We start from the raw sequence: 230,686 nt of genomic DNA on the forward strand, positions 1-230,686 counted from the left end.
CTCTCAGACCCTACGCTCATTGTCAAGGGGCAGGCGCACTCGGGGCAGTACGCAATGGTAGTAAACAAGGACCACGAGTATAGCCTTACGTTCAACAGTACGCTCGGTATGCTCAGTCCACGTAAGTTTAAGAAGCTGCGCCTGGAGGCGTGGGCGTACATGCCAGATGCAAACGCTACAGGCAACCTAGGAATCCAGGTAATGGACGCCAGCGACCAAAAGCAGGTTTATGGCGATGGCATCAGTTTTCGCACGGCTGTCAAAAAATACGGCGAGTGGGTGCCGATTAGTAAGGAATTTGTAATGCCCGACAACATCACGGCCAACCAACATCTACGCATGTTTTTGTGGCGTGCCGATGCGCAAAGCGAAGTGCTGGTCGACGATATCAAGCTGAGCATCGTCGAGTAGTCGTTTTGGCAATTGGTGCCCGGGCGCCCGCCTAGGTAGCCGCTCAGGCCAGTCTAAGCGCTATACCAGCTTGGGCTACATTCACCCTCCTTGCTTCCTCGATGAACAAGCGGTATCTCACCGGCGTGCTGCTGGTATTCGTGCTGGCTGATTTGGTTTTTACCTATTGGCAAAACTACCTGCTGCCGCTCGATGGCGACATGGTAGCGGTCACCTTCCCCTCGCCATTTTACAGCCAAGTACTAAAAGACCCTTTTGGCTGGTCGGTGCTCACGCAAAATGCCGTTTACGCGGCTCCTAACCGCTTTTTTGCTCATGCCTCGGTATACTACTACTGGCGGCATGTGCCGCTGCTATTGCACGCCGTGCTCGACCCAATTAGCAGTCTTTACGCCGCCAATGCGCTATTTACGGCGGCCGTGCAGGCCGCTTTAGTGGGCCTGCTGGCGTTTTACATCCGGCGGGCCAGCGGTGAGCCGCAGGGCTGGCTGGGGCTGGCGGCGGCGGCGGCGCTGCTGGTGCCATTGTTTCAGCGGCATGGCTACTACCAGCAATTGGGACTGCTTGATTTATCTAGTACCTATACTTTCTTTTACGCGCTCCCGCTGGTGCTGGTATTAGTGCTATTGTGGCCTTTCTTCCGGGCGGCGTGCCAGCGGCAGCCATTGCGGCTGTCGTGGGCGTCGCAGTTGGCCTTGGTAGGGCTTATGGTAGTTATCGGCTTTCACGGGGTCATCGCCACGGCCGCTTTGGCCGTGGTGCTGGGCTGCATCGGCTTGTATTGGGCTTGGGGAAAAGTGCGAACTTGGCGCTATCCGCATCCACAGGAGTCGGCCAGCCAGTGGCTATCGGGCCAAGCCATTGGGCTGCTGGCAGTGCTAGCACTCATTTGCCTGTATTCCATTTATATCGGGCGCAACAACATTGAAAATTCGCACGACCATACCCTAGGTGAGCTGTTTCGGCTGTTGCCTACAGGGGTGTATGAATACTTCATCGCGCAGCCAGCATTACCAATATTAACCGGGCTGCTGCTGCTGAATGCCCAACTGTTGCGCCGCCTGCCCGAGGGTACGCCCGGTCGACAGCGCGTGCTACAGCTTCTGCGCTGGATAGGGGTGTACACTGTCTTTTATTTGCTGCTACTGCCTTTTGGGGGCTACCGGCCCTACCGGCCCTACCTGCTGCGCAACGATTCTATTTCGCCCATCTTGGTAGGGCTGTTTTTTGCCTATGGAGTGTCAAGCTACCTGCTGCTATTCCGGCTGCGGGGCCGCGGGCACACGCTATACCTTGTAGTTATCTGCCTATTCAGCGCCCTGCTGATGAGCGCTGACGCCCGGCCCAAGCTAGCCGATAATAACAATGATTGCCAGCGCTGGGCGCTCGACCAGCTAGCGCGAGCCACCGAGCCAGTGGTGGAGTTGTCGACTTACTGTAATGTGCTGACCTGGTTGCCATTCAACGAATACCACCAATCAGAGATACACGCGCAGATGTTGAAATACTGGGGTGTGACGAAGAAGGAGCAGCTGTTTTACCAAAAGCCGGCTAAGTAGCTGTGTCGTTAGCTAGCTACTAGGTATGAAAGTGTGTAGTCAGCTAACTACATAGCTGCAATTTGCAGTAACCTAATTATACAGCGGGGGATTAACTTTTGAAAAGGCCGTATTTGAATATGCAGAAAATGGCCCGAAAGCCGTCGCGCCAACCGATTTTTTTGCCTTCAGCATAGGTGCGGCCGTAGTAGCTAATGCCAACCTCGTAGATGCGTACGCCGGGTATCCGCGCCACCTTTACCGTCACTTCGGGCTCGAAGCCAAAGCGCTTTTCTTCGAGTTGCAAGCCCTGCACGAGGTCGCGCCGAAACAGCTTGTAGCAGGTTTCCATGTCGGTCAAGTTAAGGTCGGTGACCATGTTCGACAGAAAGGTGAGCAGTTGGTTGCCGATGCTGTGCCAAAAAAACAGGATGCGATGCGGGTTGCCACCCATAAAACGCGAGCCGTACACCACATCAGCAAAGCCTCGCAGGATGGGCTTGAACAGTAGATTGTACTCCTCGGGGTCGTATTCGAGGTCGGCATCTTGCACGATGACGTAGTCGCCAGTGGCCTCGCGGATGCCGGTGTGCAGGGCGGCGCCCTTGCCTTGGTTTACGGTGTGGTGCAGCAGACGCAGGCGCAACTCGGGGTAGCGGATAGCATATGCCTGAATGACATCGGCCGAGTTATCGGTCGAACAGTCATCGACCAGAATAATCTCTTTGCTGATGTTATTCACCAACTGCAGCCCGCGCAGCAAGTCCAGAATCTGGTGAATTGTGCGCGCCTCGTTATAGACGGGGATGACGATGGAGAGCGTGTCGAATTTTACCAAGGATACGGCCGGCTGGCTAGCTGCCACCCCCTGCGGGTAGGCTGCGCACAGTGCAGAAGAAAGCCAAAACTAGAAACTAAATGCCAGAAGCTCGCGCGGTAAGGCGCTCGCCAACGCGGCCAGCCCCGGACCTAGGCCGCCCAGCCACCATTACATTTGGCCCCGATTGCCGGCGGTAGCGAAACCGGCCGCGACGTTTTTGCTGCTCGATGAAGTCACGTACCGTTTTCTGGCTGGTAGCGGCCTTGATGCTGCTAGCCGTGTATCAAAAAAGCCGGTGGAACTCGCTGGAGGTATTTGACTGGGATGCCGGTGGGTATTTCTCCTACCTGCCGACTGTATTTATCTACCACGACCCGGGCCGGGCCGATTCGCTGGCGCGAGTGGTGCAGCAGCGCCTAGCCGAAAAAGACCACGATATCGGGCGCCTAGGTATCCGCCGGCTCGATAATGGCCAATTTCTAACCAAGTATGCCCCCGGCGTAGCGCTCAGCCAGCTGCCTTGGTTTGCGGGGGCGCATGCCTACTCGTACTGGCAAGGCTTGCCCACCAACGGATTCTTCTGGCCCTACCAAGAAGCGGCCTTGCTGGCTGGTATGGCCTATGCCATACTGGGGCTGTGGGTGCTGCGCAAGCTGCTGCTGCGCTATTTTTCTGACCGGGTAGTGGCGTGGACGCTAGCGGGCATCGGCCTAGGTACCAATTATTTTGTGTATGCCACTCACGAGGCAGCTAATGCCCACGCCGTCTTGTTCTTGTGGCAGGCCTCGCTGCTGTACTGCACTGCCCGCTGGTACGAGCGGCCAGCGTCGCGCTGGGCGCTGGGTATGGGCTTGTTTCTAGGGCTGGTGACGCTCACGCGTCTTAGCGAAGCTATTTACGTGCTCATCCCGCTTACCTGGGGGCTTACTAGCTGGGCCGCTCTGCGGCAGCGGCCTAGGCTGCTGCTGCGCTACGCGGGGCAACTAACCCTAGCAGCTGCGCTGGGCTTGGCAGTAATAAGTCTGCAGTTCATTTGGTGGCATATGGTGAGCGGGCACTGGATGGTTGAAAACTACCCCGGCGAGCATTTCGATTTTGTGCACCCGCATATTATCGATGGGCTTACCAGCATTCGGCGGGGCTGGCTGGTGTATACCCCCCTGGTAGTGCTCATCTTGGGATGGGGTGTGCCGCAGCTACCGCGCTACGTGCCAGCAGCCATGCCCACGGTACTAGTAGTGGTGCTGACCGTCGTTTATATCACATTTAGCTGGGAGCAGTGGTGGTACGGCTGGGGCTTTAGCACGCGTCCGCTGGTGAGCTTGTACCCCTTGCTGGCGCTGCCACTGGGGGCAGCTATGGCGAGTGTGCGCCCACTGGCTACCGCCCGTAAGCTGGTGCGAGGGTTCGTGCTCTTTTGTATTGTGCTTAACACGTGGCAGGGGTGGCAGTACGTCAACAACGTATTGCCCGGCGATGAAATGACTGCTGAGCTCTACCGCGAGCGGTTTTTTCAGGTCCCGCCTTTCTTCCCGGCTGGCCCTCGGCCCAATGTGCCGCCGCCCCCGCCGGTGGTCTGGTAGCAGGAGCGGGCGCTAGGTGGTTACTAGTTAGTTAGTTATTTGTGTTACAGGCTGCTCGTGCGCCCGCCATCTACGGGCAGGTTGGTGCCGGTGATGTAGCCTGCCGCCGGCGAAGCCAAAAATGCCACAGCCGCCGCCAGCTCGCTGGCTTGCCCAAAGCGGTGCGCCGGAATCTGCCGGAGCATAGCGGCCTCTACTTGCTCTCTAGGTTGGCCGGTTTCAGCTATTTTTTTCTCGATAAGCGACTCGTGGCGCTGCGTGACGGTGGCCCCCGGTAACACATTGTTTACCGTAATGCCTTGGCTGGCTACTTCATTAGCCAGAGTTTTGGCCCAGTTCGCTACGGCGCCACGGATAGTATTGCTCACGCCCAGGCCGGGTAGGGGAGCTTTAACGGAAGTACTAATAATGTTGATGATGCGCCCGTAGCCCGCCGCGGCCATGCCCGGTACTAGTGCCTGCGCTAGCAGTTGGTTGCAGATAACGTGTTGGGCAAAAGCGCGCTCAAAATCGGCGGGCGTGGCGTCTAGCAGCGGCCCGGCGGGTGGCCCACCCGTGTTATTGACTAAGATGTGAAAGCCCGCGGAGTGGGCACCTAGGTAGCCTGACACGGCTGCTGCTACTTGAGACGGCTGGGTAAAGTCGGCTACTAAGAAGTCATGCACTTGGCCAGCGGGCGTGGGCAGGGCGGCGGCCACTGCGCGCAGGGCCGCCTCATTGCGGGCGATAAGCGTGACTACGGCGCCTGCTTCGGCCAGGGCCTCGGCTATGGCCCGGCCGATGCCTTGGGTGCTGCCGCCCACTAAGGCGCGGTAAGAAGAAAGAGTCATGGAGCTTGAGGAAGTAGGTGATGAAGTAAGAAGGCGAATAGCCGTTCTTACGAAGAGAAGCGATAAAAGAGCCTTTCCTTTACGCTCTGCAAACGTATGATTGCGTATGGTGCCGCCAAGGAAAGCGGCTTGAGTCTGCCTCGTAAGGCCAGCCGCCCGCGTCGCCATCCTATCATTCCTTTACCTTCTCACCTCTCTCATGATTTCTCGCCCTTTCAATTTTCAGAAGTGGGTAGCCGAGCACCGGCACCTGCTTAAGCCGCCGGTTGGCAACCAACAGGTTTTTAAAGACAACAAAGACTTTATTGTAATGGTAGTGGGCGGCCCCAATGCCCGCAAAGACTACCATGTAGACGAAGGCGAAGAGCTGTTTTGGCAGCTCGAAGGCGAGATGACCGTCAAAATCATCGAGGACGGAAAGCCGGTGGATATTGTGATTGGGCCCGGCGACATGTTTTTGCTGCCGCCTGGTGTGCCGCACTCGCCACGCCGCCCGGCCGGCACCGTGGGCCTAGTGCTAGAGCGTTATCGCACGGCCGGCGAGCTCGATGGCTTTCAGTGGTACTGCGAAAACTGCGGCAACAAGCTCTACGAAGAGTATGCCGAGATAACGGATATCGTGGCCCAACTGCCGCCCATCATGGACCGCTTTTGGGCCAACGATGACCTGCGTACCTGCAAAGTGTGCGGCACCTATATGGAGGCGCCCGCTAAGCCAGCTGCCGAGCCCGCCCGATAGTACTAGGGTAGTAGGGTTAGGATAGAAACTGGTCCTAGGTGCTAGTTGCTAAGCCGTAAGAACTTAGTGCTTGGTAAAAGGCCAAACGCTCTTCCTGCTAGCCTCTTGCATTCGGGGCAGAGTGGCCCTAGAGGGTAGCGGTTGTGCTAGGGTAGCGTTCTCCGAGGTCGAAGGGCCTTGTGCTACTAGCTGCCCCTGTGGGCGAGGTCCTTTAGAAAACAAGCTGGCGAGAGCACTACCTAGGTGCCACTTGTTGCGAGTGGGCTTGGTATCGAGCGCAAGCATTTGCTGCGCGTTGCTAATGGGGCCTAGCACCACGGGCGGGCTACCTTCGAGGGTGTACACAGGGTGGTGGCCAGTTGTGGCATCTTGGCGGTACTCTACTACGCGGGCGTAGTAGGTGTGCTGGGGGTCTAGGGGCGGTAGCCAGGCGCTGGTGCCCCGCTCGATAGCCACGATGCGCGTGCCATCGGCAAGGGTGCTGGCCACGCGGTAGGTGGTTCCGTCTACAGGAAAGGCAGTGCTGGGACTATCGGCTTTGAGCAGCACCAGCCGGTGCGTGCCCGAGCCCGCCGCCCAAGTAAGGTGCGTAGGGCTCGCCGACCGCACGCTGGCTTGCACAGTATGAGCAGCCTGCTCGGGCGCAAATAGGTCGTGCGTTGGCCAGCTCTTAATGGCAGTCCGCCACTTTCCGCCTAGCGCAGTCAGCTCTTGCCAAAACTGTGTCGAGCTGTTGTTGGTATTGAGCAGGATGGCCCAAGTGTAGCCATCGGCCGTGCGCATTAGGAGGCTGGCCGAGCCATCGAGGCAGCCAGTGTGCCACCACGTGCCACCACTCACCATCCAGCCTTTGGCGTAGTAGGTATTCATGGCCGAAGGCTCGGTCATGCTGCGCAGCGTGGCGGTGGCGAGTAAGGGCGCCCGCGATGCCAAGCTATCGGTGGCTACTACCAGCCGCACTAGGTCGCGGGCCGAAAACAGCCAGCCGCCGTGCGCATTCATGGCCTCTACTTGGTAGCCCCCGTTGGCGGCGGGCACCTGCTGCGCGGGGTCGTAGCACGAGGGCAAGCAGTAGGCGCTCTGGTAGGCGCTTTCGCGTTCGTGGCGGGCGGCGGGTAAGTTGCGCCCTAGGTGCGCCTCGAGCACGCCGCTGGGCTGCAGCACGTGCTGGCGCACCCAGGCTTCGTAGGGCTGGTGCGTCACCGCTTCCAATACCTTGCCCAATACGAGGTAGCCGGTATTAGAGTAGGCGAACCGGGTGCCAGGCTCAAAATTCAGCCCTTGCCGCAGCATATAGCGAATGAGGGTCGAATCGCCGACAGGGTTAGCAACACCCATCACAGCCGCTACGTGGGTTGGAAACTCGACGGGGTCGCAGGCACCGTAACCGTCGCAGCCAACGCTGCGGTCCCAGCCAGCAGTGTGCTCCAGCAGCTGCTGCACCGTGATGCGGTAGAGGCGCGCATCCCGAATTTCTTGGGTGTACGCGGTGGCCCCTAGGTAGCCTTGAGGGCCGAATACGGGGTGCGAGAGGTTGATTTTGCCTTCCTCCACCAGCTTCATAATGGCCAGTGCGGTGACTGTTTTGGAGAGGCTGGCCACCCGTAGCAAGTGGTAGGGCTGCATGGGCGTGGTGCGGGCCACATCGGCGTAGCCAAAGGCTCGCTCATACACCAGCTTGTCATCCTTGGCTAGCGCTACGGATGCACCGAGCACTTTCCAGCGCTGCATAAACTGCTGCATCGTGGCATCGCAGGGCGCGAGAGCAGGTACTGCCACGCCGGTTTGAGCGAGGCTGCGCAGGCCTAGCAATCCCAGCAAGAAGGTAAAGAGTAGTTTCAAACGACAATCTGCTAGCCCAATCCCTGATTTCGTTGATGTAACGGCACAGTTTGGTATTAGCAAATTTATTGTATTTAATTAAGCAATAAAATGCAGGTTTAATGAATAATATTTAATTTTTCTAAGAGTCATACTTGGGTGGTAATTAGGTGGCGGCACCTTAAGCTTGCTATTGGGTTGATAGGGTAGTTTTATTCGCCTTCGAATGATAGACCCCAATAATCAATGAATGTAATTTGTTGATGCTTGATAAGCAGGTTTAATTTATATGAATTGTATTATTTAACTGTTTTTGTTCAGGCGATATTCATCTGTTGGCGTAGCTACAGCAATCCTCGGCAATGCTTAGTGAGCTTACCTTGCCGGCTCTAGGCTACCGTTGCGCGCTACTTGCTAGGCAAGGGGGTGGCAACGGGTTAATAGTAATTTGTAAAGCAATGAGCCGCTGCATACTTCTCAGAAAACTTAACCTAATGTTGTGGTGCGTGGGTGGGCTGCTTGGGCAGCCGGCAGCGGCGCAAGTAGCACGCTCTAAAACCGAAACCACGTCCTTCCAAATCGACCAGCCGTGGAGCGCCGCCGTCGATGTGCGGTCCGACATCGTGATGCTCTATGGCATTGGCGATGATTTCCCAACTCGGGCGGCTTCTTGGCAGGGCAAGGGCTACAATGTGCAGTTTATGACGGGTATTGCCTGGGGCAATTACCAGCCTTACTTCGAGGGTAAGTTTGATGGCCGGCCGCACCCAGAAGATGTTCAGCTAGAGCGCGATGGCACGCGCATCATGCACGGCCCTACGGTGCCCTACGTGGTGCCTTCGCAGCATTACCTCGACTACATGAAAACCCAGGTCAAGCGGGCCATCGACTTCGGGGTGACGGCCATATACTTAGAGGAACCTGAGTTTTGGGCTCGCGGCGGCTACAGCGAAACCTTTAAGAAAGAGTGGCAGGACTACTACCACTTTGCCTGGATGCCGCAGCACGAGTCGCCGGAGGCTACGTACTTGTCTTCAAAGCTCAAGTACCAGCTGTATTTCAGAGCTTTGAAGGAGATATTTTCTTATATCAAGACATACAGCGAAAGCAAGGGCCAGCGGGTGAAATGCTTTGTGCCCACGCACTCGCTGCTCAATTACTCGGCCTGGGAAATTGTGAGCCCCGAAGCCAGCCTAGCCGCGCTGCCAGGCATGGACGGCTACATTGCCCAGGTGTGGACTGGTACTGCCCGGGTGCCCAATTACTTCAATGGTGTGAAGAAAGAGCGGGTCTTTGAAAATGCCTTTCTGGAGTACAGCTCGGTGCTGTCGATGACCGCGCCCACTAAGAAAACGGTCTACTTCCTGACCGACCCCATCGAGGATGGCGTGCGCAGCTGGGATGACTACAAGAAAAACTACGAGGCCACCTTCACAGCCGAGCTGATGTTTCCGAGTGTCAATCACTTCGAAGTGATGCCGTGGCCCAATAGAATCTACCAAGGTAAGTTTCCGGTGCGCGATAAGACTGAGCTGCAACCTATTGCGCCTGCCTACGCCACTCAGATGCAAGTGATGATAAACGCCCTCAATACCATGCCGCAGGCCGCCACCCAGGTCAGCGGCAGCAAGGGCGTGGCGGTGCTGCTCGGCAACTCGATGATGTTTCAGCGGTTTCCGGTGCACAAGGGCTACGAAGACCCACAGCTGTCTAATTTCTACGGCTTGGCGCTGCCGCTCTTCAAGCGCGGCGTGCCAGTAGACCTAGTGCATATGGAGAACCTAGGGTACCCCGAAGCCCTGACGCAAACCAAAGTGCTGCTCGTGTCTTACGCCAACATGAAGCCGACTTCTGCGCTGGTGCACGAGAAGCTAGCCGCTTGGGTGAAAGCCGGTGGGGTGCTGGTATACTATGGCAAGGACGCGGACCCGTTTCAGCAGGTGAAAGAGTGGTGGAACACTGGCAGCTTCCACTACGATACGCCATTGGCGCATCTGCTACAGCTTATGCAGCTGCCTGCTAGCCAGCAGGATGGGGTCTATGCCTACGGCAAGGGAAAGGTGTATGTCACCAAAACGGACCCCAAGGAGCTAGTTATGCAGCCGCAGGCCGACCAGTCATTTATCAAGCAGCTGCAGCAAGCATATGAGCGCGATGCTCGTGCGGGCCAGTTGCAATTCAAAAACTCTTACCGGCTCGACCGCGGCCCCTACACACTGGCCGCGGTGTTGGATGAAAACGAAAACCAAGAGCCCCTAGTTATTCAGGGCCCCCTGCTAGACCTATACGACCCCGAACTGCCTGTGCTGCCATCCAAGTCGGTGGCGCCTACCAAGCAGGCTTTTCTATACCGGCTGCCGTCGCCCAAAGAACGCAAGCTACCTAGGGTACTGGCTGCGGCTGCGCGGGTCTATGACTTTAAAGCGCAGCCTACCAGCGTGTCGTTTTCTACTAAAAGCCCCGCTAATACGAACAATGTCATGCGCATCTTGCTGCCTAGCAAGCCAGGCAAAGTAGCCGTGACACGCGGCGGCACGTCTGAATCCGCCACGTACGCCTGGGATGCCCAAAGCAGCACGCTGCTGCTGAAATTTCGCAATTATTCGGAGGCAGTAGACGTCAAAATCAGTTTGTAAATGTCTTGCTGAGCTAGCATGCTCATCGCTCGTGTTGCCCCACCCCCGGCCCCTCCCCTCCGGGAGAGGGGAGCCTAATGTAAAAAGTGCCGTTGACACTATGCAACGAGCAGCCTATCGATTGCCCATCGTTAATTGACGATAGGCTCCCCTCTCCCGGAGGGGAGGGGCCGGGGGTGGGGTAGTACGCCAATTAACCTTCTAGGTCATTGTGCATCGTTAAACCTACCGTAATGCAGTGCCGTGCAGCCAAAATGGGTGGTCCGGTATCTTTGCCCACCGGTTCACACGGTTTACTGCATGAAAAAAATACTGTTGTTGTCGTTGCTCGCGCTGCCGGCGCTGGCCCAGAAGAAGGGCGCGGCCCTCGAGCGCCCCAAGTTGGTAGTGGGCATCGTGGTCGACCAAATGCGCTACGACTACCTCTACCGCTACTGGAGTAAGTTCGGCAGCGACGGCTTTCGGCGCCTCCTAGGTGAGGGCTTTAGCTACGAAAGCTGCCACTACAACTACGTGCCCACCTACACCGGGCCGGGCCACGCCAGCGTGTACACGGGCACCACGCCCGCCAACCACGGCATTGTGGGCAATAACTGGTATGAGCGCGAAGTCGGCAAAGGCACCTACGTCACCGACGACAAAACTGTGCAGGCCGTAGGCGGCTCGGCGGCAGCCGGCCAGATGTCGCCGGCCCACATGCTCACCACCACCATCACCGACGAGCTGCGCCTGGCCACCAACTTCCAAAGCAAGGTAATCGGGCTGAGTATGAAGGACCGGGGCAGCATTTTGCCCGCCGGCCACGCCGCCAACGCTGCCTACTGGTACGACGGCGTTAGTGGCGCCTTCATGAGCAGCACCTTCTACACCAAGGAGCTGCCGGCTTGGGTGCAGAAGTTTAACGCCGCTGGCCATGCCGCCGAGTACCTCAGCAAGCCCTGGACCACGCTGCTGCCCATTGCCGACTACACCGAGAGCTCGCCCGACGATGTAGCCTGGGAATCGGCTTACAAGGGCGAGGCCAAGCCCGTGTTTCCGCATGACCTGCCGGTGCTGAGCGGCGCAACGCCAACAACTGTAGCTGCCACCATGCGCGCCGCCGGCGAAAAGCCCGCTAAGGCCACTTCTCAAAATCTTGACCTTATCCGCTCTACGCCGTTTGGCAACTCGCTCACGGCCGACTTTGCCCTCGAAACCCTGCGCGCCGAGCAAATGGGCCTAGGTAGCCAAACTGACTTCTTGGCCGTTAGCTTCAGCAGCACCGACTACGTGGGCCACCAGTTTGGCACCACTGCCATCGAAACCGAGGACACGTACCTGCGCCTCGACCGCGACCTAGCCCGCCTGCTGGCCGGCATCGACAAGCAAGTAGGGAAGGGCAATGCCCTGGTGTTCCTCACCGCCGACCACGCCGCCAACCAAGCGCCCGGCTTCCTCGAAGCCCACAAGCTGCCCGGCGGCGGCGTAGGCCCGGCCATTGTGCGCGATACGGTGCAGCGCGTGCTGGCCCGCCAGCACGGCCCCGGCCAGTGGGTGCTGAGTTACGAAAACCAGCAGGTTTATCTCAATCGCCCGCTCATCGCTCAGAAAAAGCTGAACTTGAGCCAAATACAGGAGGAAGTGGCTGACATTCTCCGCGCCCAGCCGCACATTACGGAGGCCATCACGGCCCACGACCTGCTGCACGGTAGCTGGAACGAAGGCCTAGGGCATTATCAGCAAAATGGCTTCCACGCCTCGCGCTCGGGCGATGTGCTGGCCGTGCTGGCCCCCGGCTGGCTCGAAGCCTATGGCTACCCCGTGGTGAAAGGCACAACCCACGGCGCCTCCTGGGCCTACGATACCCACGTGCCGCTCTTGTTTTGGGGCTGGCACGTGCGCCACGGCGAATCGGCAGCGCCAGTCAAAATCGTGGACATTGCGCCCACCGTGGCTCGCTACCTGCACATTCAGGAACCTAGCGGCTGCACGGGCACGCCACTTACCGAAGTAATGAAATAAAGTAACCGAATTTAATTGGGGAAGAAAAAGTCGATTGCTGCTGAAGTAGATAGCAGTAGCGTCAGCTTTTTCTTTTTCAGGGCCGCATCTGTCGCATCTTTGTCACGTAATTGCCAGCCCGATTTCCCCTTCCCCTCACCTCTTCACTCCATTTAACGTGGCCCATTTTAACCCTTGGCACGACGTATCGCGCGGCGATAACCTTCCCGAAACTGTAACTGGCATTATTGAAATCCCGAAGGGTAGCAAAGGCAAGTACGAACTCGACAAAGACAGCGGCCTGCTCAAACTCGACCGCGTGCTGTTCTCGGCTGTGCATTACCCCGCCGCCTACGGCTTTATTCCGCGCACGTACTGCGACGACAAAGACCCGCTCGATATCTTGGTGCTGTGCTCGGTTGACATTCCGCACATGTGCGTAGTCGAGGCCAAAGTAATCGGCGTAATGCAGATGCTTGACCAAGACGAGGAAGACGATAAAATCATCGCCGTAGCCGCCCACGACGTGAGCGTGAATCACTACAACGAGCTCGCCGACCTGCCGCCCTACATGATGCTCGAAATGCAGCGCTTCTTCGAAGACTACAAAGCTCTCGAAAAGAAGCACGTAGAAGTAAAGCAGTTCCTAGGTCGCGAAGATGCCTACCGCATCATCAACGAGAGCGTGAAGCTCTACGAAGAAACTTTCGGCGCCGAGCACCAGCAAGCGTAAGTGTTGCAGTGTGTTGCCTGAACGTCAGGCCGCCCGGTTTCGTCCGGGCGGCCTGACGTTCTTTCGTTAGGCTAGTTTCTTTGCTACTATGTCGCCCCGTCGCGCCCTTCCGTTGCGCCTGCTCGATGCGCTGCTCTACAGCAGCGTGTGGCTGGCGGCTGCCGCTGCTGCCCAAACGGCGGGGGTGCTGCACGAGCTGCCCGGGGGCTTTGTGGCGGCTGGGTGGCAGGCGGTGGCTTTGGTATTTGCTGTCACGCTGCTTACCTATAACCTCGACGCGGCCCTGCCCTTCAAGCACCGGCAGCCGGTGGGTACCTCGGGCCGCAAGGCCTGGCAGCACCGCCACCGCTGGGGCCTGGCCACGCTGGCGGGTTTGGCGGCCCTAGGTGGGGCCTGGCTGCTGCTAGTGGGCGGCTGGCTGCACTACCTACCGCTGCTGCTGCCGCTGGCCGCCCTGGCCCTAGGCTACTCGCTGCCGCTGCTGCCCTGGCAGGGGCGCTGGCGGGCCGTGCGCGAGGTGCCCCTGCTCAAAGTATTTTTGATTGGAGGCGTGTGGGCGGCCGTGACAGTGGGGTTGCCTGCGCTGGCACTGCACCGGCCGCTGGCCCCGCTGGCGCCCCTGCTGGCGCAACGGTTTTGCCTAGTGTCAGCGCTGGCCATTGTGTTTGATATCCGCGACTTTAGACGCGACCGACTTACTAACCTGCGCACCATGCCCGTAGTGCTGGGCCTAGGTGGCGCCAAGACCATGGCGCTGGTGCTGCTCAGCATCTCAGTGGCTATTGGCCTGTGGCGGGGCTCGCCACCACTAGTAGTGCTGCTGCCGGCCGCGCTGGCTGCTTGGATTATTGCTGTCTCGCGCGACACGCGTAGCGACTACTTCTTCGCCCTTGTGGCCGATGGCGCGCTACTGGTGCAGGCAGCAGCCGTGTTCTTGCTGTGAGGGCATAGCGCCCCACAGGCTAAGGGCTGTTCATTAGTTAGTTATTGCGGTAGGATTACTGCAACACGACGCCCAGCTTGAAGCCCGCCGGAAAGTATACGCCCTGGTGAGCGTAGTCAGAAGGCCCGCTTTGGAACTGGCTTTCGCCAAAAGTTGACCACGAATGGCTTTTGCGCACGCCTACCCCGGCGTACACGTCGAGCAAGGCCCAACTGGCCAGCGCCAGCTGGTAGCCTGCTTGCGCCGCCACGCCGTAGCGCAGCACGGTTTCGCGGTAGCGCAGGGGGCCATACACGAGGTAGGGCAAGTCGCCGGGACCTATTTCCTCGTGCCACTGGTCGTTGCGCCCAAAGTGCAGTCGAAAATATTGAACCTGTGGGCTGTAGCCGACATACAGGCCTGTGGCAAACGCCTGGCCGGCCCTAGGTGCCGATAAATAGAAGCGGTGCTGTGCCTGAAGGCCCGCACCGCGCACTAGCTCGTTGTAGCGGCGGCGATTGGGGTCGTCGGCCACATCGGGGCGGCCGGTGGGGCCCCAGTATACTTGGGCGCCCAGCGTGAGCGTCTGGGTGGGGTGGCGAGGGCAAGCGTGTTCGGCTTCTATCCAAAACCCACTCAGCACCAAGTGTTGGGGTGTGACCTTGAAGGCCCAGCCACTGGGTGTTTGGCCCTGCACCTGCCCACCGAGCAGCCCTAGGGCCAAGCTACCTACCCAGCGAGCGCCAGCTTGTCGGCTACCTATGCGGCGTCTTCCCATTCTACAGGTTGGGGGTAATGGGTAGCAGGCTTACTTGCTGCAAGCTCGGGCCTCCCACACGGTACTGGTAGAGGCCGCCCGGCCCGATGGCCAGCAGGTAGTCGCCATTCGGAATGACGTCGGTGATGGTGGTTTTGAAATGCTGGAGCGGAGTCAGGGCCGGGGTATTGCTGGTATCAAATACCTTGAGGCCGTCGTCGCACACGTAAAGCCGTTTGTTTTCGATACCTAGGCCACCGGGGCTGGTCATGGGGTAGGAGTGGGCCAGGGTGGGGCGGCTGAGTGTCGTCAAATCAATGACTTCGAGCACGTTGGCGACGCCGCCGCCGCAGGTGCGGCCCGTGCGCAGGGTCACGTAGGCATACTGGCCATCAACCACCACGGGGTCGCAGCTAACCGTATGCTGGTAGAAGGCCACGCGCTGCGGCGTGGCGGGCGTGGCCACGTCGTAGATATACATGCCCGACTGCGTACCTAGGAACAGATAATGGTCTTGCGGAAAAATCGTTTCAATGCCAAACCCGAGCGATACTACCTTGCCCGCTACCGGTAGGGCCGGGTTTTGCAGGTCAAACACGCGCAGGCTGTTCTCATCTACACTGTAAAGAGTTTGGCCCAAGATGGCAAACCGGGCCAGCGAGCCGCCTTTGCCCGTGCTAGCATTAGCGCCGGCGCTCGGGGCCGCGTTGGCCAGGGTAGTGCCCCCAAAGTAAACGATACCGGTTTGGTACGTAACTCGGTAGGGAATAGCCTCATTGGGTGCTAGCTTGCGCCAGCCTAGCACTACGGCATCGGCCGGGCGCTTGCCAAGCTGGTAGGCTTCTTCTAGGGGGCCATACTCGGGCATGGGCAGTTCGCGGAAGGCGTTGCGCACACGGCCGGTAGGCTTCGGCTGGGCTGGGTTGCTGATGTCAAGCACTACTAGGTCGGGGCCGTTGTCGGCGTATAGCAGGTTGCCACGCACGGCGAGGTCTACATTGCCCGGGATGCGTAAAAAGCTTACTGGCCGTGGGTTGGCCGGGTCGCGATTGTCGATGATGTGAATGCCTTCCGATTTCTCATTCACAAAGACATAGTCGCCGCGCACGTAAATCTTGCCGGTGTTGTGCATGGCCTGGGGCGCCACGGCGGCCACCGAACTTTCGAGCGTGGCCCGCGCCATCAGGAGCGGCCTGTAGCTGGCATACACCAGGTACGAATTAGTAGCGGGCTGCGGGTCCGCTTCTTGGCGGGTGCAGGCTAGTAAGGTAAGCAGCCCCAGCAGCAGGGCCCAGCTCGACGAGCGAAGTAGAAGTCTGTTCATGCGGCAATCGGATAAAGGGAAAGAGCAATGCTGGCCCGCCTAGTAACGGGCTACTAGAAAGAGCCCCCTTGGCTGCCAAGTGGTTGCACTCGCTCGCTTTTTATTTCCTATATTCTAGTATTGCCGAATAAGCTATTGATGCAGGCCATACTACCCTAGCGAGCCAGCTTCTAATTCTCGCAACGCGGGCCCAATATGCTGCACCAAGTCGCCGGCTAACAGGCCCGCCTCGCCGGTGTGGGCAGCGGCGAGGTCGCCGGCGCGGCCGTGGGCCAGCACAGCTAGGCGCGTGGCCAGCAGCGGGTCGAGGCGCTGGTCGGCGCGCAAGGCCAGCAGCAGGCCCGTGAGCACGTCGCCGCTACCGCCGGTGCCCATGCCGGGGTTGCCGGTACCATTGAAGTACACCTGCCCATCGGGCGCCGCCGTGGCGGTGTAGGCGCCCTTCAGCACTACAATACAGCGGTGCCGCTGGGCAAAGTCACGCAGCAGGTCGAGGCGATGATAATCATCTTTGGTTTTCTCGGTGAGGCGCGCAAACTCGCCTAGGTGGGGCGTGAGCACCGTGTTTTCGGGCAGCAGGTCAAGCAGCTCGCGGTGAGCACCTAGGAGGTTGAGCGCATCGGCGTCGATGACGAGTGGCACCTGGGCTTCGCGTAGCAGCTTTTCGAGCACAGCGCGGCTGGCTTCTTCCTGACCCAGGCCAGGGCCGATACCGATGGCCTGGTACGGTTTCAGGTCGGGTAGCTCACTGATAAAATCGGCCTGCGTGTCGGCCAGGCACATGGCTTCTGGCCGCGTGGTCTGGATGATGTCGTAGCCGCAGCCGGGCACGGCCACTGTGAGCAGCCCCACGCCGCCGCGCAGGCACGCCCCACTACTGAGCACGGCGGCGCCCACCTTGCCACGGCTGCCCGCCAGGAGCAGGGCGTGGCCGAAGGTGTTTTTATAAGCAAACTTGTTGCGCCTAGGTAGCTGGAGCTCGGGCTGCGGCACGGTGTGCGGGGCAGCCCAGCCATCGGGCTGCGGCTTGGTATACCGCGTAAAATGCCAAGGCGTGTCGGCGTGGTCAATAAACTGCTGGCTCAGGCGAATGTCTTGCAGGTGCCACTCGCCTACGTACTCGGCATTTTGCGGCAGCAGGAAAGCCAGCTTAGGTAAGCCAAAGCTGACGGTGTGCGCGGCGCGCACCACGGGCGCCTCGGGGTCGGGCTGGGGGGCATCGGCCAGCAAGCCGCTGGGCAGGTCGATGGCCACCACGCGGGCGTGGCTAGCGTTGAGGTGGCGCACCACATCGGCGGGCAGCCCGGCGAGCGGGCGCGTGAGGCCGGTACCAAATAGGGCGTCGATGACCAGCGTAGTGGGCTGAATGTCAGGCAGCGCATCGGTGGCCAACTCCTGCACCGGAATAATTTTGGGCAGCACGTGGTGGTTGTGCTGGTAGTCGTCGGAGTATTTCTCGGCGGGCAGCAGGGCCAAGCGCACCGCGTAGCCAGCGTAGTAAAGCAGGCGGGCCAGCGCCAGGCCATCGCCGCCATTGTTGCCAGGGCCGCACAGCAGCAGTACATCGGTGGCCGTGTGCGGGTCGTAGTGGCTGAGCAGCCACTCGGCCACGGCAGTGGCGGCGCGCTCCATTAGCTCGGTAGAGGTGGTGCGCTGCTCGCGAATGGTGGCTTGGTCGAGCTCGCGGATTTGGGCGGCGGAGAGGAGTTTCATGGGAAAGAGTGTACGCGGCGGCTAGCCAAAAGCTACCTTCGGCTATGCAAAGAACCACCCGATTTTTTATCGTGCCGGGCCTCGGCAACTCGGGCCCCGACCACTGGCAAACCTATTTTGAGCGGATACACCCTGAGTTTACGCGCATTGCGCAGCGCAGCTGGGATGCCCCCGACCGCGCCGAGTGGGTCGCAACGCTAGAGCAAGCCCTGGCCGGCGAAGACCTCAGCCAAGTGGTGCTCATTGCGCACAGCCTAGGCTGCGCGACAGTAGCGCACTGGGCCAACACCTATGGCCACCGCATCAAGGGCGCGCTGCTGGTGGCTCCGGTCGATGTAGAAACTGACGCCTTCGCTGCCCTTGCCCCTACCGGCTTTGCGCCTCTGCCGTTGCTGCAGCTGCCTTTTCCAAGCAAAGTGGTGACGAGCACCACCGACCCTTGGGTGAGCGCAGCCCGCGCCCGGCAGTTTGCCGAGGCCTGGGGCAGCGAATTGGTCGTAATTGGTGACGCTGGCCACATCAATGTGGCTAGCGGCCACGGCGACTGGCCCGATGGCCTAGCCCTGCTGCGCGACTGGGCCTAACGGCTCAGCTTGAACTCTGCGCAGCGTACTGCGTTTTACTACTAGTAAGACACCTGCTTCTTCGCTTCTAAAACCACCCCTGATATGCAAACCTGGAACGACGTTATCCGCCTGGCCAACCACGGCGCCCCCGAGCCACCCCGCCGCGTAGAAAAAACCAATGAGGAGTGGAAAAAAGAGCTCACTCCCCAGCAGTACCACGTCACGCGCGAGCACGGCACCGAGCGCGCCTTCACCGGCGAATACTGCGAAGCTCATGAGGCTGGCCTCTATGCTTGCGTGTGCTGCGGCACCCCGCTTTATGACTCGCGCACCAAGTTCGAAAGCGGCACCGGCTGGCCCAGCTTTACGCAGCCGGTAGAAGAAAACGCCATTCGCTACAAGAAAGACACCAGCTACGGCATGGTGCGCGTGGAGGTGCTTTGCAACGTGTGCGACGCCCACCAGGGCCACGTATTCCCCGATGGCCCGCCGCCGAGCGGCCTGCGACTGTGCATCAACTCGGCCAGCATCAAGCTGGTAACGGAAAAGGCACCCGCCTAGCGAACAGCTAGTTTAAGAAACGTCCGTCGGGCTGCGACCAGTGCAGCCCGGCGGACGTTTTATCTTTGTTTGTATTCTCTGTCGCTCCCTAATTCCCCACCCCCATGTCGCTTCTCTTCACCGATTTCGCCTCCTGGCAAGCGCACTGCGCCACCACGGGCGAGCCGCTCTTTCGGCCCGTGCTGGCCTACGAAATCGAGCAGAAGGGGGCTAGCGAAGCCGACATTTGGCCCGGCCTGCAACGCGCCTACGACGTGATGCGCGACGCCGTGCACACCGGCCTCACCGGCGACATGACCTCGCGCTCGGGCATGATAAATAATGGGGCTAAGAAAATTGCGGCTTCGCCGGTCACGGTGTTGTCACCCGAGTTCAAAAATCTGGTAGTAAGTGCCCTAGGAGCCAAAGAAGTGAATTCTTGTATGGGCCGCGTGGTAGCAGCGCCCACGGCTGGGGCGTCGGGCATTTTGCCGGGCGTGCTCACCACCATCCAGAATATCCACCACCTGCCCGACCAGAAAATTTTGGAAGGCCTGCTGGTGGCGGCGGGTATTGCGCTCATCATTGAGCAGAATGCCTCGCTGGCTGGTGCAGTAGGCGGCTGCCAGGCTGAAACCGGCTCGGCGGCGGCTATGGGCGCCGGGGCCATTGTGTACTGCCTAGGTGGCACCGTAGAGCAAGTATTTGCCGCCGTGGCCATTACCATTCAGTGCATGCTCGGGCTGGTGTGCGACCCAGTGGCGGGCCTCGTGGAGGTACCATGCGTGGTGCGCAATGCCTCGGCGGCGGCCATTGCCTTTTCATCGGCCCAGATTGCCATTGCGGGTGTCGACCCAGTTATCCCTGTCGACCAGTGTGTGGCGGCCCTTGGCGAGGTGGGCCAGAGTATGGAAACCCGCTACAAGGAAACGGCCTTAGGTGGCCTTGCCAACACCCGCCGCGGCCGCGAGATTGAGAAGATGGTACTGGTGCAGGATGTCAATATCCTGCCCGACGAATAGCCCACGCTAGTGCAGCGAGCCCATGGCCGGCGCAAATAGCAGTTGGCTCATAAAGCGAATGGCGTGGTCATAGAGCTGGCGTCGCTCTTGGTATTGCTGCCAGGCTTCCTCCTCATCGGGCCGCATAGGTAGGCCCGCTTCCTGCATTTCCTGCCAAGCTTTGGCAAACTTTTGGCGGTCAGGCGAAGCCTCCTTAATCTCTTCCTTGGTGCGCAATTCGGCGGGCTCAGTTTCGGCTTTGTGGTTGAAAAACCGATGAATACGGTTGAGCGCCAGCACCCCGGCCGTAAACGTTAGCTCAACTTGACGCGAGCGGGGCACGTCTAGCGCCGAAAACAGAAGATTGGCCGAATCGAGCACCAGCCCGGCCGCCGTGACCCAGGAGCGCCCCGCTTGAGGCGAGCGAAAAAACGCCAGCACCGGCAGTGAGGTGTGGCTTTCGTCTATTTCGACCAGCCATTCCTCCCAGGCCAACCACTGCTCGTCATCGTTGCTAAAGTTGCCATCGTGGCCCAGCCAGCGCAGCAGCCCGCTGGCCGTGGCCGGCACGCCTGCCCGCAGCTCTATCTGGGCCACTACGATTTCGCGCCGCGAAAAAGCCTGGTAGATAGTGGGCAAATAGGAGATGAGCAGCGTGAGCAGCAGTAGCCCGATGGTAGCCTCGGAGTAGCTAAAGACGTTGACCGCGAAGCCTGCCTCCGACGTGGTACCTAGGGTCAGCAACGAACTGCCACTCAGCTCATAGCTCTTGGTGAAGTCATCGACCCCCAGGGCTAGATAAATGCCAGTGTAGCCGATGCCCACCAGTGCTAGCCATCCGATGGGCAGCGCCACCAGCCCCACCGGCGCATAGTGCGCCAAAATGCGGTCGCGGTGCGCGTAGGTGCGGGTGCGACGCGCAGCAAAGTCGAACAAGGCCCGCACGCCCCCAAATACAAAGGCATTGAGCCGCACCGTCTCGTTGCGCGGTAGCACAAACGAGCGAATGGCGCCCGATACCGTGGTGATAACCAGCCAGCCGCCGGCTATTCCGGCCAGTATCCGCAAGGCGTGTTCAAGAGTTGAAGACATGGCCCGTTGTACGGGGCCGGCCACTTTCTAGCTGCTATGCCTAGCCTTCCACAACTCTCGGAACGACTTGTCGGCCACTTTCAGGCTTTCGCGGCGCTTGCGCCAGCCTGCTTGGTCGAGCAAGTACCCTAGGCTAAAATCCTTGAGGCGACCGGGCAAGATGTCGAGCGCCCAGCGGTGGCGCATGCTCCAGCGCCAAAGGCCGATAGCAAGTTTTTCTACCGGGGCGTTGTGGCCTTCGCTCACGCTCTCCTGGCGGTTGAGCAGCAGCAGGTTGTGCAGGTTGATGCGCACTGGGCACACACTGGTGCACGCCCCGCACAGGCTGCTGGCAAAGCTTAGGTGCTGGTGCTCTTTCAGCCCACTCAGATGCGGGCTGATAACTGAGCCAATGGGGCCCGAATAGGTGGTTTCGTAAGTGTGGCCGCCAATGTTCTTATACACCGGGCACACGTTGAGGCAAGCGCCGCACCGAATGCAGCGCAACGCCTCGCGGCGGTCGGGGCGGGCCAGCAGGTTGGTGCGGCCGTTGTCAAGCAAGATGACAACCATCTCCTCGGGGCCATCGGGCTCGCCGGGTTGCCTAGGGCCGAAATACACTGTGTTGTACACCGTGACCTGCTGACCGGTGCCGCTGGTGCTCAGCAGCGGCCAAAATAGGTCAAGGTCGGTGAGCTGCGGAATCAGCTTCTCGATACCCACTACCGCGATATGCAGCTTGGGGAAGGTGGCCGACAAGCGAGCGTTACCCTCATTTTCGGTAACAGCCACGCCGCCTTCCTTCGCAATCAAGAAGTTGCCGCCCGTGATGCCCACCTCGGCCGAGGTATACTTGTCGCGCAGCAGGTGGCGCGCCGTGAGCACGAGTTGCTGGGCATCGTCGGTGTGCTCGATGCCTAGGTGCTTCACAAAGATGTTAGCGATATCGGCTTTGCTCAGGTGCATGGCCGGCGTCACAATGTGGTAAGGCCGCTCGCCATTAAGCTGCACAATGTACTCGCCTAGGTCGGTCTCCACCGACTCCACGCCCCGACTCTGCAAGTACTTATTGACGTGGATTTCCTCGGTGGTCATGCTCTTGGCTTTCACTACCGTGCGGGCTTGGCGCGCCTCGGTGAGGCGGCCGATTTCGTCTAGCGCTTCCTGCGCATTCTGCGCCCATACTACGCGCCCGCCGCGGGCCGTGAAAGCCGCCTCAAACTGCAAGAGGTACTCGTCGAGCTTTTCCAGCACGCCGGCCTTGAGGTAGGCAGCGCGGGAGCGAGCCAGCTCGTGCTGCTGGTAGAGCTGCATGCCGGCGCTTACCGCCGCATCGTACTTGCCGATGTTGAAGCGGATTTTGCGGCGGTGCTCAAGGTCGAAGGCTTTACGCTCGGCGTCGGTTTGGAAGGCAGTAGCTTTTGTTAGCATAGGTTTCCCGCAGGAATTGCAAGGGTAGGGCGCAGGGTTTCGCAAAAAGCTGAGTAGAAGCCAGCGAAACCCTGCGGAAAATTACTCACGGCTTGTTCGAATCCACAACCGGGCGCTCATCGCGGTTGGCCAGCTCCCAGGCGGTGTAGAACACCAGGCGGGCGCGGGCCTCCATTTTGCCAAACTCAATCTTATCGATTTCGTCGCTGGCTTCGTGGTAGTCGGCGTGTACGCCGTTGAAGAAAAACGCCACTGGTACCTTGTGCACCGCAAAGTTGTAGTGGTCCGAGCGGTAGTAGAAGCGGTTGGGGTCGTTGGGGTCGTTGAAGCGGTAGTCGAGGTCGATTTTAGTGTACTTCTGGTTGGCGGCTTCCAGCACACTGTGCAGCTGCGACGAAAGTTTATCTGAGCCAATGACGTACACATAGTCGGGCTTGCCCTCGTGGGCCACGTCGGTGCGGCCTATCATGTCAATGTTGAGGTCCGTGATGGTGTTAGCCAGCGGAAAAACCGGGTGGTTGGCGTAATACTCCGAGCCGAGCAAGCCCTTCTCCTCGCCCGTGTTGGCCAAGAACAAGATGCTGCGGCGCGGCCCGTGTCCCGCATGGGCGGCCTTCGTAAACGCCTCAGCAATAGCCAGCATGCCCGTTGTGCCCGAGCCATCGTCGTCGGCGCCGTTGTAGACCTTGCCGCCAATGATACCTAGGTGGTCGTAGTGTGCGGACACTACCAAAATCTCGTCTTTCTTATCGGTGCCGGGCAAGAAGCCAAGCACGTTTTCGGTGCCCACCGCCGAGCGCTCCTGCGGCGCGCTGATGGTGAATTTGACCGGCTTAAACTTGCTAGCCACTGGCGCTTTGGCTGCTGCCGTGGCAGCGGCATAGCTGCGCAGCGCTGCGTCGGAAGCACCTAGGAGCTTGAGGCCCACGGCGGGCGACACAAAGAACGAGGGCGCCCGGCCACCGCCCTGCTCGGCCGCCGCAATGATGGGCTGCATCACCCGTGGGGCCAGCCGCTCCTCTAGCTTCTCAAACGCCAGCGCCGGCTCGGTGCTGATGAAAAACACGCTGCGGGCGCCTTTCTGCGCCGCCAGCGCGGCCTTAGCCCGAAAATCTACGCTCCACTTAGTGGCGCTGCCGTCGGCACTCAGCACCGACTTGCCCTCGGCCGTGCGGGGCTCGCCTAGCAGCACCACTAGGTCCTTGCCTTGCACGTCGCGCCCGGAGTAGTCGGAGTACGTGCCCTGCTCGATGCCGTAGCCCACAAATACTGGCTGCACCGCCGTAGCCTGCTGAAAGGGCGAGCGCCCAAAGGCGTAAAAATCTTTGAGCCACTCGTAGGCCTTGCCGCCCACCGTGAGCGTCCCGCCTTTTTGCCAAGCGCTGCGCTCTAGGTTGAAGGGTTGGAGGTAAGGGTTAGCCGTATTAGCTGTCACGGGCGCCGTAAGGCTGTCGGCCTTAAACTGCTGGCTGATGTATTCAGCAGCCATTTTCTGGCCCTTCGTACCAGTTTCGCGGCCTTCGTATTCGTCAGAAGCCAGCACTCCTAGGTCACGGCGCAGCTTCTCCTGCGTGATGTAGCGCTCGGCGTAAAGCGTGGCGTAGTCGGCTGCTGGCAGGGGCGCCACCTTCACCGGGCCGTGGGGCGCAATGCCGCTGTTAGCAGGCTTGGCGGTTGTGGCGCGCTTGATTTTAGTTTTAATCTTGGTCGCGCCCGGCGTTTGGGCGGCTAGCGCAGCGGGTAGGGCGAGGCTGGCGAGAAGCAGCGGGTATTTCACCGATTTAAAAATTGCCATAAGAATTAAGTTTATCATGCTTCGCTGAGCGCCGCATGACAAACATCTTTTGTTTGTTAAAGTCGATACCTAGGCCTTTGTAACTAGCACGGTAGCATAGGCAGCTACGCCCTCCTGCCGGCCCACAAAACCGAGTTTCTCAGTAGTGGTAGCCTTGATGGAAATGTCATCCTCATCTACGCCCATCACCTGGGCCAGCACTGTGCGCATGGCTGGGATGTGCGGATTCACCTTGGGCCGCTCGAGGCAGATGGTTGAGTCAATGTTGCCAACTTCGTAGCCCTTCTCGCGCAAGATGCGCATGACCTCGGCCAGCAGCTTCTTACTGTCGATGCCCTTGTATTGTGGGTCAGTGTCAGGGAAGTGAAAGCCGATATCGCGCAGGTTAGCAGCGCCCAGCAGCGCATCGCAAATGACGTGGATGAGTACGTCGGCGTCGGAGTGACCTAGGGCGCCGTGGGTGTGCGGCACCTCGATGCCGCCGAGCCAGAAAGGCAGACCTTCCTTGAGTTGGTGAACGTCATAGCCGAAGCCAACGCGGATTTTCATGGGAGCTGAAGCAGAGTAGCGAAACCGCAAAGGTATTGGCTTGCGCCCCGGCAGCTAGCAGCCAAGCTGTATGTAAAAAAATTAGTAGAAGAATACTAAAATAATAAGCTAATTATATTAGCTTTGCACGACTAATGAAGATAGCCAGTGCTCGCCGGCTAGCAGTCTAGTTGAAAAAATAATGAAGAAGGTTAAAGTAATCGGCGGGCAAGGGCGTCAGGTGTGCAAGTGAGCTAAAAAGGGAGGCTCGAAAAGAAACTTTGGAAACTTTGAACTCACCAATAGTTTCCGATGTATCTTTGCGATGCCAACCATGGAAACCAAGGACCGAATTCTGACCCGCGCTGCCGCCCTGTTTTTGCGCAACGGCATCAAGAGTGTGAGTATGGACGACATTGCCGCCGACCTGGGCATGTCGAAAAAGACATTGTACAAAACCTTCGCCAGCAAGGATGAAATAGTGCTCGCCGTGATGACGGACCACCTCTGCAAAGCTCAGGGCGAGTGCGCTCATTTTGCCGAGGTTTCGGCCGATGCCGTGCGCGAGATGCTAGATATTTCGGCCTGGGCCGATAAGGAATTCAGCAACGTGCACCCCAGCATTTTCTATGACCTGCGCAAGTATCATCCCGACGCTTGGGCGCTGTTTTCGACCCACAAAAGCACGTTTATCCTCGACCAGATAACTCGCAACCTGCGCCGTGGCATTGCAGAGGGCTTGTTTCGGAGTGACCTCGATGTCGAGGTGTTGGCCCGCCTCAACCTGGCTCAGATAGAATTGACGTTCAACCCCGACCTCTACCCACCCACCCAGTTTAGCCCCGTGCGGGTCAACAAAGTATTCGACGAACACTTTTTGCTAGGTGTGGCTACGCTGAAAGGCCACCGGTTATTTAATAAATACCAACACATTACGGAAGAGGAATAGCCACCTGGCTACCTAGTACACCCTTCTTCGGCCCTCACAATTTTCATGAAGAACGCATTAACCAAGGCGCTGCTGGCGGCCCTGGCCCTGGGCGCCTGGGCCCCAGCCACCGCCCAAAACTCGGCAACCTTGCCTACGCAGCCCGCCGCCGGCCCTATGGCCATGAGCCTAAGCCAGGCCGTGCGCTACGCCGTGGCCAACAAGCCCAGCCTGCTGGCCACTCGCCTGGCCGAGCAAACCGCCAAGGCCAAAGTAGGCGAAGTGAAGAGCCAGGGTTTGCCGCAGGTAAACGTGGCAGCCAACCTAGCCGACAATTTCAAGCTGCAAAAGTCTTTGCTGGATGCGGGCGCCTTTGCGGGCCCCACGCTGAGTGGTACTACCCTCACGCAGCGCGACATAGCGGCCGCGTCGGCTGGCCAGAGCGTGACACTATCGCCAGCTTATGGGGCAGCTGTGGCGGCGCCGCCACAGGCTATTGCCTTCGGCTTGCAGTATGCAGGCAATACCTCGGCTTCGTTTTCTCAAATGCTGTTTGATGGCTCGTATCTAGTAGGCCTACGGGCAGCGAAGGTGTACGAGGAGCTGGCTAAAAAGCAGACCCAACAGGCCGAAATTGACGTAGTTGAGCAAGTAAGCAAGGCCTACTACAGCACGCTGGTAGCCCGCGCCCGCCTGGCCCTACTGGCCCGCAACGTGCAGCGCCTCGATACGCTGCTCTACCAAACCGACAAGACATTTAAGGCCGGTTTTGCCGAAAAACTTGATGTAGACCGTCTGCGCGTGCAGCGCAATAACTTAGTAGTAGAGCAGCAAAAGGCCCAGCGCCTCACCGAAGTAAGCGTGGCACTGCTCAAGTTCCAGATGGGCTTGCCGCAGGCACAAAACGTGCAGCTTACCGACTCGCTCGGTGCGGCGGTGGTTGATGCTGGCGCACTGCGTCAGCGCCTAGGCGTAGCCAATTTTAACACTGGCGGCGGCGACCAAAGCCTCGGCCAGGTGCCCACCGTGGCTCCGCCTACTACTGGCCAGGCGCCCACTACGGCCCCCGTAGCCTATAATACCGGCCAGCCCACGCAGGCCAATGCAGCCTTCAACTACAACAACCGCATCGAGTTTTCGACCCTCGAAACCCAACAGGCACTGGCTGGCCTCGACCTGGCCAACCGCCAGCGTGGCGCCTATCCGCGCCTGAGCCTCACTGCTGCCTACGGCTTCACGGGCTCGGCTAAGTCGGCGAAGGATTTATTCGCCTTCCGTGGCCCTGAGTCGGTCAACGGGCTGGGCCAACTCAATCAAAACTGGTTTGGTTTCGGCAACGTGGGCCTGGCCTTGAATGTGCCGGTGTTCGACGGCTTCCGCCGCAAGTACCAAGTGCAGCAGGCGCGCTTGCAGCAAAAAACCATTGAGCACGGCTTCGAAACCCTGCGCCAAAGCATTGACCTGCAAGATGCCCAAAGCCGCGCTACGCTCGTGAACGCCCTCGACGTACTCGACAACCAAAAAGCCAACCTCACCCTGGCTGCCGATGTGGCTCGGGTATCGAAAATCAAATTTCAAGCTGGCGTAGGCTCCAACGTGGAGCTGATAACAGCCGAAACCGACCTGCGCCAAGCCCAAACCAACTACTACGGCGCTATCTACGATGTGCTGGTAGCTAAAGTAGACCGCGACAAAGCCACCGGCGAGCTGTACCAGCAGGCCAAGTAATTCTCTTTGAAAGCTAGTAACCTCATGAACCTGAATACCGCCCGTTACTCCCTGCTCGCCGCCACGCTTTTCCTCGCTTCGTGCGGCGGGGGCGACAAAGACCCCAACGCCGAACTGGCCAAGCTCAAGGCCGAGCAGGCCGCAACCCAGGCCAAAATAGCCGACCTAGAGGCTAAGACTGGCTCGGCTAAGAAGGCCGATGCCAACAGCGCCGTGCCCGTGTCGGTGATTAAAGTGGCTCCCCAAAACTTTGCGGGCTACCTCGAAGTGCAGGGCCGCGTTGACTTTGACCAGAATGCCACCGTGGGGGCCCGGGCAGCCGGCACGCTCACCAGCGTGCGCGTGCAGCGCGGCGACCAAGTGCGCAAAGGCCAAATACTAGCCACCGTAGATGCTAGCGTGCTCGACGCCAACATTGCGGAGCTGCGCACGCGCCTAGATCTGGCTAAAACGGTTTACGAAAAGCAAGCCGGCCTCTGGAAGCAACAGATTGGCACCGAGGTGCAGTATCTGCAAGCCAAGAACAACTACGAAGCCTTGCAGCGCAACCTAGGTAGCCTCAACCAGCAGAAATCGCTCTACAACGTGGTGGCGCCCTACGCCGGCGTGGTCGACAACGTGCTGCCCAAGCTGGGCGAAACGGTAGCGCCCGGCGCGCCCGTGGTGCAGCTGAACAGCGGCCAGGGCGGCAAAGTCCTCGCCGATGTGTCGGAAGCCTACGCTGGCAGCATCAAGGCTGGCGACAAGGCCTTGGTAACGCTGCCTGACATGGGTGCCGAAGAAGTACCGAGCACCGTGCGCACCGTGAGCCGCACCATCTCGGCTACCAGCCGCACGTTCACCGTCGAGCTGCGTCTGCCTAGCAACGTAGCTAGCAAGCTGCGCCCCAACATGGTAGCTAGCGTGCGCATCAAAAACTACGGCAACGCCAGCGCTACTGTGCTACCAGTTGACCTGATTCAGCACGACGAAGAAAACGCCTACGTGCTGGTAGTAAACAACGACGGCGGCAAAGCCGTGGCTGCCAAGCGCGTGATTAAAACCGGCCAGACTTACAACGGCAAGCAAGAAGTGCTGAGCGGTTTGAAGTCGGGCGATGAAGTGATTTCGGCGGGCTACCAGAACCTCAACGAGGGGCAGACGGTGAAAGTCGGCTAAGTATACTCCTCAACCAGCAAACTACCTGTTATGCAAGATATTGAAAAGGAGTTTGGGCCTACCAGTTGGTCCATCAATAATAAAACAAGTATTTACATCATCACCTTGCTGCTGACGGTGATGGGCATTTTTGCCTACATCAAGCTCGGCAAGGAGAAGTTTCCCGACATCGTGATTCCGCGCATTATCGTGGCCACGGTGTACCCCGGCACGTCGCCTACTGACATCGAAAACCTAGTGACGCGCCAGATTGAGAAAGAAATCAAGGGCGTGAACGGGGTTAAGAAAATCAACTCGACCTCGAACCAGGACTACTGTATTGTAGACGTGGAGTTTAAGTCGGGCATCGACGTGCAGGTGGCCAAGCAGCTTATTAAGGATGCTGTGGACAAAGCCCGCACCGAGCTGCCTAACGACCTGCCCACCGAACCCACGGTGCAGGAAGTAAACATTTCGGAGCAGCCGATTATGTACGTCAACCTGAGCGGCAACCTGCCCGCCTCGCAGCTCAAAAAGCTGGCCGACGACTTCCAGGACAAGATTGAGGCGCTGCCCGAAATCACCCGCGTTGATATTGTGGGTGCCCTAGAGCAGCAGGTAAACGTGGACGTGGACTTGCAAAAATTGCAAGCTTCGCAGCTGAGCTTCACCGACATTGAGAACGCCATTGCCCGCGAGAACATCACGGTGTCGGGTGGCTCTATCGACGTGGGCGACCAGAAGCGCGCTGTGCGCGTGGCTGGCCAGTACGCCAACGCCGCTGACATTGCCGACATTCAGATTAAGAACCTGCGCGGCGCACCGGTGCGCCTAGGTGACATTGCCACCGTGCAAGACGCCTTTAAGGACCGCGAAAGCTATGCCCGCCTCGACGGCCAGCCCACCGTGACCCTGAACGTGGTGAAGCGTCAGGGCGAAAACCTACTCGACGCTTCGGACAAGATTCACAGCCTAGTAAAAGAAGCGGAAGCCAGCCTGCCCAAAGGCACCAAAATCACGATTACGGGCGATTCGTCGAACGAGACCCGTAATACGCTGAACGACCTGATTAACACCATCATCATCGGCTTCCTACTGGTAACCCTGATTCTGATGTTCTTTATGGGTACCACTAACGCCTTGTTCGTGGGCTTGTCGGTGCCGTTGTCGATGTTCTTGGCCTTCGTGATGCTACCCATGTTTGGCTTCTCACTGAACATGATTGTGCTCTTCGCCTTCTTGCTGGCCCTAGGTATTGTGGTAGACGACGCCATTGTGGTTATCGAAAACACGCACCGCCTGCTGCACGAGCACCCCAACCTGAGCACCGCCAAAGCCGCCAAGTTTGCGGCGGGCGAGGTATTCGTCCCTGTATTGGCTGGTACGCTCACCACAGTAGCGCCGTTCGTGCCGCTCATGTTCTGGCCCGGCATTGTGGGCTCGTTCATGTTCTTCCTGCCGGTGACCCTGATTCTGACCCTAGGTGCCTCACTGGTGGTGGCCTTTATCATGAACCCGGTGTTTGCCGTGAGCTTTATGGAGCGTGAAGAGCACCTCGACCGCGTCGAGACCCCCAAGCTGACCCGCAACTTCCTGCTCGGCATGGGCGGGCTGGCGCTGGTAGCGCTGGCGGGCTACGCAGCCGGCTCCAAGTTCCTGGGCAACCTGATGGTAACCATCATCGTGCTCTGTTTCCTCGACAAGTATGTGTTTGTGTACATGATAGCGGGCTTCCAGCGCAGCATCCTGCCGCGCTTGCAAAACGGCTACGCCCGCCTGGTAGAGATAGTAGTAGGTGGCTCGGTATGGCGCCAAGTAGGCATTATGGCCAGCCTAGTGCTGCTATTCGTGGGTAGCATCATGGCCGTAGGCGCTCGCAAGCCCAAGGTGGACTTCTTCCCCAAAGGCGACCCTAAATTCATCTACACCTACCTGCGCATGCCGGTGGGCACCAAGGTGGAAGTAACCGACTCGGTTACTAAAATCCTCGAACGGCGCGTGTACGGCGTGATTGGCCGCAACAACCCCGACGTAGAATCGGTGATTACCAACGTGGCCATCGGCGCCGGCGACCCCACTGAGGCTACTGCTTCGGGCGTGTCGCAGTCGCACCTAGGCAAGGTCGGCGTGGCCTTCAAGGAACTCGCCGAGCAAACCGGGCCGGCTACCCACACCTACATGGATAAAATTCGGGAGGTAGTGAAAGGCATTCCCGGCGCCGAGGTATCGGTAGACCAAGAAGCCAGCGGCCCGCCCCAGGGCAAGGAAGTGGCCATCGAAGTATCAGGCGACGACTACCCTAAGCTAGCCGCGCTGTCGAAGAAAGTAGAGCGCTACGTGGACTCGCTGAAAATTGGCGGTATCGAAGACCTGCGCTCCGACTTGCAGGACCGTAACCCCGAAATCGGCGTGCGCATCAACCGCGTGCGAGCCAACCGCGAAGGCATCTCAACCGCCCAAATCGGCTCAGAAGTCCGCACCGCCATCTACGGTTTCGAGGCCAGCAAATTCAAGACCCCCGACGATGAGTACCCCATCCAGGTGCGCTACGCCAAGCCTTACCGCGACAACGTAGATGCCATCGTGAACTCGCCGCTTACCTTCCGCGACGCCACGGGCGCCGTGCGCCAAGTGCCCATTTCGGCCGTGGCCGATGTCAACTACGGCACCACTTACGGCGGCATCAAGCGCAAAGACACGCACCGCCTCATCACGATTTCGTCGAACGTGCTCAACGGTTTCACCGGTCCCGACGTGGTGGCCAACGTGCAGCGGGCCCTCAAGAGCTTCCCCACGCCGCCCGGCTACACCGTGCGCATGGGCGGTGCTCAAGAAGACCAGAAGGAAACCAGCGACTTCCTCGGCGTAGCCGCCGTAGGCGCCATCGCCCTCATCTTCTTAGTGCTCGTAACGCAGTTCAACTCGGTAGCCAAGCCGCTCATCATCCTCACCGAGGTTATTTTCTCTGTCATTGGTGTAATGCTCGGCCTGGCTATCACGGGCATGAACATCTCCATCGTAATGACCGGGGTAGGTATCATCGCCCTAGCCGGTATCGTGGTGAAAAACGGTATTCTACTCGTAGAATTTACCGACATGCTCCGGGCCCAGGGTATGGGCTTGCACGATGCTCTAGTGCTAGCCGGCCGCACCCGTCTCAATCCGGTTATCCTCACGGCTACAGCGGCCATCCTAGGTCTAATTCCGCTGGCCATCGGCCTGAACATCGACTTCTATGAGCTCTTCAACTCGGGCCACCCGCACTTCTTCCTAGGTGGTGAATCGGTGGTGTTCTGGGGCCCGCTGGCTTGGACTATCATTTTCGGGTTGTCGTTTGCAACCCTCGTGACCCTACTGGTAGTCCCGGTGATGTATCTGCTCAATGAGAAGATACAAGCGGCCTTCACCGGGCGCGATGTAAACAGCCCACCGCCTTCGGTTCCAGCCGACCGCGAGGAGGTAGAAGCTGCTACGCCGCCCGTGCTGGCCTAGTTCTTGTGGTAGGTTGATTGTCGAGTATCGAGCAGCGTTTACCCCAGCGGTAAGCCCCGCCCGATGCTCGGCAATCAACTCCGCAAAAAGGACTTTCTCACCCTGCTTTTCTGCAATATCACCCTCTTATTTATGTTCGTTGCTACTACTTCTACCGCCCAGGCTGCCTCTAAGACTATTGAGCAGCAAGTACTTCGTATTATTAGCAAGCGCAAAGCCATTAAGACGGTGCGCCTGCGCCGCACGGCCAACCTAAGCCGTGATTTACGCTTCGATACAGTTGACCTAGTCGACATCATTTTGGAGCTCGAGCGTAACTTTCACATCACCGTGCCCGACGAAGTACCGTTCTACACAGTTGGCGACTTTGTACGCTACGTAACGGCGCACGCTGCCTAGGTAGCTGCACAACTGATAGACACAAAAAAAGGGAGCGCGAGTTAGCATAACTCGCGCTCCCTTTTTTTATTTAGCCGTCGGTGGCGGCTGGCTTAGCGGTCGTTGCCGCCAGTATCGTTGCGCTGGCCGGCGTTGCCATCGCGCGAGCCATCGCTCACGTTGGCGATATCATCGACCCCAGCTGATTTAGCCGACTCATTGGTGGGCTCGGGCAGTGGGCCATCGGGGCCCACGTCGCTGATGGGCTTGGTGGTAGAAGACGTAGGCGAGCCTAGGCCGGCATCGGTAGCCGACTGACCAGTGCCAGCAGGGGCAGTGGGATAGTCGGAAGTGCCGGCGTTTTTAGCCGAGTGGTTGGTGGTAGTTGACATAGCGAGGGCAGGGGTAGTAGAGCGGTTTTTCCGAAGTTCTTCGTCTGACACCACAGTGGCAGCTTTGGCGGCCTCCCAAGTGTGAAACTTGTCAAGCTCGTGCTTGATGGAAGTGGAAAACCACGCCACCAGTGCCATATCATCGAGCAAGCCCACTACCGGAATAAAATCCGGAATCAGGTCAATCGGTGATAAAAAGTAAATGAGTACTGCCACGGCAGCCACCACTGTCGAGGTCGGTAGCTCGGTGTACTCGCCCGAAATGCTGAGTTTGATGAGCCGGAACAGGCTTTGCAGCGTGTCCCAGGCCTCGTGGGCTAGGGTACCTAGCTCTTTCTTCTCGCTGGCCTTTTGGTAAGCATCGGTCAGGAGCTTTTTGAGGCGGGTGGGCTGCTGAATGTAGCTCTCGGCCGAAGCCAGAAACTTCTTAAAGAACTTGGAGCCGGCCACATCATTGCCGGAAGGAGGGGAGTTGTAAGTAGCCATGCGGAAAAAAGGGCGTAAAGTGGCATGCGGCGCTGCCGCCACCAGGGCTTAGTACTGCATTTGGGCCGGCAATGTTTTAAGCTACCAAAAACGGCCCTTCGCTAGGGTAGCGAAGGGCCGTTGAATAGATAAGCGCGACAGGTAACGTTAATTGACTACCTGTGCGGTAGCAGCTTCGAGCAGCTCTTCGGCCTGCGGTATTTCGGTGCCTTCTACTCGGCCAGCGGCGTAGAAATTGCGGCTGTAGTAAGCCTGGTTGAGCGAGCTTACCATTACGCCGCCGTTGGTGGCCGAGTGAGCAAACTTGCCGTCTTTCAGATAGATACCTACGTGGTAGATATTACCCTTGCCGTGGCTGAAGAAAACAAGGTCGCCGGCCTTCATCTCTTTCTTGGCCACGCGCTTGGCCGAGCCAAACATGGCCCGCGAGCTGTGCTTGAGGCTGATGCCATACACCTTCTTGTAGACCTGCGACACGAAGCCCGAGCAGTCGGTGCCGCGGCGCGAGCTAGCGCCGTAGCTGTAGGGCGTGCCAATCCAGTCAATCACGGTTTGGAGCAGGCTCTTGTTTTCGGTTTGAGCTAGCTTGAGGCCTAGGGTCTGGCCGTAGTAGCCGTAGGCCAGCGAGTCGCGGGTAGCCGTTACCAATGCCGACTCGGGCGCTACCGGGGTATCGCCATCTCCGTCGTTGCTGGGCACTAGGCCCGAAAGCAGCGATGCTTCGGCTACGGCGGGCACGGCGTGGGTAGCAGTACCGGCCGAGGCCGAAGCATCGGGTGCTTTATCAAAGCAGAAGGAGAGGGCCAGGGAGGCAGCGGCGAGGCAACACAGCAGGGTATTCTTCATAGTCCGTTGGTTGGGGTGAGCACCGGCCAGTGCTAGCAAGCTACTCGGCCGGGAAAAAGGGGATGACTGTTGCGCTAGGCGAAGCGGTAATTACCGCCAGAATAAGAGTGAGTAAAATGAAATCGAATAGCTCGTTTTTGGGTTGAGCTAAGAAATAGGCTCGGCCAAATCTAAGTCATAAAAACTTATACAACCGAGTGAAAAATAGGAAAAAGACAAATTTTATTAAAAAAGTGCATTAATAAGGCTGAAATAACTGTTTCACAGCCGCAACCAATATCAAATCCGCCTCGTAGTTTCGCCCGAATTTTGTACTTTATGGAGCCACGCACTTTTGTTAATTCCCCACTCGCCCGGGTGGCTAGGTTGGTACTAGGCCGTGCCCCGCGCGTGGCTATGGTACTAGGCAAAACGGTGCACCTAAGCGGCGCCACGCGCGCCGAGTTTTTGGCCGACCCCGAGTGGGTGGCGCACGAGGAGGTGCACCTGCGCCAAGTGCGCGACCTAGGGCTGCCGCGCTTCCTGTGGCAGTACTTAGTAGAATCGGCTCGCGTGGGCTACTACCAAAACAGGTTTGAGGTGGAGGCCCGCGAAGGTGCTCGGCTCTTTATGGAAAGCCTCGCCAAAAAGGCCACCTAGGGCAAAAAATAAAAGCCTAGGTTGCTCCGAGCAACCTAGGCTTTCAAAAGTGTTAGTGGTCAGTGCGCTAGAGTTGCGCTAGGCGCCCACCGTCGACCACTAGCGTAGTGCCGTTGATAAAGTTGGCTTCGTCGGAGGCCAGAAAGCAGATGGCAGCAGCTAGCTCATCGGGCGTGCCTATCTGGCCGGTTATCTTTTCGGTGCCGTTTTGCACGTTGGGGTTGCTGCGCAGCATGGGCGTTTCGACGGCGCCCGGCGCCACGCCCACAATGCGGGCTTGCGTATGAGGAATTTCGAGGCTGAGGCCACGGATGAAGGCATCGGTAGCACCTTTGCTAGTGGCATAGGGCACCACGTTGGGGGTGGTTTGGAAGGCGTGTACCGAGCTGATGGCTACCACAGCGCCGCCCTGCATGTGAGGCACACAGAGCTGGCAGAGCCGAAATAGTGCTCGCACATTGACGCTCTGCACGCGGTCCCAGTCGGCGGGGGCCATTTCAAGCAGGGGGGTGTAGGTCATCATGGCCGCGTCGTTTATTAGCACGTCGATGCGCCGGAAGCGAGCTAGGGTTTGCTCCACGGCGTGCACTAGGTCGGCATCGTGGCCCACATCGGCTTTAATAAACAGTGCCTCGCTGCCGCCAGCCTTTATCTCAGCTTCCACTTCGCGGCCTTCTTTGGTTTCGCGGCCTATGCAAACTACCGAGGCGCCTTCGCGCCCTAGGCGCACAGCCGTGGCCCGGCCGATGCCGGACGTGGCGCCCGTGACTAGGCAAACCTTATTCTGAAAACGGAACATAAAGTAATTGACAATCGCAGCGCTTATTTCTTGTTTACCTAACGGCCGCGAACTGGGGTTGTTTGGCTAAGGTGAGCTATTTGCTCAAAAAAGAAGCTGTAGGCCAGTTTATGACGGCTAGGACAGCCATTGGCCTGGTGCAGCCGTAAGGAGGAGCTATGCTTTTCTCTGCATTACTATTAGCGGCTGTTGAGCCGTTCTCCTGGAAGCGACTGCTGCTATCGGAAGAAGCGCCCGTGAGCTTCTTGCTCGAAATCGTGCTGCGCAGCGTGCTTATGTTTTTGCTCACCGTGGGGGCACTGCGTATTTCGGGCAAGCGTGGGGTGCGGCAGCTCTCGTTGTTCGAGTTTGCGCTGATACTGGTGCTCGGCTCGGCCGCGGGCGACGCTACCATCTACCACGACACGCCCCTGTTGCACGCCGTAGCCGTGTTCGCAGTAATTATCGCCTTGTATGTGCTTTTTAATTACTGGACCGATAAGTACCCCCGGGTAGAGCGCATGCTGGAGGGCGAGCCCGAGCTGATTGTGCAGGATGGCGAAATCGACTTGCCGGCATTTACCAAGGCCAGCCTTACGGGGCAAGAATTGAATGGCCAGCTGCGGCAGCTGCAAGTAGAGCACCTAGGGCAGGTGCGGCGCTTGTACATTGAGGCAACTGGCGAAATCAGCGTTTTTTTCTTTGAGCCCGAGCATGAGCGCCCCGGCTTGCCCATTTGGCCCGAGATATATAAGCACCCTTTATATGAACTGCCGAAGGCGGGTGCCTACGCCTGCCACGCCTGCGCCACCGTGCGCGAATTGCCCGCTGGGCCAGTACCCACCCCGTGCCCGCGCTGTGGCCGGGCCGATGGCTGGCTGCCCGTGTGCGCCACGCCCCGCATTACGTAAGCTTCTAGGCCACCGTGGCCGCAACCCGTTGGCCGCAACTTACGAATACTAACGCCTGCTGGGCCAGTCGGGCCCACAGCGCTTTACAGTTCTCTTCCTTATCATCTTTTCGCTCATGGAACCTACTTCCCACCAGCCGTCTTACGGCTCTACTGGCTCGGCCAACGTGCCCCACTCCGATAATACTTCGTCTGCCGAGTCGAGCTTCTCGACTACGGCCGCGCACGCCACTGGCAGCAGCCCTTATCCGACCGATAGCTCGGCGTCGTCGCAGCCTGCAGCTGGCGGCGTAAAAGCCAAGCTTGACAACGCCCTCGAAAGCGGTAAAAAATGGCTTAACGACTCGGGCGTAGCCGAGCAGGCCCAGCAGCTGCCCCAGAAAGCCAAAGACCTCGGCAACAAAGCTTGGACGGGTATCAGTGGCCTCACTACCACCCAAAAAGCAGTAGGTGTAGGCCTGCTGGCCGCTGGAGTAGCCTTCTTGGCTACGCGCGGCAAAAGCAAGAAGTCGGCCGGTGAGTACCGCGACCGCCCCCGCAAATCGCCCTTCGACCACCAGCCCCACACCAAAGACGGCGACCACGCCTACGACCGCAAAGGCCAGCGCCCCTGGGGTGCCAGCCGCTATAGTTCGGGCAGCGCCCCTGCCGGCAAGCCCCGCGTAAGCTCGGGTAGCGGTTACACGTCGTCGCCCTCTTCGTCGCACAGCAATGACCTAGGGCGCCAAGCCCCCACTAGCCGCCACCAAGATGCCCCGGCCTCGGGCCAGCGCCGCGACCAAGGCCCCGCCTCGGGTAGCCGCTACGATGCCAACACCTCGGGCAGTCAAAACCCGAATAACTTAGACCAGCTTACCAGCGCATATTAAGCTGTTAGCGGTCAGCGAGTAATAATTAACTTCCAAAAAAGAATAATTAATCGCTGACCACGATTCGCTAAAAAAGGCCGACTGCTCACGCAGCCGGCCTTTTTTAGTGTAAACTTGCCTGCCTATGCTCTTCTACACCGTTATGAAGCCCGTGGTGCGCCTCGGGCTGCGCGTGTTTTTTCGGCGCCTCGAAGTGCGCCACCGCCAGCGCCTGCGCCTACCGGGCCCGCTCATGCTGTGTAGCAACCACCCCAATACGCTCATGGACCCGCTCGTGACGGCCGTGCAGCGGCACCAGCCCATCGCGTTTTTGGCCAAGAGCACGTTCTTCAAAAACCCCGTGCTGGGCGCTATTATGCGCTCGGGCAACTGCATCCCCATCTACCGCCGCCAAGATGCGGAAGGCGAAGGTGCCAGCACGGCCAAGCAGCTGGCCGCCAGCAACGAAGCCAGCTTTGGTCGCTGCTACGACTACCTAGAGCGCGGCGGCACGGTCATGATATTTCCGGAGGGCACCAGCGTGAGCGAACGCCGCCTGCGCCCGCTCAAAACTGGGGCTGCCCGCATTGCCCTAGGCGCCGAGGCGCGGCACGATTTCAAGCTGGGTCTCAAGCTAGTGTGCGTGGGCACCAATTACTTCGACCCCACGCGCTTCCGCTCCGATGTACTGCTCAATGTGGCTCCACCCATCGTGGTGGCCGACTATGCGGCTCGCTACCACGAGAACCCCACCGCCGCAGCCGACGAGCTCACCGAAGAAATCCGGCAGCGCCTCACTAGGCGCCTTGTCATCAGCCGCGCCGCCGAAGACGACGAGCTGGCTCAGCAGGTAGAGCGCACTTTCGGCGACCACCTCAACCCCGACGACGACCCCGACACGCTCTACGACAACTTCGAATTGAGCCGCACGCTGCTCGATGCAGTGGCTTGGTTTGAGCAGCGCGACCCAAGCCGGCTGGCCGCATTGCGCACCGCCCTAGGTCAGTATTTAGCGAGTTTGCAGGCTCATAAGCTCGAAGACGATGACCTCGACCAAACTCAGCGTCCCGGCTCGCGCCTAGCCGACTTTCTTAACCTAGTGCTGGGCCTGCCGGTGTGGCTCTACGGGCTCATTACCAACTACGTGCCCTATAAGATTCCGGCGCAGGTAGCTCGCCGCGCCACCAAGGATACCGAGTTTATCGCCGCTATTCTGTTAGGCGTAGGCATCATCACATTCCCGCTAGCCTATGCTATCGAAGCGGCCGCCGTGCAGCACTGGCTCACGCATGACTGGCGCCTCACGAGCTTGTTTGTGTTGAGCCTGCCGCTGGCGGGTTTCTACGCCCTAGGCTATTGGCAAACGCTAAGCGCCCGCCTGCGTCGCTTACGGGTGCGTTGGCTACCGGCCGCTAAGCGGGCTGGCCTGCGGGCACAGCGTGCCGAAGTCCTGCGCCTGCTGGATGACGCACGAGCCGAATATTTAAAGCAGTGAGTAATTAACGAGGAGCAGCCTAAATGACGTGACTGCTCCTTATTAACTGTCTACTCGTCTAAGTACTGGTGCACAAACTTGATGGCCATGCTGCCCTCGCCTACGGCCGAGGCCACGCGGGCCATAGCGCCAGCACGGCCATCGCCGGCAGCAAACATGCCGGGTACGCAGGTTTCGAGCAGGTAGGGTTCGCGCTCCTTCTTCCAGGAAACACCGTAGCGCGGGTCGGCCACTAGGTCACGGCCGGTGAGCAGGTAGCCCTTGGCATCACAAATGGCGAGGTGGCATATCCACTCGGTGCTCGGCTTGGTGCCAATGAAGATGAACAAGGCGCGGGCGGGGTGCTTTTCGGGCTCTTGGCCATCACGCTGAATCACAACAGCCTCCAGCGAGGTGTCGCCACACGCCTCGCGCACCTGGGTGCGGGGCAGCAGTTCGATGTTCGGTGTTTGGCTAATCTGCTCGATGAGGTAGGCCGACATGCTGGCCGCCAGACTATCACCCCGAATCACGATAAAGACCTTCGACGCATACGTGGAGAGGTACATGGCCGCCTGCCCCGCCGAGTTACCTCCGCCAATGATGTAAACCGGCTGGTTGCTACAGCTGCGCGCCTCAGTGCGGGCCGCACCGTAGTACACGCCAGCCCCGCTCAGGCGGTCGAGGCCCGGCGCTTGCAGTGTGCGGTAGCTGACGCCGGTAGTAAGCACCACGGCGCGAGTTTTTATCTCTGTTTTGTCGCCTAGGGTCAGCACTTTATAGCCATCCTTCACGCACAGGTCTACTACCTCCTGCGGGGCCATAAACTCGGCACCTAGGCGGGTGGCCTGGCTCCAGGCGCGGTGAGCCAGCTCGGCGCCGCTCAGCCCGGTGGGGAAGCCTAGGTAATTTTCGATGCGCGACGATGAGCCCGCCTGTCCGCCGGGCGTTTGCCGCTCGATGATGAGGGTTTTCAAGCCTTCCGATGCGCCGTACACGGCCGCCGCCAGCCCGGCTGGGCCAGCCCCAATGACGACCACATCGTACAGCTCTTGCTTGGCCTCTACTAGCAGCCCTAGGTGTCGGGCCAGGTCAAGTTTATCGGGCCGCGACACCACTTTGCCATCAGGGCAAAAGACCACAGGTAGGTCGTCGGGGCCAAAGCCGCTGGCTTGCAGCAGGGTAGCGGCTTCGGCATCCTTCTCAAAGTCAAGCCACTGGTAGCCTACCATGTAGCCGCTCAAGAAGTCCTTGAGGTCGTGCGACAGCGGCGACCACTGAAACCCAACCAGCCGGATGCCCGCAAACGCCGGCCGGTAAGTGGCTTGCCAGCTAGCCAGCAGGTCGTGCAGGGTAGGGTAGAGGAGCTGCTCGGGCGGGTCCCAGGGCTTGAGCAGGTAGTAGTCGAGCTGCGCCGAGTTGATGGCTTGAATGGCAGCCGTGGTATCGGCATAGGCCGTTAGTAGCACGCGCTTGGCGCTCGGAAACAGGCTGCGGGCGTGGGTCAGCACCTCTACACCCTCCACGTCGGGCATGCGCTGGTCGGCCAGCACTAAGGCCAAGGGCTCGGCGCGGGCGCGCAGCTCGTCGAGCGTTTTCAAGGCTTCCGGCCCCGAGCCTACGCTTAAGATGCGGTAGTCTTTGTGAAACTCTTTGCGCAAGTCGCGGGTGATAGCGCCCAGCACCTGCGGGTCATCGTCAACGGTCAGGATAATGGGCTTTTTCATAAAAGGAAGCTAGCACACAACATCAGTAAGCAGTGTGCAAAATAATAATAGATGCGTACCACATTTGCTACTTAGCGCTTGGGTAATCATTCGTTAACCAATCGGCAGCCAGGCCGTGAACTCGGTGCGCCCAGATTGTGATGTGGCCTCTAGGCGCCCGCCATGCTCCTGCACAATGCGCCGGGCAATGTCGAGGCCCTGGCCCGAGCCCTCGCCAGCTGGCTTGGTAGTGTAAAAGGGCTCAAACATGTGCGCAAGCACCTCGGGCGTGATGCCTGCGCCATTGTCTTGAATGCTGACGCACACGAAGTCACTTTGCTTGGTCACGTGCACCGTGAGCTCGCCGCCTTTGTCAGGCAGTGCATCCAACGCATTATCAATCAAGTTAGTCCACACCTGGTTAAGGCTGCCAGCCTGGCCCATTATCAGCGGTAAGTCGGGAGCGTAGTCGCGGGTGAGGCGCACGTTTTTTTGGCGCAGCGCGTGGGCAAAGATGTTGAGCGTGCTATCGAGCCCGGTCGTGATGGCGAGCTTCTCGCGGCCCCCGGCGCGGTCCATGTGTGAGTAAGTTTTGACATCATTCACCAGCGTACTGATGCGCTGGCTAGCTTCTCGGATATCGCGGGCTAGGCGCAGCGTGGCTAGGTGGCCCGCCAGCCAAGTCAGCGCCGGAATGCGAGCATCGGTTGGTAGCTGGGCCGACACTGGCGCCAAGGCGTCTAGGCCCAGACCTGCATCGAGTAAGCTGGCGGCCAGGGTGTAGCCATCGGGACAGCCCTGTTCTTCGAGCCATTCGGCCAACTCTTCTTCACGGTCCGAAGCTTGCAGTGCCGAGAGTGCCGGTAGCGCCTCGGTCGGCAGCACGGCCAACGCTATGAGGGCGGCCATGGCGTCGGCAGGGGGGCAGGCTGCGAGCATGTCTTGCAGCAGTTGCGGCTTCACAAGAAGCGAGTCGGCCAGCGCGGCGGCAGCGCGGCTGATGGCCGCCGCCGGATTATTGAGTTCATGCGAGAGGCCAGCCGACAGCTTGCCTAGGGCCCGCAGCTTGTCGTCGCGCTCCTGGGCGCGCGCTTCTTCGCGGGCACGGTCGCTCATGATGCCTACCAAGCGCTGCACTAGCTCGGGGCTCACATGCTCGAGCGCCGCAAACTGGCTGCGCGGCAGTTGATACAAGATAGTCTCGCCGATAGTGACGCCTTGGCCCCGAAACACTTGCAGCCGCGAGTAAGGAAGTACCCCGGTCACGCGGCTTGCCTCTACGCTAAAGACGGGTGTGCGGCCGGTGGGAGTAGTGGCGTAATACTGTAGGGTACCCTTCACCACGGCCAGCATGCGGTCGGCGGGGGCACCAGCTTCTACCACGATTTCGCCGGGGGCATATTGCCACACTTCGCCTGCTTCGAGCAGCCAGGCCAGCACCTCGGGCGGCAGGTTGTCAAAGGCCGTAATGACACCTAGGAGAGCAGGGTCGGGGGGAAGGAGCTGAGACATGCTAAGGCAACCAGCTAGCCGCTGGCAGAGTTAAGCGAAGAAGACAGGCCAAAGAAAAGGCCTAGGGCCGCACCACTGGCGGCCAGTACGTGTTATTTGTGCTGTGACTGACGTTTCTGCTCCTGCCCCCCCGGCGCCTGCCGCCCCGCTGCTCACCCGCGAGCAGGTGCTGCGTGCCCTGCGCCTTGTGGAGCGCGAAGGCCGCCAACTGCCGCCCAGCACCGTGTACGAGCTGCTGTACCGCAGCCGCCGCTACCCGCCCCGCGCCGTGGCCGAACTGGCCTACCGCCTCGCGCACCGCGACCCCAAAATTCGCTGGCCCCACCCCGCCGGTCAGCCCACTAATGCGGTGCTCGAAGCGCTCGACTTTACTATTGTAGCCAAGCGCCCCATCCTGGCCGCGGGCTCGGCTCAAGACCAGGGCCAGGCCGCCGAGCAGCAGGCCGAAGACCTATATACTGGCCCAACCTCGGCCGAAAAGTTGGCCGCTAGCCCTACTGTAGCCGAGCCTGCCCCTACCTATGTGAGCTCGCCGCCCCCGGCTTATGACGATAAAACGGCCCTAGGTGAGTTGTTTATTTCAAAGGAAGAGCTGGCCGCGGCTCTGGCCGGCCTGCGCCGCCGCCGTGCCCTGTTGCTACAGGGCCCGCCCGGCACCGGCAAAACGTTTTTGGCGCGCCGGCTAGCCTGGCTGCTCCTAGGCGCCCAAGACGACAGCCGTATTGAGCTAGTGCAGTTTCACCCCAGCTACGGCTACGAAGACTTTGTGCTAGGTTTTCGGCCAGGCCCCGATGGGCAATTTGGCTTGGTGCCCGGCGTGCTGCCACTGCTGTGCCAGCGCGCCGCTGCTGACCCCGAGCGGCCTTACTTTCTGCTGATTGACGAGCTGAACCGTGGCAACGTGGCGCGCATTTTTGGCGAATTGCTGGTGCTACTAGAGCCTTCGCAGCGGGGCCCGGCCCACGCCCTGCGCTTGCCCTACGCCCCTCCCGAAGAGCCGCTGTTTTACGTGCCCGAAAACCTATACGTCATCGGTACGCTCAACCTCGCCGACCGCTCGTTGGCGCCTCTCGACTATGCCCTTCGGCGCCGCTTCGCGTTCGTGACCATGCAGCCGCAGTTTGGCGGCGCCCTGCAAGAGCTGCTGCACGCTGCCCGCGTGCCCGGCCCCTTGGCCGCCCACGTGGCCGAGCGCATGGCCGAGCTCAACCAAACTATTGCCGATGACCCCGACCTAGGGCCCGATTTTGCAGTGGGCCACAGCTATTTCTGTGCCCCGCCCGCCGCCCCGGCCGAGGCGGCCGCCTGGCTGCGCCTGGTTTTTGAGCAGGAAATAGGCCCGCTGCTAGCCGACTACTGGCGCGAGCAGCCCGCCACGGCCGCCGCCCACCAGCGCCGGCTATTGCAAGGGTTACAATAAGATGCTTGTCCTTGCGAGCGCAGCGAAGCAAGCGCATTTAGTAAGCATCGCTGCCTTAGTGCGCTTGCTTCGCTACGCTCACCAGGACAAGCGTATTCAACTATGATTTCCCTAACGTGATACCGCTAGCCACGCTCTATTACTTGTTGTGCTACGCCTGGCAGCGCTTGCCCGTGCCGGCTGTGCTGCAAGCCACCGAGGCTACGCCCTTCCACCGCCCGCTGGAGCTACTGACCCAAATGCTGCTGCACGCTACCCGTGAGCTGCTGCGCACCGGCCTGCCCCGCGGCTACCAAACCCAGGAGGCCGAACTGCGTGAGCTGCGGGGCCGCATTGAGCTGGCGCCCAGCCTAGGCCGCGGGCTGCTGCCCCAGGGCCGCGCCGTGTGCACCTACGATGAGCTGAGTGCCAACCAGCCACTATACCAATTAGTAGCCGGTACGCTGGCGGCCCTAGCCAACCACCGGGCCGTGCCCGTAGCCCTGCGCCGCGACCTAGGGCACCTGCGCCGCCGCTTGCCGGCCGAAGTAGTGCCGCTGGCGCCCACGGCTGGCATTTTTGCGCAACTGCGCCACCAGCGCCCGGCTAGCCGAGAGGCGTTTTTGCTGCACTTATGCGAACTCATCTACCAAACTGCTTTGCCTGAGCCGGCTGACGAGGGCCGGGGCCGCTTCGTCGATTTTCGGCGCGATGAGCGCCTGATGGCGCGCTTATTTGAGCAGGCCGTGCGCAATTTTTACCGCCGCGAACAGCGCCAGTATCGCGTGTTTGCCGAAACCATTGCCTGGCAGGCTGTGGCGCCGCAACCGCAAGACTTAGCCTTGCTGCCCACCATGCTCACCGATACGACCTTGGAGAGCCCGGCCCGCAAGATTATTCTCGATACCAAGTACTACGCGGCGGCCCTACGCCCGCGCTACGACCAGCAGCGGCTCATCTCGCCGCACCTCTACCAGCTCTACGCCTATCTCCAAAATGTGCGCTCCGCGGCTGGTCAGCACCTTGAGGGCATCTTGCTCTATCCCGCGGCTACTGCCGCCGTCGATGTGCACTATACCCTAGGTGGCCACCCGGTGCGTATCGTCACCCTCGATTTGCACCAGCCCTGGCCCGGTATCGCCGCCGACTTGCTGGCATTGGTTGCCTAGCCAAGCCATGTAAGCTAAGGGAGCACCTAGGGCACAAAAAATCGGCTCACACTAGGAAGTGTGAGCCGCTTTCAGAAAAATACTCCGGGCTAGGCCCGGGCGTAATTACATTTTCTTGGTGGTGTCGGTGCTCATAGCGCCAGTGCCGGTAGCAGCATCAGCAGGAGCAGTCGAGGTAGCGCTCGAATCAGTGGTCATGGTCGAAGACGACTCAGTGGTAGCGGGCGTAGCGGTGGTGGTTTCGCTAGTAGCGGTTTTCGACTCGCACGAGGTCAGGCCTACAGCTAGGAACAGAGCAGCAGCCGATACTTTCAGAAAGTTGGTCATCTTGAGGTAAATTTGAAAATGGGAGTAACTAAAATCTGCCCTTAATACTCCGACTGCCGCCAGGTAACCCAAGGGCTAGAAAAAAAATTTAAATAAATCATCTTGGGTTACTAATGCTCGTTAGCTGGCATTAACCCCCGAAGCGAATTGAACATGGATAGCACAACGGCGCTGGCGGCCGATGCCCAACTAATCAGAGCCATCCAAGGTGGCGACGAACGGGCGCTGAGCCAGCTCTACCGCCTGCACTGGCCAATGGTATCGCACTTCGTGCTGCAAAACAGCGGCACCGAAGACGATGCCCGCGACGTGTATCAGGAAGGCGTAATGGTGTTTTATGAAAAAGTACGCGAAGGCTCTCTCGAGCTGAGCTGCCAGATTAAAACCTACCTCTACGCCGTCTGCCGCCGCCTGTGGCTCAAGCGCCTCACCACCAAGAGCCGGCTGCACGGTGTGCGCCTGCTCGACGATGATGACTACGGCCCTTACCTCAACACGGGGGCCGAAGATGACCTCCACGAAGCCGAAGAGCGCGACCGGCGCTTTGCGACGATGAGCGAGGCGCTCACCCACCTAGGGGAGCCCTGCCGCTCGCTGCTCGAAGGCTTTTACCTGCTCGATAAGTCGATGCAGGACCTCACGGCGGAGCACGGCTACACCAACGCCGACACTGCCAAAACACAGAAGTACAAGTGCCTCACGCGCTTGAAGAAGTTGTTTTTTGCTAGTTATAAAGAAGCTTAATTCTTTAGCTGCTGGTCTCTAGCTAGTAGTTGTTAGCCCCTTATGAGGAGGTGCGGCAGCCACAAGCTAGTAGCTACAGCCAAAGGCTAACAGCTCGAAAAAGAAGATGCAAACCGAAGCTGACTACTACGCGCTCTTTGAAGCTTACCAGCGCGGTGAGCTTGCCGCCGGGGCGCGGGCCGACCTAGAGGCGCGCCTTAGCGCCGACCCGCGGCTGCACCAGCGCTATACCGAGTTTGAGGAGCTGACCGGTACGCTACGCGCCTACGGTGAGCGCCGCCGCACCCGCCAAACTATTAATGCCCTGCACACCGCCATGCTGGCCGCCGAAGAAGCGCCTGCAGATATGGAAGAAAAGCAGGCTGAAGGCTTGTCGTATTCGGTAAACCCGCGCCTGAGCATTTCGCGCACCGAGCGCCGCCTGCGCGAGTTTTGGAGTGGTCACCGCGCCACTATGGGCGTGGCCGCTTCGGTAGCCGTGCTAGCCGTGTTCTGCACGTTGCTAGGTCTCGATTTGTGGCGGGCTACCACTGCCGCGCCCGCTAGTGGCCTGCGAGAGCTGCGAGGTGAGGTAGCCCGCATTACACGCCGGACGGATGCGCTAACCCGGAAGGTGAATAATGTGACCGGCACAATTGAGTCAGTAGCGCCAGTGCGCGTAAACAAATACAGCGGTACTGGCTTCGCGCTCACTGCCGACGGCTACCTAGTTACCAGCGCGCACGTTATTAAAGGGGCTGACTCGCTGCTGGTAGAAAGCCGCGACCACCGGCGCTACCACGCCGAAACAGTGTATGCCGACCGCAAACACGACTTGGCTATCCTGCGCATTAAAGACCGCAATTTCAAGCCATTCACTAAGCTGCCCTATACCTTCAAGGCCGGTCAGGCTGACCTAGGCGAGCGGGTATATACCCTAGGCTACCCCCGTGAGGATGTAGTATATGGCGAAGGTGCTCTGAGCGCTCGCTCGGGCTACGACGGCGACACGGCGTTCTACCAAGTAAGCATTCCGCTGAACCCCGGCAACTCGGGGGGGCCACTGCTCGATGGGCAGGGTAACCTTATTGGGGTAGTGAGCAGCCGGCAAGACGATGTGCTGGGTGCGGCTTTCGCCACCAAGTCGTCGTACCTAGTGCGGCTCGTCGATTCGCTCAAAAACAAGCAACCTGTGCAGCCCTACCACTTGCCGCGCGCCAACCAGCTGGCTGGGGCCGGCCGCCCGCAGCAGCTCAAGCGCCTGCAAGACTTTGTGTTTGTAGTAAAGGTTTATGAATAGAACTTCATCCTGCTTTCTGCAAAATTTAAAAAAGCCTCGCCTACCAGCGGGGCTTTTTTGTGCGGGTGCACTTCCTAAAAGCACGCCGCACGCCACTGCCCTAGGGCGAGCATTGCTTGGGCCTGAGGCCAGAGAATAATTAGCTCGGCTAAAACGCCCGGCTGACTTTCGCGTACAACCGTTGCACAGGCCGCCAGCTACCGGCCGGCCGTGCTCCCTCACCAAAATACCCTCCCCTCCAATGGCTGACCAACTCCAACAAGTCGAAAAGGTTCTTCCCGAAGATATTGCGCGCACGTTTGAGGCCGCCGTTAATGTGTTTCAAGGCAAAACCGAGCACATGGATGACTTGCTCAAAAACGGCGGTACGCTGCTGCGTAAGGTTTCTAAAAACTTCAGCTCTACGCAAATGATTCTAGGCGTAGCAGCCCTGGCTGTGGTGTCGATTATCGTTATCAACCGCGCTAGCCAAGACGAATAGTAGCTACCTACCTAGGTAACGCAAAAAGGCGCCTCACTCCCTAATAAGAGTGAGGCGCCTTTTCGTGTATAAAAGCTGTAAAAGCCTGCGCTGGCTAGTTGAGGGGTGCGGCTACGGGGGTAGTAGCCGAAGCTACTACAGCTTGGCTAGGTAGCTGCCGCACTACGCCAGTCACGCCCCACGACTGGAGGCGGCGCTGCACGGTTTCAGCTGCCAGCCACGTGTCGAGCTGGCTAATGAGCACGCGGCTCACCTGCTGGCCAGCCAATACTTCCTCTTTGATTTCAATGGTCAAGCTTGGGTCGAGCGACAGCACGCGGGCCCGCATAGCCTCTGCGTTTTGAGCTTCTTGAAAAATGCCTACCTGCACCAGAAACTGTGAAGCCGAGCCTGTAGTAGTGCTAGCCGAAGCAGCTGCGCTAGGAGTCGTAGCAGAGGCCGTAGCCGCCAGCATAGTGCTATCGGGTAGGCTGCTTAGCTCGTAGGTGGTAAACGGAGCGGCAGGGTTGGGGTCAGCCGCTTGCAAGGCTACTAGGTTGCGCGGGGCGGCAGCAGGACCTAGGGGAGTGGTGGCAGGTACCACTTGCGCAATAACGGTGGCAGCGCCGAGCGAAATAATGCCGAGGGGCCGCGCTGCTACTTCAGACAGGTCGATGATGCGCTGGTGGCGAAACGGACCACGGTCAGAAACCCGTACAATCACAGATTTGCCGTTTTTTACATTCGTAACGCGCAGCCGGGTGCCGAAGGGCAGGCTTTTGTGAGCGCAGGTAAACTTGAAGCGGTTAAAACGCTCGCCGCTGCTGGTGCGCTTGCCCTGGTGCTCGCGGCCATACCACGAAGCCCGGCCACGCAGCACAGTAGAGTAGGAAAGAGAGGCTGCAGCCTTAGTACGAGTGGTAGCCGTGCGGGCCCGGTGCGTACCGGCAATCGCAGGCGAAGCTAACCCACAGACTAACAATAGATAAAAGCAACTAAAAAGAAAGCCGGAAGTAAAGAAAGAAATTCGCTTGAGCGTCATGCGCTTTATTGGGATGGTAACTGACCGAATTTAAGAGGACCTTCCACAAAAACCTAGTATTGCGCTTTGCTAAAGAAATTATCAAGCATTAAAAATTGTCCTTTTCTTATAAAACTTGCATTTAAGATATCTATTGCGTGGGTTGTTAATAGCCGATTGTGTTTACTAAAGCCACTTTTAGGCCTGTTATTGTATTTTTCCGCGGTGACCGCTAGAATTAGATTTTGCGGCGTGTGTAAAATTTTGGCATCTAGCTATGGAGCATAGCCAGAGCTAGGTTGCACAGTTGTCATTTTGTTTGTATATGCGCGCAAGCTTCCCGCAGGTAGGCCGTACCTTCGTAGCATGGATTTTGGCCGACTACCCGACCTGCGCCACGTCGATTTCAGATTACCCTCCGACCACCCCGAGACGGCGCACGTATTGGCCCGCGCTCAGCCGACGGCCCCCGATACCCCCGGCCTATATGTAGGCTGCCCCATCTGGACTAATAAAGAGTGGCTGGGCTCGTACTTCCCGCTGGGGGCGAAGGAGCCTGATTATCTGCATTATTACGCGAAGCAATTCAACTCCCTGGAGTTGAACACGACGCACTACCGCATTCCGGATGCGCCCACGGTGAGGCGCTGGCGCGAAGCAGTAGGGCCGGGCTTCAAGTTTTGCCCCAAGCTGCCGCGCAGCATCAGCCACGAGCGCGAGCTATACAATACCGACGCACTGACGCTGACGTTTACCCGTGCCATTCTGGAGCTGGAGGACCGCCTAGGGCCCTGCTTTCTGCAGTTGCCGCCCCACATAGGCCCCGAGAGCTTGCCGCGGTTAGAGCGCTTCTTACTCGACTGGCCGGCCGAGGTACCGCTAGCCGTAGAGCTGCGCCACCCGCGCTGGTTTGCCGACCGGGGCCTGGCTGATACGATATATGCCACGCTCGAAGCCCTGAATAAAACTCTGGTAATTACGGACGTAGCGGGCCGGCGCGACGTGCTGCCCCAGCGCCTCACCACACCCGTGGCGTTTATCCGCTTCAATGGCCACGGCTTGGTAAACAGCGACTTTCAGCGCGCCGACGAATGGGCCGAGCGCCTAGCTGGCTGGTACCAGCAGGGCCTGCACGCCGCCTACGTGTTCATTCACCAGAAAGACGTGCGGCACGCGCCCATCTGGGCACAGCACTTCCTAGGGCGCGTACATGCGCTCACGGGTTTCCCTATTCAGCCACCCCGACCTATTCCGCAGGTGGTGCAGGGCAGTTTATTTTAGCGTTTAGCTGTTAGTGGTTAGTTATGAGTGTCCAGTGGTTGGCTATCAGAGTTTAATCACTAGACACGCACAACTAATTACTAACAGCTAAGCGCTACCTAAACTTGCCTTGGGGGTCGGGTAGCTTGTCCTTTAGGTCGCTGATGAGAGTGAAATCCAAGCTAGATAGGTTGAGGCTCTGACCCTTATGGATGGCTTCCCAAGCGCCAGCATAATCCTCCTGGTAGTAGCGTACGCGAGCTTGGGCTTGCCAGGCGTTGGCGTTGTTGGCATCGGCTAGCACAGCGCGCTGCGCGTAGCTGGCGGCTTCGGCTAGGTCTTTCTTTTTCTTGGTCTGGAGGTAGCGCTCTATCGCAATGGTAGTGGCATCGGTGAGCAGCCCGGCATTGGTGGGAGCTACGGCCAAGCCTTGCAGCAGAATGGCTTGCACCTCAGCTGGCGGCACTTGGCGCTGGCTCATCAGAGCAGCGAAGCCGTGGTAGGGGTCGGGATTTTTTACATCGAGCACCCAGGCCAAGTTAAAGCGCACGGCGGCCGTGTCGGGCTGATTTTCGAGCATGTACTGAAAGCCCTTGGTGCTGAAAAACTTGCTTGCCTCGGCCCGTGAGGGAAAGCTGCGGTCGATATCGGCTAGTACGGTGGTGCCTACCAAGGCCTGCGCCTGGGCTGGGCTAGCGCCGCCATACAAAGGCGCTAGGCGTGCGGGGCCGGTAGCGGCCGCTGCGGGTGCGTTCTTTTTGTTGCGTTGGGCGTGGGCGGGCAGGCAAGCGGCCGCACTCAGCAGCGTGAAGAAGGCCGCGCTCAGTAGCGTGCGCGTGGAGAGTGAAAAGAAAGCCACGGAAAATGCAGATGAATGGGACAGTTAGCAAAAATAGGGCGTCGGTGCCGTTTGCCAGCTACCCCTGCTTGGCCAAGGCAAACCACCTACCTAGGGCCGGCGTAGGTAGGGCAGCGGCAGCGAAAACTTATCCGGCTGTGGCTACCCTTACTCATGCGTTATGTACGCCTGCTAGCGCTGCCCACCCTAGGGTTGTTGCTGGCTATCACGATAGTATTGCTAGCCACCGAATGGGCCGTAGCCCGCGCTAGCCATAGGGCCTCCGATATTGCCTACGTGTCGGCGTCGGCACCCGACTTCGATACCAACCGCCACCGGCTCGATGTGTACGAGCCTAAGCAAGAAACCACTGCACCGCGGCCAGTGGTACTGTTCATTCACGGCGGTAGCTGGAATAGTGGTAGCAAGGACGACTTTATCTACAAAGCCATCGGCCGGCGACTCGCCAAAAACGGCTTTGTGGGTGTGGTAATCAGCTACCGCCTCTCGCCCCAGGTGCAGGTGTCGCAGCAGGCCGACGACTGCGCCCGTGCCCTGGCCTGGACGGTAGCCAACATCAAAGACTATGGCGGCGATCCAGCGCGCATCGTGCTCATGGGCCATTCAGCGGGCGGTGGGCTAGCGGCCCTACTGGCCACTGGCTCTGATACGCTACTGGCCCGGCACGGCCTGCCCCGCACGGCCGCCCACGCTGTGCTGCTCGATGACCCGGCCGGCCTTGACATGCTTGATTACCTCACCAAGATGCAATACCCTGGCGATGCCCAATACCTAGGTGCCTTCAGCAAAGACCCGGCAGTGTGGCGCCAATCCTCGGCCCTCTACCACCTGCGGGCTGGGGCGCCGCCCTACAGTATCTATATCGGCGGCGAAACCTACCCTAGCATCAAGGAGAGCAGCGAGAAATTTCGGCAGCGGCTGACGCAGCTGGGCCAAGCGCCTAGGTATACCATTTTGCCTGGTAAGAAGCATGTGAGCATGGTAACGCAGCTGTTTTGGGCGGGCAACCAGCTGTATGACGAGCTGCGGCGGCTGGCGCAGTAAAAGTCAGCAGCCTAGCTCTGCCGCACGACCACACTGCCGTTGGTGGTCACGGCTTTAACTGGCTGGCCACCTTTGCCTAGCGCGGTATTGACCTCGTGCTTGCGGCTTTTGGGGTCGCTCTGCGGGAGGGTGGTCTTGAGGCTACCGTTGGTAGTGCTGGTCGAAAACTGGGCTGAGTAGTCGGCCGGTACCTCCCACCTGATGCTGCCGTTCACGGTTTCTACGTCGAGGCCACTGCCCTGCCACTGGTTGCCGCTGAGCTTGATGGAGAGACTGCCATTGACGGCCTTGCCCTGTACCTGGCCCCCTAGGTCAGCCAGTGACACGCTACCATTTTGGGCGCTGAATTTGATGGCCGACTGCACACCAGCGAGGTGAATGCTACCGTTTTGGGTGGTGAGGGCCAGCGCCATGCGGCGCGGCACAAACACCTCGTAGCTGACCGCGGCCCGCTCTACGCCATTTGGCACCTTGGCAACCAACTCGTTGCTTGCAGTGCTGATGCGAATAGCCGTGGCTTGCGCCTTAGCTTCGGCCTCAGTATCAGCCCACGCCGTTACTTTGGCTCGCACGCGCACATCGGGGCCATCCCATCCCTTCACGCTGATGCTGCCGTTGGTGCTGGCATCGATGGTGAGTGGCTGCCCAACTGCGGCAGGCAAAGTCAGGTCACGAGTTTCGCAAAAGAGCTTTTGGCGGCCGTCATTACGCTCCTGACAAGTAGAGGTAAAAGTGGGCGCCGGAACGGTTTGGGCAGTGGCGGCCAGCCCGCTTAGTAGCAGCAGGCTTAATACGAGCGGTTTCATGTGTAGCGAAATAAAAGTGAGTGGATGGCCTCAAGAGTGCCGACAAAAGGGGTACCGGCCATCGGCGCATTCGTTACAGGTACCTAGGGCTTTTTTGTAGCCTGCGCCTTCAGATGCCACGGCTATACCTAGGCAAGGATAAGCCAAAACTAACACGCCCCTACCTCCAGCAACAGAAGTAGGGGCGTGCCGATGACTATTGGTTGAGATTATTGGGCAGCTGAGTATTTCACGCCCATGTTCTCGAACATGAACGCCCACTTATCAGTCTGCTCGCTGATGACCTGGGCCGTGCTACGACCCGCGCCGTGGCCGGCTTTGGTTTCGATGCGAATAAGCACCGGGGCCGGGCCCTGCTGGCTTTCCTGCAAGCGCGAGGCAAATTTGAAGGAGTGCGCCGGTACCACGCGGTCGTCGTGGTCGGCGGTGGTGATGAGGGTGGCTGGGTAGCTGGCCGGCTTCAGAGCGTGGTAGGGCGAGTACTTATAGAGGTAGTTGAACATTTCAGGCGAGTCCTGGGCCGTGCCGTAGTCGTAGGCCCAGCCTGCGCCGGCCGTAAACTGATTGTAGCGCAGCATGTCCATCACGCCCACGGCTGGGAAAGCCACCTTGCAGAGGTCAGGCCGCTGCGTCATGGTGGCGCCCACCAGCAAGCCGCCATTCGAGCCGCCCGCGATGGCGAGGTGGTCGGTATCGGTGTACTTATTGGTTTTCAAGTACTCGGCCGCAGCAATGAAGTCGTCGAATACGTTCTGCTTCTTGAGCTTGGTGCCGGCCTCGTGCCACTTTTCGCCGTACTCGCCGCCGCCGCGCAGGTTGGCCACGGCATATACACCGCCTTGCTCCAGCAGAATGATGTTGGAGGTACTAAAGCTCGGCGTCACACTCGAGTTGAAGCCGCCGTAGGCATAGAGCAGGGTGGGGTTCTTGCCGTTCAGCGCTAACCCTTTCTTGTAGGTGATAATCATCGGCACGCGCGTGCCGTCCTTAGAGGTGTAAAACACCTGCTTCGACTCGTACTTGCTAGGGTCAAACTGCACGCCGGCCTTCTTATATACCGTGGAGGTGCCGGTGGCCAGGTTGTACTTGAAAATGGTGGGCGGATAGGTGTACGACGTAAACGTATAGTACGTGTCCTTGTCCGTTTTCTTGCCGCCAAAGCCGCTGGCCGAGCCCACGCCCGGTAGCGCAATGGTGCGCAGCTTCTTGCCGGTCATGTCATACTCTTCTACCAGTGAGGTAGCATCCTTAAGGTAGGTGGCGAAAATATGGCCGCCCACGGTATTGACATCCAGCACATTCTTGGTTTCTGGAATGAGGTCTTTCCAGTTGGCCTGCGTGGGAGCAGCGGCGTCTACGGTTACGAGGCGATGGTTGGGAGCCTGGTAATTGGTTTCGAGGTAGAGCTTGCTGCCCACATTATCGACCACGTGGCTGATGCTCTTTTCGTCGGGCACGATGGTTACGATGGGGCTGCCGGGCTTGCTTAGGTCCTGCAAGTACAACTTGTTGCCGGTAGTGGTATTGGCCGCCGAAATGATAAGAAAGCGCTCGTCCTCCGTCACACTTGCCCCGATATAGCGATTCGGGTCTTTCTCACCGCCGAAAATGAGCTTATCCTGGCTCTGCGGCGTACCCAACTGGTGATAGTAGAGCTTGTGAATCTGCGTTTTGCCAGCCAGTTGACTGCCCGCTGTGGGCTTGTCGTAGCTGCTGTAGTACAGCCCCTGGTTGCCCTTCCAGGCCAGGCCCGAAAACTTGACGTTTTTGAGCGTATCGCCCACGATAGACTTGTCGCTGGTTTTCAATACTATCACCTTGCGCCAGTCGGAGCCGCCCTCCGAAATCTGGTAGGCTGCTAGGCTGCCATCTTGGGTGAAGTTGATGCCTGCTAGCGAGGTCGTGCCGTCCTTCGAAAAGGTATTAGGGTCTAGAAACACCTCGGGGGCGCCGGTACCAAGCTGCCGGTACATGACGTACTGGCTTTGCAGGCCGGTATTTTTCGAGAAATAAGTGTACTTGCCCTCCTTGGTGGGCGCCGAGTATTTCTCGTAATTCCAGAGCTTAGTGAGGCGGTTGCGGATGGCCTCACGGTACGGAATCTTGCCTAGGTAGTCTTGGGTCACCTTATTCTCTTCCTGCACCCACGCCTTAGTGTCGGTCGCCTGGTCGTTTTCGAGCCAGCGGTAGGGGTCGGGTACTTTGGTCCCGAAGTAAGAGGTGACGGTATCTACTTTTCGGGTTTGGGGGTAAGGCAGAGTTTTGCTGGTGACTACGGCCTGGGCACTGGCCTGACCGGCCGCCAGTAGGGCAGCAGCTAGTAGCGGGTAGTTTCGCATAAGCAAGTGTGGATTACGGGACTAGGGAGCCCGCAAAGTACAACTTGCTCAGGAAAAAAGGCTGCCCTGCTGCTCGGGCTGCTCAAAAGCTAGCAGCCATTGCTTGCGCACCAAGCCACCCGCGTAGCCAGTGAGCGAGCCATTGGCACCCACAATGCGGTGGCAAGGCCACACTATCGGAAGAGGGTTTTGGCCATTGGCCGCGCCCACCGCTCGCACCGACTTGGGGTTGTTCAGCCGCTTGGCAATGTCGAGGTATGAGGCCGTGCGGCCGTGCCCTACTCCCGCGAGAGCAGCCCACACCTGGCGTTGGAAGTCGGTGCCCGTGAGGGGCGCACACACCAAATTAAACTCGCGCAGCTCGCCGGCAAAGTATGCCTTGAGTTGATAATAAGGCGCTTGCAAGCACACGGCTAGGTCGGCCGGGGCAGTAGGCGCCGGAGCCTCGCGGTCGAGGAAACGAACCGCGTGCAAGCCCGCATCGGAAGCGCTGAGCGCCAGCATGCCAAGGGGCGAATAGAGGTAGGCCAGCATTTCCATAGGATAAAAGCTAAGATGGCTACTACCTGCAAGGTACGCACGGATGCTACTATAGCACGGGAGTCACCTAGGGCTCATCGGCCGTGAGACCCCACCCCCAGCCCCCCCTCTGGGGGTAGGGAGCCGACCGCAAGCAGACGTCCGCATTCATCAAGTTCCCCTCACCCGGAGAGGAGGGCCGGGGGTGGGGTCTCACAGCTGACGAGCCCTAGGCAAACCTATTACCTCAAAAAAAAGAGATGCCCCGATGAGGCATCTCTTTTTAATACAATACATAAAATGGCTTTCCTTGAGACTAGCTCAGTGCTAAAGCGGGCTTGCGGTCGAGCACGGCTGACACGGTAGCTTGGGCTTCGTGCAGGGCCTCGGCGCTGGGCTGGTGTAGGATGCGGTGGGGTGGGCCGTCGGGGTGCAGAGCAGCATCCCACATGCCCGAGTGGTGCCAGTGGTCGAGGAAGTCCCAGTCGGGCCGGTCCACGATGGGGTAGAGGCACACGCCAAGCAACGGCACGCCTTGCTGAATTGCAGCGGCGCACTCGCGGCCTATCATCTTAAGCCACAGCGGCCGGTCGATGCCGGGGTGGCTGGTTTCGGTGAGGGCTACGGGGCGGCCATAGCGGCGGTGCCCTTCTTTGAGTAGCTCGCGCAGGTTGCGCCAGCGTGAGTCGGGGTGCGGGTCGTTCCAGCCTAGGCGGCGGCCCGAGCCTACTTCCCACTGGTTGTCGTAGTAGTAGTTAAAGCCAATGATGTCCATGAACTCGGGCCGGCCGCCCAACTCGGGGCTCACGCGGCCCGCCAGAATGTCGGTAGCCTGGTACTGCCACTCGTGGTGCTGCTTGGCTTCGCGCTTTTGCTGCGGGGTGGCATCATGCGGCGCCACCACATTCACCAGCGGCTCGGTGGTAAGGATACGGATGCTGGGGTCAGCCTCGCGCAGGGCTACCACGCCCTCGATGTAGGCGCGCATCAGGGCGTACTTCACTTCCCATCCTAGGCGCACGCCGTAGGGCGAAGTGGCCCGTACCTCGCCGCCGGCCCAACTCAAAAAGCTAACCTCGTTGATAGGCGTGACGATGAGGGTGCCTTCGGGCCGCTCGGAGCGGTAGAAATCGACAAAGGCCCGGCACAGCGCTGCAAAGCGCCGCGCAAACATGGGGTGCAGGGGCGTCAGGTCGTCGGGGAAGCCGAAGTGGCACATGTCCCACACCTGCTGGATGCCGTGGCGCTGCCCGGCGTCGAGCATCGTCTTCACGGTGCTCCAGTCGTAGTGGTAAGGTGTTTTCTCGATAAAGGCCCAGCGGATGCCTTCGCGCACAGTTTTGACCTGAAACTGCCCTAGGTCGGTGTAATCCTGGTCGAGCAGCTGCAAATGGCCGGTGAGGGGTAGAAAATCGACCCGGTTGCCAAACGCATTGAGCTGGTCGGTGCACTCGTAGCCGCCCCACCAGAAAGACTGAAAGGGGCTGTCGGTCATAGAAGACATCATAGGGTAAGTGGGTATAATGCTGTCATTGGCAAAAGCTTATTCGCGGTTAACCAATGACTTGGCTTCGATAAAAATGCGCTTAAACTCGGGGTGCGCGGCCCGGATGCGGTCTTGCACCGCCTCCACGGCTTCTTCAACCTGCGTGGCCGTCAGGTGGTCTTCAAAGTCCACATCGAGGGCCAGCATTACCTCATCGGGAGCGAGGTACATAGTAAGTGGCGGGCGCACCTGCGACACACCGGGCGTTTGGCGAGCTAGGTCCTGCACCTGCTGGGTGGTGGCCTCGTCCACGCCTTCACCCGTTAGCAGGTCTTTGGTGCGCGACACCAGCAGCACGGCCACGCCCATCAGCAGCAGGCCAATAATGATAGAAGCGCCCCCATCGAAAAGCGGGTTGTTTAGCAAATGTCCAAAATAAACGCCTAATAACGCAATCAAGAGGCCCGCCACGGCGGCTACGTTCTCTAGTACCGAGGCAAAAACGGCCGGGTCGCGGCTCGTGCGCAGCGTGTGCCAGAAGTTGCTACCGGCCGCTTGTTTTTCGAGCAGCGCTCGAATAGCTAGCCACGCCGCCGCGCCCTCAAACACCACCGACAAGCCTAGCACGATGTAGTTCCACTTGGGGTCAGTGAGTGGCTCGGGGTGCTCTAGGTGCTTGATGCCTTCGTAAAAAGACATGCCGCCCCCAATGGCGAAGATGAGTACTGCTACAATTAATGCCCAGAAATACAGCTCCTTGCCGTGGCCAAACGGGTGCTTGGCGTCGGCGGGGCGCTGGCTGCGGCTCATGCCGTAGAGTAGCAGTCCCCCGTTGCCGGTATCGACCAACGAGTGGATGCCCTCGGAGAGCATGGCTGAGGAGCCGGTGATATAGGCCGCCACAAATTTGCTGACGGCGATGGCTACGTTGGCTGCGATGCCGCCGTAGAGCGAAAGTTTAGAAGAAGAGGCTGCTGACATGCGAAGGTGGATTGTACGCGTTAAGACGGCCGAGGTTGGGATGCTTGCCGGCCGTTCGGCTTCGCAACCTCACTCAGGTGCCTATTCCTTAAGGTCTGTGCCAAGGATGAATAAGAAGATTCACTACCTGCCGCAGTAACCCTAGGTAGCCCGGCGCTCCATAAAATGGTACAGCACCGACCCGCGCAAAAATACCTGAAACCAGGTATAGCGTATAGTATTATTTTAAGGGAAATTTGTGGTTGAGTAATTAACTTCTCTTATGAAGGGTGCACAGCATGTAGTTGGCTATCAGTTTAAATCAACTTGTGTTGCAGTTTATTGTACTCGATAACACCTATCGAGCCTAGCGCTATACCTAATAGTAGGTAAGGTGAGGCCTACGTTCTTCTTGTCCCTACTATGCGTTGGCTTTGGATAGTTTGGTTGGGGTGCATAGTGCCTACGGTGGCGCACGCCAGCGCTAGCGCTGCGCCAAGTGATACCCTTTGGCTAGAAGCCAGCAATGCGGGACCTTGGAACCCCTACCTGAGCTACTGCCTCGACTCCCGCAGCCAGCCCAACACCGGGCAGCGGGCGGCCACCCTGTGGGCCGCAAAGCGCTTGCAGCCAGTGCCGCCCGGCCGCGTGTTGCAAGCAGGATTTACGCAAGACCGGCTGTGGCTGCGGGCCGTAGTAGTAAATACGCTGCCTCAGCGCACCCGCTTTGTGTGGAGTGTATACGAGTTTGTGGATAGTGCCACGCTATTTGTGCAGCCTAGGGGCCAGGGGCTACCCCGCCGCACCGTAAGTACCAGTAGCCACATCATCGCCGACCAGCGGCCGTTTCCGGCGCGGGCGGCGTGCCTACCCTTTTGGCTTGAAGCCAATGCTAGCGCGGTGCTGTACCTAAGCCTCGAAAATCAGTCCGGCTCGCTCTACATTCCTACCGACATCACTACGACTGAGGATTTTTTGGCTTACGAGCAAGGCTTTATCGTGGTGAAGAACTGGACGTGGCTGCTCGGGCTGTACTTCAGTAGCGCTTTGTTCAACTTGCTGTTGTTCGCCTTCTTACGCGACAAAATTCATTTGTGGTACGGCGCGTATGTGTTCTTCATTACGCTGTTTTTGATGATGGAAGACGGGCTCGATGGCCTGCTGCTGCCGCAGGCTACGTACGGCCTAGGGTGGCAGTTAGGGCAATACAGCCTTTTGCTACTAGCGCTGGGCTGCGGGGTGCGCATCATGGCTATTTTCTTGCGGCTACGCCAAGGCTGGCCACGCCTGTATCGCCTCAGCTGGGTGCTGAGCGGCTTGGCGGCGGGGTATGCCCTAGGGTATGCCTTGCTGGCCCAGCCGCTGTTGCGCGCCGATGCCGCCGGCCACCGCTTGGCTTGGCTCAATGCGGGGCGTGAGGCCTTGCTGTGGGGTATTCTGGGGGCCAGCGTTTTTATTTTGGCAGCAGTCTGGAGCCAAGGCCGAGCGCCGCACCGGCGCCTAGCAGCACTCTATGGGCTTACGTATCTGTTTTTCTTTGGAGGCAGCGTCAACTTTCTGCTTAATCGCACGGGGCTGGTCAACATCCACTTAGTAGACCCCAACGCCCTGGCCTGGGGCTTGGCCCTAGAGCTCTTTACCCTAAGCGCGCTGCTGACGGGGCGTTTTCGCCACACGCTGCGCCAGAATGCCGAGTTGCGGGTGCGCCAGCTGCGCGAGCGCGAACTGGCTGGCCGCCGCCTCATCATGGCGCAGGAAGAAGAGCGCGAAGCCCTGGCCCGCGAGCTGCACGATGCGCTAGCCCCTAGCCTAACGGCGCTCCACCTAGCTTGGCAGGGGCGCCAAGTGCGGCAAGCCCTGGCCGAAGCGCCCGCTGTGCTCGCCGATACCCACGAGCAAACCGAGGCCCTGCTGCGCCAGGTGCGCCACGATGTGCGCACCCTTAGCCAAGGCATGCTGCCCACCTTGCACGGCGAGCCGCCGCCCTTGCCCGAGGCCGTGGGCCTGCTCACCGAAACCCTAAGCCTGGCCGATACTGGCCCGCGCGTGCACTGCTACTGCGATGCGGCCACCGCTACGCTGCCCATGCCCGTGCAGCAGGCGGCCTACCGCATGGTGGCTGAGCTGCTGCACAATGCCCTGCGCCACGCCCAGGCAGCAGAGGTGTGGGTAGATGTGCGCCGCCTGCCTAACAGTCTGCGTCTGGTAGTGTCCGACAATGGCCGGGGCTTTGACCCCCAGGCTGAGCTTGCTCGGCGTGGGGGCCTAGGGCTGCGGGGCGTGCGGGCCCGGGCTGGCTACCTGCGTGGCCATGTGCAGGTGCAGTCTCAGCTTGGCCACGGGGCTAGCATTATCGTAGAAATACCTGTATAAAAATCAGCGTCTTATGCCTTGCCGCCTGCTACTTGTAGATGACCACCCGGTGCTGACGCGCGGGCTGGCCACGCTGCTCAGCCAAGAGCCCGACCTAGTAGTGAGTGGGCAATTTGCGAGTGGCGACGCCCTGCTAGCTTTTCTGAAAGCCGCGTCCACGCTGCCCGCCGATGTGCTGCTGCTCGACTTGCGCCTGCCACCGCCCCACGATGGTCTAAGCTTACTGCCGCGCCTGCGCCGCGAGTGGCCAGCGCTCAAGGTACTTATTTTTAGCAGTGCTACGTCGCCCGCCCTGGTGTCGCAAGTAGCAGCAGCAGGCGCGCACGGTTTTCTCGATAAGGCGGTAGAAGCCAGCGCTCTGCTAGCCGCCATCAGGGCGGTGCACACTGAGCAGCTGGTTTTCCCGGCGCGGGTGCAAGTGCGGCCGCTTGCCTTGGCCCAGCCGGTGGCTGCGCCCGACCAACAGGCAGCCGATACCTTGCTGCGCCTGCGCCAACTCTCGGCCCGCGAGCGCGAGGTAGCGGGGTTGGTGCGCGAGGGGCTATCAACGCGGGTCATTGCCGCGCGGCTGTCGCTATCGGAGCTAACCGTGAGTACCCACCGCCGCAATCTAATGCAGAAGCTAGGTGTGCATGGCTTGGCCGACTTGGTGCGCTTTGCCCACGAGCACGGGCTATGAGCGGAAGCTAGTAAAAAGCAAAAAGCCCTCAGCGCGAACGCTGAGGGCTTTTATAAGAGAGCCGATTATTGGACTCGAACCAACGACCTGCTCATTACGAATGAGCTGCTCTACCAGCTGAGCTAAATCGGCCTATACGCCAGCGGCCATCTGCTGCTGGGGCTGCAAAGATAACACGCCGCGCGGAAGCCGCACAAGCTTAGGTGAAATTTTACGCAACCTAGCGGCGTGGTACGCGTCTCACCACTGGTAGCCACGTAGCGGCTGCTTAGCCTTATGAAACTATTGCCTTCGCTGGCTGCCGGCTTTACCGGAGCCGTAGCCCTGACCATTCTGCACGAAACAGTGCGCCACCTGCGCCCCCACGATGCGCCCCGCATGGACGTGCTCGGCGAGCGCGGCTTGCGCAAGCTCCTAGGCTTGGCCGACGCCCCACAGCCCGATGAATCGACGGCTTACGTAGCGACGATGGCCGGCGATATACTCAGCAACGGGTTGTATTATACGCTAGTAGGCAGTGGCAAGCACAGTCTGCGCCGCGGTGTGCTGCTGGGCGCCGCCGCAGGTGTGGGCGGCGTGCTGCTGCCCGGCCCCCTAGGGCTAGGCGAAGCCCCCAGCAACCGAACGCCCCAAACCCAGGCCATGACCGTGGCTTGGTATACCCTAGGGGGGCTAGTAGCCGGTGCCGTGGCCCAAGCCCTGCGTCGCGGTAAATAGCGCTATTCGCAGAAAGTCAGTCGTTATTGATGGAGCTGGCTGCCGGTAGCGTCGACTACCAGCTTGGCCGGCCGGCCTACTACCAGTGCTTGGTTGTCAGCCTCATGCCCTACCGGAAAGCTGTATCCAACCGGAAAGGTATAGCGCTGCGCGTAGTAGTCGATAATCTGGTAGGCATCTTGGCCAAAGGGTACGGCATTGTCGCGCATTTGCGAAAAATGACCGACGACTAAGCCCGCTAGGCCAGCTAGCTGGCCGCTGCGGTGCAGATGCAGCAGCATGCGGTCGATATGATACAAGTACTCGTCTAGGTCTTCGAGAAACAGGATGCGCCCCGTGAAATCGGCCTGCGAGCTGGTGCCCGTAATGGTATGCAACAGGCTCAGGTTGCCGCCTACCAGCTCGCCGGTGGCCGTGCCGGGGCGGTTGAGGGCGTGCGCTGGAGCCGTATAAGTAGCCGGCTCGCCCACCAGCGCAGCGTGCAGGCTGGCCACAGCAGCGGCGCCACCCTCCTGGCCAAAGAGCACTGGCATCACGCCATGAATACTTTGGTAGCCTAGGCGCAGCAAGTGGCAGTTGAGCACGGTGATATCAGAAAACCCTGCCACCCACTTGGGCGCCTCGGCAAAGCGGCTGAAATCCAAGGTGTCGACTAATCGGGCCGTGCCGTAACCGCCGCGGGCGCAGAAAATAGCCCGGATGCTGGGGTCGTCGAGTTGGCGCTGAAAATCGCGGCGGCGTAGGTCGTCATCGCCGGCAAATTGGTGGCTGGCCGCCCCAATACTCTCGCCCACCACTACCTCCAGGCCCCAGTCGGCGAGGGTTTGCTGGGCAAACGCTACTTCGGCCGACGTGATTTTGCGTGCGGTGCTGACAAGCGCTACACGTTGGCCGGGCTGGAGAAAAGGAGGGGCGAGAGGTGGCATAATTACAAGCTGAATAAGCTCGCAAATAAAGCTCGCAGGTACTACTATTCGACTTCTGCGGACCCAACAGCCCCTAGGTGCCCGCTAGTCACCCGCCAGCTCGGCAGCATAAAAAGCCTCCAGCGCGTGCGTGATTTTCAGGGTTTCCAGCAGAAAGCCATCGTGCCCAAAGCTCGAATCAAGCTCTCCGTACACCGCTCCCGGAATGCCTTGAGCAATCGTGCGCTGCTCTACAAGCGGGAACAGTACATCGGAGGTGATGCCTAGCACCAGGGTGCGCGCCCGAATGCTGGCCAGCGCCGCGGCCACGCCGCCCCGGCCGCGGCCGAGGTGGTGCGAATCCATGGCCCGCGTGAGGGCTACGTAGCTATAGGCATCGAAGCGAGCCACGAGCTTGTTGCCCTGGTAGCGCTGGTAGCTGCTGGCCCGAAAGTCGCGAAGGCGACTGTCGTCGGGGTCGGTTTGGGTGGCAGCGTAGGCATCGTAGCCGCGGTAGCTGAGCAGCGCCACCGCCCGGGCGGCAGCCAGGCCCGCATCGCCGCTGCCGGGTTGGTTGTCATGGTAAGTAGCGTCGGCCTCGATGGCTAGGCGCTGTGCTTCGTTGAAGGCAATGCCCCAGGCCGAATGGCGGGCGCTGGTAGCGATAACTACCAAGTGATTAAAGACATCGGGCTGGCTCACGGCCCACTCCAGCGCTTGCTGGCCGCCCATCGAGCCGCCAATGAGCGTGTGTATATAGGTCAGACCCAGCTCTTGGCGCAAGGCTTCGTGTGCGGCCACCAGGTCGCGGATAGTGAGCAGTGGAAAGCGCTGGAAGCGACCTAGGCCAGTGGCGGGGTCGCTATCGAGCGGGCAGGTGCTGCCGTAGCACGAGCCCAAGATATTGGCGCACACGATAAACCAGTCGGCTGGGTCAAAGAAGTGGCCTTCCCCAAACAACCCCGGCCACCAGTCTACCACGTCGGCATTGGCCGTGAGGGCGTGGCACACCCACACCACGTTATCGCGCGTGGCGTTGAGCTGACCCCAGGTGCGGTAGGCTACGTGGGCGCCCGCCAGCACCTCGCCGCTTTCCAGCAAAAACTGGTCGGGAAGTTGAAAAAGGTACTCTTTCATAAAGGGGGTATACGAACTATTTAGCATTGCGAGGAGGAACGACAAAGCAATCGCACCCGAATGGCTCGTTAACAGCTCATTCGAATGCGATTGCTTCGTCGCTCCTCCTCGCAATGACAGTGTGCAGTGTTTAGTTGTCAGTTATTAGAGTACACACTAACAACTAAAAACTAACAACTAAACTTCTAGCGGCTGCACGTGCTCGGGCTGCGGGTCGGGAATGGTGGCATCGGCTTCGTCCTTGGGTGCGGCCTTGGTGGCAGCCTCCAGGGCTTGGCCTAGGTCGGCTAGGATGTCGTCGATGTGCTCGATGCCCACCGAGAGGCGCAGCAACGTAGGCGTTACGCCCGAGGCTAGCTGCTCTTGCTCGCTCAGCTGCTGGTGCGTGGTGGCCGAGGGCTGAATGATGAGCGTTTTGGCATCGCCTACATTAGCCAAGTGGCTGATGAGCTTGAGGTTGTCGATGACCGCCGTGGCCGTGTCCTTGCTGCCGTGCAGCGCAAACGACAGCACGCCACCGAAGCCGCGCTGCAAATACTTGGCCGCCGTGGCATGGTGCGGACTGCTGGGCAGGCCGGGGTAATTAACGCTGGCCACCTCAGGGCGCTGCTCCAGCCACTGGGCCACTTTAAGGGCGTTCTCAACAGTACGCTCTACACGCAAGCTGAGGGTTTCGAGTCCTTGCAGCAATAAGAAAGAGTTGAAGGGGCTGATGGCCGGACCAAAGTCGCGCAGGCCCTCCACGCGGGCCCGGATGGCGAAGGCAATGTTGCCAAACGGCCCACCAATACCGAATACGTCATTGAATACCAAGCCGTGATAGCCTTCGCTAGGCTCGGTAAATTGCGGGTATTTACCATTGCCGAAGTTATAAGTGCCGCCATCGACAATGACGCCGCCAATGCTAGTGCCGTGGCCGCCTATCCACTTCGTGGCCGACTCCACCACGATGTTGGCGCCGTGCTTGAGGGGCTGAAACAGGTAGCCGCCTGCGCCGAAAGTGTTATCTACCACCAGCGGCAAGTCGTGCTTCTTAGCTACGGCCGCTACACGCTCAAAATCGGGCACGCTAAAGCTCGGGTTGCCGATGGTTTCGAGGTAGATAGCCCGCGTTTTATCGTCAATCAGGCTCTCGATGCTGTCAGCATCATCACCCTCGGCGAAGCGCGCCTCGATACCTAGGCGCTTAAACGCCACCTTGAACTGGTTGTAGGTGCCGCCGTAGAGGTAAGAGCTCGATACGAGGTTGTCGCCGGGCTGCAAGATGTTGTTCAGGGCGATAAACTGCGCCGCTTGGCCCGAGCCCACGGCCACGGCCGCCACGCCGCCTTCGAGCGCCGCAATCCGCTGCTCAAATACGTCGGTAGTCGGGTTCATCAAGCGCGTGTAGATATTGCCAAACTCTTTGAGGGCAAATAAATTAGCGCCGTGCTCCGCGTTTTTGAATACGTAGCTGGTAGTTTGGTAAATGGGCACTGCCCGCGAACCAGTGGTAGGGTCGGGCTGCTGCCCGGCGTGTAGCTGAAGGGTTTCGAAGTGCAAGTTTTGGGTGGCCATGGGAATGGAAGCTTAAAGCTGAAAAATGCTAGAAATACAAAGGGAGGCAGGTGGTCCGGCGCGGCAGAAGCGCGCTAGCGAAGCCCGAGTTTAAGACGAGTCGGCGGGGTACCTGCGGGTTGCTTCACCCTGCTGGCGGCAACCTAGGCTATCTCACGCCCTAAATGAACCCGCAAAAAAGATGGAAGTGCTAGTACTGCTTAACAGCAACAGCTCGAGCCGCAACAACACATGCGGCAGGCGGCGCCTAGCACAACTGACGTAGCCATCCCGGTCTGGCTGCGGGCAGCAGTTGGAGTAGGGGAGGGCAAGAAAACGGCGAAAGGGGGATGTTGCATGGTACTCGATTTATAGCTCCCGTGCCAGGCAGCAACGCCGGGCAGGGTAGGAATTGGCACCTTTCCGAAAGTGAAGGTTGCCAGCGGGTCACGGAGCCTAATCTCTCGCCGCTTCTGTATAAAACTGAAAACAACTGCCCCGCCGGCTGCGGGGAGTACCAAGGGTTGGTGCGGGCAAAGATATACACGAAGTGCACTTGCGCAACAACGCGCTTTTGAAGCGCAAAATTGAACCTAGCGGGCAATAAAAAGGCCGCCCCAAATCTGGAGCGGCTTTTCTCACCTTTTTTCTGCAAAAAGTACCTAGAGACTAGGTAGGGTTAACACCTGACCGATTTCAATCTTGTCAGGGTTACTGCCGATGGTGGCCTTGTTGGCCTCGTATATCTGGTGCCACTTGGCGGCGTCGCCGTAGTGGTTTTTAGCAATCTTGGAGAGCGAATCGCCGCTAACTACAGTGTAAGAATCACCGGCCGTAGCGTTGGCGGGCTTGCTGTTACCGAAAAAATCGGTGTCGGCGCTAGTAGCGGCCGGCTTAGCAGGCTCAACGGGCTTTTTATCGCCCTCATTAGTCAGAAAATCTAGTAAGCCCATGGCTGCAAATGATTGGCTGTGAAAGGAATAGTAAAGACAACCTAGGGATAGCTGCCAAGCAGTGGCCAAGCGCTACCCGGTGGGTTTGCGGAGACTAATACGCGTTAGCAAACCAAAGGTTATAATTAATAACTAAAAAAATTGCACCGCGTAAGCAGCTCCGTTACTGGCAATACCAGTACCTCATTCGCTCTTCACTCCTCACAAAAAACTTTCTTCCCCATGGTTACTTCTTTTTTCTCCCTCCGGTCCTACGCAGCGTCGTTGTTGTGCGCCTTTGTGTTGCTGTTTGCGGCTGCGTCGTGCGGCAATGACAAAGGCAAAGTGGAAGGTGCAAATATGCTTTACGGCACCAGCGGCAAAGTATGGAAAACCGCTAAGGAAACCGACGCCGCTGGCGACAAGGTAAAGCAAACTGATGCCCAGGAGCAGGAAACACTGCACATGTTCTCGAACAACACCTACAGCATGACTGGCACTGCCGGTGCCGTGCAGGGTAAGTTTGCCTTCGACCAATCGGCTAAGACGTTGACGCTGACTCCCGATGCCGGTGGTACGTCTAACACCTTCACCGTGGAAACGCTGACCGACAAGAAGTTGACACTCGTGGGCACTAGCGGCGCTAAGCTGGCGCTGGAAGCCGAATAGAGCAACCCCAACATACTAAAAAAGCCCCGTGTCTAGTTTGGCACGGGGCTTTTTTTGCGCCCGATGCGACCTGCGCCCGCCGAGTTGCTTCTTTGCATCCGGATTGGCCGGTATGGCACCTAGGGTAGTTATTTTAGTACATAAAAAATGAGTTGGTTTCGTTGGGTAGTGCTGTGGGCACTGGGCGTGGGGCTAGGCATAGAAGCACAGGCGCAGGTAGCGCCGCCCGGCCAAGCAGTGCCGGCCCGGGCCCTGCGCAGCGTGAGCCCGGCCGATACCACGTTTGCCGACCTAGAGTTTTTGCGAACCGAAATAGGTGGGGCCCGGGTAATATTCTTGGGCGAGCCCACGCACGGCGAGGGCAACGTGCTGGCAGCCAAGGCTCGTCTAGCAGCCTTTTTACAACAGCGCCTAGGCTTTACAACGTTAGCCATGGAAAGTGGCTTCTACAGCCTGCACAAGGCGCAGCGCCAGATTGCGCTGGGGAAGTCAGTGGTTAAAAACTTGGAGAGCAGCATCTTTCCGATATGGATGCGCACACAGGAGTTTCAAGCCGTAGTGCCGCTGGTAGGTCAGGAAGGGCTGCGCGTGATGGGCTTCGACCCGCAGCTGAGCGGCGAGTACAGCACCGACCTAGTAGATGACCTAGACGACTTTCTGAGCGATGAGAAAGGTAGTGACGCCATCAACTATGACCTGCTCGACGATATTATCAGCTATCAGGCCGACCATTTTGCGTTTCCGCCCAGCCACCAGCCTGCCGAGCTAGAGGCCGAATTGAACAAGACCGATAAGCTGCTCGCCAAAGCGGCCACGGCATCGACGGCAGCGCGGCGCAACGAGGCACTATTCTGGCAGCAGTGCCTGCGTAGCTTGCGGGCCTTGGCCCGCGACTACGCCGAGCACGACCCTAGCGCCAAAAGCCAAGCCGAATGGGTAGCCGCCGACAGCAACCCGCGCGACGCCCAAATGGCCGAAAACCTGCTGTGGTATCTGCGCCAGCATCCCGCCGAAAAAGTGATTTGTTGGGGTGCATTGCCGCACTTTGCCAACCGCGTCGAGCTGCTCGGCAGCGAGGAGCTACGCGCCTACCGCCCCATGGGCCGGGCCGTGAAAGAAGCCCTAGGTGCCAGCCAGGTGTACATATTAGGCACCCTGACGGGCGGCGGCGCCCACGGCCTGCCAGGCACTGCGGGTATGACCGTGCCCGCGCCCGCGCCGGGTACCCTAGAAGCCAGCCTGTTGGCCCTAGGGTCGCCTTACGCCTTCGTAAGCTTGAAGCACGATGCGCCCGGCCGGCAGCTTACAACCTATGCCTTCGACTACCAGCCGTTGGCCGGCCCGTGGAGCGAGGTGGTAGACGGCTTTTTGTTTTTGCGCAATGTGACTCCGCCGCATTTGGTAGCCGCCGACAGCACCGCCGAGCGCGCCGATAGCACGGTGGTGCTGGCCACTACTCCGCCCCCGCCCGGCTCGCTAAACCCTGCCCCTAATCGCACTGGTACCACGCTGCGGCGCGGGGTAGCGGCGCCCGATGTATCGGGAGTACGCCTGGTGCGAGGTGTGGTGCTCGACCAGCGCAGCCGCGCCGTGGTGCCCTATGCCACCGTACTGCTGCCGGGGCAGGGCAAAGGCACGACCGCTGATGCCAATGGTCGCTTTGCGCTGCCGCTGCCCGGCCCTACCAAGCTGCAAGTGCGCAGCCTAGGGTACGAAATAGCCAGCGTACAGTCACCCGTCGGCAATGAGGAGCTGACCGTACTGCTAGCGCCCGCCGCCTACGCTCTCGACGAGGTGCGAGTGGCCACCGCGCCGCCCGACCCGGTAGCGATTCTCAAAAATGTCATCAAGAATATTCCTACTAACTACGAGCAGCAGGACTATGCCACAGAGGTGTATCGGCACGAGCGCGTTAGCAACTTCGATACTCTTAGTTATGAGGCCGAGAGCTTGACCCGGCTACGGGTGCCGGCCGGTTATCGACACTTTACCCGTGGTTTTCTGGGGCATGAGGACGGTGTGGATATTCAGATGCAGCAAAAGCACGTGCTGACGGAGCAAAAGAATGGTTCGCGCAGGGCGCAGATTGGAGGAGGTATGCAAGCATTTGCTTTTAGTGCGGCTGACCCCGTGCGGACTTCTCCTCTATTTGTGGCCCGCAATCTGCGCAAATTCAATGTGAAGCTTGACAGCGTACGCCAACAGAACGGCGAAACGCTCTACGTAGTAAGCTTTGCTGCCAAAAACGCTAACCACCGCAGCACGGGCACCTACCTAGCCGGCGTGTACCAGGGGCGGCTACTCGTGCAAAAGCGTAACTATGCCGTGATGCACTACGAAGCGCTGTGGCAGCTCGACACCGCCAACTACAATGGTGTAGCCCGCAAAAGCATAGGGAAGAATAACTTGGTGGAAAAGCTATATGCCCAAGTGTTTACCTCCGACCGCAGCACCCACGTAGTGGACTACACAAAGGGCGAAAACGGCCGCTACTACGCTCGCCGCAGTGTGGGCGTATCTCAAACGACGGGCCGTGTGTTGCGCATTAAACAGCCGTTCTACTACCAGAGCTTGGTCGAAATGTTCTTCCGCCCTCTACCCGAAGCTGGTCCAGCGCCTACGCCACCCGCCAAAGGAACCAAGCCACCAGTAGTAGAAGTACCCTACCGGTCCGAATTTTGGGAGCAGTACGAGCGGCCGGGCGGGGTGCTGGCTCCGGCCGTTACGAAGTAGGAGTGGGTCGGCCAAACACCCGCGCTGCCCAGCGCGGCAAGAATACGGTACCTAGAACCAGGTAGAAGTAATAAGTGACAATGCGGTAGAGCAGCACCATGAAGCTCGTCATGGTAGCAGTGCCAATGAAGCTGCCGAAGAACGTAGGAAAGGCACCTTCGGCAATGCCAGCACCGCCCGGTGTCACGGCTAGCAGCAGTACTACTTTGTAAGTGATGTTGCGCGCGAAGATGAACAAGAACTCGCCCGTAGTCATGGGCACAAAAGCCGCGATGAGGCAGCCGATAACAGCGTAGCGGGCCGTCCACACAAAAAATGTACTGAGGCTGGCGCGCCACCAATAGAGCCAGCCGGCCCCGCGCAGGTGCGCCGAGGCATTCACCATTTCCTGGCCGTGGCGGTAGGCCGTGCGCCGAAAGCGCCGCAGCCCTCGCACCGATGCCAGCCGCACCAGCAGCCGCCGCACCGAGACGGGGTTGACAAACAGCGCGTATAGCAGCAGCCCCGCGTAGGACGACACGGCCACATAGCTCACCACAAACAGCACCCGCAGGGTTTCGGTGAAAGTAGAATCGAGGTGGCGGGGGTAGAGTGCCGACCCGGCTAGCCCCACTACCAGCGGTACCATCAGAACGTAGTAGAGGTTATCTAAAAACGCCGTGACAATAGTATAGGCCAAGGACTTACCTAGGGGGATACCTTCCTTAGTAAGAATAATCGGTGCTGCCGCGGTGCCGCCCGCCGCCGAGGGCAGCACGCAAGAGGCAAGCTCCCAAATCACGATAACTTCAAAGGCCTGGCGCCAACTTAGCTCGCGCTCCGAAATGTAGCGAATGCGGTAGATATAGCCTAGGTCGCGGGCCCAGAGCACGAGCAGCGTCACGAGCAGCCACTCCCACTTGGCATTGGCCAGGGGGGCAAGGTCGCCGGGCTTGTAGCTGCGCCAAAATAAAAAGCCCACCACCGCCAGCCCAATGAGCACGGGCCACACCAGGCGAGAGGGGCGCAGCTGCCGTAGCAGATTGGCATCCTGGTCGTCGGCGGGAGGCGGCGGGGGAGGGCTGGCTAGGGGCATAAGAAAGGGGCGGCCGGGCAAAAGTACGCCCGGCCGCCCCCGCTATACGGTGCTAGCCCTCACCTAGGGGCGCCCGCCCGGGCTACCGGCCGGCGTGATGCCCCCCGGCGAGGTAGTACCCGGCGACGGCGCATTCACCGGCGTCGTGTTGTTGGAATTGGTAGCCGGCGTAGTGGGCTTCACCGCCGAGTTGTTGGCGGGTGTAGCCGTGGGTTGAGCTGCCGGGGTAGTACCCGGTTGGCTGGCTGGCGTGGTACCAGGTACCACCCGCGTCGGCTGCTGGCCCGAGGTGCTATCGGTTGGTGCAACAGTTGGGGCCGCTTTGGTCGTGTCGGTAGGCGCAGTGGTGCCAGGTGCACCGGGCAAGCCGCCGGGGCGCTGGCCCGCACCGGCTGGGCGCTGCCCAGCACCTGCCGGACGGCCGCCACCGCCGCCCTGCTGGCCACCCCCGCCACCGGTGTCGCCCCCGCCACCTAGGCCACCGCCATTGTCACCGCCTTCTTTCAAGTCATCGTTGCTCACGCCTTTGCGGTTGCGGGGGCGCTGGTCTACCGTCAGCTTGCCGATGCGGTAGCTGATATTAACCTTAAAATTTAGAATCCTGATGACGTTGGTGCTGCTTTGGCTCAGCAACGGCGAGTTGATTTCATTGCGGAAGTTACGGGTGCTGGTAAAGAAGTTCTCGGCTCCGAAACCAATACCACCCCGGTTATCGGCAAAGCTGCGCCGGATGTTGAGGCTATAGATGCCAAAGCCGCTTTGGTAGCCTTGTAGCTGCACCTGCTGCCCGCGGAAGAAGCTAAACCCTTGGATGGCCCACTGCTTATTGAATGCGTACGAAGCTTGCACGCGGCCATTTATGACGAAGCCTTTATTGCTGGCTGCATAATTTGGGTCTTCCAAGTTGTTGTTCAGCACGGCGTAGTAGGTGTCTACCCCGCCGTTCAAGGTTAGCTTGCCCGCATTGACGCTCGCAAAAACGCTGCCCCCGTAAGCGTCTTCCTTGCCTATGTTGGCAAAGCTGGTTACGATAGTGTCGCCATTGAGGCTAGGCGTGCGGAAAGCCTGAATGGAGCCAGTGGTATTGCGCACGAAGGCCGACATATTCAGGTTCACTTTCTGCTTCACCACTGTGCTGTAGCCAATCTCATAGTTATTGGTGTACTCGGGCCGCAACTGTGGATTGCCTTGCGTGGCCTGCAACGGGTTAGGTGCTTGGCGGTTCGGGTTTAGGAACTGTAGCGAAGGGCGCTGAATGCGGCGGTTATAAGCCAGTTTCAGCACGTTGCCATTGTCAAGCTTGCGCGATAAGTTTACGCTGGGCACCAGCACCCCGTAGTTCGGAATGTTGGGCCGCTTGTCGAGGCCTTGTGCAAATTCGGCGCTGATGGTTGTGTACTCGTATCGCACGCCGGGCTTTAAAGTAAAGCCTTTGGGCAAGCCAATCGTGTACGTCGCATAGCCCGACGCCACGTTTTGGTTGTAATTGAAATTGTTAGGCCGTTGTGTGGTATCGGGTACGAAATTATCAATGCTGCCCTCGGTATTGAAGTAGGCGTATTTACTATTCACCTTCCGGTAGATATCCTTGACACCCACTTCCAATAGTTGGTTTTTGGCGGTCGGCGATTGATAGTCAATCTGCGCCGTCATTTCTTGGTTATAGCTGTCGTTGTCGTTGCGCCGGCGGTTACTAATCGCGTTATCACTACCTAAGACGTCATTCAGGAAGTTATTAGTGCGGTTATTCCGGCTGAATAGCGTCAGAATGCTGAATTCCCGCTGCGGCGTTTCGTAGGTATGTGTGTAGTTGAGACTGGCATCAACGGTACCCGACTCATCTGTCGTCTTCACGTTTCGCGTAGGAAGCTGTGTCGCCCTGGGGCCCGTCGACACCGTTCTTAGCAGGTCTTGGTAGCTATTGCTATTTCGTATTCCGTAGGCTACCGAGGCCGACAGCGAGTTGTGCTTATCGATGTCGTAGTCCCAGCCCAGCGTATAGCGGCCAAACGCGTCGTTGCGCCGCGTATCGGCCGACTGTATATTGTTTGACAGGAAGTCGCCGCTCGTACTGCGAGTGGTTTGGTTGTTGATGAAGCTGCCCGGCTGGTTGTAGCTAGCCCGCCCAAAGCCTCCCAGCGAGAAGCCCATCTTACCGGTGCGGTAGCTGCCGTTCAGGCCTAGGTTACTAGCTCGCAGGCCGGCCCCTAGGTCCACGTTTAGCGAGCCGCCACGCAGGTTATTCGTTTTAGTTACAATATTGATGATACCACCCGAGCCCTCCGCATCGTACTTGGCCGACGGCGAGGTAATGACTTCCACCGTCTGAATCTGGTCGGCCGGAATCTGCTTAAGCGCATCAGCAATGCTGCTGGCTGCGATAGTTGAGGGCTTATTATTAATTAGCACCCGAATATTGGAGCTGCCTCGCAGGCTTACGTTGCCGTCCAGGTCCACGCTCAGCAGCGGCACGCGCTTGAGCACGTCGGTAGCGTCGCCGCCGGCCGTGGTTTTGTCCACGTCGGCATTATACACGGTGCGGTCCACGCGCTCTTCTATCAGCTGCTTGCGGCCAGTCACCACTACTTCTTTCAGGGCTTGAGCCGAAGCACCCAGCTGAATGGTACCTAGGGCCACGGCTCCACCTTCGGCGGGCACCACCACGCCCGGGCGCTCTTCGCCCTTGTAGCCCAAGAAGGAGACCTGCACCGTATAGGTTCCACTCGGAATGCCGGGCAGCACAAACTTGCCGTCGTCGCCGCACACGCCGCCGTTTATTACTTTGCCGGTGCCATCGAGCACAGCCACAGTAGCATACGAAATGGGTTTGCCCGTTGCCGCATCCGTAACGGTGCCGGTGAGGCGGCCGCTGGCAGTAGGCCGGGCAGCTGGAGTAGCTGCCGTAGGCGCCGTTGCTGGGCGGGTACCGCCCGCGGGCCTAGTGCCTTGGCTATGAGCCAAAAGCGGTGCCGTAAGTAAAGCCGCCGCAACTAAGGCAGGGGGTAGGGTAGTCTTCTTCATAAAAATCGATAACGGCCAAAGTGCGTAAACGGCTGGCAATAGTTGCATTAGTTGGCCCCGAATTGTCAAAATCGTCGTTTAAAGCGGCGATTGTATCGACTAAGGCGAGCAAAGAAGCAGTTGGTATTATCAGTGCCTCAATTCACTAAGCCAGGCAAAGGTCCGGCGAAAAGCGGGCGTTGATGGCATTTTTTTTGTAAGCGCTACTTTGGCATAGTCCCCACCAGAACCGCCCAGCCGGCGCTGTCGTACCTTTGTCTCAACCGCCCAATCTTTTAGCTGGCTCAGCGGTTACCCATTGCCTCTCCCTCTGTATACGCTTGCCCGATGATGATTGAACCCGGTCCGCTCTTGGCGGCGATAGCTTCGCCCGACGACCTTAAAAAGCTAGCCCCTGAGCAATTAGTGCAGGTTAGCGCTGAGTTGCGCGAGTTTATCATCGACACAGTAAGCATCTACGGCGGTCACTTCGGCGCCTCTCTAGGCGTAGTCGAGCTAACAGTAGCGCTGCACTACGTTTTCAATACTCCCTACGACCAATTGGTGTGGGATGTGGGCCACCAGGCCTATGGCCACAAGATATTGACCGGCCGGCGCGACCGCTTTCCTACCAACCGTCGCTACGGTGGCATGTCGGGCTTCCCCAAGCGCAGCGAGAGCGAGTATGATGCCTTTGGTGTAGGCCACAGCAGCACCAGCATTGGCGCCGCCCTAGGTATGTCGGTGGCCTCCGATTATAAAAAAGAGTTCGACCGCCAGCACATTGCCGTCATCGGTGATGGCTCTATGACGGCGGGCATGAGCTTCGAGGCGCTCAACCAAGCCGGCGCTCTCAACAATAACATGATTGTCGTGCTCAACGACAATTGCATGAGCATCGACCCCAATGTGGGTGCGCTCAAAGAATACCTCACCGACATTACCACTTCCCGTACCTACAATAAAGTGCGCGACGAGCTGTGGAATGTGCTCGGCAAGCTCTCCAAGTTCGGGCCCAACCCCCAGCAGATTGCTCGCAAGGTAGAGGCCGCTATGAAGGCGACGCTGCTCAAGCAGAGCAACCTGTTTGAGGCATTAAACTTCCGGTACTTCGGCCCCGTCGATGGCCACGATGTGCAGCATCTGGTAGCGGTGTTCAACGATTTAAAAGCAATTCCAGGACCTAAGCTGCTCCACTGCGTCACGGTAAAGGGTAAAGGCTATGCGCTGGCCGAAAAAGACCAGACCCTGTGGCACGCGCCAGGCTTGTTTGATAAAATCACGGGCGAGATTTTTACCAAAATTCCCGACAAGCCGCAGCCACCCAAGTACCAAGACGTATTCGGCCACACCTTGCTGGAGCTAGCTCAGGCCAATGATAAAATCATGGGCGTGACGCCGGCCATGCCCAGCGGCTCGTCGCTGAATATCATGATGGCGGCCATGCCCGACCGTGCCTTCGACGTGGGCATTGCCGAACAGCATGCTGTCACGTTCTCAGCCGGTATGGCTACCCAAGGCTTAGTGCCGTTCTGCAATATCTACTCCTCGTTTATGCAGCGCGGCTACGACCAAGTCGTGCACGACGTAGCCCTGCAAAACCTGCACGTCGTGTTCTGCCTCGACCGAGCTGGCTTTGCTGGTGCCGATGGACCCACCCACCACGGCTGCTACGACCTAGCCTACATGCGCTGCATCCCGAATATAGTGGTGGCAGCTCCCATGAACGAGCAGGAGTTGCGCAACCTCATGTACACGGCACAGCTACCCGAAAACGCTGGACCGTTCAGTATCCGATACCCTCGGGGCGAAGGAGTGATGCCCGAGTGGCGCACCCCACTGCAGCGCATTGCCATCGGCACTGGCCGTGTGGTGCGCGAAGGCGAAGCCGGTGGGGTAGCCATTCTTAGCATTGGCCACATCGGTAACTACGCTGTGCAAGCCACTGCTGCGCTAGCCGCCGAAGGCCTTGATGTAGGGCACTACGATATGCGCTTCTGCAAACCGCTAGATGAGGAAATGCTCTTAGCTATTGCCCGCAGCTACCGCGCCATCGTCACAGTCGAAGATGGCTGCCTACAAGGTGGTTTCGGCTCGGCCGTGCTGGAGTTCTTAGCCGACCAAGGCCAGCATCTTGCTGTACGCCGCCTAGGTATTCCCGACCGGGTAGTCGAGCATGGTACCCAAGACCAGCTTTATAAAGAGTGTGGCTTCGATGCATCAGGCATTGCAAACGCCGTGCGCGAGCTAAGCAACAAAATAGCCACGGCAGTCCGCAAAACAGTAGTAAGCTAGCGTAAAGCCACAATTACAAGGAATAATAGATTCTATGTGCGTCTAGCAAATCAAGGCAGTAAGCTCTCACTAGAGGCTAGTATTTAGTTAAAAAGCCCTACCAGCTATTGTTGGTGGGGCTTTTTTGTAATTAATAAAAGCGGTTCAGCTGATAAGCCATTGCATATGGAAGCACATTGCTATTACACCTTCATTATGGGTATAATCTGTAGGTTTCCTAAAAGGATTTAAAGTCAAGCAGAAGGTTGAAATTGATACGCCTACAAGAGGTGAAAAAAGTTTAACAAAGTGGAAAAAGTATCAACATGATATAATGTTAGTTACTGTCGCTGCTGTAGATCATTAATTACCACTAATTTTCAAAAAATTGATTTATACTTATAAAAGTGAACACTCACTCGCTAGTAATGTACAGCATATAGTTGGTTAAATACAACTAAATTTACTAATTTTATTGCATTTAATTAAGTGTAATTTTAACTATTCTTATAAATATTTTGCATTTTTATGATTTTAGGTTAAATATTTCAATATTTGTTTTGATATAAACATCTTAAACTTTAATATTGAATGTAGGGCCACACATGATGTTTTTTGTTGGTTTAGGACAATTCATAAAGCTATGTCACCCGCTTTCGCTAATCAACAGGTCAAAGTCACTTCTAACACGACGGTTAAACGCGTGTTCGATATCGTATTTGCCTCTTTAGTCACTTTGCTGCTGCTAAGCTGGTTGATTCCACTTATCGCAGCCATTATCAAGCTCGATAGTAAAGGACCCGTCTTCTTCAAGCAACTTCGTACCGGCAAAGATGGCGTTCCGTTCTATTGCTTCAAGTTTCGCAGCATGTACATCAACGCGGATGCCGACCATAAGCAGGCCAGCCGCAATGATAGCCGCATTACGAAAATCGGAGCGTTTATGCGCAAAACGAGCATTGATGAGCTTCCGCAGTTTATCAACGTGCTTAAAGGAGAGATGTCAGTAGTTGGGCCACGGCCGCATATGTTGCAGCATACCGAAGTCTACTCAAGCGCAATCAATAACTTCATGGTACGCCATACGGTAGCTCCGGGCATCACGGGGCTGGCCCAAATAACAGGCCACCGCGGCGAAACCAAAGAAACCGACGCGATGATTAAGCGCGTGAATGCAGATATCCACTATCTGCAAAATTGGTCGTTTGCCCTAGACATGAAAATAGTTTGGTTGACAGTATACCAAGCAGTAAAGGGCAGCGAGAACGCATTCTAGGCACTGGTACATCAGATAGAATAATAAAACGTATAAGCGCTGGTCGTTTCAACTAGGTTGGCTTGCCAATAGCAGTAAGCAGTGGCGTTAATACGCCCCATTGTAGCTTGGTGCCGATAGCTTGCATATGTTGCAGGATGCAAGCTTTTTGCCTAGCTCACTTCCCACCTAGGGCTAGGCAGTATCACGGATACTGAACCATTATTCAGGTCGGTAATGGCTAGGTTACAACTCGCACCAATTGCGGTTAAGTATTAGAAGACCCAAAAGTAGATTTATTTGGGACTGCTACATATTGTAGAGTAGGCGCTATTAACCTCTACTGTTAGACTCGCTAACTAGCTCTGGTAAAAATTTAAGCGTATAGTCGCTGGTATTGCCTGCTTTAGAACCTTTTGCTACAGTACTGCCGGAGCGATAATGGCAAATAAGTAGCTATATTGCGTTGAAAACCTAAGCACTACTGCTATTCCTTAATTCAATTTATCACGTAGCTAATAAATTCCAAATATATCCTGCGGTATTTAATAAAGATAGAGTATAATTAAATAAACTCAGTATCTTCTTTTACTTAGTCATCTGTTTCCTTAAAATAACTTGGTTTTGCTGATTGCCTAAGCCAAGTCTATTGTCAGTTTAAATCAAAAACGAACACACGAATGAGATTGTTTTTTACATATGTGGTAATAGTACTGCTGGCTTCGTCATGTGCCTCAAGCAGAAAACTTACTTACTTCAGTAATCTGGATTCTAAGTCAGATTATAAAACAGAGATTAAAAACGAGATAGAGCCCAAAATTCAAGTAGATGATTTACTTGGAATAACAGTTTCTAGTCTGAGTGCAGAATCAAATATGCTGTATAATAGTGGTACTGTTGCAACGCCAGCATCTACCATTTCTACTAGCATTGCTAGTAGCCCAACTGCAGCAAGAAGCGGAGAAGGATATCTGGTTGACAAATCCGGTGAAGTTAATCTGCCAGTATTAGGAAAAATAAAATTAGCAGGTTTGACAAAAGAGCAAGCAGCTGAAAAATTAACAGACGAAGTTAAAAAAACTGTTAAGAACCCAACGGTTAATGTGAGATTTTTAAATTTCAAAATTACCGTAATAGGTGAAGTAAATAGACCCGCCACATTTACTGTTCCGACAGAAAAAATAACAGTACTAGAGGCATTAGGCTTAGCAGGAGATATGACTGCGTATGGAAGGAGAGAAAATGTATTATTAATTCGTGAGAAGGACGGAATCCGTAGTGCCATACGGGTAGATTTCACAAATAAAGATTTGCTTAGCTCGCCCTATTTCTACTTGCAGCAAAACGATGTTGTATATGTAGAGCCAGTTAAATCAAAAGAGTTGCAAGGAAGCTCAAGCAGCTTTTACCTTCCTATCATATCAGTTGCGGCATCTGTAATAAGCGTTCTTGTTTTCGCATTAACCAGGTAGTAACAGTATTTAATTAGTATCACCATGGCCGCAGAACTGTTTCCATTAAAATCTGAACAGCCAAAAGGTAAGGACTTGAAGTTTATACTTCAGCGGTACCTGCGTTTTTGGTACTTGTTTGTCCTAGGCGCTGTCATTGCGCTTGCTGCTGCATATACCTACTTGCGGTACTATGCTGTAGCGGAGTACGAGGTTTCTAGTACACTGCTCATTAAAAATGAAAGTAGCAAGCCTGAGTTGTCGGGTCTCAACGGCATATCAGGAAGTGAGCTAGGTGAAGGTGGGAGTGACCTGAATAATGAGATACAGGTTCTGAAGTCGAAAAGCTTGATGGAGCGTGTAGTCACCGACTTGGCTTTTTTTTCTAGCTATTACATAAAGGGTAAGATAAGAGACGTTGAAGTATATGGTAAAACGTCGCCTATTACTATGGTGATAAGCAAGCTTACCCCTTCGGCATATGGCAAAGTAATCGTTATTCGCTTGAAACCTAATAACGAATTTTCCTTAACTGAGGAAGGCTCGCAGACTAGCACTAATCATAAGTTAGGACAATTGATTAATAAGCCTTATGGAGCTTTTACAATTGTTGCCACGCCTTATAATACTGGGGCTGATAAATTATTCTCTAAAGATATCTTGGTTCAATTCCATGATATCAAAAACGTAGCCGCTGGCTTAAACGGTGCGTTAAAGATTATGCCTATCAGCAAAGAGTCTACGATTCTTCAGGTTAGTTTAGTAGATGCGGTGCCCGAGCGTGGCAAGGATGTTATCAATAAATTGATAGAAATCTACAACCACGAGGCGCTAGAATATAAAAACCGTAATGCTACTAATACTATTAATTTCTTAGATGACCGTTTGAAGGGCATCACTTCTGAATTGTCAGGGGTAGAAAGAGGAGTTGAGAATTTTAAACGTCAGAACGAAGTTGCTGATGTTAGCTCGCAAGCTAGCAACTATATCAATCAGGCTAGTACTTATAATAAGCAATTGTCGGATTGGGCAATTCAGATTGATGTACTCGAGTCAATTGAGCGGTATCTGAATAAGACTACCGGTCAGTACAGCATGGTGCCTAGCAGCTTAGGTATCCAAGACCCCACGCTCGTTGGGCTTATTGAAAAGTTTAATGGGCTGCAGCTAGAGCGGGAACGCATGCTTCGGACGATGGAGGTTGACAACCCGCTGATTCAGAATATCAACGAGCAGTTAGCTAACCTGCGAACCAACATTCTGGAGAACTTGCAAAACATCAAGCGAGGCCTTGTTATAACTAGCCGCAACTTAAAAGCTAGTTCGGGGCAGTTTCAGAGCCAAATTAAAAAGGTGCCTTCGATTGAGCGGCAACTGCTTGAAATCAACCGCCAGCAAGATGTGAAGCGCTCTCTCTACTCCTTCTTGCTACAGAAGCGCGAGGAAGCTGCGCTCGAACTTGCCGCCACAGTATCTAACTCTCGCATCATTGACCCAGCACTCAGCGGAGACTATCCAATCGCGCCCAAGGTGCAGCTGGTTTACCTGATAGCACTGCTACTGGGTCTGAGCATTCCTTTCTTAGGCATCTATGTGAAGGAGTTAATGAATGACAAGATTCAGAATGTTCAGGATATAGAAGAGTTAACGAATACGCCTATTCTGGGTGAACTCTTGCTAAATAATAAGCGTGAAGCATTGGTGGTTACCAAAAGCAATCGGACTCCAATTGCTGAAATGTTCCGCCTAATTCGGGCTAACTTAAATTACTTGATGTTTAAAAAGGATAATAAAGTTATTCTTGTTACATCCAGTATGAGTGGCGAAGGGAAAACATTCTTCAGCTTAAATTTTGCGGCTAGTCTATTGCTAATAGATAAAAAGGTTGTATTGCTGGAACTTGACTTGCGCAATTCAGACTTGTCGCATATACTAGGATTAACTGATAACCTAGGTGTCACAGATTACTTGTCTTCTGACAAGGTGAACATTAATGATATCATTCAGCAATCAGATGCCATTCCAGGATTGCATGTTATTAGTTCGGGCCCGCGGCCTGTAAATCCAGCGGAGTTATTAATGTCGGCTAAACTTACGTATCTCATTGAAGAGTTGCGTGAGGCATACGACTATATTATATTGGATACAGCACCGGTAGGTAAGGTGTCCGATGTGTTTGGGTTAGCACCATTGGTTGACTCCGGTATCTATTTGGTGCGTTGCAACTATACTTATAAGCGAATGGTAAATATTGTTGATAAGATTTACAATAGTAATAAAATCAACAATATGATGATTGTAGTTAATGGCACCAAAGCCGGCGATAATGATAGCTATGGCTATGGGTACGGCGAGCAAACTAAGAAAAGTAGTTTGGTATTAAAATAAAATGCAGAAGCAATTCAGATTGTGTAATGCATTGCTTTGAGCATGAAAGTATTGGTTGAGCGGTTAAATAATAATTCTACATTTGAAAAGATAATTGGATGGACTAAGCTTGCTGGTGCGGTAGGGATATTTCAGTTGATGATTCAGGCAATAAGTTTTGCCTGTGGCATCTTTGTCATACGGCTACTACCCACCCAAGAGTATGCCTTATACACACTAGCCAACACTACCCTGGGCGCAATGACCATCTTGGCGGATGGTGGCATTGCGGCCGGGGTAATGGCGCAAGGTGGCCAAGTATGGCAGGACCGAGAGCAGTTTGGGAAGGTGCTGGCAACAGGCCTAAACCTTCGAAAAAAATTCGCGGCAATTAGCCTAGTAATTTTTTTGCCAGGCCTATTATACCTGCTGCATTACCACGGAGCTAGCTGGGCCACGGCAGCTTTAATTTCGGTTTCCATTGTGCCGGCTTTTTTCACGGCACTTTCTGGCACACTCTTCAGTATCGTGCCCAGGTTAGCGCAGCACATCGTGCCCCTGCAAAAAGTAGAGCTAGGAGCCAGTGTTGGTCGTCTGGTGCTGTTAGGCCTAAGCATCTTCGCTTTTCCGGTAGCTTTTATAGCGCTATTGGCTGCTGGCCTTCCTCAGTTTTGGTCAAATTTTCAGCTGAAGAATATCTCAAAGGCCTTTGTTGATGACAAGCAAAAGCCAGATGCTGAGATTCGTGTGCAAATATTCGCAATGGTTAAGCGCTTGCTTCCAGAGTCGATTTATTATTGCATATCGGGTCAATTAACTATTTGGATAATCTCGATACTTGGCTCTACTGCAGCGGTAGCGCAAGTAGGAGCGCTGGGACGCGTAAGTATTTTGTTCATTCTTATCAGTACTATTACTTCTTCTTTAGTAGTACCTCGTTTTGCTCGTTTGCCAAATGATGCAAATACTCTCCTTAAAAGATTTTTGCAAATACAGCTAGGATTGACAGGGGCTTATATACTAATAGTAGGAGCTTGTTGGCTTTTTTCATCGCAAATCCTTTTAGTATTAGGTGATAAGTATACTGGATTATCCAAGGAATTAGTTTTACTATTAATTGGTAGCACGATTAGTTCTATGGCAGGTAATTCTTTTTACCTGTCGAATAATCGGGGATGGGTGATAAATCCTGCTATTCCTATTATAGTAAGTATTGTTTCTATTTGCCTTGGGGTATACTTTTTAAAGGTCTCGTCTTTAGAAGGAGTGTTGATTTTTAACATCTTCATTGCGATTCCGCAGCTGATAGTGCATTTCACTTACGCGGTAATAAGAGCTAGAAGCGTAAAATAAAAGGTAGCGAACTAGTAGCATAGTCTTTACCCAGTTCAGTACCCTAGGCTAGCTTTTAGGTAAGTAATATGAGTGAAGCCTGCTCTGTTGACCTTAGTGTATATCTAGAATATGGCAAGTATCAATTACTTGTGGAAAAATAGAGCAATCTTTTCACTTGGTTCGGTAAGCTTTTACCGAGCATGGGCAAAGCGTATGCTTTCGTTGCCGGAGCTGTTAACGCGTAATTATAAGCGTTCGGCCTTGTTGGCAAAAGGAGCACGTATTCATGAGCAAGCCGAAATCGGGCAAGTCACAATAGATGGACCCCGTAATTTATTGCAAATAGGAGCGCAGTCTTTTTTAGGTCGAGTCTATTTGGCATTACATACTACGGTACAGATTGGGGACCGAGTCTGCATCAACGATGGGGTTTGCATACTGACTGCGTCGCACGATGTAATGGACCCCGCTTGGAGTCATACTAAGGCACCAATTGTAATCGATGACTACGTGTGGATTGGCACCAATGCCATGATACTGCCGGGGGTGCACCTAGGGCGCGGTGCCGTGGTGGGCGCCGGGGCAGTAGTTACCAAGTCGGTGCCGGCCGGAGGGATAGTGGTGGGCAACCCAGCTAAGCCACTGGCTAAAACCCGCACAGAGCACCTTACCTACAACCCTTGCGAGTTTCTGAGCGCAAACAGAGCTTGGCTGCTAGGCTAGAAGATAAACCAGCATGAAAATCATTTTTTCTCATCCGACTGGCAATGCGAATGTGCGAGCCGCCGCTAATGGCCTGATGAAGGCCGGGCTACTGGCGGAATTTCACACGTCGATAGCCTCGTTTGCGGGAAGCGCGCTGGACAAGCTCGGCGGCCTAGGGCCTCTAGCAGAAGTGCGCCGACGCAGCTTTGATAGCGCGCTACAGCCAGTTACGAAGATGTGGCCCTGGCGAGAAGTTGGCCGCCAAGTGGCGCTGAAAGCAGGATTAGCAAAGCTAGCGGAGCACGAAAAGGGAGTATTCAGTGTCGATGCGGTTTACCACGATATAGACAACCGGGTAGCGAAGCGCCTGAAGCAGCCAGCCGCAGCATCTGTAGCCGCTGTGTATGCCTATGAGGATGGCGCCGCTGCCGAGTTTAAGGCGGCCAAGAGCCTAGGGGTGCAATGCCTCTACGATTTGCCCATTGGCTACTGGCGCGAGTCCCAACGCTTGCTAGCTACCGAAGAAACGCAGTGGCCCGAATGGGCTCCCACGCTCACTAGCCTTATCGACTCGGAGGCCAAGTTGGCGCGTAAGGATGAAGAACTGCGCCTAGCCGACTGCATTTTTGTGGCGAGCAGCTTCACGGCCAAAACGTTAGCGGCTTTCCCGGGCCAGTTGGCGCCCATTAAAATCATTCCGTATGGCTTTCCGCCAGTGGCTGAGGCGCGCACCTACGATGTAGCTAAGCACCGGCCATTGAAAGTGCTGTTCGTGGGTGGACTATCGCAGCGCAAAGGCATTGCTAACCTATTCGCGGCGGCTGATGCCATTGGGCCGCGAATGGAATTGACAGTGGTAGGGCGCAAGGCAAGTGATAATTGCCCCGCACTGGACCGTGAGCTAGCTAAACATCGCTGGATACCCAGCTTGCCACACCAAGATATTCTGCGCCTAATGAGCGAGCAGGATGTGCTGGTGTTTCCCTCGCTCTTCGAGGGCTTTGGGCTAGTGATTACCGAGGCGATGTCGCAAGGCACACCCGTTATAACGACCGAGCGCACGGCCGGCCCCGACCTCATCGAGCATGGGCACAATGGGTGGCTAGTAGAGGCTGGGTCGGTGAGCGCACTGCAAGCCGCGATAGAAGCGCTTTTGGCGCGGCCCGAAGCCGTAGCAGAAGCGGGCCGCGCCGCTATGCAAACTGCTCGCCAGCGGCCTTGGCACGTGTATGGCCAAGAGCTAACGGAAGCTATCTCACAGCACCTAGTCAGCAAAGGAAAGTAGAAGAATACTAGTATATTACACCAAGCATTACTGTGTTTAGGGCACGAGCTTTAGCAGAAAACAGCCCTTATCGTTTTTCCTGCTTACCCTGTTATCCCGCATGAATTCTTATTCACCTACCAACAATACTAGCGGAAGTGGGGCCGCCGCGGCCCTGTATTCGTATGCCCTGCCCAAGCAGCAGGCAGCCGAGAACCAGTTGCTTAAGCGTGGTATCTGGCTGTACTTTTTGTTGCTAATTTTTGAAGGTGCGCTCCGCAAATGGGTGTTGCCCGGGCTGGCCTCGCCGCTGCTGGTAGTGCGCGACCCCCTCGCCATCTGGCTGATATACAAAACGTGGAAGTCGGGCCAACTGCCAGATAATTTTTATCTGACTAGTATTCTCCTGATTAATGGTATCAGTTTTATCGCGTCGCTGGCCCTAGGGCACGGCAACTTGGTGGTAGCGGCCTATGGCCTACGCATCATGTTGTTCCATTTTCCCCTCATGTTCGTCATAGGCCGAATTTTCGACCGCGATGATGTTATCAAAATGGGCCGCGCGACGCTCTGGATTGCCATTCCGATGACTGTGCTAGTAGCCATTCAGTTCTATAGTCCGCAGTCGGCTTGGGTCAACCGAGGAGTGGGGGGCGACCTAGAAGGCGCTGGCTTTAGCGGTGCTATGGGGTTCTACCGCCCGCCGGGCACATTCTCCTTTACCAATGGTAATACGCTGTTTTATGGCTTTGTAGCGTGCTTTCTATTCTACTTCTGGCTCGATAGTAAGCAGATAAACCGGGTGGTGCTGCTCATAGCTACTGCGGCGCTGTTCATGATGATTCCGATATCGCTCAGCCGCGGCCTGTTTTTTCAGATTGGCGTTTCCGTCATTTTTGCATTCTTGATTGTTGCGCAAAAGCCAGGATATATCGGCCATTTTTTCGTTGGGATAGTCATTTTTGCCGTCGTCTTGGCGGGCCTAAGCTTTATTCCCTTCGTCCAGACTGCTATTGAGGCCTTCCTATTTCGCTTCGATTCGGCCAGCGATATTGAAGGTGGCTTGAAGGGTACCCTAGGAGACCGCTTCCTCGGGGGCATGGTGAGCGCGCTCTCCGACTCGGCGCAGATGCCTTTCTTTGGTTATGGTATGGGCATGGGCACCAATGCTGGTAGCGTGCTGCTGCAAGGGGGAGAAGAGCGTACCTTCCTGATAGCAGAGCAGGAGTGGGCCCGAGTAATTGGCGAGATGGGACCTCTGCTAGGAGTATTGGTTATTGTGATTCGCCTAGCGTTCTGCACTAAGATTGCACTCGCTAGCTACCGCAAGCTTGCCGTGAATGACCTGCTTCCCTGGATGCTGTTGAGCTTCGGTGTGCTCAACGTGCTGCAGGGGCAGTGGGCGCAGCCTACGGCGCTAGGGTTTAGCACCCTGATAGGAGGGCTGATGATAGCCTCGCTCCACACTCCTGAGCGCCAGCAGCTAGCTCGCCCCTAGGGCCAGCTTTTGCCCGCCGCCCTGCTGGAAAAAGCAGTCGGCTCACGTTCTACTTAATTCTTCGCGCAGTGAATATTGTCTTTTTTGCTCATCCTAGCTTCCTAGGGCACCAGAGTATGCCGCGGTTTGCGCAAATGCTGGCCGATGGCATGCGCGCCCGGGGGCACGAAGTGGCTATATGGGCGCCTGAAGCCAAGTTTTCGCGGCTGCCGGCTCCTAGAAGCCTCAAAAAGTGGCTGGGCTACCTCGACCAATACCTTGTATTTCCAAGCGCGGTGCGCCGCCGCCTGCGGCAATATCCGGCTAGCACCCTATTCTCGTTTACCGACCAGGCCCTGGGGCCTTGGGTGCCGCTGCTGAGCGGCCGGCCGCGGGTGGTGCACTGCCACGATTTTTTGGCGCAGCGGTCTATGCTGGGCGAAATCCCTGAAAACCCGCCGGGCTGGACGGGGCAGCAGTACCAGGCCTACATTAGGCGGGGCTACGCCGAGGGGCAGCATTTCATTTCTGTATCGCAGCGCACGCAAGAAGACCTGCACCGATTTTTGCCAACCACACCGCGGCGTTCAGACGTGGTGTACAATGGCTTAAACCAAAGCTTTGCGCCGCAAGACGTGGCCACAGTGCGCGCGCAGCTAGGCCAACAAGTCGGCCTGGACCTAGGGACAGGTTATCTGCTGCACGTAGGGGGCAATCACTTTTACAAAAACCGGGTTGGCGTCATCGAGCTATACAATGCTTGGCGCGCTACCGGGGCCGCGGCGCTGCCATTGCTATTGGTAGGCGAAGCGCCAAATGAGAGCCTAGCTGCTGCTCACGCGCAGTCACCCTACCGCCAAGATATTCACCTGCTGAGCGGCCTAGCCGACCAGCACGTGCGGGCCGCCTATGCTGGGGCCTCAGTATTTTTGTTTCCGTCGCTGGCCGAAGGCTTTGGCTGGCCGATTGCCGAAGCGATGGCATCGGGATGCCCCGTTATTACGACCAACGAGGCACCCATGACGGAGGTCGCCGGCGAAGCGGGGTTTCTGATTCCGCGCCGCCCGTCGGCCTCGGCTGAGGTAGTGGCCTGGGCCAAAGCCGGCGCACAGGTAGTGGCGCAGGTGCTGCAGCTATCGGTGGCCGAGCGGCAAGCAGTGGTAGCAGCAGGCCTGCAAAATGCAAAACGCTTCAGCACTGACGAGGCACTGGATAAGATAGAAGAAATTTACAGCGAAATCATAGCGACAAGCTACTAGGTATGAGAGTACTGCACGTGGTACCCGAAATGGACCCCCGCATGGGTGGTGTGTGCCAGGCAGTGCGCACCATTATTGCGGGCCTCAGCGAACTGGCGGTGCACAACGAAGTCGTGAGCCTGGACCCGACCGACGCGGCATTTTTGAAAAACGACCCATTTACGGTGCACGCCCTAGGTGCCGGCAAAGGGCCGTGGGGTTACAATCCGCACCTGGTGCCGTGGCTGGTGTCACACCTGCCGCAGTTTGATGCGGTAGTAGTGCACGGACTGTGGCTATTTTATGGCCATGCCGTGCGCCGGGCTCAGCGGCAGCTGCAAGCCCAGCGCACGGCGGGGCAGACGCTGCCCAAAGTGTTTGTGATGCCACACGGTATGCTAGACCCCTATTTTCAGCGGGCTTCTGGGCGCCGGCTAAAGGCAATTCGCAATACGCTATACTGGAAGCTGCTAGAGCAGCAGCTTATCAATACGGCCGATGCGTTGCTCTTCACCTGCGAAGAAGAGCGCCGGCTGGCGACTCAGCCCTTCCGGCCCTACCGCCCCCAGCGCACGGTAGTGGTGGGGCTCGGCGTGGAGGAGCCGCCTCAGCAACGCGAGGCGATGCAGCAAGCCTTGCTGGCAAAATGCCCCGAACTGGCCGGCGAACCTTACCTCTTGTTTCTGAGCCGCATCCACGAAAAGAAAGGAGTAGAGCTGCTGCTGCAAGCCTATGCGGCGGTAAGCCAGCAGGCGCGGACAACTGCCTCTGCAGCCTTGGTAGCCAGCAGCGGGGAGGCCGCTGAGGAACTAGCGCCAGCTCCAAAGCTTCCTAGGTTGCTGGTGGCGGGCCCCGGCCTCGATACGCCCTATGGCCAGCGTATGCAGGCGTTAGTGGCGGGCTCACCGGTGCTTCGTAGCGCAGTTTCGTTTCCGGGCATGCTCACGGGCGATGCCAAGTGGGGCGCCTTTTATGGCTGCGAGGCCTTTGTGTTGCCCAGCCATCAAGAGAACTTCGGCATCGCGGTAGTAGAAGCCTTAGCTTGTGGCAAGCCAGTGCTCATTTCCGACCAAGTAAATATTTGGCGCGAAATAGAAGGCGCTGGGGGAGGGTCCGTCAGGCCCGATACTGCTGCCGGCACGCACGAGCTGCTAGCCCACTGGCAGCAGCTAACGGCCGCCGCAAAAACCAATTTTCAGCAGCAGGCCCGCCGCACCTTCGAGCAAGAGTTTGCTGTGCGGCCCGCCGCCGTCCGCTTTTTACAAGCTATTCAATAGCTCCGACCAACCTAGGGGCTGTGCCTGCGGGCGGCCCCGCTGAGTGATTTTACGCGTTATGCCGCATTACCAAGACTTAAGTATATTTACGGTACCTGCTTCATTTAGAGGTAAATCCAAAATCACAGTACAGCTGTGGTGGATAGTGCAGGCCACCATTTTTGCATGGTCGCCGCAGGTGCTTTACCAGTGGCGGGTGTTTTTGCTCCGGCTATTTGGGGCCAAAATCGGCAAGCATGTCAAAATCAGGTCGTCGGTGCAGGTAACTTATCCCTGGCTAGTGAGCGTGGGCGACTATTCCTGGATAGGCGACGAGTGCGTGCTGTATAGCCTAGGCCGCATTGACATTGGCCAGCACGTGGCCCTAGCCCACCAGGTGTATGTGAACACCGGCGGGCACGAATACCAAAAGAAGACGTTCGACATCTTCAGCAAGCCGGTAGTCATCGAAGATGAGTGCTGGATTACCAACGATGTATACGTGGCCCCTGGCGTCACCATCGGCAAAGGCACGATAGTGAGTGCGCGTAGCAGCGTGCTCAAAGACTTACCTGCTGGCAAAATATGCGTGGGAACGCCCGCTAAGCCTATCAAGGACCGTGAGATGCTCGCGTGAGCCTAGGTCGGTATCAGCAAGGTTTTTTAGGGCATTATAACTGCAATATGAAAAAGATTTTGGTAACGGGTGGCTCCGGCTTTATAGGCACTAATTTGATAGCCAACCTACTAGGCGAAGGCTATGAAGTTCTGAACCTAGATAAGGCAGCCCCACGCAATAAAGACCAAGCAACTGTTTGGCAGCAGGCCGACCTACTGGACTACGATAAGCTGCACCAGCTCATCACCGCTTTCTCGCCCGAAGCCATCGTGCATCTGGCCGCCGTGACGGACCTCGATGGCACCAACGATGAGTATTACAAAGCCAACACGGCGGGCGTTGCTAATCTACTGAAAATAGCGGCCGAGTTGCCGGCTCTAGCGCGGGTATTGCTGGCGTCTTCCATGTACGTGTGCAAGCCAGGTTATATCCCGAAGGGCTACGACGACTATAAACCGCACACGCTATATGGCAAAAGCAAGGTAGAAGGCGAGCTAGTAGTGAAAAACAGCCCGAAGCAAAGCTTCGAATGGGTGATTTTTCGGCCTACTTCCATCTGGGGGCCATGGTTCGGCATTCCCTACATCGACTTTTTTAACGTGGTGTACCAAGACCGGTACTTCGACTTTGGCAGCACGTGCACCAAGACGTATGGCTACGTAGAAAACACCGTTTACCAGCTGAAGAAGCTGCTAACGGCCCCGGGTATCCATGGCCGTACGTTCTACATTGGCGACCAGCCGCCCATTCATATTGCGGAATGGGCCAATGAGATAGCTGCCGAAATGGGCAAAGGCAAGATTAAGAAGGTGCCTTACTTGGCCATTCAGGCGGCCGCTACGGTGGGCGATGTGCTAGCCAAGTTTGGGATAAAGTTTCCTATGACCAGCTTCCGGCTCACCAACATGCAGACCGACAACGTGCTGCCTCTCGATGCGCTTTACGAAGTAACCGGCGGGAGCCCCGTGTCGCGGAAAATGGGCGTGCGCCACACGCTAGACTGGCTGCGCGACCACAAAGGCTACAAAATCTAAGCTACTATCCAGTTTATCTAGCTATTTCTTGACGCAGCTACCTAGGGATTATGAATAAACGAATTTTGCTGATAGGGTACAACTACTTTCCGGAACCCACTGGCATTGGCAAATACAGTGGCGAGATGATACAATGGCTCGCCGACCGGGGCTACACGTGCACGGTCGTCACCGCCTACCCGTATTACCCATTTTGGAAGGTTCAGGAGCCCTACTACCAAAATCGCAATCGCTACCAGGTAGAAGAGCGCACTGGCTCCTTAGGCGGCAGCATTACGGTGCACCGCTGCCCCATGTACATTCCGGCCGCGCCGTCGGGGCTCAAGCGCATGCTCCTCGACTTCTCCTTTTTAGTGAGTTCCTTCTTCAAGGTGGTGCAGCTGTCTTTTGGCCAGAAGCACGACTATGTGGTAGCCGTGGCGCCCTCCTTTCAGTTTGGCCTGCTTGGGGTGCTTTACAAGAAGCTCAAATCGGCGAAGTTCATCTATCACATCCATGACATGCAGATAGAAGCCGCCCGCGATTTGAACATGATTAAATCGGAGGGCGTAGTTAACTTTTTGCTGAAAGTCGAGAAGTATATCTTCAACCAAGCCACGGTCGTGAGCTCGGTGTCGGAACAAATGGTGGCCAAGATTGAAGCGAAGGCTAAAAAAGAAGTTGTCCTGTTTCCCAACTGGGTCGATGATGCTCGATTCTTCCCCATAACCGACCGGGGAGCGCTAAAGCAGGAGTTTGGCTTCGCTGCTACCGATACTATTGTGCTATACTCGGGGGCCATCGGCGAAAAGCAGGGCCTAGAGAGTATCGTGTATGCCGCGCAGGAGTTTCGCCAGGAGCCCGGCGTAAAGTTTTTGATTTGTGGCTCGGGCCCCTACAAGGAGAAGCTGATGAACCTAGTAGCCGAGCTGAAGTTGGATAACGTTATTTTCTTTCCGCTGCAGCCTGTTGAGAAGTTTAATAAATTTCTCAACGTGGCAGATATACACTTGGTCATTCAGAAAGCCAATGCCAGCGACCTGATGATGCCTTCCAAGCTCACAACCATACTGGCGGTAGGGGGCTTGGCCCTCATCACTGCCAACGAAGGCTCGGGACTGCACACGCTGGTGCAGAAGCACGGGGTAGGCTTACTGGCCGAAGCAGAAAACCAGCAGGCCCTGAATGCAGCGCTCCGCCAAGCCATAGCGGGCAGCCACGAGACCATTCGCCTAAACGCCCGCGAGTACGCCAAAAACTATCTGTTTATCGACAAGATTATGAGCAAGTTTGAGGGGCAGCTAGCTTAGAATAATCAGCACGCTAGCAATAGGCAACGCTTCGTAAGTTTACTCAGACTGACAACGGCCTCAGCATACCCTAGGTAGGTATACTGAGGCCGTTATCGATTAAACAGGCAATCAGCTAAGGAAAAAGCTAGTTGCTTTTCACCACCTTGACGGTAGTAGAGCCACTGGCCATTTGTACCTGCACTAGGTAAATGCCAGCGGGGTAAGTAGATAAGTCGAACGGAATGCGCTGGGTTTGCCCAGTAGTTGGCCGAAGCCGGCAAATGTGCTTGCCAAGCGTCGTATAGATGTTGGCTTCCAGCAAGGGGCTGTTAGGCGTAATCAGTTCGAAGAGGCTAGTACCCGGGTTCGGCGCTACGCTTGCCAGGGGAGCGCTGGTAGCGCTGGCAGCCTCAGTGACTACTGCCACCGGCGAGAAGCTTTCCGTTCCGTCTTTGTCCACCAAGCGCAGGCGGTAGTAAGCGGTGCCAGGCAGTGGCTTGGCATCTAGGTAGCTATAGTTGCGAACCTGGGTGGTGGTGCCACCACTAGCTACTTTGCCTAGGGCGCTGTAAGCTTGGCCGTCGGCACTGCGCTCGACTACGAAATAATTGCTGTTCTGCTCGCTGGCCGTTGTCCATTTGCAAACTACCGTGGCGGCATTGCGGGCGGCTTCAAACGTGGTGAGCACAACGGGTAAGGGGGCGGCTACCACTCCGGCTTGGGCAACGGCGATAGTCGAGCCTAGGGGACCGCTACCCGTGAGCTCGCGCAGGGTATTGGTGCCCTCTACGCGCCAGCGGTGGAGGCCGGCGTGGGCGGCTTCATCTACTGTGTACACGTGTAGGGTGTTAGCCGAGGGGCGTATCATGTACATGTCGATGTTGTTGCCGGCCAGTCCGGGGGGCGAGTAGTTGCTGTCGCTGAAAAAAGCAGCCGTAGCCGGTACTCCAAACTCGCTGATAAGCAGGCCATCTTGCGAGAAGTGGTAGAAAGTATTGCTTACCGAGTTGTTTTGGCCGTTGTACAGCGCCACGATGTCCTTTTTATCGGCATAGACAGTAGCACCGTCCCAGCCACCATAGGCATCTACCTCGGGGTAGGCGCCCCGGCCTTCGGGGCGGCTGATAACCTGGCCGGGGTGGAACCTGGCGTTCCAGTCTGCTGCATTCGGAGCCACTGTACCTAGGTGGTAGGCGCCGGGCTCTTTGCGAGAGGCCTGATAGGTTACATAGCTACCATTTTCGGTGCGCGGTATTCGGATGCGGGCACCCATAGGCTTACTGGGGAAGGGGTCTTTGCCCCGCCACCAGCTGCTGAGCACAGTCCACATCACCTTTACGGGGCCATACTGCGGGTTGAAGTTGCTATCGTAGCCCGTCAGCGCACGCTCTTCGCATACGAGCTGGGCTTTACCAGTGCTGCTAACCCCGTAGTCCGATTGCGGCATGTCCACGTTGGTGCGCGCGCAACGCAGGCTGCCATCGGGCATCTGGTCGTATGCAAAGCCACCATTGCCAAATTCTTCCAGCAAAACGCCGGTGAAGCGCAGCGGACCAGTAGCTGGTAGTTCAACTACTTGCGTTCTGGCAGCGCGCCAGCCCGCATTATCAGTGTTGCTGTCGTGCACCTGGGCATAGGTGCGGCCATTAGCGTGCGTCGTAACGTTGATGAGACTGCTGTAGCGCATATGGTCTACCCCTCCGGCAGCCCAGTTCTTCACTAGTTTCCAGGTAGGCGAGGACAACAGGCTTTGGTCGCCGGGCTTCAAGGGAGAAGTGCTCACCTTGAACTCGAGGTGCCCCGAAAACATGCGAGTAGGGTCTGCTTGGTCGCCAGCTATATGCAGGCGGTCGGGCAAAAACATAATCTGCTCGCGGTAGCTGCGGTCGGCCCCAAAGTGAAGCACGCGCACGTTGCCAGCGTCGAGCACCCAAAACGTACCATCGGGCTGCCATTTAACAAACGTAAATGGGGCACCATAAGGGTCGCGGTCAACAGCACCACGCGCCAGGGGGTCAGCTATTTCAAACCAGAACTTGTCGTTCACTACATCGGGGCCCTTCACCGGGTAGCCACCCGCTTGGCCATAGGTCCAGCGCGGCGTGCCTGCCGCTGAGTAGGCCTTTAGCTGCTGGCTGGTGCCGCCATCGGCTACCAAAACCAAGTCCTGCGAAGGATGCGCATCTAGCGCCAGCGGCGCAACGATGCCCGTCAAGGTATTTTGCTCAGCAAAGCTCTTGCCGCCCGTCACGGTAAAGCGCTTCACCTGCCCAGCCGTGATAACCCACAGGTCGCCAGTGCTTGCAAAGGCGACTTGCCCCGGCGAGGCTACTGCCAAGGTACCTAGGGGAGCGCCGGTAGCGGTAGCGTAAAACTGCACCGTGTTTTGAGCCTTGCGCGCCACAGCGATGTAGTTGCTGCTAACGGCGAAGCCCGTAATGCGATTAGCTAGCCAAGTGTCGAGTTGGGGTAGGTTGGCTACCGGCGCCTGCTTCAGGCTAAGTACGCCTACGCGCTTGTGCAGGTCATAAATGGCCGTTTGGCCGCTGCTCCAAGGGGCCTCTCCTTTGTCTGACTGCCGAAAGCGCATGATAAAGCTGCTGTGCAGATTATCCCAACCACTATTGTTAGTTGCAGCATATATATAGGTGTCATCAGCCCGCACAAAGCTGAAAGCGTCAAACAAGTCTGTGTTGAAGATGCGCCGGGGGGCCTGCGCCGTACCCGTCGGGCTGTATACCAGCCCGGAGGTTACTTCATTATATCCTAGGGCTGCGTATGATTCGCCGTTGGCTGCCCCGCAAAAGTCCTGCATTGTGGTGAGGCTGTGCCAGATGTTATCAGTCCAGCTAGCCGAAGTGTTGCCCACTACCCCTTCCCACACGTACTTCTCATTGTGGGCAATTACTTTAATCTTATACGTGCCAGCGCCCACAGGCTGGCCATCGTTGTCAAGCCCATCCCAGTTTACTTGGTATTCACCGGGGTTATAAACAGTCCGCTGCCACAAGGTGCGCACAAGTTTGCCATCAGCCCTGTAAGCACCCGCACTGGTGGTATAAGTGCTATCAAGCCGAAAACGCAACGTAGTTTGGGCTTGTGCAGCTTGAACAAAAAAACTTGATAGTAATGCAAATAGTACCCGTATTTTATAGCCCTTCAAAACGCTACTCATAAAGTGGTTATTAAAAATATTTTATTCTAATACAGTTCGAGTCTTGTTGCAAATATAAGTTATCTGATAGAGGATGATTGCGTCTCCTTTCTATTTTGTGCTTTTTATAAGAATAATCAAGCCATTTTATAAGATATGTTCAATAAAAAGGCTATTTGAGGCTTAAAAAAATTAAAATACTAAGCCATTTGACAAAATGAAGGTTTAATGATTATGAATTACAATTTGTATTTTTTAATGACGAGGCAATTCTATGATGAAAAAAAGTATAAATCTTAATTATAGATTTACATGGTAGCTAGGCTGTAGCCTAGAAGTGCCCCAGCAGGTCTCAGCTGCCTATAGTAATAAGCGGAGCTTATCTAAATAAAGCAAGAATGTTGCACGCCGCCCCTTTGCTGGTGCTGAAATCTATCTTGATTGAATAGGATATAAATCAGAAAAAAGCACAGGGCAATACAAGTTGCACAACCCGCTAAAGTGCTATCCACCGCGTTGTTGCAAGCCAAAATGGCCTTAGGCAATACATATATAGGCTTAGGAAGGGCATCTGTGAACACTGTCGTGCTGCGACAGATGCCACACGATATGCAACAGTGCTACCCATAAGGGTTACCCCACATTATATTGGGCTCAAAGGGCAGCGGTATTCACAGGCCGACTCCTATATTTAGCCGAACTTTGCAATCATGTATTGCTTAGGTAATAGTCTAGAATGCGCGCAAACTATATTCTGCAGCAAGGCGGCTTCGTCTTTCGCTTTCGATATGCTCCTAAGTTTTTCGGGTTTTTTCGCCGCCAGTGGCTGTCGCTACTAGGCATGAAAATCGGCAGCGGAACCCAAGTGCCGAAGCTCACGATAACTTGGCCACATCAGGTCGCTATCGGTAAAAATTGCATCTTAGAGCAGGGTATATATTTTAAGTACGATGGTACGTGGCAGCCAGGACCCGCCATCCGCATTCAGGATGACGTATTCATTGGCACGGGCTGTGAGTTCAACATTCGAGAAAGTATTGACATCGGCAAAGGCTCGCTCATTGCCTCGGGTAGCCGCTTTGTCGACCACGACCACGGCATTGTAGCCGGCCAGCCGATGCGCATGCAGGAAGGGCCCCAGCAAGCTATCGTGATTGGCGAAGATGTCTGGATTGGAGCGAATGTGGTAGTGCTAAAGGGAGTTACTATTGGCATGGGGGCCATCGTGGCCGCCAGTGCCGTTGTTACCAAGTCCATTTTGCCCAATGAAATATGGGCAGGAGTGCCGGCCAAGAAAATAGGCCAGCGCAAATAATCCTGCTAGCGGCTACGTGCTAGGGCATCGGCTAGCTGGCGGGCAACGAGGGGCAGCCTCCGCACCGGCTGCGAGTCTTGCTTGGTAAGGTAAGTGCCGAAATTACCCTCTTGGTATACCGCGATGCCCGGAGTGGTTTGGGTAAGGGTAATGCCGCGGGGCTGCCAAGCGTGCGCTACGCACAGCACGGGTAGGCCGTGCTCTTGCATAGCAGCCGCCGTGCCGCTTTTGCCGAGCAGCACAGCAGGCGTAGTTGCGATGCCTAGGGTAGCACCCAGTAGCACTTCCGAGATGCGGGCAGGCTCTTGCTCGCCTAGTATTTCTACCGGCAAGCCCGCTGCCTGCCAAGTAGCGGCCCAAAGTGCTTGCTCGCTGCCGCAGCGGCCGAGCAGCGTGAGCGTTACTGTGGTGTCGTGGGTGCGCGCATATTGCGCCGCGTCGCGGGCAAGCTGCTGGATGGGCGTGCCCACGTGGATATTGCCAAACACAACCAATTGCACGGCCTTGTCCGCAACGGCTGGGTCTGAGCTGCCAGTAGCGGTGGACGGGCGTTGGGGTGCATTATTAGAAATATTGGCGAAGAGCGGCAGGTGCTCGCTTGCAAAGCCAATCTTTTGTAACTGCGCTTGGTAAAGCAGGGTTTGGGTATGGATAACCCGTGGCTTTAGCTTATTAATGAGCTGTGTAATAAGGTACTGCTGCGCGCGGCCCCACCACTGGTGCTTGAGGGGCGCATGAGTGTCCATGCCCACCCACAGCTCATGAAACATGATATGCCAGGCGCGGCCCTTTCCTAGTGACGCTAGGTGCTTCGCCAAGCTAATATTCAATCCCTTAGGATGAAACGAGAATGGTACAAACTGCAAGCTTAGCCAGTCGGGCTGCCAGGTAGCTACCTGTTGCTGGGCGCGCTCAAAACGTTGGCCTTCTGGCCAGGCGGCGGGTAGCCGCAGCACTGTCAGGCTGGCCTCATCTACTGGCTGCGATTCGAGCGTTGCCTGCGTAACGTAAGTGTCGTTTAGGCTGATGCCATAAGCTTCGTGCCCTTGCTGAACTAGCTCAATGGCCAGCCGGCGGGCATAATCACCAACACCATCGCGGCCAGGCTCGAGGCAACCGCAGAGAAAAACTATTTTCATGAGGTATCAACTGTGGCAGTAGGCTGGCGCTAGCAGTTGCGCTGTTGCTAGCCCTTGCCTGAAAAACCGCACTAATGGCACACCTAGGTGAGCTAAAATACGGCAACCGAGTGCCCGCAGAACAAGTAGCTGCCTAGGCCAAGACTGCGAATATAAAAGAGTAAGTAGCTGCCAGCTCCTAAAAAACAGCGGCCAGCTTACTCCAGCGTATGCGAGAGTAAGCTGGCCGCTGTCCACGGCTAGCTAGCTTGCCAGCGCCGCTACTAGAGCGGGCTCTTGGCTAGCGCACCTTCCAGCACCAGGGCATCGGTGAGCGCCGGCTGCCCAAAGTAGGCTTCCTGCTCGCGGCGCAGCTGGTCGATGAGACGGCCTTCGGGCAAGATGATGTCATCGTAGGTGAGCACTTGGTCCTTAGGCACATCGTGGCGCAGCACGCAGCCCTCGGCCACCCCTATGGGGAGCAGGTTTTGCTGCCGGGCCAGCGGGTAGTTCTCCGCCAAGCCATACGTCATGTAATGGCCAATGCCGTCGAGCGTTTCGCCGGCTTTGAGGTCGATTTTAGCCGCCGTTACTACTTCTACCTTCGGAGCACCCTGCGGAGCCAGCGCCGCATCATTGAAGAGCACGGCCCGCGCTACCGAGTTGGGGGTTTCGAAATGGCAGAGGTGATAAGGGGTGTAGAAGCAGTAAAGCGGCCCTGGACCCAGCTTATACAGCTTGAGGTAGTGCTGTTGCACCGGGTCGTCGTGCGTACCGAGTACAAACACACCAGGGCCCGGCTCGGCGCCCACTACGTAGTCCACAATGCCGGGGCCGCCACTCAGCAGCAGGTCCTGCGGGTACCACTCAGCGGCTTTGCTGATGGGCGTGCCCGGGGCCACGGTGGGCCCTAGCATGCCGCGCTGGGCCACTTCCATCCCGAGGGCATTGGCGATAACAGCCTGCTCGAAGCTGATTTTGCTACCGTCGGCAAAGCTGGTGACCATGCTCGGGTTTTGGCCCCACTGGCGGGCAAAGCCCTCCTGGGTGGTTGGGTTGCGGTAGGGGTCGTGCAGGCCTTTGATGTTGCCGCACAGCACAGGCTTGACACCTAGGCCAATAACGAAGCGTGCTAGGTTAAGCGTCACGCCCGGCTGGTCGCCATCCGACACCGTGTATACCACACCAGCGCGGTCGGCATACACTTTCAGGATAGAGCCAGCCGTGCCATCGAGCTCGGCATTGAGCAGCACAATGTGCTTACCGTGCTTGATGGCCTCGAGCACCACGTGTGCACCGTGCTCCACGGCACCCGTCACTTCGATAATGGCATCGATGCCTCCTGCCCGGCTCAGCAGCAGGGCATCTTCAGTGATAGCCGGCTTGCCAAGCTCGATGCAGCGCTCTAGCGCGGCTACCGACGACACTTCTTGTGGGCCTAGCTCGCCTGCCTCTTCGTAGGCGCGGCGCGCCTGGGCTAGGGTGCGGTTAGCAATGGCGACCAGCTCCATGCCCGGCACGTAGCGGCAGATTTGCCGGGCCACGCCCCGGCCCATAAAGCCCGCGCCTACCATGGCTACCCGAATGGGCTTGCCAGCAGCTTGCCGCGCCTTTAGTGCGTTGTCAACTAATATCATGATGCAGAAAAAAGCGTGAGGCTAAAGCGTAATGGTAGCTGGAGTAGCCAGCGGCTGAAAGTCGGGGTGAACTTGGTCTTTGGCCGAGACTAACTGCGGCACGGCTGGCCACTCGATGCCAATGGCTGGGTCGTTCCAGCGCAGGCCACGCTCGGCGCCGGGCGTGTACTTGGCTGATACCTGATAGGCCACATCCGTATTAGGCTCTAGGGTCAAGAAGCCGTGGGCAAAGCGGCCAGGCACGAATAGCTGCCGAAAATTATCGGCCGTCAGCTCTACGCCTATCCACTGGCCGTAGGTCGGCGACTCTTCGCGCAGGTCTACTATCACATCGTAGAGGGCGCCGCGGGTGCAGCGTACCAGTTTGCTTTCCTCGTAGGGCGCCAGCTGGTAGTGCATGCCGCGCAGGGTACCCTGGGTGGGGTTCGACGACAAGTTGGCTTGCAGCGGGGGCAGGAAAATGCCATGGGCGGCAAACTCATCCTCGCACCACGAGCGGGCAAAAAAACCGCGTTCATCGGTACGGCGCTCTAGGTCAATGATGAAGGCGCCCGCCAGTTTGGTTTCAGTAAAAGTCATAGAAAGGGTATGCAGAAAAGGCTACGTCAAGTACTGGCCTAGGCCAGCGAAGCTTCAGCCGCAACTGGGCTGGTCCAGGTTAGCTGCTCGGTTAGTTCGCCTTGCTCGCGCAGGGCAGCTAGTACCCGCAGACGCATCAGCCGCGAGCCGCGGAATTCTGGGTCACGGAAGCCCATAGCCAACAGCTTTTCGTGCAGCTCGGCAATGGTAGCAGCCAGGCTGTGCTGGGGCTGGTGGTCGGGCGCGAGCTCTTGGAACAAGCTAAAATCGACGCGGTACGAGCGCAGGTCGGGGGCGGCGGCCGGGTTTACGCTTACGCGGGTGCCGGGCAGGGCTTCGGCCACAGCCTCGGCTAGCTCTTTCACGCGGTAGTTCCACGCATCGGAGCCGGCATTTACGGCCAGGAAGCGGCCGCCATTTGTGGCTTCGCGGGTCACAGCCCACTCAATGGCGCGCGCCATGTCGCGCACATGGATGAGCGGCCGCCAAGGCGTACCATCGCTCAGAATGCTGATTTCGCCCGTAGCTACGGCGCTGGCTACAAAGTCATTGAGCACTAGGTCGAGCCGCAGGCGGTCGCTCCAGCCGCAGGCAGTAGCAAAGCGCAGGCAGGTTACCACAAAGTCGTCGTCGGCCAGCGGAGCTAGGTCTTGCTCGCTAGCTACTTTCGAGCGGGCATACGCCGTAAGCGGGTTCACACTCGAGGTTTCGGTTTTAGCATCTTCGCCACCCATGCCGTAGATGCTGCACGAGCTAGCGAATACAAAAGCCCGCACCCCAGCCGCTTTGGCCTGCCGAGCCAGCTCAATGCCCGCTTGGTGGTTGATTTCCATCGTCACTTCCTCGTAGGCCTTGCCCATGGGGTCGTTGGAAATGGCAGCTAGGTGCACTACTGCATCTACACCGGCGAGTAGCTCGGCGGGTACTTGGCGCACGTCGCCAAACTCCTGGCGGTCGAGCCGCGACTCAGGCAGGCGCTCAGCGCCCGTGAGGCAGTGAGCGAAAAAGCCTAGGTCGTACCCAATCAGTTCGGCAGCAGGAAACGCTTGGCGAAGCTGTTGCACTACGCCGGGCCCTACGTAACCCATATTGCCCGTGAGCAGAATGCGCGACAAAGTCATAAAAACAGTAAGATTAATGCAATAAAAAGGTCAAAAAAACAGAGGTTAGAGCACACCGGCTAGTAGTTGCTCAGGCAATGCCCGGGCAGGTGCATCGACAGGAGCGGCCGCTTGTCGAGGGGCGGCGGGGGTCCAAACAGGCTCTGGGGACCATACTTTCCACGGGGCTTTGCCGGCCTGCCAGAGTTCTTCGAGCATGTTGCGGTCGCGCAGGGTGTCCATGGGCTGCCAGAACCCGCTGTGGCGGTAAGCGGCCAACTGGCCCTCGGCTGCCAAACGCTCCATCGGACCTTTTTCCCATACCGTGCTGTCGCTATCGATATAGTCGAATACGCTGGGCTCCAGCACAAAGAAGCCGCCGTTAATCCAGGGCGTTTCGCCGCCTTCGGGCTTCTCCGTAAAGTTGTTGACGTGGCTGTCGGCCTCGCTCAGGCTGAATACTCCAAAGCGGCCCGGCTGGCGCACGGCCGTTAGGGTAGCTTGGGCGCCCTGCTGGTGGTGGTAGGCAATGCTGGCTTGAATATCGATGTTGCTTACGCCGTCGCCGTAGGTGAGGCAAAACGTCTCGTCGCCCACATACTCGCGCACCCGGCGTAGGCGGCCACCCGTCATGGTTTCGAGGCCCGTGTCAATGAGCGTCACCGTCCAGGGCTCAGCATTGTTGCGGTGGATTTGCATTTCGTGGCGGTCCGTCCGAAAAGTCACATCCGAGGTAAGCAGGAAGTAATCGGCGAAATACTGCTTAATCATATGGCCTTTATAGCCGCAGCAAATCACAAAGTCGGTAATACCGTGGTGAGCATACGTTTTAAGAATATGCCATAGAATTGGCTTGCCACCAATTTCTACCATGGGTTTGGGCCGAATGCCACTTTCCTCGCTAATGCGCGTGCCGTAGCCGCCTGCCAAAATAACTGCCTTCATAGATGGGAATGGGTAATAAGTGAAAAATGACGTTCCGAGCGGAACAAGCGAAAGCGAAAGAAAAAGCTAGCTAAAGAGTAATTGAGCGTAATAGCTTAATGCTAAAGCGCATTTTTATTAATGCTGCGTAAAAGCAGAAGGCGCGCAACCGGAATAGCGATGCTGTAGAAAAGAGAGGGTAAGTATGGCCTATTGCATAGGGCTACTTAAGTAGCGCGATTGCTTGAAGAGCCTGAGACCCCACTTAGGCCAGAAGGCTGCATATTAAGCAAAAAATAATAGCGGCCTGTCTGCTATAGCGCTGAAAATTAGAAAGTAACAGCCGGCTGGTTATGCTGCGACGCAAAGAGCAAGATGCGTTATTGCAGCGGGTGCCAGCTTGCCAGACGAGCAGGATACCTGCCTAGTAGCATAAACTGTACCTAGGTAATAGCTAGCTGTTGAAGACCTACTACTGGGCGGCAGACTGACAAGAAAGGAAATAGTGCTAACATAGGAAGAGCGGGGAAGGAATAGTGTTGTAAAGGAAATTCTTATTTCGCTCCTAAGCAATATTTTCAAAATGCTAGCTTAGATGAAATTTTGGTGAATATCAGAAAAGTTATGCGCTTTTGCCTCCCCATTGCTGTTTTAGCAAGTATTCCTTATATTAAATAATTTCTCGTTTTAATAAAGAAAATTCATTTCTAGTTCACCATATAGATGACCATTTCAATAGAGTAGCTTATGTCGTCAGATAGTAATTAGGTAAAGTGCAAAATCGATATAAGATTAGTGAAATAGATATAGAATTTGCCTGCTAATCATATTGCACTGATACCTATAGAGACCCGTCTGAAAGATGGTATCGGAGTTATTTTGGTAAATCAGCTTTGTGATGCTGTAATACAGGCTAGCAGGAGATGCTAGGACTACCCTAGCTACGCTGTGCTCAGATTAAACCCAGGCGTAGAAACGGCTTACCAAGTTCTGTGAGAGCCACGCTATGTTGAGTGCTACGATAAGGTCACTCACACTTCGTCACCAACGCTAGGCGAAAGGCTAGGTGCGTTGGCAGGCGGCTTATAAACTAGCTTGAGGTTTACGCATGGCGTGGCGAGGAGCGCCTGCAAGAAAAGCTATTCGCCTCAAAAGCCCTATTAATACAGCAGCACTAGTGGTCCCTAGGTTGGGCAGCTCGGCTAGTAGCGTGTTGAGAAGTCATTCGTCAACTGCTTAGTCAGCGGGTAAGCTGCAAAACGTGGTTTTGCTTAGGATATGGTGCTCCAATATGCTGTTTAAGAAGGTATAGCGTAAGTAATAGTAAGGTGTATAAGTACGGAGCTAGCCATATAGGCGACCTAGGTACCTAGATAACACTACACTATATAGCATGTCAGGATAAGATAGCTCCAGACAGTTGTAAGGGTAAGCAGACCTAGCCTCTTTATAGAAAAAAAATAGCGCGATAGGACTTTGAAGAGTAATAGGTAAAATGGTGAATATCTGATTAAATTCAGTGTAAAGTTGAGTTAAGAAAGAAAATATGTCTTTTTAGTGGTTAATTGTTCAAGCAATATGCATTAAGATGCCGAAACGTAATTCTATAAGCCTTGTCAGCTCCTTTTTGCTAGACTTAGTGCAATAGGCCAGCACTATTACTATGTATACAGCTGCCAGTTAAGAAAGGATAATTCTAAGTTAGTGGCTTCTATTTCACTTAATATCCACTAATAATAACGATGAATTTAAGTAATCAAGGCAGCACTATTCGTCGTTGATACACACTGTAATTAATTAAAATGTAACTAATGCTAATGATAGCTGGTAATATACTTGTTAGTATGATAAAACTTGTGTTCTTTTGCATTATTAAACCATACACCAACAGTCAACCTTTCTTCAAATGGCAGTAGACCTTGCCCAATTACAACAGATACTAGACAACGCTCAAAAAGCTGACGCGTTCAAATCCGACGTTAAACGTGCGCTGCGTAAAGTGTCTTCCTTGGTAATCAACCTGCAAAGTGCCCTAGAGGAAGTAGACGCGCTGATGAGCGATGACTACACGCCAACAGTAAAGGAGCGTAAGGCACGGGCACCGCGCGAAGCCGGTGAGGTAGATGCAGAAGCTCCTTACGGCAGAAAGAAAGACGGTACTCCAAAAAGCAAGCCTGGCCGTTCTAAAGAGTAATCTTTACCAGTAATTAGGAAGCCCGCTTAACGGTCGTTAGGTGGGCTTTTTGTTTTTGCGCCTCCCGAGCTGAGTGCGTCGAAAAGAAGCGCTCCCTCTTGGCAAAGCAGCAGCGCGCTTAGCCAGCTTGGCAAGAGCACGGGCTCCACAGAGGCACCGGTAACAAAAAACAAATTAGTCGCTGGTAAGCTGAGCATTTTTATGCTCATATAGTTACTAACCTATCAGTTAAGCGGTGCTTTGCGATGAGGCGATAAAGCAATTTACCAACTAATTGGCTAGTATAATCACAAGCTTATCTGCGAGTTGTTCTATATTTGACCCGTATTTTTGTCAATGATTTTTTGCTGGTAGCTAATTAGTTAAATGTCTACTAATGCTAAAAGCGAGCAATTTTCTGCTGTATAAAATGCGCGATAAATCAACTGTTTTGCTGCGGGCGATTGTAATTTATCACTGCTTATAGTTCCTTTTATGAAGCTGAGTATACTTAAAACTAAATTGTCGAATGAGGTTTCGGCAGTTCCTACTGAGTTAGCTCAGCCATATCTTCCTTATCTAGATGGCCTTCGTGGAGTTGCTATTATTATAGTAATCCTTAGCCATTGCCTGAAAGAGAATCCCTATTTTGATGTATTGGGCGAGGTAGGAGTGGAAATATTCTTTGTACTGAGCGGCTTTCTTATTACTACGCTGCTGTTCAAGGAGAAAATAAAGAACGGCCATATTTCACTTAAGCTCTTCTATATAAGAAGAGCGTTACGAATTATGCCGGTGGCGTATTTATTTCTGCTGGTATTGCTCATTCTGAATGTGTGCTTTGCGCTGGGTGTCACGCCTGTTGGGTTTCTAGCTTCGGCCTTGTATATTAAAAATATACCAATTCCGAATAGCGCCGATTGGTACAGTGGGCACTTTTGGTCGCTGTCGATAGAAGAACAGTTCTATTTGTTCTTCCCCTTTCTATTAGTGCTTAACCTTAATAGGTACACGCTATTGATAAGCTTATTGGTAATCGTATTACCTATAATTGGGCTGTTGGCGGTAAACAAAGTTGGGATTTTCTATACCAATACAGCTATTCATGCACTAGTCTTTCTACTCAATTCTGTGTTCTTCGGCAGCGGAACGGTTTCTATCCTGGTAGGTTCTTTATGCGCTATACTCGTGTTTAAGGAAGTAGTCGTAATAGATAGATTATGGAATAATTATTTTTTAAGTTTTGCGCTATTTCTGCTTGCGGTTACTATTGGGTATAAGGAATCAGTATTGTTTATACCTCATATTTCGCGATTGTTTTTCTCGACACTAATCGCCTGGATTATTTTACTTAATTTGAAGCAAGAGAAAAATCTGTTTTCAACTATATTGGGTTGGTCAGCTTTTAAGCAAATTGGCATTCTGTCTTATAGTCTATATATCTGGCAGCAATTATTTACGCATAACCAGCCGTGGAAAAACGCGTTTCCGTATGCCGATTCTTTGGCGCTGAATCTGCTGGTTCTTTATGGAGTGGCGACAGCTTCTTATTATTTATATGAGCAGCGGTTCCTCGTGCTTAAAAATAAATTCAAGCAAGCACCTCCCAAGCGAAGCTTAGTGAACGCCGCCTAGGTAGTTCGGCCGTATACAGGTGCTCAACCACCTTGCTCGCTTGTCGCGGCTGACTACATTATGGAATTCACGCGTTTAGGGGCTACTGGCCTACACGTTTCTAAAATATGCCTGGGCACCATGACCTACGGCACGCCCACCGACCGCTGGCCCTGGGCTCTGAATGAGGAGCAGAGCCGGCCTTTCATTCAGAAAGCGCTAGAACTGGGCATCAATTTCTTTGATACCGCCGACGTGTACTCAAATGGCGCTAGCGAGGAGGTAGTGGGGCGAGCGCTTCGCGACTTTGCCAAGCGCGACGATGTGGTGCTGGCTACTAAGGTATTTAACCCTATGGGGCCCGGCCCCAACCAAAAAGGGCTGTCGCGCAAGCACATTATGAGCGCCATCGACGCCAGTTTGCAGCGCCTAGGTACCGATTACGTGGACTTGTACCAGATACACCGCTGGGACTACGACACGCCCATTGAAGAGACGCTGGAGGCGCTGCACGATGTAGTGAAGGCTGGTAAGGCGCGCTACATCGGGGCCTCGTCGATGTACGCGTGGCAATTTGCGCAGGCGCTGTACCTGGCCGATAAGCACGGCTGGACGCGCTTTGTGAGCATGCAGCCGCACTACAACTTGGTGTACCGTGAGGAAGAGCGTGAGATGCTGCCGCTGTGCCAAGACCAAGGTATTGGTGTTATTCCGTGGTCGCCGCTGGCGCGGGGGTTGCTTACGGGCGGGCGTAGCAAGGCGCGCAACGAGACGGAGCGAGCCAAAACTGATGCTTTTGGCAAGAGCCTCTACGGCCGCGATGACGATTTTGCGGTGGCCGACCGCGTGACCGAGATTGCCCAAGAGCGGGGCTTGCCTAATGCCCAAATTGCCCTGGCCTGGATGCTATCGAAGCCCGCAATTACGGCGCCCATTGTGGGGGCCAGCAAGCCCGGCCACCTCGAAGATGCCGTGGCTGCCATTGATGTGAAGCTGAGCGCTGATGAGATAAAACGCTTGGAGGAGCCGTATCAGCCGCACCCGGTGCTGGGCTTTTCGTAGACCTAGGGAATAGCGATTAACTGACCCACATGCCCAGCCAGCGCGAGTGAAATGACGCGCTGGCTGGGCATTGTGCTGTTAGGCATGGTAGACGACCTACCTAGGATAACCGTATAAGCTGTTGACCCGCACTACTCTTGTAACCTTCTTGCTTATGTATTTCCTGTCAAATTTTCTAAAATTGCCGCTGCTAGCCTTCGCACTTGGCTTGGTGGCTTGCTCTACCAATGAGCGGTTGGCGCAGGTTGACCAAAAGACGGGTATCAACTTCGCTACCTATAAAACCTATGGCTTTATGGACGCGGTGGCCCGCAACGACTCGGCATTTCAGAACTCGGGCACTGGCATCTTTGACCTCAAGCGGGCGGTGACAGCCGAGATGGCACGCCGCGGTTTTCAGCAAGCCGAGCAGCCTGACTTGTGGGTGAACATCGGCATCGTGACCCAGCAGAAAATTCAGACGCGGGAGGCCAACTTTCGGTTTGATGGCGCGCCGCAGTACATCGGCCAGCGGCGCTACCACTGGGATGCCCGCGACATACCGGTAGGCCAGTACCAGGAGGGTACCGCCACTATCGACATTGTAGATGCCGCCCGCAAAGAGCAGATATGGCAAGGCACTACCACCAGCATTCTATCCAATAAGCCTATCAAGTCGGCCAAGCAGATTGATAAGGCAGTCGCCACGATGTTTGAGCAGTTTCCGGTAGCGCCACGTAACTAAGCGGCCCTAGGTGGCTTAGCGCGCGTGAGTGCGGTCGATGAGCTTTTGCACGTCGGTAGTGGCTACTTTCTGGCCGGTTTCGGCAGCGCGGTAGATGGCCAGCAGCAACTGCACGTCGCGCAAACCCATCTCGCCAGGCACGCGGGTGGGCTTGTTGTGCAGCACGCAGTCGGCAAAGTCGTCCATCTGGGCGGCTTGCTGGTTGATGTTGGGCAGGTTGAGCTTGCCATCGTTTTTGCTGGTGCTGCCTGCCAGGCCGCCGTAGCCGAAGGCTGGCTGCAACTCAAACCAACCGTTAGCAGCCTCGGCGCGCAGGCGGCCGTCTAGGTTTTCGGCGTAGCTGGTGTGGCAGTCGGCCGTGGTGCCGTCGGCAAATTGCAACTGCCACTTGAGGCCCGCTTCCACATCCTTAAATAGCTGCGTGTCGGTCTTAGGGTCGAACTTGGCCGTGACCGCAATGGGCACCTGGCCTTTGGTATAAATGCAGCCTTGCAGGCTGTAAATACCCATATCCATGAGCGGACCGCCGCCCGCCAGCGCCTTGTCCACGCGCCACGGCGTGTCATTGCCGAACCGAAAACCGTTGTCGGACACCAGGTGCTTGAGCGGTCCGTAGGCTTGCGTCTGCCCTAGATGCATCATGGCTTGGTTGTGCGGCTCGAAGTGCAGCCGGTAGCCAATGCTCAGTTTTTTGCCCGCTTTCTGGCTGGCGGCTATCATACGGCGGGCGTCGGCCACGGTGGTAGCCATCGGCTTCTCGCAGATGACGTGCTTACCAGCCTGCGCGGCGCGCACCGCATACTCGGCGTGCAAGGCATTGGGTGTCACCACGTACACGATATCAATATCCGGGTTGTCCGCGATGCGGTCGAAGGTCTTGTAATCGTAGATATTTTTGTCGGCCAGCTGATACTGCTGCTTCCACTTAGCTGCCTTTTCGGGCGAACCCGTGACGATGCCCGCTAGGCGGCATAGCTTGGTTTGCTGCAAGGCGGGTGCCAGCTGGCCGCTGCTGTACTTGCCCAGGCCCAGTAGGGCCACGCCCAGCTTGCGTTCGGGCGGCGCTGCCAGGAGGCTGGGTGCCAGCAATGTAGCTCCGGCACCGAGCGACAGAGTACGGAGAAATTCGCGGCGCGAGGCGGCCGAAGTGGCAAAGTCAGTCATGGCGAAGAAGGGAAGTAAGCTATGCACTTACCCATTACTACCTCAGCGGGTTATGCCGAGCTTACTTAAAATAAACACCGAGGCCGTGGCAAGTGCTGTGCATAAGATAAGCAGATGAGCTGCCGCAGCAAGGCGTGCAAGAAGCAAGTGCTTCTCAAGCTATTTCCCCAATAACTCTTTATATACCGCTAGGTAGTCAGCGGCCGTTTGCTGCCAGCTAAACTGCCCAGCCTGGGCCTTTGCTGCTGCCGCTCGGGCGGGCGAATGCTGTGCCAAGCCTGCTGCCACTACTTGCTGCATGTGAGCCGGCGAAAAGTCGTCGAAGTAATAAGCGGCGCTTCCCCCTACCTCGGGCAAGGAGGTAAGACGACTCAAAAAGGCGGGCTTGCCCAGTTGCATAGCCTCTACTACAGGCAATCCGAACCCTTCGGCTAGCGACGGCTGCAAATAGCCCAAGCATCTGCTGATATACCAGGCTTTGTCGGCTTCGCTGATGCGAATGAGGATACGCACTCGGTCAGCTACGCCCGCCTGCTCGGCAGCTGCCTGAATAGCCGTGGCATAATTGCTTTCTGTAAAGCTGCCAGCAATAATTAATTCATAGTCATTGCCTTGTAGCAAAGGTGGCAAGACGTGAAAATTCTTTTTGGGGTTAACCGTGCCGAGGGCGAATAGAAAAGGCCGCTGAGGCTTGTAAGCTGGTACATGGTCGCTGGCTAGGGTAGGTAGGGCTTCTACGCCGCGCGGCACGTAGCGGAGCGGCTGGCGACCGGTATAGCCTAGCAGGTCGGCATGCCGCAGAATATCTTGCCGCACGAAGTCAGAAATAGTGACTAAGTAGTTGGCCCTTTTAATATTGCGGCGCACCATCGCTAGCTGCCGGGTGTAGGTGCGCTCATCGGGTTTTTGATGCAAAAAATTAAGGTCATGCACTGTCAGCACCACCTTAGTGAAGGGGCTGGTGGGCACATACCAACTAAGCTGCGAAGTGGCGTGCCACAGGCGGAAGCCGTAGCTCGGCGGGTTAATGTATTTGTGAAAACTACGTTGGGTGAGGTAGTGCACGCCCGTATGGCCTAAGCCACCTACTTCAGTAGGCGGCACATAGCAGTAGAGCTGATAATGCTGATTCTGACGAATCAATTCGTGGGCTAGGGGAACAGTGAAATGACTAAAGCCACTATCACGGTCTTTCAGCACCTCGCAATCTAAGATGATACGTGGAAGCGACATGAAGCAAAGGGCGGTGCTATTAGGCAGCTGCCGAACTATAGAGCAAGTGGCAGCTAACTAAGGTGCGGAAAGAGCTACCTAGGCACATTATGGCACGAAGAAAAAGGATTAGCCTGAACTTGCAGCACGAATTGGTAGCGTGCACCCGTGATAGGTGCAGTTAGGTGGCGTAGCTTTCACGTAGTAACACTGCAGCACGCTTTTATTATACTCGTCTTATGGCCTGCGCATCTTGTTCCCTTATTTACTTGGCTTACGGCTCAGCCGACTTACATGCGGAGGCAGTTTATAGTCTACTTTCTTACTATGAAGTGGCCCGGCAACCCGTACGGGTTCTAATCTATACCGACACGGCGGCAGCTTTCGAGCGGGTACTCGGAGCACGCCCCGATGTCTACTATCCCACGGTGAGCTTAGCCGAGTGGCAAGCCTGGCGCGGCAGTAGCAACAAAGTATACCTGCTAAAAATAGGAGTTCTGAGCCATGCCGCGCACCATTACCCTGGCAACTTGCTTTTTGTAGATACGGATACTATCTGGCGAGCAGACCCTGCCCCGCTTTTTGCCCAGCTGTCGCAAGGCCAAGCAGTAATGCACGTGAGTGAGGGGCTGCTTATCAGTGGTAATGTGCTGAGTCGTAAAGTGTACCAGCACCTAAAGGGCATAGTATTCACTGTTGAAAGCCGGCAATATGCTGTGAGTAGCAAAACAGTGCTTTACAACTCTGGCGTTATCGGGCTGACTTCGGCAATGGCTGTCCGCTTGCCCGAGGTGGTAGCGCTGGCCGACCAGCTCTACGCTGCTTACAACAAGCATATGATGGAGCAACTAGCTTTTAGCCTATGGTTTGAGGAAGATAGAAGCGTAGTGGAGGCGGCACCCTACGTACTGCACTACTGGAACCTAAAGGCGGCGCGACCACAGCTCACCCAGCTTTTTACCTCATATGCCAGTCAATCATTGGCGGCTTTTTACGAAAAGGCTACCAACTTAAACCTAGCAGACTTGCACGCCGAAGAAATGGCCTATCGCCAATTGCCTGCTTGGCGACGCACATTGCGCAAGCTAACCGGTCGGCGGTGGCGAATGCCCGACGCTGATAAGAGCTAACCTCAGCTAGCTAGTAGACTAGCTGCGAGTGTAGCATAACCAAAACGCGGCGGCCCCGTTGCCGGAACCGCCGCGCCTAGGTAGTGATTAACAGTTATTTGAGGGTAGCGCGCACGGCTTTCACCTCCGCTACCTGCACCGCGCTGGCCTTGTTGCCAAAGCTATTGCGAACGTAGGTGAGCACATCGGCTATTTGCTGGTCGGTGAGGTAGGCCTGGGCGGGCATGTGCTGTTTGTATTCCTCGCCGTCAATCTCGATGGGCTCGGCAAGACCTGCCAGTACGATGTGCGACAGGCGTGCTTTGTCGCCAAGCACATACTGGGTTTTGATGAGCGGCGGGTTGATGGGAGGCAAGCCGCCACCATCGGCTTGGTGGCAAGTGATGCACACGTTCTTGTACACCACGGCGCCCCGCGTGAGCGAAGCCGCCAAAGCGGGGTCGGCGGCGGTTTTAGCCGCGGCCTTGGCCGGCGCCTTAGGGATAGGGCGGTGCTGGGCTTGCAGCGTAAGGCCCGCGCCAGCCACAAGGGCGATACCTAGGAAAAATTGCTTGCTGAAAATCATTTTTTGGCGTTGTACACGATGCGGTAAATAGTGCCCTTCGAGTCATCGCTGACATAGAGCGAGCCATCGGGGCCTTGGGCTAGGCCGCAGGGACGGTGGTCGGCGCGGCCCGAAGCAGTTTTCTCAGCTGAGCCCGAGAAGTTATCGGCAAAAACCTCCCACTGGCCGCTGGGCTTGCCATCCTTAAAGGGCTGGAAGGCTACCATATAACCAGCTTGCGGCTCGGGAGCGCGGTTCCAGGAGCCGTGGAAGGCGATGAAGGCGCCGTTGCGGTACTTGGCCGGGAACATGTTGCCGGTGTAAAACAGCAAGCCGTTGGGTGCCATGTGGGCGGGGTAGGCAGCGGCGGGCTTCAGGTAGTCACCCTTTGCAGCGGTTTTGCCATCGCCGCCGTACTCGGGGCCTTGCATCACTTCCTTGCGCTGGGGGTCGTAGTAGATGTAGGGCCAGCCAGCATTGGAACCTTTGCTGAGGGCGTACATGCACTCGGCGGGCAAGGTGGCCGACTGCTGGTCGGTGTAGAGCGCGGGCCAGTTGTCGTGCAGCTGGTCGCGGCCGTGCTGCATCACAAAAAGCTGGTTGTCTTGCGGGTTCCAGTCGAGGCCCACCACGTTGCGCAGGCCGGTGGCGTAGCGCGTGCCCTGGGCGTAGCGCTGGTTGAGTTGGCTGGCCTTAAACTGCCAGATGCCACCCGCCGAATCCAGGATGGGGCAATTGGGAATGCCCTTCGAGCCGCGGGTGCGGTCCTGCTCCTGGCAGGCGTTGGCGTAGGCGCCCACGTTTACGTACAGGTTGTTGTCGTTATCGAGCACGATGGATTTTGACTCGTGCTGGCTGCCCACTTTGAGGCCACGCACTAGTAGCTCGGCTTTGGCGGGGTCTACTACCTCGCCTCGGTCATCGAGCTTGTAGCGGTACACATCGTGGTCGGAAGAGGCGTAGAGATAGCCACTCTTCACGTACATGCCCGTGCCGCCGTAGTCGCCAAAGCCACTCGTCACGGTGGCTTTGCCATTGGGCTGGCTGTGCAGTACCAAGATGCCTTTGCCGTCTTTCACCCGGTTGAGCTTCACGTAGATAGTGCCCTGCGGGGTGATGGCGATGTGGCGGGCTTTGCCGCCAGTTTCGGCTACTTTGAGCGCGCCAAAGCCTGCGGGTAATTTCAGGCCGGCATTGTCGGGGTCGGGTGCCACGCGCACGTTGGTTTGGCTGGCGTAGAGCAATGCGCTGCCCGCGAGGGCCGCAGTGCCGAGCAAGAGGCGGGAATAAGTGGAACGCATAGGAGCAAGAAAAGAAAAAACAGAAATTAAAAATGAGCGGCTCGCATTGCTGCCAACTGCGAAGAAGGACGTAAGGTTGCGGCCCCTGGCTGCGCCCACGCCTAGGTGGCTATTTTTGCCCCTATGCCCACTGCCCAGCCTACCCTTGTTTTCCTGCACGGCTTTGCCGAAAGCCGCGAAGTTTGGACCGAGTTTACCCGGCCCTTCCCGGCTGCCTACCGCCTGCTGGCGCCCAATCTGCTAGGCCACGGCACCAATTTAGCGCCCGTGCCCGACTTCTCGATGGAGGCCCAGGCGCGCTACGTTATCGACCACCTAGGGCGCCGCAACGCTACCGAGCCGGTGCTGCTGGTGGGCCACAGCATGGGCGGCTACGTGGCCTTAGCCGTGGCCCAGCGCTACCCCGAGCGCGTGGCCGGCCTGGCGCTTATCAATTCTACGGCCTACGCCGACACAGACGAGAAGCGCCAAAACCGCGAGAAAAACATTGGCTTTGTGGAGCGCCACGGCGTGGACAAATTCATGGACAGTTTTGTGCGTCCGCTTTTTGCCCCCGCCAACCGTGACCGCCTGCCCGAGGCCCGCGCCTTGCTCGAAGACATCGGCAAGGCCACGCCCGAAACCACGCTGGTGGGTGGCCTGCGCGGCATGGCCGCCCGGCCCGACCGCACGGCCGTGCTGCGCACCGCCCGCTTCCCGGTGCTGCTGGTAGCCGGCAAGCACGATGTAGCCGTGCCCCTGGCCGACTCGGTGGCCCAGGCTGCCCTAGCCCCGGTGGGCACCGGGCTATTTCTGGAAGGCAGCGGCCACCTTTCTTATGTAGAGCAGCCTGAGGCCACGCGCCGGGCGGTGTTGGCGCTAGCCAGCGCGGTGTTTGGGCAGTGAGAAAGGCCCTTACTGGATAGTGAAGTTTACTGGCAATACATAGGCCACTCGCACTGGCTTGCCCTGGTAGCGGGGCGGCGTTAGGGCATTAGGCAGAATTTGTAGTACGCGCAGGGCCTCCGCATCTAGGGTGGGGCTTACGCTGCCCGCAATGCGACGCTGCTCCACGGCGCCGGTTTCGCTTACTTCAAAGTACGCGTATACCTTGCCCTGCACCTTGTTGCGCAGGTCTTCGACTGGGTAGCGCACCTGCATCAGCACAAAGCTCATGGCGTTAGGGGTGTTGCGCTTCGTTCGGCCTGCGGGCAACGGAAAAGTTGGGTGCTCGTCGCAATAGAGCAGCGGCATAGGTCTCGGCGCCGAGCCTAGGGCTAGCGGGATGGTAAAGGAAGTCCCTTTGCCAGACTGATTGGGGCCAGTAGGAAGATACCAAGTGCCTAGGCGCTGCGCCAGCTGCTGCGCAAGCGCCTGGGCCTCCGCCGAGCGGGCCTGCTTCTGTGCTGCCTTAGAAGCAGGCGCCAGGTAGTAAAGCTCAGCCAATTGGCCAGTGGCAGTCAGTTCGAGGCGTACAAATTGCTGTTCAGTTAAGGTGGGGCTAGCTTGCCGGATAGTGCGCTCCACCACCGCGCGCAGCGAATCGGGTCCGCCTGCAAACTGTGGCCCGTCGTACTTGGTAGTGGTAGCCTCGGTGCCGAAGAGCGGCATGGTAGGCTGAGTTTGCGCTTGGGCATGCGCTAGTGGGCTGCCCAGTAATCCCCATGCCAGCACTAATGTGGGCGCTGCCAACTTGAAGCGAAGCAGTATAGGTAAGTGCATGATAGAAATTGGCAAGGTGCTGCTAATAGTTTTTGGACGTGGTGAAGATAAGGTGTTGGAATAGCTGCATAGGCCATTTGCTACGTACTTGCCGCCCATGAAGCATCTTGCTACCCTAATACTCGCGTTGCTGGTCGGCCTGCCTTTGGTTGGCTGGGCGCAGTCTACCGACGACAATCACCCCAAGTTTCCGAGCCCCTACGACTCGGCGCACTTTAGCTGGCGCAAGCCCGTGCCGCGCAATCGCCTGCGCCCGCTACGCCCCGACCGCCCCGGCACTACCGAAAGCCCCTTTACCGTCGATGCCGGTCATTTTCAGCTCGAAACCGACCTAGGGCGCCTCATCAACGAGCCCGGCTCGGAAGAAGACCCGCAGAAGCGTACCTGGCACGCTGCCTACGCCCTGGTGAAGCTTGGGCTAAGCCGCAAAACGGATTTGCAGGTCGAACTACCTTTTTATGCGGCCCAAAAGCAGCGGCCCGACGACGCTAGCGAGTGGGAAAACCAGCGCGGCTTTGGCGACGTGGCCGTGCGCCTAAAGCATAACTTCTTGGGCGACGACCAAAAGGGTCCGCTGGCTGCCAGTGTGATAGGCTTTGTGCGTCTGCCCACCGGTGCCACAGGCGTCAGCAATGCCCGGCCCGAGTATGGCATTGTGCTGCCCGTTGACATAGAGATAGGCAAGACCTACAACCTGGAAGCCCAGCTCGAAACCGACCTAGACTATGACCCCGAAGAAGCCCAGCGCTACGTGCGCCTGATGCCCTCGGTGGCCCTCGACCGGCAGTTTGGCGAAAAGCTAGGCTTGCTCGTGGAAGGTGCTTTCCCTTGGAATAGCGAACAGCACCGCTGGCACGCGCAACTCAACGTGGCGCCAACCTTCAACGTGACCGACAATTTTCAGCTCGATGCGGGCACCCACATCGCGCTCAATGGCCGCACCCAGCGCGAGTATTTCGTGGGCCTCACGGTGCGCTACTAAGCGGCTGGGCGGTGCGGGACCGGCCGTGAATTAAACCTTGCGGCGCGCCCGGCATCTTATCCGGCATGAACTCGCAGCAGCTTCAGCACCTATACTGGCGCGCCGGCTTTGGCCCCCGCCCCGCCGATATTGCCGCCGGCTTGAGCCCGGCCAAGGCTCTGCGACAGCTGTTGCGCGAGGCTGAGCCCTGCACGCCCATCGAGAGCCCGGCTTTTCACTACGCCGACCCCCTAGGTGCCGTGGTGGCCGTGCAGCCCGTGGCACCCGTTTCGGCTGGAGCTTCAATGGCCAGCGAGCTTTCTCCGCTCAGCCCGCGCACGGCAGCGCTGCCCGCAGGCCGGCCCGCCGCGCTCGTGTTGCGCCGCCGCGACCTCACGCCCGAGCAGCGCAAGCAGCAAAATGAAGGTATCCGCGACGCCTTCGCAGCCATGAGCACGGCTTGGATGGAGCGTATGGCCACCGGCCCCGGCCAGCTGCGCGAAAAAATGGCGCTGTTCTGGCACGGGCACTTTGCCTGCCGCACGCGCCGGCCCAACGATAGCTTGCAGCTGCTCAATACCATCCGGACGCACGCCCTAGGTAAGTTTTCGGACCTGCTGCTGGCCGTGAGCCGCGAGCCGGCCATGCTGCAGTTCTTAAATAACCAGCAGAATAAGAAGGAGCATCCCAACGAGAACTTCGCCCGCGAGGTGATGGAGCTCTTCACCTTGGGACGTGGCAACTACACCGAAACCGATGTGAAGGAAGCCGCCCGCGCCTTCACCGGCTGGAGCTACGATAACCAAAACAATTTCGTGTTTCGGGCGCGCCAGCACGATGCTGGGCCCAAGACTTTCTTGGGCCACACCGGCAACCTAGGCGGCGAAGACGTGCTGGCCATCATCATGCAGCAGCCAGCCACAGCCACGTTCTTGGTTACCAAGCTGTACCGCTTTTTCGTCAACGACGTGCCCAATTCGGCGCACATCGAGCTGCTGGCCACGGCTTTTCGGCGCAGCCACTACGACATTGCTGACTTGGCCGAGCGGCTATTTTCAGCCGATTGGTTTTACGACGCGGCCAACGTGGGCGTGCGCATCAAGTCGCCGGTCGAGCTAATTGCTGGCCTGCGCCGTACCCTAGGCGTGCAGCTCGATAACGCGCGGCTGCTGCTGGGCTACCAGAAAGCGCTAGGCCAAACGCTGTTTATGCCGCCCAACGTGGCTGGCTGGCCTGGCGGCCGCAATTGGATAGATTCGTCGTCGCTGCTGCTGCGCTTGCAGCTGCCGGCCATCTTGTTCAAGAACGCCGAGTTTGCGGTGCGCCTCAAGGACGACGAAAATGACATTACGCCCCAAACCACCGGCAAAGAGCGCACGCTACGCAACACTGTGGGCGCCCGCCTGCCGCTGGCTGCGCTGCAGCAGCTGCTAGGTGGCGCCAGTACCGCTGAGCAGTCTCAGCAATTGGTGCGCTGCCTGCTGCAAGTTCCTCTGCGCCCCGAAAACTTGGCGCTGGTGCAGCAGGCCGCCGCCAAAGCCACCACGCCCGAGGAGCAGCTGCGCACCACGCTCATCAGTTTGCTGAGCTTGCCCGAGTATCAGTTGAGTTAAAGAAATCGCCTGTCGTACAGCACGCCGTGCTGCACGACAGTTTAAAGCCATACCACTATGCAGCGCCGCCACTTCTTGCAATCGTCTGCCTTGGCCAGCACCTTACTGCTGGTGCCCAAGTTTTTGCACGCCCTCGACCGGCCCGAAGCGCGGCTGGCTACGCTGCTACGCGATGCCCCGGCCGAGAAGGCGCGCCGCCTCATCGTGGTGCAGCTCAGTGGCGGCAACGATGGGCTGAATACCATCATTCCGTACCGCAACGACTTGTATTACAAGGCGCGGCCCACGCTGGCGCTTCGCGAGGCCGAGGGCATCTTGCCCCTCAGCGACGACCTAGGGCTGCACCCCGCCATGCGCGGCCTCAAAGACCTGTACGACCAGGGCCAGCTGGCTGTGCTCAATGCCGTGGGCTACCCCAACCCCGACCGTTCGCACTTCCGCTCGATGGACATCTGGCAAACCGGCTCGGGCTCGGAGCAATTGCTGACCACCGGCTGGCTCGGCCGCTACCTCGACAGCAGCTGCGCGGGCTGCGCCCTGCCTTACCAGGCGTTGGAGGTAGATGATACACTGAGCTTAGCCTTGAAGGGCCAGCTGCGCAAAGGTCTGGCCGTGAAGACACCCGGCAAGTTTCACCAGCTCACCCAGAGCCGCTACCTCAGCCAGCTAAGCCAGGAAGCGGTGCCGCCCGCCGCTACTTCTGAACTCGATTATCTCTACAAAACGCTGGCTGAAACAGCGTCGTCGGCCGATTACCTCTACCAAAAATCGAAGGTGCACACTAGCACCGCTACCTACCCCAACACCGACCTAGGGCGCAACCTCAAAACCACCGCTGAGCTGATAACCTCGGGTGTCGAGTCGCGGGTGTACTACGTGGCCCTCAGTGGCTTCGATACCCACGTGCGACAGCACGCGCAGCAAGCCCGCCTGCTAGGCGAGCTCTCGGATGGCCTGGCCGCACTGGCCGCCGACTTGCAAAAAAGCGGCGAGTGGGCTAACACGATGGTAATGGTATTCAGCGAGTTTGGCCGGCGCGTGACCCAGAATGCCAGCAACGGTACCGACCACGGCACCGCCAACAACGTGTTTTTGCTCAGCGGCGCCCTGCGCAAACCTGGCTTGCTCAACGCCCCCGCCAGCCTCGCCGACCTCGACCAGGGCGACCTGCGCTACCAAGTCGATTTTCGCAGCCTCTACGCCAGCATTTTAGCTGACTGGCTCGGCGCCGATGATAAGCTAGTGCTCGGCCCTGGCATCGAGCGCCTTGCGGGCCTAGTGTGAGGAGGCAGGCGCCGGGTGCTACAAGTGAAATAAGGGCTTGAAAAGCAGCTTTGTGCGTTAAGCTGGGCTATATCCTGCCGGGGGGCGGAGCCGTACTGGTAGGCACCACCCATCTGCTCTTGCTATGAAACCCATTTCGCCCACTCTCCACGGTGTACTTGACTACCTTACCTGTGGCTTTTTCCTGGTGCTGCCCAGCGAGTTTGACCTGACCGGCACCTACGCCAACGTGTGCTACCTGCTGGCCGGAGGCTACCTCGTTATTTCGCTGCTGACCAACATGCCCTTTGGCTTACTCAAGGTGATTCCCTTCTGGCTGCACGGACGCCTAGAGCTAGTAAGTGGCCTCGTATTTATTGCCTCACCCTGGCTGTTTGGCTATGCCGGCAACACTACCATGCGCAACCTGTTTATTGGGGTTGGCATCGTCTTTTTAGTTGTGTTTGCGCTCACGCAATGGCAGCCCCAAGACAAGACTGTAGTTGAGCTACAAAAGGGTTAATCCTTATTAGCTAAGTGCCTATACATCAAGGTGCCCCATGTGTTCAACTCGAACGCATGGGGAACCTTGGTGTATAGGCACTTAGCCAGACTTAGATAGGCACATTGAAGCCGAGGGCGTAAGTAAGCTGGGCCGAGCCAAAGCGGTGCGTTACCAGCGTTTGGCGGTCGTAGCCGATGCGCGAGTTGGTGTAGTTGGCAAAGGCACCCTGCATATCGGACTGCAAGAAGAAATACCGGAAAATCTCGAAGCGCAGGCCCGCGCTGGCGCCCGCCACCCAGCCTTCGTAGCGAAATGGCCCTTCGGAGTGGCTCGTAAAAATCGACGCGATGGTGTAGGTAATCATCGGGCCGCCGCCCACCTTGCCGATGGCGCTCAGGGCCAAGTGTTTGCCCACGACTAGGCGCTGGCGCTTCACAAGGTTCACCATCAGATAGTTGTTGCCGTTGGTGTGCTGCAAGTGCACAAAGTCGGGCGTCACGAGCGTGTCACGGTCGAAGTGAAAGCCGCGAATTTGACCCGCCGCCCGCATCACTTGGTTGTCATCGACCACGTATTTGAGGTGATTCCAGGCCACCTCGATACCTAGGTCGTGCTTGTCGCCAAACATGTAGCCTATCGTGGCGTCGTACTGCGGCACGGTCAGGTTGCTGGGCTTCCAGAAGTCGCTCATGCTCATGTGGTCGTGCGCCTTCGCGTCGTGAAACGTGAAGTCGAAATCATCGCTCGTGCTGTTGCGAAACCGGATGTCGGAGCGCGTGTACCAGTCGCGGTTGTAGCCCCAGGTAAAATATAGCGAGCCGCGGTGGTGCCCTAGGGGTAGCGTTTGAATAGCGGGACCGGGCGCATTCAGCGGGGTAGTTGGCTGGGCAGCCAGTGGAGTTGCCAGGCTGAAAGCGGCACCGGCAAAAAGTATAAAGGACTTCACGTAAGAGTTGTAGAGGCGAAATAGTGGCTTGTCTGCCTAATAAGACAGAAAGGTGGAGCTTATATTTTAAGCTCCGCACTAATTAAATTTTAGCTGAGCTATAACCGGGCGCCAACCACTACTGTTTTCTTGTATTCGCGGCGCTCGGCGCCGCTGGGCCTAAACAGCTCGACGTGAACGATGTAGTAGCCCACGGCAGCTTTGTGGCCGTTGTCGTCGGTGCCATCCCACTGCACGGCGCCGGTGGTGGGTAGGCTCTCATTGCGCAGCAGGCGGCGCGTGAGGCGCCCTAGGGCATCGTACACCGTCACGGAGCCCACATAGCCGGGTTGGCCGAGTTCGTAGCTGAGGGTGGTGAAGTCCTGCTGGCCATCATTGTCGGGTGTAAAAAGCTCGGGCGCTAGTGCTAGCTCCTGGCCACCCCCAGCGGCGTCCTGGGCCTGCGAGTTGGGGCGGCCGGGCGTAGCGTAGCCCACCGTGCTGGCCGCCGAGTGAAAGTTGCTCGCCAAGCTTGGCCCCGCCGCCCTAATGCGCTCGAGGCTCACGCCAGCCGCTGTGCTCAGCAGCGATAGCTGCTGGCTTTTGTCGTAGACATAATGGTCAAGCTCTTGGCTGCCCGCATCATACACGTAAACGCTGCCGGTGCTAGTATCGAGGGCCGGAAACCCCGCCACAGCCAGCAGCGCCGCGGCGTCGTTGCTGGTAGGGTACTGCACCTGCAAAATGTCCGCATCGCTGGTGAGCGCCACTAGTTGGCCCGGCGCCAGCACATAGGCCGCCGTGGGGCTGATGGCGCAAGTGCCTAGGCCAGTGGCTTTCTGCGTAGCCAGCTGATAGCCCTGCAGGTTGAGGTAGCGCGCCGAGCGATTAAGCAATTCCACAAAATATACGCCTCCCGAGCGGTGGTTAAAGAGTACCTCGTTCACCACCAAGTCGCCCGGCTGCGCCGCTTCGGTCAAGGCAAAGCCAGCATAAGTAAGTGCCCCGCTGGCATTGCCAGCGCAGTCAGTGGCGCGGGCCACAGCCACGGTAATGGGCTGGCTGGGCTGCAGCGTGGTACCTAGGAGCAAGTCCACGGCCCGGAAGTCGGGCCCCATGGGCGCGGCCTGGCGCACACCTAGGGGCGTGCCCGCGTTGCTTTGCAGGGTGTACAGCGCTGGGCTGGCGGCTGCGGCGCTGTCTAGCTTTTCGCCAAAATACAAGCGCACCGTGCTGGCCGTCAGGGCCACGGCGCGCAGCAGGGTAGGGGGCGTGCGGTCGGGGCTAGCGGTGGCCACACTGTTGCGGCGGGCGGGGGTGCCACCATTAGTATCTTGGCTGGCCTGCCAGTTGTCGGCGCCGCTGCAGTAAGCGCTGGGGTCGCGCATTTCGAGCGTCCAGCCGCCGTTTTTCTTGCGCTGGTCGCGGTACCAATCGTCGGTGTAAGCTACTTCAAATAAGGTAGTGCCATCGCGACCGCGCAGCACCAATTGGTCGCCCGCATTGGTAAGCGTCGGGAAGTTGCTGACGCCGTATACTTTGCCATAGGTAGCAAACTGCGCCGCGCGGGTGGCGCCGCACACCACGGCGTATTGGCCGGGCAGCAGCCGGGCGGTATCGGGCAGCACGGCAGCAGTGGCGCTGCCGCTTTTGAGCAGTCGCACGCCGCGCAAACTCAGGATTTTAGCAGCCGTGTTATTGTAAATCTCTACAAACTCTGATGCCGGCAAGCCTACAGCGGGCGTTTCGCGAGCCATGATTTCCGTGATAAGCAGCTCGCCTATCCTAGGTGCCACCGCCACCCCGCCAAACGTGGCCGTGAGGGGGCCGGCAGCTACGTTGCCGTAGAGATCAGCTAGCTGGCGTACCTCTAGGGTGTTGGTGCTAGCAAAGTCTTGCCCAAAGGTGAGCCGCACTACGGCAGGGTTCAGGGCTGATACCTGAGCGCTGGTGGGCACCACGCCCGTAGCCAGCCGGTAAGTAGCTAGCTGGATGGCGGTGGTGGGGTCTACGGCTTCGTTAAACACCACCTCAACCGTGCGGGCGTCGAGCGGCGCGGCCCGCGTAAGCAGCGGCGCCGTGGCATCGGTCACGCTAAAATCGTCGAAGTAAAAGTTCTTGCTATTGGCCGCCGAGTACACTAGCGACACGCCTATCACGGCACTGCGTTGGTGCGTGTTGTCGATAGGCTGACTGGCCTCGGCCACGAAGCTGCGGCCGCCGCTTAGGTCACGCTCTAGTTTCCACTGGCCTTGCAGCGAGCGCGTCACGCGCACCCGCACTACATTATTGCTAGTTCCTAGGGTACCGTTTTGGCCATCAATGACCATGACAGCCGCCTTAGCCGAGTCCTTGCGAAAGAGGCTTACCTCATCGTCGGTGCCGCCTAGGCGCACGAAGTAGCCTTTAGTGGCGGCGCTTTTGAGGTCGGCTTGCGAGGCCAGTAGCCACACATCAGCAAGGTTGCCCGAGGAGGTGGCAAGCTTCAGATTAGCCCAAAACTCCCAAGTGGCGCCAGTGCTAGCCTGGCAGGGCGTCACAAGCTGCAATTGGGTGCCCGTGGTGGCTGGCCCGTTGCTTTGCAGCACTTGATTGGCCACGATGAAGCTGGCAGCGTCGCCGTTCCAAGCGGGGTTTTGGGTAAAGTTGCCGTCGGCAAACGTCTCGGCTAGCTGCGCAAAGGCGGCCAGCGGCAGCATAAAAAATAGCAGTAATATATATTTCATCAATAGGGTCACCTAGGATAGATACCCCTAAATAAATCCCTAAAAGCTGAACTGCAACGCCCGATTGGGAAAAGTCATTTTTTATAACCGTCAAAGAAAAGTGAGCGAGCAATCTAATTGTTAAACAACTAGATTGCTCGCTCGAATTCATCCAAATTACTAGGATTTAAACCATATAAAACTCCCAGGAAATGCGGTCAGGGTCTTTGAAAGCCACGTACTTCATGGGCCCCACGGTATCCTGCTTGATGCCGGTGTTTTCGACGCCCGCCGCCTCTAGGGCGTCGGCCACGCGCTTCAGCTCGGCCTCGTCTTCGCAGGCAATGGCAATGTGGTCGAGGCCCACGTTGAAAGGCGTGAAGGTGCCGCCACCGGGGTAGGTGGGCTCAGCCTTCTTGAAGCCAACGAACGTGGAGCCGACCAAAAACCCAAGTATTTCGGGTGTGTCGAGGGCTATCGGCAAGCCCAGCAAGTCGTGGTAAAAGGCCTTAGCGCGGGCAAAATCGGTGGTGCGCAGGGCCACGTGAGCGAGGCCCTTGGTTTTGGGGTTGATGGCCATAAGTGGCTGAGTGGTTTGGTGAAGAGAAGGTAGAAGCAGTGGCAAAAGCTAGCGGTGGCCCGGCTTCGACAAGCTCGGCAGGACCTGTGCCACTTTCTTTTTAACCTCAACGAGTAATCTATTGATTTGGCTAGCGTGCCTGCCGATTTTTCTTCAGTTCTCACCTAGGGTGCTCCTTCGGCCATTTCTGAACTAAGCCATTCGCTGGCTAACCAATTTTATCCCGACATTTGCCCCGCACCGGCCGGCGCGACGCCGCCCGTTTAACGTGCTGATTAACTGTTACCCTCATGAAAATTGCCGTTGTGGGTGCCACCGGGCTGGTGGGCACCGAAATGCTGAAGGTGCTCGCCGAGCGCCAGTTTCCGGTTACTGAATTGCTGCCCGTGGCTTCGGCCAAATCGGTGGGCCAGCTAGTTCATTTTCAAGGCAAAGACTACCCCGTGGTGAGCATGGAAGACGCCATTGCGGCGCGTCCGGCCATCGCCATTTTCTCGGCCGGCGGCGGCGTATCGCTGGAGTTCGCGCCCAAGTTTGCCGAGGTCGGCACCGTGGTAGTCGATAACTCGTCGGCCTGGCGCATGGACCCTAGCAAGAAGCTGGTCGTGCCCGAGGTAAATGCCCACGAGCTCACCAAGGACGATAAAATTATCGCCAACCCGAACTGCTCGACCATTCAGATGGTGGTGGCTTTGAATGACTTGCACAAGAAGTACAAGGCTGAGCGCATTGTGGTAAGCACCTACCAGAGTGTGACCGGCACCGGCAAAAAAGCCGTGGACCAGCTCATGGAGGAGCGCGCCGGCCAGCAGGCTAGCAACCCCGCCTACGCCCACCCCATCGACCTGAACGTGCTGCCCCACATCGACGTGTTTCAGCCCAACGGCTACACCAAGGAGGAGCTGAAAATGGTGAATGAGACCAAGAAAATCATGAGCGACGACAGCATCCGCGTCACCGCCACTTGCGTGCGCGTGCCCGTAATGGGCGGCCACTCCGAGTCGGTCAACGTGGAGTTTGCTCAGGATTTTGACCTAGACGACGTGCGCGATGTGCTGCGCCAAACGGATGGCGTGGAGCTGGTAGACGATGTACAAAACAACAACTACCCCATGCCTAAAGACAGCCACGGCCGCGACGCCGTACTGGTGGGCCGCCTCCGCCGCGACGACACCCAGCCCAACACCCTCAATATGTGGATTGTGGCTGACAACCTGCGTAAAGGCGCCGCCACCAACGCCGTGCAGATTGCCGAATATCTGGTAGCCAACGGGCTGGTATAATACAGAGCTTAAACTGTAAAAGCCCCTGCGTTTTCCGAAAGCGCAGGGGCTTTTTGTGAAATAGTAGGTGGTAGCTCAGCGTAGCCAAATGAAGCAAAAAAGACACTGGAGCAAACGAGTGCGTTGGGGTAGGCTACTCGTGTTGCTAGGGCTGCTTGTGGGCTTGTGCTACAGCTGGCCCACGTACCAGCCGCCCGGCCGCCCCGAGGTGCGGCTGCGGCTGAACTACTTGGAGCGCGTTATTCAGGAAGGGGCCACGCCGCCGACCACCCTAGGTAGGCTGACCCAGCTAAACGCAGAGTGGGGGCTGTTTACCTTGTCATTCAGCACCTATGCGCTGGCTAACTTGGCCCAGCGGCAGCCCGACTTGCGCGCGGAAGCTGCGGCTACCATCGGCCGGGCTATTGAGGTAGCGCTGACTGCCCCCATCCGGCAGCCATTTGAGTTTTCAGCACCAGCCGAACATGCTGAGCCTACGCTGCCCAGTTCGGTACTGTACCTAGGGCACCTCAACCTGATACTGGGTTGCCACCGGCAACTAGTGCCTAATTCGCCCTACCAACACCTGCACGACAGCTTGTCGGCAGCCCTGGCCGCCCGCTACCAGCAGGAGCCTAGCGGCAACCTGCCTTCGTACCCCGGGCGGCGCTGGCTGCCTGACAATACCGTGGCCCTGGCCTCGCTGGCGCTGCATAGTCGCCTCACCGGCAGCGCTTACGCCGCCGCGGGCCACCGCTGGGTAGCGCGGGCCCAGCGCAAGTGGCTTGACCCCACCACCGGCCTGCTGGCATCGATGGTAGATGCTGCTGGGCAACCCAGCGAGGAGCCTAGGGGCTCACACCTGGGCTGGAGCATTTGGTTTCTGACGCAAGTCGATTCGGCTTTCGCTCGACAGCAATACGCCTTGTATCAACACCACTATAGCACCAACCTCGGTGTGCTGCGGCTGTATAGCGAGTTTGCCCACAGCTACGAAACCGGCGCCGGCAACGTCGATAGCGGCCCGCTCATTCTGGGCTACGGCATTCCGGCCACGGCCTTCGCCTTTGCCGATGCGGTGGCCCTAGGTGACTGGCGCAATGCCCAGCGGCTGCGGCGCGTCATCAGCCTAGGTAGCCGCAAAATTCGGGGGGGTGACGAACTGCGCTACGGCGTGCGGCTGATAGACTTAGAGGTAAATCCGCTGTCGGAAGCGCTGCTGCTGTGGGCCGACGTGCCGGGCGGCGGTTAACTTAAAAGCAGCCCGAATAGTAGCTCTATGCTGGTTGGGGACTGAAATCGCAGTACCACGCGGCCCACTGTTTTATCCAGCCCACGCGCTCGCGCAGGTAGCGGGGCCCAAAAAAGGTATTCGACCAATCATCGAAATGGCGATAAGCAAACTCGAAATAAAACAGCCAGAAACCTACGCCTAGGTACGGAATGGCCGCTAACTCGACGTCGGCTAGCGGGCGCACTTCGCGGTAGCCAGCTACGAAAACGGCAAACTCCCGCGTGGCATCGGCCTCAGTTACGCCCTTAAGCAGTCGGTGCAGGAAGTAGTGCACGAAGAAGGTCATCACATCATTGACCAAGTAGCCGGGACCGGCAAAGTCAAAATCGAAGAACGTGAGCTGGTCTGCTGCGTCGAAATGGAAGTTTTTGGGTAGAAAATCGTAATGGCAATAGCCATAGCTGAAAGCCGACGTATCGAATTGCTCTAGCTTGGCAAGAGTCTGCGTTACAATGTCCTGCAACTCGGCATAACCCTCCGGATACTCTTGAAAGGCGGGCGCTAGCACTCGCAATGGCTGGCGCAGCGTGGTATCGAGGTCGTAGCCGGGGCGCGGGTGTTGCAGCGTCAGGCCGGCGGTCAGGTTGTGCAAACGGGCCATTTCGCGGCCCACTGTGCGTAGCTGCGCGTCGCTAAGGTCCATGACGACCCGGCCCGGCGCAAAGGCGAAAAGCACGCCAAAGCGCTCGCCTTCTGCCGCCGCCAGCGGAAGCAAAAAAGCGCCGTTTTGGGCGGGCAGCGGCGCGGCTACGTGGGCACCTTGCGCCTGTAAGTAGGTAAGTAGCTCTACTTCGCCGGCTATTTGAGTCTGGGTGCGGTGAGCGGCCCGGTAAACTTTGAGAATATACTTGGCTTGCTCGTTTTCAAGCAGGTAGGTGTCACTTACCCCACGCAATAGGTAGCGCCCGTGCAAGCCCGGTAAACCATATTCGGCACTGACATGAGCCGCCAGCGCACTAGCCGAAAGCGTGGAATATTGAGTTGGGAAAAGAGGCATGCGAAGGGCGGCGGAGCTAGTAATGAAAACCAGGTATGGTGCGGGCAGAAGCCTAGCCGTGAAGATGACACTTTCCTGCTTCTACTGCTACCTCACGTCCCAATTGCCTTCCACAGCTTGCGCCGTAGCTCCCCATCATTGCGCAGCACCTGGCGCAGCGGCCACGCCGCCGAGGCAGCTACCAACAGCGCCAGCGCGATGCGAGCCCACCACCAGGGCATAAAGTATAGCGCCGCGCCTAGGCCAAGGCTCACGCCGCTCATAAGGCCTGAGGTGTTGTTGCGCATGTTGGCAAAGTCGATGGCCTTAATAACGGGCTTGGCGTGGTACAGGCTGGCCCACAACCCCACGCTCAGCAGGGCCGCGCTCGCCAGCGGCAGCAGCCCCAGCACGTGCCACAGCGACACCGGAAATAGTACCAGCACCAGCGTAGCCGACAGCAGGCAGTCGAGCAGTAGCACCGGCAGTACCAGGCGTAGGTACAGCGCCAGCAGCCGGCGCGTGAGACCTAGGCGCATAAGCTCATTGGCAGTTAGACTCCCTAGATAGGCAAATAGGTTGTTGTTGACATAGGTGAAGCTGACGATGGGCAGCAGACCTAGGTAAAAAAAACCGGGGTTTGTCACCTTGCCATCTTTCACCATGGATAGGCCTGTGGCGCTCAGTAGCACAGCCTTGAACACCAAGCCTACCGTGAGCGGCAGCCAGACTTTGCGCAGGTACACCTTCCACTCCAGCGGCAGGCGAGCCAGCGTGGCGCTAGGTGCCGTAGTGGCCGTAGCCGCTGGCAGGTAGCGCGCGCTGAAATACTGCGCCAGCCAGTAGAGCTGCGCCACGCCTACCAGCCAGGGCAGCAGCGCCATGCCCACGCCTAGCGCCGTAGCATAGGGCGCCAGGGGCACGGCCAGCCACCAGCCCATCAGGGCTAGGCTGAGCAGGTTGGCGGCCAGCAGTGGGTGCCGCCAGCGCCCTAGGGTCACGAGTAGGCGCATGTTGAAGCTCAGCACCGTGGCGCCCAGTATCAGCAGCAGACTAAAGCCGGGCACTAGCGCATGGCGCGGCGCCACGAGCAGCGCCAGCAGTAGGCCCAGCACCAGCATGAGGCGGCGCAGCGTTATCAAATCGAGCAAGAAAGCCGTGACCACGTTTTGGCGCTCCGATACCGGGAAGTGCTCGGGCAGGGGGCGCGTCACGGGTCGAAGGCTGGGCAAGAAATCGACCAGTAGCGTCGAAACCAGCCAGGCGGCATTCAGGCCCACCAGCAGCTTAGGCAACACTTCAGCTAGGCCGCGTTGCGTTTGGTGGTTGAGCATAAAGCCGAAGCCCACGCCGTAGAGCGCCATGATGCTGAGCAGAAACAACGCCAGCGCCCGCTCGCCGCCATCGGGCGGCCACACCACGGCCCGCAGGCGGCGGCCCAGCAGGTAGGGCAGGTAGTGGCCTAGCGTTGCGTAGTCAGCCATGAGAGGTCTTGGGTAGTGGCCGAGGCCGTGGGCTGGATGAGTTGGCGCAGCGTGTCGCCAAGCACCTCGCGGTCGCCGTGCAGGAAGTCGGTCAGGGTGCCCCAGTACTTCACCTCGCTATCGTCTATCACTAGTAAGTGCGTGGCTACCTGCTCGATGTGCGCCAGGTTGTGCGATGACACAAACGTGAGCGCTTGCGGCCGGTAGCTGTTCAGCAGCGACAAGACACTGGTGGCCGAAAACACGTCGAGGCCATTGAAGGGCTCATCGAGTATCAGCAATTCGGGCCGGTGCAGCAGGCACGAGGCAATGGCCACTTTCTGCTTCATGCCCGTCGAAAACGACCCTAGGCGCTTGTGGCGCACGGTGGCGTAGTCTTCGAGCAGGTGCGCGAGCAGGCTCTCGATGTGTGGCTGCGCATCGGGTAGCTCGTAGATGCGGGCCACAAACTGCAAGTATTCCTCGGGCGTGAGCTGCTCGACCAAGTACGCTTGGTTGACGAGCGCACCCATGCGCCGCTTCACGGAAACCGGAAAGGTCTCGCCCAGCGGCTGCCCATCCAGCACAATCTGGCCGCTGTCGGGCAGCAGCACGTTGGTAAGCAGGTTGAAGAGCGTGCTTTTGCCAGCGCCATTGCGGCCCACTACGCCCACGCAGGTGCCGGTTTCGGCGGTCAGGCTCACATCATGCAGCACGGGGTTGCGGCTGAAGGACTTGGTGAGATGTTGTAATTCTAAAACCATGTTTAGTAGCAAATAAGGCAGGGGCTAGGGTAAAGCTGCAAGGTACTGGCCTGCTTTACTCCGGTCTGTATTTTATCGCCAGGAGGCCGGGCACATTACACGTTGTGACCGGTTTGGCGGCCTAGGCTCTTGTGGCGTAGAGCTACGAGGCAGGCGTGTGAGCTGGCTAGCTGACCGCCGCCCTGGTGAGTAAATAGTCAGCGCCAGCCGACAAATTCGGGGTGTGCGCAAGATTTTGGGTGGAAGCGGTATGACGCTAGTCGCGGCTAAGAGTAGGTTGACTGGTGGTGGAAGGCTAGCGCAGCACGCCAGGTAGCAGCGCGCCTCGCCCGCTGGCAGCTTTTCAAACCCTTCGGGCTGCTATAGGTGCCAACTAGTTGGCTATTATTGCGCTGCGGTAAGGAATTGCAAGCCATTTATCGAGCAGGAAATCCCTTCTTACCGCCTTGCCTTATGCTGCGTCTGGTTGCCCTTTTAGGCTGTTGGCTTCTAATTATCTGGGCGAGCCAGGCCCAAGTGCCCGCCGCGCTGCCACTGCGCTGCCTGACGGTGCCCGCGCCCGGCGCCTACGCCCCGCTGCGGCAGGCGCTGGCCGGCGTGCGGGTGGTGATGCTCGGCGAGCAGACCCATCAGGATGGGGCCACTTTTGAGGCCAAGATTCATCTGGTGCGCTATCTGCACGACTCGCTGGGCTTCACTACGCTGGCCTTCGAGGGTGATATGTACGCCCTCGACAAGGCCCGGCGCGAAATGGCCGCTGGCCGGCCCGTGCGGCCGGTGCTGCTGCGCTCGGTGTACGAGGGCATCTGGAGCGGCACGGCCGACTTCGACAGCCTAGCCGCCTACCTCGATACGCACCGCCGCCTCCAGCTGGCGGGCTTCGACTGCCAGCTGAGCGGCGAGTACACCCAGGAGCAGCTGCTGCCCGAGCTGCGGCGCTTCGTAGCCCAGGATACCCGCCGCCGTTGGACGGCCGCCGACTTTTACCCCGGCCAGGAGCTACTGGCCGAGCTCTCCAAGGGTGGCGGCGCGCCGCGCCACCCGGCCGATACCATGAGGCTGGCCCGCTGGCTGGCGCAGTGCCGCGCCTCGGTAGCCTACGTGGCCGCCCGGCAGCCGGCGCAGGCGGGCCGGGCGCGGTTTTGGCAGCAGTGGCTGCGCAGCAGCGGGGCGTATTGGCGAGGCGAAATGCGGGAGGCACGGGGCCAGCGCGAGCCGGTGCAGAACCTGCGCGACCGCCTTATGGCCGACAACCTGCTGTACCTAGGCCGCCAGCCCGAACACCCAAAAATCATCGTCTGGGCCGCCTCTTACCACCTGGCGAACCACCATTCGCGCATTGACCTCGACGATAGTGTAACGGCCCGCTATATCCGCCGGGAAGTATTAGCCGACTCAGAGGATGTGCAGAAAGTGAACGCCCATACCTTGATGGGCGGCGCGGTGCCTATGGGCGAGCTGGTGAAGCGCCAGCTAGGGTCGGCGAGCTACGCGCTCGGCTTCGTGGCGGGTGGTGGCACCTACGGGCGGCTGGAAGAGCCCAAGGGGCTGCGGCCGGTGCCCGCGCCCGTGGCGGGCAGCATCGAGCAGGCGTTTGGGCAGCTGGGCTGCGCGGCGGGCTTCGTGGATTTGCGTCAGGCGCCCGCGGGGGCCACGTTCTACGCCTCGCCGCTGGGTTACGTGCCGCTGCGCGCGCCTTGGGCCGAGGTATTCGATGGCTTTTATTACACCCAGGTGATGCGGCCCACCTCCAGCATGGCGCCGGTGGCGGTGGCGGCACCCGCCGCCCTAGGCCGCAAGCTGCTGGGGCAGGTGCGTGATGCCAAAACCGGTGAGGGCATTGGCTTTGCCAGCGTGGGCCTGCCCGGCACCAGCCTAGGTACCGTAAGCAGCGCCGACGGCAAGTTTGCTTTGTTTGTGCCGGCCGGGCAGCGGGCCGATTCGGTGCGGGTATCGTGCCTAGGCTATGCCTCGGCGCGCGTGCCGGTGCGGGGCGCGGCACTGGCGGTGCAGCTCGCACCGCAGCCGCACCTGCTGGCCACGGTGCTGGTCACGGCCCCGCCCCAGCCCGAGGTGATAGTGCAGCGCGCCCACGAGCGCATCCTCACCAACTACCCGCAGCAGGCCAACAGCATGCAGCTGTACACCCGCAGCCGCAATTGGCGCAACGACTCGCTGCGCACCACTCGGGAGACCGCCATGGACTTCTACGACCAAGAAGGCTACCGGCGCGGCAGCTGGGAGCACGCCGAAAAGCAGCGCTTTTTGCAGCTGCGCGAGCAGCGCCAAAGTGGCCCCGAACCCCCGGAGCCGCCCCTGTACTGGCTACTCTGGAGCCACGACCCGGTGCTCACCGAGCGCAACCCGCTGGAGCCTGGCCCCAGTCGCCAATACCGCTTCACCCTCAACGGCCAGACCGAATACGACGGCCATCTGGTGTACGAGGTCGGCTTTGTGTGCGAGCGGCCCAGCGTCTACACCACGCCCTACGGCTACCCGGCCTCTGAGTCGTACCAGGGTACTGTTTACATCACCACCGATACCTACGCCGTGGTGAAGTACGAGGCCTTTACCGGGCGGGCGCCCTACGCCATCGACAAGTCCAAGGCATTACGCCGCCTGGGGCTGGCGGCGCCAACCGTGCGGCGCGTCACCATCCACGACGTGTACCAGTACGAGCAGCTACGCGGCACCTACTACCTGCGCTACGCTCGCCACGACGCCACGCAGGTGTACACCGACGCGGCCACTAACGCCCGCCAGCAAACCCAGCGCGACTGCATAGAGCTGCTCGCCACCAGCTTTACCCAAGATAAGCCCCTGGTGCTGCAAACCACCGGCCTCCACGTGGACCCCCACGTGCCCTACCACCCCGAGTTCTGGGACTCGTACCAGGTGCTGGTGCCCGCTACCGTACAAGACAAGTAGCCGCGCCAGGGGGTAGGTGAGAGGTCCGTATATCTGAGAGTTACCTGTGTTCAAATAAGAAAATGGGTCATGCTGAGCTTGCCGAAGCATCTCTATCGCTTCCTCCAAACCGTCGACGGTACGGCAGAGATAATTCGGCAAGCTCAGCAAGACGACCTAATAATCTTTTTTGCAAAGCTCAAGCTCATTTCGCGGCTCGCGGATACCCTTCTTATCCTGCCTGTATTAGCTGCACGGCTTTTTCCAGTACCTCATCGCGGCCTTCGGCAATGCCTTTGATGGTGGGCTTCACTTCTACGTCGGGCACGATGCCGACGCGCTGGGTTTCGCGGCCGTCGGGGTAGTACACGCCCAGCCCGCTGATAGCAGTGCGCACGTTGCCGGGCAGCACGATGTACGACACGTTGCCATCGGCCCCGGCGGTGGTGCTGCCCACCACCGTGGCCCTAGGGGCAGTGCGCAGGGCCATAGCAGTGTATTCGGCTTGGCTTTGCGAAAGCTCATTTACCAGAATAATGACCTTGCCAGGGTAGGCGCGGCCAGGGCCGGGCGCAACCTCGGTGGGCGGGATGTTCGCAAAAAAACCAGGATACGTAACCTGGGGCTCGCTGAAAGTTACAAAGTCTGTGCGCTTGTCGAGCAAGTACTTAGAGAGCGAGAATACTACGAACTCCGACGGGTAGTTGCGGATGTCAATAACCAGCCCTTTCGTGTCTTTGGCATCGGCCATAATCTGCGGCAAGTCAGCGTTGTGAATGGTACCTAGGGCTAGGTAGCCGATGTTGCCGGGCAGCAGTTTCCAGGCAGGGGCCTTGGGGTCGGGGGTGCCGTAGTTCATCGCCAGGTTGAGCTTGCTGGGGGGCACGCGCTCGACCGTAACCGGAAACTCGCGGCCCGCGCGGCGCACCACCAGCGACACCTGCGGGGTGGCGCCGCGCAGCAGGTCGTTGGCGGTGTTGCGCAGCTGGGTGGGCTCGTTGGAAGCGGGCGTGATGGGCTGGCGCGCCTTCACGATTTCGGCCACTGGCTTGCCATCTACCTGCACAATCACATCGCCCGGCTTGAGGGTGGTGGCGGCCCCTAGGGCGGCATCGTAGTAGCCGGCCACCGTGGCCTGGCCTTCCACAAAGCGCAGCCATAAAGGCGCGTAGAGCGTGCCTTTATAAGCGCTCAAGGCCTTGGCATTGGAAATGTTAGCGTGGGTGTCGTGGATGCGGGCAATGAGTGCCAGTGCCGTGAGCTGGTACTGCTCGGCGGTGCGGGCGGCCACAAACTTGGGAATGAACTCAGGCAGCACGCGCTGCCAGTCTTCGCCGATGGCGTAGCGATACGGGAAGAAGTAGTCAATCATGTTCCAGTACCGAAACAACGCCAGCACCCGCAGGCCCGCGTCGGGCGCTTCCTGGCTGGCATAGGTTTCCTCGTGCTGAAAAAGTGGGTTGCCGATGTTAGGAGCCGCGCTGATGTAGTAGTGGGAACCCTGGTTACGGTTTTGGCGCAGGTAGGTCAGCTGTTGGCTCAGGGTGGGGCTGAGCTGGGTTTTGTCGGTGAGCCAACCTAGGTCGGGCTGCAGGCGCACGTCTTTAGCGGCGGGCTCTTGGCAGGTGCGGCAAGCTGGCACGGGCCCCAGGCTCGTAAGCCAGGTGCTTAGCACCTCACTGCGCGATTTGAGGCTGCGGGCGGCTAGCACCTTCGGCAGCACACGCAGCAGCTCGGCGTCGAAGTTGTAGTCGCCGCGTGCCACGGCGGGGTGGTAGTATTTTACAAAGCCCCAAACCAGGCCTAGCACGGCCAGATTTTCAAGTTGCTGCTTGCTCAGGTTGTCGAGCGTGAGGCCCGAGCCGCGGCGGAAGGCCGTATCCTGCTCGGCCTTGTAGGGCGCCTTGGGGTCGGGTGTGGGCGCCTGGCCCCAGCCCGGCAACGTGGTGGAGGAGAGAAGAGCGGCCAGAAACAGCCAGCGGGTTTTCATAAGCTACGCGGAGAAAGAGCGGGTGCCAAGATACTTCCCTAGAGTAGCTTACTGCCCCAAGGGTTGCCCACGCCGCGTAAAATAACCGGCGCCTACATGCGCCCCATCTGCATCCAGGGTGCCGTCAGGCGCACATACACCGAGGCCGAAAGCGGCAGCTTACCATAGCCCAGCTGCTGCCCAAAGCCGCGCCCGCGCTGGTCGTTTTGCAGCGTGCTAGGGATGACGTAGCCCGTGATTTGGCCACCCACGCTCAGCTCGGGGCCGCGCGCGCCGCCTAGGTTAGTGAGGCGGTAGCTGCTACCTAGGGTGAGAGCGTGTACATTGAAGACCATGTCCAACGGCGCGTCGGCGGGGCCAGGCACGTAGTAGCTCAGCTCTTCTGTATCCTTTTGTACCCACTCGTAGCGGCCGTAGAAGGTGGGCCGGCCCAGCGTGAGGTTGGTTTCGGCCAGCACGGCGTGCTCGGGGTGGGCGCCGTGGCCCTCGTTCATACCCCACACCAGCGAGGAAGCGATAAATTGATGGTCGCCCCAGGTGCGGCTGTGCAGCACCGAGGCCGTGGTGCGGTGCACATTTTCGTCGGGGTGCAGGTCCTCGGGGCTTTTGATGAAGGCGTGGCTCACCTGCAAAGCCAACTCCGAAGTGGGGTTCCAGTTGAGGCGGGCGGCCCAGGAGTCGGCCCTAGGTCGGTCAAAGTCGTAGCGGTACTGGTCGGGCTCGCGGCCCGTAAAGTTGCTGCCCTCCAGCTTAAACTGCTTGTAGCGCAGCCCCAGGCTGGCTACGCCGTAGGTGATGTGCGTGGCATCGGTCCAGTGGTGCGACAGTGGCGCGTCGGGGTTCGGCATGGCCGAAATGCGGTGCATAAACGCCGTGGGCCCGATGGTGGGCTCGCCGGGGTACCCTAGGTAGGCCGTTAGGTCGATATCCTTCGAAAAGGCGTAGGTATAAGCCACGCTCAGCCCCGAAAACAAGTCGTGCGGGTGCTGCTTGTCGATGAGTGGCTGGCCCTTGTACGACTCGCCGGTCTGAAACAGCAGCGGGTAGCCGCCCCGCGTTTCAGTCAGCGGGTCGAGGCTCATCATCAAGCTAAAATTCAGCAGGCCACGCTGGCCCACTTGGCGCTGGGCCATGGTCATAAACCAGTTGGGGCCATCCACGGCGCTACGGTAGCCGCGGGCGTCGCGGTGGTTGAAGTTTTGGCTGGTGTAGCGGCCGAAGGCGCTGCCGTGGTACATCAGCATCCAGGGGCCCTTGTGCTGCATCCACATGTACATGGGCGTCTGGTCGGGCTGCCAAGCCGTGCCCGAGCCATTGCGGTTCATGGGCAGGTTGCGCGAGTAGGCGTGGCTCATGTTCATGCCGCCCATGTCCATGCCAGCCATGTGGTGGCTGGCGTGGCTGCTGTCACCGGGCATGGCCATACCATTCATTTTATGGCCTTTGCCAGTGGCGCGGTGGGCGGTGTCGCTGGGCATCGTCATGCCGGGCATCTGGTGATTTTGGTGCTGGGCTAGGGCCGGGGTGGCCGCTAGGCCAGCAGCCAGCAGGACGTAAGCAGGTAGTTTCATAAACAAGCGCTAATCAAGAACTCATGTAACGTGCCTGCGCTGCTAATGGTCAACTGGCCAGCCTATAAGGTTGAGGCCACCAGCGTGCAGGATTCGGGCTAGCCAAGGTGCAGGCCCAAATCCTGCACGCTGGCGGCCACTACTTTGCACCGACCAGGTTAGCCTAGTTGCGTAGAAGGTAGGAGCCACGCTGTTGTGGCTAATACGCTTCTACTTTCTCGCTCCCATGAAAAACGCTCCCCAAGATTACCGCTCCCTTCTCGATGCCCTAGGTCGCTGCATCGCCGCCTGCGAATACTGCGCCGATGCCTGCCTCGGCGAAGACAATATTCAAATGATGGTGCCTTGTATTCGCACCGACCGCGACTGTGCTGATATCTGTCGGCTCACCTCCGCCTTCATCGCTCGCAACTCTCCCCACGCCCAGCACATCATTAAGGAGTGCATCGAAATCTGCCAGAAGTGCGCCGACGAGTGCGGCAAGCACCAGCACGACCACTGCCAGCAGTGCGCCCAAACCTGCCGCGAGTGCGTGGAGGCCTGCAAGGCTTATGCTGCCTAGGTAAGAAAGTAACAATGAAAAAGGCCCATGCTGCAAACAGCATGGGCCTTTTTGGTAACTAGCTAGTGTGTCTTAGCCTAGGGCGTCGAGCGACAAGCGGTCGGGCTGCAGCATGCGGCGAAACTCACTTACCGAGCGGCCCGTCACCTGGCGGAACTGATTGCTCAAGTGCTGGCCCGAGCTGTAGCGCAGTTGGTCGGCTATCTGCACCAGCGTCATTTCGCCGTAGCTGAGCATTTCCTTCACGCGCTCTATCTTCATGCGAATGAGGTACTTCTCAATGGTGAGGTTGGCCGTGCGCGAGAATACTTTGCTGAGGTGCGAATAAGTAGTGGCAAAGCGGTCGGCCAGAAAAGCCGACGTGGTGAGCGGGGCCGGGGCCGTGCGCAGGTGCTCCAGGTACTCTTGCAGCACAGTTTTAATCTGCTCGGTGAGCTGCTCGGCGCGGTCGAGCAGCACGTCGAAGCCCGCCTCGCGCAGCAGCGGGGCCACGGCCTTGGGGTCAACGGGCGTGCTCGGCGACAAGCGCGCTTGGCCTAGGGTCACGGCGGTGGGCTCGTAGCCAGCTTTCACCAGCAGATTCTGAACCGCCTCGACGCAGCGCGGGCAAACCATGTTTTTGATGTGCAGCAGATTGGTTTTCACGGGGTAGAATTACGTTGTAGAAGTAGAAGAACGACGAGTCGTGACTTTGGGAGCGGCCGGGCGGGCAGGGCGCCGCACCGGCGGCGCATCCTGGCCCTGCCAGCTAGGCCCAAACCAGTGCGTGGTGGCCCAGGTAATAAACGGCACTACCCCCAAAAAAGTCACGGCAAGCAGCCAGAACCATACGAAAAACGTGGAAAAAAGGCGGCCAAAGAAGTGGTCGCTGACGCCGAAAAGATACAGCACCAACGCCAAACTCAGCGCTAAGCTACTGCCCGCCAGCACCCCCACGCGCCGCCAGCGGTAGGCGGCCACGCGCTGGCGCAGGCGCAGAAACGGAGAAGCAGAGCGAGCCATCGGGGCAAATTTACCGCATCGGCGGCAACTATAGCCTAGGTGCGGGCCAGCACCCAAAACCCGGCGGGCCATTTTTCGGTACTGCCACATACCCACAGGGCTTAGGCCGCCGGCCCCGGCGCGCCGGGCTACTGCCGACACTGCTCACCTAGGCCGCGCTCGCGGGCGGCCACTTATTTCTTTTCTTTCCCCATGAACCGCACCCTACGCCTTCTGGCCCTGGCCGCTGCCCTTCCCCTCGCCCTGAGCGCCTGCAACAGCGGCGGCGATGTTGGCGACACCAACGTCGAAAAAGGCTCGGCCAAAAAAGGCCCTACTGCCCCGAAAGAGGGCACCAACAACGGCGACTCGCTGGCCGCTGGCATTCCGCGCGATACCACCAACCGCCCCACCGGCAAAGAGCTTTACAAAGCCGCCGACCGCGCCAAAGACCGCAACCACGACGGCATTGCCGACTAGCTGCTGCGCAACTAGCATACAAAAAGGCCTGCTCCATGTAGATGGGGCAGGCTTTTTGGCAGTAGGTAAGCGTTTGTTTTCAGCTCAGAAAGGGTAGTAGTAATTAATAGAAAGCGAAGCCGTTGGGACCCACGCGCACCGTTACCGAGTCGAGGGCCTTGCCGCCGCCGGCGGGGTAGTGCAGGAAGTAGCCATTAGTGGTGAAGCCCGTCGACACGGCTCCGTAGATGGAGTTATCGCGCGGGTCGATGGCAAAGCCATTGAAATTGCGGCGCATAAAAACGGTGGTGGGCAGCGCCGTATCGGTAGTGGCCATCTTGTACTCGGCGCCGTTGTAGCTGTAGTAGAGCTGCTTTTTGTCGGGGCTGATGCGTAGCTGGCGCGGGCCGCTGCTGGCGAAGGGCAGCGTGAGCTGGGCGGTAGTGCTGCCGGGCGCAAAGCGCACCAGCGCGGCGGGCGGCGTGCTGGTGGTGCCGTAGGGCTGCGAGCACAGCACCCACAGGTTGTTGGCCTGGTCGGTTACCACATTTTGCGGGCCAGCCGTTACCGTCACGGTCGAAGTCACCTTATTAGTGCTCGCATCGATTACCGATACTGTGTTGTCGTAGCTATTAGGCACGTAGACGTTGCCGTTGAGCACTGTTAGCTGCTCGGGGCAGCGGCCCACCGTGATGCTGTCGATAACGGTATTATTCGTGAGGTCGAGCACCATTACCTTGCCAGGGGCATAGTTGGTGTAGGGCCCGCGCCACGACGTGACATAGCCCCGTGTGGCCGACGCAGCCGCGAAGTAGCGCGGCTGCCGAATGTTGCGGATAGTGGCCACCGAGCCGAAGTCGGGCACGCTCACCACCTCTACTTTATTAGAAGCGTTGACGCAGATATAGCCGCGGTTGTTTACCACGCCCATGTCCTGCACCACGTCGCCGAGGCTGGCACTTTTATTCACACTGCCAAAGGCGTCGATAAGCGTGGTTTTGCTGGCCACGCCGTAGGCGCTCACCGTACCGCCACCCTGGCCAAACTGCCCTTCGCTGAGGATATATACACCAGGGGCGCTTGGCACCAGGGGGCCAAATTCGTTGTCGGGGTTGTTACAGCTTGCCAGCGCGGCAGCACCCACTAAGAGGGTAGCTAAATACTTGGTCATAAAAAAGATTTTGCCGACATAGCGGCGGATAAATAGAGTGGTATTGAAAATCAGTGATAAGCGAAACGCAGGCTAACGCTGTAGGCCCTAGGTGGTGCCGGCCGGGCCGGGTAGCTGTCGTAGCGATGGTTGAGCAGGTTGGTGCTTTGGAGCAGCAGCGTGAGGCTGGTGCGGCCGGGCAGCGGCACGGTGCGGCCAAGCGTGGCGCTCAGCACCCCCACGCTTGGCAAAAAGCCGCTGGCTGAGGCATCGGTGTACACATAGCTCGTGAAGGTGTAGGTGGCACTGCCCAGCCAGCCCCGCCACCCGTGGTCGGTGGTGAAGTTGGCGCGGTGCAGCGGCACGAAAGCCAGCTGCACACCCACGGGGTCGGCATCGGCGGCCACGCCCTGGGTTTTCTGAGTTTGGGTATAGCTGTAGGCTAGGCGTGCCGACGCCCGGTAGCGTCCTAGGTGCCCACGCAAGGCGGTGCTGGCCTCGAAGCCCTGGCTGCGCACCTGGCGCAAATTGCGCGGCGAGTAAGTGCCGCCTGCCCCTAGGGGCAACCATTGCACCCAGTTATCGACCAGCTGGTAAAAGGCCGTGAGCTCGGTTTCGAGCAGCAAGTGCGCGCCCGGCGCCACGCGGTGGCGCAGCCCAGCTTCGTAACCGTGGCCCGATTCGGCCAACAAATCGGGGTTGCCGCCCGGCTGCCAGTAGCGCTCATTGAGGGTAGGGGCGCGGTAGGTGCGCGCCACGCTGGCCTTGAGGGTGAGGCCCGGCCGGTCGGCGGCCGCCAGTGAATCGAGCGCCTGAGCCTGGTACAAGTCCCACTCGGCACCTAGGGTGGGGGTGAGGGGCGCCAGCCCGGCGGGCAGCGCGGCCTGCCGCACATTGGCCGAGAGGCGCAGGCCGGGGCGCGGGTCGTAGCGCAGCAGGCCGAAGGCCGCGGCGCGGTTTTCGGTGATGGCGTTGGGGCCGTAGCCGTCAACCACGGCTGCAAAGTGCTGGCCTTCGACCCCTAGGCGCAGGCTAGCGCGCTGGCTCAGCGGCGCCGTGTACTCGGCTTGGCTCTGGGTGGTGCGCACCCGCGAGTTACTGACGGCGCCCTGGTCGGAGTAATTGATAATGTCCTCAAACCACGCGCCGCGCACCTGCCATTGCCCGCCGCGCGGGGTCACTTGGCGGTAGCCCAGCACCAAGCGGCGGCTTTGGTCGATTTCGCGGGCGTTGGAGCCAGCCACGCCCGTGCCCTGCTGGATTTCGCGGTCGGCGTCGGTCAGCCATACCGAGGCCGTGAGTTCGCCAGCCGTGCCCACGCGCCAAGCCACATCGGGGCTGATGCTCCACTGGTGGCGCAGGGCGGCGTTGCGCATGGTGTAGCGCACTAGGCCGCTAGGCTCGCGCACCAGGTAGGGGTAGTCGTTTTGGGCCTGGCGGTAGCTGGCGGCCACCCGCACGGCCACGGCCGTGGTGGCGGCGCGGGCCTCTAGGCTGCCCCCGCGCAGCCCAAAGCTGCCTAGGTCGCCTTGCACGCTGCCGCGCAGGCCGGGCCGCCAGTCGGGCTCGGTGCGCAGCACTAGTGCGCCGCCCACGGCCCCGCTGCCGTAAAGCGCGGCGGCCGGCCCTAGCTGCACCGAGAGCTGCGTATTGCCGCTGATGGGCAGCAGTGCCAGGTCATTCTGCCCTAGGGTAGGCAGGGCGATATTAAGTCCGTTCCAGAGCACAGCGGTGTGCTGCGCCGAGGTGCCCCGCAGCGACAGCGTCGCCAGCTGTCCCGGCCCGTAGTTCTTGATGTACAGCCCCAAGCGCGCGCCAAGCACATCGGCCGCTGTGCCGCCCCGGTACTGCGCCAGCGCCGCCGAATCTACTTCGAGCCGCTGGCTACCCACCGCAAAGCGCTCGGGCCGCACGGCCCGCACCTGCGCCTCGGGCAGCTGGTGGCGCCGGCCCACCAGTGTGTCGGAGCGCGCTGCTGGCGCTTGGCTGTGCCCAGGCAAGCTGGCTAGCAGCCCTAGGGCCAGAGCGTAGCCAGCCGGCCCGCGGCGAGTGCAGGAGAGGGTACCTAGGAACGAATTGAAAACTAACACGAACTAAATTTTCAAGCGAAAATTCAGTTCAAAACCCCAGTGTAGGTTGGCCATAATTGCTGGCCAGCCACGCTGAAGCTGAGGCCGGCAGCGGCAGCATAGCCAAGCCTAGGGCCCGGCGCCGACGCACGCTGCCGTTCTCCGCCCGTCCGCCGCGAGCGCTGAACCTGGTAAGTGCCGTGGCAGGTCTCCTGGCTTGCGCTGCCGGATGGGCGGCCTTCCCGCGGCGCTGGCTACCTAGGGGGTAGCCGGCGCTGGCAGTGGCATGGGGTGCCCACCCCGATGTAGCGCGTACAGTTGCGGGGACAGCTTCGGACTTAAACCGAATTCCCTTTTCAACCTCGCTCCTAAAAAGAGTCTGGTCACCATAGCACTACAAATGTACAATAGGTGAACTGTCTGTTAGTACGCGCGTAACGAAGTAAGCGCGGCAATCTTTTCTTCCCGTCAGCCTTATTGCCGTTACCGGCCTAGCGGCCCAAAGAGAGTACCACGCTTCACTCCGTTGCGCTCGCAATGACAACCTTACACTTCCTTGCTACTTCCTAGGTCCTTCTTCGAGCGCCCCGACGTGCTCACCATCGCCCGCCAATTGCTAGGCAAGCGCGTCTTCACCCGCATCAATGGCGAGCTGACGGGCGGCCGCATCGTCGAAACCGAAGCCTATCGCCACGAGGGCGACCCCAGCATCACGCTGCACTTGCAGCGCAAGGCCAAGCAGGCGCGGGGGCTGTACCAGCCCGGCGGCACGGCCTACCTCTATACCGTGTACCGAGTGCACACGCTCTTCAACATCACGACCTACGATGCCGAGCACCCGGATACGGTGCTTATCCGGGCCATCGAGCCGCTCGAAGGTCTCGACGTGATGCTGCGCCGCCGCGGGCTGGCCGCCGTAGCCCGTAACCTCACCGCGGGCCCCGGCGTGCTCAGCCAAGCCCTAGGTCTCACGCCTGCCCTCACTGGCGAGCTGGTAACTGGGCCTCACATTTGGTTTGAAGACGCGGGCGAAATTGTTCAGGATGAACAAGTAATCGCTAGCTCCCGCGTGGGCCTAGAGTACGCTGGTGCCGAAGCTGTGGCGCTGCCCTGGCGCTTCCGCCTGAAAGACAGCAAGTGGACCAGCCCGGCGAAGTAAGCTGTAGCTAGCATTTGTTATTGCGAGCGCAGCGCGGCAATCCTTCATCGTCGTGGTACTGCCTCTAGCGTGAAGGAAAGATTGCCGCGCTGCGCTCGCAATGACAGTTTATTGCTCACTGTTGATTGCTCATTGTCAAATGATGGCGCTCATCTTTCACGGCGTTGTGAATGTCCCACACCACTTCGTGCTCAAAGGCATGGTGGCGCACGGGGCAGTCGGGCATGTGGCACAGCGAGCAGGCCGCGTACGAGCACGGGTCGGCGTGCACAAACATCTCGATTTCAACCGCCGCGAAGCGCGCCCGAATTAGCTCCTCTACTTCGTGAATTTCGGTGTGCACTTTTTCGAGCGAGAAGTAGTAGGGCATCTGCATGTGGCAGTCGATGTGCAGGTTAGCACCGTAGCGCTGCACACGTAGGTTGTGCACGTCTATCCAGCAGGGGCGGCGTAGGCGCTGTAGCTCGGCAATAACCTCGGCCACGGTGGCCAGGTCGCTCTCGTCCATGAGGCCGCCCACGGCGCTGCGCAGCATTTGGTAGCCGTTAAACAAGATGAAGGCACCTAGACCTAGCGCCGCGCCCGCATCGAAGCGCAGCACGCCCGTGAAGTGAACCAGCACCAGCGCCGCCGACGACACAATGCTCGTGAGTGCGTCGATGTAAAGGTGCTGCCCATCGCCCACCAGCGCCACCGACTGCACCTTGCGCCCGGCCCGCACCAGCCACAGCCCTAGGCCAAAATTGACCACCGACGTGCTCGCCAGCAGCGCTACGCCCCAATCGGGCCGCGCTACCTGGTGCGGGTGGATGAAGCTGAGCGTGGCGCTGTACAGGATGAATGCCCCCGCAATAAAAATCAGCGCGCCCTCGAAGCCCACCGATAGGTACTCGATTTTGCCGTGGCCGTAGGGATGGTTTTCGTCTTTGGGCAGGTCGGCCAGGTATAGGCTGTACAGCGCAAAACCGCTCGTGAATACGTTGATAATGCTCTCCAGCGCATCTGTCAGCACCACTTGTGAGTGGGTGAGGCGATAAGCGTAAAACTTGGTGAGCACCAAACCTATGCTAACGACGAGCGAAAGCAAACCTAGGCGGCGCTTGAGGCCAGGCGAAGCAGCCATGAAGAAAAAATTTGTGAAAAAGGCCCGCAAAGGTCGGCACGAAACGGAGCCAGCAGGTACGGCCGTACAAGCCCCAACCACAGATGCCCCGAGCGGGTGCCTAGGCAGAAACCTTTTACGGGTTTTTGCAGTATTTAGGTTAGTTTAAAATAATTTTTAGGCTAATCTAAAAATTCAGTTACTTTTGCTCTAATTACTTAAGTATTACGTGTTGTTACCTTCTACTACCACCGTTGACACTCCGGCCGCCTCGGTGCCCGAGCCGGGCTGGCGCCACGCTCGCCGCGGCACCTCGCTCAGCGAAGTACACGCCAGTATCCCGGTACCAGGAGCGGGCGCTACCTTTTGGCAGCGCTTTCGGGCCTACTGGGGGCCGGGGCTGCTGGTGGCCGTGGGCTACATGGACCCCGGCAACTGGGCCACCGACCTGGCCGGTGGCGCCCGCTTTGGCTACACGCTGCTGAGCGTAGTGCTCATCTCGAATCTGTTTGCCATGCTCTTGCAGCACCTGGCCGCCAAGCTCGGCATCGTGACCGGCCGCGACCTGGCCCAGGCCTGCCGCGATAACTATTCCAAGCCCGTGGCCATCGCCCTATGGCTGCTTTGCGAGGTGGCCATCGCAGCCTGTGACCTAGCTGAGGTCATTGGGTCGGCCATAGCGCTCAACTTGCTCTTTGGCCTGCCCCTTCCCTGGGGAGTTGCCATCACCACGCTCGACGTGCTGCTGGTGCTGCTGATGCAAAATAAAGGTTTCAAGCTTATTGAAAGCCTGGTGGCGGGACTTATCTTTTTGATATTCGCCTGCTTTCTCTACGAAATCATTGCCTCAAAGCCCGACTGGTTGGGCCTGGCCAAAGGCCTGGTGCCGCAGCCCGAAGTCGTGACCAACCCGGCTATGCTCTATGTAGCCATCGGCATCCTAGGGGCCACCGTGATGCCTCACAACCTGTATTTGCACAGCAGCATCGTGCAGGTGCGCCAGATAGTGCCCACGGAGGCTGGCAAGCGCTCGGCCATCAAGTTTGCTACCATCGACTCGACGGTGGCCTTATTCCTGGCCTTCTTCATTAACGCCGCCATCCTGGTCACGGCCGCGGCGGCATTCCATGGCAAGGGCTACGAAGACGTGGCCGACATTGCCGATGCGCACAAGCTCCTCACGCCAGTACTGGGGGCGGGGGCAGCTAGCGCCGTGTTCGCCATCGCACTATTGGCCTCGGGCCAAAGTTCGACGCTGACCGGCACCCTAGCCGGCCAGATTGTAATGGAAGGCTTCCTCAACCTGCGCCTTAAGCCCTGGCTGCGCCGCCTCATTACGCGGTTGGTGGCGGTGGTGCCGGCGCTGGTAGTCGCCATCTTGTATGGTGAAAAAGGCACTGGGCAGCTCTTGGTATTCAGCCAAGTAGTACTGTCGCTGCAATTGTCTTTCGCAGTAGTGCCATTGGTGCTCTTTACCAACGACAAGCTCAAAATGGGCGTGTTCGTGAACCGGCCTTGGGTGCGCGTGGTGTCCTGGGTGGTAGCGGGGCTCATCATTGCGCTCAACGTGTTTTTACTCTGGCAAACGGTGGCGGGCAACGAGTAGCGCGGGCAGCAACGCCCGCCTACTCACCCGGCCAATGAGGGGTTTTCAGTAGCCCCGTTTCTGACGACGATTTCTCTTTTTCAAGCGGCTGAAAAGCTGGCTCTGGGCCGCGCCTTGCCCCTAGGTGTGGGCTTTTATTACCGGGTATGTTATGAAGCAACTTCTCCTCTGCCTGCTACTTATGCCCTTTTTGGCCCAGGCCCAAGCGTTGCGCGGCCACGTGCAAGATGCTGCCGGGCAACCCGTGCCTTATGCCAGCGTGGCTGTGCCCGCCCTGCACCAAGGCACCACCGCCAATGCGGCGGGCGACTTCACGTTGCCGGACTTTCCCGCTGGGCCGCAGCAGCTGGAAGTCAGCGCTGTCGGCTACACCACAGTCCGCTCGGCCGTGACGCTGCCGCTCGCCCAACCTTTGCTAGTAAAGCTAGAAGCTAGCGAAAAAGCCCTAGGGGAAGTGGTAGTAACGGGGGTAGGGCGAGCTACCGAAATCCGCCGCTCGCCGGTACCCATTGCGGCGCTGAGCCAGAGGGAAATTCGCTTGAATGCCAGCACCAACGTCATCGACGCGGCTGTGCGGGGCGTGCCCGGGCTGAGCGCCGTCACGACCGGCCCCAACGTAAGCAAGCCGTTCATCCGGGGCCTAGGGTACAACCGCGTGCTGACGCTCTACAATGGCCTGCGCCAGGAGGGGCAGCAGTGGGGCGACGAGCACGGCATCGAGGTCGATGCCTACGGCGTGGATAGGGTGGAGGTGGTGAAAGGCCCAGCCAGCCTGCTCTATGGCTCCGACGCTGTGGCTGGCGTGGTAAACCTGCTGCCCGCGCTACCTAGTGGCCCGGCCGGCGAGCTACACGGCGAGGCCCTAACCGAGTACCAGTCAGTGAACGGCCTATTGGGCGCGTCCCTAGGGCTCAATTATCAGAAGAACGGCCTACAAACAAGCTTCCGCGCCAGCCAGCGCCTAGCCCGCGACTACCGCAATGCCGTGGATGGGCGCGTGTACAACACCGGCTTTAGAGAGCTGACGCTGACGGGCATGGTGGGCGTGCAAAAGCGCTGGGGCGGCGCCCACCTCTGGCTCACGACCTACGACAACCATCAGGAAATACCCGACGGCAGCCGCGACTCGCTGAGCCGCGCCTTCACCCGGCAGGTGTTCGAGTCGGATGCCGACGACATCCGCAACCGCCCAGTGGTGCCCGACTCCGAGCTGCGCAGCTACCGTATTGGTGACTTGCGCCAGCACATTCGGCACTACCGGGCCTTTGCCAGCGGCGAGGTGAAGCTGGGCGCCGGCGAGCTGCGCCTGCTGCTGGGCGTGCAGCAAAACCACCGCCAGGAATTCAACCACCCCACCGCGCCCGACCAGCCGGGCCTCGACCTGCGCCTGACCACCACCAGCTACGAGGCGCGCTACCTGCTGCCCACCTGGCATGGCCTAGAGCTGACTGTGGGCGGCAACGGCATGAGCCAGGTGAATACCCACTTGCAAGCCACCGACTTCCCCATTCCGGCGTACCGTTTGTTTGACATCGGTGGCTTTGGCGTGGCTAAAAAGACCCTAGGCAAGCTGGAGCTAACCGGCGGCCTACGCTACGACACCCGCGTGGTGCGCTGGGATGATTTCTACGTAGCGCCCAACCTAGGAACGGGTTTTGACGGTGCTGCGGGGGCCGGCACGCCGGGAGCAGCCCTACAATTCCCGACGTTTCGCAATGCCTATCGGGGGCTTTCGGCCAGCCTGGGCGGCAGCTACGCCCTGGGTAGCCACCTGGTGCTGCGCGCCAACATAGCGCGCGGCTACCGGGCGCCCAACATCCCCGAAATCGGCTCCAATGGCCTTGACCCTGGCGCGCACATCGTGTACTTGGGCAACCGTGGGTTTCAGCCGGAGTTCTCGTTGCAGGAGGACCTAGGTGTGCTGTGGCAGTCGAAAAACTGGGAAGCCAGCGCCGAAGTTTTCCACAACTACGTGGATAACTTCATTTACCAGGCGCGGCTTTTCGATGCTCAGGGCCAACCCGTGGAGGTGGTGCCCGGCAATGCTACCTACCAGTATCAGCAGGCCGCCGCTCGCCTCTACGGCGGCGAAATCAGCTTCAACCTGCACCCGGTCGCCCTGCCCTGGCTGAGCTGGCGCACCGGCGCCGCCCTCGTGGTAGGCCTCAACGACAACCCCGCCTTGCGCGAGCGAGTGGGTGATGCCGCCCGCTACCTACCCCTGATGCCACCCGCCCAGGCCCGCACCGAGTTGCGCCTCACGGCGCCCACGCGGCCCGGCGCCCGCCTTGCGGCCAGCTACCTGCGCCTGACCCTGGACGGCACCGCCCGCCAAAACCGCTACTACGCCGTGGATGGCGCCGAAACTGCCACCGCCGGCTACGTGCTGCTGGGCGTGGGCCTAGGTACCACCTGGCGTACCAAGGCCGGGCGCGAGGCCTTGCAGCTATTCGCGCAGGTTGATAATCTGTTTGATACGGCATATCAGTCGCACCTCAGCCGGCTCAAGTACTTCGAGTACTACGCCGCCTCGCCGAGCGGCCGGCTCGGCATCTTCAACCCCGGCCGCAATGTGGGAGTGAAGCTGGTAGTGCCGTTTTAAGCATATCGACGAGGTAGCTAGGGCTTGTCAGGCCGAGATGTTGATTCAGCAGCTTGGGACACGTACTGTTCCCTTTCTTCTGTCATGCTGAGCTTGCGAAGCATCTTCTCACGTTGAGATTACCTAGCGTGAGAAGATGCTTCGCAAGCTCAGCATGACAGACGTTGTTTTATTTATTGTTTAGGCTATACCTGGATTTACAGAGGTAGGGCATTCATCATAAGCCAAAGGGGCTGTGAGTAGCAGCAGATTAAGGAAAAATGAAAATATTTCTTATCATTGACGCGGTAGAATATTTTCCTCTTTTCCCTTCTTTCTATGCCCAAACTTTACTCTTCTGGCCGAGGCTGGCCGCAGGGGATGCTCCTGCTGCTTTGCTTGGTGTTGTTGCATACGGCTGCCTGGGCGCAGTCTGCTGCGGGGCAGCGCTTTACGCTGCAAGGCCGCATCACGGATGCCACGGGGCAGGGACTGCCCGGCGCCACGGTGCTACTAAAAGGCACTGGCCTAGGTGCCTCTTCGGGCAACGATGGCGCGTACTCGCTTACGGGTACCCGACCGGCCGGCGCCTACACCCTCACGGTATCGTTGGTGGGGTATAAGACAGAGGCGCGGCCCATTACCCTAGGGTCCGCCGAAACGGTGACCACCGACGTGACCCTGGCCGAAAGCCGCCAAGACCTCGACGAGGTAGTGGTAGTAGGCTCGACTGTAACCACCAGTCGCCGCGAACTCGGCAACGCTATCAGCACCATCAATGGCAACGACTTGACCCAAAGCGGCTCGGGTGGCGTGCTCAATTCCTTGCAGGGCAAAGTGCCGGGCGCCCAAATCACGCAGAACTCGGGTGACCCGGCTGGCTCCATCTCGGTGCGCCTGCGCGGGGTGCACTCGCTGACGGGCTCTTCCGACCCACTCTACGTCATCGACGGCGTAATTGTGAGCAACGCCAGCACCAACGTCTCGCAGCTGGCCTTGAGCAATGACATCGGCTCGGCTAATGCTGGTCAAAACCGCTTGGCTGACCTCAATCCCAATGATATTGCCAGCATCAATGTCATCAATGGTGCAGCGGCGGCGGCGCAGTATGGGTCGCGGGCGGCCAATGGCGTGGTGCTCATTACTACCAAGCGCGGGCAGGCGGGGGTCCCTAGGGTGTCATTTTCGGGTAGCTTTCAGCTAAATGAGTTGCGCCACATGGTGCCGGTGAACACCTACGGCCGGCAGTTTGGTTACGCCGGGCTGAGGCTCTACACCATTGGGGTGCCAGCGGTGGCCGCCAACCCCGGCGTAACGACCACCGGCATTACCCGCGCCAACGCTACGACCCAGCTCGCTACCAACCAGGTAGATGTGACGCGCTACAACTACTTCGACCAGGTTTTCCGCACCGGCTACGGCACCGACGATGCCGTGTCGGTGGCTGGTGGCTCGGAGCGCACGCAGTACTACTTTTCCCTAGGGTACCTCAAAAACCAGGGTATTGTGAAGGGTACCGACTTCACACGCTACAACCTGCGGGCGCGCATCGACCAACGCCTCACCGACTGGGCCAAGGTGTCGGCGGGCATCAGCTACATCAATAGCTTTTCGAATGAGAAGGCTAATGGCAATGTCTTCTACAGCCCCATTAACTCGGTCAATATCACCAACAACATCTACGACATTACGCAGCGCGACGCGGCTGGCAACCTGCTGGCTGTGGAGCCTACCCGCGTCAACCCGCTCTCGACCATCGAGGACATGAAGTTTACGCAGGGTGTGAACCGCACCGTGAGCGACGTGCAAGTAAACCTGACGCCAGTGAAGGGCCTGAGCGTGGACTATGTGCTGGGGGTAGATGCCTACTCGCAAGCCGGGCAGGGCTACATCCGGCCCTACCCATACCAGGCCACGGCGGGCCTGCCCGCCGCTCGCTACCCCCTAGGCTACGCTTCAAACGCTAACAACGTGGCGGTGCAGCTCAACTCTGACCTGAACGTGGGCTACGAGCGCTACCTAACCGAAAAGCTGAAATTGAACCTACTGGCGGGCTATAGCTACCAGTATAGCCGCCAAGAGCTTACCTCTACACAGGGCCAAAATTTGGCGCCCTTTATCACGACCGTGAGCGGGGCGGCCAGCACTACGGTTACGTCCAGCTACTACCTCGGCCAGTTTGACCTCAGCGGCCTCTACGCGCAGGCCACCCTTGGCTATCAAAATTTATTGTTCCTGACCGGGGCCATTCGCCGCGACCGCTCTACCATTTTCGCCGAGTCGCAAACCAACCAATATTACCCCAAGGTCAGTGCATCGCTGGTGGTGTCGGACCTCAGCTTTTGGAAGAACGCGGGCATTGCCAAGCCTTTCGGCACGTTTAAGCTCCGCGCCAGCTACGGCGAGGCGGGCAACCTGGCCGGCAATAATCCTTACACGCGCTTCTATCAGTTCCAGCCGGTTGGCTTTTTGGGGCGCAATACTATTGTGCCAAGCACGCTGCTGGGCAACCTAGGCCTGCGACCCGAGCGCAACAATGAGCTGGAAGGGGGTGCCGACCTAGGCTTCCTCAACGACCGGCTGGGGCTGGGAGTAACTGTGTATCGGCAAAAAATCACGGACCTACTGGTGCAGCGCAATACCGCACCATCTACGGGCGGCTCCAGCGTGACAGCCAACGTGGGCACAATGGAAAACCGCGGCCTCGAAGTGGTGCTGAGCGCCACGCCCGTGAAAACCACCGATTTTACCTGGGACCTGACGCTTATTTACAACCGCAACCGCAACAAGGTGCTCGACCTGCCGGGCTCGGGCGGTGCTACCCAAGCTATCTCGATTGACAACGCCGCCGGCGCGCCGGTGTACCTGCTCAGCGGCCAGCCGGCGGGTGTGTTCTACGGCTCGACCTACGCCCGCAACCCCGATGGCTCGCTGCTGCTCACGCCCCAGGGCTTCCCGCAAGATGAGCGCACCAGCGGCCAGGCCGTGGGCTCTACCACCTTCACGCCGGCCCGCGAAGCCAACGGTCAGCCCAGCTACGCCGCCGGCACCGCCGTGGCCAACGCCGTCATTGGCAACCCTAACCCTAACTGGACGGGCTCTGTCAACACCAATTTTGCCTACAAAAAGCTGTCCTTGCACCTGCTTCTCGACGCCGTGCGCGGCGTGAGCGTGTTCAATGCCGACAAGCGTACCCGGCAGGGCGTCGGCCTCGGCGACCTAGCCGAGCAGGAACTGCGCGGCGACCTGCCCCGTGGCTACATCTTCGCCATCTACAACACCCAGCAGTTTCGGGTCGATGACGGCTCCTACGTGAAGCTGCGCGAGGTGGCCCTGAGCTACGCGCTGCCCACGTTCACCAAGTTTATCAGCGGCTTGAATATCGCTTTGGTGGGCCGCAACCTGTATTCGTGGGACCACTACAACGGCTTCGACCCCGAAACCAGCGCCGGCGGTTCATCTGACTTGCTGCGCGCCATCGACTTCGGTAATGTGCCGATTCCGCGCACGTATCAGCTCAAGCTTTCGGCCACATTCTAGCGCATATAGCAGATAATCACTATGAAAAAGCTATTTTTTCTGGCCGCCCTGCTATCGCTCGGGGCCTGCAATAAGGAATATACCAACCCCAGCTCAGCCAATCAGACGCAGGTTGTCACGTCGTCCGATGGCCTCATCACGCTCTGCAATGGCTTGCAGTACCGCTACAGCACAGGCGGCCTGCTGAGTGTGCTCTACAACGCCACCGCCCTAGGTGGCCTCAGCACCCGCGAGCTGAACGTGCTCAACGTCGGCAACATCGAGGAGTATAACGTGAGCCTAGGGGCTGGCAACGTGAACAATAGCAACGGCGTGGTGCGCAACGTTTGGACCCAGTGCCAGCTGGTGCGCGCCAACGCCGACCTCGTGCTGGCCAATGCTGGCAACGCGCCCGAGGCGGGCACCCGCAGCGGTATCGTGGCCTACGCCAGCATCTTCCGGGCCTTGGCCCTAGGTACGCTGGCCGAGTTTTTTGAGCAAGCGCCCCTCGTAACCAGCGACAATGCCCCCTTCGTGCCCCGCGCTCAGCTGCTAGAGGCGGCCGTAACGCAGCTCGAAACGGCTGCCGCGCAGCTCGCTACTACGCCCGTGTCGGCCGACTTTACCAGCAAAATTGTGCCTGGCCTCGACCTGGCCAACACCTTACAAGCGCTCATTGCGCGCTACAGCTTGGAGGCCGGCAACTACGATAAAGCCATTGCGGCTGCGGCTAAGGTGGACTTAACGAAAGCGTCGCTATTCAATTTCGACGACAACACCCGCAACCCGATTTTTGAAGTCGCCTTTGGTAACCGCAACGTGTTTGAGCCTACCGACACTAACCTAGGGCTAAGCGGCGCGCTCACACCGGACCCCGCCGACCGGCGCCTGCCCTTCTTAGTGCGTGCCAATCCAACTTCTACCCAAAACCGAGGCTTGGCCTTCTATACCGCTAACAATGCACCTATTCCGGTGTACGTACCGCGCGAGATGCTACTTATTCAGGCCGAGGCGTATGCGCGCAAAAATGACTTGACGAATGCTGTGGCGTTCCTAAACCAAGTGCGCACGAGCACTGCGGCCGCGCCCGTCAACTCTAATGGCCTGCCCACAGCGCCTCCCGGTGCGGCCCTAGGTGCCTACACGGGCGCCGTGACCGCCGATGCCGTGCTACTCGAAATCTTGCGCAACCGCAACATCGAGCTAGCTTTCCAGGGCTTCCGCCTGCCCGACAGCCGCCGCTTCAGCCGGCCCGGCCCCGGAACTGCGGGCGCCGAGCGCAACCGCACCTTCTATCCTTATCCCCGTACCGAGCGCGAGAATAATTCTTCGACGCCGGCCGACCCTGCGATATAAGGCATTAGCTAGGGCCGCCATTGAGGGTGCTAAGGGCGGCTATTAAATAATAAAGAGCGAGCAGGTCTAAGCTCTGCTCGCTCTTTTGGCTTTGTAGGCATAGATGGCTAATTACTTACGCACTACTGTCAAGAGCTTGGTCTTGTTCATGGCCGCGACATTGGCGCGGGGCATGGGTATCAAGAAGTTATTAAGCTGACTCATTATGGAGTCTGGGTGCGCGCTCACGGCCTCTAGGCTGGTGGGCCGGTAGGTGCTGGTTTGCAGGTAGACCGTGTCGGGCGCGATGCGAGCCACGCGCATCAGGCTGTAGTGTTTGTCTGGGTTGCGCATGGCATAGATGTCGGCCACTTTTGGGGCCTCCAGCAGCGGCTCATTAGCGGCGGGGTCGGCGGCCACCAAGGCTTCTTCCATGGCCGAGGCGGTCGGGGCCGTCCCCACTACATTGGTCAGTTGCTTGGCGGTGGGGTGCTTTTGGCCACCTAGGGCGCCTACTATCATCAAGCCTACAAAAAGCACCCCAACTACGGCCAGGGCCAGGTAATTCGTGACTGGTATGCGGGCCTGCTGCTGTGCCTCCAGCGCTGGCTCGCGGTAGGCGGGCGGCATCTGCTTGGCTTCAAATACTTGCTGGCAATGGCCGCATTTGCTCACGCTGCTTTTGCCCATCGGCAACACCGGAATCCAGAACAAGTGCAGGTAGCGCGAATAAACGGTGACGAACACGGAGTTGCGCGTGCCGCAATTGACGCACGAAACGCCTACTAGTTCAAAGTTGCTGATGATGGAGGTGCCAGTGCCGAAAAAGAAAATCATGAGAATGAGGAAGTAAGAAGTGCCCCCAAAGAAACACGCAAATCGGAACTGCCTTGCGCATGAGCCCCCTTTCCTTCGCAAAACGGCTGAACCTCTGCGCCCGCCCGTAGGTTTGTAGTCCCGTGTCTACCGCTTCGCCCCGCCTTCTGCTGCTCACGCCGCCGCTCACGCAGCTCAATACCCCTTACCCGGCCACAGCCTACATCAAAGGCTTTCTGAAGGGGAGGGGCTACGAGGTGCGGCAGGCCGACCTTAGCATCGGCTTGGTGCTCAAGCTGTTTTCGAAAGAGGGCCTAGGGCGGATGTTCGACGAAATTGAGGCCGGGGGCTACGACCTCAGCGACAATGCCAAGCGCATGCTGCGCCTACGCCGCCGCTACGAAGCCACCATCGGCCCGGCCATTCGGTTTTTGCAAAACCGCGACCTCACGCTGGCACCGCGCATCTGCCACGGCCGCTTCTTGCCCGAAGCCAGCCGCTTCGACAACGTGGCCGACCTCGAAACGGCCTTCGGCACGATGGGCCTCACCGACCAGGCGCGCCACCTGGCCACGCTGTATCTGGAAGACCTAGCCGACTTGGTGAAGGAGACCGTGGGCCCACAGTTTGGCTTGTCGCGTTACGCCGAGAGCCTAGCCATGTCGGCCACGCACTTCGACCCCTTGCACGACGCCCTGCAAAGTGCGCCCAACCTGGTCGATACCATGCTGCTGGAGCTGCTCGACGAGCTGCTGGCCGAGGTGCAGCCCGACATTGTCGGCTTCACGGTGCCCTTTCCTGGCAATCTCTACGCGGCCCTTCGCCTGGCGCAGCGCATCAAGCAGGTGCGCCCCGCCACCGCCACCGTGATGGGCGGCGGCTACCCCAATACCGAGCTGCGCGGCTTGAAAGAGCCGCGTTTCTTCGACTATATCGATTACCTGACGCTAGACGACGGCGAAGGTCCTTGGCTGCGGCTCTTTGCCTATTTGCAGGGCCAACTGCCGCAAAGCGAGCTGCAGCGCACCTTCCTGCGCAATGAGGCCGGCGAGGTGGAGTACCTCAATTATCCGCACCCCGACATTCCGCACCCCGAGGTGGGCACGCCCGACTACTCCGACCTGCACCTAGGCGACTATCTCTCGGTAATCGAGGTGCTGAACCCCATGCACCGCCTCTGGAGCGATGGGCGTTGGAACAAGCTCACCGTGGCCCACGGCTGCTACTGGAAACGCTGCTCGTTCTGCGACGTCACTCTCGACTACATCGGCCGCTACGAAGCCGCGCCCGCTACGCTGCTAGTCGATAGAATCGAGCAGATAGTAGCCCAAACCGGCCAAACGGGCTTTCACTTTGTAGACGAAGCCGCGCCGCCGCTGGCCCTGCGCGACCTCGCCATCGAGCTGCTCAAGCGCCGCGTCAGCATCAGCTGGTGGGGTAATATTCGGTTTGAGAAAACCTTTACGCCCGACCTGTGCCGGCTGCTGGCCGCCTCGGGCTGCATCGCCATCTCGGGTGGGCTGGAAGTGGCGTCCGACCGCCTGCTGGCGCTTATGGAAAAGGGCGTGACCATTGCCCAAGTGGCGCGCGTCACGCAGGGCTTCACGGCAGCGGGGGTGTTAGTGCACGCCTACCTCATGTACGGCTTCCCGACCCAAACTGCTCAGGAAACCGTGGACGCGCTGGAAGTAGTGCGCCAGCTCTTCGATGCGGGCATAGTGCAGAGCGGCTACTGGCACCGCTTCTCGATGACGGCCCACTCGCCCGTCGGGAAAAACCCCGCTAAGTACCAGGTGGCCGCCGTGGGTCCCGAGCCTGGCCCGTTTGCCTGGAACGACCTCTGGCACGACGACCCCCTAGGTGCCAACCACGAGCAGTTTGGCCCTGGCCTCGCCAAGAGCCTCTACAACTACATGCACGGGGTGGCCCTGCGCGAGCCGCTCAGTTTCTGGTTCGATTTCAAAACGCCGCGCCCCACAGTGCCCCGTCAGCTCATTCAGCAAGCCCTGAATGAGCCCGATAAGCCCGACGCTGCCCAGCCCAACCGCCGCCTCTTCTGGCTCGGCAACGCACCTGAGTTCGAACTGCGTACCATCGGCAGCAATGGCCCCAAGGATAAAAAAACGACCCGCGCTGTACTCACGTGCTACGAGCAGGCCGAGGACTTTGAGGTAAAAACCACCGAACTCATCGGCCCCTGGCTGCACCAGCTGCTCACGCGCCTCAGCACCGATTACGACACCAAAGTGCTGCTCAAGGAAGCCGCTGCCAGCTTTCCGGCCGGGGCCGGCTCCTGGGAAAACTTCCTGCAAAGTCCCGCCTGGCAGCTGCTGCGCGAAAAGGGCCTGCTGCTTATTTAGCGGGGTGGTTGCTGCTCGCGCAGCCAGCCCACTACGGCTTCTACCAGCCCCGCGCCTTGGCCGCGCAGTACTCGGGTGCGTGGGTTGGCCAGGGCAGTGCGCAGGTCCGCCGCTGTGCGGACTGTCGATGCATCGGTAGCTTCATAAACGCCCAGCACGTGCCCGCTGCGGGCTAGCGTGCGCCACACCGGGCGCGTGGCAGCGGTAGGGGGCGGGGCACCCTGCACTACCACGAAAGCCGGCCGGGGTCCACCTAGGGTAGCCTCGGCAAGCATAGTTGCTAGCAGTGGCGCGCGCGTGCCGGCCGCCCAGGCACCCACCCGCGCTGTATCGACGCCCGGCGTGCGGCGCAAGTAGGCAAGAGCGGCCGTAAGGTGCGGCGGCACCAGAGTATCGGCGGCGGGCAGCAGCAGTACGGTGTAGCCTTCGCGGGCCAGGGCATCGGCCCAAGCGGGGGCACCAGGGGCTGTGTCGGAGGTAGGAAATACGGCCAGGGCCACGCCGGGCAGCGTTTCGTCGGCGGGACTGAAGAGTAGCGCTTGGCCGCTAGGCCCCGCTACTTCATCGCGCCGCACCCGGTATACGGCTGGCTCAGCTGGCCCTCGCCGCAGCAGTAGCACTGGGTAGGTAACCGAATCGACAGCCAGCGCCCCGCGCCAAAAATCTCCTTGCTGCGTCAGGGTCAGGGTTTCGTCCGCCCGCCCGGGCCGCGCGAGCCGTAGTGTATTTTGCGCAAAGTCTAGGGTGTCGGCCACAAAGCTGAGGCTTGGGGCAGTAGGCACTACTAATTCGGCATCATAATGGCCGGGACGCGGGTGGCGTACCTCTAGCGCGGCCCGCAGGGCTGGCTGGCCAGGCACATCTAGCGTGCCCGCAAAGTGGCCAGTGGGCGGGTGCGTCGCCCCCGCCTGCCCGCTGGCCGCCTCAGGCTGAGCTTGGCAGCCGGCCAGCCCGGCCAGCAGCACTAGCAGGGCGCCGAAGCGACAGCGTATGGTATAAGTAAAAACCCGCACGGCCAAATATACGCCTAGGTGCGTCCCGCGAGGCCCTTGCGCAAGATGAGGTCGCGCTGAATGTCCTCGCCTAGCTTGAAGGCCTGCTCGCCCACTTCCCGAAAACCAAAACGCTGGTAAAAGGCCTTGGCGCGCTCGTTTCGCTCCCATACCCCCAGCACAATAGCTGTGCAATGCTCCGCCTGCGCCAAGTCCAGCACCCGGCGCATTAGCGCGGCACCTAGGCCCGTGCCAATCCAGTCCTCAACCACGTACAGCTGTTTTACTTCAAGGCGGCCCTGCGCTGGCTCACCAGGCCCGAGGCCCAGCGTCGAGTCGCGCCAGAGCTTGGCAAAGCCCACCAGCTCGCCTTGCATCTCGGCCTGCAAAAATGTGCACTGAGGCTGTTGAAGCTCACTAAGCTGAATGTCGGGCCCGTAGGTTTCGGCCAGGAAGGCGGCCATGTCTTCGGGCGTATTATCAGCGGCGAAGGTTTCACTAAACGTTTGGCGACCTATGGCTGCCAAGCGGGTAGCCGTAGCCAGGTTGGCCTTGGCAATAGAGATGCGGAGAGGAGAGGACATACTACCAGCAAAGGTCGGGTACACTACCCAAACCAAAGCTTGCACCTAGCCCGCCCGGCCCACGCGCCAGCCCACGTAGCTAGTAAGCACCCCCGCCCCAATACCTAGAGCCACTCCCAACAGCGGCTGAAACTCTAGCAGCCCTAACGCCCGCCAATTAAATAGTAAGACGTATAGCTTAAGCAGCTGCCCTAGAACTAGTAAGATGCCTGCTGCAATAAGCAAGCCGGCCGCCATGCGGCGCGAGAAGGGCGTGAGAACAGTGCGAGACGATTGACGATGGGGCATACGTACTAAATAAACGCCCAGGGACGGTTCGATGTTCCACGCCCAGTGCACTACTTGCGATTTCCTCAAACCACTGTATCTTTACTCCACCAACCCCCGCGAGAGTAGCTCAGTTGGTAGAGCATCAGCTTCCCAAGCTGAGGGTCGCGAGTTCGAGCCTCGTTTCTCGCTCATTATAAGCCAGCCACTTAGCAGAAATGTTAAGTGGCTGATTTATTTTTTAATTATACGTAGCCTAGTCACTTCTACCACGTCAGCTATACAGACCAAAAAAGCGGCTGCCTAGTAGTGAAGTGCGTATTGCCTCGCCAAAAAGTGAGGAAATTTGCGAGTCAGGTTGGCACTACCCTTCGCTGTAGGGTTTATAGTTATGTCGTCATTTGCTTGGCCGCTGGGGATTTGTATCGAATAGGACCGCGCGTTCTCAGACAAATGAGAAGTCCGGCGACTGGCACAAAAGATACCTTGAGCTAGCTAGTCAGGCAGCTCGGCTAAACTTACCGCCAGAGCTTGTTCCAGCTCCGCGCGATGGGCGTTGCCCCATTGCTCCATTACCTCGATTACCGGTAACAGGCTCTGCCCTAGACTCGTGAGGCTGTACTCCACTTTGGGCGGTAACTCAGGGAAGATAGTTTTCTGAACCAAGCCGTGCTGTTCCAGCTCCGCTAGCTGCACGTTGAGCACGCGCCGCGTGGCGCTAGGAATCATGCGTTGCATGGCGCTGGGGCGCTGAATACCTTGTGCAATGCAGGAGAGCAGAGTGGATTTCCATTTGCCGTGCAGCACTTCTTTGGTGAGCACGGAGCCACAGTTCAGCGTGTTAGCAATTTTCTTCTGATACATTGGGAAACAGGTAAGGTCCGAGGGGTATAGGGATTAAAACCGCCCTAGGGGTTAAAAGTATCGGGTGCCGAATAACTTTTCCGTACTTGTCAGGGCTTCTCGACCACCGGAATTTTGCTTCGCGAACAGCGCATCAGCTGTAGCGCATTTGCTTCAATTTAGTAAAATACAATGGGAAAGCTCACTGGAAAAGTAGCGGTTATCACTGGCGCTACGTCGGGCATGGCATTGGCCACGGCCAACTTATTTGTGGAAGAAGGCGCCTACGTCTTTATTACCGGCCGCACCCAAGAGAAGCTCGACGCCGCCGTGCGCGCCATTGGGCGCAACGTGACAGGGGTGCTGGGCGACGCGGCTAGCCTGGCCGACCTAGACCGCCTCTACGAGACAGTCCGGCGGGAAAAGGGCAAGATAGACGTGTTGTTCGCCAGCGCGGGAGCGGCTGGCTTTGGCAAGCTAGGTGAGATTAGCGAAGAACTGTTCGACACCATTTTTGATTTAAACGTGCGTGGCACACTCTTCACGGTGCAGAAGGCGCTGCCACTGCTCTCTACAGGCAGCTCCATTTTGCTTAATGGCTCGGGGGCTTCTATCAAAGGCTACCCCGCTAACAGCGTGTACAGCGCCAGTAAAGCCACGCTTCGGGCCTTCGTTCGGGGTTGGTTGGTGGACTTGCAGGACCGCCACATCCGCGTCAACTTGCTAAGTCCCGGGGCGATAGATACGCCCATGATGGCCGCTACCGGCCCAGAATTTAAAGCTCAGATTGCCGCGCTCATCCCGCGCGGGGAAATGGGCCGCCCGGAGGAGATTGCCGCCGCCGCTCTATTCTTAGCTTCGGCAGATGCCAGCTTTGTAAATGGCATTGAGCTTTTTGTGGATGGGGGAATGGGGCAGATTTAAGGAAGAGAGCATAGGCAAGGCGTTTTGCCGATTCTTGCTTGTCCACCGACGTGTCCAGTATTCGCTAGAGCCGCGCGTTACAGCTGCATAGCGTTATTTCTGCTAAGAGCAAGTAACGCAACTAAACGCTGGCGCCAGAATAGGGCGAGAGCCTCGGCGATGGGATACAACTCCTTCGTGCTAAAATCATCGGTTTTGGCATTGTTGCACCAGTAGCAGCAGTGGGCTAGGTTGCCCTCAGTATAGCCGAGCTTGGGGGGGGGAGTAGCCGATTTCAAAGTAGGTGCCTCAGATGCGCAGCTAATTGGTGTAAAACCGACCAGTGTGGAGTACGGTCTGAGGCTGTGCTTAAGTGAGTTGATAGTAGACGCAGGCGGACTCTAGGGTGAAGAGGGCGTCGAAGGCGGAGGGGAGCCGAACGTATGCTGCATGGCTCAGGAAGTATAGGTAGTAAAGCTGATAACCAAAGATTTTATGGCTTACTTCTTGACGCACGAAAAAGCGCTAACCTAGGCCTAGGTTAGCGCTTTTTCGTGCGTCAAGAAGTAAGGAATCTTGTTCAGAAGTATAGGTAAGAGCCCGGCGACTGAATGGACTCTTCCACAAGTAAGCTAGGAGGCTGACTGTGGGATAATGCTAATCATATCATCCTCGCTGGGCTCCTTAGCAGGCTTCAGGTCCAGAGCTTGGTCGGGCTGCACCCGGCGGCGGCGCTGCACAGGAGGCAGCGCTACCGTTTCACCGGTCTCTAACGATTGCTCTACCGCGGCGAGCACGCGCATATCCATCAGCCCTTCTTCTCCATCGGCTTCTGGGTGACGGTCGTGGAGGATGCAGTCAGAAAAGTATTGGGTTTCGTTGCCAAACTGCTCGACCGGCTTGAAGTCATGTGTTTTGCTGCCGTCCTCGGTTTTTTCGATGTAGGAGATGCCTACCTTGGGCCCAAACATGAAGCACGGTGAGGCGTAAACCGTGGCTTTGGTACCAACCAAGGTGAAGCTCTCGGCCGACGCCGTCGCGTAGCTGACGGTAAACTGGGCGGTACGCTCACTGGCGAAGCGCAGCATCACGGCCACCGTATCGTGAAAATTGAAGCCGCGCTCCGGTGTTTTCGTACCCACGGCATGCACGCTAATCGGCTCCTCGTCGAAGAGATTACGAACCGCGTTTAGCGGGTAGGTGCCCATGTCGGGCACTGGCCCGCCCCAATAGCCATTATGACCGCGCGAATTGGCTTCCGCCACGTTTTGAGCAAAAATGGAGGTGAAAGCCCGCAGCTCGCCAAAGTCCCCGTTGTGGGCCCGCGTAAACAGCTCCACATTGCCGGGCTCATGGTGCAGCCGGTAGGCAATCATCAGCTTAGCCCCGCTTTTTTGCTGCGCGGCCAACATTTGCTCGGCTTCTGCTACGCTCGAAGCCATGGGCTTTTCCAGCAGCACGTGGATACCAGCCTCCAGCGCGGCCACCACGAACGGGGTATGTAGTGCATTAGGGGTAGCCACGTAAACGGCGTCGATTTCGCCGGAGACTAGCAGCGCGCCATATTCTTCATACGACCACGCCTTGATGTCGTATTGGTTGGCCAGCTCATCGGCCTTTACTGGGTCACCGGTCACCAGAGCTGCGAGTTCGGAGTTATTGGTGCGCGCAATGCCGGGCATAAACGCTTGCTGCGAAATCTGACCACCGGCCACGACGGCGTAGCGAATTTTCTTCGTGTGTTGGAACATAGCTAGTAGCTGCTGAGGAGGTAAGGCTTCGCCGAAGGAGCAAATCCGTAATAGTCTAGGGAACAGGTGCAGGCAAAATGCCAGTCACACCTGTTTTAGTTATACGTCACACTTGGGCGGGTGTTCATTAGCTTCCCTACAGTAGATAGACCAGCTAGGGGTATAAGTTCAGGGCAAAAAGGATAGTATCCTTCTGCTAGAGAGGAGGGAACTGGGGGAGTATGTACTAGGATGTTACTGCCTAAGACCCTACTGCGCAGCCGCTTCATACAGGCTCTCCAATAAGCCATGTTGGGGCTTGTCGCCCGTCAATTCCCAAAACATAATGCCTCCAAGATGCTTCGTTCGGACGTACTGCGTTTTCAAGCGGATAGAGCGCGGATTGTCGAATGTGGCAAATTCTTGGCGGCGAGCGTTGTAGGCATAAGGAGCTTGCGCAATCGAATCCCAGTAAGTTGCGAAGCCCTGCGTGGCTGATAAGCTGTCGGTAAATTCCTTATAATTAAAGGTCTTATAAAACTTGCCAGCTTGCCGCAGGCCCTGCTTAGCGGAAGGGACGTGATTAAAAACTCGTGCGTAAAAAGCGGCGCCGATGACAATCTTGCCCGGCGCCACGCCTACGGAGTCAAGGTAGCGCACCCCGTCATCCACCGAGACTTGCTGTGGCGGACTCGGGTAGAGGGGCGTATGGTGACCCGTCAAGGTGCTATAGCCGTTTACCAAGTCGTAGCTCATTAGGTTAACTCGGTTGACGAGCGGCATTACAGCAGGCCATTCAACGGACTTGCGCAGATACTCTGGGAAGCCACCAGCGGCAAAGCTTATCTCATAAGTGTTGCCTAGGGTAGCGCGCAGGGCCTGCACTAGCAGCGTGAAGTTGTGGCGGTCTTCGGGGGCAAAGCGGTGGCCCGGGGGGCCGGCAATAGCTGGATATTCCCAATCCAAATCGATACCGTCGGTGTGAGTAGCCCGCAATACCTGCTTGACGGAAGCGGCAAAGTCCGAGCGGCCTTTTGCCGTCGCAAATACCTGCGAGCAGGTCTGGCAGCCGCTCCAGCCCCCGAGCGATAGCATGACTTTGAGTTGCGGCTGTTGCGCTTTCAGGGCTACCAAGGCGGCCACAGTAGCTTTATCCTGCGGCTTATCAAAGGCCAAAGAATTGCCTTGCAAATGCAGAAAGCTGTAGATGATGTGCGTGAGCCCCTTGGTTGGATAGGACCGAAAGGCCGTGGCATCGCCGGCGTAATAAGCTATAACTGCTAGACTAGGCTTGGGGACCGCGGGGGGCGTAGAAAGGCGAAAAGCAGTAATGCCTCCCATCGTGGCTACCAGGAAAGCCGCACAAAGAACAAGTCGCATAAGCTAGGCACAGACAAGCAGGTTCGAATTGGTCTCTAAGGTAAGAGGCCGCACACGCACGACAGCAACTGCCAGCATACCACCTTGCCTAGCAAAAAAGTCTCGTCACCAGTACTAGCTAGGCTTTGCACAGCTTGGTAGACCCGTGGCTGCTTTGTTTTTGAAACTGGCTTCTAGACCTGCCTTGCGGCAAAAGGCTCGCCTAGGTGTTCCACTGCTGATTGCTTCGTAGGTATAAAAACTAGTCAAGGCATCTGGCTATTTATCAGCCATTATTATCTGCTGCCAGTTCTTGGCGCCTTACTTTGCAGGAAGCCGAGCTCGGTTGCTTGGCTCGTGTCAGTTTCATTTTGCTTTTGCTCTTCCTACTATGGCTGCGTCTACTTCGCCCGGTGTTTTCATGCATCACGTACTGTTTTACATGCCGGCCGCGGCTAGCGCCACCGACCGGGCTAGCCTGCTAGAGGGCTTGCAGCAATTGCAGCGCATCCCGGCCATTAAGCTGTCTCATGTCGGCACCCCGGCCGAAACTGACCGTGCGGTTATTGACCGCACTTATACTTATTCTTTGCTGTGCATTTTTGAGAGTGCGGCCGCAGAGCAAGATTATCAGCAGCATCCGATTCACGACACATTCAGGCAGGAATATGCCCGCTACTGGGAAAAGGTCGTGATTTATGACGCAGTAGGACCAATGCTACCCAGCCTACAAGGAGAGTAGGCACCAGGTGAGAAGCAACCTAAGCAGTTATGGTGGGCGAGAGCTGTACCTAGCACAACTGCTTAGGTCGCCTGTACACAGCCCAAGCCAATCACCCTTGGTCAGTGGCGAGCCATTTGCTTTGGTTGGTCAGTTAAAGCGAAGAACGATGGCTACTGCCGAGCCTAGCAGAAAGTGACATGTCGAGAGCTTGGTGCAGAAGTGATAAGGACCTAGGGTGCCACTGGTAGCGAAGCCGCGCCACCGTGCTACCTTGCTGGCCTACTGCGTATTTCACTAAGCTGGCCTCATGCACAAAAGACTCTGTTTCACGCTTTCGTTTTTGTTTATTGCGGCGCGTTTGCTAGGTGCGCCCATTACGTTGCTGTCGCCCGATAAGCGCCTCAGCGTGTCGGTTAATTTGCAGGGGCGCATAAGCTACGCGGTGTCGGTAAGCGGCACGCCGGTGCTGCAAGACTCGTATGTGCAACTCAATCTCGCGGGCCAGCACCTAGGCGAGCGCCCGCAGCTGCGCAAGAAGTCTATCAAGGCGGTGAATACGACATCGCAGCCAGTGGTGCCCCTCGCCAATAGCACCATTAGCAACGCCTACAATTTGCTGACGCTGGATTTCAAAAACGATTTCAGCGTGGAGTTTCGGGCTTATAATGATGGGGTAGCCTACCGCTTCGTTACCAACAAAAAGGACTCGGTGGAGGTGAGCAGCGAAGACGTGCACCTGCACTTCGCCAGCCCCGTCGAAACGTCTTACTTGGAAACAGGCAGCTTCAAAACTGCTTACGAAATCCTGTACAAGCGCCAACCGCTGGAGGCTGTGAACCGGGACAAAATGAGCGTGCTGCCGATGCTGTTCGCCACCCCCAAGTACAAGGCGCTGTTCTCAGAGGCCGACCTCTACGACTACCCGGGCCTGTTTGTAAAAGCCGTGGACGGGCAGACGGTCACGGCCACGTTTCCGAAGGCGCCGCTGAAGTTTGGGCCTGACGGCGACCGCAGCGTGAAAATTGTGACCGAGGCGCCCTACCTCGTCAAAACGGCTGGCAAGCGCACGTTTCCGTGGCGCTTTCTGGTCATCACCGAGCGCGATGCGCAGCTGGCGGCCAACCAAATGGTGTACAAGCTCAGCACGCCCAATCAGCTGAAGGACACGCAGTGGATTAAGCCCGGCCAAGTGACTTGGGAGTGGTGGCACAACGCCTACGTGTACGGGGTCGATTTTAAGTCGGGCTACAACCAAGACACCTACAAGTACTACATCGATTTTGCCTCAAAGTCCGGCATTCCCTACATCCTCATGGATGAGGGCTGGGCTAAGACGACGCTCAACCCGTTTGAGCCCAACCCGACCATCAATCTGCAAGAGCTGATTGCCTACGCTAAGACTAAGAATGTCAAGATTCTGCTGTGGTTCACTTGGCTAGCTATCGAGAACAACCCCACCGTGTATGAAACCCTAGAGAAGTGGGGGATAGCGGGCATGAAAATCGACTTTATGGACCGCAGCGACCAGTGGATGGTCAACTACTACACCCGTGTGGCTAAGCGGGCGGCCGAACACCACTTGCTGGTCGATTTTCACGGCGCCTTCAAGCCCGCCGGCCTAGAAGTGGCCTACCCCAACGTGCTGTCGTACGAAGGCGTGATAGGCATGGAGCAGAACATCGGGGGCGGCCTAGCCACGCCGAAGAACAACCTGTATCTGCCGTTTTTGCGCAATGCGGTGGGGCCCATGGACTACACGCCCGGCGCCATGCGCTCGGCCCACCCCAAAGACTACCGCGGCAACTGGGTAAATACGATGAGCATCGGTACCCGCGGCCACCAGCTGGCCATGTACATCGTGTTTACCAGCGGCTTGCAGATGCTCGCCGACAATCCCTTCAACTACCTGCGCGAGCCCGAAACTACTTCTTTCATTACTGCGGTGCCCGTGACCTGGGATGAAACACGCGTGCTGGAGGCGGCTGTGGGCGACTACATCGTCACAGCCCGGCGCAAGGGCACCACTTGGTACCTAGGCGGCATGACGGCCGAGAAAGCCCACGAACTAACGTTGCCGACCGACTTCCTAACTAAGGGCGCTCGCTACCAACTCACCCTAATTAAGGATGGCGTGAATGCCGACGTGCAGGCCATGGACTTCAAGCGCGTCGTTCAGCCGATGCAGCCCGGCCAACCTATTACCCTAACGATGGTGCCCGATGGCGGCTTCGCCGCCCGCATCGAGCTTATGCCCTAGTAGCTTGCTAACCTAGACGCATAGCAAGCTTATAAAAGAAGAGGACGACCTAGGTCGTCCTCTTTTGGTTTGGTAGCTACTTGGCCGGTGCTACGCCCTTGGTCGTCTGCACTATCGGCTGTATGGTGCCGTCGGGGTTGTAGTGCATTTCGTCGACGCAGATGGAGCGCCGGTAGCTGCCGCCGGTGGGCAAGGAGCCATTGTGGTAGAAGAAGTAGCTCTTGCTCTTGTAGTCGATGATGCCAGGATGGGTAGTAAAGCTGTTCGGCACGTTTTCCTGAATGATGCCACGGTAGGTCCAGGGGCCGGTGGCGCTGGGGGCCGTGCAGTACTCTATCATTTCGGGCTTGGTGCCGGCGCTAGCGTACACGAGGTAGTAGAGCTTTTTGCGCTTGTACACCCAGGGGCCCTCGATGTAGTTCTTGATATTCAGCACCGTGATGGGGCTAGCCAGCTCCGTCAGGTTGTCCTTGAGCTTCACCCAGCGGCAGCTTAAGTTGCCCCAGTACAGGTAGGCCTGCTTGTCATCGTCGATTAACACGGTGGGGTCGATGTCGTCCCAGGCGTGCGGCTTATCCTTGGTCATCTCATTCACGATAAGCGCCTTGCCAATGGCATCCTTGAACGGCCCGGTGGGGCGGTCCGACACGGCCACGCCGATGGCCGCGCCGCCTTGGCTGTTGTCGTCTTTCTTATGAAATGTGGATACAAACCAGTAGAACTTGCCCTTGTGGTACACGCACTGTGCTGCGTAGGCATCGCCAGTGGCCCAGGCGAAAGTCCTAGGTGACAAGCGCGTGCCGTAGTCTTTCCAGTGCACCATGTCGGTGGTGGAGTAGATGCGCCAATCGGGCATCTTGTAGTTAGTTTCCTGCACCGAGGCTGTGTCGTGGCCAGTGTACAGAAACAGCGTGTCGCGGTACACCAGCGGCGCCGGGTCGGCCGTGAACACGTCTTTGATAATTGGGTTTTGCGCCCGGAGCGAAGCACTAGCCATGCAGGCCAGCAGGAACGTGAGGAGAAGGCTTTTCATGATGGAAATAGCGGGAGTGGAAGAAGCGCCCGGCCCTAGGTCTGGCCAGGGCGTTTGAGTTGTCTAAAACAGCTTCTGGGCGAACATATACAAATCGTGGCGCCATACGGGCCAGGTGTGGCCGCCAGGGTACTCGCTATAGGCGTACTTGATACCTAGCTCATCCATCTTGGCGCGCATCACCTTGTTGTTGGCGTAGGCAATGTCTTCGGGCCCACCCATCGAGAGCCACAGCTGTTTAAGGTTGGTGTTGATGGTGCCCGCGTTGGCTTTCATGAAAGCATACTGCGGGTCAGACAGGGCCGCATTATTGGCGAAGAAACCCGAGCTGAACACCCCTAGGTAGGCAAATTGGTCAGTGTTTTTCATGCCCGCGTAGAGCGTTTGTAGGCCGCCCATTGAGAGGCCGGCCAGGGCGCGGTTTTGGGCGCCGGGCGCTACGCGGTAGTTGCTTTCTACCGCGGGCATTACGTTTTGCTTGAGCTCGTCCTCGAAGCGCTTCAGCGATTGTTCGCCGAAGCCGGCCAGGCCGCCCGGGCCACCCATGTTGCCGTCCATCATCACGATGAGCATGGGCTTGGCCTTTTTGTCGGCAATCAGGTTGTCGAGGATTACGTCGGTTTTGCCTTGCTTGGCCCAGCCAGTCTCATCTTCGCCGCCGCCGTGCAACAGGTACAGCACCGGGTACTTGGCGGACGTGTTAGCATCGTAGCCGGCCGGCGTGTACACGAAAAACCGGCGCCACGAATTGGTGACTTTGGAGAAGAACTTCCGCTCGCGTATTTCGCCGTGGGGCACGTCGCGCTGGGCGTAGAAACTGGTACCGCGGCCCGGAATCTCGATGCCGCTGGCCATGCGCCCCATGCCGTAGAAGGTGTCGCTGGCGGGGTCGGCGATGGGCAGGCCGTCGAGCAGCAGCGAGTAGTAATGCAGGCCCCGGCTCAGGGTGTCGGTGGTGGTGGTCCAGGTGCCGCTGCTGTCCTTCACCATATCGTATTTGCGGCCTAGGTCGAGCTGCGCTTTCTGCACGCCGGGGGCTTTGAGGCGAAACATGGCGCGGTTGTCGGGCAGTATCTGCGGGTATTTGGCGTTGCGCACGTTGGTGGTAGCTTGGGCGCCTAGCACCGTGTAGGTGGGTAGGGACGCCACATCAACGGGCTTGAACAAGAACTGCGAGAACATGTACAGCCCATTTTTCCAGACCTTAAAGTCGTGCCCACCGGCTTCGAGGTAGTACACGTGCGGTACGTTGTGCTCGTAGAGGTAGTCGTGCGTGCGCTGGCTGATGGGCAGCAGGCCGTCGGCGTCGCCGCACGAAATCCAGAGCAGCTTCAGGAGCTTTTTGGCTTTGGCGGGGTCGGGCACCAGCTGCTCGGGCATCTTGGTATTAGGGGCCGACGAAAAGCCCCCTACCCAGGCAAATTTATCCAGGTTGCCCAGCCCAAAATCCAGTGACTGCCCCCCGCCCATCGACAGCCCGGCAATGGCTCGGTTCTCGCGGGTGGTAAGGGCCGGGTAGTGCTTCTCGACGTAGGGAATGAGGTCGGTGAGCAGGTCTTTTTCGAAGTTGGCAAAGGCGGCCACTTTATCGGGCCCGTAGATATTGCCGATGGGCCGGTCGTCTTTCATGGCCCGGCCGTTGGGCATCACCACCAGCATGGGCTTGAGCTTGCCGGCCGCGTACAGATTATCCAGAATCACCTGCGGGTGCCCGCCCTTGAGCCACTCCTTTTCGTCGCCGCCGATGCCGTGCAGCAGGTACAGTACCGGGTACTTCTTCTTTTTGGAGTAGCCGGGCGGCGTGTACACCAGCGCCTTGCGCACCGTGCCCACCGTTTTGGAGGTATAGCTGATGCTGTCGATGCGGCCGGTGGCAATGCCCGTGGCGGGCTGGTCGAAGCCCCTAGGGGCCTCCATACTGGTTTTTTGGGCCAAGGCGCTACCGGCACTCAGCAAGGCAATACTCGCTAGTAGAGGAAAAAACAGTCTCATAGTGGTGGGAAAAAGTACGCCGCCCTACGGGCAGCAGCATGTAGAAAAACGAAAAGCTCCTAGATAGTCAGCTGCACGGTGGCGCCTGTTAGTTCGGGTTGGCTGTGGTATAAACTGCCAGGCCAAAGTCGTAGCCGGGCTTGTCGTTCAGGCGTAGCGGCAGCCGGTTGAAGTAGGCGCCGCCAGCCGGGTAGGCCTCCTGCCGACTCGCGCGCCAGAAAAGCGGCGCCGACTTTTCCAGGCCTTGCAGCTCGAAGGCGTAGGTATGGCCGGCCTGCAAGGGCACTTGGTTAGCTCCTGCAAAATCAAACTGCAACAGCCCAGCCGGCTGCGGCGTGTAGGCAATGGCTAGTCCTTTGCCACCCCCTAGGAGGTTGGTGCCGGGAGTATAGGCCGGGTTTTCCTGCGTACCTAGGTCGTAGAGCGCCAGGGTCACGGACTGCTTGGTATCGGTGCCCAACCCGTCGCCCCCAAATAGGTCGATGCGCGTGAGCTTGCCATCGGCCGGCACCCGGAAAGTTTGGCCCAGGCTAGTACCGCCCTTGTCATGGTTGAAGCTGATGTTGTCGAGGGCCGTGTTGGCCGGGTTGGACATAGTGCTCAGTAGGGGCGCGCCGGGCCACTGCGCGGGGCGCGGCAGCAGGTTTTGCACAACGCTGACGCCGGGGGCCGAAGTAGCCGGGGCACTGGCGGGCGGCGCGGGGCGGCTAGGGCTGGGCGGCCCGCTCACGCCGGCCACGGTTTGGGTGATGGGCTGAATGGTGCCGTCCGGGTTGTAGTACAGATATTCTACGCACACACTGCGGCGGCCTAGGGCCCCACTTTCGCCGGTGGGCAGGGTGAGCGTGGCGTTGTGGTAGAAGAAGTACGACTGCTTCTTGAACTCGACAATGCCGGGGTGAATCGTGTAGCTGTTCTTGGCCTGGTCGGTGAGGATGCCGCGGTAGGTCCACGGGCCGGTGACCTTGGGGGCCGTGGCGTAGCACATTTTCTCCGACATGCCCTGGTGGGCAAAGGCGGCGTAGGTGAGGTAGTACAGGTTGCCCCGCTTGTGCAGCCACGGGCCTTCGGTGTAGTTGGGCACCTCTTTGCGCTGGATGGGCCCGTCGAGCTCCGTCATGTTGGGCTTGAGCTTGGCCAGGTAGCAGTTGGGGTTGCCCCAGGCCAGCCACGCCGTGCCATCGTCATCCACAAACACGGTGGGGTCTATGTCGTCCCAGCCGTTGGGGCCGGGGGTGGTTTTGTCGGAGATGAGCGCCGAGCCGCGGGCATCCACGAAGGGGCCAGTGGGGCTATCCGACACGGCTACCCCGATGGCTTTGGCGTTGGCCGGGGCGCCCTCCTGCACCGCTGCGTAGAAGTAAAATTTGCCGTTGCGAGCCACTACCTGCGAGGCCCAAGCATCCTTGGTAGCCCACTTGAAGTCGCGCACGTTCATGATGGGACCGTGTGCGGTCCAGTGCTTCATGTCGGTGGTGGAGTAGCACAGCCAGTCATTCATGTTGAACATCTGGCCCTCCTTCGCCTCGTCGTGGCCCACGTAGAGGTACAGCTTGTCCTTGTACACCAACGGCGCCGGGTCGGCCGTAAATACGTCGCGGATAATCGGGTTTTCGCCCGGCTTAGCGGCCGCCTGGCCGTAGCTGCACGGGGCGAAGGCGGCTTGCCCAAGCGCAACAAATAGGGCAGCAGACAGGAATTGCTTAGGCACAGAAATAAAGTAAAAAGTGGGGTAGACGGCTCGCCGCTGGGCAACAGGCAGAGGCATTAGGGCCGCGGCTGCTGCCTAGGCCGCACTGCATCGTTGGCAATCACTCCCTCTAGGGTGTGCATTGGCGGCTCGACGATAGCCGGAATGGGCAGGTGGCTAAACTGCTGGAAGTAGAGCAGGCAAGCGTCTTTCCAGAGCACGGCGTTGCCGCTTTGGGCGCGCAGCTTGTTTTGCACCGCCGCAAAGCGCTCGGCATCCACGTAGGGCTGGGCTTTATCCCACACCTGCTGAAACTGGCGCACCTGCTGCACGCCGTGGTCGTAGTGCAGGGCTAGCTCGTCCCAGAGCGTGCGGCCGCTTTTCATCTTGAAATCCCAGGGCAAGTGGTGAAACCAGAGCAGGTACTCGTCGGGGCAGGTGGCGGGGTTGTTGAACTGGCCGGCCAGCGGCTCGTGGTACTGGCTCACGGCGTTGCTACCCCCGGTGGTGCGGTCGAAGCCTACCCCCTGCGCATCGGCCTGGTGGTAGTAGGGCGGCGTCCAGTCGGCGCGCATTTTGGGCGGTGCCCACCAGGGGCCGGGGCCGTAGTGGTCGTGGGTAGCCGACATGATATGGTGCAAACCTAGGGGCATAGAGTAGTTCACGATAGCCTCGCGGCTAGCCAGCATCAACTGAGTGACTGGCGCCAGAAAGTTGGTATTCCAGTCTGAAGCGCTAGCCGTCGAGCTGGTAGCTCCGGTAAAGGTTTGCTTGAGCCACTCGTCAGCAATCTGGGCGCTTTTCAGCTGGTTGTTCCAGGCTAGGCGGCCGAAGGCGTACCAATTGGCCTGGCCAAAGTCCTGGCCGGTCCAGTTCCGGTCTAGGCCTGTGTTGGCAACGCCGGCCATGGCCGTGTGCTTTTGTGGGTACACGCTGCCATCGGTGACGCGGGCCACGGTGCTGCTGGGGCCTGCTTGGTAGGTGTCACTACCTAGGCACTCCTCCCACATGGTCGAGAGAAAGGCCAAGTCAATGCTGTGCCCTAGGTACTCCTGCGTAATCTGAAACTCGGGCATCACGGAAGTCTTTTTCAGCGCCCCGAAAAGCGGGCTGAACGGCTCGCGGGGCTGAAAGTCAACCGGCCCGTTTTTCACTTGCACGATGATGTTGTCGCGGAATTTGCCATCCAGCGGTACAAACTCGTTGTAGGCTTGCTTGGCGCGGTCCTTATCGTTGGGGCTGTACACAAAGGCCCGCCACATCACCAGGCCGCCGTAGGGCTTTACCGCATCCGCCAGCATGTTGGCACCATCGGCGTGCGTGCGGCCGTAGTCCTGCGGGCCGGGCTGGCCCTCGCTGCTGGCTTTCACCAGGAAGCCGCCGAAATCGGGAATCTGCTGGTAAATCTCTTTCGCCTTCGCCTGCCACCATTTCTTGACGGCTGGGTCCAGCGGGTCGGCCGTTTTGAGGCCGCCCAGCAGCACCGGCGACGAAAACTTCACCGCCAAAAAGGTCTTCACGCCATACGGCCGCAGCACGTCGGCAATGGCTTTCGTGCGGCCTAGGTACTCGGCCGAGAGGATGAGCGGCGAGGCATTCACGTTGTTGATAACGGCCCCGTTGAGGCCCACCGACGCGTTGGCTCGGGCGTATTCCTGCCACAGCGCCTTGTCCTTGGCTGTGACCACAAACGAGCTGTCCTTGCGCCAAAAAATGGAGTGCCCGGCGTAGCCGCGCTCCACCGAGCCGTCGGGGTTATCCCAGTGGTTCAGCAGGCGGTACTCGTAGGAAGGATTGAACACCTTATCGGCCACCGGCTGGCCGGTTTGCTGGCGGCGCAGCAATTCAAAAACACCGTAAAGCAGGCCCGCTTCGGTCGTGGCTCGCACGCTGGTTGGACCTAGGCGAAAGCCGTCGTGCTTGATGGCGTTGTCCTTCTTCAGCGTGAGCGTCACGGTAGCCCCGGCCGCTCCCTGCCAGTTGCGCTCCAGCTCTTGCTTAGCCATAGCGAGCAGGGTCGAGTTTTTGGCCGCCACTACCACCGTGACCGGCGCCGCCTGGTGCGGACGCAGCCACAGTTGGTGGCCGTCCTCGGCGCGCAGCCCTAGGGTAGTGCTCAGCAGCCAAAGACTAAAAAGAAGCTTTTTCATGATACAGGACTTATTGCTTAATGGTGAGTGGCTTACCTAGGTAGGCCACTTGCTTGCTGGGCTTGCCAAAGGTCTCCCCCAGCCCGGTGATTTCGCTCACCCACACGATGTTGAAGACGCGCCGCTTTAGCGCGCCGGGGTAGGCGCCCTGCTGGGGGCCGATGGTCAGGGTGCGGCGCTTTTCATCTCACGCGAAGGGAATAGTTGTGTGCTGGCCCTGTTCATAGCGGTAGCTGTCGCCCTCGTCTTCGTAGAGCGTAAACCGGCCATCGGCGCCGGCGTACACCCTGATTTCTAGCGTGTCAGCCGATTTTTGCCCGGTGTATTGCAGGCGTTTGCCTAGGGGTACAATGGCGCCGGCTTTCACAAAAACTGGGGTGGTGGCCAGGGGCGCGGGGGCCGTAATGGTTTGGCCGCCCGCGTGGCGCCGGCCGGTCCAGAAGTTATACCACGCCCCACCCTGGGGCAGGTACACGGGCCACTCGGTGCGGCCCGGCGCCGTAACGGGCGCCACCAAAAACGCCGGCCCAAACAGGTACTCCCCGGCCTGCTGGCGGGCGGTGGTATCGGTCCGAAAATCCATGACCAAGGGCCGCATCAGCGTCGAGCCCTGCGCGTGCACTTGCCAGGCTGCCGAGTAGAGGTAGGGCAGCAGGCGGTAGCGCACGTCCAGCAGCTGCCGGATGTTGGCCTCCACCACGGGGCCATTTTTCCAGGGCTCGGTTTCGGTTTGGTAGCCGTGCACCCGGAAAATGGGCGTGAAGGCACCCCACTGGTACCAACGCATCAATAACTCGTTGTACTGCGGGTCGGTATACTGCCCGGCGCCCGGCCGGAAAAACCCGCCGATGTCGGTAGTCCAGTACGGCAGGCCGGTGATACTGAAATCCAGCCCCGCCGGAATCTGGCGGCGAAACGTGTCCCAGGTGCCCCCAATATCACCCGACCAGCTGATGGTGCCGTAGCGTTGCTGCCCCAGAAAAGCTGAACGCGTGAGGATGCACACGCGCTTATCCTGGGTGGCGGCGCGCTGCCCCTCATACACGGCTTGGTTGACGAAAAGCGGGTACGTGAGGCGGTAAAAATCACCCGGCCCTAGAGCGAGCTGCTTGCTGTGCAGGGCGTCGTTTTCGGGCTCCGTGGCATCTAGCCACCACGAGTCGACCCCGTAGCGGAACAGGTGCTGGTTGATGGCCGCCCAGTGCGCCTTGCGAGCAGCGGGGTTCGTGAGGTCGAGCCAGGGGCTATTCGGGATGTAGAAGTTATTGGCCACGTGGCTTTTGCCAATGTCCGATTCCTTGTTCAGGTTCTCCCACACCGAAATGTTGAAGCGGGCGTGCTGGGCGTGCAGGTTCTGCATCAGGGCAGCCGGGTCGGGGTAATGGGTTTCGTCGAATTGCATAACGCCCCACCCGTATTTGCCCCAGTACTGCCAATCCTGCACAATCACATCCATCGGGATATTGCGCCGCCGAAACTCTTGCACCGTCTCTTCTAGGTGCGCGCTGGAGGTGTACCGCTCGCGGCATTGCCAAAAGCCGTAGGCCCATTGCGGCAGCAGCGGCACCTGGCCCGATAAGTTGCGGTAGGTACGGATAACTTCGTCGGCCTGCGGCCCATAAAACACCACGTAATCGAGCAGCTTGGCATTGGGCGAGCGGAACGTGGTAAGCCCATCCACCCGCTTGTAGGTCACGCGCGGAGTGTTATTAGCCTTGCACACTACCTGTACGGTGTGCGCGCCCGCCTTCAGGGGCACTTGGGCGCTGGCCGTGGGCGGCAGCCAAAAATTACGCCGGTCGAGGCACGCTACCCCGTCGATGGCCACGTAGTGCCGGTTGCCCATCGCGCCTAGGTCGAGCATCAGCGAATAGGTGCCAGCCACGGGCAGCGTAAACGTGCCGGTATAGGTAGCCTGGTCTTGCGCTACTTTCTGGGTGCCATTGGCAGTGGTGGCATCCACTGCGGTGCCGGTGGCGGCCGTTTCAGGCTGCTTTTCGAGGGCAATGGGCGCATCAGCCGGGTTGAAATCGGTGAGCCCGTATTGGTGCCACAGCAGGCCGTAGCCCTTGCTAGAATACAGAAAAGGTAGCGCAATTTGGGTATTCACCTGCGTGAGCTGCCGGGTCACGCCGCGCAGGTTGAAGTGCCCGTCCTGAAACTGCCCTAGGCCCAGCAACAGCTCGTCGGGACTGGTTTGGAACTGCTGCTGCGCCACCACGTTGGCTTCGCCTAGCACGGGCTCGGCCGGTAGTAGGCGGGTAGTAGGCTGCTCGCGCAAAAACACCTGGCCGGCGTTGTTCAGGTAGGAAACTGAGCCGGTGGCCTTGTCCACGCGCACCCGCACTTGCTTGGTAGCTAGCTCCACCGCCGTGCCCGTGTCCGTGGTTTTGAAAGCGGGCGTTGGTAGCTGGCTCGTCAATACCAATTCTGGCGGCGCGGGCAACGCCCCTTGCGTGTACTGCACCCGAATGGCGTTTTCGGCCAGCGGCCGCAACACCAGCTGCCCTTTGGCCAAAGCAATGGTAACACGGTCGGCAGTCGGCTTGTAGCTCCGGACGCTTTGGCCAAACCCCACAATTGGCCAGCTCACGAGCACTAGCAAGCAAGCGGGCTTTAGTCGGAGCAGGGCGAAGCAGCGGAAAAGCATGTTAGCTGTTGAGAGAAAATGAGTGACCTAGGTCCGCTTTGGTGGGCAAGAAGACTACTTGATTACACGACGTGGAGCTGCCGAGCCTAGGAGCTTCGCAGCATAAGTAGAGGCTTCTAGGTCCGACTTACTTACTCGAACTTGACCCAGTCAATCTCCACGGGCGTGTTCGTTTTGGACGAAACGACCAGCGTATGCGTGCCGGGCTTGAAGGCCGACAAAGGCGCTTTTACCTCCTGCCACTGGCTACCCTTGGGCACGGTTACTTGGGCGAGCACCGGGCCGGTGGCCCCATCTGCCCGCAGCTGCACCGTGGCGCCGGCGGCAGCCATCGTGCGCAGCGTCACCGTCTTGAGCGCTTGTTTGCCGAAGGCTACCACATTGTATTGCACCCAGCCCTGGTTGTTGGCAAACACGGTTTTCCAGCCCTGAAATTTGTTGGCGGTATCGAGGAAGGCGATGTTCGCGCCGCTGCTACTCAGGCGGCTGTAGCGGTCCAGTTGAATTTTCTGCTTGGCATCAGTCAGGCCCACGCCGCGCAGGGTGGGTATCACTTTGCGGATGGCCCCGTCGGGCTCGAAAAACAGGCTATCGACACGGACCGAGCGGTTTTTGTCGAAGGCGGGCGACAGGTCGTTGTGATGGTAAAACAGGTACCACTGGTTCTTAAATTCTAGCAGGGAATGGTGGTTGGTCCAGCATCCCGTCGGCGACTCGTCCATAATCACGCCCTTCACCGTGAACGGCCCTAGAGGGCTGGTGCTGGTGGCGTATTCGAGGCGTTCGGTCTTGTTCTCGACGTGTGGGTAGGTCAGATAATAAATGCCTTTGCGCTCAAATAGATAAGGACCTTCCTTTAGTCCTTTAGTAGGCAGCTCGCCCAGCGTCTTGGGCTCGGAGGCTAGCTCCAGCATGTTCTCCTTGAGCTTAGCGCCGTAGATATTGCCCTGCGACCAGTATAGATAGGCCTGCCCATCCTTGTCGATAAACACGTTGGGGTCGATGCCGCGCACTCCCTTAATAGGCAGTGGCTGCGGCACAAACGGGCCGGTGGGCTTATCAGACACGGCTACCCCCACCGTAAAGCCCTTGCTGATGGTCGTATCGCGGGGGGTAGTCGGGAAGTAGAAGTAGTACTTGCCGTTGCGGAACATGCAGTCGGGCGCCCACATGCTGTAGCTGTCGGGCTTCACCCAGGGCACTTTGTTTTGGGTCACAATCACACCGTGGTCGGTCCACTCCGTGAGGTTGGCCGAGGAAAACACGTGGTAGTCCTCCATCACAAACCAGCCGGCCCGCCCGTGCCCGGGGGTGGCCCGAATATCGTGCGACGGGTACACGTACACCCGGCCATTAAACACCCGCGCCGTTGGGTCAGCTGTGAATTGGTTGGTAATAAACGGGTTCTGCGCCTGGGCAGCGTTGCCTAGCAGGCAGGCCAGACCGGCTAGGATGTAGGATAGTTTGTGCCTCAGCATGGGTGGGTAGAAATTGTGGATAGGTTTCGAAGTCAAAAAGGCTGTCATGCGCAGAATGCGCTGCATGACCTAGGGAGCAGGTTACTTGGCTCCAGTAGTCTTACCCGTAATGCGGAAGTAATCGAAATCAGCGTAGCCACCGGGAGACTTGGTGGCGTAGTTGAACAGCCCAAACCGGTAGCCCATAAAGTGGGGCAGCGTGTAGGCCATCTTGAGCGGCCCGCCGATGGCTTTCCACGTTTTGCCATCGAGGCTGTAGAAGAAAGTCGCCACGTCTTTACGCTCCGTGAAGTCACATTCGGCCTTGAAATACACCGTGGTCTGCGTTAGCGGCAGGCGCTGTAGCTCCACGGGCTTCTCCGATTCGGCGCTAATCATGACGATGGATTTGGCGCCGTTGCGGTAGTCTACCCCCACTAGGCCGTAGCGCTTTTGCAGGAGGGCTAGGCCCGCAAAATCACCGTCTTTCAGGTGCGATACATCCAGAGCCGTTGTGCCGGCGCTAGTCGGCCCGATGGTGCGTTGCGTGAGGGTATTGCGGGCCAGCAGAAAGGTAGTATCCACGCGGCCAGTTTTGAGGCGTAGATAGCCGGGGCGGTCGGTGAGCGACCAGAGAGTATTTTCAGGATTGTGGTTCCACTGCCACACCAGCGGCAGCGCAGGCTCGCCCTTGCGCCGGGCAAATTCATCCGAGGCTACGATTCCGGGAATCAGACCTTTACTGGCGGGTAGGGCTAGCGTGGTGGGCACCTTGCCAGCTGGACTACCCAACACCGGCCAGCCATCAGTCCACGTCACGGGCACCAGATACGGGATGCGGCCCACAGCGCCGTTGTCGCGGAAGAGGTAGGAAAACCAACGCCCATCGGGCGTGTCGATGAGGCCACCTTGCGCTACCCCTAGGTCTTGCAGCGCCACGCGGCCTTCGTAAGGCCCCGTGAGCTTATCGGCCCGGTGCACCACCACGGTGCGCATGCCGCCCTTCGGCCACGTGATATTGAAGAGGTAGTACTTGCCTTTGATTTTGAACAGTTGCGAGCCTTCGGCGGGCAGACCTAGGTTGGGACCGGCCGGGGTACTAGCGTTTTCTATCAGCACTTGCTCCGTGGCGCCGGGCTTTACGCCAGAGGCGTCGGCTGTCAGTTCAACCAGCCGCAGTTTGCCGGCGCCGTATATCAGATACACGCGGCCATCATCGTCGAAAAACAGGGAATGGTCGTGGTAGCTCGGCTTAAACGATACGGCTTTCCAAGGGCCTTTCTCGATGTTCTTGGTAGAATAGATATAGGTCTTGCCCGTCGTTTGGGCGAAGGTCGAAACGTAGTAGGTGCCGTTGTGAAACCTCAAACTGCTCGCCCACGAGCCGCGGCCGTAAGTGCTTTTGCCGTTGCGGAGCGCTAGCTCGTCCTGGCCACCTAGGGTATCGGAGGCGTAGCTCACGAGGTGCCAGTTCACGAGGTCCTTCGACTTCATGATGGGCACGCCCGGCGTCATGTGCATGGTCGTGCTGCTCATGTAGTACGTGTCCCCCACCCGTAGCATCGAGAGGTCGGGCACGTCGGCGTAGATGATGGGGTTTTGCGCCTGCTTCACCTGCGCCAGTAGCGGTGAAGCAACGGCTGATGCGAGGACTATTCCGAAGAATAAAGTGCTGCGCTTTAAGAAGTGTGACATGGGTGGGAGATTGCCGCGCTGAGGTGTTAGTGATGGGTCGTGGGTTTGATAGCCTGGTACTTGCCGCTTAGGTGCATCAAGCTGAATAGATACAATAGACCGTCGTAGTACGGGTCGAAGTAGCCGTCCTCGTAGGGGGCCAGCTTGGCGTTCCAGAGTGCGTGCACAAACCCTAGGTCCCGGTCTTGGTGCATGAGCGAAGCCGCCCCGCTGGTAGCCACCAGCCCCAGCGAATGCCGTAGTTTCTTGACGTCGCCGGCCTGCAAAATGAAGTCGGGCCGCGAGCCATCCACATTAAACTGGTCCTCGAACGTGTTCAGGCCCTTGCCGCGCAGAAACCCCTGAAACCGCCGCGCATACTGCTCCTGCCAGACTTTGTCCTTGCCGAACCACACGTAGTCCATGGCAATGTTCATGGGCACCCGCCACGAGTCGTAGCGGAAAGCTGGGGGCGCCCATTTGGTAGCGTGCGGCTTGCCGCTAAACTCAGTGTAGTCGTAGTTGAGGCCGGTGGGCGCGGCGCAGGCGCGGTGCAGAAACGCCCGCGACGTATCGGCGCAGGCCCGGTAAAATTGCTCGTGCCCATCCTTGGCGTAAGTAGCCCACACTTCCAGAAAAGCCGGCAGGTGGTACGATGGGTCGGTCCAGTTGTACATATCCCCCACCGGCACAAAGGTGATTTGCTTGTGCTCAGTGTTCATGAGGTTACGCACGCCGCCGGTGCCGTCTTTTTTCCACGAGGCATCCAGAATGCGGCGAGCCTCTTGGTAGTAGTTGATACCAGTAGCATTGCCCCAGCGGTTGGCCGCAAACAGCAGGCTCGTAACGAAATACAGCTCCCCATCCGAAGCCGGACCTTCCGAATTTAGCTTCATCGTGGTAGTGCTGAAGCTCCAGGCGAAGTAGCCTTCCAGCGGCCCGCTCTGGTGCTGCAAGTTCTTCTTCGACCAGCGCCAGAGGCGGTCAAACACCTCCTTTTTGTTGAGCTGCACGGCCACCATCATTCCGTACGACATGCCTTCGGTGCGGGCATCGTGGTTTTTCACATCCGACACGTAGGCCATCGAATCACCTACCTCGAAGTACACCTTGTTGGACCCTTCAAATACATCGTGGTAAGCTTGGGTTACCTTCTGGTCGATGGCCGCTTGGCTGTAGCCAGCCTCCCGCAGCAAGCTCGGGTATTTGCCCGTGTAAAAGGCCCCTGACGCTGGCTGTTTAGCCGGGCGTTGGGCCACTGCCGTGGTAGCCCCTATGCCTAGCAAGCTAATTAGGCCGAGCAGCCGGCCCGTCCGAAAAAGTGAAGTGAGGTGGGAATTCATGTGGGAGAAGGATAGCAAATAAGGAATAGAGGTTTAAGTGCAAGGCACCGGCCGCGGCCAGCTTGCCGCTCGTACTGGGCGCGGAAGCTGGCCTTATCTATTGATTAAACTGCCACCAGTCGAATAAGAGCTGGTTATTACCGGCTGCTTTGAAGACGAAGTACACGTCGTGGATGCCACTCTTCCGGCTGACTTTGCACGACTGCATCATCCAGCTTCCTAGGTTACCAGTGTCCTTCACTTTTAGTGTTCCCAGCAAAGCACCCGTGGGGCTGTCCAGATGTAGTTCAATGGCTGAATTGGAAGAAGTACTGGCTACCGAAGCCATGAACTCTTTCGCTCCCTTCTCAAAATCAACGCCTTTGACTTTGATGTAATCGCCGTTGTCTATATTCGTTACGTACACGCCATTAGGCCCTTTGCTAGTTTTTAGGCCCTGGCTCAAGGCAATAGTTTCCGCCTCGGTGCGCTTATAGGGGTTTAAGATGGCCACGCGGTCCACGCCCTCTTCCGACCAAAACGGCAGCTGCTGAATAGTGCCGTCCGGGTTGTACGTCAGCTTGGCCACGCACACGGAGCGCCGCTCGGTGTGCGTCGGCGACAGGGCCTTGGAAATGGCGTAGTTGAAGCCAAACAGGTAGGAGTTGCCCTTGTAGTCGATGATGCCCGGGTGGTTACCGTTCGACCGACGGTCGTGGTCCATGAGCGTGCCAGTGTAGTTCCAGGGGCCCGTGGGGCTGGTACTCATGCTGTAGCCGATGCCCTCGGGGCAGCAAGTCGAGGCATACGCCACGTAGTACTTGTCTTTGCGCTTATAAAACCACGGGCCTTCCTGGTAATCCTTCGGCTTGGTAGGCAATTTGACAATGCCGCCCGAATAGGAAATCATATCCTCGTTCAGCTTGACGTAATACAGGTTCGGATTGCCCCAGTACAAGTAGGCCTGCCCATCGTCGTCGATATAAACGGTGGGGTCGATATCGTCAGGACCATTCTGAATCAATGGCTTGCCTAGCGGGTCGGTGAAAGGGCCATAGGGACTATCCGAGACCAGCACCCCGATGCCCTTGACGTGGATGGGGCAATAGAGGTAAAACTTGCCGTTGCGCGCGATGCACTGCGCCGCCCACGCGCCGTTTTGCGGCGACCAGTTGAAGCTTTTGGTAGAAGCGACCGCGCCGTGGTCGGTCCAGTTTACCATGTCGGTGGAGGTGTACAGCAGCCAATTGTACATCTTAAACCCCTTGGCATCGTCCTCATCATGGCCGGTATAGAGAAACACAGTATCGCGGTACACCATCGGCGCTGGGTCGGCCGTGAACTTGGTTTGGATGATAGGGTTCTGTGCCCGTAGCGTGATGCAGGCGGCTAGGGTCAGAAGAGCGGTCAAAAACTGGTGCTTCATAAAAAGCAGGTTTTCAGATAGAAATGAAAAGGTCCACTAAGCAGGGGGCTAAGCCAAGCAGAGGACCTAGGGCTGCACCACAAAGCCGCCCCGAGCCGGCAGCGTTACGCTGACAGTGTTGCCCGCCACGGCTCGGGTGCTGAAGCTGCGGTTAGTGTCGCCGTCGGTGATGAGCGTACCGCTTTTTAAGCCCAGCTTGCCTAGGTCTAGCTGGATGGTTTTGGGCGCGTCGGTGGCGTTGATGCCGGCCACGTACCACCCGCCGCCGGGGGCCTGGCGGGCCAGCACCGCGTACTCGCCGGGGAAGCCGTCCATCAGCTTCACGTCGGCCCAGCGGGGGGGTAGCTTTTTCACGAAGTCTTGCACGTAGGCCGGCTGCGCAGCCATGCCCTCGGGCACCTCGGCATAGTGCTGGATGCCCGACTGAAACAGCACCGATAAGGCCAACTCGAAGGCATTGGAGGTGCGGCGCTGCTTGCCGCGTATCTCCGAAAAGGCCATAGGCGTGAAGTCCATCGGGCCCACGGCGTTGCGGGTGAAGGGCAGCGTGGCGCAGTGGGTCGGCTCCTGGTCGGTGTTGCGCTGGTCGAAGGTCAAGAACTCGAAGCCCTTCACGGCTTCCATGGTCATGAGGTTGGGGTAGGTGCGATTCCAGCCCCTAGGTAGGGTAGCGCCATGAAAATTCACCAACAGGCCAGCCTGGGCGGCATCTACCAGAATGTCCTGGTAGTAGTTCATAAACGATTGTCCATCGCCCCCGAAGAAGTCGATTTTCACGCCGGCCACGCCCATCTGCTTAATACGGGCAAACTCCTTGCGCCGGCTTTCGGCTTCAAAGAGCACGTTGGTAGGCGTTTGCGGGGCTTGGTTCCAGTGGCCGTTTGAATTGTACCACACTAGCAGGCCTACGTTTTTAGAACGCGCATACTGGGCTAGCTCCTGCGTTTTGTCGTAGCCTATCTGCTTATCCCATAAGGCATCGACCAGGCAGTAGCGCCAGCCCATATTGGCGGCGTAATCAATGAAGCGGCGCTGCACGTCATAGGTAGTGTTTTGGTCACCCATCAGTACCCATGACCACGACGACTTGCCGGGCGCCTCAGTGAGCACTGGCGTTTTAGCGGGTGCGCTTAGGTCGGTCGTCAAGGTCGATTCTACGATGGGCGCTAGTGAATTGCCAACCACTACCACGCGCCAGGGAGTGCTCCACGGTAGGCGGCTTTCGGGCAGCAAGGCCGCGTCGGGCGTGGTTTTTTCGGGCGGCTGTGGAAAGGCAATGCCGTACTCGGCATCGGGCGACTCGTGGGCTAGGTGGGTGCCGGCGTAGGTGCGTCCCATGCCAGCCTCAGTCAGCAGCACCCAGTGCCCGTTGGTTTGAAACAAGGCCGGGAACGACCACCCCTGTCCGATGGTAGACGGGGTGCCAGCCGCGATGCCGCGCTGGTAATTCTCCTCGTACGAGGGCTGCGTGTTGGCAAAGCCTGTCTGGGCTTTGGCGTGCGGGTGCAGCCAGCCCTTCGCCCCGGCCGGCAGGTGAAACGTGGTGCTCTCGGCCGTGATGCGCTGCACTTCCTGACTCGGGCCTTCCAGCACGTACTGAAACGCCACCCCATCGTTCGACACCTGAAACACCACGCTGAGCTGCGGCGCCCCGGCCTTGCCTGCGAAGTGCAGCACGCGCCGGTTGGCCCGGTAGCGACAGTTGGCGCGCTTGTCGGTGGCCAGTTGGTAGTCGTCGGCAACGGCGGTTTGCTTGTCGGCCTTAGTCAGCTTCAGACCTTGCGTGAGGTCAGCGCTGGCGAGGCGCAGACCTAGGTGCGAGGGTCGCAGCAGTTCGGCCTGGCGGTAACGCACGGCATAGGTGGGCTGCCCTTGGGCAGTTATGTCTACGGTCACCAGCACGGCCCCGTCGGGGCTGCTGATACGAATGGGCTGCTGGGCAGCCTGAGCGGCGGCCAGGGGAAGTGCCAGCAGGCAAAGGAGTGGGAATAAGCGCATATAGGAAGAATGGAAGTGTAGCAGACCGCAGGTTTATTTTTTATACATGGGGTCGTGCCCTTCGTACTTCAGCCATTTGAAGGAGGCAGTGTTGGTGGTGGGCTGCCTGGCCGAGGTGCCGTACATGCCGTAGAGGCAACCTATGAAGCCGCCGGCCACCTGCGTGCTCAGAAAGCGCGCATCTACCTTGTCTTTCAATAGCGTATAGTTCTTGCCGTCCTCCGAAAAGCGGAAGCTGTAGGTGTCGCCGTCGGCATTGATGCGCAGTTGCACCTTGCCAGCCGCCGCTTTCAGCGGTGCTTTCGCTAGCAGCTCGGTATTCTTAGTGTCGGCTGTGCTCTTGAGCAATTGCACAACGGGCTTGCCATTCTCTACCGATTTGCAGAGGAAGTAGAAGTGTTTCTCGTCCTGAAAGGCAACTAGGCCCGCCGTTTCGTTGGCCGCCTTGGCCGAGAAAGTTAGCTCGGTTTCGGCGCTGCCATACATGTGCTGCTGCCGCTTGCCGATGAAGGCCGGGTTGCCAGTTTCGGCTACCGTTTCTGGCTTTAGCTTTATAGTAAGTCCCTTGGCTTTGCTCAGCGAAAAATTGGTGCTGTCCACCGTGCGCATGAACAGGAGCGCCGGGTCGAGCTGCTTCTCAAAGGTGAGCGTGTAGGCAAAGTTGCCGCTCTGGGGCAGGGCGCCAGGCTGCTTTACCTCGGGGAAGTTGGCCTTGTAAGCATACTGCACGCCGTTGGGGCCAGGCACCGTTATGGGCCACTCATCTTTCCACTCTACTGGCACGATAAACGTTTCGCGGCCCGTGTTATAGAAATTGCCTTCGTAGGGCCGCACCGCCAGGAAAATGGCGTAGGTCTTGCCATCAGGACCCTCCACAAACTGCGCGTGTCCCGCCGAAGTAATGGGGTCTTTGCGGTCGCGGGGCAGCTCGCGCTGCGAGAGGATAGGGTTCTTCTCGTAGGGTACGAACGGGCCTAGGGCCGCCTTGCTGCGAAACACTACCTCGGTATGATTAACCGAGGTACCGCCTTCGGCCGCATAGAGATAGTACCAATCGCCGCGCTTCATCAGGTGCGGGCCCTCAATCCAAACGGGCTTTTTGCTCAGGTCAACGCCGCCATTTACCACAATCTTGGCTTCGCCCACGGTTTGCAGCGTCTGCGGATTCAGCTCAATAATCTTGATGGAGCGGTGCCCATCGTATAGGGGCGTGCCGGGCGGGTCGCTGTTGTAAATGACGTAGGCCTTGTCGCCCTCGAAGTACAGCGAAGGGTCGATGCCCCGCACCTCGGGTAAGAAAGTCGGGTTGCTCCAAGGCCCGGCGGGGTTCTTAGCCGTCACCACAAAGTTGCCTTTGTGGTCAATCAGTGTGCAGGTGACATAGTACGTGCCGTTGTGATACTCAATGGCCGGCGCAAACAACCCGCGGGTCATGCGGTCGCCCATGAAGGTCATTTGGGAGGGCCGGTCTATCACGTTCCCAATCTGCTTCCAGTTTTTCAGGTCGCGGCTGTGCATTACCGGAATGCCAGGGAAGTATGAAAACGTGGAGTTAACCAAGTAATAGTCCTTGCCGACTTTGGTAATGCTTGGGTCGGGGTAAAAACCCGTCAAAATGGGGTTGGCTAACTCAATCGATTGTGCAAGCAGTGCCGATGTTGGCAGCATACCTAGGAGTAAAGCGGCAAAAAACTGTTTTGTATTCATTGATGGTGATTAAATGCTTCTACTTCGGCGCAGAAAAGAGGCAGTTGTATAGGCACTGCTAGGTGCCAAACTAGGTGCCGCGGCTAAGCTACAGTTTCTTTTTCAGCGCAACTTTACCGATAGGTATTGCCCTAGTAGCAGTCGCCTAGGTTAAGCAGAGCGGCTCGTGTTCAGACAAGCTCATTTCCTAGTAACTAGCAGCTACTAATAGAGCGCCGCTCTGTAGGCTATACCCTTATTTTTTAATCCTAAGGCCACCCAGAAAGCGAGCTACAGACTGCTGGTAGAGGCTAGGGTAGGAGTAATTGAAAGACAAACCCCCGCTGCAAAACGACCCTAGTAATGCGTCCAGGGTCATTTTACAACGAGGGCTTGCGGCAAGGAGAGAAACGGAAAAGGTGGATTTTAGCGGCTGTCAAGTGGCGCAGGCCACTGCCGCCCAAGTTTGTTTTTCACGCCAGCCTATCAGCAGCCAGCGTGAAAGAGGGACTTATTAATAGCCAGGGTTTTGCGGAAGCTTCCAGCTCTGGGCGTCGTTCAGCGAAATGGGCAGCAGCGGCATCGGGTTCACCGAGGTTTCGGTGGCTACGTGCGACGCAGCCCGGGCCCGTACATCGGCCGGTAAAACGTTCAGATAGCGGCCCGTGCGCACGAGGTCCCAGAAGCGCAGCGATTCCTCGGCAAACTCAACCCGGCGCTCGTGCCAGATGGCGGTGAGCAGCGCGCTGCCCGACAAGCCGGGCGCCAAGTCGGGGAGGGTGCCGGCGGGGGTATTGGCGGGCTCATAGCTCAGGCTCCCTAAGGTGGTGCCGGGCGGGCGGGTCGATACCCGGGCACGGGCGCGCACCTGGTTCACCAAGGCGATGGCTTCGGTGGGCCGGCTGAGTTGGGCGGCGGCTTCAGCCTTCATCAGCAAGATGTCGGCGTAGCGCAGCTTGCGGATGTTCTGCGGGCCCGACTCCGGCGCGTTGGGGGCGATAATGGCCGCCTTGCGGTTGAAGTAGCCCGTAGCATTCTGCGTGATATCGACGGGGTTGAGGATGCCCAGCACGTAGTCGTTGTTCTTGATAATCGTGACTTCCTTGCGCGGGTCGTTGGCCTCAAACTCATTCACCAGGTTCTGCGTGGGGTTGTTGAACCCGTAGCCAAACGTCTTGCGGTTGTTTTGGAAGATGTTGTTGGTCGTACCGATTGAGATGGGACCGTAGCCATTGTTGTCCGACCCAAATTGAATCTCGAACAGCGACTCGCTGCTGTTCTCGCCAATGTCCTGGTGAATGGCCGCGTAGTTGGGGTATAGGCTGTACTGGGTCGAGCTGATAATAGTGCTCGTAATGTCATACACCTCCTGCCACGTGTGGTTGTTGCCATTCACGGTGCCCAACTGGTATAGAATGGCGCGGGCCAGGTAGCCGTTGGCGGCGCCCTTAGTAGCCCGGCCTAGGTCGGCCTGGGCGTAGGCGTTCTTCTCAGGCAGCAAGGCAGCGGCAGCCTTCAAATCTTTCTCAATGAAGGCGTAGGTCTGGGCGATGGTGGCGCGGCTCACGTTGGGCGCCTCGGCGGGCGTCACGGTTTTCTCAAACAGCGGCACGCCCCCAAAGGCCTTCACGAGATTGAAGTAGAAGTACGCCCGCAAAAACAAGGCTTCGCCCTTCAGGCGCGATTTCAGCGCCGCGTCGATGGTGCCCGCGTCGATGTTGTTAATTACCGTATTGGCCCGCGCGATACCCGTGAAGCTGTGTACCCACAGCGTGGTAATGGTTTGGTTGGAGGGCGGAATGTTCCAGGTTTTGAGCTCGATGAGGGGCCCGAAGTCGCTGGCCGAGCTGCCCCCTTTTTCAGAGTCATCGGTCATAAGGTCCCCAAACATCCATTCGTAGGTCTGGGCCACGTACTGTCCGTTGGGGTCGCCCCACTTGGGGCCCTGGTCCCAGGCAGCCACGTCATAAGTGGCGTTGATGGCCTGAACGGCGTTGGTGGGGTCTTTGAAGAGGTTGTCCTGGGTGGTGGTACCTAGGGGCTGCTTGTCCAGAAAGTCTTTGCAGCCCGGAGTAAGAGCCGTAGTAAATAGCAGGCCGAGCAAGGCGGCGGTGCGGGTGGATTTCATATAGAACAGGTGGGAAAGAGCGAATTAGAACTGCACGTTGAAGCCTAGGCGGTAGGTGCGGGCCTGCGGATAGTTGCCGTAGTCCACGCCGTACGACAGGGGATTGTTGTAATTAGCCACGGTCGAAATTTCGGGGTCGTAGCCTGTGTACTTCGTGATGGTGAACACGTTATCAACCGAGGCAAACACGCGAGCACCTTTCACCTGCACCTTGCCGAGCAAGGCCTGGGGCAGTGTGTAGCCGATTTCCATGTTGCGGGCGCGCAGGTAGCTGGCGTTCTCCACGTAGCGGCTGCTGAACTTGTCGTTGCCGTTGGTGTCGGTCGCGGTCACGCGGGGTTGGTTGCTGTTAGGGTTGCTGGGCGTCCAGCGGTCCAGGCGGTTCGCGTAGAAGTTGCTCCACACCCCCACAAAGTCAGCCGATTTCGACAGGTTGAAGGCCCCGCCGTTGATGGCTTCGGCGCCCTGCACCCCGTAGAGTAGCATGCGGAAATCGAAGCCTCCGTAGTTCAGGTTCAGCGAGGCGCCGTACGTGAAACTGGGCGTGCCGCTGCCTAGGTAGGTGTTGTCGGAAGCCGTAATCTGGCCGTCGCCATTGGTGTCCTGGTAGCGCACGTCGCCGGGCTTGGCACCGGGCTGCACCAGCGCACCGGCGGCGTTTTTATAAGAGTCGATTTCGGCTTGGTTATGAAACACACCCTGGGCCTGCAAGCCGTAGTAGAATGCAATTTCGCGGCCCACGTCGGTGAGGGTGGTGTTGCCGATTTGCGGCAGCACGTTGCCGGCCGCAATGGCGTTGCCGCCCCCTAGGCTGGTTACGACGTTATTGATTTTCGTGAAGTTGACGCCCACGTTGTACTGCAATTTGCCAACGGCATTGCGGTAGTTCAGGGCGAGTTCCAGGCCGCGGTTGCGCAGGGCGCCCACGTTGGCGCTGGCCGGAGCCTGGCCTACGTAGTCGGGCACCGGCAGCAGGGCAATCATGTCCTGGGTGCGGCGCTCGAAGTAGTCGGCCGTAAAGGTCAGCTTGTTGTTGAAAAACTCGGCATCCACGCCCACATCTGTCGTGACGGCCGTTTCCCACTTCAAATCCGGGTTGTTAATCTGGGTGATGGCCAGGCCGGGCGCGGGCGTACCATTGAAGACGTAAATCTGATTGTTGTTTGCCACCGAGGCGTAGCCGTAGTTCGGCGCGGCGTTTTGGTTGCCCACTTGCCCGTAGCTGGCCCGCAGCTTCAGCACCGATACGTAGCTGACGTCCTTGAGGAAGTTCTCGTTGGAGATGTTCCAGGCGGCGCCCACCGAGGGGAACGTGCCCGTGCGCACTGGCCCGAGAAACTTAGAAGTCTGGTCGAAGCGCAGCGTACCCGTGAGGAGGTAGCGGTCGCGGAAGTTGTAGTTGGCCCGGCCGAAGTACGAGAGCAAGCCGCCGTCGTACTGCGAACTGCGCACTACGTTGCCGGTGCTACGCGAGGCCGACGCGTATTGCAGCGAGGCATCGAGCGGCACGTTGTAGGCCGTGATGGAAATGCCGTTGCCGTAGCCGCGCTGCGCCTCCTGCCCTAGGGTAAAAGAAAGGTTGCTGTTATCCCCGAAGGTCTTGTTGTAGTTGAAGTAGTTCGACCACACCCAGCTTACATTTTCGCTGCGCGTCTCAATGAGCGCGCTCTGCGCCCGCTGGTCGAACGGCCCGATATAGTACTGCGGCTGGTAAGTTTTGGGGTGGTTGTTAAAGTAATTGATGCCGAACGTAGAGCGGAACGACAACCCTTTAAACAGCGACACGTCGAGGTAGCTGCTGCTGAACAGGTTGTTGTTCTGAATCTTGTTGTATTTCTGCTCGTCGACCAAGCGCGCCACGTTCAGCGTATTGCGCGTAATAACGTCCTCGGTATAAGTGCCGTTGGGGCCGAAGGGGTTGAGAATGGGATTGATTTGCAGAGCGTATTGCAGCACGGTGTACGGCTGCGAGCCGCCTTGGCCATCGCCGCTGCCCGTCTGGTTGTTGTTGGTAAATATGGCTGCTACGCCCGCCTTAATGTGCTTGGTGAGCACCACGTCGTCATTTACCCGAATCACGAACTTCCGAAAGCCCGAATTCTTAATAATGCCGTTTTGCTGGAAGTAGCTGCCGCTCACGAGGTAGCGGTTTTGCTCAGTACCACCCGAAGCCGACAAACTATAGTTGGTAATTAAGCCTTTCTGCGTCAGTAGCTTCTGGTAGTCGGTGCCTTCAGCGTTAGTGGCGATGGCGTTCTGCAGCTGCGGACCATAGTCGGGCAGCTGTTTGCCGTCGTTGGTGTAAGCCTCCGTCACGAGCGTCGCGTACTGGGCGGCGGTGGTGAGGGGCAGCTCGCGCCGAATTTGCTGGAAGCCCGTGTAGCCCGTCAGGTTAAACTGCGTGGCGCCCGCCTTGCCGTGCTTGGTGGTGATGAGCACCACGCCGTTGGCCCCGCGCGAACCGTAGATAGCCGTGGCCGAAGCGTCTTTCAGAATCTCGGTCGATTCAATATCAGCAGGTAGCAAAAAGCCGATGTCGCTGGTTTGCACGCCATCTACCACGTACAGCGGGTCGCTGTTGTTGATGGTGCCCACGCCCCGCACCCGGATGCGGGTACCCGAACCCGGCTGCCCGCTGTTGGATGTTACTTCTACGCCGGATACGCGGCCTTGCAAGGCCTGCACGGGGTCAGAGGTAGCTACCTGCGTGAGCTGCGCGCTGCTTACCGAAGCCACGGCGCCGGTCAGGTCGCTTTTGCGAGCTGTGCCGTAGCCGATTACGACTACGTCGTTGAGGTCTTGCGTATTCTCGGCCAGTGTCACGGTGAGGTTACTGGCCGCGCCGGTCACCGGCAACTCTTGCCGCGTGTAGCCCACAAAGCTGAACACCAGCACGCTGTTTTCGGGCGCTTGAATGCTGAAGCTGCCATCGGGGCCCGTGCTCGTGCCCGTGGTGGTGCCCTTCACGAGCACCGTCACGCCGGGCAGGCCCGCACCCTTGGCATCAACTACTTTACCGGTAACTGGTACCGCCTCTGGCGCCAGGCTAGAACTACCGGAATCGTTTGCGGAAGTAGTCTTTGCGGGAAGCCGGAGTACGATGCGGTCATGGTTTATCTCATACTCAATCTTAGATGGCGCAAAAATCTCATCGAGTACCGAGGCTAACGGCTGGTTTTGTGCCCGCACCGTCACTTTGCGGTCGGCCCCCACGAGCTGCTGGCTATACACGAAGCGGATGTTGGCTTGCTTCGCTAATTGACCCAAGATGGCCTTTATCGATTGACCTTCTACTTGCACCGTCACGGTGCGCTCTAGCACGGTTTGGGTAGTGGCATGTACATGTGCGAGGGCCGGGTTGGTTTGCAGGCAAGCCACGACGGCCGGCAGCAACAAGCCTCGAAGCAATGGCCGAAGAGGTGGGGAAAACTGTACCTGGTTTTTCATGGGTAAGGGTGGGGAAAATAAAGAAAAGGAGAAGCCGTTCAGCATTTTTGCAAATGCGGTTAGGTTGTTGATAAATAGAATATTGCGTATGGAAGAAGGCAGGTTCTTCGGCAAGGCCTAGCCGCTAGCTAGTCTTTGCAACGCGCCACTTAGCTGCGCGGCGGCACCGGGTCGGCTTGGCAACCCGTACTGTGGATAGTGATTTGAGTATCAGCAAGCGTGTAGTAGGCACCTAGGGACTTGCAGAGCAAGCCTAATTTTTCAAATAGCGGCTCGTCGTAGAACGTGATGCTGACTGTGCAGCCTGCCAGCTTCTGCTTATCATAGTAGATGGGTACACCGTAGGCCTTTTCTAGCGCCGCGAGCACTTCAGTCACGGGCCGTTCTTCAAACTCGAAAGCTTGTGGCACTAGCACGGCCGGTTTGTCAACCAACTCTTTTTTCAGTTGGTGGCTAGCCACTGCATATACTACTTGCTGGTTGGGCAGCAGCACCACGCCAGCCTTTGCGGGGTGCGCGGGGGTCGCATCGAGCTGAGCCGTTTGGCGGGGCTGCACGGCTACCTTGCCCTCGCGCACGGCCACCAAGGCCTGCGCACTACCGGGATAAGCTTTCACATCGAAGCTCGTGCCCAGTACCGTAGTCACTACCTGGCTAGTAAACACCAGGAAGGGCCGCGCTGGGTTCTTATGTACCTGAAAGTAAGCTTCTCCCTCTAGGTATACCTCGCGCCGAGCACCGGCCAGCGCGGTGATGTAGCGCAGCGTACTGCCCGGCTGCAGCGTAACGCGGCTGGCATCGGGCAGCTGCACTACCTGCGCCTGGGAGGTGGTATTGTGGTGGCGCGTCCAGCCGCGCGCCGATGTAGTGGCGGTGGTCGACTGGGCGCCCTGCCAGTGTTGAACTGCTGGCAGCAGCCCACCTAGCCCTAGCAAGAGAAGGCCTATACCGGCGGCCCAGCGCAGCTGGGGCGTGTGCCAAATGCTAGTGGGCAAGCGGCGCACGCGAGGAGCGAGCTTCGGTTGGGCTGGGTCGAGTTGTAGCCGCTGCCAGATGGCGGCTTCGACAGCTTGCTGCTGCTGGCTAGGTAGCGGACGGGCGTCCACGGCCTGGTCTTGCAGTTGGTCGTACCACTGGGCCACTCGCGCCTGCTCGGCGGGCGTGCAGCGGCCGTCGAGGTAGCGTTGGAGCAATAAGTAGAATTTGGCTTCCGTCACGAGCGGCGAGAGAGTAGGGGGCTTCAGTTAACAAGTCAGCTAACTCGCTTTAACCCCTAATGCTATCGCCAACTTTTTTTGCAGAAAGTTAGCGAGTTAATTTTTAATAACAGTAAATCAGTATTTTATGTAGGCGAAAGCTTAAAAATGCCAGAGCGTGACTACCACCAATACCAAGAAATCGCGCAGGTAGTTGCGAAGCAGCTTCAACGATTTTGTGAGGTGATACTCTACCGTTTTTTCCGACAAGTTTACTCGTCCCGAAATTTCGGCAACCGAATACTGCTCTAGCCGGCTGAGCTGAAAAATCTCGCGCGTTTTGTCGGGCAGCTTGCGAATGCTGGCAAGCAGCGCCGCGCTAAGCTCATTGTGGGCCAGGGCTTCTTCGGTAGCAGTGTCGGCCTCCGAAGAGGCAAGGCGGCAGTACAGCTCGTAGCCCGCCCGCACCTGCTGCCCCTTGATGTAATTAATGATACGGTAGCGCAGTGCCGAAAATAGGTACTGCTCCAGCTTATCTATCTGTTGGCTAGCGCGCCGGTTCCAGAGATTTTCGAATAGGTCTTGCACCAATTCTTCAGCGATTTCGCGGCTTTTTAGCTTGCGGTAGGCTAGCTCAAATAATCGGTAGCAGTAGCGCTGATAGATTTCGGCGAAGCTCCCTTCATCATCGGCGCACAGGGCGGCTAGTAGGTCTGCATCTGATAAGGAGGCATACCTACCGAAAGAAGAGGCTAACATGAATAGAGAATGTGGTGGGAATAAAAGCTAATGTACAAATCAACGTCAAATTATTGATGAATAAGTTGCCAACTAGCTGCTACCCTGTATGCATTGAATACCACCGAGCCGGCTACCTGGTCCCGCTGCCGTGCTATTGATATGAGAAACTACCCCGCTTATTGTAGTAGGTAGCATGTGTCAGAAGCCAGATAAGCCCTAGGCTACAAGGCCTGCTTTGTATGCTAATTGTGCTCACCTAGGTCAACTATTTAGCCCAACTATGCTCGCTGTGCCAAGCGAAGGCATTGAGATAATTGCTGATTACTCGTCTATGATTTCAACTAATTAACTTTCAGAATAGTACACCTAGGGAGCTTGACGAAGCGAAAAACAATTCGTAGGCTGGGTGGTCTTGAGCAATACCGCGGCGAGCAGTCGTTGCGCCGCAACTACTTATTAAATCCCTTAGCCATGAAGATTGGAATCATTGGGGCCGGCCACATCGGCAGCGCTCTCGCCGTGCGCCTCGTTAGCCTCGGCCACTCGGTGCGCATTGCCAACTCGCGCGGCCCCGAAACCCTAGGCGGCGTAGCCCAGAAAACCGGCGCCACCCCCGCCACGGCGCAGGAGGCGGCCCACTTCGGCGATATCATCGTCGTGACCATCCCGCTGATAAACATCCCCGACCTGCCCAAAGACTTGTTTGAGGGTGTTGCTGCCGATGTACCCGTCATCGACACCAGCAACTACTACCCCTTGCTGCGCGATGGCCACCTGCCCGAGCTAGAGCATGGCGACCTCACCGAAAGCGAGTGGGTGCAGCAGCACCTAGGCCGCCCGGTGGTGAAGGTGTTCAACAACATCTTTGCTGACCACCTCGAAAAGGCGGGTAAGCCAGCTGGTACGCCCGGCCGCATTGGGCTGCCCGTGGCCGGCGACGATGCCGCTGCCAAGCAAAAAGTGATGGCGCTGGTCGAAGAGCTAGGCTTTGACGCTGTGGACGGTGGCAGCCTGCACGAGTCGTGGCGCCAGCAGCCCGGCACGCCGGTGTACTGCAATGACTTGCCCGCCGCCGAAGTGCAGCAGCACCTGGCTAGCCTGGGCAGCACCCGCACCGAAGAGCAGCACGCGCAGTTCTTGGCCAACCACGCCGAGCAAGAAAAGCAAATGGAGGCTCAAGGCATTAAGCTGAAATAGCAGTCAGATTTCTAGCTTAATCAACACAAAAAAGCCGCGGCAATTGCCGCGGCTTTTTTGTGTTGATTAAGTGCCTAGCGTGTGTTTGAGAATTAAAAAATCGCCATGTTAGATGAGTGACTGCCAGATGAGCAGGACCCTAAAATTGAAATTGCAAACACATTCTTATGCTAGTTTACCTAGCCCACGCTAGCGGGCAATTGCACGCGTGCTAGCAGTCGCGCTAGTTCTCGCTGCTCCCCGGCCGCTAGGGGTTCGAGTGGGGCACGTAGCTCACCGGCTGCTTGCCCTTGCAGCTGCAAGCCGGCCTGGATGGCACGAGGCAATCCCTTAGCCACAATGAATTGCAGCAATTCAAACTGCTGGTAAAAAAGCTGCCGTGCTTCGGCTAGGTCCTGGCGTTGCACGGCTTCGTACAGACCTAGGTTCAGTTCTGGGATGAGGTTAGGGGCAGCGGTGCACCAGCCGGTAGCGCCGGCCGCAAAAGCGGCTAAGGCCAGTGGGTTGGAGCCATTGTAGAAAGCCACGTCCTCACCCAGCAGTTGGCGTAGGGCCTGCATGCGCTGCACGTCGCCGGTGCTTTCCTTTATCATGGTCACGTTCGGAATTTCGAGCAGACGCTTGAGCAGGGCGGGCGACATATCCAAGCCGCCCGTGGCTGGGTTGTTATAGGCCATAATAGGCACCGAAATGGCGCTGGCCACTCGGTCGTAATGCCGGAAAATCTCGTCGTCAGTTAGCTTCCAATAGCTCATTGGGATGACCATGACCGCGGCTGCGCCAGCCTGCTCGGCAAAGCGGGCGTGGCGTACCACGCCGGCCGTGGTGAGGTGCGATACGCCCGCTAGCACCGGTACGCGGCCGGCTACTTGCTGCAAGGTTGCCTCGGTTACGGCGTCGCGCTCGTCGTCGGTGAGGTAGGGGAGCACGCCGGTGCTACCGAGCGGGGCAATGCCGTGCGAGCTGCTGGCCACGAGGCGCTCCACGAGGTGGCGGTAGGTAGGCAGGTCTACCGCGTTGTCGGTGGTGAAGGGGGTGATGGGGTAGGCAATGATGCCACGAAAAGGGACGTTCGGATTCATCGAAAAAGTCGTTTTAAAGGCAGTGGTTTACAGGTCGCGGCCGCGCTCTTCGCGCAGGGCTACCCCTAGGTTTTGCAGCAGGGGCGCATTTTCGCAGGCGATGTAGCGGGCGCCAACTGTTTCGCTGCGGTTGCCGTGGTTGTGCCAGGCCCAGATGGGGATGTAGATAGCGTCGCCGGCTTTCCACTCCACGATACGGTCTTCAATCTGGGTGTAGCCCTCGCCTTCAATGACGTAAATTACCGTTTCATAGGTGTGGCGGTGTTGGTTGGTGACTTGGCCCGGCAGGAGCCCGCCGATGGTCATGCTCAGGGCCACGGTGGGCAGGTCCACGAAGAATACAGGGTGCTTGCGCTCGGTTGAGAACTGGTCGTGGGCACCGGCTTGCTCCACGTTGGGGTGGTGCAGCTTTTCGGGCATCCGGACTTCGGGCCGGGCGTAGGTGCGGTGAAAATCGGCGGACTGGAACTTGTCTTTAGTTGTGGCCTCAATTGGCTGGTCGAGGGCGGTGGTATTCATAAAAAGAGGTAGGAAAAAGTGAAACCATGGGGTGGCGCCGGCAACGGCCTGTTTTGCATCCCGGGTCAGGTGGGTGCCTGCATTTGACTCTGCAAAAGTGTGCGTAGCTTGGCCCCCTCTATTCATCCAGTTTCCACAAACAAACGGGTCCAGTATGCTACGCGCCTGGGATACCAACTTTCATCCAACCTTCGCGGCGGGCCGCGCTGTGTACCTGCAAATCAGCGAGCTGATTGCCACTGAAATCCGCCGCGGCCGGCTCCAACCCGGCACCGCTCTGCCTGGCACCCGGGAGCTAGCTAAGCAGCTGGGCGTGAATCGAAAAACAGCGGTGTTAGCCTATGAGGAACTATTGGCTCAGGGCTGGCTGGAGTCGCAAACTACCCGCGGCACCTTCGTATCGAGCCGGCTGCCCGAAAGCAGCCCGACGGCCTTTGCGCCCGCCGCGAGCAGCCTAGTTGAAGCGCCTGGGTTTCGGTGGCAAGACCCCTTCGAGCTAGAGCAACCGCCCACTGCCATACCCGGCGCGCTGGTGTTCAATGACGGCACGCCCGATGCCCGGCTCGCGCCCGTGGCCACATTGGCCAGCGCCTACCGCCGCGTGATGCAGGGCCGCGGCCGCCGCAACCAACTGGGCTACGACAGCCCTCTAGGTAGCCTGCCGCTGCGCGAAGCTCTATCGCGCATGCTCAACCAAGACCGCGGCCTGAGCACGACCCCGGCCAGCATCTGCCTGACGCGCGGCACCCAAATGGCCTTGTACCTCACGGCCAGTTTGCTTATCAAGCCCGGCGACGTGGTGGCCGTAGAAAACCCCGGCTATCCGCCCGCCTGGCAAACCTTCCGGCTCCTAGGGGCAGAGCTGGCCCCGGTAGCAGTCGATGCCGAAGGCCTGTGCGTGGATGAGTTAGAAGCCCTGTGCCAGCGCCAACAGGTGCGCGCCTTGTATCTGACGCCGCACCACCAATTCCCAACCACCGTGACGCTGAAAGCGGCGCGGCGCGTGCAGCTGCTGGCGCTGGCCGCCCGCCACGGCGTGGCCATCATTGAAGACGACTATGACCATGAATTTCACTTTCACTACCAGCCCATGCTGCCGCTAGCCTCGGCCGACCCGCACGGCGTGGTCATCTACATCAGCTCGCTCTCTAAGCTGATTGCGCCTGCCCTGCGCATCGGCTACGTCACCGGCCCCGCGGCCTTCATCACGGCCCTAGGTCGGCTGCGGGCGCTGATAGACCGTCAAGGTGATACCGTGCTGGAGCAGGCCGTAGCCGACCTCATTGACGAAGGCGAAATCAAGCGGCACACGCGCCGGGCCCACGCCGAGTACCACGCCCGCCGCGACGCGCTGGCCGAGGCGTTGCGCCAGATGCCGGGCAACTACGTGGATTTTGTGCTGCCCGCCGGTGGCATGGCCTTGTGGGTGAAGTTTCGCGAAGATGTGGACCTAGAGTACGTGACTGAAGAGTCGACGCGCCGCAAAGTGGTGATTACGCCCGGCAGCCGCTACTACCTTGCCGGGCCGGCTGCCAACGCCGTGCGCATGGGCTACGCCGCTCTCACGCCCGCCGAACTAGCCCAGGGCGTAGAGCAACTCGGTGCTGTGCTACGTCAGATGGAAGCTAGAGGCTAGGCCAGCAGCAAGAAAGCCACGGCGTAGAAAGCGTAAACGCAAACGCCGCGCTACCAAAGCGCGGCGTCATGCTCCGGGCAATCGATGCGGAGCTGAGGGCCTTCGAGCGGAATGTTGAGCAGGTGGCAGAAGTGCTGGCCGGGCCGGCGCCCATAGTGGCGGCAGCTAAAGCACATACGCTGCACCGGAATGGTACCCGCCTGCTGCAACTGGTGCAGCAGCGTCAGCAAGCTTAAATACAGACCTAGCTTTTGGCGGGCAGGCAGGCCAGCTACGGGCGGACTAAGCGGCGCGGCAAAGCGGCTACTCTGGTCGGCCAGCTGCTCACCGGCGGGCGTCAGCCGGAGCGAATGGCTCCGCAAATCGGTCGGGTCGGCGTGGCGGCTCACCAGCGCTTTTTGGGTGAGCGTTTTCACCGCGTCGCTGATGGTGGCGCGGCTCACTTGGTACTCGCGGGCTAGGTTGCTGACGGTACCCTGACCCGATGCGTGAAAGCGCAGAAACACGACCACTTGCAACTGCAACGGGCTCAGTCCACTTTGAGTAGCTTCTTGCCAAAGCAAGTGGCGAAACACGCCGCTCAGCCGTTCGAGCGAAGCCACAATCTTGTGGTCGAGGTCCGGCGGATGGTTTTGCCGGTGGGGGTCGAACGGGCTGTCGGCGGAATCAGCAGTCACAGGTGAAATCGTGGTAGTGGCGAAAAGGCGGCGCAAAGGTGCCGTTCACGTTCACCACCCGGTCGAGCCGAATACGCTCGCCGGTGTCGATAACCAGGTATTCGGCGAGGCCTTCCGCGTTACGCTCGCTAACCAAGTTTTTGAGCAGGCCGGTAACGGTGGTGAACTCCCAAAGGTCCGTGAAATATTGCAGGTGCGTGTATGTGCGCTGCGTAATAGTGGCTTCCAGCACATCGTGAAAGCCGCAATCGATGGGTTTATAAACAGATGGGGCCATGATAGGGGGTAGGAAAATAGGGGCGCCTACTGGCACCCCTGCATTTCAATGATGTAATACCCTTGGGCATTAATAGCGTCCACCACTTCCTGGGTGGGCTCCTCAATGTGGCAAAACCGGCACTCCTTGGCCGCTAGGGATTGGCCCTCCTGGCCTTTGGTGGCGAGGTACTGGCGGCCAAACTGGTAGACCTGCTCTTTGCTGGCTGCTTCATCCGACACCAGAATGTCAAAGTGCATAACCGAACCGTCTTTCTTGGAGACGTAGGTGTCATAAACGGCAACTTCCATAATTGTAAAGAATTAAAAGTGAGAGAATAACCAGGTCGAGAAGCTGGCTAAGGTTTGTTTGAAAAGAGGAGAGGCTAGCGGGTTTCGGGCTGGTCGCGCCAGTAGTTGTTGGCGGCGGCGATAGTCGCAAATTCGGCGGCTACCGTCTGGCCGATACTAATGAGCATCATCGGATTGTCGGCGTAGATGGCGCGTTGCTGGCGGCGCTTTTCGTCGTCGGGCTGCGTGAGCTTGATGATAAGGCGGGCGAGTTTGACGGCAAGCTGGCGGCCTTCTTCCGGGGTAGCCGTGAGCAGGCTATTACCGGGGATTAGTTGCAAATCGGACATGACGTGGAGGTTAGTTAGTGGCGGCCACCGAGTAGGGCAGCGAGAGATTACCGGACATCACCCCGTACACCTGGTACACGCCTAGCATGGGGCGCTTTTTGTCGGAGGCGTTGACTTCCATATAGCAGGTCACGAGGTCGAATTTGAAGTCCCGCCGGCGATTGATGCGGTTGAGCGGCACCACCACGCGGCCGGTGTTGCCCTGCATCGTGACGGTGAAGCCGGGCGAGTCCATGTACATGTGCATGCCGGGCGCACTGGTGGGCGGCAGCTTGGGTGCGGCGCCCATGTGGTCAAATTCCTTCACCGAGAAGCCGCCCGCCACGCGGCTGTCCTTAATGAGCACCACCCAGTGGGCGTGCCACACTAGGCCGTCGTTGGTGTAGTTGCCATCGCCGTTTTCGTCCCACAGCGGGGTGTCCTCGAAGTCGGGGTGCGAGGTTAGGGCCATGGCCACGATGCCGTCGGTGGCGCCCATGCCGATATCGGTGGATTTGAGCGTAGTGGGGAAGACGTAGCCGAGCACTGGCGCGCCGTCGGTTTTGCCGGCAGGCTTGGGCTGGGTTTTGCCGGCGTTGCCAGCCACCTGAAACTCGAAAACCAGCGTTTCTAGCTCGGGCAAATATTTAATGGCCGCTTTCTTCGGGGTGTAGTCAGTATTTTGGTAGGCCGCGCCTGAAGACTGCGCGAAACTGCTGCCAGCCAGGGCGCTAAGTAGCGCCAGGGTAAGCAAGGGCTTTTTCATGAGGGATATAAGTTGTGGTTGGAGAACGAGACAAAAGTAGTTGGCACTCCTAACCAGTTAACTGCATTTCAGCACTGGACCAGGTAGCATATAAATACTGGCCCAGTGCCTCGGTAAGCACCCAGGGACACCGAGAAAAATATACAGGATAAATTTGTCCGGTATTGATTCATGTTCTAGCTTTGCCATCAAAACCACTAGGTATGTTCTCCAAGGCGTGTGAGTATGGGATTCGGGCCGCGATATACATCGGGCAGCAATCTGCCAGCGGCCGCCGCGTGGGCCTGAAAGACATTGCCGCCGAAATCGATTCACCCGAAGCCTTTACAGCCAAGATATTGCAGCAGCTAGTGCGCGCGCAGCTGCTAACCTCCGTGAAGGGCCCCGCCGGTGGCTTCGAGCTGACGCCCGAGCAGTTGCGCACTGTCACCCTCCGCCAGCTAGTGGTGGCTATCGATGGTGGCGCCATGCTGCAAGGCTGCGCCCTAGGGCTGCCGCAGTGCTCGGCCCAGCAGCCCTGCCCCATGCACTACCAGTTTCTGCCCATCCGCGACCAACTTAATGAACTGCTGCGCACGCACACCATCGGCGAGCTGGCGAGTAAGGTGCAGGAGGGCTTGGGCTTTTTAAAGCAATTCGGTTAGCGCCCTTTTTTTGCCTACATACCGGACAATTTTATCCTTTAATTTCCCTTCTTATGACCACCGAACAAAAAGCCCTCGTTACGGCCACCGTCGGGACCCTCCGCGCGCACGGCGTGGCGCTCACCACCCACTTCTACCGCCGCATGTTCGAGCACAACCCCGAGCTGAAGAACGTCTTCAACATGGGCAACCAGCAAACCGGTAAGCAGCAAACGGCGCTGGCCATGGCCGTGCTGGCCTACGCCGAGAACATCGAAGACCCCTCGGTGCTGGTACATGCCGTCACCAAAATCGGCCATAAGCACGTCAGCCTCGACATTCGGCCCGAGCACTACGCCATTGTGGGCCGGCACCTGATTGCCTCCATCGGCGAAGTGCTGGGTGAGGCCGCCACTCCCGCGCTACTCGACGCCTGGACCGTGGCTTATGGCCAACTGGCCAAACTGATGAGTGGCCTGGAAAGCGGACTGTACCAAAAAGCAGTAAGCCAGGAAGGCGGCTGGACGGGCTGGCGCCCCTTCACCGTGAAGCAGAAAGTAGCTGAGTCCACGGAAATCACCTCCTTCTACCTGTACCCCGCTGATGGGGGTAGAGTAGCCGATTTTCTGCCCGGCCAGTACGTGAGCGTGCGCCTGTTTCTGCCCGCGCTGAACCTGTTTCAGCCCCGCCAGTACAGTCTTTCCAGCGCACCCAATGGCGAGTACTACCGCATCTCAGTGAAGAAAGAAGCCGGAAGTCAGCACCCCAACGGCATGATTAGCAACCGTCTCCACGACTTTGTGCACGAAGGCGACATTATCGAATTAGCTGCCCCGGCCGGAGATTTTACCCTGGAAACCACCAAGCAAACCCCTGTGGTGCTGGTGAGCGGCGGCGTGGGCCAAACTCCACTGTTGAGCATGCTCGACTACCTCACCCTGACCGGCAGCCCCCGCCAAGTAGTGTGGGTGCACGGCAGCCGCAATGCCCAAGTGCACGCCTTTCGGGAGCCAGTGGCCGACCTGGTGGCAGGCTACGACAATGTGCAGCAGCACATTTTCTACGATACTCTAGCCCCCGGCCTAGAAGCCAAGAACCATTACACCGGCATCGTTGACCTGCAGCAACTCAACGGCAACACGTTGCTGTCCGAAGCCGATTACTACGTATGCGGCCCGGCGCCCTTCATCCGCAAGCAGGTGCAGGATTTGACGGCCCTAGGTGTGCCACGCGAGGCCATTCACTTCGAAGAGTTTGGGCCGGCAACGTTGAGTGTGTAGATAAGCTAGGTGACTATGCAGGCGTGCTTTGCACGAGGCCAGCGCTGAGCAGGTAAGAAGATAAGCGGCCTCGTGCAGAGGTAAGGTTTAACGAAGCACGGCTTATAGCTATGCAGCAATCCGCAAAGCGTTTCTAGGGCAAGAAGGTCCTACTCCTGCCATGTAAAGTCTCGGTGAATACAGCTGTTATGGCGCAGCCAGTGTTATGGCGCAGCCAGCGAATATGCAATGCTGATTTTCTGCCTTAAGGCAAAAGGATTTTAGGCAATCGAGTAGCCTCCTAGGTGATACTGAAACGGAACTGACTCTTGATAGAGAAATCATAATCAGCAGTTGAAGCCTTACAGTGTACATAGGGACAGCTACGGTCGGCTGAGATTTGTAAATGAATGATATAGCATAAGAGTAGCAGCCTGTTCAGCTTTAAATAAAGCGCTAGGTTTTAGCTATTACTATTTCACTGCAAAACAGTATATTTACCGTGCTCTTCCTTGGTATTTTCACTTGTATTGCTTGCACTTGTGAGTTCTTCGTCTCCTCGGTTTTATACTTCCTGGACCGATGCTGCCCTCCTAGACGCAGTGGCGCTGGACAACTGGAGAGCCTTTGCCGAATTGTATGAGCGGTACTGGTACCGGGTATTTGCGCTGGCTTACCGCAAGCTAAAATCACGAGAGATAGCCGAAGAGCTAGTGCAGGAGCTGTTTGCTACGCTCTGGCACAAGCGCGACCAACAGGCTATTGCGCAGCTAGAAGAATACTTATTGGTGGCTATCAACCACCGGGTGCTTACCTATATCCGGGCGCACCGAGTGCGGGCACACTACGCCGACTACTGCCGCAACCTAGTAACTGAAGCGACGCACGAAACCGAAGATGCCTTAGCGGCGGCTGACTTATCAGCTGCTTTTTTGCGGGGGGTAGAATTGCTGCCCAAAAAATCGCGCGAGGTGTTTCGACTAAGTCGCCTAGAGCACCAATCTGTGGAAGAGATAGCAGCCCGCCTAGACGTCACACCCAAAGCCGTGGAGTACCACCTCACCAAGTCATTAAAGCGGCTGCGCACCTATTTGCGCGACTTCTTGGTGGTGCTAGCTCCTGTGCTGCTTTTCATTCGCTAAAACCAATGTGCCTCCGTGCCGAGTACGGACGACTGAAAAAAAAGTTTGACTAATTTTTTAGGGGTAAGCTAGAGGTAGGAGTCTTTCTTTTTAGACGCCCTTCAAGCCACTGCTATGACCGAATCTGACTTTGAGGCTATACACCAGCGCTACCTCGACGGCACTAGCCGGCCGGGCGAGCGCGAGCTGATAGAGCAGTGGAGCCGGCAGCTTGGGTCTCCCGAAAACGTAACTCTACCCAGGGACGAGCACGAGCAGGTACGGACTGCGATGTGGCGCCAAATTGAAGTTCTTGCCCGTGGCGCTAGCGCCGCCGATAACAGCCGCGTGCTACAACACCCAGCTTCCTTCTGGCGCATGCCCATGATGCGCTGGGCCGCCGCAGTGCTATTGCTGGTGGGGGCAACATTGGCCGTGCTACTGCCGCAGCGACGGCAAACACATACGGCCGCTCTGGCCTGGGTGCAGCAGCAGAATGCTGGCCAGCAGCCACAGGTCATTACCTTGGCCGACCATAGCCGCGTTACCTTGTACCCGGGTAGTAGCCTGCAGTACCGCACCGGCCTGCTGGGTGCACGCCGAGAGGTGCGGCTTAAGGGGGAGGCTTTCTTTCAAGTAGCCAAAAATCCGGCCCGGCCGTTTCTTGTTTATACCGAGCAACTTGTGACTACGGTACTGGGCACCAGCTTTCGAGTAAAAGCCTACCTAGGGCGCCCCAATGAGGTGGCCGTACAGGAAGGCCGAGTGTCGGTGCAGCTACGCCACAATGCAGACCTGAGTGCCACCCCGGTGCAGCCAGCGGCCGAGGGCGTGCTGCTACTGCCCAACCAGCAGGTTGCTTATTCGGCTCTAGCGCCGCGCTCACTGCAGAAGAAGCTAGTAGCTAACCCGATAGTGGTAGCTCCGCAAGTGTTCACTTTCGAAAAACAGCCCGTCATCAAAGTGCTGCAATCGCTAGAGAAAGCTTATGGGGTCACCATTCTCTACGATAAAAACAAGCTGGCAAGCTGCACTATCACGGTCACTTTCTACCAAGAGTCGCTTTATGAAAAGCTCGACATGCTCAGCCAAGCACTTGGGGCAAGCTACTCTAGTGTTGACAATGCCCAGATTCGATTTCGCAGCAATGGCTGCGCTCTTTAAGCCCTGCTGGTAGTGCACAGCGGTGTGCTACATTCTTTTCTCTTTCTTCTGTCAAGTTGCTTTTAACAATCATGACAAGTTGCCTAATCCTTTAAGCAACTACTAGTCAAAACAGCCCCCTTTCCTTATCTCCCACCACAATCGTTTGCAGTGCATGAAAATTAGCTTACATGTTTCAAGGCGCTTTGGCTACCCCCTGCGGGTGTTAGCGCTTCAGTCTGTTCTGGCCTTACCGCTGACTGCCGCAGCCATCACGCGTCCCGCCATGGCACAACAAGCTGTGCTGGAGCGGCGCGTCACGCTACAAGCAGAATCACAGACTATCGAGTCGGTGTTAAATCAGCTGGGCAAGCAGTTGAATGTGCACTTTGTGTACAGTCCGCAGCTCATTGATTCCGAGCGGCGCGTCACGCTGCACGTTACGAACGAGCCGCTGATGCAGGTGCTTAACGAACTGATAGCGCCGCGTAAAACTCTGTTTGAAGTTCGCAAAGACCGGGTGATTCTCAGCCAGCCGCAGCTCGATACCAAGGCCGCTGACATTCCCGTGTCAGGCCGCGTTACGCAAGGCAAGGGCGAGGGGCTGCCCGGGGTTACCATCATCGTGAAGGGCACCACGCAGGGCGCCACCACTGATGGCGACGGGCGGTTTTCGCTAAGCGTGCCCGAAGGCAGTGTGCTGCAATTCAGCTCCGTTGGCTTCAGCCCGCAGGAAGTAACAGTGCGCGAGGCAACTACTACGTTGGCCATTACCCTGCAGGAAAACAGCCAGTCGCTGGACAATGTGGTGGTAATAGGCTACGGTTCACTTGATAAGAGAGAAGTTACCAGTACCGTTACGCATATCAACAGCCGGGAACTTCTCACAGTTGGAGCTATCAACCCACTCACAGCATTGCAGGGTAAAGTGGCAGGCCTAACCATCGCTAACGGCTCGGCCGCCGACCCCAACTCGCAGCCCAGTGTTCAGTTACGAGGAGTATCGTCGCGTGATGCCGGCCTAGGGCCCCTCATTGTTATCAATGGTGTACCGGGCGGCAACCTAGAAAACATCAACCAGAACGACATTGAGTCGATTGATGTACTAAAGGGTGGGGCGGCTTCGGCCATTTATGGCACGCGCGGCAGCAACGGTGTGATTGTAGTGACCACGAAAAAGGGCACTCAAGACAATCGGGTGGACTACAACACGTATGCCTCATTTGATTATGCCACGCTGCAGCCCAAAGTGCTTTCGGCCGACGAATTTTTAACCCAGAAACGTGGTACAGATTTCGGTGCTAAAACGAATTGGCTAGACGAAATTTCGCGCAGCTACGCCTTTGCGCAAAAGCATACCCTCACTGCCTCGGGCGGGTCAGCAAACAGCAACTACCGGGCTACGTTTGACTACCGCGATGCTAAGGGTATTGACGTGCGCTCAGGCCGTCAAGAATACGGGGGACGCATTTCTCTGAACCATAATTCGGCCAACAAGCTCTACTCTATTGGCCTAAACTTCGCACCCCGCTACATCAACGCCAACAACGCGGATTACGCCAGTTTCGAGCAGGCGCTCACGCTGAACCCCACCATTCCGGTGCGGAATCCAACTAACCCAAATCTCTACTACGATATCAGGTCGGGCTTTGATGGGCCATTCAATCCGTCCGAGCGTTTGCGGACAGAGCTAAGCGGCACAGAAGGTAAAATTCTGAACTTCGATGCCACCTTTAAACTCAATATTCTGCCCACACTGAACACACAGGTTACCTACGGGCAGTTTACCAGCGACTACTTCGACTTCTTTTTTCGACCTTCTACTTCCACATTCGCTGCCAAAAACGAAGGCAGTATGAATTCGGCCCGGCGCAAGTATAGCCGCAACGACCAGCGCAGCCTAGAATGGATTGGCAACTATACACTTACGGTAAAAGACCATTCCTTACAGGCCCTAGGGGGGTACTCGTACCAATATTTTGTTTCGGAAGGCAGTGAAATCTACAACCGCAATTTCCCGTCCGATGCGCTTACTTATAACAACATTGGCACCGGGCTCTACGGACAAGTAGCGGGGCGCAATGATGGCAGCAGCTATAAGAATGACTCGAAACTGATTGCCTTTTTTGGACGCGTCAACTATTCCTTCAAAGACCGCTACCTTTTGTCGGCCAGCCTGCGTCACGAGGGCTCTACAAGATTCGGAACCGATAATAAGTGGGGTGACTTCCCAGCTGTATCCGTAGGCTGGCGTATTGGTCAGGAAGCCTTCTTGACTAATCAAAAATGGATAAACGAATTGAAGCTGCGAGCTGACTACGGCGTAACTGGTAACCAGGAGTTTGGCAACTACTTGTCTCTTCTAACCTATACAGGCTATGGCTATTACTTGCTCAATGGCACATATTACCAAGTATACGGACCTAATCAGAACCAAAACAGCGACCTCCGCTGGGAACAAGCTCAGAGCTTTAATATTGGGGTAGACTTCGCTTTATTTAATAATAAGCTTACTGGTAGCATAAATTACTATGCCCGGCGCAATAAAGACCTACTCGGTCTTTATAATGTGGCGCCGCCTAACATTCAGCTACAAACGTATGCTAACGTCGGCAGTCTAGATAACTCGGGGGTAGAAGTGCAATTAAATGCCCCCATTGTGAGTAAGCCTAACTTTCAATACGCCATCTCTTTTGCCGGGGCCACCAATGGAAACAAGTTCGTGTCCTTCTCCAATAATGCGTATCAAGGACAGAACTATATCGATGTAGTGGGTTTGCCCTCACCAGGTTCGCCGGGCAACGCGCAGCGGTTGCAAGAAGGTCAGCGTATCGGTACGTTCTATATGCTGAAGTCAGCCGGCGTCGACGACCAAGGCCGCCTGCTAGTGTATGCTCAGGATGGCAGCACTATTGTAGGCAACCAAGCCACCCTAGCTGACCGACAAGTAGTAGGTAATGGTTTACCTAAGTACACATTAAGCTTGGGTAATACATTCACTTACAAAAACTTTGACGCGGCCATTTTCATTCGAAGCGTGTTGGGGTTTGACGCATTTAACACCCGCGCCTTCTACCTAGGTACGCCGGCTACGCAGTCTAATGCTAACGTACTAACCTCGGCGTATGGCGACAGTAAATACGCCAAACTCACCAATCCCACGACTACTAACGTGCTCTCGGATTACTTCCTGGAAAAGGGTGACTTCGTGAAGCTCGACAACGTGAGCTTAGGGTACACCTTCCAGTTTACCTCGAAGTATGCCCGCTCGCTACGCCTGTACGCCGCCGCTAAGAACATTCTGACGGTGACGAGCTACACTGGCGGCGACCCCGACATTCTGCCTATCAATGGGCTATATCCGGGCATCAATAGCAACCGCCAATACTACCCTTCTACCACGCAAGTTCTATTTGGACTTCAATTGGGCCTGTAACTCTATCCCACCCTCGTAGTTATGACTTATTTTAAAACGTATGCCCGCCTTTCGGCGGCCCTCGTGCTGGCTGGGTTGAGCAGCTGCACCGACCTGAACGAAACGCTCTACGACCGGATTACAGCCGCTAATTTCTTGCAAACTAAGGATGATGTGTACAGGGACTTCCTGCGCACCTTCGAGCACGGCTACAATACTGTCCAAGGCTCCCCTTTTCAGTTGCAGGAGTTGAGCGCCGACCAGTTGATGACCCCCAACCGCGAGGGTGATTGGTTTGACGGGGGGCAGTACGCCCGGGCCCACTATCACACATGGACAGTCCAGGAGGGTTATATTAATGACACGTGGAATTTGCTATACCAAGGTGCTGACCTAGATACTAACTCCCTAGAGGATATTCAGGCCATTGACCCAGCCCGGTTTAACATGACCGTAGCCGAGCAAAACCAACTCATTGGCGAGTTGCGCGTGATGCGCGCCTGGTACTACCTACGCTTACTTGACCTCTTTCGCAATATTAATATTATTACGAAAGTAAAAGGTGAGTTGAGAGGCCCGGCCCAGTCGACGCCCCAGGAAACGTTTGCCTTCGTAGAGAAAGAGCTAAAAGAATCGCTGCCGGCGCTGCTAGCTAAAGGTGACCAGGGCACGGCGCAGTTTCAGGGGCGCTGGACTAAGGCGGGTGCCGCTGCGCTATTGGCTCGCCTCTACTTGAACGCCAACGTTTACATCGGACAGGACCGCTATGCCGACTGTGCTGCACTGTGTCAAGATATCATCAGCGGCAAGTACGGCTCCTATGCCATCGAGAGCCGCTGGGACGCGCCCTTCGATTGGAACAACGACCAATCGTCGGAAACCATTTTTGCCTTTCCCGGCTCGTTTGGCCGCTCGCACTGGCAATATGAGGGCGGTATGTATTTCTGGGGTCTGCCGTATAACGTACCTGTCAACTACTTCGGATTCACTGACTTTGGTGGAGGCAATCCACGCTATGCGTTGCAGCCAGGCCGCGACGTCGACAATAAAGAATACAGCTTCGTGCAAGGCAAGCCATTTATCAAGTTCCAGAAATATGCCGATGATGTGCGCCTGAAGAACTACAAGAACCTAGGCAACAGCACCCGCGAGGGCATGTTTTTGCAAGGCTACCTAAGGGACATCAACGGCCGCGATACCATTAAGAGCACTCGCGGTTACACGCTGTATCTGCGTGACCAGGTGGGCCTGTTTAAAAATACGAAGCCCACTCAGGTACTGGCCAACAAGACGTCGGATATGAATAATGCCGACCAGAACTCGGGTATTCCATTGGTAAAATACCCCTTCTATCCGTCATCTGACCCTAATAAGATTGAGGCAGACTATGCGGAGGTGCGCTTGGCCGAAGTGGTTTACATGCTAGCTGAGTGCAAATTTCGAGCCGGTGACCGTGCCACCGCCGCACAGTTGTTGAACACGGTGCGACGTCGCAACTACCCCACAGGCTCGGCTAGCTTGTACGACGCTAGCGGGGCCACCCTCACTGAACAAGAGCTTCTTGATGAATGGGGTCGCGAATTTGTTGGAGAGGGCCGTCGGCGCATTGACCTCATCCGCTTTGGCAAATTCAACAGCGCTACTTGGTGGGATAAAACGGCCGATGCCGACGACCACACAAAAATTTATCCTATTCCCTTAAACGCGCTGAACGTAGCGCCACAGCTTAAGCAAAATCCTGGTTATTAAAATACGATAGCTAGTACGCGGCTTAGAAAGCAAGCTTATAACAGTAGTGCCGGACGTGGCCCTCATTACCTGCATGGGTAATGGGAGGTACGTCCGGCACTACTGTTTAAGCCTAGTCAGCAGAAGCGTACTTGCTAGCACATAGGTGGCTATGAGTGCTACGCAAGCGTGTAGGTGGCACCTAGGGTATTGGGCGCAACTTACCGCTTTGTAAGTAAGCTGCTTAATAAGATAGGAAGTCTTCCAAGCCGTCGTGCTTAGCGTAGTGAAGTATCTTCATCGCTAGCGCATTGATTGCTGTACCAAGCGAGATGCTTCCTTCGTTAGCATGACACTGTAGAAGGCTCGATAATGCGGAACTGCGCCTCCTACCATCGGTATAGACTTTGATGGCAACTTAGGCGCTAAACAGACAAAACCGCAGCTCACCTAGGTGGGCTGCGGCTTTGTCTTGTTTGTTAGGTTGCTTATTTCGCTACAACTTCTACTTGACCGCCAGTATTGAATAGCTGGTGGGGTACGAAGTATCCAGTATTGGGGGCGCCGTTTACGCGGATGGTGCTCAGGTTGCGGCTAGCGCCGGATTTTTTCACGGTCAATACTTTGCCGTTGGGCATGGTCCAGCGCACCTCGTCGAAGAGGGGCAGCGTGACGATGTAGCGCGCATCGGCTGCTGAGAGGGGGTAGAGGCCGGTAGCGCCGAAGACGTACCAGGCCGACATTTCGCCTGCGTCGTCCATGCCCGAGAAGGCGAGGCCTTTTTCGCCGGTATTGTAGAACTTGGCCATGATTTCATCGAGGCGCTGCTGCGACTTTTCAGGCTTGCCCACGAAGTAGTAGGAAAACGGCGTTTCGTGGTCGGGCTGGTTGCCGTGGCAGTACTGGCCAATGAACCCTGACACGTTGCGAGCAATGTAGCTCGGGTTCCAAGGCACCGTGAACAGAGAATCGAGCTTGGCCTCGAAGGGCCTTGGGCCGCCGTAGAGGTCTACTAGGCCCGGCATGTCGTGGGGGGCGAAAAAGGAAACCTGCCAAGCGTTGGCTTCACGGTACATGTACTCGTAATAAGGGTACTGCGGGTTAAAGTTCTTTACCCACTGGCCATTGGCTTGCCGGCCGCGCATAAACTTGGTGCCGGGGTCAAATACATTGCGGTAGTTTTTGGAGCGCGCCATCATGGTCCGATACTGCGCGGTATCATTTAAGGCCTTAGCCAGCTGGGCCACGGCGTAGTCGTCGAAGGCATATTCCAGCGTTTTCGATACACCAGCGCTACCCTTGGTTTCGACGTTGGGGGCAGCGACCTCATCGGTGGCTATGTAGCCCTTTTGGATGTATTCCTTGATGTGGGGCCGCGTGCCGCCTTCCACGTTAGCATTGCGCAGCAGCAGGCGGTACACGTCTTTCACATCGAAGTTGGTGACGCCACGCTGGTAGGCCCCGGCCACGAACGACGCCGCGTGGTCGCCGTGGAAGAAGGTCGGGATGAAACCAGTCTTATTCCCGATGTCCTGCATCGACTTAATGATGTCGGCGGTCACGCCCGGCGCGAGCATGCTCATCAGCACGTCTTTGTTGCGGTAGGTGTCCCAGAGCGAGGGGGTGGTGTAGTACTGAAAGTCGGCCTTAACCACATTGCCCTTCACGTCGGTATACTCGCCGTTGGTGTCGCTGCGCAGGGCGGGCCACAAAAACGAGCGGTAGAGGCAGGTGTAAAACATGGTTTGCTGCTGGGCCGTGCCGCCCTTCACGCTTACGCGGGTCAGCAGCTGGTTCCAGGTGTTGGTAGCTGTCCGCCGCACTTCGTCAAACGAGCGGGTGCCTAGCTCCTGCGCCAGGTTTTGCTGCGCGTTTTGGATGCTCACAAACGAAACGCCAATGCGCAGCTCCACGGGCTTGCGGTCGCCGTTGGCTAGGCGCAGCACAGCCAGGCCTTCTTTGTTGCCTTTATTTTTGATGCTCACCTCCTGGATATCCGAGTTGAGCTGGGCGTAGAAGTAAGCAGTTTGCTCGCCGGTTTTCTGGAAGCCCTGCACGGCCCTAGGGCCTACTTTTTCGATGTTCCAGTCGTTTACGTTCTCGTTCGAGCGGCCCAGCTTGAACACCAAGCTGCGGTCTTGCGGCTGGTCGTAGTAGTACTGGTGCAGGCCGCAGCGCAGGGTAGAGGTCAGCTGCACCCGCACTTTGTAGTCTCGTAGCGTGACGCCGTAGTAGCCCGGTGCTGCCGTTTCGGTGGTGTGCGAGAAGTGCGAAGAATAGCGGCCGTTAGCATCGGGCGCGCCCACTACGGGTAGCACGGGCAAGTGGCACAGGTTCCAGTGGCCTTTGTTAGTGTGGGCAAAGGCCTGCATCACCGAGTCTTCGTACTGGTAGCCTGAGCCGGTGTTAAACTCCGTGATGGGGCTGAGCTGCACTAGGGCATTGGGCAAAGAGCTGCCTGGAAACGCCAGCCCGGCCCACACACCGTGCCAGTCGGGCGGGGCCACGTAGCCCACCAGCTTAGGGTCGGTGAAGGCCGCCGTGCCGATGAGCGGGTTCACGTATTGGGCGGGCCCCTTGCCCGCGGTGCCCCCGCCACCGCCCGACGATGGTACCGTTTTGGCGCAGGAGACGAGGCCTAGGGCGGCAGACAGGAACAGGTAGCGTAGGTTGGTAAACGTCATGTTACGCAGAGATAAGCGTGGAAAAGGAGCGCCGCGCGGCTTCACGGCGTTAGAGTCGGCTGCTGTCAGCGCTGGGTTGCAGGCGTATAGGAAGTGACTAGCACTTTTCCGCAGCAGGCCTATTCGGCTTGTTTTATAAATCGTTTCGTCAGGCGCTGCGCGCCCTCTTGCCAAGACACGGTATACACGCCGGGCGCTAGTGCCGATACATCGAGCGTCGTGGCTGGTGCGTGGCTGGTGAGCACCGTTTGCCCTAGGGCGTTTACAACTGTGACTTTACCGGTTATCGACTTGCGATTAGTCTGTAGAGTCAGGCGGTTGGTTACCGGGTTTGGAAAGAGGTCGGCAGCTTTGGATGCAGTAGCATTAGTAGTGGCGAGCGGGGTAGCGGTGACTTGCGCTACGCGCAGAATAGCCGCCGCTGCGCAGGCTTGGCCCATCATCTGCACTGAGGCAGGGAAGAGATAGCGGCGGTCGAGGTTCCAAGTGCCGTCGACGTCGCTGTACGAGCCGGGGTAGTAGCCTAGCTGGTCGCGGCTGTAGTCGATGAGGTAGTCCACGATGTTGCGCGCCGCGTCGAGCCATTTGGCATTGCGGTCCACTTCGTAGAAGTCAACGAGCATCTCCACCATATCGCTGCCGCCCCAGAAAGATATCTCGCTGACACCTTTGCCAGGCGTGTACCACTGCTTGAGGCAGGCATTCGCCATCAGGGTGGCATCGTCGAGGTAGCGGCTATCGCCGGTGCGCTGGTAGAGCCGCAGGGCTAGCTGAATGTCGGGCGTGGTTTGGTAGGCGCGGTAGCCAGCGCCGTTTTCGCCGCGGCCGGTCAGGCTCCATACGCCGTTGTTGTAGAAGGAGAATTGGTTGAGCAAGTTGGTGCCGCCATCGCGCAGCCGGTGGCTCGGGTCGTTGATGAGCTCGTAGTAGCGCTTGGCAATATCCAAGTACTTAGGGTCGGGGTTGTCTTTGGCGAGCAGCGCGCAGTGCAGCGCGGGCAAGATGGTGGCCTGCGAGTAGAACTTGCCCTGGCCCAGCTCCGACTCTTTTTGGGGCACGCCCCAGTTGGCGTCGCGCGCGTTGAGGCAATAGTTGAGGCCGATGAGCGAGCGGTCGTAGATGCCTGTTTCGGTGGGCAATACTTGCTGATACGCATCTATCAGGGCCAGGCCTACGATGGCGTTGTCGTCGTAGAGCGGGTCGGCGCCGCGCACGATGTCGGAGGCGTACTTGCCGTTTTGCAGGTATTGGTCGAGGGCATAGGCATACGACTTAAGCCGCGCCGTGTACTTGGTTGGGTTGGCCAAGGCGCCGTAGCGCAGCGCCCGCAGCATGTGCGAGGCTGGCCACACATAGCTCACGCCACCGCGCTCCACCACAACGTTCTCGTTGCCATCGAGCTGCTCCACGTATAGCTGCTTGTCAGCGTTGTAAAACTTCGTGTTGAGCTTGTCAAGAATAGCCTCGCCGGCTACTTGGTACTTGCTTTGGCCGAACGCAGCCGAGGCAGTCAGCAGGCAACCTGCCACTAGTAGGGCGAGCCGTGGCCCCCCGAAAATCAATGTAGAAAAGCGCATCGCAACTCGCGGGGTGAAGGGTGGGAAATGGAACGCAGCAACTGCTGTTAGGGCTTAGCCGGCGGCTAGGTGGTAGGACACTAGGTCGTCGATGGGCGCACTGATGATTTTGCCCACGGCCATGCCATGCGCCGCCGCTGCCTGGGTTAGAGCATCGCGGAAATTGTACCCCACCGACCCCACGCAATTGAAGGTGTGCGTCTGGTAAGCCGGATACTTCTTGATGATGTTTCGGAAAAACAAGTCAAACGCCTCGGCCACCAGTTGCTTGCAATACTCTGCTTGATGGTGGTCGTTGGCAAACCTGGCGAAGCTGGCAATGAAGCGGTTTGGAAAAGGCTGGTTGTAAAGCTGGTCCAGAATGGCATCTCGCTCTAGGCCGTAGGTAGCGCGAAATGCGGCCGCTAGGTCGGCTGGCATGTCGCCGCGCAGGTAGTCGCGCAGCAAGGCCTTGCCGATGAAGGCACCGCTGCCCTCGTCGCCCAGAAAGTACCCTAGGGAGTCTACATTGTGTGTGATGCGTTCGCCATCGTACACGCACGAGTTGGTGCCCGTGCCCAGGATGGCCGCAAAACCTGGCTGCCGGCCCAGCAGCGCCCGTGCTGCCGCTAGCAGGTCGTGACCCACAAACACGCGAGCTTGCGCAAATACTGCCTGCATGGCATCGGCCACCGTGGTTACCTGCTGCGCCGACACCACGCTGGCCCCATAGTAGTACACCTCTGTGATGGCCGCGGCGTCTAGCGTGGCTGGCAAGCTTTGTTGCAGCGAGGCGATGATACCCGCCGTGCTGATGAACTCTGGATTGTAGCCCTCCGTGTGAAAAAAGGAGCGGGCACCGTGGTCATCAACTAGGCACCAAGTGGTCTTGGTAGAGCCGCCGTCTGCTATCAGTATCATGGGTGGGGTAGGAAAGAGGCTAGTGCCGCACAGCGTGAAGTAGCTCTCAGCCGGTTTGAAACTTTGGCTAAAAGCTTTTGGCAAATTAAACAAAGAATTTTGCTACAATAAAAATTATTTTGCTCGTTTTGGTATCAAACGAACATTTTTATTGTCAATATTTGCAAAGCGAAGCGCGAAGCCGCTGTGTAACCGCCCTGGCTAACTCGCCCTGCCAGTATCTATTGCACGTTTTCTTGCTTGAGCATCATATTAAGATGCTAGCTAGGCTTATATCCTGAAGCAAGCAAAGAATACGGTGTTCGCGCCTTTTTACATTCCCCCAATTACCCATACCATGCGCTCCTCCAACTACGATAAGTTTCCCTTCGTGCCGGTAGCGGCGCAAGCCGATGCTTGCCAAGTGGGGTGGGCCGCCATTGCGGGCGTACTGCAAGCGGCACTGGCGGCACAGCCCGCCGCCTCCGGTCAGCCAGTGGTGCTAGCCGTGGAGTGCTACCCTGGCACCGGCTTAAGGCAGCTACGGCAAGCGCTGACGCAAGCTTTGCAGCCGGCTCGGTGCCTAGTTGCCGGCGACCTCTACCGCCCCACTGCCGACATCGACGCTATGGTAGCCGGCCCGCTCACCGATGACCCGGTATTTGGCCGACTGAACGGGCTGACAATTAGTGATTTTTTTGACGCAGAAAAGCTGCGGGCAGCGCAAGCCGAACTAGCTGCGGCGGCCGGCGAGCTGGTACTTGTACTAGGCACCGGAGCCACCCTGGTGTGCCCCGATGCCACAGTAGTAGTCTACGCCGACCTAGCCCGCTGGGAAATCCAGCTGCGGCAGCGGCGCGGCGAAATTGCCAACCTAGGCAGCGATAATATGGCCGAAAAGGCCAGCCTCAAGTACAAGCGTGCCTTCTTTGTAGACTGGCGAGCGGCCGACCGCCTGAAGAAGCAGGTGCTACCCCGCGCCGACTACCTGCTCGATACCAACGACCCCACCGCGCCCAAGCTCATTAGCGGGGCCGACTTGCGGGCTGGGCTGGCAGCGGCCGTGCGGCGGCCGTTCCGGGTGGTACCGTTTTTCGACCCTGGCGTGTGGGGCGGGCAGTGGATGCGCGAGAAGTTTGACCTGCCCGATGGCCCAGCCAACTACGCCTGGGGCTTCGACTGCGTGCCCGAAGAAAACTCGCTGCTGCTGGGTTTTGGCGAAGCGCGCGTAGAAATCCCAAGCATCAATCTCGTCTTTGCCCACCCGCGCGAGCTGCTGGGCGAGGCGGTGCACGGGCGCTTCGGCACCGAGTTTCCCATCCGCTTCGACTTTCTCGATACTGTGGGCGGCGGCAACCTTTCGCTGCAAGTGCACCCGCTCACGGAGTATGCCTTCGACAAGTTTGGCCTGGCCTATACCCAAGATGAAAGCTACTACATGCTTGATGCCGAGCCCGGCGCAAGCGTGTACCTAGGCCTGAAGGAAGACGTGGATTTCCCGGCGATGGTGGCCGACTTACAACTCGCCCAGGCCGACAGCACGGCGCCCTTCCCCGCAGCCAAGTATGTAAATGAGTTTCCGGCCCGCAAGCACGACCACTTTCTAATTCCGGCGGGCACCATTCACTGCTCGGGCGCCAACGCGATGGTGCTGGAAATCTCGGCTACCCCCTACATCTTCACCTTCAAGCTTTGGGATTGGGACCGCCTCGGCCTCGACGGCCGGCCTAGGCCCATTCACCTAGCCCACGGCGCGGCCAACATCCAGCCCGGCCGCACCACGGCCTGGGTAGAGCAGCAGTTAGTCAATCAAATACAGCCCGTAGCCAGCGGCGAGGGCTGGCGCGAAGAGCGCACTGGCCTACACGAGCGCGAATTCATCGAAACGCGTCGGCACTGGTTTACAGGGCTAGTGCCGCACCATACCAATGGCGGCGTGCAGGTGCTCAACCTAGTGCAGGGTGCCGAGGCTATCGTCGAGAGCCCCAGCGGGGATTTCGAGCCCTACGTGGTGCACTACGCCGAAACGTTTATCGTGCCAGCGGGGGTAGGGGCCTACACCATTCGACCCCACGGCCCGGCCCTAGGTACCGAGTGCGCCACCATGAAAGCCTACGTGCGAACCTAGGCACAGCGGAAGGCCACCACATAATGGCCAACTTTGCTTTTTCAATCACTTAGCAAAACGTTACTCCCTGTGTCTGACTTACTGATTCCTGACAACGCTGCAGCTGTCCGCGCCCAAACCATCGTTGAAAAGCTGCTGCACACCGGCACCGTGGCCGTAGATGAGCTGGCCGCGCAGTTTGGCGTGTCGGTAGCCACCGTGCGGCGCGACCTGATGGAGCTGGAACAGCGTGGCCGCCTGCGGCGCACGCACGGCGGCGCGGTGCCCCGCGAGCCCCTGCTCTACGAGCCCTTCCGCTACGACTCTAGCTTTCACGAGCAGATAGACCGCAACCTGGCCGAGAAGCGCCGTATCGGGTTGGCCGCGGCGGCGCTCATTCAGCCGGGCGAAATCATTTCGCTCACGGCGGGCACTACCACTACGCAAGTCACGCGCAGCCTGCGGCCGGGCGCCAACGTCACGGTGGTCACCAATACTGTGAACGTGGCCATGGAGCTGAGCCACCGCGACGACGTGCGCGTGTTCGTGACCGGCGGCTTCCTCACGGGCGGCTGGTTTTCGCTGGTAGGCCCCGCCACCACGCAGGCCCTGAGCCAATTCTTTGTTGATAAGGTCTTTTTGGGCGTCAATGGCATCGACGCCCAGAAGGGGCTCACCTCGCTGCACCCCGAAGAAGCCGCCGTGATACAAGTGATGGTGCGCCAAGCCAAGCAGCGCATCGTGGTGGCCGACCATACCAAGCTCGGTACGGTCGCTTCGTCGCTCATCTGCCCCATTGCCGAGGTGCACCAACTCATCACCGACACGGGCGCTACCGAAGCGCAAGTGGCCCCCTTCCGCGAGCTGGGTATCGAAGTGCTGCTGGTATGAGGCCTGCGGCCGTTTGGCCGAGCCACGCTCCAGTAGTGGCACCTAGGGCAGCTTTATAAAGCCCAGCAATGGCTTTAATCGCATTGCTTTTACGCTGATTTCTTACTTTTTCCCACCCTGCTATGCACATTCAAACTGCTCCTAACTCCTCTTCCCGCGAAGCGGCTACTGGGCCACCGGTCCCTGGCGGCAGTGCTGGCTATGTGTACCTGATTGCGGCTGTGGCAGCACTGGGTGGGCTGCTGTTCGGCTTCGACACGGCTATCATCAATGGCGCCCTGGTCTTTTTGAAAAAGGACTTCGGCCTTACCGATTCGCAAACCGAGCTGGCCGCCAGCAGCATCTTGTTTGGGGCGGTAGCCGGGGCGGCCATTGCCGGCTGGCTGACTGACCGCTACGGGCGGCGGCGCCTGTTGTTTGGGGCGGCGGCACTCTTTACGGTGTCGGCGCTGGCGGCGGCGGTGCCGCGCACACTCACCGAGTTTGTGCTGGCGCGGCTGGCGGGTGGCTTGGCCATTGGGGTGGCCTCGCTGCTGGTGCCGCTTTACATTGCCGAGATTGCTCCGGCCCGCATTCGGGGGCGCTTGGTGACGCTCAATCAGTTGGCCATTGTGTCGGGTATTTTACTGGCTTACGTGGCCAGCTACTACCTAGCCGACCTAGGGCTGGCGTCGTGGCGCTGGATGTTTGCAGCCGCTGCCGTGCCCTCGCTGCTGTTCATGGTCACGCTGCTGCTGGTACCCGAAAGTCCCCGCTGGCTGCTGGGCCAGGGTCGCGATGCCGAGGCCCTAGGTACCCTCACGCGCCTCAACGGCGCCGCGGCGGCTACCACCGAGGCCGAAGAAATTCAGGCGGCTCTGGCTGCCGAGCAGGGTGAGGAGGCTAGCCTCAGCCAGCCGCGCCTGCGCAAGCCGCTGCGTATTGCGGTGGTTTTGGCGGTGTTGCAGCAAGTCACGGGCATCAACACTATTCTTTACTACGGCTCCATCATCTTCACCGAGCACAGCGGGCAAAGCACTTCGTCAGCCATCGGGGCCAATGCCCTCATTGGGGGTATCAACTTTGCGGGCACCATCGTAGCGCTGTTCATTATCGACCGGGTAGGGCGCAAGCCGTTGCTACTTTTTGCATCGGGTGGCATGGCACTGGCGCTGGGCGCGCTGGTAGTGGGGCTGCAGCTGCATGCGCCGGCCACGTGGCTGCTGGGGCTCATCATGCTCTACGTGGCTTGCTTCGCGGTGGGGCTGGGGCCGGGCGTATGGGTTGTGATTACTGAGATTTTCCCTAATGCCGTACGCGGCCGGGCTGCTTCGCTGGCCACGGTGGCTTTGTGGGCCGCTTGCACCCTCATTTCGTTCACGTTCTTGTCGTTGGTAAAAGCGGCGGGCTTGGCGGGCGCTTTTGGGCTCTATGCGGTACTTTCGGCCCTCACCTTCGGCTTTGTATGGCGGGTTGTGCCCGAAACCAAGGGCCGAACGCTGGAAGAAATTGAACGGGGATGGCAGTAGGTAGGTTGGGGCCCAACAAGCGGCTTGGCTACTTGATTTGCTAATACGTTTAAGCATTAGCTAACTTTCCCACTCTTCGGCCACCGCCAGTCGCTCTAACCCACTCACTTATATGCTATTGCTTGATGCCTCGCTGTGGAATGAGTTTCTGGCGGGCAGCAAACAAGCGTTTGAGCGCATTTTTCTGGCCTATTACGACGAATTATTTCGCTACGGCGTGCGCCTGACCGGTGATGAAGAGGTAGTTAAAGACTGCATCCAAAACCTATTTCAGCGGCTGTGGCAGCGCCGTAAGTTGCTCGGGCCCGTGGAAGAAATCAAGCCCTATTTATTCACGGCGCTGCGCCACCACGTCACCGATGAGGCCCGGGCCCAAAAGCGCCGCACAGCATTGCAAAGCGGCTACCTAGGGGAGGCCCCCGTGCAGCACTCGCCCGAAGAGTTTTTGATAGCTCAGCAGCTAACCACCGAGCAGCAAGCCCAGTTGCTGGGGGCGTTGCAGCAGCTTAGCAACCGGCACCGCGAGGCGCTGTCGCTCAAGTTTTTTGAAGGCTTTAGCTACGACCGCATTGCCGAGATTATGGACCTCAACCAGCAGTCGGTGCGCAACCTGGTGCACCAGGCCATCAAGCGGATGCGCCAAGTGCTGCCGCACTCACTGCTCCTGCTACTGCACGGGTTCTTTGCTCATTTTCTGCTGTAGAGCAGGCTGGTTTTTCAGTACCGTGCGCAACGAAGTAGCTGGTGGGCTAACGCTTGCTGATGCTAGAATTAACGGCACCTCGCAAGGCGCATTGCCGCCCACTGCTTAAGAAAAAAAGGATTTTATGAAACTTTTTTACGTATATTAATTCATTGTAAAACAAGGTTTTGTAAAATATTTTCAAAAATTTTCGCGTTTAATAGAGTACAAAATTGGCCTTCGTTCGTGGTCAGGAAAAATCAGGTCACTTTTGCCCTGCTCGCCTATGGATTTTACGAATTACTCGGTTAATGATTTCGTAGTAGACGAGTCGTTTCAGGCATTTGTGGCTGATGCCGACTCGGAGGCCGGGCGCACGTGGCAAGCATGGCTAGCCGCGCACCCCGGCCGCCAAGCCGATGCCGACCAAGCCCGCGCCCTAGTGCAGGGCCTAGGTCCTGGCCCGCTATACCCAGTGCCGGCCGAGCTCAAGCACCAAGAGCTGCTGCGCCTGCGGCAGTCGCTCTACGCGCCTCGCACGCAGCCGTGGCTGAGCTGGCAGCGGCGCACCCGGCTGCTAGTTGGCACGTCGGCGACGGCTATTCTGCTAGCAGTAGCTGGCTGGTGGCAGTGGTCGGCTAGCACTGGCCCCACCATGCAGTACGTGGCGGGCGCCAATCAGCAGCGCACTCTTACCCTGCCCGATGGCTCGGTAGTGGTGTTAAATGGCAACGCGACGCTGACTACCGCCGCCCAGTGGACCGCCACCACGCCCCGCGAGGTGTGGCTGACAGGCGAGGCTTACTTCCAGGTAACGCACCTGGCCGCCCCGGCGGTGCGCGACATTGCCAGCGCCCCAGCCCCGGCCAAGTTTGTGGTGCACGCGGGCGGGCTGGACATCGCTGTCCTAGGTACGCAGTTCAACGTGAATAGCCAGCCAACCGGCACCAAGGTGGTGCTCAACTCGGGCAAAGTAGCCGTGGACCGCCACGCCTGGTTTACCCGCGAAAATCTGCTCATGCAGCCCGGCGACCTCGTCGAAACCTCGGCTGCTGCACCGACCCTGGCTAAGCGCCACGTGCAGCCCGCGCTGTACTCGGCCTGGACGCAGGGCCACCTCCGCCTGCAGCAAACGTCGGTGCGCGACATCGTGCAGCTGCTGCGCGACGACTACGGCTGGCAAGTGCAGGTATCGGACTCTGCCCTGCTCAACCAGACGCTGACGGGCCTGCTGCCCGCGAACAACCCCGACCTGCTCTTGCCGGCCCTGGCCAAGACTCTAGGCGTGCAAGTGACGCGCACCGGCAATGTGGTGCGCTTCCAGACTTCGGCCCAGTAGGGCCAGTTGCTACCCTCTTCTGCTTGCTTTATCTCCATTTTTCCCACCCATCACAATGGCAAATTTTACCCGCTACGTGCGTTTAGCACTGCTGCTGGGCGCCGTACCCGGCGCTAGCCGGGCGCAAGGGTCGTTGGCTTTCGCGAGCCAAAATCCGCGCCCACCTGTGGCTTCGGCTCGCGCAACGTCTCAAGTCTCGCTGGAAGCCTTCATCCAGGAGCTGCAAACCACTTACAAAGTCAATTTCTTGTACCGCAATCAGTTGATAACTGGTCGGTACCTAACCAAGACGCATCCTACCTTTAAGTCGCTGTCCGAAGCCCTGCGCTACGTGACCCAGCAAAGCGGCCTAGAGTTTGAGCGGCTCAAAGAGGGCTTGTACGTCATCGTACCCAAGCCCACGGCCTCAAACCTAGCACAGCCCGCCGGGCCAGAGGTGCCGCAGGAGGTGCCCCCGCTGCTGGCCTCGACTGGGTCGGCCATCACGGCAACCTTGGCCAACGTGACCATTGCTGGCCGCGTGACCGATGAGAAGGGCGTAGGGCTGCCCGGCGTGACTATCCTGGTGAAAGGCACGACGCAGGGCGCCAGCACCAACCCCGATGGTAGCTTTACCCTGCAAGCGCCTGAGAATAGCGTGCTGGTATTCAGCTTCGTGGGGTACACTCGCAAGGAGGTGCCCGTAACGGGTGCTACCAGCAGCCTGACGGTGGCCCTCGTTGAAGAAACTCAGTCGCTGAACGACGTGGTGGTAGTGGGCTATGGCACGCAGCAGCGCGCCAACGTGACCGGCGCCATCAATACCGTGAGCGGCGCTACCCTGGAAAACCGCCCAGTAACAACCGTGGCCCAGGCCTTGCAAGGCTCGTCGCCTAACCTGACCATTCAGCAAAACAGCGCCGAACCCGGTGCCGGCCTTAATATCAACATTCGGGGCGTAGGCACCCTAGGCAATGCGTCGCCGCTGATTATCGTGGACGGCATCGCGGGCTCGCTCAACGCCATCAACCCCAATGATATCGAGAGCGTGACGGTGCTGAAAGATGCGGCTTCGGCCGCCATCTACGGCTCGCGCGCGGCCAACGGTGTACTGCTGGTAACTACCAAGCAGGGCGCCCTCAACCAGAAGCCGGTTATCAGCTACAACACGGTGCTGGGCTACCAGGCGCCTAACTTTCAGCGCCGGCCTGTTACGGGCATCCAGTTTATGGAGCTGAAGAACGAGGCACTCGTCAACTCGGGGCAGGCGCCGCAGTTCACGCCTCAGCAAATGCGTGACTTCGCGGCCCACGGCGACTATGACTGGCAGCTCAACCAAGTACTTAAGAAGCAGGCATTTCAGCAAAACCACAACCTGAGCGTGAGCGGTAGCTCGGGCAAAACCCGCTACTTGGTTTCCCTAGGGTACGTGGACCAGAACAGCCTATTCTACGGCGACAACTACGGGTTTAAGCGCCTCAACGGCCGCCTCAACCTCACGACCCAGGTGACGGACCGGCTCAAGCTGGGCGCCATTGTGTCGTATGCCCACGTGGGCACCCGCGAGCACGCTTTCGATTCGCAGTGGATTATCAGCGACGCGGCCCGCATCCCGGTTATTTATCCAATTCAGGACGACCAGGGCAACTACGTGACCCCGGCCACGGCCAGCGACAACTCGGTGAACCGCCTGCTCAACGGCGGCTTGCGCACCAACTCCAACGACAACGTTTTTGGTAACCTCAACGCGGAGTTTGAGATTGTGAAAGGCCTGAAGCTGCGTGGCCTAGTAGGTGGCGACCTGTGGAGCTACCAGAACGACGAGTTCACGCGCAGCCTGATGTACGTGACGCTCGACGGCTCGCCCACGGCTGGCGGCGATGGCAACAACTCGGTGCAAAACCGCAACCAGCGCACGCTGCTCACCAACTACCAAGCTACCCTCAACTACGACCGCACCTTTGCTGAGAAGCACAGCGTGCAGGCGGTGGTGGGCTACTCGACAGAGCACTACACCGACGACCGCCGCGGCATCCACGTCATCAACATTCCTGGCAACCAGTTTGGCGTCATCAACAACGGCACCACCTACGCCGGCGTGTATGACCCCAGCGGCGGCTACCACGCCAACGGCACCTACGGCAACCAGGAGCAATGGGCTTTGAACTCGGTGTTCGGGCGCGTGAACTATGCCTTTGCCGGCAAGTACCTAGTAGAGGGCAGCTTCCGCTACGATGGCTCGTCGCGCTTTGCTAGCGACCGGCGCTGGGGCTTCTTCCCCTCGGGCTCGGTGGGCTGGCGCCCGCTGGAGGAGAACTTCATGGAGTTCCTGAAGTCTACGCTGAGCGACCTCAAGGTGCGCGGCTCCCTAGGTCAGCTGGGCAACCAGAACATTGGCCTGTACCGCTACCTGAGCACCGTGAGCTTGGCACCGGGCACGTACTCGTTCGGCGGCACGCCGGTGTCGGGTTCGTACTTCAGCACCTCCAACTCGGCCATTACCTGGGAAACGGCCACCATGGGCAACGTGGGGCTTGACGTAGGATTCTTCCAGAATGCGCTCTCGTTTAGTGTTGATTACTTCGATAAGCGCACCAGCAACATCCTCATCGACCTGCCGGTGGCAGGGGCCTTTGGTGCTGGCGCCCCCACCCAAAACGCCGCTAAAGTGCGTAACCGGGGCTGGGAAGTAACGGCTACATACCGCATGCGCACCGAGCGCGGCTTCAACCAGAGCCTGAGCTTGAACGCGGCGGATACCCGCAACACCGTAATTGACACCAGGGGGGTAGAAACCATCCGGGGCGGCGATGCTACCAACATCATCCGTGAGGGCTGGCCTATCAACTCCTACTTTGGCTACCGCACGGCTGGCCTCTACCAGACGCTGGAAGAAATAAACGCTGGGCCTAAGCCAGCCTTTGTGGCGCCCGGTACGGTGCGCCCTGGCGACATTCGCTACGTAGACCGCAACGGCGACGGGGTTATCAACCAAGACGACCGCTTCATCCTGGGCAACCCCTTCCCTAGGTACACCTTTGGGGCTACTTACACGGCCGACTATAAGGGCTTCGACCTGCTAGTATTTGTGCAAGGTGTGGGCAAGCGTAGCCTCTACATTCGGGGTGAGGGCGTGGAAGCCTTCCACAACAACTGGGAGAACGTGTACGAGCAGCACCTCGACCGCTGGACGCCGACTAATCCCAACGCCGACTATCCGCGCCTGACCATCGGCACGGCCTCGACTAACAACAACCAAGGCTCGGACTACTGGCTGCGCAACGGTGCCTACGCGCGCCTCAAAAACGTGCAGTTTGGCTATACCCTGCCTGCCTCGCTCACCAAGAAAGCCTACATCCAGCGGCTCCGCATTTTCGCCTCGGGCCAGGATTTGTTCACCATCAGTCACTTGAAGAAAATTGGGTTTGACCCTGAGCTCTCGGAATTCAGCGAGAGCGTGGGCTTGGGTGGGGGCTCGGGCAGCAGCGGCCGCGTGTACCCGGCCGTGCGGGTCGTGACCCTAGGCGTCGATATTTCTCTCTAATCTCTATCCCACCCATCATGCTACTACATCGTCATCTCCGCCAAACGCTACTGCTTGGGCTAGGGCTAGGTTTGGGGCTCGCGTCGTGCCAAAAGCTCGACCTGCCGCCTACCGACCGCCCCACCGACGCCACGTTTTGGCAGCAGCCTTCGGACGCGGACAACGTGCTAACGACGGCTTACGAAAACCTCTACAACTCCGAGTATTTCTTTTTCAACGAAACGCTCTCGGACAACGCTTATAACAAGAGCGATGTGAACGGCTCCAACGCCCGCAACATTGCCGAAGGCGCCTACGGCACCAACCAAGCGCGCGTGACCAACGAGTGGGGCTACCACTACAGCGGCATTCGCAAGTGCAACCAGCTGCTGGCCAACATCGATAAGATTTCGGGCCTCGATGCTGGCCTCAAGGCGCGCTACATCGCTGAGGCGCGCGCCTTGCGCGCCTACCAGTACTTCCAGCTGCTAACCTGGTACGGCGACGTGCCGCTGGTAACCACCGAAATCAGCGTGTCGGATGCAGCAGGCTTGACCCGCACGGGCCGCGCCGAGGTGCTCGACTTTGTGCTGAAGGAGCTAGACGCCGCCGCGGCCGACCTGCCTCTGAACACTGCCTACGCCGCTACCGACCGCGGGCGCTTTACCAAAGGTGGAGCGCTGGCCGTGAAGGCCCGCGTACTGCTCTACGAAGGCCGCTGGGCCGACGTAACGGCCGTGACCGAGCAACTGATAGGCGGCCAGGCCGGTAGCTACAGCTTGTTTTCAAGCTACGCAGGTGTGTTCTCGCCTAACAACGAGGGCAACAGCGAGGTAATGCTCGACTTGCAGTACCTGTTTCCGTCGCGCACCTACTCCGAGCAGCGCTTCTTTATTCCGCGCACCGAGGGCAAGCTTATCTGCGCCATTGCCCCCACGCAAGAATTGGTTGACAGCTACCTAATGGCCAACGGCAAGGCCATCGGCGATGCTGGCTCGGGCTACAGCGAGGCCACGCCCTACGTGGGCCGCGACCCGCGCCTGAGCGCCACGCTAGTATACGATGGCTACAAGTGGCAGCGCCCCGACGGGTCGAGCATTCTCATTCGCACGCTACCTGGCACCGGCGACAACTCCATTGACCGCGCCGACGCTAGCCCCACTGGCTACTACTCGGCCAAGTACTTCGACCCCACTGCCGACGCCAACCTCAACTCGGGCTTGAACCTGATATTGGTGCGCTACGCCGACGTGCTGCTCATGCATGCCGAGGCTAAGAACGAGCTAGGGCTGCTCACGGCTGCCGAGTGGGACCGCACCATCGGGGCACTGCGCCGCCGGGCTGGCTTCACTGACCCTGCCGCGCTCACCTTCCCCGGTGGCGACAAGGCCAGCCTGCAAGCCGTAGTGCGCCGCGAGCGCCGTACTGAGCTGGCCATGGAAGGCCTGCGCATCTTCGACCTGCGCCGCTGGAAAACCGCCCAAACGGCCCTCACAGGCTACGCGCACGGCATCAAAGCTGGCGACCCGAACGTGGACAATGGCTACCTGCGTGTAGACCAGCGCACCTTCGACCCCGCCAAACACTACCTCTGGCCGGTGCCTCAGCGCGAGCGTGACATCAACCCCAACCTCACGCAAAACCCTGGCTGGTAGTCTCATTCCTTCCCATTTTGAATTTCTCCTCGCTCTCTTACCAATGAAAAAGTTTTCCCACCCACTGCTACTGTTTGTAGCTCTCCTAGGTCTGCTTGCTGGTTGCAAGAAAGACGATAAGGCCCTCGACGACACCATTACGCCGGTGTCGAACTACATCTCACCCGCCGACAATAGCTTCTTCCGCCTCGACCCGCCCTCCAACGCGGCCGTGACGTTTGAGTGGAGCCAGGCCCGCGCTGCCGATGGCACGCTGGTGCTCTACGAAGTGCTGTTTGATAAAGACGGCGGCGACTTTTCTAAGCCGGTTTACAGCATAGTGTCGGGCACCAATGGCCTCGAAACCAAGCTGACGCTCAGCCACGGCGACCTGAACAAGATTGCTAACCTAGCCGGCATCGCCTCGCAGAGCCAGGGCAAAATGAAGTGGATGGTAAACGCCTCGAAGGGCCTAAACGTGCTGCCTGCCTCTGCCGCACGCACGTTCACGGTTGAGCGGCCGGCTGGTTTCTCGGTTATTCCGGGCAACTTGTACCTCACCGGCTCGGGCACCGAAGGCGGGGCTACCCTAGGGCAGGCGCTGCCGTTCAAGCGTGTGTCGTCGGGCGTATTTGAGCTATATACCAAGCTCGGCCCTGGCGATGTAAAAATGGTAGACCAGCTCACTGGCACGCCCACCGAATACTACATCAATGGCACCAAACTGCTGCAAGGCGCCAACGCCACCAGCCCCGCCACTACGGCAGGCGTGTACCGCGTGACCCTCGACTTCAACAACGGTTCGGCAGTGCTCACCGAGATTCAATCGGTTGGCCTCTGGATTTCGGCCCAAAACAAAGTGACCGTGACCTTGCCCTACAAAGGCAAAGGCCTGTGGGAAATCGACAACACGCCGATTGAATTCTTCCAGTTCAGCTGGGGCCGCGATGAGCGCTATAAGTTCATCTTCACCGAGAAGAACGCAGCCGGCACCGTGGCCATGCGCCAGTATGGCAGCACCAACACCGACAACCAGCCCCCCACGGCTACGACGGCGGCGGCTTACTTCAACCTAGTGCCGGTAGCCGACGACCAGTGGAACAACACCTATAAGTTTCCGGGCACGGCCGACCGCAAGAGCGTAGACATCCTGGTGATGATGCAGCCCGCCGCCTACACCCACCAAGTGAAAGTGCGCTAGGTAGCAAAGCTTTTGTATAACCAGGTTTAAACCACGCGCTTATGCTCTCCTTTCGGGTAAATGCCGGCGCTTTGCTAGGCTTAGTTTTTCTTGCCGCCTGCAACGAGCCGGTCGATGATATGATAACGCCACCGGCCCCCCAGCCGGTGGCCGTAGTGGCCAACTGGGCGGCCCGCGCCGACTCGGCGCAGGCTGCGCTCAACCAGTCGTTTTGGGCGCCTACCGACTACTACTACTTGCAAAACAGCTCGGGCAAGCCCGACTTCAACTACTGGTGGCAGGGGCATGGCCTCGATGTGCTGCTCGATGGCTACCAGCGCACTAAGGTGCTCGACTACATCACCAAGATGCAGCAGTTGCAGCAGGGCACCAAGAAGAAGAACGGCAACACCTACCTCAACAATTTCTACGACGACATGGCCTGGCAGGCTCTGGCCAACCTGCGGGCGTTTCAGATAACGCAGGACCAGTCATATAAGGCCACGGCCCAGTTGCTATGGACTGACCTTAAAAATGGCTGGAACACCGAGCAGGGTGGCGGTATAGCCTGGAAGAAAGACCAGCGCGACTACAAAAACACGCCAGCCAACGCGCCAGTGGCCATTCTAGGTGCTCGCCTCTACCAGCTCGACCGCAACCCCGATGACCTGGCCTGGGCCACCAAGATTTATGATTGGCAGAAAAAGACCCTTGTGGACCCCACTTCCGGGGCCGTGTGGGACGGTATCAACCGCCAGGGCAACGGCCAGATTGACAAGGACTGGCGCTTTACCTATAACCAAGGCGTGTATATAGGGGCTGGCTTGGAGCTGTACCGCGCTACCCAGCAGAGCACCTACCTCGACGACGCTAACCGCACAGCTGGCTACGTGCTCAACGACAGCCAGCTCGCACCCGGGGGCGTGCTCAAGGATGAAGGCGGCGGAGATGGCGGCTTGTTCAAGGGCATCTTGGTGCGCTACCTAGCGCAGCTCGCTACCGACCCCGGCGTAGCTGCAGCCACCCGCGCTCGCTACGTGTCTTTCCTCAAGTTCAACGGCGAGAGCCTCTACAACAAGGGCACGCGCCGGCCGCAGTATTTATTCAACACCAACTGGACTTCGCAGCCGGGCGGCACCGTCGATGGCTCGACGCAGCTAAGCGGCGTGATGATGTTTGAGGTAATGGCTGACTTGCAGGCACGCAAGCTTTTCTAGGTAGCCGCTAGCTCTTTTAACGACAAAAGACCGGGCTGCGCGGTGGGGTGCGGCCTTGTCTGCCCGCGTCTGGCTGGTGGGGCCGGGCGCGGGCATTTTTTTGCACCTGCTACTCTTAAAATTCCTGTATGAAATTGATTTTCAAGGCTGGCGCGGGGGCGCTGGCGCTGCTGCTGGCGGCAGGCGAGGCAAGCGCGCAAAGCGTGCTGAAGTATGTAAACCCTAACATCGGCACGGCGCACAGTCGGTGGTTTTTTTATACGCCCGCGGCCGTGCCCTACGGCATGGCCAAGCTGGCGCCCTCTACCAACGGGCACTACGGCAACCCCTCGGGCTGGGAGGCCGTGGGCTACGACACCCGCCAGAACTCTATCGAGGGCTTCGTGCACTTCCACGAGTGGCAAGTGGGCGGTGTGAGCTTTATGCCTACCACCGGCGAGCTGCGCGTGCAGCCCGGCGACCTTGATAAGCCAAACAGTGGCTACCGTTCAAAATTCGACCGCAAAAACCAGGTGGCCGAGCCTGGCTACTATAAGGTGCTGCTCGACGACTACGGCATCACGGCCGAGCTGACGGCTACCAAGCGGGTCGGCTTTCACCGCTACACCTTCCCCAAAAGCGACCAGGCGCGCATCATCCTCGACATCGGCAACAAGCAGGGCGAAAGCAGCGACGTGACCGACGCCAACATCCGGATGGTGGACGCTACGCACGTAGAGGGCTTTGTGAGCACTTACCCCAAATACGTGAAAACCTACGACCCTAGTGGCAAGGTGAACATGTATTTCTACGGCGAAATCAGCAAGGCACCGGCCAGCGTGGGCGCCTTCACGGCCGCCGGTATTCAGGAAAAGCAAAACTCGGCCACTGGCAAGGGCGCAGGCTTGTTCTTGAACTACCAAACCACGGCGCAGGAAAAGGTAGAGCTGAAAATCGGCCTCTCGTACACCTCCATCGCCAACGCCAAGGCCAACCTAGCTGCCGAGGCTAAGACGCTGACCTTTGACCAAGCCCGCACTGCCGCACAAGCTACCTGGCAGCGTGAGCTAAGCAAGATTGCGGTGGAAGGCTCCAATGAGCAGGACAAGACCAAGTTCTACACTGGCCTGTTTCACGCGCTCCTAGGTCGCGGCATTGCTAGCGACGTGAATGGGGCCTATCCTAAGCACGGCGGCCAAGTCGGTCAGCTGGTAGCCAGCGGCCCTGGCCCCAAGGCCGAGTTCATCAACACCGACGCCATTTGGGGCGGCTACTGGAACCTGACGCAGCTGTGGGCACTGAGCTACCCCGAGTGGTACGGTAGCTACGTGAATACTGAGCTGCAAGTGTACCGCGATAAGGGCTGGTTTGGCGACGGCCTGGCCAACAGCGAGTACGTGTCGGGGGTAGGCACCAACTTCGTGGGGCTGGCCGTGGCCGGTGCCTACCAGGTGGGTATCCGCAACTACGACGTAAACCTGGCCTACCAGGCCGTGAAGGCCAATGAGCTGAATTACCGCAATCGTGCCTTTGGCTCGGGTAAGATGGATGTGAAGGCCTTCACGCAGTACGGCTACGTGCCTTTCCGCGACGATTATAAAGAGTACAAAGGCGAGTGGTATAAGACCGACTCGACGGGCGCGTACTTCTCCAATTCGCACACTCTGGAGTACAGCTACAGCGCCTTTGCTGCTGCCCAAATGGCGAAGGCCCTAGGTAAGAAAGCCGACTACGAGCAGCTCCTTAAGCTGTCCAATAGCTGGCAGAAGATTCTGAATCCGCAGAGCAAGCTCATGCAGCCCAAGCTGGCCGATGGCACTTTCGCGAGCAACTTTAAGCCGTTTGAACCCTGGCGCGGCTTCCAAGAGGGTAATTCTATGCAGTACACCTTCTATGTGCCGCAGAACCCGGCCGGCCTCATCGCGGCGATGGGGCGCGACAAGTTCAACAACCGCCTCGATAGCATCTTCACGGCTTCGGCCAAAACGGGTTTTGGCGGAGGCAAAGAGATTGATGCCTTCGCCGGCGTTAATGCCATCTACAACCACGGCAACCAGCCCTGCCTGCACATCAGCTGGCTGTTCAACTTCTCGGGCCAGCCCTGGCTGACGCAGAAATGGACTCGCCAGATTTGTGATGAGTTCTACGGCACCGAGCCCATCCACGGCTACGGCTACGGCCAAGACGAGGACCAGGGCCAGCTCGGCTCGTGGTACGTCATCACCGCTCTAGGCCTGTTCGATGTGAAAGGCTTCACCGATGCCCGGCCCATCATCGAGCTAGGCAGCCCCATCTTCAGCAAGTCTACCATCCAACTGGGTAACCAAAAGAAGCTGGTTATTGAGGCAAAAAACACTTCTAAGACCAATATGTACGTGCAGTCGGCGGAGCTAAATGGCAAGCCGCTGGCCAATTGCTGGCTCTACCGCGATGAGCTCATGAAAGGTGGCAAGCTAGTGTTCACGATGGGCGCGCAGCCTAACAAGGCCTGGGGCAGCAAGACTCCGCCGCCCTCGGCGCAGTAGCCGCGCACAAGCTAGTAGCATGAGATTGGCCCCACCTAGGGCGGCACTACCATTGGCAGTGCCGCCCTAGGTGGGGCCAATCTCATGCTACTAGCCTTTAAGGCAGGGTAGGGGGCCTAGACGTGTTCCATGCCATACTGCTTCAGCACATCGGCGGGTACGCCCGTCCAGCGGTTGGGCGAGTTGCCAACGTAGCCGACGTCGGCCATGCCCATCTTGCTGCTGAAGAAGCCGCTGGCCGTAAGGTCGCGCATCCGGTTGAAGAAAGCCACGCCGGCCCGCATGTCAGGCGTAGCGCGCTTGGGATAGGCTATTTTGGTTACCATCTCTAGTTGCTGCGGCGAGCTGCACTTCACAAACGGCTGGCCATAGCGGTTGGCGCACTGCACGTCGAGCCAGCGCAGGCCACCGCGCAGCGGCAGCTGGTGTTCGGGCATGTCCTTGGCAATAAACTCGATAAACTCGGGCACCTTCGCATCCGATGCACTGCCCGAGTGTTCGTCTTTGGGAATGATGATATCTGCCAAGACGGTTATCGTGGCCATCTCGTGCGGCGTGAAGAAGGTTTCGGCGTGCAGCTTCTGGTCGCGCTCTACCTCGTAGGGCTGCCGGCCGGCCGCTTTGGCGGGCGCGTTGGCAGTCTTAGGGGCCTCAGCGGGTGCTTGAGCCGTGTCGGGGCGGCAGCCATCGAGCAGCAGCCCGGTGCTCAGGGCGCCCAGTCCGATGGCTTTTAATGAATCACGTCTTTTCATGGATACCTAGGGCTAATTAAGACAGGATTAGACGCTTGCGCTGGTCAAGGATGTACTCGCTAGTGCGCATCGACAGCGCCAAGATGGTCCAGGTAGCGTTTTTATCGCCTTGCTGCACAAACGGCGCCGCATCTACCACAAACAGGTTGCGGCAGTCGTGGGCTTGGCACCACTTGTTAAGCGCCGACTTTTTGGGGTCGTCGCCCATGCGCACCGTGCCCACCTCGTGGATGATACGACCGGGTGCTTCTAGGCCATAGTTGGTATCGGCACCCGGTATTTTGGAAGTGATAACAGCCCCCATGCCGTGCATGATTTCCTGGAAGGTTTCCTGCATGTGCTTGGCCTGCTTAACCTCGGCATCGGTCCACTTGTAGTGGAAGCGCAGCACCGGAATGCCGTATTTGTCCACCACATCGGGGTCGATTTCGCAGTAGTTGCTTTCGCGTGCAATGGCCGTGCCGCGGCCCGCCATGCCCACCTGCGTGCCATAGAAGCGCCGGTAGTCGTCTTTGAGCGAAGCCCCGAAGCCACCAGCTTCTTTCATCTTGCCATCGCGGCCAGGTACCAGACCGTTCAGGTTCTGGATGCCTTTGCCGAAGCCGTAGGCCGGCATGTGCATGCCGCCGCCGTACTCGATGTGGTAGCCGCGCGGGAAATCCAGCTTCTTGTTATCGAGCCACCAGGGGCTGTAGATGTGGACGCTGCCCACGCCATCCTCGTTGTAGCGCTTGCGGTCCATGAGCTGGGGCAGGAAGCCGCTCAGGCTGGCACCCGTCGAGTCGTGGATGTACTTGCCCACCACGCCGCTGCTGTTAGCTAGGCCATTGGGATGGCTCGGCGACTTAGAATTGAGCAGCAGGCGCGCCGACTCACCGGCGCTGGCTCCCAGAATTACGATTTTGGCCTTCACCTCGTACTCCTGCAAGTCGTTCTTGTCCACGTAAGACACGCCAGTAGCCAGGCCGTTGGCACCGGTCAGCACCTCGCGCACCATGGCGTTGGAAATGACTTTTAGATTGCCGGTTTTGAGCGCCGGAATCACGAGGCAGGAAGAAGCCGAGAAGTCGGCGTAGACCTTGCAGCTGCGCCCGCACTGCCCGCAGAAAAAGCAAGTGCCGCGGTCCTTATTGCCCGGCAGGGCCTCAGTAAGCACCGAGCCGCGGCCGGGTATCACGGTCACGCCGGCTTTGGTAGCCCCTTGCTTGATGAATAGCTCGTTGAGGCGAGGCTTGGGCGGCGGCAGGAAGATGCCATCGGGCTCGTTTTCCAAGCCTTCCACTGTGCCGTATACCCCGATGAGGCGGTCTACCTTGTCGTAGAAGGGCTTAACCTCGTCGTAGGTGATGGGCCAGTCGTCGGTGAGGCCATCGATGTGGTGGCTCTTAAAGTCGTTGGGTCCCATGCGCAGCGAGATGCGGCCCCAGTGGTTGGTGCGGCCGCCCAGCATGCGGGCCCGAAACCAGTTAAACTCAGTTTTGTCTTTGGTGGTGTAGGGCTCGCCTTCAATCTCCCAGCCGCCGTAGGCCGCGTCGAAGTCGCCAAAGGGCCGAGTGGTAGAAGCGCCGCGGCGCGGCGACTCGTACGAGAATTTCAATTGCTGGGCATCTTCCCTAGGGTCGAAAAATGCCCCGGCTTCCAGCATCAGCACTTTCAGGCCAGCGTGCGCCAGTACGTAGCCGGCCATGCCGCCCCCAGCCCCCGAGCCTACCACAATGGCGTCGTATACTGTCGCCGACTTCTTTATTTGAAAATTATCCATTCCTAGGTTGGAAGTTATAGCTGCTCGATGGTGATGGCGCGGAAGGCTACCTGATGGCCGTGGTCTTGCAGGGCAATGTGGCCTTTGGGGTACGCCGCGAAGTTTTTCCAGGTCTTGAACTTGCTGTTCTCCAGTAGGGCTTGCCACTCGGGGCTACCCATCTGCACGTCCACGATTTTAGTCTTATTCAGCCAGAAGGTGAGGTGCCCGTTTTGCTTGCGCAGCTTCACCAGGTTCCACTCGCCGGCGGGCTTGGCCACGTCTTGAGACGGAGCCTGCAT

General features: G+C 58.3%; 175 protein-coding genes, 2 tRNA genes, 1 pseudogene and 2 riboswitches (2 of these 180 only partly in view). Of the genes and pseudogenes, 89 read left to right on the top strand and 89 right to left on the bottom strand.

Annotation, left to right across the window (positions count from 1 at the left end):
• Window positions 1-411, top strand: the 3' portion of a protein-coding gene (locus FNT36_RS08380) for a carbohydrate binding domain-containing protein (protein ID WP_144846346.1). Its footprint begins 129 nt before the window's first position; 411 of the gene's 540 nt are visible here — the last part of the coding sequence; the start codon falls outside the window, past its left edge; it ends in the stop codon at window positions 409-411.
• Window positions 412-512: 101 nt separating this feature from the next.
• A complete protein-coding gene (locus FNT36_RS08385; RefSeq protein ID WP_144846348.1) occupies window positions 513-1,970 on the top strand; it encodes a hypothetical protein in 1,458 nt (485 codons plus the stop codon).
• A gap of 91 nt (window positions 1,971-2,061) precedes the next feature.
• On the opposite strand, the gene FNT36_RS08390 is transcribed toward FNT36_RS08385, so the two are convergent.
• A complete protein-coding gene (locus FNT36_RS08390) occupies window positions 2,062-2,787 on the bottom strand; it encodes a glycosyltransferase family 2 protein (RefSeq protein WP_144846350.1) in 726 nt (241 codons plus the stop codon).
• Between the two features lie 209 nt (window positions 2,788-2,996).
• Here FNT36_RS08390 and FNT36_RS08395 point away from each other — a divergent pair, with 209 nt between their 5' ends.
• On the top strand, window positions 2,997-4,352 hold the full coding sequence (locus FNT36_RS08395; protein ID WP_144846352.1) for a hypothetical protein: 1,356 nt from the start codon (window positions 2,997-2,999) through the stop codon (window positions 4,350-4,352).
• A 44-nt stretch (window positions 4,353-4,396) separates the two neighbouring features.
• Here the strand turns inward: FNT36_RS08395 and FNT36_RS08400 are convergent, their stop codons facing one another.
• On the bottom strand, window positions 4,397-5,182 hold the full coding sequence (locus FNT36_RS08400; protein WP_144846354.1) for an SDR family oxidoreductase: 786 nt from the start codon (window positions 5,180-5,182) through the stop codon (window positions 4,397-4,399).
• A gap of 199 nt (window positions 5,183-5,381) precedes the next feature.
• Here FNT36_RS08400 and FNT36_RS08405 point away from each other — a divergent pair, with 199 nt between their 5' ends.
• Entirely contained in the window at window positions 5,382-5,921 is a 540-nt protein-coding gene (locus FNT36_RS08405; RefSeq protein WP_144846356.1) for a 3-hydroxyanthranilate 3,4-dioxygenase, read from the top strand.
• A gap of 63 nt (window positions 5,922-5,984) precedes the next feature.
• On the opposite strand, the gene FNT36_RS08410 is transcribed toward FNT36_RS08405, so the two are convergent.
• Window positions 5,985-7,763, bottom strand: a complete 1,779-nt coding sequence (locus FNT36_RS08410; protein ID WP_144846358.1) for a serine hydrolase domain-containing protein — start codon at window positions 7,761-7,763, stop codon at window positions 5,985-5,987.
• A gap of 473 nt (window positions 7,764-8,236) precedes the next feature.
• Here FNT36_RS08410 and FNT36_RS08415 point away from each other — a divergent pair, with 473 nt between their 5' ends.
• The 4 genes from FNT36_RS08415 to FNT36_RS08430 all read left to right on the top strand — a co-directional run bounded on the left by FNT36_RS08415 (window position 8,237) and on the right by FNT36_RS08430 (window position 14,034).
• Window positions 8,237-10,378 (top strand): type 1 glutamine amidotransferase family protein, encoded by a 2,142-nt coding sequence (locus FNT36_RS08415; protein WP_233635787.1) that lies wholly within the window; start codon window positions 8,237-8,239, stop codon window positions 10,376-10,378.
• Between the two features lie 300 nt (window positions 10,379-10,678).
• Window positions 10,679-12,379 carry an alkaline phosphatase PafA gene (gene pafA / locus FNT36_RS08420; RefSeq protein WP_144846362.1) on the top strand — a complete coding sequence of 567 codons (1,701 nt, stop codon included), beginning with the start codon at window positions 10,679-10,681 and terminating at the stop codon, window positions 12,377-12,379.
• A gap of 157 nt (window positions 12,380-12,536) precedes the next feature.
• Complete coding sequence (locus FNT36_RS08425; RefSeq protein ID WP_144846364.1) at window positions 12,537-13,091, top strand: inorganic diphosphatase; 555 nt, start codon at window positions 12,537-12,539, stop codon at window positions 13,089-13,091.
• Window positions 13,092-13,179: 88 nt separating this feature from the next.
• Window positions 13,180-14,034: a UbiA prenyltransferase family protein gene (locus FNT36_RS08430; RefSeq protein ID WP_144846366.1), complete on the top strand. Its 855-nt coding sequence runs from the start codon at window positions 13,180-13,182 to the stop codon at window positions 14,032-14,034.
• 55 nt (window positions 14,035-14,089) lie between these two features.
• On the opposite strand, the gene FNT36_RS08435 is transcribed toward FNT36_RS08430, so the two are convergent.
• The 3 genes from FNT36_RS08435 to FNT36_RS08445 form a co-directional block, all read right to left on the bottom strand.
• Window positions 14,090-14,791: a hypothetical protein gene (locus FNT36_RS08435; protein ID WP_144846368.1), complete on the bottom strand. Its 702-nt coding sequence runs from the start codon at window positions 14,789-14,791 to the stop codon at window positions 14,090-14,092.
• A gap of 1 nt (window position 14,792) precedes the next feature.
• Window positions 14,793-16,094 carry an LVIVD repeat-containing protein gene (locus FNT36_RS08440; protein WP_233635788.1) on the bottom strand — a complete coding sequence of 434 codons (1,302 nt, stop codon included), beginning with the start codon at window positions 16,092-16,094 and terminating at the stop codon, window positions 14,793-14,795.
• Between the two features lie 150 nt (window positions 16,095-16,244).
• Window positions 16,245-17,807, bottom strand: a complete 1,563-nt coding sequence (locus FNT36_RS08445) for an NAD(P)H-hydrate dehydratase (RefSeq protein WP_144846370.1) — start codon at window positions 17,805-17,807, stop codon at window positions 16,245-16,247.
• Window positions 17,808-17,851: 44 nt separating this feature from the next.
• Here FNT36_RS08445 and FNT36_RS08450 point away from each other — a divergent pair, with 44 nt between their 5' ends.
• The 3 genes from FNT36_RS08450 to sdaAA all read left to right on the top strand — a co-directional run bounded on the left by FNT36_RS08450 (window position 17,852) and on the right by sdaAA (window position 19,935).
• Window positions 17,852-18,391, top strand: coding sequence for an RBBP9/YdeN family alpha/beta hydrolase (locus FNT36_RS08450; protein ID WP_144846372.1), 540 nt, complete (start codon window positions 17,852-17,854; stop codon window positions 18,389-18,391).
• An 84-nt stretch (window positions 18,392-18,475) separates the two neighbouring features.
• The gene (msrB, locus tag FNT36_RS08455) at window positions 18,476-18,934 is read left to right on the top strand and encodes a peptide-methionine (R)-S-oxide reductase MsrB (RefSeq protein WP_144846374.1); all 459 of its coding nucleotides are present in this window, start codon (window positions 18,476-18,478) and stop codon (window positions 18,932-18,934) included.
• A gap of 104 nt (window positions 18,935-19,038) precedes the next feature.
• Window positions 19,039-19,935, top strand: a complete 897-nt coding sequence (sdaAA, locus tag FNT36_RS08460; RefSeq protein ID WP_144846376.1) for an L-serine ammonia-lyase, iron-sulfur-dependent, subunit alpha — start codon at window positions 19,039-19,041, stop codon at window positions 19,933-19,935.
• A 6-nt stretch (window positions 19,936-19,941) separates the two neighbouring features.
• Here sdaAA and FNT36_RS08465 read toward each other — a convergent pair whose 3' ends face one another.
• From FNT36_RS08465 to ispF, 4 genes are all read right to left on the bottom strand, one after another.
• Window positions 19,942-21,006, bottom strand: a complete 1,065-nt coding sequence (locus FNT36_RS08465; RefSeq protein WP_144846378.1) for a hypothetical protein — start codon at window positions 21,004-21,006, stop codon at window positions 19,942-19,944.
• Between the two features lie 27 nt (window positions 21,007-21,033).
• The gene (locus FNT36_RS08470) at window positions 21,034-22,416 is read right to left on the bottom strand and encodes a LutB/LldF family L-lactate oxidation iron-sulfur protein (protein ID WP_144846380.1); all 1,383 of its coding nucleotides are present in this window, start codon (window positions 22,414-22,416) and stop codon (window positions 21,034-21,036) included.
• An 85-nt stretch (window positions 22,417-22,501) separates the two neighbouring features.
• Entirely contained in the window at window positions 22,502-24,211 is a 1,710-nt protein-coding gene (locus FNT36_RS08475; protein WP_144846382.1) for a M28 family peptidase, read from the bottom strand.
• Window positions 24,212-24,280: 69 nt separating this feature from the next.
• Window positions 24,281-24,760, bottom strand: coding sequence for a 2-C-methyl-D-erythritol 2,4-cyclodiphosphate synthase (gene ispF, locus FNT36_RS08480; RefSeq protein ID WP_144846384.1), 480 nt, complete (start codon window positions 24,758-24,760; stop codon window positions 24,281-24,283).
• Window positions 24,761-25,073: 313 nt separating this feature from the next.
• On the opposite strand from ispF, the gene FNT36_RS08485 reads away from it, so the two are divergent.
• From FNT36_RS08485 to FNT36_RS08505, 5 genes are all read left to right on the top strand, one after another.
• Window positions 25,074-25,688: a TetR/AcrR family transcriptional regulator gene (locus tag FNT36_RS08485; RefSeq protein ID WP_144846386.1), complete on the top strand. Its 615-nt coding sequence runs from the start codon at window positions 25,074-25,076 to the stop codon at window positions 25,686-25,688.
• 45 nt (window positions 25,689-25,733) lie between these two features.
• Window positions 25,734-27,395 carry a TolC family protein gene (locus FNT36_RS08490; RefSeq protein WP_144846389.1) on the top strand — a complete coding sequence of 554 codons (1,662 nt, stop codon included), beginning with the start codon at window positions 25,734-25,736 and terminating at the stop codon, window positions 27,393-27,395.
• A 24-nt stretch (window positions 27,396-27,419) separates the two neighbouring features.
• Window positions 27,420-28,553, top strand: a complete 1,134-nt coding sequence (locus FNT36_RS08495) for an efflux RND transporter periplasmic adaptor subunit (RefSeq protein WP_144846391.1) — start codon at window positions 27,420-27,422, stop codon at window positions 28,551-28,553.
• 30 nt (window positions 28,554-28,583) lie between these two features.
• A complete protein-coding gene (locus tag FNT36_RS08500; RefSeq protein ID WP_144846393.1) occupies window positions 28,584-32,024 on the top strand; it encodes an efflux RND transporter permease subunit in 3,441 nt (1,146 codons plus the stop codon).
• Window positions 32,025-32,156: 132 nt separating this feature from the next.
• Window positions 32,157-32,423 (top strand): acyl carrier protein, encoded by a 267-nt coding sequence (locus FNT36_RS08505; protein WP_144846395.1) that lies wholly within the window; start codon window positions 32,157-32,159, stop codon window positions 32,421-32,423.
• Window positions 32,424-32,920: 497 nt separating this feature from the next.
• On the opposite strand, the pseudogene FNT36_RS25800 reads toward FNT36_RS08505, so the two are convergent.
• Window positions 32,921-33,280 (bottom strand): annotated as a pseudogene (locus FNT36_RS25800) (YkvA family protein); the annotation flags it as partial.
• Window positions 33,281-33,427: 147 nt separating this feature from the next.
• Entirely contained in the window at window positions 33,428-34,126 is a 699-nt protein-coding gene (locus FNT36_RS08515) for a C40 family peptidase (RefSeq protein ID WP_144846397.1), read from the bottom strand.
• A 318-nt stretch (window positions 34,127-34,444) separates the two neighbouring features.
• Between FNT36_RS08515 and FNT36_RS08520 the strand changes: the two genes are divergently transcribed.
• Window positions 34,445-34,765: a DUF4157 domain-containing protein gene (locus tag FNT36_RS08520; protein ID WP_144846399.1), complete on the top strand. Its 321-nt coding sequence runs from the start codon at window positions 34,445-34,447 to the stop codon at window positions 34,763-34,765.
• A gap of 67 nt (window positions 34,766-34,832) precedes the next feature.
• On the opposite strand, the gene FNT36_RS08525 is transcribed toward FNT36_RS08520, so the two are convergent.
• Window positions 34,833-35,564, bottom strand: a complete 732-nt coding sequence (locus tag FNT36_RS08525) for an SDR family NAD(P)-dependent oxidoreductase (protein ID WP_144846401.1) — start codon at window positions 35,562-35,564, stop codon at window positions 34,833-34,835.
• A 158-nt stretch (window positions 35,565-35,722) separates the two neighbouring features.
• On the opposite strand from FNT36_RS08525, the gene FNT36_RS08530 reads away from it, so the two are divergent.
• From FNT36_RS08530 to FNT36_RS08540, 3 genes are all read left to right on the top strand, one after another.
• Window positions 35,723-36,454 carry a YetF domain-containing protein gene (locus FNT36_RS08530; protein WP_144846403.1) on the top strand — a complete coding sequence of 244 codons (732 nt, stop codon included), beginning with the start codon at window positions 35,723-35,725 and terminating at the stop codon, window positions 36,452-36,454.
• 115 nt (window positions 36,455-36,569) lie between these two features.
• On the top strand, window positions 36,570-37,322 hold the full coding sequence (locus tag FNT36_RS08535) for a hypothetical protein (RefSeq protein ID WP_144846405.1): 753 nt from the start codon (window positions 36,570-36,572) through the stop codon (window positions 37,320-37,322).
• Between the two features lie 124 nt (window positions 37,323-37,446).
• Entirely contained in the window at window positions 37,447-38,796 is a 1,350-nt protein-coding gene (locus FNT36_RS08540; RefSeq protein ID WP_144846407.1) for a lysophospholipid acyltransferase family protein, read from the top strand.
• Window positions 38,797-38,846: 50 nt separating this feature from the next.
• Here FNT36_RS08540 and FNT36_RS08545 read toward each other — a convergent pair whose 3' ends face one another.
• Entirely contained in the window at window positions 38,847-40,502 is a 1,656-nt protein-coding gene (locus FNT36_RS08545; protein ID WP_144846409.1) for an FAD-dependent oxidoreductase, read from the bottom strand.
• A gap of 93 nt (window positions 40,503-40,595) precedes the next feature.
• Entirely contained in the window at window positions 40,596-41,993 is a 1,398-nt protein-coding gene (locus tag FNT36_RS08550; RefSeq protein ID WP_144846411.1) for a sensor histidine kinase, read from the bottom strand.
• A gap of 103 nt (window positions 41,994-42,096) precedes the next feature.
• Between FNT36_RS08550 and FNT36_RS08555 the strand changes: the two genes are divergently transcribed.
• Window positions 42,097-43,413 carry an McrB family protein gene (locus FNT36_RS08555; protein WP_233635789.1) on the top strand — a complete coding sequence of 439 codons (1,317 nt, stop codon included), beginning with the start codon at window positions 42,097-42,099 and terminating at the stop codon, window positions 43,411-43,413.
• A gap of 116 nt (window positions 43,414-43,529) precedes the next feature.
• Window positions 43,530-44,561: a 5-methylcytosine restriction system specificity protein McrC gene (locus tag FNT36_RS08560; protein WP_144846415.1), complete on the top strand. Its 1,032-nt coding sequence runs from the start codon at window positions 43,530-43,532 to the stop codon at window positions 44,559-44,561.
• A gap of 105 nt (window positions 44,562-44,666) precedes the next feature.
• Here the strand turns inward: FNT36_RS08560 and FNT36_RS08565 are convergent, their stop codons facing one another.
• Window positions 44,667-44,888 (bottom strand): hypothetical protein, encoded by a 222-nt coding sequence (locus FNT36_RS08565; protein WP_144846417.1) that lies wholly within the window; start codon window positions 44,886-44,888, stop codon window positions 44,667-44,669.
• Between the two features lie 153 nt (window positions 44,889-45,041).
• Here FNT36_RS08565 and FNT36_RS08570 point away from each other — a divergent pair, with 153 nt between their 5' ends.
• From FNT36_RS08570 to FNT36_RS08580, 3 genes are all read left to right on the top strand, one after another.
• Window positions 45,042-45,632, top strand: coding sequence for an RNA polymerase sigma factor (locus tag FNT36_RS08570; protein WP_144846419.1), 591 nt, complete (start codon window positions 45,042-45,044; stop codon window positions 45,630-45,632).
• 106 nt (window positions 45,633-45,738) lie between these two features.
• Window positions 45,739-46,911, top strand: a complete 1,173-nt coding sequence (locus FNT36_RS08575; RefSeq protein WP_144846421.1) for a S1C family serine protease — start codon at window positions 45,739-45,741, stop codon at window positions 46,909-46,911.
• A gap of 241 nt (window positions 46,912-47,152) precedes the next feature.
• Window positions 47,153-47,392 (top strand): hypothetical protein, encoded by a 240-nt coding sequence (locus FNT36_RS08580; RefSeq protein ID WP_144846423.1) that lies wholly within the window; start codon window positions 47,153-47,155, stop codon window positions 47,390-47,392.
• A gap of 94 nt (window positions 47,393-47,486) precedes the next feature.
• Here the strand turns inward: FNT36_RS08580 and FNT36_RS08585 are convergent, their stop codons facing one another.
• The gene (locus FNT36_RS08585; RefSeq protein WP_233635790.1) at window positions 47,487-48,251 is read right to left on the bottom strand and encodes a septal ring lytic transglycosylase RlpA family protein; all 765 of its coding nucleotides are present in this window, start codon (window positions 48,249-48,251) and stop codon (window positions 47,487-47,489) included.
• A 507-nt stretch (window positions 48,252-48,758) separates the two neighbouring features.
• On the opposite strand from FNT36_RS08585, the gene FNT36_RS08590 reads away from it, so the two are divergent.
• Window positions 48,759-49,673: a DUF72 domain-containing protein gene (locus FNT36_RS08590; protein WP_144846427.1), complete on the top strand. Its 915-nt coding sequence runs from the start codon at window positions 48,759-48,761 to the stop codon at window positions 49,671-49,673.
• Window positions 49,674-49,767: 94 nt separating this feature from the next.
• On the opposite strand, the gene FNT36_RS08595 is transcribed toward FNT36_RS08590, so the two are convergent.
• On the bottom strand, window positions 49,768-50,511 hold the full coding sequence (locus tag FNT36_RS08595; protein ID WP_144846429.1) for a tetratricopeptide repeat protein: 744 nt from the start codon (window positions 50,509-50,511) through the stop codon (window positions 49,768-49,770).
• A gap of 153 nt (window positions 50,512-50,664) precedes the next feature.
• Here FNT36_RS08595 and FNT36_RS08600 point away from each other — a divergent pair, with 153 nt between their 5' ends.
• The gene (locus FNT36_RS08600) at window positions 50,665-51,555 is read left to right on the top strand and encodes an alpha/beta hydrolase (protein WP_144846431.1); all 891 of its coding nucleotides are present in this window, start codon (window positions 50,665-50,667) and stop codon (window positions 51,553-51,555) included.
• A gap of 11 nt (window positions 51,556-51,566) precedes the next feature.
• Here FNT36_RS08600 and FNT36_RS08605 read toward each other — a convergent pair whose 3' ends face one another.
• The 5 genes from FNT36_RS08605 to FNT36_RS08625 form a co-directional block, all read right to left on the bottom strand.
• The gene (locus FNT36_RS08605) at window positions 51,567-52,361 is read right to left on the bottom strand and encodes a DUF4097 family beta strand repeat-containing protein (RefSeq protein ID WP_144846433.1); all 795 of its coding nucleotides are present in this window, start codon (window positions 52,359-52,361) and stop codon (window positions 51,567-51,569) included.
• A 209-nt stretch (window positions 52,362-52,570) separates the two neighbouring features.
• Entirely contained in the window at window positions 52,571-54,700 is a 2,130-nt protein-coding gene (locus FNT36_RS08610) for a prolyl oligopeptidase family serine peptidase (protein WP_144846435.1), read from the bottom strand.
• 48 nt (window positions 54,701-54,748) lie between these two features.
• The gene (locus FNT36_RS25805) at window positions 54,749-55,240 is read right to left on the bottom strand and encodes a methylated-DNA--[protein]-cysteine S-methyltransferase (protein WP_144846437.1); all 492 of its coding nucleotides are present in this window, start codon (window positions 55,238-55,240) and stop codon (window positions 54,749-54,751) included.
• Between the two features lie 295 nt (window positions 55,241-55,535).
• Window positions 55,536-56,714: an amine oxidase gene (locus FNT36_RS08620; RefSeq protein ID WP_394348939.1), complete on the bottom strand. Its 1,179-nt coding sequence runs from the start codon at window positions 56,712-56,714 to the stop codon at window positions 55,536-55,538.
• Window positions 56,715-56,762: 48 nt separating this feature from the next.
• A complete protein-coding gene (locus tag FNT36_RS08625) occupies window positions 56,763-57,686 on the bottom strand; it encodes a cation diffusion facilitator family transporter (RefSeq protein ID WP_144846441.1) in 924 nt (307 codons plus the stop codon).
• Window positions 57,687-58,088: 402 nt separating this feature from the next.
• On the opposite strand from FNT36_RS08625, the gene FNT36_RS08630 reads away from it, so the two are divergent.
• Window positions 58,089-60,038, top strand: coding sequence for a sensor histidine kinase (locus tag FNT36_RS08630; RefSeq protein ID WP_144846443.1), 1,950 nt, complete (start codon window positions 58,089-58,091; stop codon window positions 60,036-60,038).
• 13 nt (window positions 60,039-60,051) lie between these two features.
• Window positions 60,052-60,717, top strand: coding sequence for a response regulator (locus tag FNT36_RS08635; RefSeq protein ID WP_144846445.1), 666 nt, complete (start codon window positions 60,052-60,054; stop codon window positions 60,715-60,717).
• Between the two features lie 59 nt (window positions 60,718-60,776).
• Here the strand turns inward: FNT36_RS08635 and FNT36_RS08640 are convergent.
• Window positions 60,777-60,849 (bottom strand) — tRNA-Thr (locus tag FNT36_RS08640).
• 144 nt (window positions 60,850-60,993) lie between these two features.
• Here FNT36_RS08640 and FNT36_RS08645 point away from each other — a divergent pair.
• A complete protein-coding gene (locus FNT36_RS08645) occupies window positions 60,994-61,434 on the top strand; it encodes a hypothetical protein (RefSeq protein ID WP_144846447.1) in 441 nt (146 codons plus the stop codon).
• Window positions 61,435-61,457: 23 nt separating this feature from the next.
• Here the strand turns inward: FNT36_RS08645 and FNT36_RS08650 are convergent, their stop codons facing one another.
• The 4 genes from FNT36_RS08650 to FNT36_RS08665 form a co-directional block, all read right to left on the bottom strand.
• Window positions 61,458-62,360: a S66 peptidase family protein gene (locus tag FNT36_RS08650; protein WP_144846449.1), complete on the bottom strand. Its 903-nt coding sequence runs from the start codon at window positions 62,358-62,360 to the stop codon at window positions 61,458-61,460.
• Between the two features lie 84 nt (window positions 62,361-62,444).
• Complete coding sequence (locus FNT36_RS08655) at window positions 62,445-63,476, bottom strand: homoserine O-acetyltransferase family protein (RefSeq protein ID WP_144846451.1); 1,032 nt, start codon at window positions 63,474-63,476, stop codon at window positions 62,445-62,447.
• Between the two features lie 177 nt (window positions 63,477-63,653).
• Window positions 63,654-65,033, bottom strand: a complete 1,380-nt coding sequence (locus FNT36_RS08660) for an O-acetylhomoserine aminocarboxypropyltransferase/cysteine synthase family protein (protein ID WP_144846453.1) — start codon at window positions 65,031-65,033, stop codon at window positions 63,654-63,656.
• A 345-nt stretch (window positions 65,034-65,378) separates the two neighbouring features.
• Window positions 65,379-65,496: riboswitch (SAM riboswitch) on the bottom strand.
• Window positions 65,497-65,674: 178 nt separating this feature from the next.
• Window positions 65,675-65,965 carry a LysM peptidoglycan-binding domain-containing protein gene (locus FNT36_RS08665; protein ID WP_144846455.1) on the bottom strand — a complete coding sequence of 97 codons (291 nt, stop codon included), beginning with the start codon at window positions 65,963-65,965 and terminating at the stop codon, window positions 65,675-65,677.
• A 222-nt stretch (window positions 65,966-66,187) separates the two neighbouring features.
• Here FNT36_RS08665 and FNT36_RS08670 point away from each other — a divergent pair, with 222 nt between their 5' ends.
• Entirely contained in the window at window positions 66,188-66,613 is a 426-nt protein-coding gene (locus FNT36_RS08670) for a hypothetical protein (protein WP_144846457.1), read from the top strand.
• Window positions 66,614-66,760: 147 nt separating this feature from the next.
• Entirely contained in the window at window positions 66,761-69,346 is a 2,586-nt protein-coding gene (locus FNT36_RS08675; protein ID WP_144846459.1) for an erythromycin esterase family protein, read from the top strand.
• On the opposite strand, the gene FNT36_RS08680 is transcribed toward FNT36_RS08675, so the two are convergent.
• Window positions 69,336-70,421, bottom strand: a complete 1,086-nt coding sequence (locus FNT36_RS08680; RefSeq protein WP_144846461.1) for a lysylphosphatidylglycerol synthase transmembrane domain-containing protein — start codon at window positions 70,419-70,421, stop codon at window positions 69,336-69,338. The genes FNT36_RS08675 and FNT36_RS08680 overlap by 11 nt on opposite strands.
• 63 nt (window positions 70,422-70,484) lie before the next feature.
• Entirely contained in the window at window positions 70,485-73,442 is a 2,958-nt protein-coding gene (locus tag FNT36_RS08685; protein WP_144846463.1) for a TonB-dependent receptor domain-containing protein, read from the bottom strand.
• A gap of 327 nt (window positions 73,443-73,769) precedes the next feature.
• Here FNT36_RS08685 and dxs point away from each other — a divergent pair, with 327 nt between their 5' ends.
• From dxs to FNT36_RS08750, 13 genes are all read left to right on the top strand, one after another.
• A complete protein-coding gene (gene dxs, locus FNT36_RS08690; RefSeq protein WP_144846465.1) occupies window positions 73,770-75,716 on the top strand; it encodes a 1-deoxy-D-xylulose-5-phosphate synthase in 1,947 nt (648 codons plus the stop codon).
• A 622-nt stretch (window positions 75,717-76,338) separates the two neighbouring features.
• On the top strand, window positions 76,339-76,971 hold the full coding sequence (locus tag FNT36_RS08695; RefSeq protein ID WP_144846468.1) for an exopolysaccharide biosynthesis polyprenyl glycosylphosphotransferase: 633 nt from the start codon (window positions 76,339-76,341) through the stop codon (window positions 76,969-76,971).
• A gap of 680 nt (window positions 76,972-77,651) precedes the next feature.
• A complete protein-coding gene (locus tag FNT36_RS08700) occupies window positions 77,652-78,422 on the top strand; it encodes a polysaccharide biosynthesis/export family protein (RefSeq protein WP_233635791.1) in 771 nt (256 codons plus the stop codon).
• A gap of 24 nt (window positions 78,423-78,446) precedes the next feature.
• Window positions 78,447-80,789 (top strand): GumC family protein, encoded by a 2,343-nt coding sequence (locus FNT36_RS08705; RefSeq protein WP_144846472.1) that lies wholly within the window; start codon window positions 78,447-78,449, stop codon window positions 80,787-80,789.
• A gap of 42 nt (window positions 80,790-80,831) precedes the next feature.
• On the top strand, window positions 80,832-82,121 hold the full coding sequence (locus tag FNT36_RS08710) for a lipopolysaccharide biosynthesis protein (RefSeq protein ID WP_144846474.1): 1,290 nt from the start codon (window positions 80,832-80,834) through the stop codon (window positions 82,119-82,121).
• A gap of 357 nt (window positions 82,122-82,478) precedes the next feature.
• Entirely contained in the window at window positions 82,479-82,826 is a 348-nt protein-coding gene (locus tag FNT36_RS25910; protein ID WP_317129601.1) for an acyltransferase, read from the top strand.
• 13 nt (window positions 82,827-82,839) lie between these two features.
• Window positions 82,840-84,093 carry a glycosyltransferase family 4 protein gene (locus FNT36_RS08720; RefSeq protein WP_144846478.1) on the top strand — a complete coding sequence of 418 codons (1,254 nt, stop codon included), beginning with the start codon at window positions 82,840-82,842 and terminating at the stop codon, window positions 84,091-84,093.
• Window positions 84,094-84,193: 100 nt separating this feature from the next.
• A complete protein-coding gene (locus FNT36_RS08725; RefSeq protein ID WP_233635792.1) occupies window positions 84,194-85,570 on the top strand; it encodes an O-antigen ligase family protein in 1,377 nt (458 codons plus the stop codon).
• A gap of 68 nt (window positions 85,571-85,638) precedes the next feature.
• Window positions 85,639-86,808, top strand: coding sequence for a glycosyltransferase family 4 protein (locus FNT36_RS08730; protein WP_144846480.1), 1,170 nt, complete (start codon window positions 85,639-85,641; stop codon window positions 86,806-86,808).
• A 2-nt stretch (window positions 86,809-86,810) separates the two neighbouring features.
• Window positions 86,811-88,064: a glycosyltransferase gene (locus FNT36_RS08735; RefSeq protein ID WP_144846482.1), complete on the top strand. Its 1,254-nt coding sequence runs from the start codon at window positions 86,811-86,813 to the stop codon at window positions 88,062-88,064.
• 58 nt (window positions 88,065-88,122) lie between these two features.
• Window positions 88,123-88,680 (top strand): WcaF family extracellular polysaccharide biosynthesis acetyltransferase, encoded by a 558-nt coding sequence (locus tag FNT36_RS08740; protein WP_144846483.1) that lies wholly within the window; start codon window positions 88,123-88,125, stop codon window positions 88,678-88,680.
• Between the two features lie 47 nt (window positions 88,681-88,727).
• Window positions 88,728-89,696, top strand: coding sequence for an NAD-dependent epimerase/dehydratase family protein (locus FNT36_RS08745; protein WP_144846485.1), 969 nt, complete (start codon window positions 88,728-88,730; stop codon window positions 89,694-89,696).
• 50 nt (window positions 89,697-89,746) lie between these two features.
• Window positions 89,747-90,985, top strand: a complete 1,239-nt coding sequence (locus FNT36_RS08750; protein WP_144846487.1) for a WcaI family glycosyltransferase — start codon at window positions 89,747-89,749, stop codon at window positions 90,983-90,985.
• A gap of 127 nt (window positions 90,986-91,112) precedes the next feature.
• Here the strand turns inward: FNT36_RS08750 and FNT36_RS08755 are convergent, their stop codons facing one another.
• Entirely contained in the window at window positions 91,113-94,142 is a 3,030-nt protein-coding gene (locus FNT36_RS08755; RefSeq protein WP_144846489.1) for a T9SS type A sorting domain-containing protein, read from the bottom strand.
• 715 nt (window positions 94,143-94,857) lie between these two features.
• Here FNT36_RS08755 and FNT36_RS08760 point away from each other — a divergent pair.
• Window positions 94,858-95,436 carry an acyltransferase gene (locus tag FNT36_RS08760; RefSeq protein WP_144846491.1) on the top strand — a complete coding sequence of 193 codons (579 nt, stop codon included), beginning with the start codon at window positions 94,858-94,860 and terminating at the stop codon, window positions 95,434-95,436.
• A gap of 5 nt (window positions 95,437-95,441) precedes the next feature.
• Here FNT36_RS08760 and FNT36_RS08765 read toward each other — a convergent pair whose 3' ends face one another.
• The 5 genes from FNT36_RS08765 to rfbF form a co-directional block, all read right to left on the bottom strand.
• The gene (locus tag FNT36_RS08765) at window positions 95,442-96,575 is read right to left on the bottom strand and encodes a glycosyltransferase family protein (protein WP_144846493.1); all 1,134 of its coding nucleotides are present in this window, start codon (window positions 96,573-96,575) and stop codon (window positions 95,442-95,444) included.
• A gap of 263 nt (window positions 96,576-96,838) precedes the next feature.
• Complete coding sequence (locus tag FNT36_RS08770; RefSeq protein ID WP_144846495.1) at window positions 96,839-98,191, bottom strand: NAD(P)H-dependent oxidoreductase; 1,353 nt, start codon at window positions 98,189-98,191, stop codon at window positions 96,839-96,841.
• A gap of 21 nt (window positions 98,192-98,212) precedes the next feature.
• Complete coding sequence (rfbC, locus tag FNT36_RS08775; protein WP_144846497.1) at window positions 98,213-98,770, bottom strand: dTDP-4-dehydrorhamnose 3,5-epimerase; 558 nt, start codon at window positions 98,768-98,770, stop codon at window positions 98,213-98,215.
• 38 nt (window positions 98,771-98,808) lie between these two features.
• On the bottom strand, window positions 98,809-99,891 hold the full coding sequence (locus tag FNT36_RS08780) for an NAD-dependent epimerase/dehydratase family protein (protein ID WP_144846499.1): 1,083 nt from the start codon (window positions 99,889-99,891) through the stop codon (window positions 98,809-98,811).
• 45 nt (window positions 99,892-99,936) lie between these two features.
• Window positions 99,937-100,815 carry a glucose-1-phosphate cytidylyltransferase gene (rfbF, locus tag FNT36_RS08785; RefSeq protein ID WP_144846501.1) on the bottom strand — a complete coding sequence of 293 codons (879 nt, stop codon included), beginning with the start codon at window positions 100,813-100,815 and terminating at the stop codon, window positions 99,937-99,939.
• Window positions 100,816-102,700: 1,885 nt separating this feature from the next.
• Here rfbF and FNT36_RS08790 point away from each other — a divergent pair.
• From FNT36_RS08790 to FNT36_RS08805, 4 genes are all read left to right on the top strand, one after another.
• On the top strand, window positions 102,701-102,988 hold the full coding sequence (locus FNT36_RS08790; protein ID WP_144846503.1) for a hypothetical protein: 288 nt from the start codon (window positions 102,701-102,703) through the stop codon (window positions 102,986-102,988).
• Window positions 102,989-103,462: 474 nt separating this feature from the next.
• A complete protein-coding gene (locus FNT36_RS08795; RefSeq protein WP_144846505.1) occupies window positions 103,463-104,602 on the top strand; it encodes an acyltransferase family protein in 1,140 nt (379 codons plus the stop codon).
• A 60-nt stretch (window positions 104,603-104,662) separates the two neighbouring features.
• On the top strand, window positions 104,663-105,643 hold the full coding sequence (locus FNT36_RS08800; RefSeq protein WP_144846507.1) for an aldo/keto reductase: 981 nt from the start codon (window positions 104,663-104,665) through the stop codon (window positions 105,641-105,643).
• Window positions 105,644-105,797: 154 nt separating this feature from the next.
• Entirely contained in the window at window positions 105,798-106,367 is a 570-nt protein-coding gene (locus FNT36_RS08805; protein WP_144846509.1) for a DUF4136 domain-containing protein, read from the top strand.
• 15 nt (window positions 106,368-106,382) lie between these two features.
• Here the strand turns inward: FNT36_RS08805 and FNT36_RS08810 are convergent, their stop codons facing one another.
• Entirely contained in the window at window positions 106,383-107,531 is a 1,149-nt protein-coding gene (locus FNT36_RS08810; protein ID WP_144846511.1) for a Gfo/Idh/MocA family protein, read from the bottom strand.
• A gap of 159 nt (window positions 107,532-107,690) precedes the next feature.
• Window positions 107,691-108,764, bottom strand: a complete 1,074-nt coding sequence (locus tag FNT36_RS08815; protein ID WP_144846513.1) for a glycosyltransferase family 4 protein — start codon at window positions 108,762-108,764, stop codon at window positions 107,691-107,693.
• Window positions 108,765-109,075: 311 nt separating this feature from the next.
• On the opposite strand from FNT36_RS08815, the gene FNT36_RS08820 reads away from it, so the two are divergent.
• Entirely contained in the window at window positions 109,076-109,873 is a 798-nt protein-coding gene (locus FNT36_RS08820; protein WP_233635793.1) for a hypothetical protein, read from the top strand.
• Window positions 109,874-109,967: 94 nt separating this feature from the next.
• On the opposite strand, the gene FNT36_RS08825 is transcribed toward FNT36_RS08820, so the two are convergent.
• Together FNT36_RS08825 and FNT36_RS08830 are read right to left on the bottom strand one after the other, a co-directional pair.
• Window positions 109,968-110,438, bottom strand: coding sequence for a c-type cytochrome (locus FNT36_RS08825; RefSeq protein ID WP_144846517.1), 471 nt, complete (start codon window positions 110,436-110,438; stop codon window positions 109,968-109,970).
• Window positions 110,435-111,718, bottom strand: coding sequence for a PQQ-dependent sugar dehydrogenase (locus FNT36_RS08830; protein ID WP_144846519.1), 1,284 nt, complete (start codon window positions 111,716-111,718; stop codon window positions 110,435-110,437). The genes FNT36_RS08825 and FNT36_RS08830 overlap by 4 nt, the downstream gene beginning before the upstream one ends.
• Window positions 111,719-111,841: 123 nt before the next feature.
• On the opposite strand from FNT36_RS08830, the gene FNT36_RS08835 reads away from it, so the two are divergent.
• Entirely contained in the window at window positions 111,842-112,603 is a 762-nt protein-coding gene (locus FNT36_RS08835; RefSeq protein WP_144846521.1) for an alpha/beta fold hydrolase, read from the top strand.
• Between the two features lie 9 nt (window positions 112,604-112,612).
• On the opposite strand, the gene FNT36_RS08840 is transcribed toward FNT36_RS08835, so the two are convergent.
• Window positions 112,613-113,419, bottom strand: a complete 807-nt coding sequence (locus FNT36_RS08840) for an energy transducer TonB (RefSeq protein WP_233635794.1) — start codon at window positions 113,417-113,419, stop codon at window positions 112,613-112,615.
• Between the two features lie 97 nt (window positions 113,420-113,516).
• Between FNT36_RS08840 and FNT36_RS08845 the strand changes: the two genes are divergently transcribed.
• From FNT36_RS08845 to FNT36_RS08860, 4 genes are all read left to right on the top strand, one after another.
• Window positions 113,517-114,401 carry a transporter gene (locus tag FNT36_RS08845; RefSeq protein WP_144846525.1) on the top strand — a complete coding sequence of 295 codons (885 nt, stop codon included), beginning with the start codon at window positions 113,517-113,519 and terminating at the stop codon, window positions 114,399-114,401.
• Between the two features lie 65 nt (window positions 114,402-114,466).
• Complete coding sequence (locus tag FNT36_RS08850) at window positions 114,467-115,993, top strand: DUF1800 domain-containing protein (RefSeq protein WP_144846527.1); 1,527 nt, start codon at window positions 114,467-114,469, stop codon at window positions 115,991-115,993.
• A gap of 57 nt (window positions 115,994-116,050) precedes the next feature.
• Entirely contained in the window at window positions 116,051-117,277 is a 1,227-nt protein-coding gene (locus FNT36_RS08855) for a DUF1501 domain-containing protein (protein WP_144846529.1), read from the top strand.
• 124 nt (window positions 117,278-117,401) lie between these two features.
• Window positions 117,402-117,779 carry an SPW repeat domain-containing protein gene (locus FNT36_RS08860; RefSeq protein WP_144846531.1) on the top strand — a complete coding sequence of 126 codons (378 nt, stop codon included), beginning with the start codon at window positions 117,402-117,404 and terminating at the stop codon, window positions 117,777-117,779.
• Between the two features lie 91 nt (window positions 117,780-117,870).
• Here the strand turns inward: FNT36_RS08860 and FNT36_RS08865 are convergent, their stop codons facing one another.
• From FNT36_RS08865 to FNT36_RS08875, 3 genes are all read right to left on the bottom strand, one after another.
• A complete protein-coding gene (locus FNT36_RS08865) occupies window positions 117,871-118,707 on the bottom strand; it encodes a hypothetical protein (RefSeq protein ID WP_233635795.1) in 837 nt (278 codons plus the stop codon).
• Window positions 118,708-118,805: 98 nt separating this feature from the next.
• Window positions 118,806-121,412: a lamin tail domain-containing protein gene (locus tag FNT36_RS08870; protein WP_144846533.1), complete on the bottom strand. Its 2,607-nt coding sequence runs from the start codon at window positions 121,410-121,412 to the stop codon at window positions 118,806-118,808.
• A gap of 166 nt (window positions 121,413-121,578) precedes the next feature.
• Entirely contained in the window at window positions 121,579-121,971 is a 393-nt protein-coding gene (locus FNT36_RS08875; protein WP_144846535.1) for a VOC family protein, read from the bottom strand.
• Window positions 121,972-122,261: 290 nt separating this feature from the next.
• On the opposite strand from FNT36_RS08875, the gene FNT36_RS08880 reads away from it, so the two are divergent.
• Both FNT36_RS08880 and FNT36_RS08885 read left to right on the top strand, forming a co-directional pair.
• Window positions 122,262-123,254, top strand: coding sequence for an aspartate-semialdehyde dehydrogenase (locus tag FNT36_RS08880; protein WP_144846537.1), 993 nt, complete (start codon window positions 122,262-122,264; stop codon window positions 123,252-123,254).
• Window positions 123,255-123,342: 88 nt separating this feature from the next.
• Window positions 123,343-124,485, top strand: coding sequence for a hypothetical protein (locus FNT36_RS08885; RefSeq protein WP_144846539.1), 1,143 nt, complete (start codon window positions 123,343-123,345; stop codon window positions 124,483-124,485).
• Between the two features lie 25 nt (window positions 124,486-124,510).
• Here the strand turns inward: FNT36_RS08885 and FNT36_RS08890 are convergent, their stop codons facing one another.
• From FNT36_RS08890 to FNT36_RS08900, 3 genes are all read right to left on the bottom strand, one after another.
• On the bottom strand, window positions 124,511-125,524 hold the full coding sequence (locus FNT36_RS08890) for a phosphotransferase enzyme family protein (RefSeq protein ID WP_144846541.1): 1,014 nt from the start codon (window positions 125,522-125,524) through the stop codon (window positions 124,511-124,513).
• Between the two features lie 92 nt (window positions 125,525-125,616).
• Complete coding sequence (locus FNT36_RS08895) at window positions 125,617-126,987, bottom strand: hypothetical protein (RefSeq protein WP_144846543.1); 1,371 nt, start codon at window positions 126,985-126,987, stop codon at window positions 125,617-125,619.
• Window positions 126,966-127,730 carry an ABC transporter ATP-binding protein gene (locus tag FNT36_RS08900; protein ID WP_144846545.1) on the bottom strand — a complete coding sequence of 255 codons (765 nt, stop codon included), beginning with the start codon at window positions 127,728-127,730 and terminating at the stop codon, window positions 126,966-126,968. The genes FNT36_RS08895 and FNT36_RS08900 overlap by 22 nt, the downstream gene beginning before the upstream one ends.
• Before the next feature lie 453 nt (window positions 127,731-128,183).
• On the opposite strand from FNT36_RS08900, the gene FNT36_RS08905 reads away from it, so the two are divergent.
• Window positions 128,184-130,658, top strand: coding sequence for an erythromycin esterase family protein (locus FNT36_RS08905; RefSeq protein ID WP_144846547.1), 2,475 nt, complete (start codon window positions 128,184-128,186; stop codon window positions 130,656-130,658).
• A gap of 211 nt (window positions 130,659-130,869) precedes the next feature.
• Here the strand turns inward: FNT36_RS08905 and FNT36_RS08910 are convergent, their stop codons facing one another.
• A complete protein-coding gene (locus tag FNT36_RS08910) occupies window positions 130,870-132,627 on the bottom strand; it encodes a S41 family peptidase (protein WP_144846549.1) in 1,758 nt (585 codons plus the stop codon).
• 92 nt (window positions 132,628-132,719) lie between these two features.
• Window positions 132,720-134,198, bottom strand: a complete 1,479-nt coding sequence (locus FNT36_RS08915; protein WP_144846551.1) for a TonB-dependent receptor — start codon at window positions 134,196-134,198, stop codon at window positions 132,720-132,722.
• Window positions 134,199-134,424: 226 nt separating this feature from the next.
• On the opposite strand from FNT36_RS08915, the gene FNT36_RS08920 reads away from it, so the two are divergent.
• Window positions 134,425-134,760, top strand: a complete 336-nt coding sequence (locus FNT36_RS08920; RefSeq protein ID WP_144846553.1) for a four-helix bundle copper-binding protein — start codon at window positions 134,425-134,427, stop codon at window positions 134,758-134,760.
• Between the two features lie 72 nt (window positions 134,761-134,832).
• Here the strand turns inward: FNT36_RS08920 and FNT36_RS08925 are convergent, their stop codons facing one another.
• Both FNT36_RS08925 and FNT36_RS08930 read right to left on the bottom strand, forming a co-directional pair.
• Entirely contained in the window at window positions 134,833-135,405 is a 573-nt protein-coding gene (locus FNT36_RS08925; protein ID WP_144846555.1) for a helix-turn-helix domain-containing protein, read from the bottom strand.
• Window positions 135,406-135,414: 9 nt separating this feature from the next.
• Window positions 135,415-135,762: a hypothetical protein gene (locus FNT36_RS08930; RefSeq protein ID WP_144846557.1), complete on the bottom strand. Its 348-nt coding sequence runs from the start codon at window positions 135,760-135,762 to the stop codon at window positions 135,415-135,417.
• Between the two features lie 192 nt (window positions 135,763-135,954).
• Here FNT36_RS08930 and FNT36_RS08935 point away from each other — a divergent pair, with 192 nt between their 5' ends.
• A complete protein-coding gene (locus FNT36_RS08935; protein ID WP_144846559.1) occupies window positions 135,955-136,221 on the top strand; it encodes a hypothetical protein in 267 nt (88 codons plus the stop codon).
• Between the two features lie 103 nt (window positions 136,222-136,324).
• Here FNT36_RS08935 and FNT36_RS08940 read toward each other — a convergent pair whose 3' ends face one another.
• Window positions 136,325-137,371: a YncE family protein gene (locus tag FNT36_RS08940; RefSeq protein WP_144846561.1), complete on the bottom strand. Its 1,047-nt coding sequence runs from the start codon at window positions 137,369-137,371 to the stop codon at window positions 136,325-136,327.
• Between the two features lie 50 nt (window positions 137,372-137,421).
• Entirely contained in the window at window positions 137,422-139,440 is a 2,019-nt protein-coding gene (locus tag FNT36_RS08945) for a TonB-dependent receptor plug domain-containing protein (protein ID WP_144846563.1), read from the bottom strand.
• A 164-nt stretch (window positions 139,441-139,604) separates the two neighbouring features.
• A riboswitch (cobalamin riboswitch) is annotated at window positions 139,605-139,825 on the bottom strand.
• A 150-nt stretch (window positions 139,826-139,975) separates the two neighbouring features.
• On the opposite strand from FNT36_RS08945, the gene FNT36_RS08950 reads away from it, so the two are divergent.
• Complete coding sequence (locus FNT36_RS08950; RefSeq protein ID WP_144846565.1) at window positions 139,976-140,578, top strand: DNA-3-methyladenine glycosylase; 603 nt, start codon at window positions 139,976-139,978, stop codon at window positions 140,576-140,578.
• A 115-nt stretch (window positions 140,579-140,693) separates the two neighbouring features.
• On the opposite strand, the gene FNT36_RS08955 is transcribed toward FNT36_RS08950, so the two are convergent.
• Entirely contained in the window at window positions 140,694-141,701 is a 1,008-nt protein-coding gene (locus tag FNT36_RS08955) for a cation diffusion facilitator family transporter (RefSeq protein WP_144846567.1), read from the bottom strand.
• Between the two features lie 253 nt (window positions 141,702-141,954).
• Here FNT36_RS08955 and FNT36_RS08960 point away from each other — a divergent pair, with 253 nt between their 5' ends.
• The 4 genes from FNT36_RS08960 to FNT36_RS08975 all read left to right on the top strand — a co-directional run bounded on the left by FNT36_RS08960 (window position 141,955) and on the right by FNT36_RS08975 (window position 150,742).
• Window positions 141,955-143,286: an Nramp family divalent metal transporter gene (locus FNT36_RS08960; protein ID WP_144847481.1), complete on the top strand. Its 1,332-nt coding sequence runs from the start codon at window positions 141,955-141,957 to the stop codon at window positions 143,284-143,286.
• Window positions 143,287-143,437: 151 nt separating this feature from the next.
• The gene (locus FNT36_RS08965) at window positions 143,438-145,888 is read left to right on the top strand and encodes a TonB-dependent receptor (protein ID WP_144846569.1); all 2,451 of its coding nucleotides are present in this window, start codon (window positions 143,438-143,440) and stop codon (window positions 145,886-145,888) included.
• Between the two features lie 318 nt (window positions 145,889-146,206).
• Window positions 146,207-149,407 (top strand): SusC/RagA family TonB-linked outer membrane protein, encoded by a 3,201-nt coding sequence (locus FNT36_RS08970; RefSeq protein WP_233635796.1) that lies wholly within the window; start codon window positions 146,207-146,209, stop codon window positions 149,405-149,407.
• A 21-nt stretch (window positions 149,408-149,428) separates the two neighbouring features.
• The gene (locus tag FNT36_RS08975) at window positions 149,429-150,742 is read left to right on the top strand and encodes a RagB/SusD family nutrient uptake outer membrane protein (protein ID WP_144846571.1); all 1,314 of its coding nucleotides are present in this window, start codon (window positions 149,429-149,431) and stop codon (window positions 150,740-150,742) included.
• Window positions 150,743-150,853: 111 nt separating this feature from the next.
• On the opposite strand, the gene FNT36_RS08980 is transcribed toward FNT36_RS08975, so the two are convergent.
• Complete coding sequence (locus FNT36_RS08980) at window positions 150,854-151,558, bottom strand: zinc-ribbon domain-containing protein (RefSeq protein WP_144846573.1); 705 nt, start codon at window positions 151,556-151,558, stop codon at window positions 150,854-150,856.
• A gap of 122 nt (window positions 151,559-151,680) precedes the next feature.
• On the opposite strand from FNT36_RS08980, the gene FNT36_RS08985 reads away from it, so the two are divergent.
• Entirely contained in the window at window positions 151,681-153,897 is a 2,217-nt protein-coding gene (locus FNT36_RS08985) for a B12-binding domain-containing radical SAM protein (protein ID WP_144846575.1), read from the top strand.
• On the opposite strand, the gene FNT36_RS08990 is transcribed toward FNT36_RS08985, so the two are convergent.
• The 3 genes from FNT36_RS08990 to FNT36_RS09000 are packed head-to-tail and all read right to left on the bottom strand — an operon-like array spanning window position 153,894 to window position 155,761.
• Window positions 153,894-154,910 (bottom strand): alpha/beta hydrolase, encoded by a 1,017-nt coding sequence (locus tag FNT36_RS08990; protein ID WP_144846577.1) that lies wholly within the window; start codon window positions 154,908-154,910, stop codon window positions 153,894-153,896. The genes FNT36_RS08985 and FNT36_RS08990 overlap by 4 nt on opposite strands.
• 14 nt (window positions 154,911-154,924) lie before the next feature.
• Window positions 154,925-155,473 (bottom strand): GNAT family N-acetyltransferase, encoded by a 549-nt coding sequence (locus FNT36_RS08995; RefSeq protein WP_144846579.1) that lies wholly within the window; start codon window positions 155,471-155,473, stop codon window positions 154,925-154,927.
• A 45-nt stretch (window positions 155,474-155,518) separates the two neighbouring features.
• Entirely contained in the window at window positions 155,519-155,761 is a 243-nt protein-coding gene (locus tag FNT36_RS09000; protein ID WP_144846581.1) for a hypothetical protein, read from the bottom strand.
• A 98-nt stretch (window positions 155,762-155,859) separates the two neighbouring features.
• Between FNT36_RS09000 and FNT36_RS09005 the strand changes: the two genes are divergently transcribed.
• Window positions 155,860-155,932, top strand: a tRNA-Gly gene (locus FNT36_RS09005).
• A gap of 303 nt (window positions 155,933-156,235) precedes the next feature.
• Here FNT36_RS09005 and FNT36_RS09010 read toward each other — a convergent pair.
• Complete coding sequence (locus FNT36_RS09010) at window positions 156,236-156,604, bottom strand: winged helix-turn-helix transcriptional regulator (protein ID WP_144846583.1); 369 nt, start codon at window positions 156,602-156,604, stop codon at window positions 156,236-156,238.
• A gap of 171 nt (window positions 156,605-156,775) precedes the next feature.
• Between FNT36_RS09010 and FNT36_RS09015 the strand changes: the two genes are divergently transcribed.
• Window positions 156,776-157,507: an SDR family NAD(P)-dependent oxidoreductase gene (locus FNT36_RS09015; RefSeq protein WP_144846585.1), complete on the top strand. Its 732-nt coding sequence runs from the start codon at window positions 156,776-156,778 to the stop codon at window positions 157,505-157,507.
• A gap of 611 nt (window positions 157,508-158,118) precedes the next feature.
• Here the strand turns inward: FNT36_RS09015 and FNT36_RS09020 are convergent.
• Both FNT36_RS09020 and FNT36_RS09025 read right to left on the bottom strand, forming a co-directional pair.
• Window positions 158,119-159,237: a Gfo/Idh/MocA family protein gene (locus FNT36_RS09020; protein WP_144846587.1), complete on the bottom strand. Its 1,119-nt coding sequence runs from the start codon at window positions 159,235-159,237 to the stop codon at window positions 158,119-158,121.
• 249 nt (window positions 159,238-159,486) lie between these two features.
• A complete protein-coding gene (locus tag FNT36_RS09025) occupies window positions 159,487-160,596 on the bottom strand; it encodes a glycoside hydrolase family 18 protein (protein ID WP_233635797.1) in 1,110 nt (369 codons plus the stop codon).
• Window positions 160,597-160,966: 370 nt separating this feature from the next.
• Between FNT36_RS09025 and FNT36_RS09030 the strand changes: the two genes are divergently transcribed.
• Window positions 160,967-161,317, top strand: a complete 351-nt coding sequence (locus FNT36_RS09030) for a Dabb family protein (protein WP_144846589.1) — start codon at window positions 160,967-160,969, stop codon at window positions 161,315-161,317.
• Between the two features lie 289 nt (window positions 161,318-161,606).
• Entirely contained in the window at window positions 161,607-163,556 is a 1,950-nt protein-coding gene (locus FNT36_RS09035) for a glycoside hydrolase family 97 protein (protein WP_144846591.1), read from the top strand.
• A 76-nt stretch (window positions 163,557-163,632) separates the two neighbouring features.
• Here FNT36_RS09035 and FNT36_RS09040 read toward each other — a convergent pair whose 3' ends face one another.
• The 15 genes from FNT36_RS09040 to FNT36_RS09110 form a co-directional block, all read right to left on the bottom strand.
• Window positions 163,633-164,589, bottom strand: a complete 957-nt coding sequence (locus FNT36_RS09040) for a glycoside hydrolase family 43 protein (RefSeq protein ID WP_144846593.1) — start codon at window positions 164,587-164,589, stop codon at window positions 163,633-163,635.
• Window positions 164,590-164,652: 63 nt separating this feature from the next.
• Window positions 164,653-166,581 carry an alpha/beta hydrolase-fold protein gene (locus tag FNT36_RS09045; protein WP_144846595.1) on the bottom strand — a complete coding sequence of 643 codons (1,929 nt, stop codon included), beginning with the start codon at window positions 166,579-166,581 and terminating at the stop codon, window positions 164,653-164,655.
• 88 nt (window positions 166,582-166,669) lie between these two features.
• Window positions 166,670-168,292 (bottom strand): glycoside hydrolase family 43 protein, encoded by a 1,623-nt coding sequence (locus FNT36_RS09050; RefSeq protein WP_233635798.1) that lies wholly within the window; start codon window positions 168,290-168,292, stop codon window positions 166,670-166,672.
• 56 nt (window positions 168,293-168,348) lie between these two features.
• Window positions 168,349-170,421: an alpha-glucuronidase gene (locus FNT36_RS09055; protein WP_144846599.1), complete on the bottom strand. Its 2,073-nt coding sequence runs from the start codon at window positions 170,419-170,421 to the stop codon at window positions 168,349-168,351.
• A gap of 187 nt (window positions 170,422-170,608) precedes the next feature.
• Complete coding sequence (locus FNT36_RS09060) at window positions 170,609-173,014, bottom strand: glycoside hydrolase family 31 protein (protein ID WP_233635799.1); 2,406 nt, start codon at window positions 173,012-173,014, stop codon at window positions 170,609-170,611.
• 188 nt (window positions 173,015-173,202) lie between these two features.
• Complete coding sequence (locus tag FNT36_RS09065) at window positions 173,203-174,549, bottom strand: family 43 glycosylhydrolase (RefSeq protein ID WP_144846603.1); 1,347 nt, start codon at window positions 174,547-174,549, stop codon at window positions 173,203-173,205.
• An 81-nt stretch (window positions 174,550-174,630) separates the two neighbouring features.
• Window positions 174,631-176,223, bottom strand: coding sequence for a glycoside hydrolase family 43 protein (locus FNT36_RS09070; protein ID WP_144846605.1), 1,593 nt, complete (start codon window positions 176,221-176,223; stop codon window positions 174,631-174,633).
• A 26-nt stretch (window positions 176,224-176,249) separates the two neighbouring features.
• Window positions 176,250-177,545, bottom strand: a complete 1,296-nt coding sequence (locus tag FNT36_RS09075; protein ID WP_144846607.1) for a glycosyl hydrolase family 8 — start codon at window positions 177,543-177,545, stop codon at window positions 176,250-176,252.
• A 97-nt stretch (window positions 177,546-177,642) separates the two neighbouring features.
• A complete protein-coding gene (locus tag FNT36_RS09080) occupies window positions 177,643-178,950 on the bottom strand; it encodes a glycoside hydrolase family 43 protein (RefSeq protein ID WP_144846609.1) in 1,308 nt (435 codons plus the stop codon).
• 66 nt (window positions 178,951-179,016) lie between these two features.
• The gene (locus FNT36_RS09085) at window positions 179,017-180,948 is read right to left on the bottom strand and encodes a glycoside hydrolase family 97 protein (protein ID WP_144846611.1); all 1,932 of its coding nucleotides are present in this window, start codon (window positions 180,946-180,948) and stop codon (window positions 179,017-179,019) included.
• A gap of 33 nt (window positions 180,949-180,981) precedes the next feature.
• A complete protein-coding gene (locus FNT36_RS09090) occupies window positions 180,982-182,655 on the bottom strand; it encodes a glycoside hydrolase family 43 protein (protein ID WP_144846613.1) in 1,674 nt (557 codons plus the stop codon).
• Between the two features lie 493 nt (window positions 182,656-183,148).
• Entirely contained in the window at window positions 183,149-184,762 is a 1,614-nt protein-coding gene (locus FNT36_RS09095; RefSeq protein ID WP_144846616.1) for a RagB/SusD family nutrient uptake outer membrane protein, read from the bottom strand.
• Between the two features lie 24 nt (window positions 184,763-184,786).
• The gene (locus FNT36_RS09100; RefSeq protein ID WP_233635800.1) at window positions 184,787-188,209 is read right to left on the bottom strand and encodes a TonB-dependent receptor; all 3,423 of its coding nucleotides are present in this window, start codon (window positions 188,207-188,209) and stop codon (window positions 184,787-184,789) included.
• A gap of 149 nt (window positions 188,210-188,358) precedes the next feature.
• On the bottom strand, window positions 188,359-189,426 hold the full coding sequence (locus FNT36_RS09105) for a FecR family protein (RefSeq protein ID WP_144846620.1): 1,068 nt from the start codon (window positions 189,424-189,426) through the stop codon (window positions 188,359-188,361).
• 141 nt (window positions 189,427-189,567) lie between these two features.
• The gene (locus FNT36_RS09110; protein ID WP_144846622.1) at window positions 189,568-190,164 is read right to left on the bottom strand and encodes an RNA polymerase sigma factor; all 597 of its coding nucleotides are present in this window, start codon (window positions 190,162-190,164) and stop codon (window positions 189,568-189,570) included.
• A gap of 453 nt (window positions 190,165-190,617) precedes the next feature.
• On the opposite strand from FNT36_RS09110, the gene FNT36_RS09115 reads away from it, so the two are divergent.
• On the top strand, window positions 190,618-191,343 hold the full coding sequence (locus FNT36_RS09115) for an NADPH-dependent F420 reductase (RefSeq protein WP_144846624.1): 726 nt from the start codon (window positions 190,618-190,620) through the stop codon (window positions 191,341-191,343).
• A gap of 179 nt (window positions 191,344-191,522) precedes the next feature.
• On the opposite strand, the gene FNT36_RS09120 is transcribed toward FNT36_RS09115, so the two are convergent.
• Entirely contained in the window at window positions 191,523-192,425 is a 903-nt protein-coding gene (locus FNT36_RS09120) for a dihydrodipicolinate synthase family protein (RefSeq protein WP_144846626.1), read from the bottom strand.
• 27 nt (window positions 192,426-192,452) lie between these two features.
• On the bottom strand, window positions 192,453-192,944 hold the full coding sequence (locus FNT36_RS09125) for a cupin domain-containing protein (protein ID WP_144846628.1): 492 nt from the start codon (window positions 192,942-192,944) through the stop codon (window positions 192,453-192,455).
• A gap of 154 nt (window positions 192,945-193,098) precedes the next feature.
• Here FNT36_RS09125 and pdxR point away from each other — a divergent pair, with 154 nt between their 5' ends.
• A complete protein-coding gene (pdxR, locus tag FNT36_RS09130) occupies window positions 193,099-194,580 on the top strand; it encodes a MocR-like pyridoxine biosynthesis transcription factor PdxR (protein WP_144846630.1) in 1,482 nt (493 codons plus the stop codon).
• Between the two features lie 50 nt (window positions 194,581-194,630).
• Here the strand turns inward: pdxR and FNT36_RS09135 are convergent, their stop codons facing one another.
• The 5 genes from FNT36_RS09135 to FNT36_RS09155 form a co-directional block, all read right to left on the bottom strand.
• The gene (locus FNT36_RS09135; protein ID WP_144846632.1) at window positions 194,631-195,257 is read right to left on the bottom strand and encodes a MarR family winged helix-turn-helix transcriptional regulator; all 627 of its coding nucleotides are present in this window, start codon (window positions 195,255-195,257) and stop codon (window positions 194,631-194,633) included.
• Window positions 195,247-195,534, bottom strand: a complete 288-nt coding sequence (locus FNT36_RS09140) for a hypothetical protein (RefSeq protein ID WP_144846634.1) — start codon at window positions 195,532-195,534, stop codon at window positions 195,247-195,249. The genes FNT36_RS09135 and FNT36_RS09140 overlap by 11 nt, the downstream gene beginning before the upstream one ends.
• Window positions 195,535-195,560: 26 nt before the next feature.
• Window positions 195,561-195,824 (bottom strand): DUF2024 family protein, encoded by a 264-nt coding sequence (locus tag FNT36_RS09145; protein ID WP_144846636.1) that lies wholly within the window; start codon window positions 195,822-195,824, stop codon window positions 195,561-195,563.
• Between the two features lie 74 nt (window positions 195,825-195,898).
• A complete protein-coding gene (locus tag FNT36_RS09150) occupies window positions 195,899-196,153 on the bottom strand; it encodes a hexameric tyrosine-coordinated heme protein (RefSeq protein WP_144846638.1) in 255 nt (84 codons plus the stop codon).
• A 10-nt stretch (window positions 196,154-196,163) separates the two neighbouring features.
• Window positions 196,164-196,898, bottom strand: a complete 735-nt coding sequence (locus FNT36_RS09155; RefSeq protein ID WP_144846640.1) for a hypothetical protein — start codon at window positions 196,896-196,898, stop codon at window positions 196,164-196,166.
• A 182-nt stretch (window positions 196,899-197,080) separates the two neighbouring features.
• On the opposite strand from FNT36_RS09155, the gene FNT36_RS09160 reads away from it, so the two are divergent.
• From FNT36_RS09160 to FNT36_RS09185, 6 genes are all read left to right on the top strand, one after another.
• Window positions 197,081-197,542 carry an RrF2 family transcriptional regulator gene (locus FNT36_RS09160; protein ID WP_317129602.1) on the top strand — a complete coding sequence of 154 codons (462 nt, stop codon included), beginning with the start codon at window positions 197,081-197,083 and terminating at the stop codon, window positions 197,540-197,542.
• A gap of 53 nt (window positions 197,543-197,595) precedes the next feature.
• Entirely contained in the window at window positions 197,596-198,801 is a 1,206-nt protein-coding gene (hmpA, locus tag FNT36_RS09165) for an NO-inducible flavohemoprotein (RefSeq protein WP_144846644.1), read from the top strand.
• 521 nt (window positions 198,802-199,322) lie between these two features.
• Window positions 199,323-199,922: an RNA polymerase sigma factor gene (locus tag FNT36_RS09170; RefSeq protein WP_233635801.1), complete on the top strand. Its 600-nt coding sequence runs from the start codon at window positions 199,323-199,325 to the stop codon at window positions 199,920-199,922.
• A gap of 114 nt (window positions 199,923-200,036) precedes the next feature.
• Window positions 200,037-201,065, top strand: a complete 1,029-nt coding sequence (locus FNT36_RS09175; protein ID WP_144846648.1) for a FecR domain-containing protein — start codon at window positions 200,037-200,039, stop codon at window positions 201,063-201,065.
• A gap of 265 nt (window positions 201,066-201,330) precedes the next feature.
• Complete coding sequence (locus FNT36_RS09180) at window positions 201,331-204,480, top strand: SusC/RagA family TonB-linked outer membrane protein (protein ID WP_233635802.1); 3,150 nt, start codon at window positions 201,331-201,333, stop codon at window positions 204,478-204,480.
• Between the two features lie 21 nt (window positions 204,481-204,501).
• Complete coding sequence (locus FNT36_RS09185) at window positions 204,502-206,208, top strand: RagB/SusD family nutrient uptake outer membrane protein (protein ID WP_144846650.1); 1,707 nt, start codon at window positions 204,502-204,504, stop codon at window positions 206,206-206,208.
• A gap of 467 nt (window positions 206,209-206,675) precedes the next feature.
• On the opposite strand, the gene FNT36_RS09190 is transcribed toward FNT36_RS09185, so the two are convergent.
• The 3 genes from FNT36_RS09190 to FNT36_RS09200 all read right to left on the bottom strand — a co-directional run bounded on the left by FNT36_RS09190 (window position 206,676) and on the right by FNT36_RS09200 (window position 211,348).
• Window positions 206,676-208,871: a GH92 family glycosyl hydrolase gene (locus tag FNT36_RS09190; protein WP_144846652.1), complete on the bottom strand. Its 2,196-nt coding sequence runs from the start codon at window positions 208,869-208,871 to the stop codon at window positions 206,676-206,678.
• A gap of 119 nt (window positions 208,872-208,990) precedes the next feature.
• Entirely contained in the window at window positions 208,991-210,448 is a 1,458-nt protein-coding gene (locus FNT36_RS09195; protein ID WP_144846655.1) for a T9SS type A sorting domain-containing protein, read from the bottom strand.
• Between the two features lie 54 nt (window positions 210,449-210,502).
• Window positions 210,503-211,348: an N-acetylglucosamine kinase gene (locus FNT36_RS09200; protein ID WP_144846657.1), complete on the bottom strand. Its 846-nt coding sequence runs from the start codon at window positions 211,346-211,348 to the stop codon at window positions 210,503-210,505.
• A 337-nt stretch (window positions 211,349-211,685) separates the two neighbouring features.
• On the opposite strand from FNT36_RS09200, the gene FNT36_RS09205 reads away from it, so the two are divergent.
• From FNT36_RS09205 to FNT36_RS09250, 10 genes are all read left to right on the top strand, one after another.
• Window positions 211,686-213,455 carry a class I mannose-6-phosphate isomerase gene (locus FNT36_RS09205; protein ID WP_144846659.1) on the top strand — a complete coding sequence of 590 codons (1,770 nt, stop codon included), beginning with the start codon at window positions 211,686-211,688 and terminating at the stop codon, window positions 213,453-213,455.
• A gap of 69 nt (window positions 213,456-213,524) precedes the next feature.
• Window positions 213,525-214,325, top strand: a complete 801-nt coding sequence (locus tag FNT36_RS09210; RefSeq protein WP_233635803.1) for a DeoR/GlpR family DNA-binding transcription regulator — start codon at window positions 213,525-213,527, stop codon at window positions 214,323-214,325.
• Between the two features lie 122 nt (window positions 214,326-214,447).
• A complete protein-coding gene (locus tag FNT36_RS09215; protein WP_144846661.1) occupies window positions 214,448-215,833 on the top strand; it encodes a sugar porter family MFS transporter in 1,386 nt (461 codons plus the stop codon).
• A gap of 112 nt (window positions 215,834-215,945) precedes the next feature.
• Window positions 215,946-216,536 (top strand): RNA polymerase sigma factor, encoded by a 591-nt coding sequence (locus FNT36_RS09220; RefSeq protein ID WP_144846663.1) that lies wholly within the window; start codon window positions 215,946-215,948, stop codon window positions 216,534-216,536.
• Window positions 216,537-216,801: 265 nt separating this feature from the next.
• Window positions 216,802-217,854: a FecR family protein gene (locus FNT36_RS09225; protein WP_144846665.1), complete on the top strand. Its 1,053-nt coding sequence runs from the start codon at window positions 216,802-216,804 to the stop codon at window positions 217,852-217,854.
• A 55-nt stretch (window positions 217,855-217,909) separates the two neighbouring features.
• Window positions 217,910-221,377 carry a SusC/RagA family TonB-linked outer membrane protein gene (locus FNT36_RS09230; protein WP_233635804.1) on the top strand — a complete coding sequence of 1,156 codons (3,468 nt, stop codon included), beginning with the start codon at window positions 217,910-217,912 and terminating at the stop codon, window positions 221,375-221,377.
• 17 nt (window positions 221,378-221,394) lie between these two features.
• Window positions 221,395-223,011, top strand: a complete 1,617-nt coding sequence (locus FNT36_RS09235; RefSeq protein ID WP_144846669.1) for a RagB/SusD family nutrient uptake outer membrane protein — start codon at window positions 221,395-221,397, stop codon at window positions 223,009-223,011.
• 43 nt (window positions 223,012-223,054) lie between these two features.
• Window positions 223,055-224,191: a SusE domain-containing protein gene (locus tag FNT36_RS09240; protein WP_144846671.1), complete on the top strand. Its 1,137-nt coding sequence runs from the start codon at window positions 223,055-223,057 to the stop codon at window positions 224,189-224,191.
• A gap of 41 nt (window positions 224,192-224,232) precedes the next feature.
• A complete protein-coding gene (locus FNT36_RS09245) occupies window positions 224,233-225,387 on the top strand; it encodes a glycoside hydrolase family 76 protein (protein ID WP_233635805.1) in 1,155 nt (384 codons plus the stop codon).
• Window positions 225,388-225,515: 128 nt separating this feature from the next.
• A complete protein-coding gene (locus tag FNT36_RS09250) occupies window positions 225,516-227,891 on the top strand; it encodes a GH92 family glycosyl hydrolase (protein WP_144846673.1) in 2,376 nt (791 codons plus the stop codon).
• A gap of 116 nt (window positions 227,892-228,007) precedes the next feature.
• Here the strand turns inward: FNT36_RS09250 and FNT36_RS09255 are convergent, their stop codons facing one another.
• The 3 genes in view from FNT36_RS09255 to FNT36_RS09265 are tightly spaced (at most 16 nt apart) and all read right to left on the bottom strand, a layout consistent with a single transcriptional unit that may run on beyond the window.
• On the bottom strand, window positions 228,008-228,643 hold the full coding sequence (locus FNT36_RS09255) for a gluconate 2-dehydrogenase subunit 3 family protein (RefSeq protein ID WP_144846674.1): 636 nt from the start codon (window positions 228,641-228,643) through the stop codon (window positions 228,008-228,010).
• 16 nt (window positions 228,644-228,659) lie between these two features.
• Window positions 228,660-230,405: a GMC family oxidoreductase gene (locus tag FNT36_RS09260; RefSeq protein WP_144846676.1), complete on the bottom strand. Its 1,746-nt coding sequence runs from the start codon at window positions 230,403-230,405 to the stop codon at window positions 228,660-228,662.
• 14 nt (window positions 230,406-230,419) lie between these two features.
• Window positions 230,420-230,686, bottom strand: the 3' portion of a protein-coding gene (locus FNT36_RS09265; RefSeq protein ID WP_144846678.1) for a 3-keto-disaccharide hydrolase. It continues 420 nt past the right edge of the window; only the last 267 of its 687 coding nucleotides appear in the window; its start codon lies beyond the right edge, outside the window; the stop codon is at window positions 230,420-230,422.

The sequence above is a fragment of the Hymenobacter setariae genome, from assembly GCF_007713685.1.
In the GTDB taxonomy this organism is placed as follows: Bacteria; Bacteroidota; Bacteroidia; order Cytophagales; family Hymenobacteraceae; genus Hymenobacter; species Hymenobacter setariae.

Bases quoted from the DNA above. Each gene is read 5' to 3' on its own strand.
- FNT36_RS09250 (WP_144846673.1), top strand. From the start codon at position 225,516: ATGAAATTGATTTTCAAGGCTGGCGCGGGGGCGCTGGCGCTGCTGCTG.
- FNT36_RS08545 (WP_144846409.1), bottom strand. From the start codon at position 40,502: ATGAAAAAGCCCATTATCCTGACCGTTGACGATGACCCGCAGGTGCTG.
- dxs (WP_144846465.1), top strand. From the start codon at position 73,770: ATGATGATTGAACCCGGTCCGCTCTTGGCGGCGATAGCTTCGCCCGAC.
- FNT36_RS09190 (WP_144846652.1), bottom strand. From the start codon at position 208,871: ATGACGTTTACCAACCTACGCTACCTGTTCCTGTCTGCCGCCCTAGGC.
- FNT36_RS08830 (WP_144846519.1), bottom strand. From the start codon at position 111,718: ATGCGTTCCACTTATTCCCGCCTCTTGCTCGGCACTGCGGCCCTCGCG.
- FNT36_RS08570 (WP_144846419.1), top strand. From the start codon at position 45,042: ATGGATAGCACAACGGCGCTGGCGGCCGATGCCCAACTAATCAGAGCC.
- FNT36_RS08520 (WP_144846399.1), top strand. From the start codon at position 34,445: ATGGAGCCACGCACTTTTGTTAATTCCCCACTCGCCCGGGTGGCTAGG.
- rfbF (WP_144846501.1), bottom strand. From the start codon at position 100,815: ATGAAGGCAGTTATTTTGGCAGGCGGCTACGGCACGCGCATTAGCGAG.
- FNT36_RS08620 (WP_394348939.1), bottom strand. From the start codon at position 56,714: ATGACCGACAGCCCCTTTCAGTCTTTCTGGTGGGGCGGCTACGAGTGC.
- FNT36_RS08575 (WP_144846421.1), top strand. From the start codon at position 45,739: ATGCAAACCGAAGCTGACTACTACGCGCTCTTTGAAGCTTACCAGCGC.
- FNT36_RS08810 (WP_144846511.1), bottom strand. From the start codon at position 107,531: ATGACTGACTTTGCCACTTCGGCCGCCTCGCGCCGCGAATTTCTCCGT.
- pafA (WP_144846362.1), top strand. From the start codon at position 10,679: ATGAAAAAAATACTGTTGTTGTCGTTGCTCGCGCTGCCGGCGCTGGCC.
- FNT36_RS09150 (WP_144846638.1), bottom strand. From the start codon at position 196,153: ATGTCCGATTTGCAACTAATCCCCGGTAATAGCCTGCTCACGGCTACC.
- FNT36_RS09225 (WP_144846665.1), top strand. From the start codon at position 216,802: ATGGATTTTACGAATTACTCGGTTAATGATTTCGTAGTAGACGAGTCG.
- FNT36_RS08470 (WP_144846380.1), bottom strand. From the start codon at position 22,416: ATGCTAACAAAAGCTACTGCCTTCCAAACCGACGCCGAGCGTAAAGCC.
- FNT36_RS09015 (WP_144846585.1), top strand. From the start codon at position 156,776: ATGGGAAAGCTCACTGGAAAAGTAGCGGTTATCACTGGCGCTACGTCG.
- FNT36_RS08855 (WP_144846529.1), top strand. From the start codon at position 116,051: ATGCAGCGCCGCCACTTCTTGCAATCGTCTGCCTTGGCCAGCACCTTA.
- FNT36_RS09045 (WP_144846595.1), bottom strand. From the start codon at position 166,581: ATGAGACTGTTTTTTCCTCTACTAGCGAGTATTGCCTTGCTGAGTGCC.
- FNT36_RS09055 (WP_144846599.1), bottom strand. From the start codon at position 170,421: ATGAAAAAGCTTCTTTTTAGTCTTTGGCTGCTGAGCACTACCCTAGGG.
- FNT36_RS08910 (WP_144846549.1), bottom strand. From the start codon at position 132,627: ATGAAAACCCGCTGGCTGTTTCTGGCCGCTCTTCTCTCCTCCACCACG.
- FNT36_RS08540 (WP_144846407.1), top strand. From the start codon at position 37,447: ATGCTCTTCTACACCGTTATGAAGCCCGTGGTGCGCCTCGGGCTGCGC.
- FNT36_RS08605 (WP_144846433.1), bottom strand. From the start codon at position 52,361: ATGAAACCGCTCGTATTAAGCCTGCTGCTACTAAGCGGGCTGGCCGCC.
- FNT36_RS08880 (WP_144846537.1), top strand. From the start codon at position 122,262: ATGAAAATTGCCGTTGTGGGTGCCACCGGGCTGGTGGGCACCGAAATG.
- FNT36_RS08740 (WP_144846483.1), top strand. From the start codon at position 88,123: ATGCCGCATTACCAAGACTTAAGTATATTTACGGTACCTGCTTCATTT.
- FNT36_RS08935 (WP_144846559.1), top strand. From the start codon at position 135,955: ATGAACCGCACCCTACGCCTTCTGGCCCTGGCCGCTGCCCTTCCCCTC.
- FNT36_RS09125 (WP_144846628.1), bottom strand. From the start codon at position 192,944: ATGAATACCACCGCCCTCGACCAGCCAATTGAGGCCACAACTAAAGAC.
- FNT36_RS08920 (WP_144846553.1), top strand. From the start codon at position 134,425: ATGAAAAACGCTCCCCAAGATTACCGCTCCCTTCTCGATGCCCTAGGT.
- FNT36_RS09230 (WP_233635804.1), top strand. From the start codon at position 217,910: ATGGCAAATTTTACCCGCTACGTGCGTTTAGCACTGCTGCTGGGCGCC.
- FNT36_RS09255 (WP_144846674.1), bottom strand. From the start codon at position 228,643: ATGAAAAGACGTGATTCATTAAAAGCCATCGGACTGGGCGCCCTGAGC.
- FNT36_RS08490 (WP_144846389.1), top strand. From the start codon at position 25,734: ATGAAGAACGCATTAACCAAGGCGCTGCTGGCGGCCCTGGCCCTGGGC.
- FNT36_RS09085 (WP_144846611.1), bottom strand. From the start codon at position 180,948: ATGCGCTTATTCCCACTCCTTTGCCTGCTGGCACTTCCCCTGGCCGCC.
- FNT36_RS08400 (WP_144846354.1), bottom strand. From the start codon at position 5,182: ATGACTCTTTCTTCTTACCGCGCCTTAGTGGGCGGCAGCACCCAAGGC.
- FNT36_RS08655 (WP_144846451.1), bottom strand. From the start codon at position 63,476: ATGAAAGAGTACCTTTTTCAACTTCCCGACCAGTTTTTGCTGGAAAGC.
- FNT36_RS08955 (WP_144846567.1), bottom strand. From the start codon at position 141,701: ATGGCTGCTTCGCCTGGCCTCAAGCGCCGCCTAGGTTTGCTTTCGCTC.
- FNT36_RS08890 (WP_144846541.1), bottom strand. From the start codon at position 125,524: ATGCCTCTTTTCCCAACTCAATATTCCACGCTTTCGGCTAGTGCGCTG.
- FNT36_RS09000 (WP_144846581.1), bottom strand. From the start codon at position 155,761: ATGCCCCATCGTCAATCGTCTCGCACTGTTCTCACGCCCTTCTCGCGC.
- FNT36_RS08515 (WP_144846397.1), bottom strand. From the start codon at position 34,126: ATGAAGAATACCCTGCTGTGTTGCCTCGCCGCTGCCTCCCTGGCCCTC.
- FNT36_RS08800 (WP_144846507.1), top strand. From the start codon at position 104,663: ATGGAATTCACGCGTTTAGGGGCTACTGGCCTACACGTTTCTAAAATA.
- FNT36_RS25805 (WP_144846437.1), bottom strand. From the start codon at position 55,240: ATGGAAATGCTGGCCTACCTCTATTCGCCCCTTGGCATGCTGGCGCTC.
- FNT36_RS09215 (WP_144846661.1), top strand. From the start codon at position 214,448: ATGCACATTCAAACTGCTCCTAACTCCTCTTCCCGCGAAGCGGCTACT.
- FNT36_RS09090 (WP_144846613.1), bottom strand. From the start codon at position 182,655: ATGAATACAAAACAGTTTTTTGCCGCTTTACTCCTAGGTATGCTGCCA.
- FNT36_RS08440 (WP_233635788.1), bottom strand. From the start codon at position 16,094: ATGAACAGACTTCTACTTCGCTCGTCGAGCTGGGCCCTGCTGCTGGGG.
- FNT36_RS08795 (WP_144846505.1), top strand. From the start codon at position 103,463: ATGAAGCTGAGTATACTTAAAACTAAATTGTCGAATGAGGTTTCGGCA.
- FNT36_RS09095 (WP_144846616.1), bottom strand. From the start codon at position 184,762: ATGAAATCCACCCGCACCGCCGCCTTGCTCGGCCTGCTATTTACTACG.
- FNT36_RS08485 (WP_144846386.1), top strand. From the start codon at position 25,074: ATGGAAACCAAGGACCGAATTCTGACCCGCGCTGCCGCCCTGTTTTTG.
- FNT36_RS08755 (WP_144846489.1), bottom strand. From the start codon at position 94,142: ATGAGTAGCGTTTTGAAGGGCTATAAAATACGGGTACTATTTGCATTA.
- FNT36_RS08580 (WP_144846423.1), top strand. From the start codon at position 47,153: ATGGCTGACCAACTCCAACAAGTCGAAAAGGTTCTTCCCGAAGATATT.
- FNT36_RS08645 (WP_144846447.1), top strand. From the start codon at position 60,994: ATGAAACTATTGCCTTCGCTGGCTGCCGGCTTTACCGGAGCCGTAGCC.
- FNT36_RS08660 (WP_144846453.1), bottom strand. From the start codon at position 65,033: ATGGCCACCCAAAACTTGCACTTCGAAACCCTTCAGCTACACGCCGGG.
- FNT36_RS09240 (WP_144846671.1), top strand. From the start codon at position 223,055: ATGAAAAAGTTTTCCCACCCACTGCTACTGTTTGTAGCTCTCCTAGGT.
- FNT36_RS08770 (WP_144846495.1), bottom strand. From the start codon at position 98,191: ATGATATTAGTTGACAACGCACTAAAGGCGCGGCAAGCTGCTGGCAAG.
- FNT36_RS08760 (WP_144846491.1), top strand. From the start codon at position 94,858: ATGCGCGCAAACTATATTCTGCAGCAAGGCGGCTTCGTCTTTCGCTTT.
- FNT36_RS08650 (WP_144846449.1), bottom strand. From the start codon at position 62,360: ATGCCACCTCTCGCCCCTCCTTTTCTCCAGCCCGGCCAACGTGTAGCG.
- FNT36_RS08870 (WP_144846533.1), bottom strand. From the start codon at position 121,412: ATGAAATATATATTACTGCTATTTTTTATGCTGCCGCTGGCCGCCTTT.
- FNT36_RS08635 (WP_144846445.1), top strand. From the start codon at position 60,052: ATGCCTTGCCGCCTGCTACTTGTAGATGACCACCCGGTGCTGACGCGC.
- FNT36_RS09120 (WP_144846626.1), bottom strand. From the start codon at position 192,425: ATGAATCCGAACGTCCCTTTTCGTGGCATCATTGCCTACCCCATCACC.
- FNT36_RS08610 (WP_144846435.1), bottom strand. From the start codon at position 54,700: ATGCGAAACTACCCGCTACTAGCTGCTGCCCTACTGGCGGCCGGTCAG.
- FNT36_RS08875 (WP_144846535.1), bottom strand. From the start codon at position 121,971: ATGGCCATCAACCCCAAAACCAAGGGCCTCGCTCACGTGGCCCTGCGC.
- ispF (WP_144846384.1), bottom strand. From the start codon at position 24,760: ATGAAAATCCGCGTTGGCTTCGGCTATGACGTTCACCAACTCAAGGAA.
- FNT36_RS08735 (WP_144846482.1), top strand. From the start codon at position 86,811: ATGAGAGTACTGCACGTGGTACCCGAAATGGACCCCCGCATGGGTGGT.
- FNT36_RS09020 (WP_144846587.1), bottom strand. From the start codon at position 159,237: ATGTTCCAACACACGAAGAAAATTCGCTACGCCGTCGTGGCCGGTGGT.
- FNT36_RS08670 (WP_144846457.1), top strand. From the start codon at position 66,188: ATGGTTACTTCTTTTTTCTCCCTCCGGTCCTACGCAGCGTCGTTGTTG.
- FNT36_RS09140 (WP_144846634.1), bottom strand. From the start codon at position 195,534: ATGGCCCCATCTGTTTATAAACCCATCGATTGCGGCTTTCACGATGTG.
- FNT36_RS08685 (WP_144846463.1), bottom strand. From the start codon at position 73,442: ATGAAGAAGACTACCCTACCCCCTGCCTTAGTTGCGGCGGCTTTACTT.
- FNT36_RS09185 (WP_144846650.1), top strand. From the start codon at position 204,502: ATGACTTATTTTAAAACGTATGCCCGCCTTTCGGCGGCCCTCGTGCTG.
- FNT36_RS08500 (WP_144846393.1), top strand. From the start codon at position 28,584: ATGCAAGATATTGAAAAGGAGTTTGGGCCTACCAGTTGGTCCATCAAT.
- FNT36_RS08845 (WP_144846525.1), top strand. From the start codon at position 113,517: ATGAAGCATCTTGCTACCCTAATACTCGCGTTGCTGGTCGGCCTGCCT.
- FNT36_RS09040 (WP_144846593.1), bottom strand. From the start codon at position 164,589: ATGAAAAGCCTTCTCCTCACGTTCCTGCTGGCCTGCATGGCTAGTGCT.
- FNT36_RS08930 (WP_144846557.1), bottom strand. From the start codon at position 135,762: ATGGCTCGCTCTGCTTCTCCGTTTCTGCGCCTGCGCCAGCGCGTGGCC.
- FNT36_RS08665 (WP_144846455.1), bottom strand. From the start codon at position 65,965: ATGGGCTTACTAGATTTTCTGACTAATGAGGGCGATAAAAAGCCCGTT.
- FNT36_RS08995 (WP_144846579.1), bottom strand. From the start codon at position 155,473: ATGTCCTCTCCTCTCCGCATCTCTATTGCCAAGGCCAACCTGGCTACG.
- FNT36_RS08745 (WP_144846485.1), top strand. From the start codon at position 88,728: ATGAAAAAGATTTTGGTAACGGGTGGCTCCGGCTTTATAGGCACTAAT.
- FNT36_RS09100 (WP_233635800.1), bottom strand. From the start codon at position 188,209: ATGAAAAACCAGGTACAGTTTTCCCCACCTCTTCGGCCATTGCTTCGA.
- hmpA (WP_144846644.1), top strand. From the start codon at position 197,596: ATGACCACCGAACAAAAAGCCCTCGTTACGGCCACCGTCGGGACCCTC.
- FNT36_RS09030 (WP_144846589.1), top strand. From the start codon at position 160,967: ATGGCTGCGTCTACTTCGCCCGGTGTTTTCATGCATCACGTACTGTTT.
- FNT36_RS08525 (WP_144846401.1), bottom strand. From the start codon at position 35,564: ATGTTCCGTTTTCAGAATAAGGTTTGCCTAGTCACGGGCGCCACGTCC.
- FNT36_RS08940 (WP_144846561.1), bottom strand. From the start codon at position 137,371: ATGACCAAGTATTTAGCTACCCTCTTAGTGGGTGCTGCCGCGCTGGCA.
- rfbC (WP_144846497.1), bottom strand. From the start codon at position 98,770: ATGACTTTTACTGAAACCAAACTGGCGGGCGCCTTCATCATTGACCTA.
- FNT36_RS08405 (WP_144846356.1), top strand. From the start codon at position 5,382: ATGATTTCTCGCCCTTTCAATTTTCAGAAGTGGGTAGCCGAGCACCGG.
- FNT36_RS08590 (WP_144846427.1), top strand. From the start codon at position 48,759: ATGGATTTTGGCCGACTACCCGACCTGCGCCACGTCGATTTCAGATTA.
- FNT36_RS08535 (WP_144846405.1), top strand. From the start codon at position 36,570: ATGGAACCTACTTCCCACCAGCCGTCTTACGGCTCTACTGGCTCGGCC.
- FNT36_RS08435 (WP_144846368.1), bottom strand. From the start codon at position 14,791: ATGGGAAGACGCCGCATAGGTAGCCGACAAGCTGGCGCTCGCTGGGTA.
- FNT36_RS08630 (WP_144846443.1), top strand. From the start codon at position 58,089: ATGCGTTGGCTTTGGATAGTTTGGTTGGGGTGCATAGTGCCTACGGTG.
- FNT36_RS09110 (WP_144846622.1), bottom strand. From the start codon at position 190,164: ATGTTAGCCTCTTCTTTCGGTAGGTATGCCTCCTTATCAGATGCAGAC.
- FNT36_RS08445 (WP_144846370.1), bottom strand. From the start codon at position 17,807: ATGAAACTCCTCTCCGCCGCCCAAATCCGCGAGCTCGACCAAGCCACC.
- FNT36_RS09200 (WP_144846657.1), bottom strand. From the start codon at position 211,348: ATGATACTGATAGCAGACGGCGGCTCTACCAAGACCACTTGGTGCCTA.
- FNT36_RS08780 (WP_144846499.1), bottom strand. From the start codon at position 99,891: ATGACTTTGTCGCGCATTCTGCTCACGGGCAATATGGGTTACGTAGGG.
- FNT36_RS08450 (WP_144846372.1), top strand. From the start codon at position 17,852: ATGCAAAGAACCACCCGATTTTTTATCGTGCCGGGCCTCGGCAACTCG.
- FNT36_RS08550 (WP_144846411.1), bottom strand. From the start codon at position 41,993: ATGTCTCAGCTCCTTCCCCCCGACCCTGCTCTCCTAGGTGTCATTACG.
- FNT36_RS08565 (WP_144846417.1), bottom strand. From the start codon at position 44,888: ATGACCAACTTTCTGAAAGTATCGGCTGCTGCTCTGTTCCTAGCTGTA.
- FNT36_RS08900 (WP_144846545.1), bottom strand. From the start codon at position 127,730: ATGGTTTTAGAATTACAACATCTCACCAAGTCCTTCAGCCGCAACCCC.
- FNT36_RS08465 (WP_144846378.1), bottom strand. From the start codon at position 21,006: ATGTCTTCAACTCTTGAACACGCCTTGCGGATACTGGCCGGAATAGCC.
- FNT36_RS08850 (WP_144846527.1), top strand. From the start codon at position 114,467: ATGAACTCGCAGCAGCTTCAGCACCTATACTGGCGCGCCGGCTTTGGC.
- FNT36_RS09155 (WP_144846640.1), bottom strand. From the start codon at position 196,898: ATGAAAAAGCCCTTGCTTACCCTGGCGCTACTTAGCGCCCTGGCTGGC.
- FNT36_RS08765 (WP_144846493.1), bottom strand. From the start codon at position 96,575: ATGAAAATAGTTTTTCTCTGCGGTTGCCTCGAGCCTGGCCGCGATGGT.
- FNT36_RS09070 (WP_144846605.1), bottom strand. From the start codon at position 176,223: ATGTCACACTTCTTAAAGCGCAGCACTTTATTCTTCGGAATAGTCCTC.
- FNT36_RS08710 (WP_144846474.1), top strand. From the start codon at position 80,832: ATGAAAGTATTGGTTGAGCGGTTAAATAATAATTCTACATTTGAAAAG.
- FNT36_RS08475 (WP_144846382.1), bottom strand. From the start codon at position 24,211: ATGGCAATTTTTAAATCGGTGAAATACCCGCTGCTTCTCGCCAGCCTC.
- FNT36_RS08720 (WP_144846478.1), top strand. From the start codon at position 82,840: ATGAAAATCATTTTTTCTCATCCGACTGGCAATGCGAATGTGCGAGCC.
- FNT36_RS09010 (WP_144846583.1), bottom strand. From the start codon at position 156,604: ATGTATCAGAAGAAAATTGCTAACACGCTGAACTGTGGCTCCGTGCTC.
- FNT36_RS08395 (WP_144846352.1), top strand. From the start codon at position 2,997: ATGAAGTCACGTACCGTTTTCTGGCTGGTAGCGGCCTTGATGCTGCTA.
- FNT36_RS09220 (WP_144846663.1), top strand. From the start codon at position 215,946: ATGCTATTGCTTGATGCCTCGCTGTGGAATGAGTTTCTGGCGGGCAGC.
- FNT36_RS09205 (WP_144846659.1), top strand. From the start codon at position 211,686: ATGCGCTCCTCCAACTACGATAAGTTTCCCTTCGTGCCGGTAGCGGCG.
- pdxR (WP_144846630.1), top strand. From the start codon at position 193,099: ATGCTACGCGCCTGGGATACCAACTTTCATCCAACCTTCGCGGCGGGC.
- FNT36_RS08600 (WP_144846431.1), top strand. From the start codon at position 50,665: ATGCGTTATGTACGCCTGCTAGCGCTGCCCACCCTAGGGTTGTTGCTG.
- FNT36_RS08835 (WP_144846521.1), top strand. From the start codon at position 111,842: ATGCCCACTGCCCAGCCTACCCTTGTTTTCCTGCACGGCTTTGCCGAA.
- FNT36_RS08750 (WP_144846487.1), top strand. From the start codon at position 89,747: ATGAATAAACGAATTTTGCTGATAGGGTACAACTACTTTCCGGAACCC.
- FNT36_RS08860 (WP_144846531.1), top strand. From the start codon at position 117,402: ATGAAACCCATTTCGCCCACTCTCCACGGTGTACTTGACTACCTTACC.
- FNT36_RS08895 (WP_144846543.1), bottom strand. From the start codon at position 126,987: ATGGCTGACTACGCAACGCTAGGCCACTACCTGCCCTACCTGCTGGGC.
- FNT36_RS08530 (WP_144846403.1), top strand. From the start codon at position 35,723: ATGCTTTTCTCTGCATTACTATTAGCGGCTGTTGAGCCGTTCTCCTGG.
- FNT36_RS09035 (WP_144846591.1), top strand. From the start codon at position 161,607: ATGCACAAAAGACTCTGTTTCACGCTTTCGTTTTTGTTTATTGCGGCG.
- FNT36_RS09175 (WP_144846648.1), top strand. From the start codon at position 200,037: ATGACCGAATCTGACTTTGAGGCTATACACCAGCGCTACCTCGACGGC.
- FNT36_RS08790 (WP_144846503.1), top strand. From the start codon at position 102,701: ATGGCAGTAGACCTTGCCCAATTACAACAGATACTAGACAACGCTCAA.
- FNT36_RS09260 (WP_144846676.1), bottom strand. From the start codon at position 230,405: ATGGATAATTTTCAAATAAAGAAGTCGGCGACAGTATACGACGCCATT.
- msrB (WP_144846374.1), top strand. From the start codon at position 18,476: ATGCAAACCTGGAACGACGTTATCCGCCTGGCCAACCACGGCGCCCCC.
- FNT36_RS09075 (WP_144846607.1), bottom strand. From the start codon at position 177,545: ATGAATTCCCACCTCACTTCACTTTTTCGGACGGGCCGGCTGCTCGGC.
- FNT36_RS08385 (WP_144846348.1), top strand. From the start codon at position 513: ATGAACAAGCGGTATCTCACCGGCGTGCTGCTGGTATTCGTGCTGGCT.
- FNT36_RS08495 (WP_144846391.1), top strand. From the start codon at position 27,420: ATGAACCTGAATACCGCCCGTTACTCCCTGCTCGCCGCCACGCTTTTC.
- FNT36_RS08840 (WP_233635794.1), bottom strand. From the start codon at position 113,419: ATGCACTTACCTATACTGCTTCGCTTCAAGTTGGCAGCGCCCACATTA.
- FNT36_RS09080 (WP_144846609.1), bottom strand. From the start codon at position 178,950: ATGAAGCACCAGTTTTTGACCGCTCTTCTGACCCTAGCCGCCTGCATC.
- sdaAA (WP_144846376.1), top strand. From the start codon at position 19,039: ATGTCGCTTCTCTTCACCGATTTCGCCTCCTGGCAAGCGCACTGCGCC.
- FNT36_RS08885 (WP_144846539.1), top strand. From the start codon at position 123,343: ATGAAGCAAAAAAGACACTGGAGCAAACGAGTGCGTTGGGGTAGGCTA.
- FNT36_RS08430 (WP_144846366.1), top strand. From the start codon at position 13,180: ATGTCGCCCCGTCGCGCCCTTCCGTTGCGCCTGCTCGATGCGCTGCTC.
- FNT36_RS09115 (WP_144846624.1), top strand. From the start codon at position 190,618: ATGAAGATTGGAATCATTGGGGCCGGCCACATCGGCAGCGCTCTCGCC.
- FNT36_RS09065 (WP_144846603.1), bottom strand. From the start codon at position 174,549: ATGCTGAGGCACAAACTATCCTACATCCTAGCCGGTCTGGCCTGCCTG.
- FNT36_RS09145 (WP_144846636.1), bottom strand. From the start codon at position 195,824: ATGGAAGTTGCCGTTTATGACACCTACGTCTCCAAGAAAGACGGTTCG.
- FNT36_RS08915 (WP_144846551.1), bottom strand. From the start codon at position 134,198: ATGAAACTACCTGCTTACGTCCTGCTGGCTGCTGGCCTAGCGGCCACC.
- FNT36_RS08675 (WP_144846459.1), top strand. From the start codon at position 66,761: ATGAGTTGGTTTCGTTGGGTAGTGCTGTGGGCACTGGGCGTGGGGCTA.
- FNT36_RS08805 (WP_144846509.1), top strand. From the start codon at position 105,798: ATGTATTTCCTGTCAAATTTTCTAAAATTGCCGCTGCTAGCCTTCGCA.
- FNT36_RS08680 (WP_144846461.1), bottom strand. From the start codon at position 70,421: ATGCCCCTAGCCAGCCCTCCCCCGCCGCCTCCCGCCGACGACCAGGAT.
- FNT36_RS08695 (WP_144846468.1), top strand. From the start codon at position 76,339: ATGTCACCCGCTTTCGCTAATCAACAGGTCAAAGTCACTTCTAACACG.
- FNT36_RS08705 (WP_144846472.1), top strand. From the start codon at position 78,447: ATGGCCGCAGAACTGTTTCCATTAAAATCTGAACAGCCAAAAGGTAAG.
- FNT36_RS08625 (WP_144846441.1), bottom strand. From the start codon at position 57,686: ATGTCAGCAGCCTCTTCTTCTAAACTTTCGCTCTACGGCGGCATCGCA.
- FNT36_RS09025 (WP_233635797.1), bottom strand. From the start codon at position 160,596: ATGCGACTTGTTCTTTGTGCGGCTTTCCTGGTAGCCACGATGGGAGGC.
- FNT36_RS09235 (WP_144846669.1), top strand. From the start codon at position 221,395: ATGCTACTACATCGTCATCTCCGCCAAACGCTACTGCTTGGGCTAGGG.
- FNT36_RS08725 (WP_233635792.1), top strand. From the start codon at position 84,194: ATGAATTCTTATTCACCTACCAACAATACTAGCGGAAGTGGGGCCGCC.
- FNT36_RS08815 (WP_144846513.1), bottom strand. From the start codon at position 108,764: ATGTCGCTTCCACGTATCATCTTAGATTGCGAGGTGCTGAAAGACCGT.
- FNT36_RS09245 (WP_233635805.1), top strand. From the start codon at position 224,233: ATGCTCTCCTTTCGGGTAAATGCCGGCGCTTTGCTAGGCTTAGTTTTT.
- FNT36_RS08415 (WP_233635787.1), top strand. From the start codon at position 8,237: ATGTTGTGGTGCGTGGGTGGGCTGCTTGGGCAGCCGGCAGCGGCGCAA.
- FNT36_RS08905 (WP_144846547.1), top strand. From the start codon at position 128,184: ATGCTGCGTCTGGTTGCCCTTTTAGGCTGTTGGCTTCTAATTATCTGG.
- FNT36_RS08970 (WP_233635796.1), top strand. From the start codon at position 146,207: ATGCCCAAACTTTACTCTTCTGGCCGAGGCTGGCCGCAGGGGATGCTC.
- FNT36_RS08965 (WP_144846569.1), top strand. From the start codon at position 143,438: ATGAAGCAACTTCTCCTCTGCCTGCTACTTATGCCCTTTTTGGCCCAG.
- FNT36_RS08825 (WP_144846517.1), bottom strand. From the start codon at position 110,438: ATGATTTTCAGCAAGCAATTTTTCCTAGGTATCGCCCTTGTGGCTGGC.
- FNT36_RS08980 (WP_144846573.1), bottom strand. From the start codon at position 151,558: ATGATTTTCTTTTTCGGCACTGGCACCTCCATCATCAGCAACTTTGAA.
- FNT36_RS09180 (WP_233635802.1), top strand. From the start codon at position 201,331: ATGGCACAACAAGCTGTGCTGGAGCGGCGCGTCACGCTACAAGCAGAA.
- FNT36_RS08975 (WP_144846571.1), top strand. From the start codon at position 149,429: ATGAAAAAGCTATTTTTTCTGGCCGCCCTGCTATCGCTCGGGGCCTGC.
- FNT36_RS08505 (WP_144846395.1), top strand. From the start codon at position 32,157: ATGTTCGTTGCTACTACTTCTACCGCCCAGGCTGCCTCTAAGACTATT.
- FNT36_RS09195 (WP_144846655.1), bottom strand. From the start codon at position 210,448: ATGCGCTTTTCTACATTGATTTTCGGGGGGCCACGGCTCGCCCTACTA.